This is a genomic window from Algoriphagus sp. 10J20-15 (assembly GCF_055809615.1).
On sequence record NZ_JBVVUG010000035.1, the window covers coordinates 1 to 230686 of the forward strand.

Consider the following 230686-nt stretch of genomic DNA (forward strand, 5'->3'; position numbering starts at 1 on the left):
TATGTTTATGTAACCTTACTCATTCATTACATATCCCTAAGGCATCAGTCAACTGACAGTGGTAACCCTAAGACCACCTTCCAGTTCACAATATCATGCGCATGACCACAGATTAGGCCTGGTGATTATTGGATTGATCCTTCCTGTTGGATGCCTACGCCAAGGATTATGCAAGACCTGCGTGAAGCCCAGTGAGATGCCTGATTTTCCTGGCCCAGAATTTTCACGCGAAAGAACGCTCTTAGGCAACGTGAAAACTGAAGGTGAAATGACTGAAATGACTCCCGGTTCAGAGCTTATAGTGAAAGTTTTGTTGGATGGACCAGATGATCGTCCTATTCGTATTCAGAGGCTTGGGGCGGGAGCAGAACTACACTAGCCAGAGCTTTGAAAAGCATCGGAGAAAGCCATCCTGACAAAATGGAATATGGTAGCTTAACAAGATGCGTCTGTATACTAGAATCTGGAAGACAGGATGTGACTTATCGGGAATACATTCGGTCAACGAATCGGGGAAATATTTAATATCTCGAACCATCATCGCGGATGAGATTTTGAGGCGATCGCCTATGCAGGGGATTCATTTGGTGCAACCTTCAGGAAATGATCCTGATATTTTGAGGGTCGATGGATGAAAGCCAAGATCTCGAAATTATGTGCTTCAGCCTGGCTCACTGTGTTCCCCGCTGTGACTAACTGGTGATTTTCCCGCTCTGAAGGAGATTGCTCCAGCTTTTTCGATACCGATCCCTACAGGCTTTGAGAAGTTTGGAATCACCAATGTATGAGAGGTTGGAGGGATTTGTAAAAGTTCCGTGACAATGCCTCGGCTGGATTCAGATTGCCTGTCTCTGGCTATGAGTATCCGAGAAGGTAGGTGGTACCGGAAGTAATGGTTGGGGAAGAGCAAGTATTACGTGAAAGGTTCCAAGCATTCTACTACAGACACAACGCAGCACTTATTTCAAACCTATGTGGCGCTGGTCTGATGCGATGCAGAATGACTTTGCCGCTCGGGCAGACTGGAGCGTAAAGACCTATGCTGAAGCAAATCACCACTCCAATTGTCCACACTAAAAGCAAGCTGAATCAGAGTGCCAAACCTGGTGACACCATCAAACTAAGTGTAGCCTGGCAGCAAAGATCCAGACGGAGATAAACTTAGCTACCATTGGTATGTTCATACCGAGCCAAGCACTCTTGCAAATGCAGGCGAGCAGGTAAGACTGACAGACGCTGATCAAGCGCAATCTTCTTTTAGTGTGCCGCAAGGAGCTGGAACCATCCATTTAATCTGTGCAGTGACTGATAACGGTAGTCCAGCACTGAGCGCGATATACCCGTGTAATAGTAACTGTGAAACCTTAAAACCTAATGTACCAGCAGCTTAAATGTGAAACATAACAGCCATGAACCTACTTATCCATTTTCCTAAATCCATACTCCTAGCTATTCTAATCAGCAGTTTAGGTTCTGATCTTATTGCTCAGGAAAAGACAGAAAAACCACGTGTCATCGTAACAAGTGATGGGGAAATAGATGATGAATGCTCTCTGGTTCAGCCTGTCTCCTTTATGTTTCCAACGAATGGGGTATCGAGGGATGGTCACTTCAAGTTTTAGATACTACCACTGGCATGGACACGGATCGGCTTGCAGATGACTGGGGTGTACCCTACTTCGGATGCTTACGCCAAAAGTACAACCGAATTTGCTTAAGCATGATAAGGATTATCCTACAGCAGAATTCCTCAAGTCCAGAACCTTTCTAGGCAATGTAGAGACGGAAGGTGAAATGGAAAAAATCAGCAGGCGGGATCTAGAGACATCTGGTAAAAGTACTGTTCGGATGAATCTGACGCAAGTTGCCGATATCTGGATACAGGCTCTGGGGTGGGACAAATACTACTGCTCGAGCATTGAAAACTATAGAGAAAGATCATCCAGAAAAAATGGATGCCGTAGCTAGGATAATCCGACTCTATTTCATCTGGGAACAAGACGAGACGTTTCAGAAATGCGTTGCGCCAGTCTCAGGGCAAATTGACAATCTGACCACGATGATCTCGGAATCTCAGTTCATTGCTCATTTTCTATCATTGAGAAAAAGTATTTGCCAGAAGCTGAGCAAGAAATACCTTGCTGCAGATTGGATGAATGGAAATCTCGTGAAGCACACGGCCCAGCTTTTGTCCATGTATCCTGCCCATGAAGAAGGTGACAAGGGATTTGACAAGGGAGATTTCAGATCTGAAGGAGATGCTCCAAGCTTGTTCAGACCAGGGCCTACAGGCTTTGCGGAAGGACATGGAATCTCCAGACGCTGGAGGTGGGGGTGGTGATTGAAGTCCCGCAGAAATACTTGGCTAAGACCCCGTGTTGGATTCCTCTTATACTTACCCTGAAGGCAGAATGGCATGGAAACTCAGCATGGGGAAGAGGGCGAGCTATAAGGAGGAAATGCCCAACGATCAAGAACTCACAGACTATCTGGAACCACTTGTGGCGCTGGACTGCTGCGATGCAAAAATGATTTTGCAGCACGTGCAAGACTGGACCATCACAAGTCCTATGATGAAGCGAATGATGAGCCCATAGTTAAGCTGGCTCACAGTGAAGACTTGCTTCTAAAAGCAGGATCAAGTGGGAAGAACTGCAGTGCAGCGGGATCGACACACGATCCAGACGGAGATAAACTTAACTACAGCTGGTGGCAGTATCAAGATCCAGGAACTTACAAAGGAGAGGTGTCAATCAATCAAGTCAAATAGAGAGCAAGACACAAAACTGAAAGACTTCCAGTTGCAAAGATGGGGAAAAGCTGGGCAAACAATACATGTGATCCGCTGAAGTCACGGACAATGTAAGCCCTGCTTTAACTAGGTATAGACGAGTGATTATTAAAGTAAAAATGAAGAAAGAAGTAGACCCGAGAGATCCAATTAAAAGCCAATTCGGCTCAGAGATATTTTCCTTTTTAACTAATAACCCAAACCTAAATAACCACTCGAAGAGCAGTTGATTTTTTACGTGACGTCCCACTTTCCTATTTTTCGGTAAATGTTTTTGCCCAAGCACCATGGGATAGCCATGGCAAACTCCAGGTTGCAGGAAACGGTCACTATATAGAACACAAAGACGGCACACCATTTCTTTGGATGGCTGAGACTGGATGGGGCACGTTTTCAGCAATTAACTCGCGAAGAAGTAGATCGATACCTTGATAACCGACAGCAACTCAGCTTCGAACGTCATCCAATCTGTGGCGTTCTGGGGTTCCCTACGCGAGCGTCGGGTTTAAAAAATGGCCCGCACAATGCTGCAAATGCTTATGGTCATCGTCCATTCACCGGTGGAGAAGACAACCCCAACACTGCGAAACCGCTAGTTGTGTCTGGGGGATCTCCTGACGCACCGAAACGATGATTGGGATCATGTAGACTATATCATCGAGGGGATCAAAAAAAGAAATATGTATGTAGCCCTCCTCCCAAACTCGGGGACGTGCCTATATCAATAACAGATCAATCTCAGCGGCGCTCATCAAGAGTTTACAGCGCAGGAGGCTAAAGAATACGGTGTTTTTTTTAGGAAAAAGATAGAAGACAGAACCTCACAGACTGCTGGGCTTCTGGGTGGAGATGCGAAAGGAAAATATTTTGCAGTTTCAGGATACGATACTCAGAAAAAAATGTGGACAGGCGTTCCATTTTCCGGGGCAATGGCAGAAGGGATAGCCAATGGGGTCACTGGCAAAACAGTTCAATGGAATAAAGCTGATCAAGCATGGAAGGTACATTTTTTTCACTTATCACCCTGATGGAGACCCAAGTGACAACTCCTCTCACTTGGTTTCGATGAAGATGCTTGGATCACAGCCAATGGGGTGGAAGAGATGGAACAATACAGGTCAACGAAGTATATCCGACTGATGGCAAGAGAATACAATCTGGACAATCCTAAGAAGCCAAGTCTATTTCCTGGAGGGTTCCTACGAATTTGGAGCTTACGGTCAAGAGTGCGGATATATTACTCCTCTCCGTTTGCGTCGACAAGTATACCATACATTTTTTGCTGGAGGAGCTGGCCACGCTTACTGGAGCAGGCCCTATTTGGGCAATGCGCGGTACTCAAGGGAACTACAATTGTGGTTTTACCTGCGGCAAGCGAGCTTTGAATTTCCTGAGCAGTTCAGTTTGCGCAGCTGGCAAAACTACTTATCCGAAAAGAATTGGTCTGAACGGATTCCTCGACCAAAGCATTCTGAACAAGGAACTGAAAGTGACAACGAAAGCCTAAAAGCAGCGGTCAGACTCTCTTCCGGCAAGAAAATTCTGGTCTATTTCTCTGACAATTCAGAGGCAACTGTTAAAAACATCCTAGATAAAGACGCTGAAGCAAATTGGTTTGATCCGATGGAAGGGCGTGAAAGTACGGCTGAATGGTTCCAAACTGGTGAGTTCTCAGAATGATCACGCCACCAACTGGTTGGGAGGACGCAATCCTCATTCTAACATCAAACTAAGCCTCATTAAAGCATCGAAACCCATCAGATAATTGAAGAAGTATTTTAGATATTGGACGATTTTAGTCGGAATTCTACTCCACGGACAGGTCGATCTATTTGCCCAAAGCAGCACAGAAAAAGAACGAATCATCGTCCTGACAGATATAGAAAATGAACCTGACGATGCGATGTCCTTGGTTCGCTTTCTTACATACCTTCCAATCAAATGGGATGTAGAAGGACTTGTGGCCACCACTTCCATACATCAGCAAAATGAGATTGCGACTTGGAGAATACTTGAAATCTTGGATGCTTACAGCAAAGTGCGAGACAACTCAGAAAAACATGAGCAAGGCTATCCCACCGCTGACTACCTAAGAACAATCGTGAAAGAAGAGCATGCCAAAATATGGGATGGAAGCTGTCTGGGAAAGGAATGGACTCCGATGGGTCTGAACTAATCATCAGTACAGTGGATAAGGAGGATGACCGACACTGTTTGGGTTCTTGTTTGGGGAGGACCGAATTGTCTTGCCCAAGCACTATGGAAAATCAAAGAAACCAGAAGTTCTGAAGACCTCGCAAAATTTGTAGCGAAACTCCGTGCTCTACACGATATCCGACCAAGACAATAGCGGCCCTTGGCTAGAGAGACTTCCCCGAACCTTTTTTATATAGCAAGTCCTGGGATCCACGCACTGGGAGCTTATCATTTCGCAACTTGGTCAGGCGATGAGCGGAGACACATTCCACGGCAGATTTGCTGGGGGAAACTTTGAGATCGTGGACAGAGTCCCCGGCTGGGACGAGCATATCCGCAGCAAAGGTCCCTTGGGAGCCGAATACCCGCACGGAATGCCTCACTGAAGAGGATGTCCCGAGTTTCACGCTATCCGATTCATACCGGCATGGAAGATCCGGAGCGACCGGGTTACGGAAAGTGGGGAGGTCGATACGAATTTCACCGACCTTGAGCAGAAAGTTGGTTTCTGAGCCGGGAACACGTCCACTTTGGACAGATGCCATGGATGAAGTGTACGGTGCAGATGGAAATTGGCGTACGACGAATAAAGCAACAATCTGGCGCTGGAGAGAGGCCTACGCAAAAAATGATTTCGAAGCTAAGAATGGACTGGACAATCAAAGACTACAAGGATGCAAATCATCCACCAGTAATCAAACTGAAAACTCCAGAATTCATTTTAGCCAAAGTTGGAGATAAGGAATCGAACTCAGTGCCGACGAAGAGCACAGCGATCCAGATGGGGACAGTGTCCAAGCTACTCCACTGGTTTCACTATGGTGAGCCTGGAGACCCTGCGCCAGCGAAGTGGTGCAAACTGCTTCCATTGAATGATGGAAATGCAGATTACAGCAAATGCGTTCTTCGCAGGTTAGCCAACCAGGGAAATCATGGAAGAATGACAGCCAGTATTCTGGCAGTGACAGGGCAGGAGTCACCTGCCCTAACGCGCTATAAAAGGATAATTGTCAAAGTGAATCCTTAGATGTGTCACACATCAAAATGCCTAACTATTAAACCTATTGAAATTTAAAAGCAGTGAGAGCTGGACAGCAAAAAACTACGCTATCGATATGTAAAGTCAATTAACCAGATGAACCCAGAAACCTATTTTACATGAAGCCTAACCAATTGATTTTCTGTGTGGCAATAGTTGCACTACTTTTTTATTCTCCCCATAAAACTAGGGCCGAACAACAGGAAAATGAAAGTAAGTCATACAAACCTAGAATAATGATCCGACCAGCACCTGAGGCTAGTTAATCGAGATGACAGGCAATCTGTTTCGTTGGTTGCAGCTGGTCGCTTGAAATGAATTCGACATTGAAAGGATTTTTAATTGTCACTGTGACAGGATGCTGGAAAAAAACGCAGGACAATACAACTATGTTTAGATGTGATTGTGGATGCTTATGAAGAAGCTTATATCCAAACCTTACAGTCCATGCTGCTGGTTTCCCAACACCTGAATACCTTAAATCCATTGCTGTTATGGGACAAGATGGCTATGGTATGAGCGACGTGGGTACAGGAAAGGACAGCCCAGGATCAGAACTCATCATAGCAGCAGCAGACGAGGATGCATCCGCGGGCTCCTTGGGTAATGGGATGGGGCGAGAATGAATACTCATTGCTGAGAGCGATTTGGAAAGTAAGAGAAACCCGTTAGCGCAGCAAGAATTGAAGGAGTCTTTGTCGAAAGCTAAGATTGTTCTGATGTCTTAGGGCGAGGCGATTGCTGGTGCTTGGATTGCCAAAGAAGCTGCCCGGTATGTTTTCTATATCCGAGCAACTAGGAGTCTATGGCTGGCAACCTCCAAAAGAATACGCCGCTGAACACATCCAAGGACATGGGCCGCTTGGACAGGGTATATACGCGGATCTACACAATGGGCAATGGAAGGAGACACGCCTGCGTTCATGCATATCTATGCCGATGGACTCAATGACCCTGAGCAGATTGATCAAGAGTGGCTGGGGAGGTCGTTTCAGTTTCACCAAAAAAGCTGGGATACGAAGTATGCTCAGAGGTTCCTAAAATTCAGGAAGACGGAGAAACACAATATGACCCTTACTTGATGTATGGAAATACAGATGCCCAAAAAGCCGAAGCCATCTCAAAAATGGAACAAAGGATATAACAATGATTTTGCAGGGCACGGATGACTGGAGCATTAGCAGCAAGCATGAAGATGCTAACCACCATCCCACAGCCCATACTCAATGGAGATAAATCTCGAAAGGTGCTGAGGATGTCCGCTTCTTCAGGAGAAAAAAATCACATTGAGTGCTGAAGGCTCGAGTGATCCTGACGGAGATGCTTTGAGCTACAAACTGGTCTTTCTGATGCTGAGCGAAGTACGTATAAAGAGTCAGTGGAAATTCAGATATAGCACTTCTTCCAAAGCTACTGTCCATATTCCTTCGAATGCCTCCGGAAGATCTGATTCATGCAACCTCGGAAGTCTATGACGAATGGTGAGCCTAATCTATACGCCTACAGAAGGACGATTATCGAGGTGGAAGGTTCGCCTACTTCTGAACACCTAGAACCAGATGCAGGTCAGTCCTTATTCTCCATTCCCACATACGGTGTTGGTGACTAAAGTTCGCCATTTCGACAACATGTGTTGGAAAATCGCCGCTGCAGGTGGCAACTTGGCATTTTGAGAATGGTGAGACCGAAGGAAAAACAGGTTTCAGCAGTGCTTCTGATCAGGCAGGAAACGACTGGATATTGGCAACGATGCCGATCGAGGATACAACAAGTCCTCCAATGCAGGCGGTAAACATGAATTTCCGAGAGCTGGCCAAATTTCGGCGAGGGAAACTTCAATCATCGACACAGCGCAAAAGCAACTCCACCTCATGGTGGGTGGATGAAAGTGGAAAGGAATTAGCTTTTTTGAAGACAGCCTTTCTGGTGACTCACCTGATCCGTAGAAGCTCCAATCCTTCCTGATGAAACTGGAGTTACCGTTTCCTTCTCATCGGCTACAATCGAAATCATCAGAGCTGATGACAAGTATGCATTTCTGTTTGAAGGGCCGGTTGGGGGAGAGCAAGAAGCTTCTGTGGAGAAAGACTATTACGTGTTAAAAGATGGTCGTACACCGAGAAATCAAATCAGGAGGTCTAGGCCACTCAGAACCTGAATTTGGAAGTAAATTCCCCTCTCCACTTCTTCTACTTAGCAGACAGCGACCCAAAGGGCCCAGCTACAGTACTCTATGCCGGCGTTCGTGACGTCAGGACCCAGTACGGCAGGTGATGAAGGATGGAGACAGGGAGAAGAATATGAGTGATTTTCAGTTTTGGAAGAGATGGAGACAGAGCGTGCATACACAGGCACAGAAGCTATATGTGTTTTTGGCTTTACTGAAAAAACGGATCACAAGGAAATCAGCAGTTTTATGGAGTCAAAAATTAAATCTCCTTTCAATGAAAGACCATAAATCTATCTTGGAAAATAAGATCAAACATGAATGAATACAAAAATTCTAGCCAGAGCCCATAACCTTCTAATATTAACAACAAAACCCAACAAACCTACTGAAATCAGAACCCAAGACTGTGGGGAGGCATACTTCTTTTGTTATCCTGCTCACAGATTGTTTATCGTGCATTTGCCCGTGCTCAAGCATCTCACAGGCGAGAACATCAACAGAAAGATGAATTAATTCTGGCTGATCGGTTACGAGACTACATTCCTTCTCAAGGTCCTTGGAAGTCGAAATAATAGACAACAAAGATTGGTACCAGGCGGTGATCCCAGCGGATAGTATGTTACGATCAGAGTTGGGCGTTTTTACCGCAGGAACAATTGAAGTTGAAAGGAGTGAACAAGGCCACTGATGAGAGGGAAAGCGCTTTACATTTTCAGAGCCAATCAATGACAATTGGACTACAATCCCGACCATGGAATTGACAGAAGGCGCAGGCTATTTCAGTCCCAGGCGAGATCCTGAAGTGCCATGGGGATCTCCGAAGCTGGCGAAGCTTTCAGTTCTGCAGTTTAGAGGTAGAGGCGCCAGAAAAAGTTTGTGCGTAAAGGATGCAGACAGATTGGTTGTTTGAAAATACTCCAGAATACGAATCATCCATGACTAGTATGGTTAAAAGACTACACAAAATCAGTAATTTCCTCAAGATGATTTGCTCCATGACACACGGTTTGGTGTCATGTAGTAGAAATACCAGAATATGACGTCGGATGAAGTTGGGGCAACAACGCTTCGGGATCAAATGGATCTGAAGGTGTTAGTGAGGACTCTAATGAAAACCAGACCATATTTATAAGCCAAAGAGGATAAAAACTGATTGGGTAAAGAATACTTCATTCAATATTATAAGGGCGTTGGTTAACTAATGCTGTCCTAAAATTACGAGCTCTGCGAAGCATAGGCAAATTTGATGCAGGACGTCTGGCAGTTATCCATTTTAACGGAGCGAACACGCGTCCATTTGTAGAAAAAATGCAAGAAGTGTACTCAAAAACGCCTGACAAATCAGAGTTGAACTTCGCTCTTTGGCTAGTGGACTATGTGAAGGCAAAACACCCTAACAATCCTATCACCTATCATGGAGCTTGGTATCAAAGCTATTTTCCTAATGATGAACTGACAGTAACTTGGGGCTCTGATGTCAATTCTCAAATGGAGTTGAAAGAACTTCACGGACTTTTTAAAGGCAAATCTATATTCATAGAACAACCTAAAAGCCAAGGATGGGAGTCCATTCCCAATGTTAACTTTATTAGCGGAGTGGGATATAGTATACCCAGCTATGATGAAGCCACGATGGGACACTTTGAGGTGGGCCTAGTAGCGGTGATTCAATACAGTGGTGGAAAATCTGATGATTTCACTAAAAAGATGGCAGAGGCTTGGCGGGCAAAAAAGGTCGCAGATATACCAAATCTACCATTCAGACAGTGGCTCTATGAATATATCCCTACTCAATATGCCAATGCTAAAATGATTGATCACAAGTACTGGCAGCAAGGCCATATAGGTGGAGGTCTAGTGGCAAGCTGGGCACTTTTTTGATCAGGAAAATGTAACACTCAAGTACATTGAAGATCACAATTTAACAGAAGGGAAAACCATTTTTATAGAGAAAAGAGGTAAAAATGAATGGGCGAAAAACCCCAAGGTAACCTACTACGACAATGCAGGCTACTTAATCTCAGGATATAACTCGGCTACGATGAGCAGCTGGAATGTCCAAGATTGCAATATAATTCAGTTTGACGGTGAGCCTGGGAAATTCACCGCACAAATGGCCAAAGCTTGGGGAAAGACTAAGTAACCCTATTCAAAACAACAGGTTTTGCATAGGGTAATTTTACCGCAAAAATGATAGATATAGAAGAGATATTATTATCCGCAATGATTCCAGCATCCATTAGTTCTTTGTTCACCTGACGGGAAGACCGAAAACAGGTGAACGAAGTAGCCTAAAATCTAGAGTTTAGCTTATCTTAAGATTATTTAATCTCTTAATGATGAAACAGCATATATATACATAAGACAGACATCAAAATTAAAAATGCACAGTCCAAAAACCTCCTAGTTCAACACAACGATTATTAACATCAACTTATAAAAATTAATAGCGACTGGATGAATAACATAAAATAAAACCGACCAGTCCACCTAGCGATATTTACATTTAAACATAAATAAATTTAAAACAATCAAATCAATCCAAGAACACCATAATAATTAGTTATTAGATAATAGAATAAGTAAAAAAAAGGAAGACATGAATCATTTTATATGTCTATTTAATAATAGTATAGCACTAGAAAAAGTGATTTAATTTTGCACTTATCAGCAGCCAACAGATGCCTCATTGTCCATTTAAATATCAACATGAAACGCTAGAGGAAGTCAATCGATTTCCACATATAGTAGAATTTGGATTGAGAAATAATAATTCTGTCACCTTAGATTCCTTTGAGGTGAGAAAGGCTAACTATTTACAACTCTATTATATAGTAGACGGAAAATTTGATTGGATTATTAATGGCAAAAATGAGACACTATACCCAGGTGATTCTGCACTAATTTTACCAGGTCAAGAAATAGGCGGAGCACATGGGTATTTTGGCATTGGCACACTTTATTGGATCTACCTTAAGGTAGAAAAAATTGATTCGGAGGGGTATTTGGTTCTAGGAAAATGGAGCAGAATAAAAAAAAGTGAATGGCAAATTATTGGTAAAATTCTCGAATCAAATCAAAAACCTGTGATGCGAGCAGGTGAATTTTCCTCTATGTTTCAGGTAATGCAGTCAGAGATTGAAAACAGTGAAATAGGTAGTTTTACACGGGTGAATTACATCTTAGATTCTATCCTAATCCTGCTATGCAGACAGGTCACTAGACAGGCAGTATCTAGACGTGATTTCCCAAAATCCTTCACCAACTTAGAAGAAAGTTTGAGAAAAGATCTTTCTCATAAATGGACCGTTGAGGAGATGGCGGCTTTGATGGGATTAGGCACGACTACCTTTACAGAAAAGGTTAAAAATTACACCGGATTCCCTCCCTTAAACTTATTTAATCAATATTCGAATTTCAGAAGCCATTCGCTTGTTGAAACTGAAGGATATAAACATTACAGATATAGCATTGGAGACGGGCTTTTATTCATCTCAGCATTTTTCTACCACATTTAAGAAGCTTACGGGCCATACACCCAATGAATACCGGAAGAGATATACATCCAACTAACCACATTATCCCACGACTATGGAATGTATTATTACGATAGAAATCGGAACAAACGCAGTTCGGATCCTGGCAATAGATCTGAAAGGCAATGTCATTGCTAAATCTAAGGGCTCTTACCCTACTTTTCACCGGGAGCCAGACTACAGCGAGCAGGACCCTGACCAGATGTTCATCACCATGCTATATGTGTTGAAAAACCTCCTAAGCGAGCAGATTCACCCTAAAAATCATACCGTGATTTCTATCTGTTTCAGCGCCTCCATGCATAGTGTATTGCCTGTAGATAGACATGGAGTTCCGATAGGATATGCAATTACCTGGGCTGACAATAGAGGTAAAAATGAGGCGCTTGAGTTAAAAAATTCCGGCATAGGACAGAAAATATACGAAGCCACAGGAACTCCTATTCATCCTATGTCACCTATGATAAAAATAGCCTGGATGAAGCGATACGACTCCAAGCGATTCGAAAAAACCGACAAATTCATCACCATCAAAAGCTACATAATTCAGCAACTTACTCAAGACTATCTGCTTGATTATAGCTTAGCATCTGCAACTGGCTTATTGAACATCCACACGCGAAAATGGGAAAATAACGCGCTGGATTTTGCTGGGATAAAGGCTGAACAGTTACCAGATTTAGTCCCTGTTTTTCATCCACTCAACAGACTACGAAGTGAATATCAAAAATCACTCGGGTTGTCCAAAGGAGTTAAAATCATCATTGGTTCGAGCGATGGATGCCTCGCAACTTTGGGAGGTGGAATATGGGAAGAAGAGAAAGCAACCATTACGATTGAAGATAGCGGTGCAGTCCGAGTTGTCGGAAAAAAGCCTTTAAATGATCCTCAACAACGAATTTTTAGCTACTTGCTGACTGACAAATACTACGTTTCGGGTGGGCCTACTAATAATGGAGGAATTGCTTTCGAATGGTTCACCAAACATTTTGGAGATTTCAAGGAAGCCTATGATATAGAATATGCCATGAAAGGACTGATCACGGAAGCATCCACAATAAAGCCTGGTTCCGATGGGTTGCTTTTCCTTCCCTATCTTCTAGGTGAGCGAGCTCCGATTTGGAATGCAAACGCTAGAGGCTCCTACTTCGGAATTAACATCAAACATGAGCGGCAGCACTTTATTCGCGCTACTCTCGAAGGTATTTTGTATGAGATTTACAGTATAGGAAAAACACTGGAAGACCATAAAAACTTCAATTCCCTGACTACCAATGGCAGCTTTGCCTCTTATTCCATTTTGTACACAAATGCTAGCAGATCTTTTCAACAAGCCTGTGCAGTGTACAAAAATCCAGACAGCATTGCCGAAGGTGCGTCTTGGTTGCTAGCGCTACAGACCTAGGAATTTTCACCGACTTGGAGGACGCAGCCAAGTCAGTAGTAATGTCCACTACTTTTGAAACCAAACTACCAAAACAATACGGCTTACATGAAATATTTTTCAATTTTTGAGCGCTTAAGTTCCAAATTACATAAGGAGTCGCAGATATCGCAAGACTACAAAGTGAACTTTAGCCGGCATATTATTCCAACGCACTATATAATTTACTTTAAATAAAAAAACTATGTTTTGAATTCATAATTCCAATTAACTGTATTACCTAGTTTTTATCTCCCCAAAGCATCTATAATGTGTTATTCAAATAGCTTCATTCACCTATTGTAGATGAAGCTATTTTTTGTTCAAAATACTAGGAGGTTATTTTTGGAAGTATCGATAAATAGTAATTTTTAACTTGTTATCAATAAGAATAACTCAACCTATTAAACCTAGTTACAGAAGTTATTTTATTAAATACAATAAAATATACTTCTGTAACTATTTGGTCAATGGGAGAAGTTCACTATCACTAACCAAAACCCATAATAATGAAAAAAAATTACCTGATATTCGGTATTGCGATATTTTTGCATACCGGAGGTATAACTCATGCACATGAGATGTATACCTCACTCGAAACACCTACAGGAACTGCCTTAAATAGCATTGAATTATACTCAGAAACTCCCACTTCTATAATAGTCACGGGTATTGTATTTGATGAAACAGGCATGCCTCTTCCTGGAGTTTCAGTTATTGTAAAAGGTTCGTCTTCAGGAACGGTAACTAATGCAGATGGAAAATATTCTGTAGAGGTTGAAGATGAAAACAGTATACTTACTTTCTCATTTATAGGCTATTCTACCACAGAAGTCATCGTCGGAAACAGAGCTGAAATCAATGTAAATCTAGAAGTAGATGAAAAATCGTTGGAAGAGGTTGTAGTCACAGCTCTTGGTATCAAAAAGGAATCCAAGAAATTAGGCTATTCTGCGACCTTTGTTAACACAGATGAATTGGTTAAAAACAGAACTACCAACGTGATGGAATCACTGGAAGGCAAGGTAGCAGGACTAAATATCACTCCTCCTGCAGCAGGTGCAGGGTCTAGTACACAAATCAGACTTCGAGGACAATCTGCCTTTGCAGGAGCTAATAATGCTCCCCTCATCGTAATCAATGGCCTACCTATGGATCAAGGTGCGCGTGGAGTAAATGGAAATGGGCAACAGCGCGACAGAGGTGATAATCTACAGAATATCAACCCGGACGATATTGAGAGCATGACTGTACTCAAAGGAGCTACAGCAGCAGCAATCTATGGAGCTAGAGCTGCGAAATGGCGCCATTATTATTACAACCAAATCAGGGAAGAAGGTCAAGGAATCGGCGTAGATTTCACCACTAGCTATACTTCTTCTACTCCACTAAATTTTCTGGATCGAATTAATCCAAACTGAGTATGGAATTGGTACTGGAGGTGTGAGACCTAAACGCAAGGCGAAGCCCAATCTTCACGGGCAATTTGGATTCGGAGAAAGGTTAGACGGGGCACCAACGATCAATTTTGATGGACAAATGAGCACCTTATTCTGCCAATCCATACCAGTTATATGATTTTTTACAAACTGGATCAAACTGGACAAACACCATTGGGATCTCTGGTGGAACAGTAAAGGGAGTTTCCGTGTTTCATTTTCAAATGTGGATGCGACTGGCATACAGCCAATGAATGAATACGTCAAGCGTATATTTAATGTGGGAATTAATCATAGTTTATCCGATAAACTATCATTTCAATTAAATATAAACTATGCGAATGAACATAACCTTAACCCGCCTCAAATAGGTACGCAGGGAGATGGGGCAATTAACTTTTTTAACCGTATGGGAATTTCCACTCCTTATGAAGCATACAGAGAAAGTGCTGTAAATCCTGAAACTGGCGCGGAGTTTCGCACAAATGGTTTTTTAGGCACTATAAATAATCCTTTTTACCCATTGCAAGGAAAGCAATATTTTGACGAGAAAAGAAGTAGATTGCTCGGTACAGCGACATTAAGGTATCAAATCACCGATTGGCTATATGCTCAAGGCAGGTTGAATTACGATGATGGCAATGCTTTCGGCGGAATGGAACAGATTAAATGGCACCGGTTCCACTACTATTATTCCAAGGTGATGGCACTTATCGTGGGTCATATAATCTTTCACAAACTACTACTTCTGATATCAATGCTGACTTCTTGGTAGGAGGAAATAAGCAATGGGAAAAGTTTTCGGTGGACGTTAGTTTTGGTGGCAATACCTGGCGTACAAAATATCAGAACATGAGTCAGGATGCGAGTAATTTTGTAGTAGCTGATCTATATTCGATTGCAAACGGGACGATAAAAAATCAGAGCTATGGTTTCTCCGAGAGTCGTGTAAACTCACTTTATGGCCTAGCTGAATTTGGTTATAACGGCATCCTTTACCTGAATTTCACAGGTAGAAACGACTGGTTTTCTGTCCTCAACCCCCAAAACAATTCCAAGTTCTACCCATCCATTTCAGGTAGTTTTATTTTCTCCGAACTCATGCCAAGTGCCAATTGGCTTTCCTATGCCAAATTAAGAGGCTCATGGGCAGAAGTAGGAAGTGCTAATGGAGTAGGGACCTATGATAGGTTTGCTAACCTATAGTATAAATCAAAACCAATTTAATGGGCAGACACTAGCTGGAGTAAAACTGAAGTTTTGCTCCGAATTCAAACCTCGGAGCCATTTACTGTTACTGAAAAGGAAATCGGATTGGAAATGAGGCTGTTTAACAATCGCCTATTGTTAGACATAGGAGTGTTTGAAAAGATAACGACCGACCAAATCTTGGATGTGCAACTTTCCAATGCCTCCGGCTATACGGATTCAAAACAAAACACAGCTTCATTAAAAAATAGCGGATTAGAATTCTTGATTGAATATTCTCCTATAGAAACCTCCAATTTCAGATGGACGAGTTCGTGGAATAGCGCATACTTGACTACTGAAGTATTAGACGTGGGCAATGAGAGCGGAACTATGCTAGAGTATCTTTTAACGACACAGGAAATGAGTTTCTAGGGCAATTAAGATACACAGAAGGCCTCCCAATGAACCAACTGTATACCAGAACCTATCTTAGGAATGCAAATGGTGACATTCTAGTAACCAATCAAGGCAGATTAAGATCCGACTGAATAGCACTACACCAGGTGGAGAAGACACGAATGGTTTTTTGCCAATCGGAAGCTCAATACCAAAGCATACAGGAGGGTGGACGAATACGTTTACCTATAAAAAATTGAGTCTAGGAGTACATATTGACTACAAACTCGGCGGTATGGTCATGTCGTCGACACACCTAAACATGCTTAGACAAGGTCATTCTCAGCTTTCCCTACAAGGACGTAGAGAGGGTGAAAATGGATTGATTTTCCCTGGCGTATATGATAATTGGGAGAGCCTAATACCACTGTGGTTACCAATTTACAAAGCTTCTATGCTGATTATAGAAACCAGCAGATTGGAGATCCATTTATTTTTAAATCGGACTTCGTGAAACTTAGAAACGTTTCCATTTCCTATAACCTAACAGAGGCTGTAAGTAATGTGCCATTCATGAAGTTTGTAAAAGGTCTTTCTGTCTCTTGCGGCTGCAAGGAATCTAGCTATCCTTTATAAAGACTTCCCAGGATTAGACCCTGAGGCAGTGCAGTCATCCGGTGACTTTAGAGCAGGTTATGAAAATTCCTCATTGCCTACCACCAGAAATTTCAATTTGAGCTTAAATGTTAAATTCTAATATTATGAAATCGATAAGATACTATATCCTCGCTATTTCTGCCATTATTTCCCTTAGTGGATGCGATAAGGATTTTATAGATATAAATACAAATCCGTACGCAGTAACGGACATTGATCCGGCCTTGCTCTTCGCAGGGGCTCAACGAACTCCCTTGGGAGGTTATGCAGCAGAACACACGATTGTACAACAATTCGTCAATCCATATAATCAAGGAGCAACATTAGGCTTCAACTTTAATGAAGACATTGACGGGTTAAGTAATGGTAAATGGAATTTGTCCTATCCTGAACCTATCAAAAACATGAACCAAGCGATTGCTCTTTTAGGAAAGGACACCGATCGCATCAACCTGCTAAATATGATTAGAATTTGGAAAGCTCAAGCATTTATGGGACTGGTGGATTCTTATGGAGATGTACCCTATTTCGAAGCAGGAAATGCAGTAATAGACGGGGTGTTTTTCCCTGCATACGATGACGATGAAGCCATATACATTGATCTTCAGAAAGAACTGGTCAGAAGCCATTGCAGGATTGAATTCCGGAGCTGACTATGTACCCGAAGATCTTTTCTTTGGCAATAATAGTGAAAGCCCCGCGGGTAGTGCGCCGGCGCAAGTAGAGCAATGGAAAAAGCTAGGAAACTCTCTTCTCTTAAGGCTAGGAATGCGATATAGCAAGATTTGACCCCTCAAAAGCTCAATCGATCGTCTCCCAAGCTTTCAATGCAGGTGTGATGACTTCAAATGAAGACAACGCCTATGTGAAGTGACGATGGAACCTTATATGCACAGGGCGACAATAATAACTTGCGAAATTTTTCCTATTTCAACTATGCTGCTGAGCCTTTCGTGAATCAACTCAAATCAACTAATGATCCTCGTGCTCCATATATCATAGCTACTTTTGAGGACCCCGCCGCAGTAGCCAACGATTTAAATCCTGATACAGATTTAGAAAATCAATTTGGCGTGCCTATAGGAGTCATTAGTACAGTTCTAGCTGATCCGAATGGTGATTACAGAGGATCGAGAGGTGGTGGTCTTAACTATTCACAAATGAATATCTATTCGGTTGCAGCCCCTGATGCTCCTGACTTTTGGGTGACTTATGCGCAAACTTCTTTGCTACTCGCAGAAGCCGCCCACAGAGGATGGGTAACTGCGTTATACCAGACGTATTATGAAAATGGAATTAGAGCAGATTTTAAGAATTATGATCGTTATCCACAAACGGATCCAATAACTGCTGAGCAAATTACGGCATATTTGGAGCATCCTGATGTCGCCTTCAATTCGACTAATGCCTTGGAACTGATAAACACTCAATATTGGGTGGTAAATATCAGAAATGGTACAGAAGCTTTTGCGAATTTTAAGAAGTGGCTTTCCAAGCTTAAGTCCAAATGCCTAGCCAACAATAATTTGAATGGTGGCTTTTGTACGAAGATTTTCCTATCCTGACGAAGAAGGCTTGCACCAATACCAAAAATTATACCGCTGCTGCAACGGCAATCGGAGGGGATAATTTACTATCCAGAGTATTTTGGGATGCCCAGTAAAAATAAGCGCATTAATAAAGTAAATAGATTTAAATCTAGCTGGGGATCTGGCTAGATTTTTTTCTTTTAGCTCTTCTTATCATTTCTGTAAATCTCAGTGACAGGAAGTTCTTTAAAACAAAAGAAACAGAACTTCTTTGAAAGCATTATGGGATGAAAGCTCCAAAATCAATAAAAAGGTGGGGGCGAATTTGTATCAACCAGACCCTTGGGAAATAGATTTAAATCCACAGCCCGCATCAAAAATCTTATAAAACAAAAAAGCCGATCATTACTGATCGGCTAGTGTAGCGGGAACGGCGCTACAAACTTAGTCTGTTTTTCAGTCAGTTATAGAAAAACTGGGACAAAAACTGGGACAGGTTCATTTTGCTTTTACTATTTTAAATTTATTTGAATCGTATCATTTTGAAACCCTTCAAATGTAGCCCTAATCGCCGTATAACCCCATTTTTGTGTTTTTGGTTTTTGAATGATCTTTTTTCTTTTTGATGTGAAAAGCAGAAAACGAACCTGTTTTCTGTATGGTCTAAATCAGAAAATGAACCTTTGAAATTTCTGCATATTTGAATGTTTTAGCGTTTTTCAGAATTGAATTCATTTGAATGGTTTTGACTCTCATTTCCACCTCGTAAAATTCGTACGGTTCGAGGGGTACGAGGTGTACGAGGTGTACGAATAAAAATTGATTTTTAACAAGTTGGATTCGTGCAATTAGTCGATTATTTTAATTACTTCCCCACAGCTAAGCATGGAAGGGCCGAAATATGGGTTGACTACTTTATCCTGGAGACTTAACCAATCTGCGCCTCTATTACTATCTGCCATAGGACAATGTTGAACATATATTTTTGAAGGATAGGGATGGAAATTTCTCTGCCATTCCTACCATTTCATCAGAAATATTGCAGGAAGAATTTCTCACCTCTTCAAGGGATTTTTGCTCAACAAACTTATCAAGATGGGTTTTAAGGTGGTTTTCATATTTCATCCAACTCATATGGGATCACCTTTAAATTTGCTAATGTCTACTTTTGAAATGATTGATTTCATTTTCCTTGCGGAGATCGAAAACAGATTTTGACTCTGGGTCAAAGCATCTTTAACTCAAAATAGCTATCAAAAAGAGTTTCAAACTCATTTTTAGCATCTTGAGACATAAGTTCTGGACTTGCAGTAGCTGAGGTATTTGAAACAGGCATTGCCATACCGCCATGATTATGCCCAGACATTCCTGCACCTCCATCAGGACTCATCATGCTTGGTTTTCCTGCCAATTGCGCAGCGGCATCTATACTGAATGTGCCATTCACTGCTATTTCTTCTCCTGGCAACAACCCCGATTCTATTTGATAATGATCCCCCAGAGCCGGGCCAAGAGTCACTTCTCTAAGTTGGAAGGTTACGGACTGATTTGTAGCTGTCTTAACGTATACTACTGAACGGGTTCCAGTCCACATTACCGCAGTTTTTGGCACCACAATGCTATTATCCTTCTGAGGAACCTTCACTCTCAACTTTTCCTGAAACAAACATCTCCGGCTTGAACTTAAGGTTAGAATTGCTCAGGTCCAGCCTTGCTTTCGCAACTCTAGTCTGAGGATTGACCATGGGGTCTATGTAGCTGACCTTTCCCTGTAAAGTCTTTCCTGGAAGTGACTGCACAGTAAATTCGAATCTCATCACCTTTATTAATCCATTGTAATTCTGACTCATAAACATCAAACAGCACCCAAACTTTGCTGAGATCAGCGATCTGATAGATAGGCTCTCCACGGTTTACATAATCACCCAGATTCACCATTTTCTCAGTCACGTATCCAGAAACATTAGCTAAAATTGGTACCTGTTCAGTTACTTTTCCTGTTGCCAGAATTTGATCAATTTGACCATCTGTTAATTTCCAGTTTTTCAGTTTTGATTTTGCCGCAGCAAAAAGTGCCTAGAATTGTTTAATTTTCTGAGCCTGAAACAATTCCTCTTGAGCTGTAGCCAATTCCGGAGAATAGAGTTGTCCTAAAGTCTGACCTTTTTTAACATACTCTCCTGTAAAGTTGACTGTCAGATTTTCTATTCTCCCAGAAATATGGGCTGCACTGGGTATAGTTTTGGCGTTCATCAGCTTGGATCTTTCCATTGAGCCTTATTGACTTGTCACTTGAAGAATTTCCAACGACCAATGATTGGATACCTGCCAATTGCATAGCAGTAGGAGACATTGTGATAGCCATTGGGTCAGCTTCTGCATTTTCATTTTCCAGAGGGATCAAATCCATTCCACAGATAGGGCAATCACCTGGTTCATTCTGTCTTATCTGAGGATGCATGGAGCATGTGTACGTAATAGGTATTCCTGCAATCGATTCTACATGATCATGTTCATCCACTTCCATGTTCGGAGCTGTATCTGGTTTAGTCAGCCAGCCTACAGCTATTCCTACCACCAATACGGTGACAAGCATTACAAGCTTGTTATTGAGTATATTTTTCATTTTTGCGATCTATTTTTAATCTATCCAAGAGGCCTCTCCATATGTAGATTTTAGGGTTAATTCAGAGTTTTTAAATAAGTTGTAAGCTCCTTCCGTTCAGAATCAGACAATATTGCATCTCTGTGAATCAGTGTATAAGAAGGGATAGGCATTTTTTCTTGCTCAATTTGTTTGATCATACTTTCCAATTTCATCTTTTTCATCCGCCCAGATAGATTACCAAATTCTGAGAAATTTAACTCTGCCATTCCCTCTCGGATATGCTTATTTAATAGCCAGCCTGCTGGCTGAAAATTACTGTACCAAGGGTAGTTGATCTGTTCACTATGACAGTTGTAGCACGATGTTTTAAGCATCTTTCCTATCTGGACTGGGGTATTATTGAGAATCAGAAAGTCATCGGGACCTGCAGGTATGTTTGGATTGTGGTTGGTGGGAATGAATTGAATTCCCACCAATACAATTATGAGTATAAACAAGTAAACCAAGGTTGCCTTTTTCACCCGACGTCAATTACTTTTTTAACAGAACCACAGGTTTGCATCTTTCCAGCAAACAAAGGATTAACAATTTCTTCTGAATCACTCAGCCACATACCCCCCTCATTATTATTGTACATTGGGCAGTATTGCTCATAAAGTTTTCTGTCCGAACCTACAATGGCCAGTAGATCTTCAAAATCCTTACTCATGGCCTGAAAATGTTCAATCTGATGATCCATTTCACTTTTGGCAATGTGTTCGCTGTGTTCTTGAATAACTTCAAGAATTTCATTTACAGTTGTTTTATTATCAGTAGATACCTGATCGAAAGAGATCGTTTTGGCATTTTCAGCAAGTTTGGATGCTGCTTTGGCAGCATCCTCTTTGTTGTTGGCACTTAGAGCTTTCTTAATTTCCAAGTATTCGTTAATAAGTTCTGTTTTAGAAGCAGTTCCGGCCATGGTCATTTCTTGATCCATATTTTCCATAGTTTCAGACATAGCCTTATGGTTATGTTCTTCTGATCCTTCAGCGTGGTCATCTAGTTTTTTCTCTCCACAGGCGATAAGGGAAATTGCCAGTCCGGCAATGAGTGCCAGCGATAAAATTGATTTTTGAGTTTTCATAATTTTGAATTTTAAATTGGTTACTTAATTGATTTAGTTGCTCACAGGGAATTATAAGTAAAGCACGTTTATTTAGGATTTAATTTGTCTTTTTAATAATTGTGCGTTAAGCGCTACGATCACAGTACTGAGGCTCATCAAAGCTGCTCCGATTGCAGGGCTAAGAATAATTCCTACACCTGCTAATACTCCTGCAGCCAGAGGTACTGCCACCGATATTGTAGCCTGCCGCCCACCAGATATTCTGCATCATTTTTCTGTAAGTGGCTGTCCCGAAAAGGATTAAATTGGCAATATCTTTTGGATTACTATTGACCAAAATGATATCGGCAGTTTCAGCAGCAACGTCAGTTCCTGATCCCACAGCGATTCCAACATCTGCCTGAGCCAAAGCTGGGGCATCGTTGACACCATCTCCGGTCATTGCCACGAATTCACCTTTTGCTTGCAAATCTTTGATAATCTTCTGCTTGTCTTCTGGCATTACTTCAGAATAGTAGCCGTCCAGCCCGAGTGTTTCACTTACAGCCTTTGCAACTATTTCATTGTCCCCTGTTGCCATAAGAATTTTTATCCCTTGCTTTTTGAGGGTTTCTATTGCTTCTTTGGATTCGTCTCGGATTTCATCCGCCAAAGCGATGAAGCCGATTAATTTTTCATCAGAAAGAACAAAGACTACTGTTTCGTCTTCTGTTTTGAAAGCTCCCTCAGGTTGTTCGATTCCTTTTTGTTTTAATCCTCCAGGGCTTAAAATGCTGATTTCTTTTTCATTGAGATTAGCTTCTATACCCATTCCAGTGATATTCTGGAAGTTTTCAGCCTTGTCAAGTTTCAGATCTAGTTCTTTGGATTTCCTAACTATTCCAGCTGCGATTGGATGCTCAGAATTATTTTCAAGAGCAGCTGCGATGGCAAGTAATTCTAGATCGTCAGTTTCTGCATTTACACTTTTGAATCGAGTCACTCCAAATTCCCCCTTGGTCAAGGTTCCAGTCTTATCAAATATGATGGTGGTCAGTTTTCTAGAGTTTTCAAAAGCTGTCCTGTTTCGAATCAATAAGCCATGCTTAGCCGAAACTGATGTAGAAATCGCGACTACTAATGGCACCGCCAATCCAAGTGCGTGAGGACAGGAGATAATCATGACCGTTACCATTCGCTCCAGCGCATAGTTGAAATCTTTGCCTAAGCTTAGCCAGATTACCAAGGTGATAATCCCTGCAATCAAAGCGATGTAAAACAACCAGCCTGCTGCCTTGTCAGCCAGATTTTGAGTGTTAGACTTAGTTTTCTGTGCTTCTGTCACCAATCCGATGACCTTAGACAAATAGGAGTCTTCACCGGTGTGCTTCACCTTGATTTTCAGTGCACCGTTGTCGTTGACTGACCCACCTATTACTTCATCGTCTTTTTGCTTTGCTACAGGCTTGGACTCCCCGGTAAGCATGGATTCATTTACATGACCGCTTCCTTCGAGAACCTGTCCATCAGCTGGAATTTTCTCTCCTGGCCTCACCAGAATGGTGTCTCCAGACTTTAGCTCTGCAATTGGTACATCTTCGGATTCTCCATTGTCCTTAATTCTCCTTGCTTCGGAGGGCATCATCTTTGCAAGTTCTTGCAAGGCATTTGATGCGCCCATAACAGATTTCATTTCTATCCAATGCCCCAGCAACATGATGTCGATTAAACTGACGAGCTCCCAAAAGAACATTTTTCCTGATAAGCCAAATACCACTGCGGAGCTATCAGAAGTCAGGCTACCGAAATAGCCAATGCTATCAGGGTCATAATCCCTGGTTTCCTCTTTTCAATTCATCGACCATGCCGATTAAGAAAGGCCAGCCACCGTAAAAAAAGACTATTGATGAAAGTGCAAACTGTAGGTATCTATCACCGTCAAATCTGAATTCATACCCTACAAGGCTCTGAATCATCGGTGCAAGGACTACTATTGGTAAGGTGATCACTAATGAAATCCAAAATCGTTTTTTGAAATCTTCGATCATATCGCATATAGATGCATGCTGTGATCATGGCCTTCCATTCCTTTCATTTCATGCTTTTCCTTATGAGGAGAGGCATGTTGCGTACTGCTGTGATGTGAATGATCCATAGTGTAGCTCTTTTAGTTTTAATTGAATGCTTAAAATCTGACAGTTAAGCCCCCACCAGCACCGAAACGGTTATCATAAAGTCCCATCAATGAGAAATTTCTGGAAAGGATATAGCTAGCTCCGGCAGACCAAGTAGTTTCTCCCTTATAATTTGAGTTTTCTCCGGATTCAGGAAGGGTATCAGTCCACCCAAAATCCATTTGATATTCATAATTTGCGAAGATGGTGGTGCGAGGGAAGACCATAATCTCTCTGCTTATCCGGAATTCTGGTCTCAGCTTACTGTCCATTCTTACATCGAGATTGAATAGGTATGGAGTTAGGAATCGAATACCGATCACGGCCGTTGTGCTGATTTCATCCAGGCTTTCTTCGATTTCATTTTCCATGTTTACCCCGGCAAAGACTCTGAAATAATCATAGAGGTATCGCTCGTAACTTACTTTCTGCCTCAAAATTCTGGTTGTATCCATATTCTAAGTTCAGGTTCAGTTGATTTCTGATATTGGATGACATCAGGTTCAGTCCGAGCATTTGAGAAGAAACTTCTGCCGTCCCCCAATTAAATTAGGTCGTCTGTTTCATGGAGGAGTTTTTTTAAAGGAAAGCCTTTCAATCTTGGATCACGTGGGGTGTCGTAAGAGAACACGCGTGCCATACCACCCATCATGTGATAGAGAACATGACAATGGAAAGACCAATCACCTTCCTCAGTCCCTTCAAATTCTATAGTGATCTTTTGCATTGGAGGTACATTTACGGTATGCTTTAGCGGTGAATATTCTCCTTTATCATTGATCACCCGGAAGAAATGCCCGTGTAGGTGCATGGGATGATGCATCATCGTAAGATTGTTTAAAGTAATTCGAGTTACTTTTCCACTTTCAATTTTGATCTTATCAGCTTCTGAAAGAGGGACTCCATTCATACTCCATATATATCTCCACATATTTCCTGTAAGATTCAGTAGTACTTCATTAACAGGTCGGCCGGTGGGAAAGCTGGTCTTCTCAGGGGACTTGAGGTAGTCATAATTGTACTCAGCAAACATGTCCATGCCCGGTGTTTCATCCATTGATGTCCCCATTTCTATCTTGTCATTCATCTGCATCGAATTATCCATGGGATCATTATGGTTCATGTTGGAATGGTCCATGCTTTTCGTAGAAGGTTTACTAGTAGAATCAGTGCGATTTTTCTTGTCCATCATTTGGGAATGATCCGTGCCCATGTCTGTGGAATTCATTTTTGAATGATCCATTTCACCCATATACATTTCATCACCCATCTGCATTCCCCACTTGTCCATCATTTCTTTGGGATCCTCCTCAGATGGCTTAAATTTCATAGCAGGAGCACCCATTTTCATGTCCATTTTCGCCATTTTCATCATCATATCTATTTTATCGGGTCGGGGAACATCAGGAGCAGAAATAATATCTCCCTTTCCTAAGAAGGTAGAAGTTTGTCCAGAACCATCTTGCACAGTAGCACGGATTTCCAATTTGCCCTGCTGTGGGATCGTAACTATAAAATCATAGGTTTCTGCTATAGCGATAAAAGTTTTATTGTGAGCGATAGGCACCACGTCCAGGCCATCGGCTGAGACAAGTAATGGATCCTTACCTCCGAAAGTCAGCCAGAACTGAGAGGAAGCTGAACCATTGATGAAACGCACACGCACTTTTTCTCCAGGGCTAAAATCTGGATATTCAGTAGTGGTTTCCCCATTATTCAAGAATGCATTGTAATAGATATCTGCGATATCCGCACTTTCCATTCGTCTGTTTCCAAAAATTAAGCTGGGCACCAAATCCGCCTCGACTAATCACCTGATTCAAAGGAGTTGCAGTTCCTTTTTTGATATTGTACCATTCGTTACCGCGCTTGAGATTCCGTAATACGTTTTGGGGTTTTTGATTAGTCCAATCAGAAAGAACAATCACTAATTCTGAATCATAGGATAATGTTTCCTCCTTAGGTTCAATCACAATAGAACCATACACTCCACTTTGTTCCTGAAGCATGGTATGAGAATGATACCAATAGGTGCCAGCTTGTTTCAGTGGGAACTCATATTTCTGAGTTTCACCCGGCTTGATGGGGGGTGTTGTCAAATAGGGTACTCCATCGAAGAAATTTGGCAATAAGATGCCATGCCAATGCACAGAAGTCTCTTCGTCCATTTCATTCTTGACATAGATTACAGCATAGCCTCCTTCTTTAAATCGCAGAGTTGGCCCGGGAATTCCATCATTTACCGTCATTACAGCGACAGGCTTTCCTGCCTTCGAGACCATTGCTTGCTTTAAAGTAAGTGTATAGGTCGAAGTATCCGTCGGTATCTCTTGGGAATAACCAGTCGCAATGGTTACAACCATAAGGGAAAGCAATGTGATTAGATGAGGTAATTGGTTTAGCTTTATCATATCTTATTACTTTTTAGCCTCCAGTCTTTTGATCATATCCTGCATCTGGGCTATTTCACGCTTTTGAGCCTCAATGATATCTTGCGCCAGTTTCTGAGCCTCTGGATCTTGAAGATTCGCTTTTTGGCTAACCATGATTGCTGAAGAGTGATGTGGGATCATTGCTTTCATCCACTGCACATCTGCGATCAAAGTCTGATTTCTTAGCATAGTCAATGTGCCTATGAAGATGATCAGCGCGGAGCCTAGGATGATGTAATTGGCTTTTTTGTTTTCGTACATCCCCCACATAAATAACATCATAGAGATGGCCATGGGAGCCACCATCAAAATGGTCATGTAGGTTCTGGTGGTGCTGAGCATGACATGCTCGAAAAGATCTGCATTCAAAAACATGACTGCATACATAATGACGAATGAAACTGCCATCATTGCTGCGAATTTTACATAGCTTTTGCTTTTCATAATTAGTAGGTTTTAGCGGTTAGATAATTGATTTGTGCCAGGGAAGTCTTGTAAGTCACCATGGCTTTTAATTTCATTTTTTGGAATTCAAGTAATTGTTGTTGTACTCTCAATACCTCTTCGAAGTCTCTTCCAGAATTGCTGTAGCCATTGTAAAGCAACTCTAACGTTTGTTCCGAAGTCACCACTTGCTTGTCATAGAGGCTGATCAAATCTTCCTGGATTTGCATATCGGAAGAATAGCGGTAATAGGAGCCATAGAGCTTGTTGCTCAGCTCTTCCTTTTCCAGTTTGTAAGATTCCTGCATTAGTTCTGCCTCCTTCTGAGCTCCCTTGTATTTTGCTCTGAAAATCGGAAGACTCATCGTGATCATAGGCATCAAGACATTCTTGCCATTGTCCGCCATAACGACATCTGTTCTTTCTCCGACCAGGACATAATCCACTCCAGCTCCCAGCTTTGGCATTCCTTGTTTTTGGGCAACCAGCACAGAGGCTTCACTGGCTTGAATTTTCAGATCAACGCTCTCCAGCAATGGATTTGTGTGAATAGAATCAGGAGAAATCATCCTGTCAGCAGCCGATATTTCCAGCTTTTCTGAGATCTCTACTGGAGAATCATGAGACTTGGCAAGGAGGGAATTGAACCAGGAATTGCTTCCTTTTATTTTCATCTTAAGCACCTCTACGTTCGTCTTGGATGCCTGAATCATGATATCTACTCGTAGTGCATCGGCTAGCGAACCTTGTCCATTTTCTAATTTGGAAGTAGCAAGTGAATAGTAGGTTTCTAAAATTCTCAGATTTTCTTCCTCAATAGCTATTAACTCGTGGGTCTCAAGCAGGGGATAATAGACTGCCGCCAATTGATTGTATAGCTGGTTTTTAGCATCCAAGAATTCCTGATACTTCGCTTCAGCCATTAAGGATGCTACATCTTCTTGTGCACGTAAGGTGCCAAACCAAGGGAACATTTGAGTTAAGGAAAAACGGGCTTGTTGCGGGCCCACACGGGTTTCCACTGGTGATACAAAATATCCAAATGACAGATTAGGATCTTGTAATGACCCAAATTGTGATATTTTTTCCATGGCAGCTTCGAATGCCTTGTATTTGGCTTGAAGCCCCGGATTGTTTTCGGCGGCCACTAGAAAATAGTCTTCTAAGCTTTGCGAAGCAGCTGAGAAACTCATCCCCAGGAGCAAAAGAAAGGAAAGTGTGAAAGTTCTCATTTTCAGCTTTTTTTAAGTTTTCGTTCTTCTCGAATGGAGTAAAGAACTGGTACAATAAAGTAGGTGATAGCCGCTACGATCATTCCTCCAAAGGCTGGAATAGCCATAGGAATCATGATGTCCGATCCCCTTCCAGAAGAGGTTAAAATCGGAAGCAATGCAATGATTGTGGTAGCTGAAGTCATCACGGCGGGCTTGATTCTTCGCTGACCAGCTTCCACAATAGCCATTCGTATTCCTTGTGGAGTATCAGTTTTATTTCGTTCAAAACTTTGATCCAGATATGTGGCCATTAACACTCCATCATCAGTGGCAATACCAAATAGTGCAATGAATCCCACCCAGACTGCTACACTTAGATTGATCTGGTGAACCTGGAACAGGTCTCGCATATTGGTGCCGAAGAGATCAAAATCAGCAAACCATCCTTGTCCATAAAACCAAAGTGTGATAAATGCCCCACTGAAGGCCATGGCTATTCCTGTGAATACCATCAGGGAAGTAGTGACAGATTTGAATTGGAAATACAGAATCAAAAAGATGATGGCCAATACTGCCGGAACGATGATACTCAGCCGTTTCTCAGCACGAACCTGATTTTCATAGCTACCAGAAAACTTGTAGGTAATTCCTGCGGGCACATCCAATTCCCCTGAATCAATTTTGCTTTGGATCAACTGTCGTGCATCTTCAACCACGGTCACCTCAGAATTCCCGTCTCTTTTGTCAAAAAGCACATACCCGACCAAGAAAGTCTCTTCGCTTTTGATGGCTTGAGGGCCACGTTTGTACTCAAAATCCACGAGTTGCCCTAAAGGAATTTGAGCTCCGGTAGGAGTTGGAACAAAGATCTTAGTCAAGCTTTCAGGGTCATCGCGCAATTCTCTTGGATAGCGAACACGCACAGGAAAACGCTCTCTGCCTTCCACTGTAGTGGTTATGTTCATGCCACCAATAGCCGTTTCTATAGTTTGCTGTACATTTTCTATAGTCAGCCCAAATCGCGCGATTTTTTCTCGGTTGATGTTTAGATGCAGGTAAGGTTTTCCGACGATTCTGTCTGCGAAAACTGCTTCCTCTTTGACGGATGGAACTTGCTTCAGGATGTTTTCCAGTTGAATACCAAAGTTCTCTATAGTCTGTAGATCAGGTCCATATACTTTAATACCCATTGGTGCTCGCATACCTGTTTGGAGCATGACCAATCTGGTTTCTATCGGTTGTAATTTAGGAGCGGAAGTGATTCCCGGTATTTTGGTAACTGCGATGATTTCTTTCCATATATCATCTGGAGATTTGATGTGTTCCCGCCAGTTTCGGAAATACATGCCTTCCTCGTCAGGAATTAAGTTTTTGGCAGGCTTATTTTGTGCGATTGCATCTTGGTTGGAAAGGGTATCCCCCGTGGTAAAAATGAATCGGTCTTCCTCGTCAATTTTAAACCGCTGTTTATGGCCCTTTTCATTGAGAAGATATTCTGGTTTATAATTAATGATATTCTCATACATAGAGATCGGTGCAGGATCCAAAGCTGATTCAGCTCTACCAAGTTTGCCAACAGTGAGATCCACTTCAGGAATATTGGTCAACAGCATATCCAGCTGACCTATAATTTTTCTGTTATAAGCTATGCCGGAATGCGGCATGGCGGTTGGCATCAGTAGGAAACTGCCTTCATTCAGGGAAGGCATAAATTCCTTTTGCATACCTGGGAAAGTATGAGCTATACTCGACCAAGGTTTACTGGACTTTATATCCCACCCGATCAGGCTAGCTGCTTTTGGAATTATACCGAAGGTGGTATTGAATCCAAGCCAGATCGTGCCTCCCAATAAAATCAGTAGTGCAGGGATTGTTAAGAATACTGCTTTATTATCCAAACACCAGGTCAAGACCCGCTTGTAATTGTATTCTAATAAAGAGAAAGCTCCCAGTATCAGAATTACCAGAACAGCGACGAAAATCACATTTGAGAACAGGGAATGTGAGGCACCAAGTGGTAACCAGTAAGTGGCCAAAAGCCAAACTACCCCAAGGATTGCCAGGATGATTTCCAATTGGTTATAAATTGGCTGAATGCGCCTCGGGATTTCAACAGTCTTTTTCTCTACATAAAATTTGGCGAAGGAAATAATGCCAAATAGTAACAACATAATTCCTGCCCAAGTGTAGCCGTAAATCAGTGCTCCTACTCCTAGAATTAACAACAATGCATTTCCTAGAAGCTTATTTCGCCGATTTTTGATTTTGAAACCAAAGAACACATGAGCCAACATTGGCAGAATAAGCAAGGATACGATCAATGCTGCTATAAGTGCAAAAGTCTTGGTATAGGCTAAAGGTCCAAATAATTTCCCCTCGGCAGCCTCCATTGTGAAAACCGGAATAAAACTCACAATAGTGGTGGACACAGCGGTAAGGATTGCAGTGGCTACCTCTGATGATCCTTTGTAAATGGTCGTGACCAACTTCTGCTCTGGAGGAGCTTCATCGATGTGCTTGATAATGTTTTCTGAAAGGATTATCCCCAAATCCACCATCGTACCGATGGCGATAGCTATTCCAGATAGAGCTACAATATTTGCATCTACCCCAAAATAGCGCATCGCTATAAAAACCATCAGAATTGCAATTGGTAATAAGCTTGAAATCAGAATAGATGCTCGCAGGTTATAGACCATCACAATCACAACCAGAATAGTAATCAGAATCTCCAAAGAAAGCGCCTCCTCCAAGGTGCCTAGGGTTTCCTGAATCAGTGTAGATCTATCGTAAAATGGAACAATGGTCAACTGGCTAATACGACCATCGGCTAAGGTCTTTTTTGGGAGGCCAGGAGCTATTTCTGTGATTTTCTCTTTCAGATTGTTGATAACCTGAAGAGGATTAGATCCGTATCGCGCGACTACTACACCGCCGACTACCTCAGCTCCGTCTTTATCTAAAAGTCCTCTTCTGTTGGCTGGTCCTAGGCTTACCACGCCAATGTCTTTTATCCGGATCGGAACGTTTTGTTCCACTGCAACCACCGCCTCTTCTAAGTCCTCTACCTTTTTGATATAGCCCAAACCGCGCACTAAATATTCTGCTTGGTTAATTTCTATGGTTTTGGCACCTACGTCCCTATTGGATTGCTTTACAGCTTCCATGACTTTCATTAAGGGAATATTATAGGCTTTAAGCGCGTCGGGATTTACATCTACCTGATATTCCTGTACAAATCCACCGATTGAAGCCACTTCCGAAACGCCTTCCACGGCGTTTAAGCCATACTTAACAAAGAAGTCCTGAACAGTCCTTATCTCGTGAAGATCCCATCCTCCGGTCGGATTGCCTTGCTCATCTCTTCCTTCCAGTGTGTACCAATAAACCTGGCCTAGAGCAGTGGCATCAGGACCCAGGCCTGGCTGAACTGCCTCTGGAAGCAATCCTGCAGGTAATGAACTGAGTTTTTCCAGGATTCTTGATCTAGACCAATAGAATTCTGTGTCTTCATTGAAGATGATGTATATGCTGGAAAAGCCGAAAATAGAAGAGCTACGGATGGACTTTACTCCAGGAATTCCTAATAGATAGGTAGTAAGTGGGTAGGAGATTTGATCCTCAATATCCTGTGGAGATCTACCTGGCCATTGGGTGAAAACAATTTGTTGGTTTTCGCCAATGTCAGGAATGGCATCAACGGGGACAGGATCTGATGGAAGCGAACCTACTTTCCAACCGAAGGGAGCTGTCACAATTCCCCAAGCTATCAAAGCGATAAGCAAAAGAACTGTAACTAATTTGTTTTCAAGAAAATACTTGATAATTGAGTTAAGCATGAAATAATCCTAAGAAAATGGAATACTGGATAAACTTTGCTACAAGCAATTGAGCTCATAGAAAAAGGCGGTCTGCAAGACCTAAGTTTACCTATCCGGATTAAATCAAGAAAGATTGAAAAAGAACAGTATAGTCCTTATCAATCGCAGGGGGAGATATAAATACGTTGGAATATTCAGTTGTAGGAACTGCATCTATTCCAAAAATGAATGTTTGTGTGAAAGCTGCTACAAAAATAACTTGGGCAGCGTCGAGGTGTATTACTTTAAGATTCTGATCACTGTCATTGTGAACGAGTTCGAAACTATTTTGGCAGCATTCATCAGCATTGCTTAAACCTCCTTGATCACTCGAAGGAGATTCCGATTGATGTTTCATTCCGCAATCCAAATTTTTTGCTGAAAGGCCAATTGCATTTAACATCTCAGATCCCATGCATATATGGCTGCTCTTCGCCAAACCGATGTTTGCGAAAAGAAGTAAGAATGCTAAAACTATGGAAAATGATTTCTTCACTATTACAATTATAGGCTTTTCACATGAGAATGAAAATAAATCCAATTGAATTCTAGGACACGTAATAATCCAGATAAGGTTACCGCTTATAAAAAAAGACAAAAAAAATTCCTCCCTTGCTCAGATTGGGTCGTAGCTATACCTCATCACTTGAATCTGGGATTAGCGATTTTGTGCAATAGCCTTGCACTACTTTATTTCATAGATTTGCAGAATATGAAACTGATAAGAAACAGATCTTTTATTGCTTTGCTCCTTTTGGGGATGCTATCGATGAATTTCGATCTATGTTGTCAGATTCAGAAAATCCCGTTTTTGCTTTCACATTTTGGAGAGCATAAAGTTTTGCATGACGACTCCGTATTTGAATTCGTAGTAGAAGATTATATTGATCATGGATCAAACAATACCAGCCATGATGAAGAAAGTCATGAAAATTTACCTTTTCATGGCAATCATACCTGTTCACACGCTCCCATCTATTTCTCTTCAATAAATGATTTTTCTGTAGTCCGGACTTTTAATGAGAAAGTAGAGCCAGAAACTTACTATACCTTTCTTTTTACTTCACCAGTTTTAGGTGAACTCTTTCAACCTCCTCGGAGCTAAATTTCCCGCTTTACACCATATTTACCCTTTTCGTTCAGCTCTTTTCACTAAACTGATTAGGTCTGTTGTGCGCGGTTTTTTCTAAGGGCCCCTGAGCCCATTTCCATTTTATTACATAAAAATTAATTCCTTATGCTGGATAATATAATCCGGTTTTCAGTTAAAAATAAACTGATTATCGGGCTACTTACCATAGGATTGGTCATTGTGGGAGTGTATTCACTCACCAAGCTTCCCATCGATGCAGTTCCTGATATTACCAATAATCAAGTACAGGTAATCACCACCTCTCCCTCACTGGCTGCTGAGGAGGTAGAGCGTTTAATTACCTTCCCCATTGAAATCACGATGGCCACAATTCCTGATATCGAAGAGATTCGAAGCTTTTCCCGTTTCGGGCTTTCTGTAGTTACTATCGTATTTGAGGAAAATGTGGATGTCTATTGGGCAAGACAACAGGTCAATGAACGAATGTCCGAAGTCAAAGAGCAGATTCCTCCGGATATTGGAGCTCCCGGGATGGCTCCTATCACTACAGGTCTTGGTGAGATTTATCAATACGTAGTCGGTGTAGAACCTGGCTATGAGGATAAGTACGATGCAAGAGAGCTCCGGACTATTCAGGATTGGATAGTAAGAAGACAGCTGCTTGGGACACCTGGTGTTGCAGATGTGAGCAGTTTCGGGGGATACCTCAAGCAATACGAAATAGCGATTGAACCTGATAGATTGAAATCTTTGAATGTCTCGATAGCTGATATTTTTAAGGCGCTTGAAGATAACAATGAAAATACCGGAGGTGCATACATTGAGAAAAACCTAACAGCCCTATTCATACGAAGTGAAGGCCTTGTTGGATCTTTTGAAGATATCAATAATATCCCAGTGCGAGTGAACGAAAACGGTATTCCCGTCCTGATAAAAGATGTAGCTAAAGTACAGCTAGGGAATGCTGTCCGCTATGGAGCGACTACCAGAAATGGTGAAGGTGAAGTAGTCAGTGCCATAGTAATGATGCTGAAAGGTGAAAATTCTGCAGAAGTCATTGATAATGTTAAAGCTAAAATTGATGAGATCAGAAAAACCCTTCCTGAGGGGGTTACCATTGAGCCTTTCCTAGACCGTTCCAAGCTGGTTAATAACGCAATAGGTACTGTGAGCAAGAACCTCATCGAAGGGGCACTGATCGTTATTTTTGTCCTTTTGCTGTTACTGGGCAATCTGAGGGCGGGTTTGATTGTGGCTTCAGTAATTCCTTTAGCCTTATTATTTGCTTTCACCCTGATGAATTTGTTTGGGGTTTCAGGAAACTTAATGAGTCTGGGTGCTATAGATTTCGGGCTGATTGTGGATGGGGCTGTTATCATTGTTGAGGCGACGATGCATCATCTTGGGTTAGTCAAAAAGGAAAGAAAACTGACACAGTTAGAGATGGACGATGAGGTATTTCTCTCGGCCAGCAAGATCCGAAATTCTGCCGCTTTTGGGGAGATCATCATCCTCATTGTTTACTTGCCCATCTTGGCATTAGTTGGCACAGAAGGAAAAATGTTCAGGCCTATGGCGCAGACAGTTGCCTTTGCTATATTGGGTGCTTTTATTCTGTCTCTTACCTATGTACCGATGATCTCAGCTCTTTTTCTGAGTAAAAAGCTGAGTAACAAGCCGAATATTTCTGACAAAATCATGAGTTTTTTCCATGGTTTTTATGATCCTTCTATCCGTTGGGCTATGCATCATAGAGGGGTTGTACTAAGTGTAGCACTGGTATTATTGGTGGTATCAGGTTGGGTTTTTTCAAGATTGGGAGGTGAGTTTATTCCTACCCTGGAAGAAGGGGATTTTGCAGTGGAAACCCGTGTGGTTACCGGTTCCTCCCTTCAGAATACCATTAAGGCAACCACCCAGGCTGAAAAGATACTTTTGGATCAGTTTCCTGAAGTAGTAGAGGTAGTCTCCAAAATAGGAGCTGGTGAAATTCCAACAGATCCAATGCCTGTAGAGGCAGCTGATATGATGATTATCCTAAAAGATAAAGGCGAATGGACATCTGCCACGAACCGGGAAGATCTGGCGAATGAAATGTCTGAAGCATTAGCTGTTTTGCCGGGAGTGAACTTTGGGTTTCAACAGCCAATACAAATGCGGTTCAATGAATTGATGTCCGGTGTCCGGCAAGATGTTGCCATAAAAATTTATGGGGAGGAATTAGACCAGCTTTCTCAATATGCCAATCAGATAGGTCAGATAGCCAGAGGAGTGGAAGGAGCAGAAGATATTTACATAGAGGAAGTGACAGGTGTGCCCCAGATTGTCATCGACTATAAACGGGCACAATTGGCAAAATATGGCTTAAGCATCAAAGAAGTAAACCGCTCGATCCAGGCAGCTTTTGCCGGGGCTTCCGCTGGGAAAGTTTACGAAGGCGAAAAGAGATTTGATTTAGTGATCAGACTTGACCAGAACAAAAGAAATGAACTGGAGGATGTCCGGAACCTATTTATAGCCCGGGCAAATGGGGATCAGATCCCGTTATATCAAGTTGCAGAAGTCTCCGTGAAAGAAGGACCTTACCAGATTCAGCGGGACGATACCCAGCGGAGAATTGTGGTGGCATTCAATGTGAGAAATAGGGATGTGGAAAGTATCGTCGACGAAATTGAAAGCAAAATAGCAAATGCTGTTACTTTTGAATCTGGTTATTTTGTGACGTTCGGTGGGCAGTTTGAGAATCTGATTGAAGCGAAAGAGCGGTTGGGGGTTGCGGTTCCACTGGCACTATTGCTGATCTTTGTATTGTTATTTTTCACCTTCGGGTCAATAAAGCAAAGTATTCTGATTTTTACTGCGATACCGCTTTCTGCCATTGGGGGAATTTTTGCTTTGACGTTGCGAGGGATGCCTTTTAGTATTTCAGCAGGAATAGGATTTATCGCACTTTTCGGTGTAGCGGTACTCAATGGTATTGTGCTGATAGCTGAGTTTAACCATCTGAAAAAAGAAGGCATCACGGACGTATTTGAGCGGATCTATTCAGGTACACGCACCAGACTGAGACCCGTGATTATGACTGCTTCTGTAGCATCCTTAGGCTTTTTGCCTATGGCGCTCTCTTCTTCAAGTGGGGCAGAGGTTCAGAAACCATTGGCTACAGTAGTTATCGGAGGACTGATCACTGCCACGATTCTGACTTTGGTGGTTCTGCCTGTTTTGTATTACTATTTTGAAAAAGGATTCAGGAAATCCACCCGAAAGATAGGATTGCTCACTATCACCTTGCTAGCTTTTATAAGTATCCCAACTTTAGCACAGGAAATCCAACAGGTTTCTTCCCTGGATCAGGCAATAGATCTGGCGCTTGAAAATAATCCCAACGTAAAAGCAGAAGCACTAAGGCTGGAGCAGAAGCGGGCTTTAAAGGGCGCTAGCTGGAATATTGGCAAAACTGCTGTGGATATAGAGTATGGTCAGACTAACAGTGCATTTACCAACGATTCCCGCTTTTCAGTTTCACAAACCTTTGAATTTCCGACTACTTATAGCAGACAAAATGGACTGGCTGAGGCCAAAGTAACTTCAGGTGAATTGGCCGTTGAAATGAGTAAAAATGAACTCATCAGAGCTGTAAAGTCAACTTGGTATGCGTTATGGGCAGCAAAGGAAAAGGGAAATCTGCTCCTTAGACAGGATAGTATTTATTCCCGGTTTGCATCAGCTGCCACCTTACGGTTTGAGGCAGGGGAAACCAACCTGCTTGAAAAGGCAACTGCTGAAGCACAGGTGGCTGAAATTGAAGCATTATTGGCACAGAATCAGGCAGATGTTGAGATCAACTTGAGAAGGCTGAAAATGCTTTTAAACTCAGATGCTGCTATCGAACCTAATTTGGGTAAGCTTGAGCAAAAGCTTTCTGAGGTGTCCTTAACTTCATTAAGCGTGGATGGTAATCCAACACTAACCTGGGTTCAGCAACAGATTGCAATTGCAGAAAAGGAAAAGTCAGTGGAAAAATCACGGTTGATGCCTGATATTAAACTGGGGTATTTCAATCAATCCTTTAATGGCCCGGGTGAAACTATGGCCGGTAATCCGGAATTTTTCACCTCTAAAGATCGATTCGATGGTTTTCAGGTTGGGTTGGCAATTCCGATTTTCAGCCTGAAATCGCAGTCCGCAACCATTAAATCCAAATCCATAAGGATAGCTGAAGCTGAACAGGAGGAAGCGGCATTTACCAACGAGCTTGAAAATCACTTGGCCTCTTTACTTCTGGATTACGAAAAATACCAGACAAGTTTGGCTTTTTATGAAGCCAATGCTCTGCCCCAGGCCGAACTCATTCTAAATCAATCTCAAAGAGGCTTCCAAAGCGGTGCAATCGGTTATGTGGAATATACTCAAGGGTTAAACAGAAGTTTATCAGTAAGTTTTGATTATCTGGATTTGCTCGACAAATCCAATCAGACACTTATTCAGATTGAATTCATATCTGGTATCAATTAAAATGAAAAATATGAAATCGAGCATGACTAAAAAGTCACATAGAAGAATGAGTTTAACCTTTCACGATTCCATAATACCATTTCTAAAAATCTTATAAAATGAAAAAATATATCATAAACAGCCTATTTGCCTTAACAATAGCAGGCTTTATAGCTTCCTGTAATTCAAAAGTTGAAAGTGTTGAAATTCAGGGAGAGCACGAAGAAAATGAATCCAGGGTAGAACTGTCTCAAGCGCAATATGAGGTGACAGGGATCGAGCTGGGTAAATTGGAATTCAAGGAAATTGGAAGTGAACTTATGGTGAATGGGGTGATTGATGTCCCACCGCAAAATAACATTTCCATTACCATGCCTTATGGAGGTTTTGTGAAAAACACCACGCTTCTTCCGGGCGATGCTGTCAAAAAAGGGCAACTGCTTGTATCCATTGAAAACCCTGAATTCATTCAGTTTCAGCAGGACTATTTAGAGAGCCTGGCTAACAGCTCCTATTTAAAGTCTGAGTACGAGCGTCAGGAGAAATTGTATGGTGAACAAGTGGCTTCCGGAAAAACCTTTGAAGAATCAAGAAGTAATTTTCTGGCCAATGAAGCCAAGGATAAAGACATCCAGGGCAAAATTAAAAATGATCGGATTTGATCCCGAGAAAGTGGAAACAGGAGAGATTAAATCCGTGGTAAACATCTATTCCCCTGTATCCGGATCGGTATTGGATGTTTTTACCAATATTGGCAAATACGTTAGTCCGCAGGATGTAATCATGGATTTAACCAATTCAGATGATTTGCATGTGGAGCTTTCTGTCTATGAAAATGATATTCCTAAAATTAAGAAGGATCAACGCATCAAATTCAACATTGCCAATACGGATGAAGAATGGAGAGAGGCGCATGTGTTTTTGGTAGGTAAGGGAGTGAGAAAAGATAGATCAGTGACGGTTCATGGTCATTTTGACAGCAAGAATACTGATTTGCTCCCAGGAATGTATGTGACTGCCAAAATAGAAATCGCTACGGAAAAAGCGTTGGTAGCACCAGATGATGCTGTAGTACGTTTTGGTGAGAAGCATTTTATTTTTTCCTACTTGGGGGAGCGGGATGAAAATGGACAGCCAGCTTATGATTATGAGATGATAGAGGTAATGATGGGAAATAAAGAAGATGGGTTCACTCAGGTAACATTATTGGATTCCGCTAGAAACTATGAAGATATCAAGCTGGTGACTGAAGGAGCTTTTACGCTGCTTTCAAAAGCTAAAAACAGCGAAGAAGAAGGTGGGCATCATTGAAAAACAAAGGAAAAATTAGCTAACTGATATATGAAATCATGGAAAAGGAAAAAGTAGAACATTCAGGGATATTTGGGAAAAATAGTGAGTTGATTTTCTCAATTTGTTGTGGAGCTCTCTTGGGAATCGGGTTTGGTCTAAGTTTTATGGAGTCCGTACCTCAATGGGTTAGTCTTGGGTTTTATATAGGAGCCTATTTTTTTGGAGGGTTCTATACTGCCAAGGAAGCAATTGAGACCATTCTTAAAGGTGGGTTTGAAATAGATTTTCTCATGTTGGTCGCAGCCATTGGGGCTGCGATCCTTGGGGAATGGGCCGAGGGTGCTTTGCTGCTATTTTTGTTTAGTCTCGGGCATTCACTGGAGCACTACGCTATGGGAAAAGCACATAAATCGATTGAGTCTTTAGCAACTCTAGCTCCCAAAACTGCCTTGAAAAAGGATGAGAATACTACCAGAGAAATCGGTATTGAAGAATTGGAAATTGGGGATATTATTTTAGTCAAGCCCAACACTCGTATAGCTGCTGATGGAGTAGTAATCAAAGGTAGTAGCGCCGTTGATCAGGCACCCATCACAGGTGAGAGTATTCCGGTGGACAAAGTTGCTATGCAAAATGCAGATTCAAATGAATTATCTCTTAAAGATGTTCCTGAGGAAAGCCGTGCATTTTCAGGGACTATAAATGGAAATGGAACCTTGGAAATAAAGGTGTTGAAATTAGCCACGGACTCCACCGTATCAAGATTGATCACCTTAGTCAACGAAGCAAAGGCACAAAAGTCTCCTACTCAGTTACTCACTGATAAATTTGAGAAATATTTTGTCCCTTCGGTATTGGTTTTGGTGGTGATACTATGCTTTGCTTTTTTAGTCATTGATGAGTCTTTTAGCCAAAGCTTTTATAGAGCGATGGCCGTGTTGGTAGCCGCGAGTCCTTGTGCACTGGCTATTGCTACACCCAGTGCTGTATTAAGCGGTATAGCCCGTGCTGCCAAAAAAGGAGTGTTGATCAAAGGGGGGAGACCCTTGGAAGATTTAGGTGTTTTGACTGCAATCGCTTTTGATAAAACAGGAACACTCACAGAAGGAAAACCCAAAATCACAGAGGTGATTGCTCTGGAAGGAATTTCCGACGAAGAATTACTTGCAGATGCCATTGCGGTGGAAGAGCTGAGCGATCACCCACTTGCCAAAGCGGTAGTTAGAGACGGTAAAGAACGAATGGATGGCAAAGAAATTCCCAAAGCGGATTCACTGGAAGCAGTGCTGGGAAAAGGAATTAAGGCTAATGTGGGTTCGGATAAAATCTATATCGGAAACCTGGATTTGTATGAAGCGCTGGATGATAAAAAACCTTCTGATGAGGTAGTCAAAAAAATTGAAGAATTCGAGTCCAATGGCAATACAACTATCCTCATCAGGAAAAATGAAACCTATATGGGTATCATTGGACTGATGGACACTCCTAGGGAATCGGCCAAAGCTACCTTAAGTGAACTGAAGGAGATTGGGATTGAAAAAATGATCATGCTCAGTGGCGATAACCAGAAAGTCGCAGATGCAATTGCCAATGAGGTTGGACTGACTGGTGCAAGAGGAAGCCTACTGCCTGAAGAAAAAGTAGAAGCTATCAAGCAATTAAAGCAGTCAGAATCCAAAATCGCCATGGTGGGTGACGGGGTAAATGATGCTCCGGCTATGGCTGCAAGTACCGTTGGTATTGCCATGGGAGCAGCAGGGTCTGATGTCGCTTTGGAAACTGCCGATATTGCGTTGATGGCTGATAAACTTGAAGTATTGCCTTTTGCAATTGGGCTAAGTAGAAAAGCCAAGGGGATTATTAAACAAAACCTGTGGATCAGTTTAGGTGTAGTAGGTGTATTGATTCCTGCTACGATCTTTGGATTTGCCTCAATAGGAATTGCTGTACTTATCCATGAAGGATCTACGATAGTCGTTGTAGTAAATGCTTTAAGGCTGTTGGGATACCAGAGAAAATGAATAAGCCACAGTAATGAAAAGGAATCAATATTTATATAGCGAGGATATTTTAACTTAAAAACAATAGTATGCTACAGATACTAGAGCAAACGGAAAACAATATCATAGCAACAAAAGCCTCAGGAAAATTAACTGAAGTTGATTACAATAAGCTATTACCCTTATTAAAGAACGCGCTCGACAAACATTCAAAGATTCGATGGTATTTTGAAATGGTGGATTTTGAAGGATGGGAATTGAAAGCCTTTTGGGAAGATGTGAAATTTGATGCAAAACATGCCAATGACTTTGATAAAGTGGCCATGGTAGGCGAAAAAAAGTGGGAAGAAAAAATGTCTGACCTAATGGGTTTTTTCAGTTCAGGTGAAGTTAAATACTTTGATATTTCAGAAAAAGAAACTGCATTCAAGTGGATTAAAAAATAACAGCTAGGCAGTGGCAAAAAAAGATAACAATATCAGGACAGCCTTTTTCCTGAATCTAGCCTTTACCGTGCTAGAAGTCACAGGTGGTTTGATTTCAGGCAGTATCGCTATTTTAGCAGACTCACTCCATGATTTTGCTGACAGTCTTTCACTGGGTGCAGGCTGGTACTTCGAAAAGAAATCCAGGAAAGAAAGTACGGATAAATATTCCTATGGATATGCCCGGTTTTCGTTATTGGGAGCGATGATAAACGCGGTGACATTATTACTCGGATCAATATATATAGTTTATGCATCTATTGACCGAATAATAAATCCACAGAACCCTGATGCATATTGGATGCTTGGCATTTCATTTTTGGGTATAGCCTTAAATGGAATCGGTGTTTGGAAGTTGAAATCCGGTAAATCGATGAACAAACAGGTTATGATGATTCATCTTTTAGAGGATGCACTTGGATGGGTTGCTGTTCTCGTTGGGAGCATTGTCATGTTGCTTTTTGATGTTCCAATATTGGATCCTATTCTGGCCATTGTTATTAACCTTACTGTTCTTGTATTTGCTATGCATAAACTGGTACAGGCACTAAAAATACTGCTTCAAAAAGTTCCGAAGAACATCAATCTCCCTGAACTTCGTCAAAAAATACTTTGCTTGGACAAAGTTAAAGAGGTTGAGCATTTACATATATGGTCGCTAACGGAGGAAAAAGCTGTGGTCACTGCACATGTTATAGTTTCAGACATTCGATTATTATCGGATTCAAGTGCTATAAAAGAGAAGATTCATGCAATTTTAAGCGATATAGATACCGAACATATCAACATTGATCTGAAGAGTTCTGATTGATAATATATATTTAAATCTTAAAAATCTTGCTGTCAAAAGATAAGCTAGTCAACATGCAAAAAACAATCTTTGAGATAACCAAAATGGACTGCCCTTCGGAGGAGAACCTTATCAGGATGAATTTGGACGGTATTTCCAGTATTGAAAATTTGGAATTTGATATCCCAAACCGGAAACTGACAGTTTTTCATCAAGGGGAAATTGAAGCCATCGAAAAGTCTGTTGTGGACTTAAATTTAGGAGGGAGGAAAATTTCCACCGAGAAGACTGACCAATCGGTCTTTAAAGAACACACTCACCAAAAAAAGTTACTATGGTCTGTCCTTGCAATAAATTTTGCGTTTTTTCTAATCGAAATGACCACAGGAATTATTTCCAAATCTATGGGGCTGGTTGCCGATAGCTTGGATATGCTTGCGGATAGCTTTGTGTATGGGATAAGTTTATTTGCAGTGGGGGGAACAATATATAGGAAAAAGCGGATTGCTAAATGGGCTGGATATTTTCAGATCATACTTGCGATCATCGGATTTGTAGAGGTATTAAGAAGATTTTTTGGAGTCGAGAAGCTTCCGGATTTTTCAACAATGATTATTGTCTCAATTCTTGCCCTCATGGCGAATGGAATTTGTCTTTATCTGTTGCAAAAATCGAAAAGCAAAGAAGAGGCTCATATGAAAGCAAGTATGATTTTTACTTCAAATGATGTGATTATTAATTTAGGTGTAATTGCCGCAGGCCTATTAGTTCATTGGCTAGAATCCAGTACGCCAGATCTGGTTATAGGAACAATTGTTTTTGTCTTGGTTGTTCAAGGGGCATTTAGAATTTTAAAAGTGAGCAAATAGAAAAACATGAAGTGATTTTATTCGAAATAACGGTAGGTAAGGATAATTTCAGACTAAGTAAAAATATTTGATTTTAGGATATTGACGTTGCAGAGTATTGGATTTTTAAAACAAAAGTAAAAATGTATTTAAGCATTTGCTTAAATAAGAAGTTTTCTTATTTTTGTATTCATGGATATCATTTCTTGTATTAGGCAACAAGCGGACGTTGAACAACTAAACCGCTGCAAAAGCCGAGTTTTTGAGCTTCACGAATCCTTCGACTATTTATCAAAGGGACTTGAGCTGGCTGGGAATAAGGTCAGGTTGAAAATTCTTTTCCTGCTTTATGAAGAGAAACAACTATGTGTATGTGATTTGAGTGATATTCTAGGAATGACCATATCGGCAATTTCTCAACATCTCAGGAAACTCAAAAATCAGAAGGTCATCGAAGCTGAAAGACAAGCGCAAACTATTTTCTACTCCTTAGCTGAAGAGTATAAAATCCTGCTTAAACCGATATTCACATTAATTGAGGAAAATAAAGTTTTCGAAAATTGAGGAAAATAAAGTTTTCGAAAATTGAGGAAAATAAAGTTTTCGAAACTGTATGAAGAAAGATAATACACTAATCGGCGCAGGAGTTCTATCATCCTTTACGGCTTCCATATGTTGCATTACTCCTGTTTTTGCTCTTGTCGCGGGAACAAGCGGGATCGCATCCACTTTTTCCTGGCTTGAATCAGCAAGACCTTACTTTATTGCTTTTACAATTTTGACTCTTGGTTTTGCTTGGTATCAGATTTTGAAACCTAAAAGAGAAGCGGATTGCCATTGCGAAACGCCGGCTAAACCGAAGTTGATTGAAACTAAAACATTTTTGGGTATTTTGACTGCATTTGCTATGCTCATGCTTGCCTTTCCAAGTTACTCGCACATCTTCTACCCCAAGACAGGAAGCCAGACGGAACGGGTTGACAATGAAAATCTTCAGACCGTAGAGTTTTCTATCAATGGGATGACATGCACAAGTTGTGAAGAACATGTAAACCATGAAGTGAATAAACTTTCTGGAATAATCAGCTCGACCACATCATATGATAACGGCAATGCTGTTATACAGTTTGACAGCTTAAAAACGAATGTTTCTGAAATTGAAACAGCAATAAATAGCACAGGATACAAAGTAACAGAAAGAAAGGAAAAGTAATTAGCATGAATGCCCTACTTAAATCAATAATCACCTGCCCTGAGTGCGGAAATCAAAAAGAAGAAACCATGCCGACAGACGCCTGTCAATTCTTTTATGAATGTGAGAATTGTAAAGTGATATTAAAACCTAAGAAGGGAGATTGCTGTGTTTATTGCTCCTATGGAACAGTGCCTTGTCCTCCTATTCAAGATAACAAGCCTTGTTGTTCTTAAACATTGAAAAAATATAAATATTGATAGCCCCTATTTATCTTCATAGAGTAATATCTGGCGTTACAAATTTTTCAATTCATTAGGGTTTGCAATTCTAAATCATTTTTAGCCATCAATTGCAAGTAGTCATTTTTCCCTTTATCCAGCTTTTTTGCCTCTGCACCGTGTTGTAAGAGCAGTTTTATGCAATCGACTTGGTGGAATTTATTTACTGTATCGTTTGATTGTAATGAATGGATTGCCCAGCCAAGTGGGGTGCTGTTATAAGTCTTGTCTTGTCCATCAATTTTGGTCCCAGACCTTATTAGCCGGTCGACTAATTTATCCCTACCACAAAATGCTGCCCAGTGCAATGCAGTTTCACCATTGTTCTGATACGTATAATGAATGTCAGCACCTCTTTCAATATAAAATATTCCGAGTTTTTAAGCGTGAAGACTGGCTGCAGCAAGAATGGGAGTTCCACCACCATTAATTTTGTTGCCATCTATTTTTGCTCCATTTTCCAAGAAAATCTTTGCAAATATGATTCCATCATCATCCGAAATTTTTCTCGCAAAAATAGCATCGCAAATCCTATGAAGTGGGTGTTCTTTTTGTCTACAAAAAAATTCGAAAGGAATCGTAATTCCTTCGTTTGCCAGATTAGGATTTTCTGAAAGTAATTTAGCCAGCACCTGAAAATCTTTTCTCTCAATCAATTTTTTGACCTTTTGTGTAAATATTTTCATTTTAATCAGGGTTATGGCTTCAAATTAAAGTCTTAATAAATAGTTTCCAGATTGTTTTCAGCATGAAAATAATCATTTTTCATTGCATCAAACTCCATATTTCCCTTTTTAGGAGCAACTCAAATTTACTACTTTTCTGAAAAAGGAATATGGCTTATTAGAGCTTCTATATCAGACTACCTTTATTTACCGCTATCTTGAAACAGTATATTAGATAGCCTATACTTTTGATATAGCTAGATGAATTTTGGAGAATTAAAAAGGGCAACAATCTGAGAGTATTAATTATATAAATACATCTTTACTCTTTTACTTTTTTTTAAAAACAACTCTGAAAATCAATCAAATTATCTAATTATCTGGTCAGCAATAAAATTTTCGGGAACTGCCCTCATATAGGGAGGAACTTGCTAGTTTAAATTGTCACTATTATTCTTGATTTGATGCCTCCAAAATATTTATAGCCAAAAAAGAGAATGCATGGACAATTTTAGTTCTTGGAGTAAACTTGGTGTATTTTTCACCTTCAAAATTAAGATGGACTTGCTCTGACCAGCTGTGGAACTCGCCATTTTTTGCATCGTATTTAAATTCATGAGCTAATTTGTTTCTCAGTCTATTTAGCTCTGTCAAAGAATAAATTATAGAATCTGAATGTGGTGATTGCCCCAACAGGTGTTTCAATCTTATTACTTTTGAGTAAAAGGACAACTTCTCTGGATCAGGGTCTCCCATTCTCTTTAAGGCTATCTCAATTATCTTTTCAAGAAAAATATGACCATTTAATAGTATTAAGGAATAGTCGGAAAATCTGTCCAAATTGCCCCAGACAGCTAATTCTAATAAAGGATCTACTTTATCTCCCATATTCTAGCATATCATCGAAGAAACTTTAAGAATCGTTCCGCAAAACCGTTGGGAATACGCTTCTGAACAGGAATAAGTTTGTTTATCGTGTTTGAGAATGCAGGGACAAATTTTTTATCCCGGAAATGACTATCAAACATTCCCCAGATCCTTCTTGGTGATTCAGTTAGATAGGCTTCTGAATTTTCCCAATCCGAAACATGAGTTAACAACATCCTTTTAACACATACCTTTTTGTTAATCAAGCCCTTAGTTAATTCTTCAAATCGATCACTAAAAACATCTGCAAATAATGCTGTTTGAAAAACCTTCTCATTAACAACTAACAAAGGGAAAACATGGATCTGTTTACCTACCGGAAATCCTTTGTCAAACAAAGGTGCCTTTTCCAATAAAGTTGAGACAGACTTCGCCAATTGGTCCACCCCAAAACGGCTGAAAAACTCCTCTCTTCCTTTTTGATATAAACTTTCAATATCCCCACCATATTTAGACTTGTCATTGAGGCTCCCGCTCTTAATTTGACCCACAATAATTTTGTTATTATAGCGAAAATAAAAATCCGAAAATTCGCTTCCTCCCTTTGAATCTGGAATAGCTAGTTGATCGAGAGATAAAAAAATTGAATGCTCATATTCTTCAAATATCCTTCTCAAAATCCCACAACAGTATTGTTCAAAGAACCTCCCAAAATACCCGGAAAATTCTTCTATTGCCCTATTTTGCTCGTCAATTTCTTTGTAGTTCCTTTTTAAGAAATCAAACCAAAAGTCATTCAAAAATTGAGAACAGCATTTTTCTATCAAAAGAATAGAATCTGAAAGTAAATATTCATTATTGCTTACTTTAATCAATGGAGATTTTCTAATCCCAATAAACTTAAGGATAACTTTACTTTTTGTCTTTCTACTTAAAGTCTCTAAAAATGGATCTTCTCCATTTGAGGGGTACCAGAAACCAAACTTCTTATCTTCATAAGATTCGTGCATGATTACGCTTTGAATTCTTTGAACAAATTCTTTCGGCATGCATCCATAGGTTTTGTTAAAATATTGAATCAAGTTTTCCGAATACTTTTCGGTCTTTAGGAAAAAATCAAACATGGAAAAACTCCGACAGACCGTAAATACAGGGTTTATTTCCAACAATAACTCATTTATTGGCAATGTTGCTGGGTTCAAATTTTCAAAAGTTGGATTCTCATCCGCTTCTTTTGATTTGGATTTTAATTTAAGTAGCTCTGTATTTACCGCTAATAAATATTTAAAAAGCCTTTCCCACTGACCTACATTTTCAAATTTAAATCCATCGATTGGATTAACTTCATCACTTTGATAAATCTCTTCAATTGCATATAAAAAGGTCCCTCTAAAAAAAATTATTGGAGATGATTTCCCATGAAAGTGATTTACAAAATCCCTAAAGTAAAGCGTATAGAGTACATCAGATTTCAAAAGGTGTTTTAATATCTCCTTTTGCGTATCGAAACTAGTATCAAAGAAAATTCTGTTTTTGGGTTTTATAAGATGGTTGAGATATGCCAATTCATACAAAATTGCATCTTTCGATAACCCTTCTAGTAAAGAAATACGAGATGGAGGATCTTCATTGAAAAAGGAAGAGTATTGTAGAATTTCGGTAGCCATTGGAGCTAATCTTGTCATTCAATATTGAATTATCATTAATCCCTAATCAACCAACTGCCCCACTCTACTGACTACCCTATATTCCAGATCTTTAAACTCTTCGAAATGAGCTTTGCCGCATTTAATTTTCATTTGCTCATCGGGGCTTAACCTATAAATATCAACGACTGGCGTTCCTGTATCCTTGGTTTCGGCGACGAAATAGATCTTTTCCTGATTTTCAAATACTACCGCCCAGTCTGGATTATAATTTCCTATTGGCGTTGGGATTTTAAACCAGTTAGGCAATTTGAAATAAAACTTTACTTGTTCGCTGCTTTCGCAATCCTGGGCAAATTGACTCTCAACACCTGAATCCAGAGGGATATATTCTTGCAGAAATGGTTTTTGAAGAGTCCTTTACCTTGTAGGAAAAGGTATTCAAATATATTTCCAGTTCCTGAGATTCAAAAAGGGACATTTCATATTCCTTGGTACCAATCTTTTGATATTTTATTCCATCTATCATCAGGTAATGTAGAACCCTCTTGATAGTCTGAATGGATAAATCCAAAAACAATTGCGGATTAATCAAGATATCTTCTATCCTTCCAGACTGAACCAGGATTTGCTCAATAGTAGTTCTTGTCAGTTCAGTTTTACTTTGGATATAGCCCAAAACATCTGGAATCTTCCAGGAATAACCACCATATGATTCCAGTTTGTCACCAGCATATTCTGTTTCTACTCCCGCTGTACCCATATTGATCCTAACTTTAGTAGATCGAATAGATGGGGCGTTGATTTTTGGAAGGTCTTTAAGTTGCTTTGCTGCTTTGTCAATCAGATCCTCCGTTTTATAATCCACTTTGTACGTGGTGCGTTTTTTGAGCTTTTCCCAGATATCCAAAAATGCCGGATCCGCCTCAAAGCCCTTCCTGTATTTGATTGCCATGCGGGTTTGTTTGTTCTTGACTCGTCCGGCAAATGACACACCGCATTCATCCTCGATTTCCTGTTGAAGACTATTGGCAAAATCTTCATAGGATTCATTCGCAATTACCGTCAGTCTATTGATATTCCGGTCATAGGTTCTTTTTCCGTCCTGATCTACAGCAAGTCTGAGACCTCTTCCGATTTCCTGGCGCTTCTTGATTTCGGATTTTGTTTCATTTAAGGTACATATCTGAAATACATTGGGATTGTCCCAACCTTCCCTCAAAGCAGAATGTGAGAAAATAAATCGAAGCGGGATTGGTCAGTCCAAGCAATTTTTCCTTGTCCTTCATGATCAGACTGTAGGTATCATCATCCGCTTTGGTTTCACCCGAGGTATCCTTTATCCTTCCCTTATTGTCTTGGGAAAAGTAGCCATTATGCACATCCTTCAGTGGAAATTTATCCAACTCTTTAAATGTAGGCTTAGTCATAAAATCCAAATAGATCTCCTCAAACCATTGTGCAAACTTTCCTTGGGTAGGAATACCGGAAGCATCATACTGCCTATAGTTAGCAACTTTATCAATAAAAAATAGTGAGAGCACTTTGATGCCCTGCTTGTTGAGAAGCTTCTCCTTTTTTAGATGCTCTTCAACAGTTTTACGGATTTGGAACTTCATCACTTCTTCAGTCAAACCACCCTGGCTATCTCCTTTATAAATGATATTCCCATTGGAAATTGTGATACAGTTATTCGCTGCATCTATTTCTTCAATCAGATATCCATCAGCGTAAACCTCTCTCTCATTAGAAAGCTCGTATAAATCATCTCCTACTGCGATAGTTACAGATTTCTTTCTCACTCCGCCTTTTTCATTGCTATTTATAGCAAGCTTTGCAGTGACTTTTGTTTTGGTTGCTTTGACCGCTTCTACGGATATAAATGCATTATTAAAGGCATTTTCTTCCATCACTGAATCAACTTCGATTTGCTTCACTAATCCCAAATCATAGGCTTTCACAGGGTTTAAACTATAGCAAAGATTGTATTGATTTCGATGGGTAGCAGAATATCTGAGAGTACACAAACCTTGCAAATTTTCAATTGCTACAGTTCTTTTCTCTGTCTCCATGTTTTGTGGCTCATCTACAATCACCACTGGATGAGTTGATTGGATAAACTCCAATGGTTTTTGGCCATTCAACTTGTCATTGGGCTTATTGATGATGTTTTCATCCTTTGAAAAGGAATCAATATTGATCACCAGAACTTCAATCGTGTTTGTGGTCGCAAAGCCTCTCAAGGATGAAACCTTAGAGCTGTCATAAACTTGGAAATTGAGCGGAGTATTGTCATAGAGCGTTTGAAAATGCTCGTGGGTAATTTCCAGATTTTTCAAAACTCCTTCTCTGATTGGCACAGAGGGCACCACGATGACGAATTTCTTAAAACCGTATAGTTTGTTCAATTCATAAATAGATCTCAGATAAACGTATGTTTTACCCGTTCCTGTCTCCATTTCCACGGAAAAGTGCATGCCGTCCAACTTCTTAGAGAGAGGCAAGTCATTATCTGATTGTACTTGTTTCAGATTAGCCAGAATTTGCTCTTCGGAAAGAACAAGGTTATTGCTGACCCCATTGATCAAGTTCAGTGTTCCTTCTTCCTTGAGGTTGAACTCTACCAATGAATCCTCTAAAGGTTGGCCTTCAAAAATATCTGTTATGGACTTGACAGCTTTTAGCTGATGGTCTAGGTTTGACTCAAAGCTTAACTTCATTTCTTCATCTTATCAAATTCCACTTCAATTTCTTCAATAGTCGGAAGACTGCTCTTGAGATTATCGGGTAAGTTTTCCACCAATTTAAGCTCACTCACTCCCATGGGCTTATTGATGTCCCTTAGGGCAAATTCCACCTCAATATTACTTTTGTCTTTGCATAGCAATATCCCGATCGTAGGATTATCGGCAACATCCTTAACCAAGCTATCTACTGCCGACAAATAGAAATTTAACTTTCCTGCATACTCAGGGATAAATCGCGTGTTTTTCAGCTCTATTACCACATAGCATTTCAGGCGGGTATGATAAAAAAGCAGGTCCAGGTAATAATCGCTTTCTGCAACTTTTAAGTGATACTGGTTTCCTATAAAGGCAAAACCCTTCCCAAGCTCCAATAGGAATTGGGTGATGTGCTGGATCAATTGTTTCTCAATATCACGCTCTCGATGTTGTGCGTCCAGTGTAAGAAAATCAAAAATATAGGGATCTTTCAGTGTTTGATTTGCAAGATCTGAAAGTGGCGCAGGCAAGGTTTCTTCAAAGTTATTGACTGAATTACCTATCCGACCAAACAAATTGGTTTTGACCTGGGTATCCAATATATCTCTGCTCCAATTGTTGGCGATGCATTGTTCCGCATACCAAAACCGGAGTTCCTTTTCTTTGATTTTCTCGATCAGGAGGATATTGTGACCCCAAGGCAATTTTGCCACAAGCTGTGGCAAAATTGAAGCTTCTGGATATTCCCTGTAAAAGGCCAACATCCTACCTAAATTTCTTTCTGAAAAACCCTTGGTGCCAGCGAAAGGTCCTTTTGCAAGTCTTTGGACAATTGAGGTATCACACCGGCAGACCAACCCTCTTGGCTTTGCTTTTCAGCGATGGATTTACCAATCTCCCAATACAATAGAATCATCTCAGAATTGACTGCTACAGCTGCCTTGACCTGAGATCTTTGGATTTTTTGTTTGATGTCACTAAAAAGTGACTGATAAGCAAGTAACTCCATGGATTAAATCGTCTTGAATTCTATCCCCGCATTTCTCATTTGCAGGACGGTATTGGTTTTCAGCTGATCATTCTCCTTAAAGATCCTATCCAAAGCAATGACCTTGGTGGGCTTTGCATCGATCACTTCTTTGATCGTGTCTTCGGGAACTTTGTCCAAGATCAAAACCAGCTCTTTTCCATTGATCCAGTAGGCATCTGATCTTTTCTCAATTTGGCTATTGAGGTCTTTTCCGCTCTTAAGGAGGAGTTCATAGACCATGCTTTCTTCAGTGGCAGTCTCAGCCACGGGATCAACAAAGAGCTTGATCTGCTCGGCCAAAGCCTGGGCATTGTGACCGGAAAGCTGCTTCCATTGCTTGAAGTTGCTATCATCCAACTTAAGTACCTTGAAACCCAGATCCTGGGTTTGTAGCGATTGGATTTTTTCTTGGAGGCTTGCAATTTCTGTTTTTGCCTCGTCAGTCGGAATCTCTCCTTCCAGCTTTTTAATTTTTTGTCCAAGCGAATTGACTTCCTCATCAATTTCACTTTGGATCTTATTTCCTGCCCTTCTGATTCGCTCTTTAGAAATATCAACAATGGAAAAATAACCTGCCTTAAAAGCCTCACTTTTTTCCTCACAAAGCTCGGGAAGCTGCACGCAGACATATTTTCGGTTGCCTCCATCCTGCCTGTTTAATTCCATAACGGCCTGAGCAGTTGTGCCAGAACCAGCAAAAAAATCCAAAATAAGATCCGATTTACCAGAAGTTTGATTGATAAGGTCACTTATTAATTTGCTTGACTTTGGGAAGTCAAAATATCTTTTGTCAAATAGATCATCTATTTCTTTTGTTCCATCTCTAGTGAATAAATCATTACCAACAATAGAAGAAAAGCCTGGCAAAACTTCACTAATATCAGAGAGGAAAACTTTCCGTCTAGGCCTCCCTTCTTCTGACTCAGGCCATATAATTCTATCTTCAGAAATAAGTTTAGTCATGGTTTTTATATCATATCTCCATCCCATTTTTGGGCGACCGTAGTTAATTGAAGTCTTAGGATTTATCAAATCATAATGAAGATTTGGACGACTGGCTTCATCCTTAAGCCCAACCATATTTGAACTAGCCCAAGAACCTCTTGGGTCATTATCAGGATTTGTATAACTATTAGTCTTGCGAGGTGTACCAATAAAGTGTCTCAAACTATTTGTTTTCGAAAAAACAAGGATATACTCATGATCGATAGAGACACCAGTAACAGTTCTATTGTCCTTATTTTGCCTACTTTTCCAAATAAATTCTGCAACAAAATTTTCCTCCCCAAATACCTCATTCATTAGCAATCGAAGGTTATGGACTTCATTATCATCAATGGAAACACAGATCACTCCATCCTGTCGAAGTAGGTTTTTGGCCAGATAGAGTCTTGGCATCATCATATTAAGCCAGTTACTATGATACTGCCCATTTTCCTTGCTGTTCTTTTTGAACATACCATCCTTCGTCATGTAGCCATCCTCGTCCTTATCGCCTACCCGCTTCTCATATTCAGCTTTAGTTTCTGAAAACTTGTCAGGGTAGATGAAAGAGTCATTACCGGTATTATAGGGAGGGTCGATGTAGATCATTTTGACCTTGCCAAAGTAGCTCTTCTGGAGCACCTTCAGCACTTCCAAGTTCTCACCTTCTATGAATATGTTTTGGGTTTCATCAAAGTTTACGCTTTCATCTTTGGCAGGAACCAGAGTTTTAGTGGAAGGGATTTGCAAAATTTTAAAAGCAGCACTTTTTCCCGCCCAGTTGAGCACATAGCGTTCATTTGAAAAATTGATGTTCTCACCTAAAGTGGCTTTGAGCTTTTCCCAATCGATCTGATTTTCAGTAAAAACCTCAGGAAGCACTTCCCTCAAAGCTTTCAATTTTTCTTCAGTGGGTGAAAGGCTCTTTCCATCCATTTCTTGTGTAGTACGATCTGACATTCGTCTTTTATCTTTTGCTGTTTTTCAATTGGACTGATTTGCAGGATTTTGATCCACCAGGAGATCTTTGGCGCTTACTTGGAGGATTTTGGCTATTTCAAAAAGAATTTCCAAACGGGGCTGTTGACGATTTTGGACGTAGCTATTGACCATATTGTAGCTTTTCCCCAGCTGCTCTGCCAGCCAAGTTTGGGTAATACCCTTTTCCTCAAGCACTTCTTTAATCCTGTTCATCTCTTTAATAAGTCCGAAACTAAAAATAGAGAAAAAAACCAATTATCTCATTTTTTGAGATAGGCCTTTCAATACAAACTTCATATTTAATGAGTACTAAGAATCGGTTCAAGAGAATTGGTGAGCAAAGATCTGATTGACTTATACTCTCTTTAAACTGACAAATTGTGTCATCCTTTCAAAAATATCTGTTAGAGGTAAGTATCTGGGAATCTGAGAAAAGAAGAAATAAGTTAATTTTAGCCGATTTGAAAAATTCACATTTTATTGACCCTCAAACTTCCTCTCAATGACAAGAATTATTTGTGATACCATGATTTGGTATGAATTGAGCAAAAATACAATTCAGGTTCCCGACCCAAATCAATACACTCTAGTATGCACAAAGCTTTCATTAATGGAATTGGCATTTTCGCCAAATAACCTAATAAAACTAGCAGAGGTACAAGCGGCAATACGAGAAATTGTTAAAGTTAAACCACAAATCATTTTGCATTACCCTTGGGATCATGCTACCTCATTAATTGATAAGGATTTTGAATCTGCTTTTAAAATTGAGGAAGATTTGACAATGGGTTTCCTAAGAGTTCTGCTTAATCATCCAAAAGAAGGATTGATCTCGAATAGCTTTAAAGATAAACTTGAAAATATAGCCTCTATTCTAAGAAAGAATTTTGGCGAATGGGCTCATTTCTTGAATGACCTAAATAATCTCGACAATGATGTAAAAAGGGCTCTAAAAAAATATTCAGATGCGAATCGGCATTTACTTGATTTTAAAAAGTGGTTTATACACAAATTGAACGAAAGGGAATTGGGCACATATTCCGTTGACACATTTCCTTGGGAGCAATTTGAATTCTATACCTCAATTGGGGCATCCTATAAGAGAAAAATGATGTTTTCTAGGATGAAGGCGGATGGAAACGATGAAAATGATCTAAGAAATATGATTTACGCCCAGCCTGGAGATAAATATTGGACTCTGGAGAAAAGGTGGAACAACCTTGCTAAAGAAGCAAATATGACGAAATATTTATATCAGCACAATGAATAATATTTTTATATAAAAACATCTTTACTTATTTACATTTTTAAGAACTCTCTGTGAAAATTAATCGTAAACTAGTATTATAGACCATCAAGTAAACCATCTGATTATGTGGCCAATAATAAAATTTTTAGGTACATTATTCATCAGCTTCATTGCAATGATTGGGGCATTGGGAGCAGAAAATCCATTTCCACTTTTTGCAGTTGCCTGGGGAGTGTGGATCCTTTATATCCTGAGCCTACGAGCAAAAAGAAAAAAGGAACTAGACAGAGAAAGGCTAATCAGAGAAATTCTGGATAAACTCTAGAATCCAAAAAGGAATTTCAAAGAAGCGAAAGATCCCAACAGAAAAAAACAAAACGAACCAACGCTAACCAATTTAAAGCCCATTCTGGAAAGAAAGAGCTTTTTTAGGTGCGCATCTTGGATCAGGGAAAGGGCAAATCCAGTTCCAAGAAATAATATCACGATTAGGAGTGGTTCCGAAAAATTGGTTTAAGTGATTTGACCTAAGTAAAGTTAAGTTAGTAAAAACCGAAGCATAAGAAAAAGAGGGGAAATTACTCCTCCCCCTCAGCTTGAATTCCAAGTATGTAATTGGCTGCTTGGTGTGCCTTTTGTGCTGCATAGATCAGCATTTTTGGATCATCTTTTAGAGGCTTGAGCCATCCTTTGAGGTAAGCCAAGGAATTTTTAAAATTGACTTCCTTAATTCCAGCGTAAGCATTTAGAAAGCTTGCTCCCATTTCCGCAACTAATTCTTCTTTAGAATATTCAGCAGATTGGTACCCAACCAAAGCAGGTCTTTCTGAAAATCTGCCTAATCTACTTGCATGACCTGTGCTGTGACAAATTTCATGAAAAAGAACAGAATAAAATTGTCCAACTCCTTTGAAAGATTCCTTTTCAGGCATATTGATATAATCATTGACCGGGCTGTAATATGCTTCATCGCCTTGATAAACGATATTTGGGCAATCACTGTAACCTGAAATAATAGCCTCGCAGCTTTCGATTGGCGAAAAAACTCGCTCCTCCTCGGTGTTTTGTATTATAAAATCGATTCCTTCTATTTGATCGATGTTGAAAACCGTCCAGATGAAAGGAGTAAATTTTCTTCCAAAAACATCCTCGTTTTCACCTTCTTCATTTTTCGTCTTTTCCTTGACAAACTTGGAGATCTTCCAGAATACAACCTTTGTTCCTTTTTCATCCTTTTTTACATTTCCACCCAATTGCTTTGCTTGTTTGAAGGTTAGGAAATAAGGAGTACTAAATTTCTTTGAAGTTGTCACCCAGGCAAGCCACAGTGCATTAAAACCTGTATAAACTCTGTCTGAAGCATAATTTTTAGGTGCATTTCTGGGATTCCAAACTTTTTCCCAAGTGAGGTTTTCATTTTGGATTCCCTCGATGATTTCATTGGTGACAGTTTCCGCTAGTTTATTGAAATTTTCCCAAGCTTTCATTCTCATAAAGTTTAAGTGATAAAAAGGAATTTGTCCTGGCCAAAGCATCCACACTTATATCCAAGGATGTTAGGAAACTTGACCCGACTACTACTGAGCTTTTCCCGATAGTCAGGAGAGCATTGTTTTTCTGGGAGAGCGGGGATATTTGACTGAGAAGTGACATTTTTTTTTCCACTGGTGTTGAGGTTCCGACCGACAAGCGTCTATAGAAAATTGGGTTCTGGGCAAGGCAATAACCTGAATGAAAAAGTCGGAGGCAGTCCGTAGGAAACCGTCTTTTTCACTTCAGGGCGAAGTGAATTTTTGACGATCCCAGGTTCTGGTTTTCACTTTTGCTTGATTGGGCGGACTTAATGCCAGTAAAAACCCGGAACGGATCAGACAACCCGCTTGGAAGAAAAACGCTCCCTGACGTTCGAAAAGAAAAGCGGAAAATGGCTTGCCCCCCCTGAGGAGGCTCTGGATACGGCTTTTCGGAACGGCCTTCCCGATTCCCAGCTTGTCGGGAAATGGGTAAAGGCTAAGTGAAGTAAAGCGGTAGCCGTGGGGAGTGAAAGCTCTCTCCGGAAATGAGAAGGAAGGAGCATTCATTTAAAAAATGGCGCGAATGAATCTCAATAGAGAGAGTGAGCGAAACGGGGAAATGGCTTAGGGATAGTAGCAAAAATCCTTTCTCGCCGAAAGCCTGGGGCTCACAGAGAAAGATTGAGAGCGGATAGCCTGACCGAAAGGAAGCCCCTATAAATCGATAGTATTCTTAAAAATCCCCACCTTTACACTTCAAATTCATAACCATGTCCACTCCTATCCACGTCAGCAAAAAGCTAGAGAAATTGATCCAAAAGGATATCACGCCTTCGGTTGGTGATGAGAATACAGCGATCTTGGGAAAATGGAATGCTACGGTATTTTATGTCAATCGAAGGAAAAACTGGTTGCTATACAACCCCAAAACCCACTATTCTCTGATACTGGAAAACCTCACTGCCAAAGACTCTTCCAAACATTCGTGAGAAAATCAGCCAAGAGCTTCAACTACAGCTAACGGTCGATGGAATCAATGCAACTCAAGAACAAGTCAATTGGCTCTTGGACGAAATTAGATTCCACTCCACAGATGGAGATCGCAGTGCCTTGGGATACATGAACCAGATTATGTTCACTCTTGAATGCCATCTGGACGGAGCATTCTATCGAAGCCTAGCCCAAATTAACGCCTACCTAAACGACAGTATCTTCAGTCTGGACGGTGTCTCCAAATACACCAACATAACCAAACCGAGGAAGGAAATGGAAAAAATTCTAAAAAACTATCTAGCCTCAAGTTTGGAAAAGCCCATTGATCCTGCCTTTTGGATTGATTGGTTATTTCCAGTATCATTCATAGGACGTTCTAACTAAAAATCAGCCCAATTACGAAATAAAAAGAGAGCCCTAAAGCTCTCCCTCATCTGCAAAGGAATAATATCCTTCTGATGTCATGATCAAATGATCCAACACTGGAATATCCAGAATATTTCCAGCTTGCTTGATTCTCTGAGTCAATCTTTTATCCTGTTCTGATGGCAGTAAATTTCCAGAGGGATGATTGTGGGCAAGCACGATTGATTGGGCAGCACTTTTAATAGCAGCTGCATAGACCAGTTTTACATCTACTACTGTTCCGGCTGTTCCTCCAGAGCTAATGGTTACAATTCCCAGCACTCGATTGGCTCTGGATAGCAGCATTACTTTAAAATCCTCAACAAATTCTATCCTATCATCTTCCCAGGCTTGGACAAACACATCATATACTTGTCTTGATGTTCCCACCTTCGGACGAAGTGAGTTTTTAACTTTTGTACTGTAGCTCAACTTTATCTCAGCTACTTCAAACAAATCAATTTTTCTTTCGGAAGTCTCCATAATCTTTTTCGTTTTTGTGGAACAATAAATTATGAAGCATCATCAGGCCGTGGGCGACAAAGACCGAAAGGAAAAGGAATAAAAAGCGCAGCGCAGCAAGCGGCTTTATGCCGGAAGCTTACGGTCGCCCAGAGCCCAAAGGACTAACTTGGCGAGGAATTCAGTGGTAAAAAGAAACATCTAAATGTAACTTTTCAAAATACCTTTCTATATTGAACTAAGGAAGTTCTCTTCCATTGTGATAACAGAATTGAAGCAGCTCAAAAAACAGAAACGAATTTTTGAGGTAATTGGGAGTTGGGGGCGATTTGAGTATCAACAAATTAGATCAATTTGTATACTTCCTAACAAATCAATAATTTTTAGACTCCGATCGGATCATTTTGCAGGCAACAACTTACATTCAATCCCCACTTAATTCGTTTGGACACGTTTATAGGCTTAAAAAAATATAACCTCATGAAACCATTGATACTAAACTTTGCTGAAAATAATGGGAAAGAAGATCTAGATTACTCTATTATAGAGTATTCAAAAAATCAAAATTTATCTGTACTAAAGGGCACGAACATTCCGGCAATTTCTCAAGTAAACCTTGGAACTCAAACTAACACAAGAGTTTCAGGTGAGGGAACAGACTCTGATTTTGATAGACACCATCGTTTAAATTCAATTCTCCATACAAGCACCAAAAGCTTGTCAAATTCAGAAATTACCGACAGCGATTTTGATCTAGGGAAACTTATAAACCTACTTGACACAAACACAAATACTAAAACCATTGAATCCAGCGATTCAGACAGATGATACTTATTTTTACACATAAGGAAGATTATACGGCTGATTTTCTAATTGAAAAGCTAAATAGAAAGAAAATTAGATACTACAGATTAAATTGCGAGGATATTTTTTCAAAAAGCTATTCGATTAATCCAACTTCAGATAACCCTTTAAGTATTGACGGACATTCGAAATTTGACTCGGTATGGTTCAGGAGATTTAAGCTTCCTTTACTAGAAAAAGTTGAATCAAAAGAACGTCTTTTTTTACTCCAGGATTTTGAAACACTATTCAGTAATATTTTTGAAGTTCTATCTCCAAAAGTTTGGATAAGCAAACCAGACAAAATATATCGAGCGGAAAATAAACTCCTTCAATTAACTGAAGCAATAAATCTAGGATTTCATGTTCCTGAAACACTAATCACGAACAATCATCAGGAACTTCAGAATTTTTTCAACGATCAAGATAAAAATGTAATAATAAAGCCAATTAGGCAAGGAAGGGTGGAAATGGTCGATGGATTCAAAAATATTTTTACAAATATTATACACGCTGATACGATTGAAAGTATTCACGACTTTGATCTAACTCCATGTATTTTCCAAAAACATATTCTGAAACAATATGAATTAAGAATTACAGTTGTAAATGATAAGGTTTTTACGGTTAAAATAAACTCCCAGTCTAATCAAAATACTTCTGTTGATTGGAGAAAAGGAAAGTCATTATTAATTCCAATTACTTTACCAGCTGAAATTGAGTTCAAATGTATCGAGCTTGTTAAAAAATTGGGGCTTTCTTTTGGTGCTATTGATATGATTTATGATATCGATGGAAGGTATATATTTTTAGAAATAAACCCGAACGGGCAATGGGCTTGGATTGAACTGGAAACAGGTTTACCCATATCAGATGCCATAATTTCTCTTCTTTTTACTAATGGAGATGATTAAAAACTATTTAAGATATATAGGATTCTGGGAAGAATTCAGTAAAAACCCCTCCAATTAAATATGAGTTCAAAAGGGAGAAAAAGATTTCAATTGCTGAAAGAAAATTGGGTTACCTCAAAGAAATGGAAGCTAATCACATTGAAAGAAGAAATACAATAGAAACAAAAAACTCGCAGCTGATTGGGCAAGCAAGTATTGTCTCTTCTGTTTTCTTCTTGTTCATTTCCTTACTATTAGAGAGTTTTTCTGAAATCCCCTTTTTTTATAGAGTGGTTTTATCTCTAGCATTTCTAATTGTCTTAATTCATTATTTATTCGCAGTTATACATGCCACCAAGACACTAGAAATAAATCGCTACCAGTATCCTAACAGAAGTACTGAGACAATAAAAGGCAGAAAAAAAGAAATTGATTTTATCAATGAAGAGATAAATGATCTAGTTGTTATCGTTGACAGATCAGCTGAACTCGACAATAAAAAAGGAGACAATTTGCTTTATGCAGCTCGTTGCTTTCAGATAGCTAATATTGGATTCGGAATCTTGACGATAGTTATAATTATTATGATATTTTTTATTCCTATTACAAAAAAACAATCCGACTCCGGAACCAAAATAGAAAAACCAGTAGGTACGGTTTGTTGAATAAAAAGCGATAAGTAATGGATTCCACAATAAAACGAATGCAAAATGCCTCTATTGGAGAAGCTAGAACAAAAGCATTCCTAATAGATCGATTTTGGATATTAGAACGATCTGTTGATATTGATGGTGCTGATTTTATTGTTCAATTAAAATTGACTGAAACAGATATTTTAAATACTGATATTCGTTTTGGTAGGGTCCAAGCAAAGTTTGTCCAAGATGGAAACACTCCAATTAGGATAAAGAAAAGCTACTTTTTGGATAATCATGGAAATCCAAGATTGGACTTTTCCTTACTAGTCAACACAGGGAATTCAAACGAACACAAATTATTTCTATTATTTTCCAGTGACATTAAAAGAATTTTTTCAAGGGGTAAAGAAAACTATGTAACCTGCTTAGCAATGAAGGTATTAACTGATGAGTTTGAAGTTTGCAATAAAGAGTTAGCACTTTTGAGAATTGAAAATTCGATAAAATCAGCAGATTTTTATCGGAACAGAGCATATATTTTCACTAATCTAGAATCTGTCAATCCTGATTTTGAAGGCATATTACCCGAATATTCCGAACAAATTGAATATAATGAAGGGAAAATTCCGGAAATATTCAAAGAGCAAAAATTGAAAGCTTTTGAATCAATTATTGAATTGGAAAAAGCCCATGATCTTTTGAAACGGTTTGTAGAAACAATAGATCCAATTGAAGGAGTTTATCTAACTGAAAAATTACACTATACTTTTGGTGGCTCAGTAGGGCTTCCAGAAATTTTCAATAAAGACTTCTATTACCTTTTAAAAAACCATTTGGATATTGTAAGAAAACTAAAAAATGATGGTGCATTAGACAACTACATCGAAGCCCCCACGAAAATTCTTGATTCTGCAAAAAAATTTATAGAGAATGAAAGTCTGGAATTTACTGACCAAGTAAATCATTTAGTAACTGTCAGATATAACCCGAAAAATTTTAAAAATCTTGAAATTCAAAATAAAATAGAAAGGTTAGATCAAAAAAATTTTTGTGAGTTTCGAACCAAAATACCTGGCGAAATATCTATCTCATATAGGATTGGGCTACAATCACTAAAAACGGGAGCACATCAAGTTAATGAGTATTGTATAAATCTATTGTGTAAAAGCATGTACGAATTAATAGATGGGTAGAATAATGAAAACCACCTTGCTTTTGACTATAAAAAAGCCCCTAAGGGCTTTTTAGTCAAGATTCATCCGATTCAGACTCTTTGACAGAAAAATAAACTGTGTGAGTTTTACCGTACTGATCTGGTTCTTTCAGTTTGGCGACATTGAACTTGACGTAAGTTTCGCCTTCGTATTCGAAGCTGTGGTTTTGGAGCTCTGCCATGTTGAGGCTTACTTCGACGATTTCCATGTTTTCGACTTGCTTGCCTTTTCCGATGTACTTTTTTGAGAATGCCATAGTATTTTGGTTTTAGTTAAAATTTATGCAGGTCATTTAGGACGGTCTGGAAAGTGATCAAAAATTAGAATTTAAAAACTGGGAGGTAGTCCGTAGGAAACCCTGTTTTTCGAAAAATTCTGCTAGAAGCTCCAATTTTTTGAAACTGACAGGCGGTTCGACCTTTGTGCATACAATTGGATAAAACCGGAATGGGGCATTAGAATTCATCGACATGAAAGGCAGTTGAATGGAAAATATGACTCGTAGCTAAATCAATCAATATTGATCTCATCTGCCAAAGGAACAGAAGTCTGATCTGAGGGCAATGCCTCATAATCGTATTCTCTATATACTTCTCCATCTGCCAAAACTCGAATACTAGCAGACATCAGATCAAACGTATCATCAGTATTTCTATCCAATGGAACAGCATTAAATACAAATCCCAAGCTGTGGATATCGGAAGTGGATTGAACCTCAAGAGAACTCGCTGAAGGTTCATATGTAACGGTGTAAGAATTCCCTTGTTCAATTATCTGAGTCCACTCTAATGAAGTAGGTTCAACCAACTGTGGAGTGACAAAAGTGGAAGTTCCAGCCAACATGCTATGAACAGTAAAAGTCACTAGATAATCAGAATAGTCCCCTGCCATTTCTACTTCGATAGTGACGTTTTTCTCCACCAATTTGGGTTCTTCATCTTCCGAGGAACAGGCGAACAATAGACTGGCAAAAACAAAAAATAATAGGTAATTCAGATTTCTCATTGTGGAATTGGTTTGGTTTAAAAATTCAGGTTCAAAGATATTGAGTTGATAAATATAGCAAAACCATATTATTTAGCTTCATCCAAAGCCAATTGATTGAGTTGATAAAACGACTCAACCCCCATCTTTTTGGGCTTGAAGGTTCGAACTGTTTGCTTTACTCCTTGTGATATACAATACGTTCGAAGTGAAAATGAAATAATAGATTCCGATGAGATCTTATTGGTGCTTTTGAAGTGAATAAGGTTACTATCCAACTTAAAGGAACATTCTCTTTCCTGGATCAAATTCTGAACCTTACAATCCATGACCCTTCCCAAAATCGAGGAACTGAAAACGGTATTGACCTTTGCTTTTTTTGGAATTTCATCAAGTGTTCTTGCTAACAATGGATGGTCGAAATTTGCTCCCAACACTATAAATCCTGCTTCTTCGAAAGCAATCCTTCCCTTAAACTGATTGACAAAAAAGATTAGCGAAGAATAGGAATCCGAGACAAATACTGATCGAATCGAATCCGAAATATGAAGGCTTGAAATACCAAAGGAAGCTTGCTTGTTTCTGTAAAGACTAAGCACTTCCCTATCCACGAGCTCACCATCTTCATCGAAAAAGTCAAAATGAATCTGACCCTTCTTGTCTTGCCAGGCAAGATTGGAAAAAAGGCGCTGAATATCCTTTTCAACGCCCTTGTAAGTCAAAATATCAAATGTCCCGTTCCTGGTCATTGTCTTGCTCTCCACTTTTCTTTCTTGGATTTCTTCCTTCTTCAGTGTCGATACTGTTTAGCCGCTTGATTTTGTTGATATCAAAATCATCTCGGACTTCTTTTGGGAGATTATCATCAGCGGAAATTTTGGAATATTCCTCCTTGATATTGTTTAAGTCACGGACTGCATCTTTGTCATTAGGATTTCTGGAAATTCTACGTTCTACTTGTTTTTGAACCTGTTTGACAGCTTGCAAATAGCCTTTACTATAAGCCTTTTCTTAGCTGGCTTTCCTTACCCAACATCTTTTGCACACCTGTGATCAGCAAGTAAGATATCCCTCCATCAAGCAATACCGATAGGACTAAACCCCGATTGTTGGACCGAATGCCTTTGGGTGCAGAAGGTGAAAGTTGAAATTTGGTACCGTCTCCTAATGCCACGACTTCTCCTTCCTTGTATTTCTTTTTTTGCTGCGGACTAAGCGCTTCCCCATTGACCTCTTGATGAGCTGTAATATCCCTGGGATTGTAAGACAGAAATTGCTTGGTTCGATGATCGTACTCTATGATTTCTGACTGAATATTCCCATCCTTATCCACGTAGCTTTTCTTCAAGTTTGCCAATTCCTTCTTGACCAATTGATTTCGTTCTGATTCGCTCAAATCTGGATGAGGGTTCGCTTCTCTATAGACAGGATCAATTCGTAAGGAGGGGTTCCCATCTTCTCCTCGAACTATGGAAAGTCTTGCCGGCAGCTTATCTATCTGGATCTCTTTCCCCTTCAAATCTTTCAATTCGACGATATCAGTCATTTTCCCATTTTTCAAGGCATGGACTTCTTTTTCCGGAATTGTAAAATTTCCGTCTTTGACGATTCCGAAAATCTCCAAATCCCTCATTGGTAATGCACTTTGATTTTTCATATTGTTATTGGTTTGATATATAGGTTAATAGCTCTTCTTTACTCAAAATCCTGGAAATCATCTGGATGAAAAGCGTAGGGCTGATGTACTTCTGCCCCTTTTTGATGGTCAAATGAAGATGATCCCCTGTTGACCTTCCTGTACTTCCAGAAATTCCGAGCACAGAACCTGGTAAAAGACTTTCGCCTTTCGATACAGACACATAGGATAGATGACCGTAAACAGCCTCGTACTTTCCGTGCTGTACTTTGACAAAGTTTCCCAAAAGTGGATCTGTTCCTACCGATTCAACTCTACCGTGCAGCATAGAATAGACTTTGGATCTATTGGTTTTAAGATCAATTCCTCGATGAAAGGAGCGATCCTTAGTAATCGGGTCAATCCGATGTCCATACCTCGATGTCACGGAAAAGCTATCCAATGGGAGAGAGGCAAGCAAAACCTTATTCTCTTTTTCAATCGGCTGAATCAGTTGGGAATAATTGCCCAAATTATCCGGGACTGTTTCTAGGGAAACTGCCTGTCGGATCACTTTTACTTTAGGAATTCCCTTTTGGAATTGATGGGTATTGAATTGTGCAAATCCATTCTGAGAGGCAAGAAGAAAAAGAGCCATACCTAGAGTCCAATTCATAGAAGTTTTGATTTAATCTACAGTAGCCATTTCTCGATGCTTTTCGATAATCTCAGTTACTTGCCGGTGTATTTTTTCAAAATGCTTGGTAAGGATCTCTTCCTTTTTCCCTTTGAAATCATAGTATTTCGGAGTAGTTCGATAAGAGCTTTCCTCCTGCTTTATTTCCTTCATGTCAAGATTGACCCGACAATGCACGTTGGAGGTTTTATATTTTCCGTCGAATTCAGTTCCCTCTGTAGCGATTATCCCTGCAATCTCCCCTGTATGCATGGAGGCAATTTTACCCGCAGGAATAAGTGACTCGTACCTTTCGCTATAGGACACCGAAGTTCTTTCTCGATCAATGGAAACGCTCTGCCCTAATTGCTTTCGCTTGCCAAACATCATTTCCAACCAGGAACAAAGTATCCTTGTGTCGGACCGAACCACAAAGGACATTTCCGATCACCGAAGTCATGGTAGAAGCCGTTTCTTTCCCCTGTAACTGGTTTAACTGAGGCAATTCTTGGAGCCCCAGCAAAACAGCTACTTTATTACTTCTGGCAGTTGAAATCAGATTTTCGATTTTATGGATGTAAAAGGTCGGTGCCTCATCCGCAATCAGGGCAGTTGGCAAATTCCCTTTGGTGTTGATCAAACGAGTGAGTCTATTAATTACAACCGAATAGCATGTCCCGGTAATACTTTGTGTTTCGGTACTATTGGCCAGGACCAAAACAGATGGTGAGTTGGGGTCTGAGATTTTGAGGTCAAAATCATCTCCACTGAATACCCAGGCTGTTTCCTTGGTGTTAAGTCTGGATAGGAAAATTTTCAGGGTTCCGACCTGACCTTCCAGTTGCTTGAAAACCTTCTTTTCGTAGGCACTTCGAAAAGGAGAAATCATTGACCTGAGCTCTGGGTACTTGGTTAGGCAGTCGAAAATATCCTCATAGTCTCTATTGAGGAAATCCAGCACATGGGCAAACGTCGAGTACTTTCCTTCCTCATACCTAGACACAAAGAATATACAGGCGGAAAGAAAGTTGATCGCCGATTGTTCAAAGAATTTGTCAGCTCCTCCCGAGGAATCTGATTTTTGAAGGGACTGGAAAATTGCCTCTGCAGTTTCGGATGCATTGGCAACTGTTTTCAGATAACGTCTATTGATTGGATTGATCCGTCTGGAGTATTCAACCTCATCCAGATTGATCACATGGAATTTGAAATCGGGATTTTTCTTTTTGTCCTGTGCCTTCAGATAATGGAAATAAGCTATCTGCGCCAAATCAGGAAACTTAAAATCATACAGACACATCGTAAATCCTTTTCCGATCATCTGTCGGATAAAGGGATTGATCACCCCAAAAGACTTTCCGGAACCAGGTGTTCCGATCACAAAGGTTCCACGAAATGGATTGACTAAATTGATCCAACCGTTACGGACTTTTCCCTTGTAATAGAATTTCATGGGGATATTGACCGAATAGGAATTTTCGATCTTCTTTTTATCCTGCATAAAGGATTCTCCCTCGATATTCCATTCATCCTTGCCCAGTCCGGATTTGATCATTTTGGACACATTGTCCAACGATGTATGAATTAGGACAGCCCCAATGAATGTACTCAAGATGTAACCGACATTTTCAATGGAGGTATAGTCGATTACCAAAAAAGAGTTTTCCAAGGTGTAGATATAGACCGATCCAAAAAAAAGGATCAGCCCAAACGCCAAGGGAATAATGATTTGGCTTTTTGGATTTAGATCCAGGTTCTTTTTGGATTTTGTACCGATGGCAGCAAGGCAAATCGCGATTAGGATGGCGCTTTTCCCAATCAATACATTTTGATAGATTTTCAGATTAAGGAGTTTTTCAAAAAGCGGGAAAAGAAATCTTCCTACCACTTCCAATTCCATCAGTTGCGGAGCATAGACAAACATTAGAATGTCCATGAACACCATCAGATAAACGATGAATTGGAATGTACCATGAAGGCTTTTTAACTCTCTTTTCTCATTCATACCCATCCTTTTTAAAGTGTATCTGCATTCAGAACATCAGAATATTTCACCTGCATCTTGAGTGATCTCCCACTGATTTGGGATTCCGTCAATTCGATAGTAAACACCTTGGAATTGGGGAAAGTCACCTTTTTGAAGACATAGATATTTCGATATTTCTTATCAAAGCTCTCTGTCGAAAACAGTTGGTATTCTGGTTCAATCTCAATGGACTGGACATTGGTTGCTTTGAGAATTCTCTTATCCTCAATCTTAAACCTGAGCTGGTCCAGGTCAAACTTTAGATTTGTTTTGTTTTTGAAGGAGATGTCCAAAAAGATATAATCATCCACCGTATAGATGTTGTTGACTTGGCCTGTGACTCCATACTGACTGATTTGAGTGATTTTATTCTTCTTTTTGTCCTTAAAAGCTTCCGTTGCAAAAAATCGAAGTTCCTGATCACTCATGGGAATCTCCCCTACCTCCAATGGATTCGTATTGATAGGAAGGATTTCAATCTGAGTTTTCAGTTGGCGTTCGTCATGTGAATACCAAAGATCATATTGGGCAATAAACTTCTGGCCTATTATGGTCACCACTCCAAGGGATTTATTATATCCGTTCAAATCAGAAACACTGTCCCGGACTGCCTTCACTCGAAACACATTTTCCAAGGGAATATCCCCGATCATATCGTTTGTGGAAATATCTACATACTGGATCGGTTCCGGAGAAAGGAAATGGAGGGATATTTCCTCGTCAATGTAAACTCTGGGAAGCTGTGTTTTCAACAAGGTTCCAGTTTGCTGAGCATTGACCGAAATAGAAATAGCCCAAAAGAGTAGAAATATAAGTTTTAGTTTCATGGTGGATCAGTTTTGGTTTTGGATCGTTTTTTCGTTTTCCTGCAAATCGTTGGGATCGATCAGATAGACTGAGGTTCCATATTTGATATTGGCCTTGTTCTTTTTGATCGTCTTGGAAACTGCCTGAGAAGTTGAGGTAAACATTTTCTGAAGGGCTGACATATACAGCTGGCTTAAATCATCCGAGTTTTGCTGCATGTTGATGCTCATTCCTCCAGTGGTATTGCTACCGAGTTCTTTGGAAAATTCCCTGAAGGCACTGGCCGGAACATAGAGCCCTTCCATCCCGTCCACATCATAAATCGAAAGCTCAATGGGATAAATCTGGTCGCCAACCATCACCGATGAAATGGTAAGCTTCACCCGTTGGGCTTGATACCCAGAAATAAGTGCATAGAGATAAGTTCCTTTGCTCACGAGGGCGTTACCGATCAGTATATCATCCAAAAGTCGGATTCTCAATCTTGCCCCAAGAGTTCCGTTCTTGATATCCTGGTCAATGATCGCCTCAATAAACCTCCCCTTTTTCTCACGGGTGATGGTATTGAACATTGTTGCCGAACCATTGGTCTTTTGGACTCGGTAAACATCCCTTTCAGTTTCCTGCTTTGGTATTTCTGACTCTTTCTCTTTTTGCTGTTTTTCCTGAAAGGCCGGGTCACTCGCTTTTGAAATGGAATCTATCACGGCCATCTGAGCCCTGAAAAGATCCATTGGGTCTTCGTATTTATTTGCTGGGCTAGTTGTTTTTGCTCCCTCCAATTGGTTGATAGCCTGCAAGAGTTCTTCATCTTCTTCAGAAAAGCTTTTCTGCCCTGGAACTTCCTTGGGAAACTGGTGGAACCGGGTCGCTGGATTTAGATGGGTTTGAATAAAAGCTTGAGTTTTTTAGGGCATTGTCAATGGAATCCAATAGCCTCTTTTCCTCTTCGTTGTATAGGCTCTTGACCTGACTGGATTCCTCGATATCGAGTTCCAATCCTTTGATTGCAGTGTAGCCGTCATTCTTCCTTTTATAAGTTTCCCGCGACGCATCCAGTTTTGTGTCAATCGGTTTGTTTTGGATCTTTTCTGAAACTTTCCCTATCTGAGCCTGAATACCGCTTGTTCCCTGAATGGGTTGGTTTGGGCTGTCCTTGCTGAATGATTTATAGCCGTAAAACAGCAAACACAAAAAGGGAAGCATGATAATCGGCAGAATGTATTTTGGCTGTTTAAAGTCAATGTTCATCTTCTTTCGGTTGATTGTTAAAGTATTGCAATTGTTCAATCGCTTTTTCTAGGTAAATGGAATCTTCCTTTGAAATGGATTCCTGGGATATGATCCGTTCAATCTGAGTCTTCAATTCGTTCATCTGAATTGCTCGAGAAGAGAGTTCTTGCAGGGCTGAAAGTTCACCGCCCAAATCACTGGGAATGGCATTCAGTTCTTTTTTATTGCCTTGGGACTGATCGCCCGAGGCGGGCTTAAGGACAAAAAAGGTCAGAATGAAAGAAGCCACAATAAGAAGGATCATTACGCTAAAAATTACTTTCGCATGCCGGTCCAGAAAGGCCCTGGCCAGCCCATCGAATACTTTTACCTGTGGCGAGAATTCATTTTTGAATTCTTGGAACACGGTCGTGTTTCTTACTTTAGAAGGTATTTTTCGAAACATTGGAGAGGTCTTTATTTTCTATGGTTTTCCAGTTCGTGATCAATACCCCATGGCTGTTGTTTTCGCTTCTGGGTATATCGATCAAATCACCCTCAGTGACAATAGATCTGGTGATCGTTGCGCTTCTTCGGTCGATCTTCTGCTTGCCGTAATAGCGGAACCTATTTTGGTCAATGACAATCGAATCTGTCTGGATAGACAAAACTGAACTTGAAGAAAGGATGGAATTGAAATAGCCTTTCTCTTTCAGGTTGTTATACTGGCCAACTCCGGTTTCATCCACAAAGTACATGGCCTTTTCCATCTGATATTCGATGTGTTTATCATCGGGAGTCAGGTTAAAAAAGAGGCTGTGGAACAAGTCCACTGCTGCTTTGTACTCTGCTGGCCGGTTCATTTGCATATTGGTCTGCTTCGCCAAAATGGGAATGTCGTTATCCAGGAGATAGATGGACTGTCTCGCGTTAGCTACCTGTTGATAGGCATAGGCTGATACAAACCCGCAAATGATGATGGAGGTCAAAAAACTTCCAATAGAAAGTATGGTTGCCAACCTGATTTTTGATTCTATGTTTTTGATGATCATGCTTAGATTACTTTAGCTCTGGAAATGGTTTTTGTAGCGGATGAGCCCATTCTTCCTGCGGTGGTTGCAGCTGATGAAATACCCGAAGTAGATATAATCCAAGTAGATATGGAGGGAACTGTCAGAATTGCAATAGCACTGACAAAAAAGGCGACGATTACAAGCCCGAAGCTCAGCAAGCCATTCCCTGCAAACCAAGCCATCTTTTCAAGCCTATCCACTCCGCCTCCTGTGGAAAGCAAATACTCATACTTATCGATTTCAACTTCCAAAGAATATTGCTGGAGCCTTCCAGTGATATATAGGATCAAAAAAGCGACACCTACATAAAGATTGACCGAGACGAAACGGGCTATCCAGGGAGTAAAAGCATCTCGAAAAGCCGGTAGAATACTGACCACCACCGCAAAAGGACCAAGAATGACCAGCACAGTAGAATAAATGATCTGGATCATGAAAATGATATAGACGCAAATCCTCAGAATCCACATTGCAATCAGTTCAATAATCTGGATAAGTTACCAGCAGTTGAAGACTGGTTTGCATTCTGATCCGCATTTGCATTTGCATAATCGGTGAAAGGATTTGGTCTGAAAAGAACCCTTTTACACCGTCCACGATCACAGTTCCCAAATCCTCATCTGAATCCTCAGCCTGATCCGAAGCCATTTCAGTTACTGCTTGGTATTCTACCAGCTTATCACCCATCTCCACCATATAAGCGGCACGGTCAAGACGAAGAGAATTATTAGTGTCGTTCTGCGTACTGAATAGAACTTCTGTCTTGGCCGCAATTAAATCAGTGGGAAAAGCAATGATCTGACAGAAAATTGGCCACCACATGAGCAGGATCACCAAGGCGAAGGGTCTTCAAAGCGGCATGATTTCCAACCTCTTGTCCCCTGCCATCATTTCGTAGCACTTTAGACTGAAAAAAATCAGCATGAAAATACAGGCCAAGGTCTGCGCATCCCTGATAAAAGGGTCGGAATGAGCAAATCCATAATCTCTCATTTCTTCGAAAAAGGTCATCACACCTCTATCGTAAATACTGTTTCCCTGCAAGTAGCTGATAGTCTCCTTGTACTCGTCATGGTTGACAGACTGGGCAAATCCCGTGATCGAAAAGCCCAGGAACATTAAAATTCCGGTGAAAAGCTTCTTCATTTTCAGGACTTGGGTTTGGTTGGCGATTTTTTTGGCTATGTCCACTTCATCTTGCGAATTAGAAATAGTGATTTCACCATTTTCTTTTCGCTCATGGAGCTTCCGGAAGGCTAGCATATTGGCTGACATATCCAGCTTATATTGCCATTTTTCAAGGATATCCCTCATTTCAAGCATAATCCTGTGATACATCAGGATTCGCTGACCTCGCTCCATATCTAGGGTCTTTGAAAAACCGTACTTCTCTGAAAGAGAAGCCATGTTGTCCAAATACCATTGATAGGCTCCATGGTCAGTGATGTACTCCACCACCTCTGGGGCAATTCCCTGAAAAGCCGAGGAAACTGGATCTTCCAAAGGCTTGAGTTCCTTCTTATAATAGAGTTGATACAGAGGATCCGAGGCCGAAAGAGCACCTGAAATCCGAGCCATTTCTGCATTAGCCAAATTCTTAACGGTATCCGAATGCTGTTTATAGTAGTCGGAAGAGATCTGCATCGCAGCAGCCAACCCAAGCCTCTGGGTCTGCTCTCCTGTGGGTGATAAAGGTCTTCTGTCGTAGGTCAGGATAATTGGGATGCAATGCCCATGTTGAGTACCACAGGTAGTTAATAGGGATCCCTAAAACTTTGATGGGCTTTGGATAAAACTTGTCTTCATCCCATTGCTTGAAAACCATTCTTTCCTGTTGAGCAATAATGGCCTTATCCTTAATTAGAGTTTGTCCATGACTCTTGAGAAAAATGCAAAAAATGATTGAAATTGTAAGTAAGGTTCTCATCGTATAAGAGTTTTCTGCTTGATGATAATTTCATTCATCAGCCCTAAATCCTTATTGACGTAGGATTGATAGGGGTTAAGTGATCGGATTACTCCATTGGCTTTCGCCCAATAGATGCTGTTTTTTGCAGAGAGCAACAGAGCACGGATTACCTGCAATTCCTTCTGAACAGTATCTAAAAGTTCGTCCCGGACATTGTAATTGATCAGAAGATTATCACCTTCTTTTAGAATCAAGCTTGACACCTCGGTAGCAAGATTGAGGCTTCTGGTTTTTGCTTGGGAAGTATATTCTTCTACAAAAAGAAATAGGAGGGGATTATCAGAGACAAGCGCGAATGCCTCAGCTGAAATTGATTTGATATCCAGTACAGTTTCAGCAATCATCTTTACCTGAATTGCATCCTTAAATCCCTCATTGACCTGAGTCAGGGACTTGACTATCATTGTCTGAACCATTGCTAAACTGGATGAATTGACAACGATATCATCCGTATTTTGCTTGATGACATCCAGTGTTTGGTGATACCCTATTTCGCTGACATTCCTCATAGCAGCATTGGCATTGACAATCGCAAAATGGTTTCTGTCAAATACCACTGTCACTGATTGAGAATATGCCTGGGCGACATTGATAAACAGCAAAAAGAAAATGAGCTTTTTCATCTGGAAAGTGTTTTGGCGTTCTGAATGATTTCGTCAACCAGTCCCATTTCTGTTGCCACATATCCCAAATAAGGATTGACCCCTAGTTTTCCCTGCAAATGATGCTTTAGAGATTGGGAAGCGTTGTAAGAAATTCCATTGATCTCTCTCAGCTCCTCAATAATATGCTGAAAAAGAATCCTTCGATCTGAGACTTTCATTTGATTGACTACTCCTATACTGGCCGAAAGACCGAGGAGGTAGTTCATCAATGAATAGGATCTTTGGACAAAGAGCTTTTCCGTCTTGACGGCAAAAAGGAATAGAGCAGGATCTTGCCTGCAGTAATAGAGGATCTGCTGTTGGTTGTCAATGATGGAATTGACCAAGGGCCCAGCCGTTGTACCTATTCCGATTGCATCGATGACGATGGAGAGTTTGGCAAAGCGTTCCTGAACCGTCCTGTATTTTTCTTTGACCGTTTTAACCAGGTTGTTATTGACCTCCTCATTGACTGCATTTTTCCCCTGATTTGCTTTTGCCTCCTTTTGCAAATTGTACTCGGACTTGGATTCCTCTACCAACTGATGAAGTAGGGCTACATTCGTTTGCGCAAGACTTGTCCCGAAATTTGCAAACAGAATTATTAAGCTTAGAATCAAAGTTTTCATGGCTGTAGGGTTTTGGCTTTTCTGGCGATATCCTGGGCGAGTTGGATATCCAAATTGATGTATCCCTGGAAAGGATTCAGGGCCTTGAAAACTCCCTTCATCTGGGCAAAGTACATTGACCGGTACATGCCGTAAGTGTAGGACCTCAGGATTACCAATTCGTTCAAGATTTGGTTGATCAACTTGGATCTTTCTCCGGCATCCATGAGGTTATTTTCTCCACCTTTTAGGACAAAAGAACTGACCTCCAAGGCAAGCGAAGTTGCCCTTTGTTGAAACATGGTAGCGTTTCGCTCGGCAAACAGAAGCAAGGCAGGATTCTCACCCGCCAGCTCCATCACATCATTTAAATCTCCTGAAATAGCGGTTGCCATTCGTGCAATTTCCTTGACATTGGAAAGATTGGTCAAAATGGAACTGACTTCAGAAAGACCTTTGTAGATTTTATCCTGCATCGTATTGACAATAGTCAGGTTTCCAGTGATTGCCAGCTGGCCCCTTTCAATCAAAGTCAACCTTTCATTAGTCGCCTCAAGTTGTGATTCAATTACTAAAGCATGGGCGGCAGTGGCAGCTGAAACAGCCGGGTCCACATAAACAGTCTGACTAAAGGTTGATCTTGAGAAAAGCAGCAATATGAGTAGTTGAAGATGCCTCATCATGCTATGCGGTAATTCGGTGAAAGAAATGTATCAGTGAGCGGACATCCTTCTTTGTTGACTTTCTCGAAAAATCTATGAAGACTCAGATTAGTAGTAGTAAAATCCTCTACAAATGCGTCCAACCCCATTTTATAGCCTCCAAATGCATTGGCATAAATTTCTACTGCTGATTTTTCTGGCTTTTCCGTGGTGTAGGTTAGGTATTGGAAGAGTGACACCTCTACCCCATATACTTCGCCTGTAGCCCCTCTTCTGATGTAAACTTCCTTGAATCTGCCGCGCCCTTCCTGTCTGTCCAGCTGGTTAATGGTAAAAATCTTCCTTCGCTCCTTCTCACTGATGGAAAGCAAAGAAGCAATCTGCGAATAGTTGTCTTTGAACTTGGTTTGGTCCAGGAGACAAATCGTATCCGAATTGTTGATGATACTGTCCTTCACCACTTCATTCCCGATGATATCACCAAGTTCCTGGGTGACTACAATCGCCTCCCCCCAAAACTTCCGCACCGTTTTATACAGATATAGAATATACCCAGCCATCAAAGGAGAAGCGATGGCTTTCCATGCCTCCTCAATGATCAGGGCTTTTCGGTACTTAGTTCGAAATCTCATTTTCTGGATAAATACATCCATGATGATGAGCGTCACAATTGGAAAAAGAACCTTATGCTCCTTGATACTGTCAATTTCAAAAACCACAAATGATTCGGTGAATAAGGATTGGTCAACCTCTTCGTTTAGCAGATTTTCAAACTCTCCACCTTGATAGAACTTTTTGAGCACAAATCGGAATTCATCCAGTTCAAACGTGATTCGCTCACGTTCCATGATTTCCGGGATTGTCTCTAGGGCGAATTCATAAAAGCTATTGAAGCAAAGTCGATCAATCTTGCCCTCATCAGAGAAAAACGAGGAATAATAGGCTGAAATGGTATACGATATCACATCAGCTTCCACCTGTGAAACGCTGCCTTCAGCTGTCTTCCATAGAAGTGAAACAAGCGTCAGGAGATAGTCCTTTTTCTCGATGTTGTACTCCTCTTCGGAGATGGCAAAAGGATTGGTGGTAATTGGCTTTTCTTCAGTATAGGTAATGTATTTGCCATTGTAATATTGACACAATCCTGAATAGGAATGTCCCGTATCCACGATCACCACATCCATTAACCATTTAGGATCAGGCTGCTTGTTCCACATGCAATACTGCTCCACCAGGGCATTCATGAAGAATGATTTGCCCGACCCAGAAGGACCTAGTACAAACTTGTTTCTATTGTTGATCCGGTTAGTCTGCATAGGCAAATCTGACGGATCAATTTTCAAGGGGATTCCCTGCCTATCGGTGAATCGAATTTGAAAACCGCTTTTTTCATCTTGATTCAGGGATTCTTTAAAGAAAAAGCACAGCGCAGCATCTGCGGTGGTCAAAAAATAGTCATACACTTTCAATTCAGCTGTATTACATGGAAGTACAGTCCTGAACAACTCCAATTGGTTGTAAGAATTTTTATTGGCAATAATCCCCTGCTGAAATAAGGATGACTCTACATAGTTGCAAGCGCCCTGAATATGCTCCTTCTGAGCCGAAACTAAGACATTGAAATGACAATTAACTAAAAGCTGATTGTTCCTTGTCACATCCTCCAATAGCCTATTAATGTCCTGGACACACATATCATTGGCAGGATCTGGGATTCCCGAATGCCTCTTTCGCTTGACCTCAAGTTTGTGTTGGGTTGGTCTTTGCTCTACAATCTCAATGACTTGATTATAAACAATGGTCTGGAAGTTTGGGACATCAAATAGAAAACCCATGTTATCAATTGGGAATCCTTTAAGGCTATCCTTATCACTTCTTTCAGAATGGGACGCTATCGTTTCGGGGAGCTCTACCTTATCTGTGTCAACCATTGAAATAGATCGGAATGCCCTATCGCCACTCTCCACTTGTTTTTCCACCGGAACCAAATTGTCCAGTACAATTCTATCTTGGTAAAAATTCATACTGAGAATCCTTTTCACATACCGGTCAATCTCGGTCTTATTCAAAGCATTAGGTTTAATTCCCGATTGCTCAAAAAGGTCTGTTACCTTTCCGATGCATTGAATAAAATCATTCACTGATTTTTCACTATACCTTCCTTTTGACCGCTTGGTGATGACCAAATAGGTATTGTGGGAAACATATTTTCTACCCTGAAAATGTTCATCATATTTCCGCTGCAGATACTCCTTTGAATTATCATCATGATAGCTTTCAGTGGAAAAAACATCCTGCTTTTGGATCAAATGACCTTCTCCTAATATTTTGATGACATTCGTATATAGCTGGTGAAAAAAGTCGTACCTAGAAGGATCGGCAGAATATTGAACTACAGGGTTTTCAAGTTTCAGAATCAATCCGAAATCCCCATTTAGATTAAAAAGTAGATGGAATCCTTTGAATTCAGTTTCAATGCCCGCATAGGGCAACTTAAATTCATTCCTTTTATTCTTCAATATCATTTTTTAGGTTTTAAGGATGTTGCGATTTGGAACACTCCTACATGCCTTGTTTTGCTATGCAGTCCCTTTTTTTGTTGCTGAGAAGTAACCAATAGACCACTTACGATTGCTGAAATTGTGATAACACCACCTGCGATCATGCTGGTCAAACTTCCGATAACTCCACCCAGCACGACTCCGATGATCAATGAGGAAATTCCCCACCCAATAAATTTTCCTTGAAATCCACGATATATAAGGGGTTTTTGAAGCCCCTTATATATTGGAAATTGCTTAGCCATTAGACACCGAAAAATGCCTTGATGACAACACTCACCAGCACTAGGAAAATGCAGGAACCCAGCCATCCCATCAACTCTTTGTTGATATCTTGATCGCCTTGATTCCACTTACTGTATACACGGAAACCTCCTATAATCCCGACCACTGCACCGATCACCAAGCAAAGGCTTGCGACGGGATCCACATAAGTCAATAGAGAGGATTCAGCAGCTGTAATTCCCTGTACTCCTTGGGCATGTGCAGAAATTGAAACAATGGTCATTGCTAAGGCATTTGAGATCTTTTTTGTGGTTCTGTTGAACATGATTTTTATGGTTTTAGTAAGAAAATATTTCATGGACTATTTTGAATTGGCGGTATAGTTTTAGGTAAGTGGAACTCCATAAAGTCCGCTCAGAAAAAAGCCGATAGTTGCGAGAAACAAGCATGCTCCAAACCAGCTGATCACCTGGACATCAATATGATGACGTCCCATCTGCCAATTGTTGTAAACCCGCAGGCCTCCAAGCAATCCTGAGATGGCACCGGAAACAAGAGATAGTCTTGACAATGCGACGTAGAAAGATTCCATATCTGATTCTACTTCTTGAAACTCTTCCACTCCTGGAGGAGTCTGAGCCAACAATTCCATGCTAGTCAAGGAGAGAATTAACAGGGAGCACAGAAGAAAATGTCTTGCCTTCATGAGAACACTACTTTCTTTTTCATTTCGATTGTGTTCTCTTTGGCCAGAGCAAAAAGAGAATCTAAATTGGTCACTCCGCCCGTTGACTTGACTGGATTTGTCTCCTTGAATTCCATTTTCTCCTCTTGTCCCTCTGTGTTAGTTGAAGCGGGTTTTTCAGGTTTTGGAGTTGATTTGTTTACTAAATCTTCCTCCTCAACGACCATTGGCTTTTCGTCAAATTCTGATAGATCTGACTGGAATGCATAAGAAGGCCTTTCCTGAGATTTGGCACGATGCGGTGTCCTTAACACATCAATGACGACGTTGACCGCATAGTACACTACATAGAAAAGGGCTAGGTATAGAAAGAAATCTGTCCAATTCATAGCTTTAGTTGGTTTAGTGATTTTTTGATTTCGTTGACCAGTTCAGGATTGTTTTCTAGAAAATCCCAGCATACATAGTTCACGAGAGAGGTGACCTTGATCCCAAACAGGTAATTCACGTGTTTGAAGACATCCTCTATTTTAGAATCCATCCGGATAAGTCTGCGGTTTTCTCCGTTTACTTTATAGTCCCGAATCCGCTCTAATAGCTCATCCACTTCTGAATTCCTCTCTTCACTACCGAAATTCTCGCTGTAGGTGGACTCTGGCTTTTTTTCTTCGCCAGGAGCAGGGATTTCGCCACGAACTCCTTGTACTAGTTTGTTTATATACTTTCCACTTCCCATGAGGATTCGTCTTATGTAGTCATTGAATATTTTGTTGAAAATTGGGTCGAGAATTGGATCCAATGTTTTTGGAGAGTAGGAAGTCGTTATTCTTTGAAAATCAATCCTATCAGAAACCGGTGAGGTCAATTCCCCAAACTTGCTGAGTGCCTGATTGACACTGTCCAGGGTTTCGTATTTCACGGAAGTTTTCACTCGGTTTGGGATCAAAATAATTTTGCTCTCCGGGTTTATCTTTTTGACCACATAGCAAAATTCAAAAGTGCTTGTCACGCTGTATTCATCGTAACAAAAGGGACATATGATCAACCCTGAATCTTTAAAAACCTGAACCAGATTGTCGTCTGCCATAGTTCCTGCAAGGTCAATTACAGTAAGTAGATTTGGCACTTGGGTTGCTTCCTTGCGGATGTTCCGGAATCCAGAAATCTTAGAAAGTTCTACCTCATATAGCTTCTCATTTTCCAATAGTTCGGAATTAAGGTGCTTGTTATACAGTGACTGCTGAAAATCCATATCGATGACTTTCACCTTCCTATTCTTCTTTTGGACTGAAAAGTTGGAAAAGAGTACCGCCAAAGTACTTTTACCGACGCCTCCTTTCTGATTGGCAAATAGAATGATCATGGTTATTTTTTTATCTGGTGATTTCATTTTCTCCAATGCGTTTTTTCCTCCTTTTCCTTCCATGGGTAGCCTCATCATCTTCATCATTGGCGACATGTAGAATGGGTATCAAGTCGAATTCCTCCTGCTTTGTCCTGAAGAATGCTCCTCGGATAGGTCTAAATATTCTTCCAAAGCTTGCTGTTGTTTTGGCTGAAGAATATCCTTGGTGGAAACAACTCCTTGTGAGATCTTCAGGTAAGTATCTCCTTCTCTTCGCTCAAATCTTAGTGAATGATGTTCTAACCCTTGCTGGATAGTGGAAAAGTCGTTGAATGCTGATCTTAGCTTTACTTTACCTCCAATGAAATCAATGGTCTTGGACTTGCCTGTTTGATATTCTTGCTGCTTCCCTCCCGCTTCAAACAAGCGCTTGATTGGAAACACTTCACTTCCTTTGAACACATTCTTATTGGAGCTGTCTATAAGAGAATAGCCGTAAGGTGTCTTTGCATCCTTTCCATGAAAAATCAATTGAACTCCAAACTTGGCCGAGAGGAAATCCCCTAAATCTGAGCGGTATCCGATATGCTTATTTGATATACTCCCGTATTTCGGTTCAAATAGTGGGGTTGGGTCAGTTTTGTAGATTCTAGAATACTTATCCAGAATTGCTTTTAGCTGATTAGCTCTAGTCTTATCCAGTTCATAGGATTGGAGCTTTTGATTGATCTCAGAAATAGGGATTCGCCCCTGGACTGATCCGTACTTAATCAAAATTAGTTGTTGATCCTTTTCTTTGAGCTTGTATCCAAGATTCTCCAAGAGCAACATTCCCTGAGCCTTAGTACTGAAACTGAATTCCCGAAGCGTATCAGAAGCTTTATTGGCCTCCTGCTTCGGATTCAACCTCATGATCTCATTGATCGCTTCCTGTGCTCTTATTCTTTCAAAAGAATCGTTGATCTTCTTTCCTTCCTTATCAATTCTTGAGGACACTATATGGACATGGTTATTGGCCGTATCCTTATGGAAAACAATCAAAAATGGATTTTTTCCATACCCCATTTTATCTACCCACTCATGTGCAATATCAGTCAGCTCCTCTTTTGTATATTCTCTCTCCTTGCAGCTGATCATCGCATGAAACTGCTTGTCCCTGACTATGGTATTTCGATTGGAATGAGCAATCAGAAAGTTTTTCACCTCATTAGGACCTATTTCTTTGGTGTCCTGGAGATACCCAAAATTGCGCAACCTCATCAGTTCCCCTTTTTCATTTTGGGTTTTGTTGGTGTTGTAGGTCACACCTTTGAAGCTGCTAGTACTTGAAAGAATTTTAGCCCTCATCTGATTACCTTATATATTTGTTTCAAAAGCTTATTCATAAAATCTCGATGCTCGATATGTTTTGACATTAGCATAGTATGATCTTTAAAAACCGAGGGAGAAATTTTGTCCCTATTGGTATTTGCATGTTTAGCCAATTGGTTGATATTATTATTCACCCGAGCCTGTTCAGAGACCAGTTTTTCAATGGAATTCAAAAGCCCACTGAGGTCAATGATTTTGATTTCTTCACTGCTCAGCTTCATCCTGATCAATTGACTCAAAGACATCTTTAGTGACTGACTTTCCTCTTTTAATTGGGTATAGATCTCAGGCTTTAACCTGACAGAAACCCAAGAAAGATTCTCTCTTCTCTTTTCCATGGCTGCGTGTTAGCAGGAGTAAAGAATTGGAATTGTGCGGTGAAAAAAAATACCTAGAAATGCGCAAAAATGACAAATAGGCATATATGCGTATATAGAAATATATATACGCATATATGCCTAGAGAGCGGGTTTACACCCAAAAATTTGAATTATGAATAGGAGTTTAGAGAGTTGATCAGTTCCACCCGATTTTTACTCTCAGATTTTTTGTAAATCGTCTGAAGGTGCTTGTTGACTGTTCTTTCAGAGATACAAAGTACATCAGCGATCTCTTTACTGGTCAGACCTTGCGAGACTTGCTCTGCCACTTCACACTCCCTTTTAGTCAACCCTAATTCAGAACACCTTTGGGAGAAAAAAGTGGTAGAATCTATGTGCTGCTTTAGGTCAATATCATCCAGCTTTTCGAAGACCTTTCTGTTTTCATAAATCATCTTTCGGATGAACAGAAAAGTAATGAATATGAAACCTCCATTGGTACACAATACTTCGACCAACTGGCTAGCATCCACATAGCTGAAAAGTGGTAGCAATACCCATGGAAGAGCTGCCGAATAAGTCAGAATAGCATCTAAAGAATGTTGATACCCTTTGAATTTTTTTCGAATACTCAGGAAAATCCTAATGACCAAATAGATGGCATAGCCCAAAGGAATAGCCAATCCATACCAAAGGATAGTAGGCAGGTCATCTAATAAAGTAAGCCCGACACAAAAGAACAGAAAGAAGGGAGCAAAAAGAAAAAGCCAAATACCGATTCTTGCATCCCATCTTAAATCCTCTAAATCGAAAACCTTGTAGAAATAGAATGGGAAATATGCACCCATTGCAAAACCAGCACCATAGGCCAAATTGATCTGTAGCTTGAGAGAAAGGGCAAGATCCGGATCTGGAAAAAGCCCTCCTGCGATGTTATAAATGATCAACAGGGCTAGGAGTACTAAGTAATATCTTCTATTCTCCTCAGAAGGTTTTTGAAGGTATAAGACCAACTGTGAGACAAAAAAAAGCAACTCGCAAACGACAAAAATAAATGTCACCAAATGCATTTCCGTTCCAAATACTGTCATGGCATATCCTTTCTGTAGAAATAAAATGGGAATCCAAATTCATTGGATGATTCATAGACAGAGAATCCAAAGCTCTCATACCATTTGAAATTACGCGCTGTAGAAGTCTCTAAGCAGACAGGAAGATTTTTCCTCTTTGCAATGTCCAGGACTGAATTCATAAGGCTAGACCCCTCACCTTTTCCCTGACTTTCCGGTTCGACACCAATGAACCAGAGATATAAAAATGGCTCTTTCGGCTGCGCTGCTTCTATGCTTGATTCTCTCTTCAACACTTTTGGAATCTTTGGAATTCCTATGCCATTCAGAGCAAGTTTCAAATCCCAAAGCCATAAACTCAATGGCTTTTGCTTTTGGGTGGAATATTTGATCAGCACACAGGATTTTCCAGAATCCGATATGAAGACTTCTCCATTTCTTAGACAGTTCTCCAAGCTATATTCCATTAATACTTCCCTTCCTTTCGGTGAATTCCCTACCACAAAATCAACAGATTTATTACCCTCAAAAGAATCCACTAACACTTTAATGACTTTTGCCCTATCTGCTTCTAAGAATTTTCTCATGTTTTAGTCTATTAAAATTTAACCGAGTTGCGAGGTGAAATCCCTCCATTTTGAATGATTCTGTTAGGAATCTCTAAAAGGGCAAGTTCGTGTTTGGGAGAAAAATTCGTCAGAATTTGTGTCACAAATACACAACTTGCATGGCACACGCAAAGGATGCCTCACCCCTCATTTTCTACAAAAATCAGGTTACTAATTCAACGGTTCAAAAGCTATCACCGTATCGCAAAACCATAAAAATTTGAAATTGAATTCCAACTCTTAAGATTGATGGGTTGAAGCTTTGCACTTACTTATATGATATATCCAGATATAGGAATATCTGGATATATATCTGGATATACGCATATACCAAATTCCAGAAACACAGTAAAATAGTTTTGAAATACACTTATAAGCATATATTTGTCAAGGATTGCCATTTCGAAAACATTTGGGAAGAAAGAAAACCTATTCATTTCTCCAATTACAAATGGATCCTGACCACGATATATCACAGAAATTGGATAATTTGTAGATGCAGACTTTACTATTCCGTGTGAATATATCTACATATACAAATATATGGTTTTGCGATATTTTTGAAAATTATATAGTTTTAAAAAAAGTGAAAACTGACTACTAGTGACTGAAAATCAGCGATTAAAAATCATTCGGAAATATTTAGGTATGACCCAAGTGGATTTTGGGGCATCCATAGGATTGACACAGGCTGGATATTCAGATATAGAAAGAGGAAAAAACAACGTCTCCGGCAAAATAAAAATCATGCTGAAGAAAGTACACAGGGTGAATTTGACTTGGCTGGAAAGCGGTAAAGGAGAAATGGTAGACACCATCATCCCAAATCAAGAATGGAGTCCAGAAAGGTTTGCAGACGACCAAAAACAGATCGAAAACCTAAAATTAGAAATCGACAGACTCAATGCTGAAAACAAACTTTACCGTGAACTGCTGAATTCCAAACTCAAGATGATTGCGACTTTGGAGGAGAGGTTTGGGAAGGGGTAGATATGCCAAAACTTATAAATAAAAAATCTATTGCCTCATTTAAGAATTGTAGCTTTGAATTGAGCAATTGCCTTAAGCAGGTAAAATTTATATCTTTAATTATAGCATTTTATTTTTCGATTAATTGCATTTGTCCATTCAACTCTTCTAAACGCACGTTTTCAAGAAAGGGCGAGTTCTTTACTTTATCATAAAGATTCAATAGTCGACTGTTCGCTCTTCTGACAACTGTATCGTAGAGCAAGGGCACTATTTTTGTCCCACCTTGGCGGGTTTCTTGCGCTTCCAATGGGTCTATTTCGGATCCAAGCACAAAGCAGGTAATTTTATTCTCTGAAGAAACATAGCCCTTTCGGGTAAGTTCTTTTACATATCCCCAAGCTTGGTTTTTCTGATCTGCTCCGAGAGGAACTCCAGGCTTTTTTAGCTCTACGATAGTAAGACGATCAACCCCTATTTCGCCTCCCTCATCATCATATCTGGGATATGAATATAACCCAACCGTACTATCACTTAGAATAGCAAAATCAGGTCTTTTTCTTGAACCTTTCTTCTTCCCACCATATAAACTCTGAATTACTGAAGTCATTCCCTGGTTCGAAGTGTATTCAATGGTTTCATACTCCGGACCAAAAATCCACAAGCTTTTCTTAAAAAGGGGCTGAAGTTCTTGAACCTCATCTGTATCTTTTAAAAGAACTTTGGTTCTTAATTGTTCCAACAATTTTAACCTAAACTGCAACTCATCCAATACCAATTTAGCCAAATCCACATTCCATTCTTCAAGGATTTCGTTAAGATTATCTAGTTGGTTTGGATCGAGCTCATATAGTGTATTAATCAAACTGAATTGAGACTCTGACTCTTCTAAATTTGCGAGAATAGTTCCAAGTTTAGATAATTCCGATTCATTAATGGATGGACATTCCTCTTGAACCTGTGTAATAAATGCTTTCCATTTGGTCTTCCCAATCAAACCAATACGTTTTAAAGTTTGATTGTTTTGAAGCTTTATGTCATCAAAAGTTTCCTTTCTCTTCTCTTTGGAAATGTCAAGTACAAAATCCTTAACTTTCCTCAGCACAACCTCGTTGACTTCTTGAAAATTCTCACTGCCAGTTTTGAATCCAGACCAGTCTGGGAGTATGTTACTATCAGAATTCAATAGATCAGCCAGCACAATGAAAATGAATCTCTTAGCCTCAATCCGTCTTCCGTCAATAAGATGATCCATTCCAGTTCCCTTCCATGAGCATTCACCTACTAAGCGACCATTTACATGCCAGGCAATACCATGTTGATGTGATGTCTTGTCAGTTGATAAAGTATCAATAGCTATTAGTTTTACCTGTCCAAGGTTATCAACAGGCAGGATGAATTCCTTTATATTTTTTTTTGGTATGTCGAGAAATGTTATCCGCTCCCCATTTATTGCTACAGAAAAATTAGGGTCAGTCAGAAATCTCATGCCAATTTCTCGTTTGATAAGTTCAGCTGAAAGTCCAGGTATTTTTGCACTTTCGGTATAAATAATAGTTCCATGCCCTTTAACACCAGACCTGCCATCGACCTTTTGAAAGAAAATCTCTCCTTCATTACCTCTGAATACCTTTACTGTAATCTCATTATTTGACCTCCATGTTTTGACAAAAAATAAAGAACCAAAACAGAAGCCAGCAAATCTTCCCTTACCGTTTTTCCCGAAAGCTGTACGCTTGGATACAATCGAATTATCTTCAGGAATTTTAGCAAAAACACCTTGATCTCTCTGTCTATTATAAGCCAGTTTCCTGAATCGCTGATCAAATTCAGCTTCGGACATACCATGGCCATTATCTCTAATGAAAAATGTTCGATCTGCCTCGTATGGCCACTTAATTTCAACTTTCGTGGCACCAGCGTCCCATGAATTAGCTATCAGTTCAATAATAGCAATTTTAGGTTCACTTACTATACCAGTTCCTGTAAACGATTCAAGGAATCTTTCATCAAATAATGCGGTTTGCTTTCCTTCCATATATGAGTTGCTCTAATTAGGCATAACAATTAAGTAAAAGTGTAGGAGCGAATTTCAAGGAAATTGTCTCCCTGTCACATTCAAAACTAAATGTTGTACGGATCTGAATTAAAATATCCCCCCTACGATTGCTCATTTACAGTATTTTATCGCATTCTTCCATTTAGTATTTCTTCTAAGTTATTTGCCATCATCTTTTTAAGAATCGCACTTCTAAAACCTTCAGTTAAAGGAGTAATAATCTTATTGTTAATATTGTTATTTAGATAAGATATTCCATCTCTTCCTCTTTCAACTTCTTTGGAATTAAAACTTTGTATGGCTAAATCAGCCAATATATCTGGGGTAATTTCTTTAAGATTACAACCGTAATTCGCAGTTAAATAAATCTGTACATCATTTAAATCAGTATGCTCTTGTATTACTAACTGATTAGGATTAGGCTGATTTCTTATAGTATAAATCCTATTTGTCCCAACATTATTTGTTTCTCTCCTGTAAAGCATATCTTTTACTTCATCTAAAGTTAAACCCTCTTTAAGTATCAATAAGGTTGCTTCCACTTTCTGACCTCCATTTGAGACAGGAATTAAAGTTGGAGCATTTCCTCGTTTACTACTTTTTCTTCCGTATTCAATATTAAATGGAGTAATCACACCGCCCTTTCTTTCAACAATAAAACTTTGTAATTCTTCGCCCGGATCATCAATTAAGGATCCAAAGGCAAGAATGCCAATCTTTTGAGGAGTAGTCGTCATAGGCCTTATTTTTTCATTAAAGTTTGAAGGCTCTCAATTTTCCTCTGTAGTTCATCAAACGTGATAATCTCCACATCTCTACTATTACTTCTAAACAATTCGAATGAGTATATCTGTTTCTCTGTTAAGTCATTAATACTTCCAATTAGGACAACACATTTGGAATTAAAAGTCTCAAAGTTCTCTTTCGATTTACCTCGTGCCACATAAAACTCTTTCTGGAAATTGTCACGTTGGTTTAGTACCTGATTAATACAACCCGAAAGGTCTTTAGTTACACTATACACGTCATCTCCTCGATACGCAGACTTGTCTAGAAGTCTAGTTTTGTGGGTTTTAATTTCCAAAAAAGAAACATTGTCACTTAGACTATTTTTAACAAGGAAATCGCTGAATTTGCCGTTTTTGTTATCCATCGTTTTACCCCCAACATAAGCCTCATCTCTATTCAAAATAATGGGGTGAGCGAAAATTGATGAAAATATCCAGCTATGCAGCTTAAGGAAGCCCTGCCACCTTTTTTCCAATGAATCACCATCAGTTGATAATTTCATTAGTTCACAGTATTCCTTAAGAGTTTCCTGAATGTATTTATTATCAATTATCTCTTTAGTTTTAGCTAGAGATTCTTCTGTCAAGAAGTCGTTTGTCAGAGAAAGGCTTTTAAAAAGCTCAATGATCGCTATTTTATCTCTACTTGAAAATTCGTCTAAAGATTTTCCCCAACTTAACAGAGAGGTTGCAATGGTATTAGGGATATAACTTGCTTCGGGCTTATCAATATCTTTTGGAAACAAATCATGTAAAACATTATTTAAAACAGCCTCTACATCATTGTTATTTTTTTTAAACACACTGTCAAAACTATCATTTAAAGTCTGTAAATTTTTCTGATTTAAATATAGTTTTTGAGCCTTTAAGTCTATTTTAGTTTTACCATCTTTTTCTATAATTACTTCTTTAAATGAATGATCAGAATCTAAGAATTTTGAAAAAGGTTTTAAACGTTTAGTAAATCCATATCCGAAAGTAACTGACTTATTTACACCAATTGGAAGTTTCCCTTTAAACCCAATAAAAGAAAATTTTTCAATGGTTTTGTATTTTTGCCCTCCCTCAAAAGCTCTTGGATAGTGAACTTCTAAATCTTTCTTTTTATATAGAATTTTCGATCTCTGATCTATGCCAAGTTCAGAATCTATATAATTGTACTCAGTGAAAGTTGTGGTGTCTTTAACGATTCTTTCTTCTTTTACATCGGCCATAAAATTCCATTAATCTTCAAAATGAGCACTTATTCACAATTGGTAATTTTCTTTTGACCTCAGCTTTAGAAGAAATCTAACTTTTTCAGGATTTAAGCTCGAATGGGTTGAAAAAGTCGGCTTTTTTTGACTTTCTAAATCTGGATCATTACGTTTTGATGATCATTTCCAACAATAAGACTATCGTAGAGATTCATTTTTTAACTAAATACCAATGTCAAGAAAAGGATAAATTCAAAGAAAAAAAATACCCTGCACTGGGTATTTTTGCATTAAAAACGAGAAAAATTTAATGTATCACTTGTTAACTCCTGTCTGATTTTCTCTTTCAACACAAAACATTAAAAACTCATTCACATCCTCAAATTCCTTATATCGATACCTTTGATCGGTGACTTCTGTCTGGAACCTCCATATTCCTTCAACATCTCTAGAGCTGATTTTGAGAGTTGATATCAGCTTTCCAAATTTATCTCGGCTGCCCTTTAGCATCTTCAAGTCCCAATCAGTGGAAATTGCATTGCTACGGCAATAATGGTATAATTGGGCTGCTTTCATGAAAAAGTTCGTATACTTCTCACCAGTGGCATCATTATCCAAATAAAGATCCACCACCTCACATTCTGCCAAAACATCCAGGATCAGGCTTAATTTCAGATTGGCAGTACTGTTTAAAATAATGGCTTTGAAATCAGTTGCTCCGGAGAGCTTCAGATAGCTCAGAAAGTCAAACCAACCTTCGAAGATTTTGATCCTTTCAGGAGTTCCAAGAACCTGAATAGAAATACCTCCTCCTAGAATATTCCCTTTGAAAATGGAAGATCTTAATACCCATCCACCAGATTCATTGGGAAAACCTACAGCGAAGTACTTCTTCCCTTTATTTTCCCAATGTACTTCCTTAGCGAAATCCGAAATCTCACCAGGGTCTAGTCCTCTGGATCGTATATAATTCAACAAAGCCGGATGAGAAACCTTCTTCACCCTTTCAATCTTAATATTCGGGGCAGCTTTGGGCTGATTCTTTGGAACCACTATTCTCTTTATTGGTAAATCAGAGAGTTGCTCAACTGACTGGGCAAAGGTTTTATTTTCGAAAACCTGAACAGCTTCCAAAACATCCCCTCCTCTTCCTGCAGCATGATCATACCACACATTGGTTCGATGATCCACCGCAATGGAGCCGGTCCTCTGTGAGAGAAAACCAAAGAAATGCTCCTTTCCTTGCATTCCTTCATATTTTAGTGCTCCGGCACTCACTAAGCCCTGGAAGTAATCTATAATTGAATAGTCTCTTTTGATTCTACTTACCTCATGTTTTAAATCAGAATAATTCATGGTTCGATTTGTGTTAAGTGTTTTCACTAGTTGAAAAAGACAGTTGATTTACAGCCACTTGAAATCAGTAGCTTTTTCTCTTTTGCTGATATTTGATAGAAATACATCAAAAAGAAAAAGAAGGGTAGGAGGCATAGGAATTCGTACGGTTCGCACACCTCGTACCCCTCGTACAGTACGATTTGTTCGAATCCATCTATTCCTCTATTTCAGCCTGTTTCAGCCACTTTCGCACTGCACCTTCTGATACACCTAATTTCAGGGCGATTTTCACATTTGAATAGCCACTCTTTTTCAGTTCAAAAGCTTTATTCTTTACCTGGGCCTTGTCAGCTGCATCGAAGTGCCTGAGATGCTCTGACTCTTTTCCATATTCTAAAAATTTAAAGGAGCTGAAATTAGACTCCTTACCGATTTTGCATACCACTACATTCTCAGATGGAAATTGAAATGCTCCGTACCGGACTTTAATCTGTTTCAGATATTTAATCGAAGGATCTTTTTGACTCTCCCCTACTGCGAAGCAGGAATCGATAAGATTGATAAAGCTCTTACTTCCCTGAATGTCATTCCTACTGATGGGAGCAAATAAATTCCTCTTGGGAGTATGGGCAATTAACAAGATCGACCATCCATACATCTTCTTTAGATTATTAAGCCGAATGAGAAATGGAGTAGTATTTTTTGCTTTTTCGTTGTCAGAAATGACACAGGACAGATTATCAATCACCAGGATCTTTGCTCCGGACTCAGTGGTTTGGCTTTCAATCTCACGAAAGAGGAAGGATTCGTAATCCTCTACCGATACATCATAACCATAAGGATTGATTTCAGCTCTTAAAAATTGTTCACTGAATTCGAAATGGTCAAACAAGATGTCTTTATCCTTATCGTGTTGAGCATATCGCATTTCAAATTGCTTGGCTGTCAATTCAAGATCAAAGTAAATCACTTTGGATTCAGGAAGCTCCATTTCCAGGTCTAGCGTCGAAATTCCCTTTGTCACACTATCAATGATTTGAACAGCTAGCAGAGATTTACCCTGATTTGTATCGGCAAAGAGGATACAAAGCTCTTCTTCATACCAAAATGGGCCAAATATCTTTTTGGGGATTGGTTTGCTTTTGGCTTCATCGATCCACTGGTTAGCGGATTTGATGGTTAAAAATTCACCATTTCTGGGTGCATTAGAATTAGATTCTTGATTTAATAAGGTCATACTTTTTGGCATTAATATTCCAGGCAACATTATTTCCCAATGCTGCAATTAATTGTTTAAGAATAAATTGATTGATCAGTTGATCACCAAGGATTGGTGCTGAATGGTGAGAGATGAAAAAGTTGGGAGATCAGTCTTGCCTAAGTTGACTTTGATTGAAAGTTTTACCAATTTAGTACACACTTTTAATTACAGAAGGTTAAAAGACAACTTGGAACTGCCCACTGGCTTTTTCAATAAAAGGAAAGGATGGCCGTCCTTTCCTTTTTAATTTTCAAACTCTCCAGCGTAAAATCTTTCTACCTCTCTCTGGTGGATAAAGCGTCTTTTCCCTCTGAACATAGAGCGGAATTCCTCTCCCCTAGATTCAGAAACGGACTCCATTTTGGAAATGGAGTAATGGGATTTCACACCTGTTGCCTCCATGAATTCCTGAAGTGAGAGCCATTCGTTTTTTATGGACTTATCGGAAGTCCCCGAACTCATATTTGCAATTTTCTCTTCCAGTTTGTTGAACTTCTCTTCAAGCCATTTTTGGCTAACAGCTGAAAACGGAATAAAAGTGTCTTGATTCATCTTGATTTGAGTTTGATTTACTCAAATATAAGCAAAAAATATAAAATCGGACACTAGTGTCCGATTTTTTAACATTTAAATATTTATAGCCTTCAAATGATAGAAATGGTGCATTTCTGCATCAAATTTCTCATCTAGCCATTTTCGTAATTTAGAAGAGACTCTTTCTCCTTCTTCATCTGCCATCCTGACTTGCAGCCTAGTCACCTCAGGCCAATTAAGAGACTTGTACTCCAAATAATAGTCAAAGACCTCCTTAACCTCTGGAATATTCATAATCCTACTAAAAAGCGTCGAATCCAAATAACGTAAAGCCGACAAGAACCGAACGGGACCAGCCACTTCATACAACTCAGCTAAATCCTGATTGATATTCCAAAGGATCTCCTTTACCTCTCTATCCTCAAAAATGGAATCAAAATAGTCAACGACTCTTTCCAAAGTTACCTTTTCATAGGCTTCATTCACTATCATAGATGGCGTAAACTCTACTTCCAAAGAATCCTCAAAGTAATCCCGAAGCATCTCAATATACTTAACTTCCTCCTCAATGATTCTGGATACTTCTCGATTTAAAGCACCAAGATCACCATCATGAACCTTTACAAATTTCATCCCGATTCTAGAAGCAAATTTGGTTTTGACATTCTTGTATCGAACCATGACGTACAGCGGAAATCCAGTGGCAGATTTGCCTATCTTTTCCAGCTCATTGCCATGATAATGTTTGATAGCCAGCTTGCTCTTCTTTTGCATAATCACCTTTGAATGAAAGAAAGAATTCTGTTGTAGGATTCAACCGTCCTTCGTTCAGTATAATACTTTTTTAAAACCGATCCCGGCGAGTGACCAAAAATCATCCTAATATCATTATCATCCATTCCCAATCGATCAGTCCAGGTACCAAAGGTCTTTCTTCCTACTTTATTGGAAAGCACATCTGTAAAGCCAATCATTTCTGCCAGGACTTTTAAATGCTGGTTGAACTTCTGTTCAGATATTGCAACACTCTTTGGGAAAATCATTTCATCATCCTCGACATAATACTTTTTGACGATCTTCTTAGCAGTGTCATTCAAAGGGATCCAGAATTCCTCACCGTTTTTCTTTCGCTCACCCTGAAGCACAAGGTGGTTCGGATTTTCCTTCAGCAAATTACGGTCAAATCCCTTTTCATTACTAATTGCGATCAAATCATTGTAATAGAGAGCGGTATTGCACAGCAAAATGAAAATATCTCTGGTGATTTCAAGCCTTCTTTCTTTTCGGTCGAATTTCAACTCTAACAGCTTCTTATACTGCTCGTCATTCACATAGATGATCTTTTCAGGTCTTTTATTGGAATCTATATCAATTCCTTCAAAAATTCTCTTCCTAAACGGGATTGCATACTGGTCACAGTATTCTCGATAGATAACCTTCAAGCGATCTACATACTTCGCTAACGTGGTATCTGAATTGATTTCTGTCTGATCACTTCTCATGAAATCCACAAACTCCAACACATAGTTTTCGTCAACATCGGCCATGACAGAGGTCTTTTTGTAAGATTCAATAAGTTTTCTCAGAGTTACATATACTTTCTTTGTTCCAGCTACCTTTTTGGAAGTAGCTCCAAAGTTGATCGAATAATCAATGAATTCGGAAACTTTATCACTAGCACCAGGAGCATGAACACCATTCACACCCTTCAACTTTTTCCCTTGATATTTTACCAGATAAATATTCTTCAACTTTTCCGCAGTCAGTACTTCGTTTCGTTTATAAAAATCCTGGATAATCCCTTTGAGTCTATGAATCTCCCGAGCGATTACCCTATTGTGAAACTCAGCATACTGATATTGGCTATTCACCCATTTGGTTGGTTTGCCTGACCAAGCATTTTTAGGAATTTTCTCAAGTTTGAGATTAATGTAATGTCGAACTTTCCAATTTATGCACAAATAAATCCCCTGTCCACCTGAAGAGGGAATCGCTTTAGGATTCAACACAGCAGAAATTTTGATGTCAATCATGCCCCAAAATAGTCACAATAAAGAGCGAAGCAAAAAGATTATAAAAAACTGGGACAAAAACTGGGACAATATCTGGGACAAAAACTGGGACAAAATCATCCGAATTTAACAGAATCAAATAGATTCGAAATAATGCTAAACCCCTGAAAAACAAAAAACTCCGAACAATTTTTACATTGTCCGGAGTTACCAAGTAGCGGGAACAGGACTCGAACCTGTGACCTTCGGGTTATGAGCCCGACGAGCTACCAACTGCTCCATCCCGCGATATATTTTTAAAGCAAAAAGCTTCTTTTTCTTATCTAAATCTGCCCTTTCGGCTAATTGTGATACAAAAGTAGGCCTTTATTTTTGGAAAGCAAACTCTTCACAAGAAAAATATTTCGATAGCCATTCTCTTAGGTATGGATTGAAACACCATTCTTAGCTAGTGTATGCTACCAGCAAACCTCTCAGCTGTTTATCATTCAATCAATTACCTAAGTCATAATCATCGCCATAAAAACACCATTTTAAAGCCAAATTTTATTTTGCCAAACCCCCAAAAAAGTAAGTAGTATCTAAAAATCAAGTACCTTTGTAAAAAATTTCTACAATGGATATACCAAAACATCAAGCAGGCTTCGTCAACATCATAGGAAAACCAAATGTGGGCAAATCTACATTGATGAATATCCTTGTAGGGGAGCGACTATCAATCATCACCTCCAAATCTCAGACGACTCGACACAGAATCATTGGACTGACTAACTCCGATAATTATCAGATCGTGTTTTCTGATACTCCAGGTATGCTGAAACCACAATATGAGCTTCAGAAGAACATGATGAGCTTTGTCAACATCTCCCTGGAAGATGCTGACATCATTCTTTTTGTAACCGATCTTTACGAAACAGATGCTGATATCGAGCATGTGATTGAGAAAATCAACGAATCTGGTGTTCCTGTATTGCTGGTAGTCAACAAAATCGACTTAGCCAAACCCGGTCAGTTGGAAGAGGTTACAGCTTATTGGACTTCAAGAATCAAGTCTGAGCTAGTCATTCCAATTTCTGCCGGAGAAAAATTCAATACGGATAAAATCATGCAAGAGATTCTGGATAGGCTTCCAGAACACCCTGCATTTTATGACAAAGCGGAACTTTCCGATAGATCTGAGCGGTTCTTTGCCTCTGAGATTATCCGCGAGAAAATCTTCGAAAATTATAAAAAGGAAATCCCTTACAGTTCTGAAGTTTCCATCGAAGACTTTAAGGTGAAAAAAAATATTATCAGCGTCCGGGCTATTATTTATGTAGAAAGAGATAGTCAGAAAGGAATCATCATAGGTGATAAAGGCGCTGCGCTGAAAAAAGTGGGAATACAAGCCCGAGAAGAATTAGAAAAGTTCTTCGGCAAGAAAGTCTTCCTTGAAACCTTCGTGAAGGTGGAGCAAGACTGGAGAAAAAATAAATTGAAACTGAAAAAATTTGGGTACGACCCAACCTAATCATGGCAAATATAGTAGCGATAGTAGGACGCCCTAACGTGGGCAAATCCACTCTTTTCAACCGACTAGTAGAAGAACGAAAGGCGATTGAAGATAATATGAGTGGTGTAACACGTGATCGTCATTACGGACATGCGCAATGGGCTGGAAAGTTTTTCTCAGTGATTGACACAGGAGGATATGTGACAGGCTCTGAGGATATGTATGAAGCTGAGATCCGTAAGCAGGTAAAACTTGCTATAGAAGAAGCTGATGTGATTTTATTTATAGTTGACTGTCACACAGGACTAACAGATCTGGATAGCGAGTTTGCAAAAGAACTTCGCTCCAGCAAGAAGCCCATCTATGTCGTAGCAAACAAAGCAGATAATCAAGAAAAAAGCTTTGCCATGCACGAATTCTATGCCTTGGGTGTAAGTGACTTCGAGGTTTATCCAGTTGCTTCTGCAAGTGGTAGTGGTACTGGGGAGCTTTTGGATGCGGTAATCACCCACTTCGAAGACGAAGGAATAGAAGATCCAGATGCTGACACCCCTAAGATTTCAATTCTAGGTAGACCAAATGCTGGAAAATCGTCTTTCTTAAATGCCTTGATCGGCAAAGACCGCTCGATAGTAACGGATGAAGCAGGTACCACAAGAGATTCTATACACACTCGCTATCAGCTTTATGGACAGGATTTCATAATAACAGATACAGCTGGAATCCGAAAGAAATCCAAAGTAACTGAAGATGTAGAATTCTACTCGGTTATGCGTTCATTAAGAACATTGGAAGAATCAGATGTGGTAATTGTCATGGTGGATGCTACCAGAGGGTTGGAAGCACAGGACATGAACCTGATCTCTCTCGCAATTAAGAATAACAAAGGCGTGATGATCATGGTGAATAAATGGGATTTGATCGAAAAAGATCATAAAACCATGGGCAAGATCAAAGATGATATGTTAGAGAAATTAGGTGAAAACAAATGGATCCCGATCATCTTTACTTCAGTAGTTGAAAAACAACGGATTTTTCAGGCAATTGAGTTAGCTGTGAAAGTTTACGAGAATAAAACTCGACGCATCCCAACTTCCAAACTGAACGATGTCATGCTAGCTGAGATCGAAAGATATCCTCCGCCAGCTTGGAAAGGAAAGTATATAAAAATCAAATATTCTACTCAGCTTCCTACCAAAAATCCGGTGTTTGCATTCTTCTGCAACTTACCCCAGTACATCAAATCACCATATACAAGATACCTGGAAAACAGACTTCGCGAAAACTTTGATTTCGAGGGAGTTCCTGTAAAAATAATTTACAAAAACAAATAAAATATATTTAAACGGGCTATTGTTTTATTGATGAAAACTGTAATACATTTGCAGTGTAATTAAGAAAACCACAAAAAATGAAAAAAGTATTTGCAATTTTCGCAATCGCTAGCATGTTCGCTGTAGCTTCATGCGGTAACAAAGAAGTTAAAGAAGAAACTGTTGAGACTATCGAGGTAGTTGAAGAGCCAGTTGTTGAGGAAGAAATCATCATCGAAGCTGATACTACAGTAGTAGTAGAAGAGACTGTTGAAGTTGTTGAGCCTGCTCAATAATTCTTCCCTTCCTAAATGTATTGAGCCCCGCATGTCGGGGCTCTTTTTTTTGTATTTTTCACAATGATTTTAGCAGAATCCCTGAGGCAAATCCTATTAAAAAAAATTCCTTTATCTGCAGTCAATTATGCTGTGGATCTTTGGACAAAAGAACAATTTTCATTTCAAACCACTGCTTCCCGAAAAACGAAATTGGGAGATTTTAGATTTCGCTCCGATAGAACAATCCAAACTATCACCATCAATGCGGATCTTAACCCGTACCAGTTTCTCCTGACTTACATTCATGAAGTTGCCCACCTTCATGCCTATGTACGGTATGGCCAATCTATCACGCCCCATGGTATGGAATGGAAAGCTATTTTTCAGCAATTAATGCTACCTCTACTCTCAACGGCGGTATTCCCTATAGACCTACTCATTCCTTTGCGCAAGCACATGAGTAACCCCAAAGCCAGCTCGTCCCGTGACCTATTTCTCATGAAGGAAATGAGTAAATACGATGAAAAAATCAGCAATTGTGATGTGATTTTCCTTTCAGATTTGAAGCCAGGAAACAGGTTTTTCCTTTCTGGAAGAGAATTTGAAAAAGGCGAAACGCGAAGAACCCGAGTGCTATGCGAGGAGGTAAATTCTGGTAGAAAATATTTGATCGCTCAATTGGCTAAAGTAACGCCAAGCAATTAGTCTCTTTCCTCCCCAATTTGGTTGTCTGGTTGAGAAAAATCTTTTGGTTGAGGCAAATCAGCTAATGAATTAATGCCAAAGTATTCCATAAATTTTCTCGAAGTTCCATATAAAATTGGCTTACCTAGCCCGTCGGATTTGCCTTTTATATCCACTAATTCTTTTTCCAAAAGCTTTTGAACAGAGTAGTCGCTATTTACCCCTCGGATTTGCTCTATATCTCCCTTGGTAACCGGCTGCTTGTAGGCAATGATGGACAAAGTTTCTAGCTGTGCTGTTGACAATCTCTTTTGAGATTGCTGACGAAGAAGAATGCCAATGGAAGTCTGATAGGCAGGCTTAGTCAAAAACTGATATCCACCACCCAAATGCTCCAATTGAAATGAAAAATCTTCTGATTGATATTTCCCTATCAATTCATTAATGGCATCATCAACATGATCAACAGGAATTTCAGCCTCAAACATTTCTGAAAGGCATTTTACTATCTCCTCCTTGGGTAAAGGATCCGGAGCACAAAAAATCAATGCTTCTATATGCCTATGGAGGAAATCCAAAATTTACTTTTTAGCGAGTTTTGCTTCAATGGAATGCATGGTATGAGGCACAGCCATCAATCTTTCCTTTGCAATAAGTTTACCAGTATCTACGCAAATACCGTATGTTCCATTTTTGATACGGATCAATGCGTTTTCAAGATTGTAGATGAATTTCTGTTGTCTTGCCGCCAGTTGGTTCTGACTTTCACGTTCCAGTGTATCCGCACCATCTTCTAGCAATTTCGAGGTGGATGCTGTGAAATCCGTACCACTATCATTTTTCTTACTGAGTGATTCTTTCAAAGAAAGTAATTCTTCCTTCGCGCTATCAAGCTTTTTTAAGATGATCACTTCGAATTCTTTTAATTCTTCCTGAGAATATGCGGTCTTTTCTTCCTTGCTCATAGCCAGCTAAAATTAGGTAATAGTATTGGGACGGATGTTTTTAGAATTAGTTCTCTAAAATACATGTACGTGTTGGATTTACAAGGATTCATTACACAGCTTTTACTTGAAAATTTCAAGCTTAAGCAAAAATCAAGGCTGTTAGCGAGAAGATCCTATCTACATGAAACCATGTACCCATAACTATTTATAAAAGTAAAAGAAAAAGCAATCTCCGAAGGTTCTTTCAAAAATCTGATAATCACAACACTACAAATTCCATCTTTCGACATCTGGCTCAATTCATAGAAATAGTCTTACACAGGAACCCTTGAATGGAAAAACTCACTATCAAATTCCAGATCATAAAAATATTTTTTCCTATAATTTGACCATGAACTCATCAGCTAAAAATAAAAAAGCCATCATGCGACGGCTTTTTCCTCAAGTAGTACCTTCTTGAGACGACTTTGGAGAACCAATAGTCCGACTTCAACTCGATATTTCATTTTAAGGTATTGGGCAACCTCTTTGAGGTCTTTGCCATGTTGCAGATGAAGCGTCTGCAATGCTTCGGTAATGAGATCTTTGACCATGATTTTGGGGTGTTTGCCTCTTAAGATACTATTTTATCCTTTGAATTTTCGCTGTGAATATAAAAATTTAAAGTTTTGTTGCCACAACCATAGTTTTACGAATTGTCCTTATCTGACCGGATAAGTCATATAATTCTACTAAAAGCACATAATATTCGCTGGCCTCACTACCCTTCCTTGACTGTCAGTACCAGACCAAGTAAATAATCCTGAGGTACCTAGCATTTCATTTTGAGCCAATACCTGCATCAACTGACCAGCTGTAGAGTAAACCCTAAAATTCCCTATCCATCCAGCTTGATCAAGTTCATATTTAATAGTCGTAAAGGTATTACCATTACTTCCTTCTGGATCAAAAACTTCAGGCTCAATTTGAATCAATTCTCCTTCGAACTCACCCAAAATCACCTGAGAATTCCTTCGCCCTGGCGTTGCATATTCTTCAATAGCTGAGGCAGAATGCCAATTAGCGGATAAAGAAGCTGGCGAATCTGTAGAAAGTCGCTCCAAGGAAACTCCTTTCGGGTCCCTCAAAAGCGGATGATGCAGATCTTCTGAAATCAGAAAAGAATCAGCAACCTCCCCTGCAGAATCCAATAAAACTACTGTTTGGCCAGCAATCGGATAGCTAGGAAGTGCAGATAGTTGCATAATTTGTCCAAAGGCTGACTTCGGGAAATCCAGCTTCAATTGATCCACATTGGTGGTAATCGCTAGAAAACCTTGGGGTGGAATGATTACTGAAGCTTCGCTGATTTTTTTCGCCTGGTGCTATTTCTCCTGAATCATCGAGATTTGCCAGCATCCATTCCTTGACTTCCATATAATTCTCCGTCACATTAACCAGTTCCACGAATTTTGGTGAGCCTGTTTTGGGATTAAAAAGCAGCTCATTGATAAGCACATCTCCGATCTGCAGCTTGGACTGGCAGTACTAGTAGCAGAGCCTCAGCTTGGATATATTCATTCCCCGAGCAATCTGTAATTCCATTTATACTGAGATAATAAATCTTATTCAAGACGAATTCCTCCGAAACTAGGATCTGAATTTGCCATGGATGATAAATGGAAGACAGAATCAATCCCCAAGCTTGGTTCAAATTTAAAGTTTGATTGATCAAAACCTGCCAAAATCGGATTTGAGAAGGTCAGAAGAAGACTCTTAGAAGAAGTGAATTCAAATAAATTTAGGGCCGGTAAGCTTCCGTCAGGAGATAAATCAAATACTGAATTTTGCCGACCTGGAGTTCCACGGAGTGGATCTATCGAAGCTTTCAGCAAATCACTTTGCTCACAGGCATAGAATGGATTAGCAACTTCCAAACTATACCCACCACCAGCAAATTCGCTACCTCCCCAACTGCCCGTTGCATAAGAAATCATGTCGATTTCACTTCCTCGATCATCTTTCAACCACAATTGATCGCCTGAATTCAAAAGTGTTGGCCAATTCTTAAGTGGAATCACCCTTCCATATTCGTTCAATTCTGAAGCTTGATTTTCCGGAGCAAAAAGAAAAAACTCACTTGGCTGAATCCATGCCTCCAGCAAAACCACAGTAGATCTTGAGTTAGAAAATGACAACCCTTCAAGCCTAATAGGATATTCGCCTGCATGAAAAACTTCCACAAACTCCACATTCGGCAAGTCAAGATCTGCTTTCGGAGCAGGCATAATTTCGTTGATCACAAGCGTTTTGGAAGGAATAAAAGTCGGATCGAAAAACTGAAAAGAAATCACTGTGTCCTTTAAAAAGTTTCCTTCCAGATCTGGAACCTTGGAGACCATCAACTCATACCTTTTCCCATGCTCAAGCTTTTCATCAAAACTTAAATACACCAAAGAATCCAATTTCCTATTCACAAATGATGGTTCTATTTCATTCAGGCTATAATTAAAGGCAAACTCAGAAAACACTGGATCTACCGCTTCATCAAACTGAATTTCAATTTGTTTCTCATCATATCCACGAACCTTTGTAATCTTTGGGGGTATTTTATCCACTACAAATTCCCCAAACTCAAAGTCATCCATCAACCATTTTGCACAAGAGCCAGAACCTGCGCCATACTTTATTTCCAGTTTTAAATAAACTTCTATATCCCCAGAAAAGCGATCAGGCATATCAAGTTCAAAATTCCTGAAATCCTGATCTTCATTTGCGAATTCAGCTTCTACACCCAATAATTCTGCACTTGAATACTCACCCTCTAAACTATTACTCCAACTGAAATAAACCTGAGCAGCTCTATTACCTGTTCCGTTTTTCATAGATCTAGCCCAGAATTGCACTTGAGGATCAGAGAATTCAGATGGAGAAAGTCTGATAATAATTTCCCCATCAAAAGTAGAAATCGGTTGTACAGCCAACGCTCTGCTTCCATTTCTTCCAAAACCATTTGCCTGATAAATTCGGGAAGAAGTCGCCCTGATTTCATTGCCAAACCACCCTAGCAAGAACTCATTTGGATGATTAATAATAATAAATTCTGTTTCGAAACGCTGAATCTGATTAGTCGCAGCAGAGCCAAACACTAGCCCAACGGGGAAAACTGCTGTATAGACCAATTGCCAAATAAAAAATAAGCCAACCATAAACCAGTCAAATAAAAAATGTAGTCTAAATATAAATAGCAAAATGATCTCAAACTATTCTTTTTGTTAGCTTTTATTACTTTTTCACCAAAATATTTAACCCTCATGCCTGAAAATGAATCAGTAGCTCTTACTTTTGTGCTTCAAAAATTTTCAACAACTACTTTTAAAGAGATGAAATTAGCAGTGGTAGGAGCTACCGGCTTGGTAGGCTCAGAAATCCTTGAGGTGCTAGCAGAGCACAACTTCCCTTTTGACGAACTTCTATTAGTCGCCAGCGAGCGATCAGTAGGTAAACAGATCGACTATAAGGGTAAACCTTACACTGTAATCGGGCTTGCAGAAGCCGTTTCATTGAAACCTGAAGTGGCTATATTTTCAGCAGGCGGAAGCACTTCTACAGAGTGGGCTCCAAAATTCGCTGAGGTAGGTACTATTGTCATCGATAATTCTTCAGCTTGGAGAATGGATCCGACCAAAAAACTGATCGTTCCTGAGATCAATGCCAAGGAATTGACCAAAGAAGATAAGATCATCGCAAATCCAAATTGCTCTACCATTCAAATGGTATTAGCTCTGGAACCTTTGCATAGCCGCTACGGCATCAAAAGAATCGTAGTGTCTACTTACCAGTCGGTGACCGGTACGGGCAAAGCAGCGGTAGATCAGATGATGGCAGAGCGTGCAGGAGAAAAGGCAGACATGGTCTATCCTCACAAAATTGACATGAATGTACTTCCTCACATCGATGTGTTCCAAGAAAATGGCTACACGAAGGAAGAAATGAAAATGATCAAGGAAACTAAGAAAATCTTCAGCGACGACACAATCCAAGTAACTGCCACCACAGTGAGAATCCCAACTATGGGTGGACACTCTGAAGCAGTTAACGTGGAATTCAAAGAAGACTTTGACCTGGCGGAAGTCCGTGAATTGCTGGCTGCAGCTCCTGGGGTAATCGTACAGGACGATCCAGCAAACTTCATCTATCCAATGCCGATCACAGCGCATAAAAAAGACGAGGTATTCGTAGGCCGCTTGAGAAGAGATGAGTCTCAGGCTAATACTCTAAATATGTGGATTGTAGCTGACAACCTCCGAAAAGGCGCTGCAACCAACGCCGTGCAAATCGCAGAATACGCGCTCGCAAACGGCCTGATTTAATGGATTTGACCCAATATCATCGGGCCGACTTCCAACAATTTGTGCAGGATCATCTTACGGAAGATCCTGCACTTTTGCTTTTTAGATATCAGGGCAAAACTGATTTCGATTTAAAAGCTGCAGTGCAACAAATCTCTGCACGACAAAAAGCAGCCAAGAAACTTCCTTCTTGGGCATCTAATCCTCAAGTGATTTTTCCTGCTTCCATTTCTTTGGAGCAAAGCTCATCGGAACAAACTGCAGAATTAAAATCCAGAGAAAGGTCAGGTCAACTAATGATTGACCTCACTGGTGGTTTTGGTGTGGATAGTTACTATTTAAGTAAAGCCTTCGAAAAAGCTATTTATTGTGAGCAGCAGGAGGAACTCGCAGAAATAGCCGAGCTAAACCTAGAAGTATTAGCGCCAAAGAAATTTGACGTCATAAAAGGCGACGGTTTAGCATTTTTAGCAAAGACAGATATGCATTTTGATCTGATCTATGCCGATCCAGCACGAAGAGGCAAAGGTAATCAGAAGCTCTACAAGCTCCAGGATTGCGAGCCTGACGTGGTCAGTTCTTGGGAGATGATGAAAAGTAAAGCGGATGCTATCCTACTGAAAGTATCTCCTATGCTTGATATTTCACAAGCAGTCTCTGAGATTCCAGACATTCAAAAGGTTCAGGTAATCTCTGTAAAAAATGAAGTGAAGGAATTGCTTTTACACTGGAATAAAGAAGGCGTAGAATCTACTTTTACAATAGAAGCAATTGATTTAAGTGCTAAAGAAACAAGTTTTACATTTGAGCCAAGCAAAGAAGAAAGGAGCAATTCCGTATTTGGAGACGTTGAGAACTACCTGATTGAGCCATTTTCAGGAATTTTAAAGGCTGGGGCATTTAAAACTTTCGGAGAGCGATTTGGATTGAGCAAACTGGAGCCAAATAGTCATCTGTACACTTCATTTGAAGTTCCTACGGAAATCCCTGCAAGAGTATTCAAAGTAATTCAGGAAGTCCAGACTAAGAAAGCTGAAATCAAAAAGGTGTTTCCATCTGGAAAGGTGAATGTGATAACTCGAAATTACGCCATCGGTTCTGAAGTATTGAAAAAGAAACTTGGTGTAAAAGATGGGGGAGAGGACTTTTTGATTGGAACCAAAACCCAAAGTGGTTTTAAAGTGTTCTGGTGTAGGATGCTTTAATAAAAAAAAGTGAAGGATTACTCCTTCACTTCTTCATAATCGACGTATTCTCCGCCCTTGATATCTTTTTGCCTTTTTTCAGCATATTTTTTCGGAATAACATCCACATGAATCCCGTCCTTAGAAGTCTGAGTACTTTTTCTTTGTTCTCGTTCTGCCTCTTTAGCGACTTCATTCACATGTTGCGCAAATTTCGCTAGTTTACTTCGAAGAAAATATCGGATTAGTTGGCCGAGTAGCCAACCAACTCCGAGTACTATTACAAGAAATTTCCACACAATAGGTTAATATTTTATTCTTTATTCAATTTAATGTTCCCTATTCAGCTTTTAGAATTATGACTTCAGCTCTAATTATCTACTCAAATAGAGATTTCTCTCTGCGTAGATTTTCAAGAAATAATCATCCATCAGGTCGTCGATAAAGTAAATCGCTTCACCGGTTGATTTCATTTCAGGCCCCAATTCTTTATTTACTTTCGGGAATTTATGGAAAGAGAAAACTGGCTCCTTGATAGCATAACCTTTTTTGTAAGGCTTGAATTCAAAGTCAGTCACTTTTTTCTCTCCCAACATCACCTTTACGGCATAGTTTACATAAGGTTCTCTGTAAGCCTTGCAAATAAATGGTACCGTACGGGAAGCTCTTGGATTTGCTTCGATAATATAAACCTTGTCATTTTTGATTGCAAACTGGATGTTGATCAAGCCTACAGTTTTCAGTGCAAGGGCAATTTTCTCAGTATACGTTTCGATCTGACGAATCACCAAATCTCCCAAGTTGTATGGAGGAAGCACAGCGTAGGAATCACCAGAGTGAATTCCAGCAGGCTCGATGTGCTGCATGATACCTATGATGTACACATTTTCACCATCACAAATCGCATCAGCTTCTGCTTCAATAGCTCCTTCTAGGAAGTGATCAAGCAAAATTTCATTGTTAGGAATATGTCTGCGAGACATCCACCACATGCTGCTCAAGTTCTTTTTCGTTGATCACGATCTTCATACCCTGTCCACCTAGCACGTAGCTTGGGCGAACCAAAAGAGGGAAACCAATCGTCTTACAAAGCTCAAGCGCTTCATCTGTATTATGAACAGTTCCAAATTCAGGATAAGGAACGTCTAGATCTTTCAATAAGCTGGAGAATCTTCCTCTATCTTCGGCCAAATCCAACGCTTCAAAGCTAGTACCGATGATTTTGATACCGTATTTCTCCATCTTCTCAGCAAGCTTCAAAGCTGTCTGACCACCCAACTGAACGATCACACCTTCAGGCTGCTCGTGTAGGATGATTTCGTAGATATGCTCCCAGAAAACTGGCTCGAAGTATAGTTTATCTGCAATGTCAAAGTCAGTCGAAACTGTCTCTGGGTTACAGTTGATCATGATGGTCTCGTAGCCACATTCTTTGGCTGCCAAAACTCCGTGTACACAAGAATAATCAAACTCGATTCCTTGACCTACTCGGTTTGGACCAGACCCAAGAACCACTACTTTTTTACGATCGGATTTTACTGACTCATTTTCAGTACCGAATGAAGAATAATAATATGGAGTCTTTGCTTCGAATTCAGCCGAGCAAGTATCAACCAACTTATAAACTCGCTTGATACCCATTTCTGTGTAGCGCTTGTCAAAAACTTCGCTTTCCAAGCAGTCAAGCAAGTGTGCGATTTGACGATCCGCATACCCTTTTCGCTTAGCGAGATCCATCAATTCCATCGGAATAGTATCCAATTTGAATTTTTCAATCTCTCTTTCCAAGTGAATCAATTCTTCGATTTGCTTCAAGAACCACTTATCGATTTTTGTCAAATCATGGATAGTTCTGAACGAGATCCCAAGTTTGAATGCATCGTAGACATGGGAAAAGTCTATTCCAGCTTGGGTTAGCCAAAGAATATAAAATCTCATCCTGATTGCGCAGCTCTTTGCCATCAGCTCCAAGACCATTTCTCTTGATCTCTAGTGACTGACATGCTTTCTGTAGGGCTTCCTGTGTAGTTTCTTCCGATTCCCCATTACCTCACCTACCGACTTCATCGATAGACCTAATCTTCGATCGGCACCTTTGAATTTATCAAAGTTCCAGCGAGGAACTTTTACAATTACGTAATCTATGGAAGGCTCAAAAAATGCTGAAGTTGTTCCGGTAATAGAGTTTTTCAACTCATCCAAATTATATCCTATAGCCAGTTTAGCAGCTACTTTCGCGATTGGGTATCCAGTCGCTTTAGAAGCTAAAGCTGAAGAGCGGGAAACTCGAGGGTTGATCTCGATACCGATAATTTCAGAGTTATCAGGGCTTACAGCGAACTGTACGTTACAGCCACCTGCAAAATTCCCGATGCTATTCATCATCGTGATCGCATAGTTTCTCATGCGCTGAAACGTGGTATCAGGTAAGGTCATCGCAGGCGCCACTGTGATAGAATCACCTGTATGCACACCCATAGGATCAAAGTTCTCAATAGAACAGATCACGATCATGTTACCGATGTTGTCACGCATTACTTCCAGCTCGTATTCTTTCCATCCGAGAATACTCTGCTCGAATCCTCAAATACTTCGTGAACTGGAGATGCCTGCAAACCTGCAGAAAGCGCTTGTTCAAATTCTTCTGCAGTTTCCACAAATGCACCACCTGCTCCACCTAAGGTGTAGGAAGCTCTAATGATCAATGGGAAACCAATTTCTTGTGCGATTTCTTTTCCCTGAAGAAAAGATGTAGCTGTGGAACCTTTACATACGCCCACGCCGATTTTTTCCATCAGCGCTTTGAATTTTTCACGGTTCTCGGCAGTATCAATCGCATCGATATCAACGCCGATCATTTTGACACCATATTTATCCCACACGCCACCTTTGTCGCAATCTATTGCAAGGTTCAACGCGGTCTGTCCACCCATGGTAGGAAGGACGGCATCGATGTCTGGATGATCTTTGAGGATTTGTACGATGGATTTCTTTTCCAAAGGGAGCAAATACACATTATCTGCTGTGACCGGATCGGTCATGATCGTTGCAGGATTGGAATTGATCAGCGTCACAGTGATACCTTCTTCACGGAAGAAGCATCTGGATGCTTGGGAGCCTGCGTAATCAAATTCGCAAGCTTGACCAATAACGATGGGACCTGAACCAATGATGAGAACGTGCTTGATGCTGCTATCTTTAGGCATTAGAGAGGGAGATTGAAGAGAAAGTTTTGCTTAAGTCCAAATTGGGGCAAAATTAAAAAAATATTCTGAAGGGGCACGGTAAAACTCAAAGAAATCACTCTTTATACGAAACATCACTGACCAACCAATCCTTGATGTTATTCTATTCCTTACAAAAAATTGAAGAGAAAAAATTGGTAAACCAATTTTTGACATTTATTATTGTCCTATAATTAATTGGCAATTAGAACATAATTTGCCTCCACAATTTTTCGGAAACTCATCATCCTTTAAACCCAGCTCACAAATGCCTCATAGAATTATCACGCTTGGCGAAATCATGCTCCGCCTTTCTACACCGGGTTACGAGAGATTCATCAATACCAAGATCTTATGACCTCATTTATGGCGGTGCCGAGGCGAATGTAGCCATCTCACTAGGCAAACTGGGGGGAATCTGCAGCTCATGTGACTGTATTCCCCACCAACGAGCTGTCGGCAAGGCTGCTACTAACACGTTGCAATTTGCAGGAGTAGATACCTCCCTCATCCAATTCAATGAAGGTCGGATGGGTATTTATTTTGTGGAAAATGGAGCTATGCAACGTTCTTCCAAAATAATATACGATCGTTTTGATTCCGCCTTTTCCAATTTAAATCCAGATGACTTCACCTGGGAAAAGATATTTGAGGGCGCAGATTGGTTCCATTGGACTGGAATAACTCCTGCCGTATCCCAATCTGCCGCTGATCTTTGCAAAGCTGCCGTAAACGCGGCCTCCAGACTCGGTGTTAAAAATCAGCGCGGACATCAATTACCGAAGAAATCTATGGCAATATGGCAAAGGCCCTATGGATATCATGCCAGAATTGATCAAACCATCGCATCTGATCATCGCGGGTCTGACCGACTTCGAAAACTGCATGGGAATCACAGACACAGACTATTTGCAAGCGTGTGAAAAAGCCAAAACCATGTGCCCATCACTTAAATATGTTTCCACCACACATCGTGATTCCATCAGCGCATCGGCCAATGATCTGAACGGAGTTCTTTGGAATGGTGAAACCATGCTAGAGTCCAAAACCTACGAAATGACACATATCGTGGATAGAATCGGAGGTGGAGATGCATATATGGCTGGATTGATCTATGGACTATTGCATTTCGACGATCAAAATGCACTTGATTTTGCAGTTGCGGCTTCGGTGCTAAAACACTCTATCCCAGGTGATGCCAATTTCGTCTCTGTAGATGAAGTGAGCCAATTGGTGGAAGGAAAAAATGTAGGTAAACTTTTACGATAATTATAAGATGAGATTTTCAAACAGTGAAATGTTAAAAGCTATGAGCGAAACAGGGATGATTCCTGTATTCAATCATGTAGATATAGAAGTAGCAAAAGGCGTTCTTGATGCTTCCTATAAAGCAGGTATTCGGGTTTTTGAATTCACCAATAGGGCAACAAACTCGCTAGAGGTTTTCAGGGAGCTTTATGCATATGCAGGCAAATATCCAGATATGGTCATGGGTATAGGCACCATTTTTACTACCGAAGATGCAAATGCATTTATCGAAGCTGGAGCAGATTTCATCGTTTCTCCTGCTTTAATCCCAGAACTGGCGGTTTTCTGCAATTCTAAGGATGTCTTTTGGGTCCCGGGATGTGCGACCATGTCAGAGATTTTTCAAGCAAAAAAACTTGGAGCAACTTTAGTAAAAGCATTCCCAGGAAATGTGGTGGGATCGGCATTTGTAGCTGCAGCCAAGTCTGTTTACCCTGAGTTGCATATCATGCCAACTGGCGGAGTAGAACCAACACAGGAAAACTTAAAAGAATGGTTTGATGCTGGAGTATACTGCGTGGGAATGGGCTCCCAACTATTCAAAAAAGACTGGATCAAAAATCAGCAATACGATCTCTTGGAGAATAAAATCAAAGAAACTTTACAAGTGATTAAGAGCATTCGGTAAGAATTAAAAGTGGTAAGAAATTTCCGAACTTCTTACCACTTACATTCTTTACTTTTTCGGATGAGTAACTAACTCATAATACTGCTCCAACAGAGGCAAACCAAAATTCCTAGACTTCATCTCGCTTATTTTGCGGAAGCCCATCCTTTCATATAAGATTGCTGCTGCATCTAATCCAGCTGTGGTATACAAATAGGCAGCATCGTAGTTCTTGTCAAGATAGAACTCCATCCATTCTTTCATGAGCTTGCTTCCGATACCAAAACCTCGAAATTCTTTTGCGAGGATAAAATACCGCAACTGAGCTCTATTTGCAGGGCGGTGCATCAGTAATACAAAGCCGACCAGCTTACCTTCACTTTCTACAACCCAGACTTTATCCCTTTTTAGATTGTAGGCGCGATAGAATTCAAGCAAACTCTCCATGACATAAGCTTCGAAACCTAGCCCGAGATCATGCTCTTCTGAATAGACTTTGCCATGTAATGCCGCCACCTGTCCAAGGTCTCCTGGCTTAAGGGTATTCCGTATTAAAAAATCAGGCAACTTTTGCATCCAATTAAAATATGAAATATTGGCGAAATCTCACTCAGTGGAGTTATAAAAAAATAGCCGCCCAAAATTGAACGGCTATAAATGTCTTAATCTTCGGTGTAGTTGAAACTATCAACTTGCTCTTTGATCCAGTCGTAGTACTTTTCCTTTCGGAATTCTATCCATTCGGATTTGTACTTGGAATCATCGATCAAAAACTTGAAAGCGGTATTTGCCTTTGGTTTGGTCAGTGAGCTCACCAAATCATCCGCTAGATTTTTCTCTTTGACTCGACGGTCAATAAAATCCTGCATCATCTGATGCTCCTGAGCTGGCTCCATCTGGGTAAACTCGGCATAATTGTCCGGGTTTTCTTCGATTTCATCCAGTACATCCTCTTCAGCCTCAGTCAGATCATAGTTGTAATAATCCTCATCATCTGGCATCTGATGAATTCTTTTCTTGTCGATCTGATAGAAACAGATCATTCCTTTGAGTAATTGGGTTGAGATAAGGTCTATCTCCTTTTCAGTAAGCGAAAGCATTGATGGTTTACAAAATTTTCAGAAAAATAGTGAAAGTCGAATTGTGATCAAATTATAGTATTAATTAAGCAATTGAAGCGCCAATATAATGGGATTTAATTACTTGAATCAAGAATTTTTGAAAGCATTTCAATATCAATCTCGTGGCCTCCGGCAAAAGACAGCTTTTTCACCTCCTTGCCCAAACTTTTGATCAAACCCTCCTGTTTTTCAATACTTTCCGAAGTAATAAATTCATCCTGATCCCCAAGAACTAGCGGGGCGTCAGTCTAGTCTTGGAAAAATTTCTTACGGGCATCTTCCAAAATCAAATCTTCAGCAAATCCCCCTGCCCACAGCACTAATTGCTCTACTTGACCTGCCCAGCGGCTCGCCCAGCGCGTAGCGGTAGCAGCTCCTTGGGAGAATCCCAGCACATTGATTGTTGGTCTTTCTTTAAACTGCGAAAGCAAATTCTCCATCAAAAGGTCTAGGTAATTATGGTTGTTTTGAATGGCTATTTCCCGCTCATGCTTAGTCATCCAATTGGCTCCAACTCTTCCAGCAAAGCCAGTGAGGTATCCATAATTAGTGGCTTCGGGTGCGATAAACAGTCGATCTGAAGAATCAAAGCCCTGAAATTTTCGAATAAAATACTCTGCTAATTGCCCATAGCCGTGCAGCACCAGCCAGATTTCCTTCTCTTCGAAAGTAGGCTCATGCGTGACCGAGTAATGCGCTTGATACTGAAAATTGATACTTTTCTTCAAAATACTAAGCATTCAAATCGTCAAACTTAAAAGGCAAAAGCGTCTGAATTCCAGGAAGCGAAGTACACTTCCATCAGGATTCTGGATTAGGATGTTGATTGGCCGATTAAATCTCATTTCCATTTCATTGATCGTCTGCCGGCAAAGCCCACAAGGCGAAACTCCAGCCCAAATCTCCTCGCCTTTTCTTCTCGCTACAATGGCGATTTGCTTAACCGCCAGATCAGGGAAATTGGCTCCAGCATACCCAAGCACCAATCGCTCGGCACAAACGCCAACAGGGAAACTCACATTTTCCTGATTGCTGGACTGAAGAATCTCTCCAGACTCAAGTCGCACAGCCGCACCTACATGAAAGTCAGAATAGGGCGCATAAGCCTTTTTTGACACTTTTCTCGCCCGCGTCATCAGCTGTTGCTCTTCGATAGTCAGTTCATCCCAGCCCAGTTCTTCAAACTCAGCTTCTATTTTTATTTTCTTGCTCATCGTTGGGTAAATTGGAGTTTTCCTAACGATTAAGGTAGGGAAATGTTCCTTTTTATATTCTCTCTACAATTTTTTACCCTAAAATATATTCTCCATTTTAGATTCAATAACCCGACATGCAATGCATTCCATTCTGATTTTAGGAGGTGGAAAATCCGCCATTTTTCTGATCGATTTCTTAGCCAAAAGCTGCCAAGCCAAAGACCGCAAGTTGATTTTGGCGGATCTCTACCTAGCTTCTGCTCAGGAAAAGCTTAAAAATCAGCCAAATACTGAGGCCCGTCAGCTAGATATTGAAGATACGCATGCGAGGCAGTCTTTGATCAAAGAGGCAGATCTGGTGATTTCCATGCTTCCCGCATTTATGCATCCTAAAGTGGCAAAAGACTGTCTGGAATTTGGAAAACACTTTTTCTCGGCATCCTATGAGTCGGAGGAAATGCGTGAAATGAAATCAGAAATCGAGGCAAAGGGATTGTTTTTCCTCAACGAATGCGGCCTTGACCCAGGAATTGACCACATGTCAGCCATGCAGATTATTGACTATGTGAAATCAAAAGGCGATGAAATCATCTCTTTCAAATCCTATTGCGGTGGACTTCTCGCGCCGGAGTCAGAAGACAATCCCTGGAAATACAAATTCACATGGAACCCCAGAAACGTGGTGCTGGCAGGTCAGGGCACTTCACGCTACATAGAAAAAGGCGATTTGAAATTTGTTCCCTACCATCAGCTTTTCAACCGGCTGGAAACTATCCAATTTCCGGGATTAGGGGATTTTGATGGCTATCCAAACAGGGATTCACTCAGCTACAGAAAGGTCTATGGATTAGAAAATATAGGAACCATGCTCAGAGGAACATTGCGAAGAGATGGCTACTGCAAAGCCTGGAATGTATTCGTGCAATTGGGAATGTGTGATGATAGTTTTCAGATGAATTTACCGGAAGATACTACGCTGAGACAGTTCCTAAATTCATTTCTGCCTTACGACCCCACGCTTTCGGTGGAAGAAAAGTTAGGCAATCTGATCCCTGATTTTGATTTCCCTACTTGGGAAAAAATTCAGTGGTTGGGCTTTTTCGGAAATGATTTACTACCAAAGTTAAGTGGTTCTCCAGCAGCAATTTTGCAGGCTATTCTCGAAAAGAATTGGAAGCTTTACCCGGAAGACAAGGACATGATTGTGATGCAGCACCTTTTCGAAATCAAAACTGGGGAAGGCATCCAGGAGATCAGATCAAGTCTGGTATGCATTGGGGAAGATGCAACCTACACCGCTATGGCAAAGACAGTAGGCCTACCACTTGCGCTTGCTGTTGATTTATTTTTGGATGGAAAAATCAACCTAACTGGCCTCCACGTCCCTGTACTTCCGGAAATTTATAATCCGATTTTGGCTGAGCTGAAAAGTCATGGAATTCGCTTCCGGGAAGAAGTTCGGGAGGTTAAGCCTTGAAGCCAAGCAGGAATTCTGAAACTAAGCTAGCGTAAGTTTCATGAGGCGTTTCATCTTCATTTTTGATAAAAATGGTTGAAGCATCTACCTCATTCTGACTTCTGCAAAAAGCACAAATTTCCCGTTGTATTCGTTTTCCGGGCTTGTCTTGGAGTGTGAATTTCCTTGCAGGAAACAATCCTTTCCCCTCTGCTTCTTTCATAAAATCCTGCATTTGTCGTGGCGGAAGAATAACCCAGAATCGCCCATCTTCAGCAAGAAGTTCTGCCCCTTTTCCCAATAAGTCATCAAAGGAAAGTTCGTCAGTATGCAAAGCCATATTTCGCTGCGCATTGGATGATTTCAGATGATCAGGAAAATAAGGCGGATTGCTGACGATCAGATCGTATTTCTGCTGAGGTTCGAAGTCCTGAAACCTACCTTCCCAAAGCTGCATGCGATCCGAAAAAGTATTTATCTGAAAATTCTCCAAAGCCTGAGATGCCGCCTGAGAATCTATCTCTACAGCCTGAATTTTTGCCTCTGGAAATCGCTGCGCAAGCATCAAGGCAATCACGCCGGTGCCAGTTCCTACGTCCAATATTTGTACTGGCGATTCGGCTCCTGCCAAAGCTCCAAGCATCACAGCATCGGTGCTGATTTTCATTGCACAGCGATCCTGATTGACCCGAAACTGCTGAAACTGAAACCAGGAATTGGCCATTAAGTACGGGCTTTGCTGAAGAAACTCATATTAAATCGTGGCTTGTCATCCATCACATTTAAATCGTCCTCAGATACCCGCTTCACGCTCTCGATAGTATAGAATGCTTTTTCGTCTATGCTCTGCACTTTGTCCACAAACTCCTTCAAAGAATCACGTTTCATTACAGTAAAAAGTAGATTTACCTTTCCAAAGCGACCTTCGCCACCCACATTAGTAAAGCGGAAATCACGTTCTTTCATGTACTCAATCAAATCCGGAAGTGGTTTCGGCGTAATCACCCGCACAAGCACTCTTCCAAGCGCCAACTTCTCCTCAAAATACATCCCCACGTACGTCCCAGTACCAAAGCCACCCGCATAAGCCAGGTAAGACAGCGGATTATCTATGTTTTGAAAAATCTGACCAATCGCCAAAAGCCAAATCAAGGCCTCAAAAAAACCTAAAAATGGCGCAATATTCTTTTTCCCATTCATCATAAACATGATTCTCAGGGTGTTGATCGACACATCTCCGACTCTTGCACAGAAGATAAGCAAAGGCATAATCAGGTAATCGAACAATTGCTCGGACACGCCTAGAGTTTGAAGGAATTCTTGCATAGCAAACAGGGTCTTGATTTGAGCGCAAAATTACACCCTATTCCATGAAGGACGAAATAATATTTGGAATTAGATTTTGCTATCTCTTCCTGCCGGTACCCCGAAAAAGGTAAAGGCTAAAGCAAAGAATAACAAGAAGAAAATCAGCACATTCCAGTTGTCAAAAAGATCCAGCGACACGCCAAAAAGAAAAGGTCCCAACGCTGCCAAATAATAACCAGAAGACTGCACCATTGCTGAAAGCTTGGCAGTGGTCTGATCCTCAGCGGTACGCAAAGCAATGAGTGTGTAAGCGATACTCAAACTCGATCCCATACAAATCCCTACGATTCCCAGCGAAGCATAAGTCACCCACTCGTTTTCCACAAACAAACCTAAATAACCTAGCACATAGGCTACTCCCACAGCTAATACGACTCCACTTTGCTCCCTGAGTTTGATCAGGAAATTCGGAGCGAAATAAGAGCCAAGTAGAGAAATCACCTGCATCATAGAAGAAACAAAACCCGCTTGTGCTGGAGTCCAACCCCGGGAAATCAACATATCCGGCAGACCAGGTCACCATGGTAAAGTACATTACAGATTGGCAACCCATAAAAATCGTAATCTGCCAAGCCAGCTTAGATCTCCATACATTTTTTGCAGGATCAGTGACTTCGTGAAGACTTGCCTTGGGACGCTGAAGCTGTGGAATCCATAGGATCATTGCGAGTACCATGAATATCGCCCAAAATGCCAAAGATCCCCGCCACCCGAAATTCCAGTCTACCGCAATCGGCACACTCATGCCTACAGCAATTCCCGCAAAAAGCGACATCATCGTGGCCAGCAAAGCTGTCATCAAGCCCAGCTTCTCCGGCAGTCTGACTTTGATCAAAGGAATCAGCAGCACATTGGCAATCACGATCCCTATTCCAGTCAGCGCTGTACCAAAAAGCAGCAATTCTATTCCTCCCAACACACGCAGGATCACTCCGGTAGTAAGAATAGCAACTCCCAAAAACACGGCTCTTCCCATCCCCAGTCGCTTTCCTATCCTAGGAGCAAAAAGAGAAAATGTAGCAAACGTCAACAGAGGAAGTGTGGTGAGAAATCCCGCCAAGCCATTGGACAAGCCTAAGTCCTCCCGGATAAATGGAATCAAAGGTCCAACCGACGCTATCGAGGTGCGCAAATTGATCGAAACCAAAATAATCCCGGTGATAAGGAGTGATTGAGAGGAAAATGGTTTAGTCAAGGCGGATTATAAAAATTAAAGACTACGGACGAATCAGTAGCAACCAATTATGCTCCGTAAAACTAGGGAAATTTGACCTAGTTTTTGCATCAGGTTTTCTTATACAGATTGAAAATGGCAGAAAACCAGTATTGGCATTTCACCTTAAATGCCGAGGAAACATATGCATTGAAATATGATTTAACTGATCGTGCCGTAGGACTCGTGATGGATACGTATTGGGCTAACACCCCGAATTTCGCTTCGCTGTATTCGGGCTATCACTGGTGTAACGTTGGCACAAAAAGCGCACTAGAGTCGATAAAATACTGCTTACACACGTTGACCTATTGCTATTCACATAGCTTCAATCCAACAATCATCACGCGTATTGGGACTTCCAATCCCTTGTCAACGGCAAGGCCTGTAAAAGCCCAGAATGCAATTCTGGGTTTAGGATGATCATCTTAACCAAAGAGTGCCAAAGGCACGATCTGTATTAAAAAATATATCCTCAAAAAACCTGCCTTCGCGCCTCCCGTACAGCTGTCGGGAGCGGGAGATTAATCATCTAGACGAAACCTTCGAGGTCAAAAAAAGACCTCAAAGGTTAACTCATTCGCTGCGTCGTCGCGAGAAATAATCTCTCAAAGCTCTCCTCCCTTCTGCATCAACCCCAACTTCCTATTAATCTCCGAAATTTCAATCCCAACTTGTTGCAACGTCAGCGGCTCCTGCGGAAACTCATCACTCATATAATATTCAAACTTCCATATCTCACGGATTTCCTCTGCAGGAACCCTATAAGGAGTGTAAATTGGATTTAGCGAACGAAGCAAAAAGCTTCTCTCCTCCGCCTGAAAACTTAACATCTTAAAACTGACCCCCTCACTTGCCGTCACCACCACGCAGGGAGTTTCTTTGGCTAGCCTCCACTCGGACAAATACGAACCAATCACATAAGCCCCATCTGCTATCGGCAACATGCTATCCCCTTCGGTTTGGAACATGCGGTATTTTTTATCCTTTGACAGATTTGGCAAATTGAAAACCGGCAGTGTGCTCAAATACTCCGGATCTCCAAAACCGCCCAAATACCCTGCTTTGGCTTTGATCGGAACAAGTTCTATGTTGTCTTCATTACTTGAGCTCACAGTGGTGGCGAGAATCCGAACTTTCGAACCACTCAGAAACACATCATTTCCAGCTTCCAGATCACGGATCTTCAGTTCACTTAGTTTGGACAAATCCACCCGCAATAGCGTATCCACACTCATCCTGAAATAATCCGCACATAGCAGCAAATCCTCGATTGCCGGTGACTTGCTATGTCCATTTTCATGCGCATTCAGTTTGGCGCGAGTCATGCCAAGATTTTCAGCCAGCATATCCTGACTCAATTTGCGTCGCTTTCTGAGAAATTTCAGATTGCCTGCCCAGAAAAAGCTTTGACTTCCCATTTTTATTCGATACAATTAATGACAATAAAATGATACTAATACTATCAAATATAGCAAGTAATCTGAGAAATGGAAAGGCATATCGTGCATTTGGATCTGGACACGTTTTTTGTGTCTGTGGAGCGGTTGAAAAACGAAGCGCTAAAGGGAAAACCCGTCATCATCGGAGGCAGTTCCGATCGTGGTGTGGTAGCTTCTTGTAGTTATGAGGCCAGGAAGTTTGGGGTGCATTCTGCCATGCCAATGAAATTGGCGCGGAGACTTTGCCCTTCGGCATTTTATATCAAAGGCGATCATGACAGCTACAGCCAGCAGTCGCGCTTGGTCACGGAAGTGATTCAGGAGCAGGTTCCGCTGATGGAGAAGGCTTCCATCGATGAATTTTACATCGATATGACAGGAATGGATCGCTTTTTTGGCTGCGAAAAATTCACCAAAGAACTGCGCGAAAAGATCGTCAAGGAGTCTGGCTTACCGATTTCCTGCGCTTTGGCAGTGAACAAACTCGTATCCAAAGTTGCCACCCATGATGCCAAACCCAACGGACAGACGACTATTCCTTTTGGCAAAGAGAAACCTTATCTCGCACCACTTCCAATTCGAAGAATGCCGGGGATAGGTGAAAAAACCTCCACCTTATTGGAGCGAATGGGCGTAGAAAACATCCGCTTACTCAGCGAAATCCCACCCCGAATGATGCAAAATCTCCTGGGAAAATGGGGAATCGACCTTTCCCGAAAAGCCAATGGAATTGACGAATCACCGGTCATTCCATACACCGAGCAAAAGAGCATTGGCACGGAAAACACATTTGAGTCGGACACCATCGACATGGCTTTTCTCAATAGCCAGCTCGTGCGAATGACGGAGAAAGTCGGCTTTGAGCTTCGCCAAAAACGCAAGCTCTGCGGTTGCATCACGGTGAAGCTTCGCTATGCAAATTTCGACACGGTCAGCCGTCAATGCATTATATCGTACACCAGTTCGGATGAAGTACTGCTGGAAAGAGCCAAGGAACTCTTTGCCAAGCTCTATGACCGGAGAATGCTCGTGCGGCTGGTCGGTGTAAAAGTCAGTCATCTCGTACAGGGAAATCAGCAGATCGACCTTTTCCAAGACACCGAAGAAGGTGTAAACCTGTACCAAGCCATCGACTGGATCAAAAACCGCTACGGCGAAAAAAGCCTCACTCGAGCCATCACCCTAACCCGCGCCTAAAATGTTTATTACTTGTAAAACCTGGTTCAGCTACCGCTACGGCACCTTCAGCACCGAGAAGCTCGTGGATGCTGCAGCCGAGCGCGGCCTTTCCTCTCTTGGCCTCACCAATATCAACAGCACGGCAGACAGCTGGGATTTCGTGGATTTCTGTAGGGTAAAAAACATCAAACCCATCGTCGGAACGGAAATCCGAAACGCCGATGTTTTCTGCTATACCTTATTGGCGAAAAATGATGCGGGACTTCTTGAGATCAATCGATTTTTGTCTCAGCATTTACAGCAGGAATTAGCTTTTCCTGAGCGACCTGACTGTTTTTCAGAAGTGCTGATTATTTATCCTTTTGGAAGCTTTGCTGCGCAAAACCTAAAAGAACATGAATTCATCGGCGTATTGGCGAGCGAGCTGAACCGTGTCAAAAAGCAGGAAGTGGAAGCCTTTCCCAAGAAATACATCATCCGACATCCGGTGACTTTCAAGGACAAGACTGCTTTCAATATCCATCGTCTGCTTCGAGCCATCGGCAAAAATACGCTGATCAGTAAACTGGGAGAAAAGGACTTTGCCTCCCCGGATGAAATGTTCGTGTCGGAAGCAGCGCTGATGAGTGCTTTTCGGAATTTTCCCGGCATGATCAGCAACACCCTACAGTTGATTGATCAGTGCGAAATCAAAACAGAGCTGAGCACTGACAAAAACAAAAAGCACTACAGTGCCAGCGGAGAAGACGACCGTATTTTATTGGAAAAGCTCGCCATGGAAGGCTTTCACTATCGCTATGGCAATAATCCCGTAGCCAAAGCCCGTGTAATCAAAGAGCTGAAAATCATCAATGACCTGAATTTCAATGCGTATTTCCTGATCGTCTGGGACGTGATCCGCTATGCGCAAAATCGTGGCTTTTACTACGTAGGACGAGGAAGTGGCGCAAATTCCATTATCGCTTATTGCCTGAAAATCACCGATGTGGACCCGATCAAGCTCGACTTGTATTTCGAGCGATTTCTCAATCCACACCGGACTTCCCCGCCGGATTTTGACATAGATTTCTCCTGGAAAGACCGGGATGAAGTGATCGATTACATTTTCAAGCGCTACGGTAAAGATCATGTTTCCCTCCTGGGAATGTACAGCACCTTTCAGCGCAGAGCCGTGATCCGTGAGTTGGGGAAAGTTTTTGGCCTGCCAAAAGAAGAAATCGACCAACTCGTCCGAGGCAAGGATCAGCCGATGAATGAGGATAAAATCCAGCGTACGATTTTGAAATACGGACAGCTGCTGGAAAATTTCCCGAATCATCTTTCCATTCACCCGGGCGGAATGCTGATTTCCGAGAAGCCTATCTATCAATACACGGTCAACGAACTGCCACCAAAGGGCTTTTGCACGGCACAGATCGATATGTTTTTGGCAGAGAAAATCGGCCTGTTCAAACTTGACATCCTCAGTCAGCGCGGATTGGGACATATCAAGGAAGCCATCCGACTGGTGAAGCAAAACCGGGGAATCGACATCGATATCCATCGGGTAGAAGAGTTTATGAGTGACCCCAAAGTCGCCGAGCAAATCCGGAAAGCCGACACCATCGGCTGCTTTTACATCGAGAGTCCGGCCATGCGCCAGCTCCTCACCAAACTCAAATGTGACGATTACCTCACACTGGTAGCGGCCAGTTCCATCATACGACCAGGCGTGTCGCAGTCGGGGATGATGAAGCAATACATCGAGCGATTTCACGATCCCGAAAAGATCATCTACCTGCATCCTAAAATGAAGGAACTGCTGGAAGAAACCTTCGGCGTGATGGTGTATCAGGAAGATGTGATCAAGGTTGCACATCACTTCGCAGGACTGGATATGGGCGAGGCGGATATTCTGCGTCGGGCCATGTCGGGCAAGTACAGATCGCACAATCGCTTCAATGAGATCAAGGAAAAGTACTTTGCAAACTGCACCAAACTTGGGCATGATGACACCGTCGCAGCGGAAGTTTGGAGGCAAATGGAATCTTTCGGCGGCTATTCCTTTTCCAAGGCGCACTCAGCATCTTTTGCAGTGGAAAGCTACCAGAGTCTTTACCTGAAGACCTATTTCCCCATGGAATTTATGGTGGCGGTGATCAATAACTTTGGAGGATTTTACAGCACTGAATTCTATTTCCATGAACTCAAACGCACCGGAGCAAAGGTCAACCCACCCTGTGTCAATCGTAGTGAGTACCTAACCAACATCATTCGGGAGGAGGTCTTCGTAGGCTTGATCCATGTACAGCAATTGGAAAAGAAGCTCTGCGATTTGATCTTGGAAGAAAGGCAGGCCAATGGAGATTACCTGGGTTTGGAGGATTTTATCGAGCGCACGCATGCCGGTCCGGAGCAACTGAATATTCTGATCAGTGTGGGGGCATTTGAGTTTACAGGTTTGGGAAAGAAAAAACTGCTTTGGAAAGCCAATTTCGCCCAAAAGCATCTCACGTCTATTCCTGATTCTCCGGCACTTTTCAAGGAACCTCCCATGGATTTTACCCTACCGGATTTTCCTGATTACCCGCTGGAAGACGCGCTAGACGAGATCAATGTGCTGGGTTTTGCGCTTACGGACATGTTCCGTCTTTGTGCTCACGATGGCAAAGGAACTGTTCTGGCAGAGCAGCTTCCACAGTTATTAGGGAAAAATGTGGAAGTTCTCGGTCGACTCGTAGTCACGAAAGACGTACGAACGATACACCGGGAGCACATGGCTTTTGGGACTTTTCTGGATCCCAAGGGAGACTGGCTGGACACGGTGCATTTTCCTCCTTCGTTGAAGCGCTTTCCTTTTCAGGGCCAAGGATTTTACAAAATGCGAGGCAAGGTCGTAGAGGAATTCGGCACCTTCGCCGTGGATGTACATGGCATGTGGAAAGTGGGGCTGAAGGGGAAGAAGGAGGTACCGCCGACAAGCAAAGATTTTGCTATATCAACATAAGTCAGAAGCTATTTATGGAGTTAATTACTTCACCTGCTCCTTGATCCAATTCGTGACCACCTCAAGCGCCTTTGGTGAGAAGGTCTGCTCTATCTCAGCATACTCGCTAGGTGAGCCAGTCTCAGCTTCCTGGAATAAGTGATTCAGCCCGGCCAGTTCCACCGTAGTCACGTTCGTATTTCCTCCTTTTGCTAAGGCAGCTTTGATTGCTTCCAAGTTCTCCTTCGGTGGGACTTGGAGGTCTTTTTCTCCATTGATCGCCAACACCGGACAGCTTACCTTTTCCAAAGCTGGAGCTGGATCATACTTGATAAAATATTGCATCCAAGGACTGGTGAGTTGGGTCACTTGAGCTGCAACAAACTCCGCCTCGGTCATACCTCCGGGCACATTTTCTACCGGGATATTGCGAAACACCTGAGTCATGTAGGCTTTGATACCATTTTCAAGTTCCTCATCGCTTTGATCTTTGACCATGATTTCAAAAGCTTTCCTGCTGATCATCTCATTTTCTTCAAGCTGATTGGGGCTCATCCCGGCAGCTTCCCCGATCAGTGTTTGTTGCGCAAGAAGTAGTTTATCTCCACGAATTCCAGTCCCCGCAAGCAACACGATAAAGTCAATGTCATCAGAATCTCCCGCCACCATAGGCGCGATGATCCCGCCCTCACTATGCCCGACAAGACCTATTTTACTTTTGTCTATCTCCGGTCTTGACTGCAAATACTGCACAGCCGAAGCTACATCAGTAGCAAAGTCAACAGAAGTAGCAGCACTGAAGTCACCTGTGGAAGCTGCCGTGCCTCGATCATCAAAGCGCAAAACAGCAATCCCATTTCTAGTCAGATAGTCTGACAAAACCAAAAAAGGCTTATGCCCCATTAATTCTTCATCACGATTTTGCGGACCAGACCCTGAGATCAGCACCACCGCTGGGTATATCCCGTCTTGCTCGGGCATCGTAAGTGTACCAGCCAGTAATATTTCCGCCTGTTTATTATCAAAAATCACATTTTCAGAGCGGTAAGGAAATGGTTTTTGAGGCTCCTGTGGTCTTTTTGCTATTACTTTTTCTATTTCCTCTCTGGACAGATTCATAGGAAAAGCCTGACCCGCCTGAGTAAAAACCCCGACGATAACATTGTCATCACCCAGCGTTCCCTCGTACTTTATATTGGCGTTGGTAATCGAGATTTTCAGTTTACCATCCTCGAAACTGGTCGAGGTCACTGGAATCCCAAATGCACCTTGATCAGGACTGTCCATGGTTGCGCTATAGCCGCTTTCTGATTTTTCAATATTAAAAACCAACCGAAGCTGGACAGTCTGAACTTTCAGTGCTCCATTCCACTGGCCGGTGATATCTTGAGCAAAGCTGCTCAGGGAAGCCAAGAACATCAATATAATTAAGGAAGCAGTTTTCATTATTTTTTTCATTATCGTCAGCTAATTGAATTCACTAAAGTAATGCATCCTGAATTTAAAACTGGAAATCAAAAGAGCTATAAAACCAATCGTCATCAGGTTAGCCCATACTTCCTTTATCCTTTTTAAAAACAAAATTGAATCCCAGCTCATTGATAAAAAGCTTCGTCAATTCGTAGGCTGTACCTCCTATTAAAAACACAAATGCTTCTCTGTAATATGGCCCTTGATAAATAATCCAAACAAATAATAAACTTGAATGCAGCATCCAAAAATTCTTATGACGCTCGGAAAGTTTTTCAACCAAACCTAAAATCAAAATTGCAACAACCGAGTAGGCACTGATAGTTATTAAATCCTGCGTCATTTCATTGTTGCGATATTCATACACGCAGAGGATCAGCAAATACACTACCGTAATATGCTTCCAAAACGGCCTATCTATCTTCCTCCCTAATAGATTCCCTAAAATCAGGATGGCACCATGCAAACGAATATAGAGTTTATCAAAAACATTTTCAGAAAGACTAAATAGGATAAAAACTGCAAAAGCAGCATATAGCAATAGACTGTATTTTAATTTTGGTTCCCGGAAGTCATCTACATAAAAATCCGCTACAGCAATCAAGAAAAAATGGGAAATCTGCCATCCAATGATCCCTCGAGGGATAGCAATTGTAGAAATATTACCAAAGATGAGAATAAGGATTAAAAGAATTTGGAAAACGATATTTACAACCCTTTGAGATTGCTCTATTTTGAGTGTTGCTACCATAGGATAGAAGAAAAAATTGGACTATTTCAGATAAAAGCAGTAATGAAATTCCTTATGACTATAGTTTTTAATCCAAAGAAACCTACTTCAATATCATTAATCCGTCTCATTAAACCAAAAATATCTGTAGGGACCAAAGAATCCTGAATGAGGTAAGTATCATTTTTTAGAATAGACCTAACCTTGTGTTTGACACTTTAACTTCATCAAAAGGGAAATTTGCTATTGACCATTAGATAACACCGGAACTTTTGTCTACCCGTTCTATTTTCCTATTTTTCCAGAATACAATTTCAATAAACCCACACAACCCAAAATAATTGCTTACTCTTTTCAGTTTTCTAGCATTCACAGGCTTCGTAGCTATCTACTCCACGTGGATGCTGCGCAAGCAAAATCTTGCCACCCAAGACGGGTATTTTCTAGGTGGTCGAAGTTTGACCGGCGTAGTCATCGCCGGTTCCATGTTGCTGACCAATATTTCCACCGAGCACCTGGTAGGAATGAATGGATCAGCCTATAAAAACGGAGCGATCATTATCGCTTGGGAAGTCACTTCAGCCATCGCTTTGGTGATCGGTGCACTGTACTTTATCCCAAAATACCTGCGGATGGGATTGACTACCATTCCTGAGTTTTTGGAAAAAAGGTATGATAAGATGACGCAGGCGCTGATTTCGCTTTTACTTATCACATCATTTGTAGTCACCTTACTTCCAATTGTACTCTATACAGGAGCGATAAATATTGAATCAATTTTTGGGATTTCGGAAACACTCGGGATCACACAAAAAGAAGGAATTTGGCTTACAGTAGTCGTGGTGGGAGTAATCGGAGCAGTTTATGCGATTTTTGGAGGATTGAAAATGGTCGCTTACACAGACACCATCAATGGCTTCGGCTTGCTGATCGCTGGTTTGCTTGTTCCTATCTTTGCACTTTGGGATATTGGAGATGGAAATGTAATAGATGGCTTGGTGAAGGTCTTTAACAATGCTCCCGAGAAGTTTAATGTGATCAGCAAAGAACCTTCGATCGGTCCGGGATCCAGAGATTCCATTCTTCCTTTCGAAGTGCTTTTCACCGGACTGATCATCAATCAATTGTATTTCTGGACCATGCATCAATCCATTGTGCAGCGAGCACTAGGAGCGGTGAGTCTGAAAGAAGCGCAAAAGGGATTATTATTTACAGGAATTTTGAAAATCCTGATCCCACTTGTAATTGTCCTTCCTGGGATTATAGGCTTCTATTATTTCGGTGATACGCTTTTTGATTCCCAGGATAGCGTCTATCCAGAGCTGGTCAAGCGTGTGCTTCCGCCGTGGATGACAGGATTCTTTGTAGCGGTGATCATGGGGGCGATTTTGAGCACGTTCAATAGTGCTTTGAATAGCGCAGCGACTATTTTCAGCCTAGATATTTTTAAAGTTTATATCAAGAAATCAGCTAAGGAAGGTCAACTCGTCCGAATAGGAAAGTGGGTTTCAGCAATTTTAGCGATTGTTTCTATTCTAGTTGCACCTTTTGTGGCCAATGCACCGGCAGGACTTTATCAGCTTTTGCAACAGCTAAATGGCATCTTCTTTATCCCGATGGCTACCGTGATTATAGCAGGATTCTTTTTCCCAAAAGTATCTGCTGCTGGCGCCAAAGCAGGATTGGTTTTCGGCTTAGCATTCTACATTTTGATGGATTTGATACTTAAAGTCAACATCCATTTCGTTCATATTTGGGGAATAGAGTTTATACTCAATCTAATTGTGATGCATTTGGTATCTGCTCAATTTCCAGTAAAAAATCCATTTGTAATGGTAGATTCAGGCAAACTCAGCATTGTTCCTTGGAAACATGCCACAATGCTGGGCTGGATTTTGATTGCAATCACAGTAATTATTTATGTAATTTTAGGTACAATTGCTTAAGGCTATGGAAACTACAGAAAAGGAATTCAGAAATTATAACAAGGCAGACATCAAAGCTGCCGTGAAAGAGCATTACAGAAAAATGCGCATGTATCAAACTTACGATTATGTGCAGCGGATGAAGTCAAAATACCTAACGTTTGACAAGCCGATGAATCTTTGGGATGCGATGGAAAAGCTCAATGCACTCATTGACGTCAGCGATCCAGACCTTGATTTGCCTAATGTGCAGCATTTAATTCAATCTGCAGAAGCCTTACGTGCTGACAATCGTCCTGACTGGATGCAGTTGGTCGGTTTGATTCACGATCTCGGCAAAGTGATGTATCTGTTCGGGTCTGATAAGGACGGAACGAGCCAGGACGAGCAATGGGGGCTGGTAGGAGACGTGTTTGTGGTTGGAGCAAAACTACCGGATACCTGCGTTTACCCTGAATTCAATGAGCTAAATCCTGACATGAAAGATCCTCGCTACAATACTGAATTGGGAGTTTATGAAAAAGGCTGTGGCTTGGATAATCTCCAATTAGCTTGGGGACATGATGAGTACTTCTACCAAGTTTTGAAAAATCATCCTGAGAACACGATCCCTGAAGCTGGTATGGTGATGGTTCGCTATCACTCTTTTTACCCTTGGCACAATGGCGGAAGTTACTCCCAATTTGAAGCTCCGCAAGATGCAAAGTACAAGGAATGGATTTTGGATTTCAATCAGTATGACTTATACACCAAGTCACCAAAAATCTATGATCTGGAAGATGTGAAGGAGTACTACCTTCCGATTGCTGAAAAGTACTTAGGAAAAGGGCCGATCTTCTGGTAAGACAAAATCACAAACAGTAAAAAGGCAGGAGCTATGAGTTAGCTCCTGCCTTTTTTGTTAACAGACCTGTTTTTCGTAAATAATTATAGATGAAATTGCCCTAAAAACTCAGTACTGCTTCCAATATTAATTTCATTTAAGCCACCTCCATTTTTCTCTGAAACACCAAATTTAAGATTGAATACGCAGTTGTCTTTGAATACAACTTCAGCAGTACCACTTTGAATTGGGTTACTGATCGTCACACATTTGTCACCGATCTTAGCGTAAAGTTTATTATCAGAATACACTTCAAATTCACCAACTGTGCCATCAGGAAAAGGGCTGTTGGCAGCAGCGTATTGCATGGTCAATGTATATTTTCCCACAATAGAAGGCGCCACTGTTCCTGCAGTCTCTCCACTTGCAATAGTTCCAGTACACACTGTACTACAATCCCCTACTTCCGGATCATCGTCGTCTTTTGAGCAGGAAGTAGCTAGGATGGAAAGTGAGAGAAAAAGGAATAATAATAGTCTGGAGTTTTTCATTTGCTTTTGGTTGATTTTGAATAATCAAAAATCAATCAATACGGACTAGTAAAGAATACGGCAAACGCACTATTAATAAATACATTTTAGCTTGGTTTGCATTCTATCAATTTTCAGAATCCTTCTTTACTGCCTCGACTTGAAGCTTTATTAAATCTAACTGTTCCTGTGTTTTTTCTTTGATTTGGGAGAGCTCTCCTACTTGATTACTTAGTCCTTGGGAGCGTTTTATTTCGTTTTGAACCAAGCCTTCCATTTCCTGAAGTCTTTTATTCTGAATCTTATCCTGCCTCCTATATTCACGGAAAAGCAAGTAATGGAGCAGTACAATACTGCCCAAAACCAAAAGCACTAATAGGCTTAGTAAATGATTTTCAAAAATGGATAAGACCATTAAAAGATGAAAAGATGAAGCTTTTCAAAACTAGCTAATCCAACAGCTCAAGGTAATACGGCAAATGGACTATATAGCCAGCTTCATCCCATCAAATCCTTTCAGGATCGAACCTTACTGTTTCGGAATTAAAAGAGTAACGGATGTGCCTTTGCCGGTTTTTGATTGTATCTCGAGTTTTCCTCCAAGCTCTTCGGCACGCTTTCGCATATTGTACAACCCATTTCCAGCCTTGACCTGTGACTCTTCAAACCCTCTCCCATCATCCTTTACCACCAGTTGGAAACCCTTACCAATCTGTGCTACAGCCACAGTAATTTGGCTTGGATAAGCATATTTGAGAGCATTTTGTATCGCCTCCTGTACTATTCTGTAAATCTGAATTCCTTCCGATGAAACCATGCTAAAATTGGGATCCAGACTTTTTTCTATATCAAAATCAAAGGTGATTCCGCGTGTAGAAACTCCAGCTCTCTCTAGGTAATCTGAAATTCTAGCGGAAAGCTGACCCAAGGTAATTTGTCCTGAGTTCATCGCCCAGATCGTGTCCCGCAGCTCGGTAATAGTTTGCTTGGTGAAATCTGCAATGGAGTCATATCTATGAGAAAGCGTATCCTTGATCGGGTCAAAGTACTTGAGATTTTCGATTGCAGAAATGATAAAAGTAAGTTGCGCACCTATATTGTCATGAAGATCTCTCGAAATCAACATCCGCTGTTCCTGAAGTTTATTCTGCGTTTCTATTTGTGCCAAAGCAATTTTCAACTCCCCTTCCTGAGCTAGCTGACGATTCTTAAGTTTTTGCTGGCTGTAAAGCAAGTATCCTACTACACCTAAGACTACTGCTAAAACCAAAGATCCGTAAAGCTGAAAATTCTTATTTCGAAGTTCGAGTCGCTGTCGGGAAATAGCAGCATCTTTTTGCTCAGACTGGTAGCGAGCTTCCAGATCAGACGTGAGCTGCTGTATTTCCTGCTCGGTAAGCTTCTTGTTCAGATCAGAATAGGCTTGAGTGTAATACGCCGAGCTGTCAGGCATACCCAGCGCTGCATACACCGGGGACATCAAAAGATACATGGTAGCTATATCATCTTCCGCATTTTGGGCTTTGAAGTGGGACAAAGCACGTAGGTAAAACTCCCGGGATTGAGGGTAATCTTTGAGGTCATGGTAAGACTGCGCAAGATTTGATTCCAATAAAGCATAGTCGTAATCTGCCCCTACCTGAGCTGCGAGTTCCAATCCCTTTTCTGCAAAGGAAATGGCAAGCTTGCTATATTTTTGGGCATTGTAGAGGGTTGCAAGATTATTATAAGTAGTCGCGGTGTAGTAGTCATCACCCTCTTCTATGAAAATCTGCAATGCTTCTAAATAAGTTTTTTCTGAGTTCTGATAGTCCTTTAGGTTTTTATAAATACTGGCAATGTTGGTAAGTGTAGAAGCATATAAGTAGTCTACATTCTGAGCCTTCCTATATTCTGCGACCTTCTGCAGTATCTCCAAAGCCTTGGGATAATTCCTCATTTCCAGATAAATCACACCAATGTTATTTCGCACAAAGTCAGCATTACGCTCATTCCCAGTCCGTTCAAAAAAACTTAGAGCTTTAAGGTAATTCACCATGGCAGAGTCTGATTGGAAATCCCGCTGATACACTGATCCGAGATTTGTAATCGTGCCGTAAATTTTTGTAGAATCACCCGTTTGATAGCGTAATTTCAAGGCCTCTTGATAATTCTTCTTTGCTTCTATCAACTCACCTTTTTCCATATTTGCATAAGCCAAATCGCTGTAAGCCTGGCTAAGCACGGCGGCATCATCGAGTGACTTTGCTACTTTAATGTTTTCCTCTCCAAATAGAATTGCCGTATCCTGAGAAACTGGCACATAATACCAAGTCAGTTCTGAGAGTATTAAAGAACGATCATTGGCGGTTTTAGCTTTAGAAAGTTCCGTTTTGAGGCTGTCTAACAACTCTGAAGTTGTCTGTGCAGAGAGAAACTGCGTATATAGAAGAATAGAAAAAACTCCAAGGAACCGGTAAAATGAATTCATAAACAATTGGTTTGGTGGGAAATAAGTCAAAAAAAATTTCTCTAGCAAGGTTCTATTATAAGTGGAGTTTAATTTAAATGAAGATAGAATACTAAGATTATTTCTCTCTAAGCTTATTTATCTGATTGAGAAAGAGTTAAAAATAAAATTTAGTATGGAATCCTTCAATTTGCTGATTCCAAACTATTTCTGAATCTTAGGGTTCTTAATAAGAGACGATAAACCCAAATAGCTAAACATGTTAGATTTTAATCAAAATGAAAATCAGCGGATGATCGCAGAGATGATTCGTGATTTTGGAGCCAAAGAAATCACCCCTTTTCGCAAGGATTGGGATGATAGGTCGCATTTCCCCATAGATCTTTTTAAAAAATTAGGCGAACTCGGACTCATGGGAGTTTTGATTCCTACTGAATATGGAGGCTCTGGTTTTGGATACTTAGAATATGTCACCGCTATCGTGGAGCTTTCCAAGCTTGACCCATCTATAGGCCTCTCAATGGCAGCTCATAATTCGCTTTGTTCTGGGCATATTATGATGTTTGGAAATGAAGAGCAAAAGAAAAAATACTTGCCCAAACTTGCCACATGCGAATGGCTAGGCGCTTGGGGCTTGACAGAGCCCAATACCGGTTCTGATGCCGGTAATATGAGAACTGTCGCCAAGAAAGAAGGTGATTCTTGGATTATCAACGGTGCTAAAAACTTCATTACACATGGTGTCTCTGGCGACGTAGCTGTAGTGATCGCACGAACTGGTGAAATCGGTGATTCCCATGGAATGACTGCCTTTATCGTAGAGCGAGGCACTCCAGGATTCAAAGGCGGAAGAAAAGAAGATAAGCTGGGTATGCGCGCTTCGGAAACTGCTGAGATGCTTTTCGATGATTGCATTGTTCACGAAAGTCAGGTATTAGGCGAAGTTGGAGATGGCTTTATTCAATCCATGAAGATTCTGGATGGTGGGAGAATTTCCATTGCCGCATTAGGCCAAGGTATTGCCGAAGGAGCATTGGAAGCATCTATTCAATATTCAAAAGAAAGACATCAATTCAATAAGCCTATCAGCTCCTTTCAAGGCATTTCCTTTAAGCTTGCTGATATGGCAACTCAGGTTGAGGCTTCCAGCCTGTTAATCTTTAAAGCCGCTGATCTCAAAAACCGAGGAGAAAAAGTGACTTTGGCTGGAGCTCAAGCAAAATATTTTTCTTCTGAAGTGGCTGTGTCCGTTTCCAATGATGCGGTCCAAATCTTTGGTGGATATGGTTTTACCAAAGACTATCCAGTGGAGAAATTCTACCGTGACTCCAAGCTTTGTACGATTGGCGAAGGAACTTCTGAAATACAAAAGATGGTAATTGCCCGGGAGATATTGAAATAATCTTTATTTAATCAAAATGAGAAAAGCCTGAAATCTTACCAGATTTCAGGCTTTTCTCATTAGAAACGGATATTCGGTGATCGTAATCACCAAATAGACGTATTTCTGGTGATTACGATCACTGAAATTACATTTTTGGCGATAAAATGGGATTTAGTATTCGAAGATAATTTCCAGAATTAATCAAGATCCCGCCACCAAATATAGTCCTGCAGCCAAAGCCGCACCTACAATTGGTCCTAAAACAGGGACCCAGGAATAACCCCAATCAGAACTTCCTTTGTCTTTTATCGGCAAAATGGAGTGCATGAGTCTTGGACCAAAATCACGGGCAGGGTTGATGGCATAACCAGTAGTTCCTCCTAAAGCCAAGCCAATTACCCAAACCAAAAATGCAACGGGAATTGCTCCCAGAGAACCCATGCCTATCGGAGTTTTATTGCTGTCTCCTATTTCGACTCCATCGTTATAGAGGATCACTAAAATCAGGACAAAAGTCCCAACTACCTCCGAAAAGAAATTTAAAGGCAGGTTTCTTATCGCAGGAGAAGTGCCAAATGGCGCAGCCTTCAATCCTGCATCATCCGAAGCATCGTAATGATCCTTATAGAACAGCCAAGCTATTCCAACTCCAATCATTGCCCCCAAAACCTGAGCAATAATATATCCCGGCGCCATCGCCCATTCAAATTGCCCTGTCAAAGCGAGGCCGATAGTTACCGCTGGATTCAAGTGCGCGCCACTGTATGGCCCTGCTACCACTACCCCAACATAAACTGCCAAAGCCCAAGCCGTACTAATCTCCATGATTCCTCCACCATGACCTTTGGTTTTTGGTAAAAGCATGTTCGCAACAACTCCTGAACCCAATAATAGTAACAGACCTGTTCCTATTAATTCTGCTAGATATACATTCATTATTCAACCCAGTTTTTTGAGCGCTCCACCGCTTTGTGCCAAAAATGTATCAATTTATCTCGATCTGTTTTTTCCATACTTGGAGTAAAGCTTTTATCAGCATTCCATAGCTCTTGGATTTCATCTCGATCCTCCCAAAACCCAATTGCTAAGCCCGCCAAAAATGCTGCTCCAATAGCTGTGGTCTCGATAATCTCTGGTCGTTTGATTTCGCAATCCAGCAAGTTTGCCTGAAACTGCATCAGAAAATTATTGGCTGTAGCCCCACCGTCTACACGAAGTTCTTTGGTTGGCTTGCCGGCATCCTTTTCCATAGCTTTTAGCACATCATAAACTTGGTAAGCAATTGCTTCCAAAGCCGCCCTAGCCATATGCGCTTTCTCTGTACCTCTGGTGATTCCAAAAAAAGCTCCTCTGGCATTTTGATCCCAATGCGGTGCCCCCAAACCTGAAAGTGCAGGAACGAAGTAAACCCCATCATTTCCATCTATACTTTCTGCCAAACGCTCACTTTCTCTCGCATGACCCAAAAGTCCTATTCCATCTCTAAGCCATTGAATAGCTGCTCCGCCAATAAATACTGAACCTTCCAAGGCATAATTGATCTCGTCTCCGATTTTCCATGCAACAGTAGTAAGCAATTGATTCTTTGATCTGACCGCTTCAGAGCCGGTATTCATGACCAAAAAGCATCCCGTACCATAGGTGGTTTTTGCCATGCCCGGCTCGGTGCAAAGTTGCCCGAAAAGGGCAGCCTGCTGATCCCCGGCAATTCCAGCGATGGGGATTTTTACGCTTAAGACATCTCCAGCAGTTTCGCAATAGACTTCGCTGCAGGATTTTACGTCTGGTAAAAGCGATGCAGGAATCTCAAACAAATCCATCAACTCTTGATCCCATTCCTGCGAATGAATATTGAAAAGCATGGTACGGCTGGCATTTGTGATATCTGTGATATGCGTCTTGCCGGAAGTGAGGTTCCAAATCAGCCAGGAATCTACCGTTCCAAAAGCAAGTTCACCTGCTTCAGCTTTTTGTCTTGCTCCATCTACATTATCTAGAATCCATTTGATTTTGGTGGCAGAAAAATACGCGTCAATGATCAAACCTGTCTTGGAAACTACCATTTCAGAATGTCCCTTATCCTTCAGCTCGTTACAGTAATTGGCAGTTCGGCGATCTTGCCAGACAATGGCGTTATAAATCGCTTTGCCTGTTTTTCTATCCCAAACTATAGTCGTTTCCCGCTGATTGGTGATACCAATGGCAGCCACCTGATTTGCTTTGATTTTTTTATTGACCAGGGATTCTATCATCACAGATGACTGGGAAGTCCAGATTTCATCAGGATCATGTTCTACCCAGCCTGCTTTTGGGAAATGTTGCTTAAAATCCTTTTGGGCGACTGAGATAATCTTGCCTTTTTTATCAAAAAGAATGGCTCTAGAACTTGTAGTACCTTGGTCTAGAGCCATTATATAGGTATTATTTTGGCTCATTTTGGGTTATTTGTGGGTTATTTTTTAATCAAATATTTCGAAGCTGTCCTATTAAAGTCAGCCAATTCAGATTCTATCCATGCTTCGTCTTTCTCCAATTCAGCAGCCATCAACCTAGCTACTGTAGGAGCCGAATCTATGGAAGCCTGTGCATCTAAGAATAGCATTCGTATTCTCCTGGCCAATACATCCTCCACCTTCACCGCCATCTCTTCACGCACAGCCCAGATCACTTCTGCCTCTATATTGGGGAAATCAGGATGCAGCTTTGCTTCCCAAGTTTTGTTTTCCTTTATAAGGTCTTGGATAGGCTTGGCATCAAACCCATAAATTCCCCAGTGACCTTCAGGAACACGGTTGGTTGCCCCATGGATTTTCATATCCAGAGACTTACTGTCTCTCAGTTTTTCACCAGTGACTTTTGTGAAATACTCCACTGTATCTTCACCCATTTTCCGGAATGTAGTCCACTTCCCTCCGGTCAAAGTAACCAATCCGCTTTCTGATAAAATCACTTTATGAGAGCGTGAAATCTCTTTGGTTTTCGTACTTCCTTCTTTTGGTCTAGCAAGTGGTCTAAGACCTGCGAAAACCGACTTTACATCTGCTCTTGTAGGTTTTTTAGCCAAATATCCTGCAGCTGTTTCCAGCACAAAATCTATTTCTTTCTGAAGTGCCTCAGGTTCTAATTTTGGCTTTTCACGAAGCGTGTCGGTAGTTCCTACCACGAGCTTTCCATGCCATGGAACAGCAAAAAGTACTCTTCCATCTTTCGTTTCAGGGATCATCAGGGCGTCTTTTCCACCTAGAAAATCAAGATCTAAAACCAAATGAATTCCTTGACTAGGCTGAATCATTCTTGCAGCCTCAGGATTATCCATCTGTAAAATTTTATCCGCAAAAACTCCGGTGGCGTTCACTACCATTTTTGCATTGACTAAATATTTTTCCTTGGTCAGTTTATCCGAAACATTCAATCCGGTAATCTTTCCAGCTTCATTTTTCACCAAACTGTTCACACTGACATAATTCAACACGCAGGTGCCAGCTTCATCTGCCGACTGGGCAATATTCAGCGCGAGTCTTGCGTCATCAAACTGCCCGTCGTGATAGATTACTCCACCATAAAGACCATCTGGTTTCAATCCCGGAAGACGTCTGAGAGTTTCTTCAACAGAAATAAATTCTGACTTGCCAAGACTCAATCTGCCAGACATCCAATCGTAAACCTTCAGGCCGACACTATACATCATGCGGTCCTTCCAGGTATAAATCGGGATAATAAAAGGTTGGTCATGGGCTAAGTGAGGGGCATTTTGCAATAGCTTACCACGCTCTTTGAGTGCTTCGAACACTAACCCCACATCGCCCTGAGCAAGATACCTCACTCCTCCATGTACGAGTTTGGTACTTCGACTTGAGGTGCCTTTGGCAAAATCAGCTTTTTCAAAAAGAACCACCGATAGCCCTCTTGAGATGGCATCCAAAGCCACTCCTAATCCCGAAGAGCCTCCGCCTATGACGGCAATGTCCCAAATTTTAGTTGTGTCTTGTAGCTGGCTGAGGTTTTCTGGGCGATTCATAGAATTTAAAATATAGATTTTAAGGTAGGGAAAAAATCGGAAAAGAGAGGATTGAATGAATTTTACAAGCTACTGACTTACCAAAATCAATAATCTTTATAAGTCTTCCTTACCACAACGGAATTGCCATCTTTTTCTAAAGTTACCTCATAGATAAAATTGTACTCTGAATCCTCTAAATCCTGGAATTTCTCACCGTCTCCTACAAAATAGTTGGCAACCTGTCCGACTGTATTACTATGGCCAACTACCAAGATGTTTCCTTCTAGGCTTCTAAGTTGTTCGACTAGTGCATCATGATTCTTTGGATCGTAAATTTCTATTTCAATTCCTGCCTCACTTGCAGTGGGGGCCGCTGTCAATCGGGTTCGATTATAGTCGGTACTGAATATATGAGTGATCTTTTGATCCGCTAGAATCTGTGCAAGCTTTCTTGCTCGTACATCTCCAGCAAGCAATAGTTCAGGATCATTCCCGGTTAACTGCTTTTCAGCATGGCGGACGATATAGATGGTTTTTGGCTGTTGCTTACTGGAGCAAGCGGCGGCTAAGGATACAATTAAAAACAGGAGTATGTATTTCATAGCGAAAAGTTAAAGAATTCTTTAAATGAATTTTAGTCATGTATGAAAAATGAAAAGTCAGAAGAAAAAAATAGCGAGAATAGAAAAAGAAGAACTAAAGGCTACTAAACTCAGCGCTTCTCTGCGTAAAACTCCGCGTTCACTGCGGTAAATAAAAAACCTCCGAGATTAATGAAATCCCGAAGGTTATGTAGTTATCCGCTAAAGGAATTATCTAAATGCTGGTCTTTCGTCTTGATGGTTTCGAATTCCAAGAATTGCTCCCAGAACTCCTCCTCTGGCACAGCAGCTCTTAGGTAAAGCTTCTCCTTTTTGATTGGATGAACAAATACCAGATTGAATGCATGTAGGTTGATACTCGCATCTGGATTAGGCTTCGCAAAGCCATATTTAATATCCCCTCGAATCGGGCAACCCATAGAAGCAAGCTGCACGCGAATCTGATGTGGGCGACCGGAAACAGGGCGCACTTCGATCAACCAGTGGTCATTCATAAAACCAAGTGTCTTGTAATTCAACTCAGCTTTTTGGGAACCTGGGACTTCTCGATCATGAGCTGTCACCACATTTTTCTGCTCGTCTTTAACGAGGTAATGTGTCAGCTTACCGCTTTCCTCTCTCGGTCTTCTTTTCACCAAAGCCCAATAAACTTTATGAATTTCTCGCTTGCGGAAAATCTCCATCATGCGCTCCAGGCCTTTGGAAGTTCGGGCAAAAGCCACCAATCCACTTACCGGACGATCCAGTCTGTGAATAGGATGAAGAAAAACTGCGCCTGGTTTATCGTATTTCTTAGCAATGTATTCTTTGAGGTAATCCGTCAAGGTCTTATCCCCAGTTTTATCTCCCTGCACGAGTATGCCGGCAGCTTTATTTACTATCAAAAGGTGGTTGTCTTCATAGACAACCGTGAATGGCTTCTTTTTCATCTGTTTAATAATTGTTTTTCAATTGTCAGATGGAATCTCGCAGGGCATTTAAGCATTTCTCTTTGTCACTTTAAGAATATTGCTCGATTTCATAATCAGGTACAAAGGTAAGAATTTCGCAGGAGTTGAATAATTGATTTTTCAAAGCTCCTCAAAGGATATCCAAAACCCTTCAAGGGTTCGCCATTGCAAGTTCCTAAATCAAATGCGACTGTTCAATTTTCTAAAGATTAACCCGTTAAGGGTTTAGCTAGATGTACTTTCTTATCTTTCAATTTTTCGTAGCTCCACCCAGTTTTTCACTAATTCCAAACCATATTGAGTCAGGTGCGCTTCAGGGTGATATTGAATCCCAAGAATCGGTAAACTTTTATGCGCCATGCCCATTATTTCTCCTGATTCAGTTTCCAATAGCACTTCGAGTTCCTCTGGCAAATTGGCTAATTGTAAGGAATGGTAACGGGTTACTTTAAAAGATTCAGGTATGCTTGTCGTGAATGGATGAGCTTTCGTCTTTCTGACTTGATGGACTTTCCCATGAGTGGGAACAGTATTCTTTTTCAGGTTTGCTCCAAAAAATTCCCCGATTGCCTGATGCCCCAGGCAAACACCCAGCACAGGAACTTTATCGTAATATTCAGCAAAGATTTTAGTTAGATTTCCAGCATTCTGTGGAATCCCTGGGCCAGGAGATAAAATTAATCCGTCAAAGTTCAGCTTTTTGATTTCCTCAAGTGTGACATCATTGCGAAGTACAAGTAATTGCTCCCCGGTCTGCCTCAGCAAATCAGCCAACATGTGGCTAAAGGAATCAAAATTATCAATCAGTAGTAGCATCTTTGATTTCCTCCACTACCTCATCCAGCTTCTTCAAACTTTCTTCTATACTTGGGAAAAACGGCTCAACTGCAGCAACAATTCCTGGCGCGATGGGCTCTATAAAATACAGCATTTCGGAATCCTTCGTCCATTTCTTAGGCATCTCCAATTTGAAAAGACTGGCTTGCCAGAAGAATAAACTGATAAAAAACGCTGCTTTCACCACTCCAAAAACAGCCCCAACTATAGCGTCTAAGGGTCCAAGAAGGACCATATCCATCACTTGCTTCAATATCCAGCCAGCAACTTTTATAAATAAGAGTGTAAGAACAAAAACGATTATAAATCCAAAAATTGGAAAACCAAGATTGAACTCAGTGACATTTTCTGCCAACCAGTCATTCATGGGATCCATAAAATAAAGACCCAGAATAATCGCGATCACAAAGCCAAAAAGGCCTAAGACCCCAAGAAGAAAACCTCTTCGGTATCCTTCATAGGCTCCTAGACCAAGAATGACTACTATGATGATATCTATGATGCTCAACTTAGCTGTTCAGTATAGCTTTCACTTTCTCAGAAATAACTTTGCCATCAGCTTTTCCAGCCAATTGCTTGCTCGCAACTCCCATCACTTTACCCATATCTTTTGGACTTGTAGCTCCGGTTTGGGCGATAATCTCCTGAATAGCAGCAGTGATTTCTTCGTCCGTAAGTGCTTTTGGCAGAAATTCCTGCAGAACTTCCAGCTCAGCCATTTCCACCTCATACAAATCAGCTCTGTTTTGTTGCTGGTAGATATCTGCCGAATCCTTACGCTGTTTTGCAGCTTTGGTCAATAACTTCAACTCGTCCTCTTCAGTGATTTCAGCTTTTGCTCCACTTTTAGTTTCCTCCAAAAGAATCAGCGACTTGATAGATCTCAGAGCTCCCAATCGGGTTTTGTCTTTTGCGATCATTGCTGATTTAATTTCACTTTCTATTTTCTGCTTTAAACTCATTAGTCCTAAGTTTGTGTTACACTTCTAATACTACTGACAAAAATACCTTTTTCGACTCGGATATGACCAAGCTAAGCGTAAATATTAACAAGATCGCCACTCTTCGCAACGCCCGCGGAGCTGACAATCCCAATGTAGTGAAAGTAGCACTGGATGCAGAGCGCTTTGGCGCACAAGGGATTACCGTCCATCCACGGCCGGATGAGCGCCACATTCGCTATCAGGATGTACTCGATCTGGCGAAAGTAGTAACAACAGAATTCAACATTGAAGGGTACCCAGACAAGCGTTTTATGGAGCTGGTTCGCCTGGTAAAACCTGCTCAAGCAACGCTTGTACCTGACCCACCAACGGCGATTACCTCAAATAACGGTTGGGATACGATTTCAAATCAGGGAATGTTGAAGGATATCGTCGCCGAACTTCACGAGTCTGGCGTTCGTGTTTCGATTTTCATTAATCCTGAAGTCAAATATTTTGAACCAGCTAAACTCACAGGCACGGATCGTGTAGAGCTATACACCGAGCCTTATGCTTCCAACTATCACAAAGATCGGGATGCAGCTGTCAAACCTTATGTGGAAGTAGCTGAAATCGCTCAAGCACTTGGGCTTGGACTGAATGCCGGGCACGATCTTGATTTGCATAATCTGGCATTTCTGAAACAAAGCATTCCTTATCTCGATGAAGTTTCCATCGGCCACGCGCTAGTTTGTGATGCGCTTTATTATGGCTTGGAAAATACAATTCAGATGTATAGAAGGAAGTTGGAGTAAATATTGTCCGGTGTTTGTTGCCCGATGCCAGATGTTATGTCACATATAAAAGAGGCTTGAGTAGAAAAATAGAGGTTGGAGGTTCAAAAGATCTCCTAATTCAAAAATCGTAATTCTAAAATGCAGTTAAATTTCAAAAAACTAGGTGCTGGAAAGCCGCTAATCATACTTCACGGACTATTCGGTTCGGCAGACAACTGGTTTAGCATTTCTAAGGAGCTAAAAGACAGCTTTACCCTTTACCTGATAGATCAACGCAATCACGGAGATTCTCCTCAGTCAGATGATTGGAATTACGATGTGATGGTGGAAGACCTGAAAGAACTGATGGAAAAGGAAGGTCTGGAAAAAGCCTTTTTGATGGGACATTCCATGGGAGGAAAAACAGTGATGAATTTTGCCCTCAAATACCCTGAGAAAGTGGAGAAATTGATTGTTGCAGATATAGCCCCTCGATATTACGCCGTGCATCATCAGAGCATTTTGGAGGGATTAAATTCACTTGATCTTAGTGAAATTCAATCTAGAAAAGAAGCGGATGAGGAATTGGCTAAATACATTCCTGAGATTGGAGTAAGGCAATTTCTACTAAAAAGCTTAGGCAGAGATTCGGATGGATTTATGTGGAAAATCAATCTTCCGGTAATCACTGAGAATATCAACGAAGTAGGAAAGGCTTTGCCAGAAGGTAAAACCTACTCTGGACCAACTCTTTTTCTCGCTGGATCCAATTCTAGTTATGTGCAACAATCCGACTTGGATGATATTGATGCTTTTTTTCCAAACAATGAGGTGGAATTTATCGCAGATGCGGGACATTGGCTACATGCCGAACAGCCTGATGCTGTAGTAGAGGAAATCAGAAGGTTTTTGAAATAGGCTTGATTTTAGAGCAGTTTTAAGAATAAGAAAAGTTTCTAACCCTACACAACTCGATTTCATCAAAATTTCCGTTCTTTTTTAAACAACAAATCTAAAATGCCCAAAGGAAAACTCTTCCTCATACCCAATGTTCTCGCGGACAATACCCAAGATGCAGTTATCACTCCACAGGTGAGAGAAGTGATCGCAAACACCAAAGTATATCTGGTGGAAAACATGCGGACAGCACGCCGCTACATTTCCAGTTTGAAACTAGGGGTAAACTTGGATCATGTCCACATGGAAATTTTGGACAAGGGAACCTCTCCAGAGTTTATCAATCGACTCATGCAACCACTCATTAATGGTGCTGATATAGGAATTATTTCTGAAGCTGGATGTCCTGTAATCGCAGATCCGGGTGCTTTGGCTGTGGAACATGCGCATAAAAAAGGGATTCAAGTCGTTCCTCTTTCTGGCCCTAGCTCCATGTTTATGGCCCTGATGGGATCCGGTTTTTCCGGTCAGTCCTTCGCTTTTCACGGCTATTTGCCCATTGATAAAAAAGAAAAAGCAGCTGCTATTAAGAAGCTAGAAGCTGAATCACTTCGGGAAAGAAGAGCGCAAATCTTCATGGAAACGCCTTTCCGCAACAATCAATTGCTGGAAGATTTACTGAAGACCCTGGCTCCTCAAACCAAGCTTTGCATCGCAAAAAATATCACAGGATCGGACGAAATGATCTTGACCAAAACCGTTGAAGAGTGGAGGCAAATTCCGCTTGACCTACATAAAATCCCCACAGTTTTCGTGCTCCAAAGCTTCTGATCAATGTTTACAATCGACGCCCACCTCGACCTGAGTATGAATGCACTGGAATGGAATCGTGACCTCACGCTGCCAGTTTCAGAGATCAATGCAAGGGAAAAGGGCCTAAAGGATAAGCCAGATCGTGGAAATGCGGTGGTTTCTCTTCCAGCACTTCGAGAAGGAAATATCGGGTTGGTCGTCGCTACACAAATTGCACGCTATGTCGCACCGGGAAATCCGTTACCTGGATGGCATTCCGCAGAGCAAGCTTGGGCTCAGACCCAAGGTCAATTAGCTTGGTATCAGGCGATGGTGGAAAAAGGTGAGATGGTGCAGATCAGAAATCTCGTTGATTTAGATGTACATTTAGCCCTCTGGGAAAATGATGAAGACAGCTCCAGCAAACCTGTGGGATTCATTCTTTCCCTTGAAGGAGCTGACTCTATTGTGAATCTGGATTATTTGGAAAAAGCATTTGAATATGGGCTTCGCGCTCTGGGACCAGCACATTACGGCCCTGGTAGATATGCTCACGGCACAGATGCCTCCGCCCCTCTCAATTCAAAAGGAAAAGAATTGTTGCGCAAAATGGATGAACTGGGAATTATCCTGGATGCAACTCATTTGTGCGATTTGGCTTTTTGGCGAAGCACTGGAAATCTACAAAGGTCCTGTGTGGGCAAGCCATAATAACTGCCGAGCCTTGGTCGATCACAATCGCCAGTTTTCTGATGAAATGATTAAGGCATTGATAGATCGTGGCGCTGTGATCGGAGCGGTCATGGATGCATGGATGCTGAGCCCGGGATGGGAAAGAGGAAAATCCACTCCACAAGAAAGAAATGTGACCTTAAATACTGTTCTAGATCACATGGATCATATTTGTCAGATCGCAGGTAATGCTAATCATATTGGAATTGGCTCAGATTTGGATGGCGCTTTTGGGACTGAGCAATGCCCCGCAGATATTACCACCATAAAAGACCTTAATCAACTCACTGATTCACTGTCAATTAGAGGATATTCCAATCAGGATATCAAAAAAATAATGAACGGAAACTGGTTAAATTTCCTCAGAAAAAACTGGGGATAAGTGTGGATAAATTGGACAATTCCTTGATGTTTTAATTGCTTTAATACTTCATTTTGAATTATTTAGCGCAAGCTAAACGCAAACCACCAATTTATGAAGTATAAAAATTTACTCACACTCAGCCTACTTTTCCTTTTTTCTGCTTCCCTTTCCTTTTCTCAAAAACTTCAAATCACAGCCAATCATTCAGATGCAAAATTCATTTTGCTCAATGACTATGATGATTCTGATAAGCAAGAGTTAGGAACTGGAGCTATTGAATACAAACTTGAAAAAGATAGTAGAAACAGAATCAAAATCACCAAGCCAGGCTATGAGCCTGTGATTAAGGAATACAACCGAGACTTGAAATGGGATAAAGACCAATACGTGTCTTTGGATGCCCGAAGAGTTGAAATCACCGCTGAACCATATGATGCCGAAATCCTCGTGGATGGTAGAGTAATCGGTAGTAAGGCTATTTATCTTATCATACAAAAAGATCGTTTCCATACTGTTGAGATAAGAAAAGCTGGTTTTGCTCCAATCTCAAAAAGTTATTACAACTCACCGGATCGTGAGACCCCTCCCCTCCAAGGATTATTTTGAACTGAAAGACAGACAAGTTCGCTTGGAAGTGATACCTGCAGATGGGGTGGTCACAGCCAATGGGGTCAGCGTAGGCCGAGGAAATCAAGACATAAAAATCCCTTTAAACGACTGTGTGACTGTCACTGTTAATAAGGACGGCTTTGTAGAGTACACTAAAGTTTTTTGTAACAAGCCTGACACAGACCCGGAACCTCCAGTTAGAGAAAAAGCACAATTAGAAGATGGATTGGTTAAAATCACCACGAACCCTAATGATGCAATCATTGAGATTGGAGGAAAAACAGTGGGCACCGGCAGTTACGATTTGAAGGTTCCTAAAAATGGAAATGTAGAAATCCGGGTAAAAAAGGATGGCTACGTCCGCTATGTGAAGAACTATTACAATCAGGCAAACATGCAGGAGCCACCAGTTACTGACTTTATAGAAATGAATGTAGATGAAGCCTATACTTCTTCAGTTTCATCAGATTTGGCCAATGTAAGAATCACAGTTCCAGTCAACACAGTTCATACTTCTGAAGAAGCTTGGAGAATTCTGAGCTCTATCATTACGAGATATTTTGACATCCCTGGAAACAGTTGATTTCAACACGGGGTATTTGACTACTTCTTGGCAGGTACAGAACTTTCAGTCCAGTTGTTCTCCGTACCAGAGTAATCGTTAGTAGCGGCGGAATTCCGATCAATTAGCCTATGCAATCAAATTGATCAGTCAGGAAGCATACCTAGATGGTCAAAATCAAGTGACTGTGAAAGACGATGAGAAATTCGAGGACTGGGCGAGAATTCTTAAGAAATATGAAGGACTGATCGAAGAAGTTCAAGCGAGACTTCAGCAATAAGTCTCTTTTCCATTGGCTTAAAAGCTCCATCTGATATTCGGGTGGAGCTTTTTTTTGTCCATTATGCATGATAGAAACCCCCAATCAAATATTATGCATTTCTTCAAAATATAATCTTCCTTTTACCCCAAATCAGGAAAGTATCTTTCCCGATTTTCCTTATCTTAAAAATCTAAGCACATCCTAATTTATAGAGGACCCTTTTTTTAGAGAAATACTTGTAACCCAACCCAAAATGAAACCTATAGTACAAATCTCTTTAGATCTGACGGACATTGATGAAGCGCTGGAAACGGCCGCTTTGGCTATGCGAGCTGGGGTAGATTGGCTTGAAGCCGGCACTCCCTTGATCCTTGCCGAAGGACTACATGGAGTGAGAAAATTGCGGGAAGCCTTCCCCGGTGTTCCAATCGTCGCTGACCTAAAAACCATGGACGGAGGCTACCTGGAAGCAGAGATGATGGCAAAAGCGGGAGCAACCCATGTAGTGGTGATGGCAAGAGCACATAAGGAAACCATCAAATGTGTGGTGCAAGCAGGAAAAGATTATGGAGTGAAAGTGATGGGTGATAACTTGGGTTGCCCTGATATGGTGGAAGGAGCAAGATTTTTAGAGGATTTGGGATGTGACTTTGTGATCCATCATATTGGATACGATGAGCGAAGAGGAATTGCAGCAGCGGGCCACAGAATGCCAAGTCCATTGGATCAATTACGTGAAGTGGTGAAAGCTGTAAAAGTGCCAGTGCAGGCAGTGGGCGGACTTTCGCTTGAACAAGCCATTCAATGTCCACAATATGGAGCGCCACTTGTAGTCCTAGGTGCACCACTGACAATAGATGCTGACGCATTCAAAACTGCTGATGGTGATCTTGAAGCCTCAGGAAAATCTGCGCAGCTATACATTCTCAAAAGATCAGTAACTTTTAAACCTACCATTTCATGTCAATACTAGGTAAATCAGCCGCCGTAGTTAATTTTTCAGAAAAAAAAGGCTCAGTAGAAATCAGAGAAATTCCTGTCCCGGAAATTGGAGATGAGGACATTTTATTGGAAGTAGAAAATGTGGGTGTTTGCGGAAGCGATCTGCATCAGTGGACTTCAGATCATAGCTGGCCCGTTAATTATCCGGTTGTTTTAGGTCATGAATTTGGAGGAAAAATAGCAGCGGTTGGAGATCGGGTGACTGGCTGGAAGATCGGGGATCGGGTAGTCAGTGAAACGGCAGCGGTCATCGACCCACAGAATCCAATGAGCAAAACTGGCTTATATAATCTTGATCCAACCAGAAAAGGATTTGGCTACGGAGTAAATGGAGCCATGACACGATTCGTGCGAGTTCCCGCCCGTTGCCTCCACCGTGTTCCAGAAGATCTTTCTTTTGAGGAAGCATGCCTCACCGAACCATGCTCGGTGGCCTACAACGCTGTCGCGGTCAACTCACATATCAAACCAGGAGATCGAGTACTCGTTATCGGCCCCGGAACTATCGGGATTCTTTGCGCTGCTGTGGCAAAAATTTGCGGTGGAGATGTGGCCATTTTAGGTTTGGAAAAGGACCGAGGTAGACTGGAAATAGCAAAAAGCTATGGGGTCACTCCCATCATCAGCGATGCAACCGAATGGGCTAGGAAAACCGATGGTCTTGGAGCTGATCTGATTATTGATGCAGCAGGAATCAGCGCCACTTTGAAAATCGCCATGGATCTTGTTCGCCCAAATGGGCAAATCACCAAAGTAGGCTGGGGGCCAAGCCCTTTCAATTTTTCTTTAGATCCATTAGTACAGAAAAATGTGCGCCTGCAAGGAAGCTTCAGCCATAATTGGCCGATTTGGGAAAAAGTTATTGGCTTACTTTCCAGTGGAACATTAGATGTAAAACCAATCATAGGAGGAGTTTGGCCGATAACAGAATGGCATGAAGCCTTTGAGAAAATGCATAGTGGAGAAGTAGTAAAAAGTGTATTAAAACCTGTTTAAGATGAGATTAAAAGACAAAGTGATCATCGTCACTGGGAGCACGATGGGAATTGGCAAAGCCATTGCCAAAAAGGTAGTATCAGAAGGGGCAAAAGTGATCATTCATGGCTTGGAAGAGGATCTGGCCATTCAGGCAGTATCTGAACTCGGAGCTGAAAACGCAAAACTGCATATAGAAGATCTGTCTAATGAAGGAGCTACGCAAAGACTGGTTGACTTGGCGATTAGCACTTGGGGAAGAATTGACAGCATAGTTAATAATGCTGCAATCGTGGCAGCATCAGATATTCACACTACTGATAAAGCATTTTTGAATAAACTAATGGAGGTAAATACTTATGCCCCATTATTCCTTATCAAATCAGCCCTTCCTCATTTGATTGAAAGTCATGGAGCAGTTTTGAATATTGGGTCGATCAATGCCTGGAGTGGTGAGCACAATCTATTGGCATACAGCATTACTAAGGGCGCAATAATGACCATGACCAGGAATTTGGGAGATTCTCTCTTCAGGGAAAATGGTGTGCGGGTCAATCAAATTAATCCAGGCTGGGTGCTTACCGAAAAGGAAATTGAGCGAAAAAAGGAACATGGACTTTCGGATACTTGGTACAAGGAATTATCTAAAATGTACGCTCCTGCAGGAAGAATCATTTGGCCGGAAGAAATCGCAGCGGCATGTATTTATTGGCTTTCGGATGAAAGCGGACCGATCAGCGGTCAAGTTGTTGATTTGGAGCAATTCCCGATGATTGGAAGAAACATTCCAAAGGACGCGACGACCATTCCACACAAATAATGGAGGTAGTTATCAGAAGAGATTGCTGTTGCCTTAAAACCTTTGCTTATCAGGCTGGAAGACCGAAGACGGATGACCGAAGCCCCTAAACTCAGCCTCAAGAGTTTAACAGCAACTTCTTTGCTTTAGGTTTTTAATAAATACCAATAAAAACAAACTTCAAAAACAGTACACAATGCCCAAAATAGCAGCCTTTCCCAAAGCTTTCATGCAAGCACTTTGCAAGGATGGAAGCATGAAAGTGTCGGAATGGATAGAACTTTCCGCAGCACTAGAAATTGATGGATTGGAGTGGTATGCAGGTTTTCTGGAAATGGAAAAAGAAAGACAACTGGCGCGTATTTCGAAGAATGGTGGAAGACAAGGGAATGGTGATTCCCATGATGTGCTGTTCCCCGGATTTCACTCATCCTGACAAAGCTTTTCGGGACAAAGAAATTCAAAAACAGAAGCGTTGGATAGAGATGACGGATGAACTCGGAGGGAAATACTGCCGCGTACTATCTGGGCAATATAGGCCTGAGCTCACGGAAGATGAGGGAATAAAATATGCTTCTGGAGTCAATTCGAGCCTGTTTACCTTATGCCAAGTCCCTTGGAATCACGCTGATATTGGACGAATCACTATAAAGATGACTTTTGGGATTATCCAGAGTTTGCGCAGAAAAGAGCCCTTTTCACCAAGTTGGTCAATAGCATCAAGCATACGAACTTCGGGGTGAACTACGATCCAAGCAATGCTTTCTTAGCAGGTGAAGATCCCCTCGATTTACTGTATGAGGTTTCGGAGCGAGTAGTCACTATGCATGCCAGTGATCGATTTTTGAAGTATGGCACCATTGAAGATTTGAACAATGAAGAAAGTGGCGTGACTGGCTATGCAGCGAGACTGAGTCATGGGGAAGTTGGCAAAGGCTTAAATGATTACGATGCCATTTTCACCGAGTTGAAACGGGTAGGTTTTGACAATTGGATCAGCATAGAAGATGGGGTCGATGGCATGGATCAACTACAGCGATCTGTGGCATTTTTGAAAAAGAAAATTGCTCAGTATTGGCACAATTGATTTAAGATTTATGATATCGGATTTACGATTTACGGCCCTCTTTTTAACCTTTGAGGTGTCACTTCGAAGGAGGAAGGACTGAGAAATCTCCTCGAAGATTTATAAAACATTTAATCGAAACAACCTTGAATACCTACAACTACACCTCCATCCCCTCTCAATGCTTCCTAGGCGAAAGGACCTTATTGGCATGCAGGAAGACAAAGTTTTTTCTGGGTGGATATTGAAAACGGAAAGCTATTCGAACATCATCTCAAGACTGGGGAGAACGAAAACGCGAAGTTTCCCGCATTATTTGGCAGTGGTTTTAGAGTCAGAAGACGGAAGTTTGATCTTTAGGTTTAGATCGAAAGATTGCAAAGTTTGATTTGGAAACGGAAGAACGTCACCTGGCTATGCGAAGTGGAATCAGATTATACCTTGCATCGCTTCAATGATGGAAAAGTGGATCCTAAAGGAAGAATTTGGATAGGAACTTTGAGCACCAAATTCACAGTGGGAGCAGGCTCGCTTTATTGTATCAATCGGGATTTAGAACCAAAAAGAAACTGTCAAATCTGACTATTTCCAACGGAATGGCTTGGACAGAAGACGATCAAACTTTTTACTTTATCGATACACCTACTCGGGAAATCAAAGCCTTTCAATTTGATCTTGAAACTGGCGAAATAGAATTTGAAAAGATTGCTGTCGATATTCCAGAGGAATTGGGATTTCCTGATGGCATGTGCATCGACCGGGAAGGAATGCTTTGGGTGGCACATTATGGAGGATCGGGGGTTTATCGCTGGAATCCAAAAAACGGTGAATTGCTGGATAAAATCGAGCTACCAGTTCCCCAGATCACTTCCTGTTGCTTTGGTGGAGAAAACCTTGATACCCTATTGATCACAACTGCCCAGGAGAGTATGAGCTCAGAGCAATTGAAGAAATATCCACTTAGTGGTGATTCCTTTTTGGTGAAGACTAACGCCAAGGGCTTTTTAGCAAACAAGGCAAGTATTTTAAGAAATGGAAAAATCACCTCTTAAGATTGATTATTAAAACCCAGAATACCATGCATGCAAAACTCAGATTGATTCTCTTACTTATTTTTATTCTGGCTCTTTTTCCAGCTTTGGCACAAAAGGAAGTCCGCGAAATTGTTAATGATATTAAGAGATAATTCCAGCTAATACGACCTAAATTTTATTTTTAGTTTAAAACAGGATTTTTTATTTAATACATTAGTTTAAATAACTTACATTTTCGAATTGATATTTGGAAATAGTAGTAAGATGGCGAAATACGGTTTTCTGTTAATGTAATTGGATAAAACGACAGGCTTTTAAGTGAGAATTTTAAAAAAAGGTTCTGCTTAGATCGCTTGTGCTACTAAAATAAAAATCTAACAGAAATAATGACCAAAAAACTATTCTCTCTGGGGATATTGTTATTCTCCTATTATCAAAGCTCTTTCAGCCAAAGCTACCTAGAAGCCAGTTATGGCCTGCCTAATATCCAATGGAATAATACAGGGGATTTTGATGTGCTTAGGACAGAATATAGAACTGGATGGGATATTAGCCTTAAAGCCTTCAAAAAAACTCCCCAAAACATAGTCTATGGTGTAGAGGTAGGAGTGAAACGGTTTGGCAATAGATTTCAATTTGATAGGATGAGTTACGGCCTTGAACCAATTTATTATTTTAATGTCGCGCCTACTATTGGTTATAATTTAGGTTTCCCTAACACTAGAATATCCTTCGTGCCGGAATTAGGATTAAGCTTAGGTTACATTCCATTAAATGATATAGTATACAATCAGGATAAGACTTTTCAGGTTTTTACAAAAAAAATTAAAGATGCGGATGGAAATATAGTTACAGTTCCTTTATATGAATTGACTTTCAGTGGAATGCAAACATTTAAAAATAGTTTTTTCATGCAGATTCATCCTAAAATTGGCTTTCAATATATGCTAAATGAAATTTCAACCCTTACTTTAAATTTTAAAGCTTATATCTCTATAAATAACAATTTAATCCAAAGAGATTTTTCGGATATTGAATTTGAAGGAGAGCACTATCAAGCAGTTCATTCATCGCCCCTGACTTCAACTGTCATTTCTTTTGGATATGTAATGAGAATTGGTAGATAAAATCTTTTTTTGAATATAATTTCAACATAGTTTTTTTCTTTTGATAGTTTGCTATCACAACAGTTCAGTAAAATCTCAGTGATGCGCAACTCAAGGAATTTCCAATGTCTAGGGATGTGTTTTTGGTAAAGATGAGAAGCAGGGGGTATTTACCTTATCAATGTAGACTGTAACTCACACATTTATAGTTTTTTAGCACATGAAACAACATACCGGATATCCATCCAGAATAATAATCAGCCTTCTTTTTTTGGTCACAATTTTCCCCCTTGCAGGTAAATCACAACACCTTCCTACAAAATTAAAGACTAGCCTGAATGCCTATTCATTTAATCGGCCATTGATGAAAGGGGAAATGAACCTAGATGAATTGTTGGAATATTGTGCCGCCAATCAATTTGACGCTGTTGATATTACAGCCTACTATTTCCCTGGTTATCCCGAGGTTCCTTCAGATGAGTATTTGTATCATATCAAACAGAAAGCTTTTCTTCTCGGACTTGAAATAAGCGGAACAGGAGTTCGCAACGATTTTACCGATCCAGATGCAGCCAAGCGAAGAGAAAGTGTGGAGTTGGTTAAAAATTGGATTTTGGCAGCAGAAAAAATTGGCGCTCCGGTTATTCGAGTTTTCTCTGGAACTGCTGATGTAAGTAATCTGCAACGCGAAGAAGTGATAAAATATATGGTTGCCGACCTCAAAGAATGCGCGGAATTTGGCAAAGCTCACGGGGTGGTAGTCGCAATACAAAACCACCATGATTTTCTTAAAACAGCCGATGAGACTATTGACATCATCAACCGTGTAAATTCAGATTGGTTTGGATTGATTCTGGATATTGGCAGTTTTCGTGCTGATGCATATCAGGAAATAGAAAAAGCAATTCCATACGCGGTGAGTTGGCAATTGAAAGAAAATTTATATCTGAATGGCGTGGAGCAAAAAACTGATGTCACCAAAATCATGGCCTTAATTAAGAAATCCGGTTACCGTGGATATATCCCAATTGAGACATTGGGCGAAGGCGATCCTAAAGTGAAAGTTTCTGTTTTTCTTCAGGAAATACGAGAGGCAATGAAGTAAGAAAAAGAGTTTGAAAACTTTTTTTCACTCCTAATCCTAATTTTTTGAGCTGGTATATAAAAAAAAATAAAAAATTTTAACCTCAGTTTTCTTTTGATTTCAACCGATTGAAATAGTAAATAAACACACAATTTCTCTTCTAAATAAGAGCAAACAGCGCCCTCACTGTACCTTACTATCATTTGTCTGAAGAGTTTAATGTGTATTTTAAACCTGATTTAAAGGATTCGAAGTACCTATTCCTTTAATCTCAGCCCAAAACGACTAACCCAAAAGAAACCAATGAGAAAACCTCAGCTCTCTCTTTCCCAGATTATCAATATGAACGTTGGCTTTTTTGGGATACAATATAGCTTTGGGTTGCAGCAGAGTGCAGTAAATCCAATTTATGATATGCTTGGTGCTGCTCCTGACGAAATCCCGATTTTGAATTTGGCAGGACCAATGACAGGGCTACTCATCCAGCCGATAATTGGAGCGTTAAGTGATAGTACTTGGAGTCCTAAATTTGGAAGAAGGAAACCCTTCTTTTTCATTGGTGCATTGATATGTAGTATTTGTCTGTTCTTTTATCCGTTTAGTAGTTCGCTATGGATGGCAGCAGGACTATTGTGGGTTTTAGATGCTGCAAATAATACTGCGATGGAGCCGTATCGCGCTTTGATTGCAGATGTGCTTCCTGAGTCCCAATACAGCAAAGGCTTTCTTACACAAAGCTTCTTCACTGGCTTAGGAATTACCTTGGCAAACGTTTCCCTTTTTGTCTTTCAAAAATATATTCCAGGTATTGTGGGCTCTTTACCGGTCTGGGTTTATGCTTCTTTCTTTTTAGGTACGGTCTGTTCTATTGGCTCGGTCCTGTGGAGTATGTCCAAAACACCGGAATACCCACCATCAGAAGAGGAGTTAAAGATCTTGGAGGAAAAGAATAAGGGCATGCCTCATCCCGTCATTCAATTTTTCTTATCGATACTAACGACCTTGATCGGGTATTTAGCGCTATTTATTCTGCTTATTCCATCCATTTTTGATAGGACCATTATTAGAAAAACTATCAAATGGGCCGAAAATCATCCTACGGTAAAGGTTGTGTTTGCGCAAAACTTAGAGATAATTGAGTCTATAATTCAAATGCCTACTGTGATGTGGAAACTTGCTTTGGTGTATCTATTTCAGTGGTATGCCTTGTTTTGCTATTGGCAAAATGCAGCCAAAAGCATAGCCCAGTCTGTATGGAATACTAGCCCATTGGAGAATAAACAACTGTATGAGCAGGCAGTAGGATGGACAGGACTTGTAAATGGCTGGTATAATATTGTCACTTTTCTTTCAGCCTTTTTCCTAGCCAGAATGGCCACCAGATTTGGTCCTAAAAAAGTACATTTCATCTGTTTGATAATGGCAGGAGTTGGCCTTTTGGCATTTCCATTAATTGAAAATAAATACTTGCTATTTGCACCTATGACAGGCTTTGGAATTGCGTGGGCAAGCATGATGGGAGTCCCTTATTTACTGGTAGTCAACGAAATACCAAAGGAACGATATGGAGTGTATATGGGAATCATTAACATGATGATAGTAATCCCTATGATTTTCCAAACCCTGAGCTTTGGCTATATCTCCAAGACTTTCCTAGACAATAATCCTGGATCAGCAATCACATTCGCTGGCATTTTATTGCTTATGGGAGCCATTGCAGTATTGAGAATAAAAGAAACCACCAACATCGACAGTTCTGTAATGGGAGCTGGCGGACATTAAATTTTATCAAGATGTTTACATTGAATCAGTCTGCTCAATCTTTTGCAGTTGATATTTTATCAAAAAATGGATTTTCCCAGAAAGATGACCCCTCATTTTATCTGCGGCTCACTCAATCTATCGACACTATAGCTTTCCTTTTTGGAGAAATATATGGTCACTCTTATCAGGCAAACCAATTTTTCGAAGAGCTAGTACTCACCATAGCGAAAGCAAATCAGGAAAGGGGAAATGACCTAAAGCAAAGAGACAAGTCCAAAGAAGAATCTGGAAAATGGTTTCTCAGCAATGATCTGGTAGGAATGAGTCTATACGTAGATAGGTTTTCGGGTAATCTAAAAAGCATGCAAACCAAACTGGACTATTTTGAAGAACTGGGGGTTAATTTTCTTCATTTAATGCCTTTGTTTGAAAGTCCGGCAGGTGAAAGTGATGGAGGATATGCCGTATCAAATTTCAGGAAAATAGACGAGCGATATGGGACGTTGGCTGAATTAATTGACCTAAGAAAGTCCATGCAAAAGAAGGATATGTATTTAATGCTGGACATCGTATTAAATCATACTTCCCATCGTCATGAATGGGCAGAGAAGGCAAAGCAGGGAGATAAGGAATTTCAGGACTATTTCTACATGTATGATGATCGCTGGATTCCAAATCAGTTTGATGCATCCATGCCAGAAATTTTCCCAGAGAGCTCACCAGGTAATTTCACTTTTGTACCTGAGTGTAATAAATGGGTAATGACTGTTTTTCATGATTACCAGTGGGATTTGAATTACATGAATCCTGCAGTTTTCAGGGCGATGCTAGACAATATTCTGTTCTATGGAAATCTTGGAGTGGATGTACTCAGAATTGACGCTCCTGCATTTATTTGGAAGCAGACAGGTACAAGCTCTCAAAACCTCCCACAGGCACACACTTTATTACGGTTAATCAAACAATGTGTAGAAGTGGCCACTCAGGAATGGCTATTTTGGGTGAAGCCATCGTAGCTCCTAAGGAGATTATTAAATATTTCGGATCCGGTGAGTTTTTGGCAAAAGAATGTGATTTTGCCTACAACGCCACGCATATGGCGCTACAATGGGATATGCTTGCCTCTGGAGAAACCAAGGTAATGCTTGCCGCCCAACATGAAATCCTCAAAAAACCCTATGGCACAAGCTGGATCACCTACACCCGTTGCCATGATGATATAGGTCTGGGATACGATGATTATATGATAGCTCAAACAGGAAAAAATCCATATGAGCATCGAAAGTTTCTCAAGGATTACTTCACCGGAAATCAAGCACACAGCCCTGCAAAAGGTGCTTTGTTCTCTTCCAACCCAAAAACCGGAGATGCGCGGATTAGTGGGTCATTAGCTTCTCTTTGTGGTTTGGAAAAGGCTTTGGAAGATCAAAATGAATTTAGCATTACTCTTTCAATTCAAAAAATAGTGTTGATGCAGGCGCATTCATTCTTTATCGGCGGATTACCAATTATTTTCTATGGCGATGAACTTGGGTACACAAATGATTATTCCTACCTGAATGATTCTGGTAAGAATTATGATAATCGTTGGATGCATAGGCCAGTAATGGATTGGGATAAAAACCAAAAGAGACAAAACTCCGGAAGTATTGAGAGTCAGATCTTTGAAAGCACTAAGAAATTAATTTCGATTAGAAAAAAATTGAATGTAGTGGCTGATCATAATAATCTGACATGGCTACCACCTCACAACATTCATGTGGCTGGATACTTGCGCAAATTTGGAAACCAAAAGCTTTACGGCGTTTTTAATTTCAGTGCAGAAACAGCATTCTTGACGTGGTATGCTTTTAAAGAACACACGCCAATTCCGGAAAAGCTACTTGATCATTGGACAGGACAGGAATTTAAGGTTGGGTTAGATCACGAATATTTGATTATGGAGCCATATACATTCCATTTATTTGAGCCGATTAATTAATCGATTCCTGATCTTTGTGACTTTTAACCGAGGTAGATTCTCTAATAATGAGCTCAGTTTTCACTATGTGCGTTTGATCCGTACATAGTGCTTTTCCCCCTTAGAATATTGATTAGAATTTCAGTGGATTTCACTCCCATCTCATATGCATGCTGGTCAACGGAACTTAAACCTGGGGACACCATTCCTGCGAGTTGCCAATTACTGAACCCCATAACCCCAACTTGTTCTGGAATTTGAAAATTCTTCTCTTTCAAATACTTTATTGCACCAATAGCAACCAGATCTGTTATGCAAAAAATCGCATCGGGAGGATTGTGTGATTCCATAAGTTTTTTAGTGAATTCATACCCCTCCTGCTCACTTATGTCTGTGCACTCTAATAAAAAATCTCCATGGATTTCAAATCCATTTGTCCTTAAAGCTTCCATATATCCTCTTTTCCTTTCTACTGAATTTTTGACATCAGCCCATCCCCCTATGTGCGCAATTTTCTTATATCCTTTTTTTAGGAGATGCTCAACTGCATTAAAGGCACCCTGGAAATCATCAACAATTACTTTGGGAGTTTCCAGATAATCGGAGACTTTATCAAATTGAACAACTGGTTTTCCCTCTTCCAAAAATTCTTGTATATGCTTACCCTCAATTGTTTCATTGGAGATAGATATGAGTAATCCATCTATTCCTGAAGATAGTAGAGTTCTACAAGCAACAATTTCATTAGCTACTTTTTCATCTGTTTGACTTACAAACACACTATACCCATGTTTCTTGGCTGTTTGAATAGCTCCACTGATTACTGAAGAAAAAAAGTAGTGAATGAGCTCAGGTACCACTATCCCTAAGGTCATGGTTTTGTTTTTCCGGAAATTGACAGCCATGGTATTTGGCACATAATTATGCTTTTCGGCATATTCCTTGACCAGTTTAATTGTTTCGTCTGCTATTCCAGGATAGGCATTTAATGCTCTTGAAGCAGTAGAAATAGATATTCCAAGTTCTTTGGCAATATCTTTCAAGCCAATTCTTCTCTTTTCTGACATGTAGTTTCAGCGTTTCTCAATACGTCATTTAATCTTCGGTAATTGATTCCAAAAAACAGCCTGAGTGAAAAAGTAGCCCCGCTAGGAATCGAACCTAGATCTAGCGTTTAGGAAACGCTTGTTCTATCCATTGAACTACGGGGCCATATCAAATCATCCTTTTATTTAAAGAAATAAATTCACTTAGCGTTTAGCAAATGCTTGGTATATCACCAACCAGCTGAAATAATTTGGACGCTCATTGATCTATCAGGTCTTGTTAATTCATGAACTTATTGCTCATCAAAACCATTGATTAACCAGCCTTTGGACATTCTCCTGCAAGATAAAAGAAAAGCCCGCTTTCAGGCAAATATTCTTTAGCCAACTTATGGCTTTACAAGTATTTACACTATCTTTGCACTCCAAAATTAGGATGGACGGGTTCCATCCACTCACTAAATACATTATAATTTATGTCAGTAAAAATCAGATTAGCACGAAGAGGTAGAAGAAAAATGGCTATCTACGACGTGGTTGTAGCTGATGCAAGAGCTCCACGTGATGGACGCTTCATCGAAAAAATCGGATCTTACAATCCAAACACGAATCCTGCTTCTATTAACATCAACAATGAGCGCGCTCTTAAATGGTTGTTGAATGGAGCTCAGCCAACAGACACTGTGAAAGCTATGCTTTCTTACAGAGGTGTAATGCTGAAAAAACACCTTCAGATTGGTGTATTGAAAGGTGCAATCACCCAAGAACAAGCAGACGCGAAATTCGAAGCATGGTTGACCGATAAAGAGACTAAAATTGCTGGAAAAACTGAGGGTATCACTGCTGCGAAAGCTGATGCTAAGAAGAAAGCATTCGATGCTGAAGCTGCTAAGAACCAAGCAAGACTTGATGCTATCAAAGCAAGAGAAGACGAGCAAAAAGCTCTTCTAGCTGCTGCTGAAGCTGCTAACAATCCTGCCCCGGTAGAAGAAGTTGCAACTGAAGAGGCTCCTGCTGCTGAGGCTGAAGCTCCTGCAGAAGAAAAAGCTCCTGAGTCTGGCGAAGACGAAGCAAAAGCATAATATAAATCCCCATGAATAAGGACCAAAGCTTTCAGTTAGGCTACGTGTCTAAAGTTCATGGACTTCGTGGAGAAGTAATGATAGTGTTGGATGTCGATTATCCTGAGGATTATGAGACATTAGAGCATTTATTCTTAGAGCAAAAATCCCGGCTGGTGCCGTTTTTCCTGGAGCACTTTGTACTCCAACCTGGAAATAAAGCATTGGCGAAATTTGAGGATTTGAACTCGTTGGATCAGGTAGAAAATTTGGTTGGATTGGGAGTTTATCTTCCTTTGACAGCTTTACCTGAACTGAAAGACGACCAATACTTCTTTCATGAGTTGATCGGATTCGAAGTCTTTGACGAGACAGAAGGCCTGATCGGACCTATTCAGATCGTTTATGATCTGGAGACACAGAATCTCCTCGGAGTAACACACAAGGAAAAAGAAGTACTGATACCTATTCAGGACGGAATTATCCTAAAGGTGGACAAGGCAGCTAAAAAAGTTTACTGCCGATTACCCGAAGGTTTACTTGAAATTTATCTGGAAGACTAACCCATGCACATTGATATCATCACTGTAGTACCGGGATTATTGGAAGGGCCTTTTGCTCACTCCATTCTGAAAAGAGCGGAGGACAAAGGACTAGCCAGTATTCGCGTGATCAACCTACGGGATTATTCAACAAGCAAGCAAAAGCAAGTCGATGACTACGCTTTTGGAGGGGGAGCAGGGATGGTAATGTCAATCGAGCCCATCGCTCGTTGCATAGAAGCACTTCAGAAGGAACGCACGTACGATGAGATCATCTACATGACACCTGACGGAGCTCGTTTCGATCAGCCCATGGCAAATGCCCTTTCGCTCAACCAAAACCTGCTGATCCTTTGTGGTCATTATAAGGGAGTAGATGAGCGAGTGAGAGAGCGATTCATCACCAAGGAAATTAGCATTGGTGATTACGTACTTTCCGGAGGAGAATTAGCAGCAGCTGTAGTAGCTGACGCATTGATTCGCCTGATACCGGGAGTGCTGAATGATGAAACCTCAGCTTTGACAGACTCCTTCCAGGATGGTCTACTGGCACCGCCGGTGTACACTCGCCCCGCCGAATACGACGGGATGAAAGTACCTGAGGTATTGCTATCAGGACATGAAGCCAAGATAAATGAATGGAGATTTGAAGCATCGGTTCGCCGAACCCAAGAGAGAAGACCTGACTTGCTCAGTGACAACCAACCTGGGAAAAGCGATGCAGAATCGTATAAGAAATAATTAATAAGCCACGCGTTGGCAAACAGCGAAAGCATAAAAATATAAAGCTATGAGCGATCTAATGAAAATAGTAGAAGCGGAATACAGCGAGGTTAGAGCTAAATTCCCTTCATTCAAAGCTGGCGATACCATCAACGTACACGTACGTATCAAAGAAGGTAGCAAGGAGCGTATCCAGCAGTTCCAAGGAACTGTGATCCAGCGTAGAAACCCGAACTCTAACGGTGAGACATTCACTGTAAGAAAAATATCCAATGGTATCGGTGTAGAAAGAATCTTCCCTATCATCTCTCCTGCAATCGAACAAATCGATCTATTGAGACAAGGTAAAGTAAGAAGAGCTCGTCTATTCTACCTACGAGGACGTCAGGGTAAAGCTGCACGTATCAAGGAAAAAATCAGAGTGAGAAAGTAAGATTTCTCCCGTTTTGAAATCGAAAAGGAACTCAGCAATGAGTTCCTTTTTTTATTTAGGATAAAAGCAAGTTTTACCAACTCCCTAAAGTCTATACCATAAATAAAAACCTGACCCTATAGATAATTTTAAAGGGATTTAACGTTAAATAATTGGTTAGCAGCAATTTGAAATGCATTTTTAATAAACTTTTCCACCATGACAACTACCTTTCTCTCGACCCAAGTTATAAACTAGCAAGAGTTTTCATTCGTTTAGGGATGATATTTTCGGCAGTGATGGTGGCTCTATTTATCTACATGATTTATCTCGCATCACTGGGAATTATGACAGATTGGGATCTATCTATTCAGACTGAGTTATATGATTATTACCCTCCTGCTAACTCTGAGTTTTGGCACATGGTATTCTTTTCTGTTCCTGCAATCGGTTTTTTAATTAGCTTCTTTCTTTTGGACTATTTGGGTAAAAAAATAAAGCAAGAAAGCCAAACATAACAGGTAACAGTTTAAGCTAAAGGCTTTCAAAAGCTATTATTCGAAAGTCATACGTTAACAAGTACCTTGGTATCAAGACAGAAATGGCTCTGCCTCAGTTTTATATAAAAGTATGATCAAAAAAAAGGAGGGCTGCTGAAGCCCTCCTTTATATTTTAGTCCATTCCTTTGAAATCCACATCAAATATCAATATCGAGTTAGGTGGTATCCTGTCGTTATTTTCCGAATCACGATACCCATAAGGAGATGGAATGATAAGTTTTGCTTTAGTCCCTGACCTTAATCGCCTAAAAGCAATGTCCCATCCTTGAATTACATTACCAGCACCTAGCTGAAAGCTGAAAATATCGTAATCACGACCCTCAACGAAAATATCATTATCTATTGCAACATTTTCAATGTTTGTATCAAAAACAGACCCATCACTCATTAAAGACCCTACGTAATTAGTGTATACTACATTTCCACTATTTGGGCGAGACGCGACACCTTCTTCTTGAACGATAATAACTATACCACTTGGATCATGAATACGATAAAGGCTATCTATATCAGCCGTCTCTAGATATTCCACAATTAATAAGCTATCTCTCTCAAGGTTCCCTGCCGTATCATAGACGGGGCCCGTATCGAAAGGATTCTGAGCATCGCAGCTTACAAATGCAATTGATATCAGCAGAAAGAAGAAAATACTAACTCGTTGTAAAATCATATTAATTAGTTTCTCGGCCCAGGATTCACTTTTACTAGCTCTAGCTCGAATATTAAAGGTGTATTTGCTCCTATATTACCTTGACCATTTCTTCCATATGCATATCTTGAAGGGATAAATACAGTTGCTTTTTCACCTGTTTCCATTTGAGAAATTCCAAACTGAAACCCTGCAATAACTCCTCCTAAAATAAACTGAACTGGCTCGTAATTTTTGTTTTGATTATATATCCCATTAGCCTTGGCTACAGATTCAACAGTTGTTTCAAAGACCTGATCAGTTAGAAATTTCCCTGTGTAATTGACAGTAACCGTATCTGTTGAATAAAACTCACTAATCGTATCAGGCTGAGCTTCAAGTTGCCAAATTATTCTTATACCTGAAGCCTCATCGTGAAATTCCTTCACATTGACTATCGTAGTGGTATCGACGTATGCAAGTATGGCAGCTTTATCGTTTGCAAGGATTGTGGCATCAGTAGCCTCCTCATCAATGCAAGATACAAATGCTAAACTTCCAGCAATCAAGCTTAAAATGGAAAATAATCTAAATTTCATTGTAGTTGGTTTTGTTTAAACGGGCTGACTATAGCTTCAATACGTATGTTACTTTACATCCGCTACATCTACGTCGAAAATAAGGATTGAATTTGCAGGAATTCTGTCTCCCATAGCGTTTTCACCATATCCAAGTGGAGAAGGGATAAGGAATTTACCCTTTGAACCTTTTTTCAATAAAAGTAGCCCTTCATCCCAACCTGGAATTACCTGACCCATGCCGACAGCTACGGGAAGAGGCTCATAAGGTCTTCCTTCATTGAAGATTCCATTTTCTTTAGCAATTGCCTCGATAGAAGTGTCAAACAAACTACCGTCAATCAAATATCCAGCATAATGCACAGACATAGAGGTACCCGGAGTCACCGGATCGCCAGTTCCTTCTTCTTCGATGATATAATACAGACCACTCTCAGTTTTCTGTGCTTCAAGACCTTTTTCTTTTAGGTAATCTTGAATGATTTTATCTTCTTCAATGATTCTTTCAGCCGCTCTTTCAGTTCTTTTTACTTCTTCCGCAGCCATTACTTTCTCATAGTATGCCTGAATTCCCTCTTGATTCATGATTTCAAACGCCCCTAGTCTTACTTTAACCAAATCGTCTTCTTTCATGAACGGAGGATAATTACCACCAAAAATTGTTTTCGCAGTTGATTCAAAAGCGATACTATCGCCCTTTTTAAGATTTAGGAATATCTCATCCATTCCATTTGTAACCTCCATAGAATCATTTGCTTGCACATACCCTGGAAAAGGTTGTTCTAGCGTAGATATAATCACGGAATCAGTTGCAGTCAGAACTTCAAGATTATATAGTAAATACTCTCCATTTGGAGCTTTTTCATTCCCTTCTTTAACGTAGGTGTATTCGATACCATCTTTTTCAGTGACTTTGGTCTTATTGCATGAAGTCAAGCTGATTGCTCCTATCATAAGAGCTAGAATTGCCAAAAGGCTTTTTGAATTTTTCATTTGATTATACTTGTTTTTCAAAGGTCATATGGAATCTCGCTTATATTATAATCATCCCATTGTTTGACTTCTGGGTTTCGCTCGATTTCATAAAGGATGGATGAGTGATTTTTACTATTTATTTGGGAGGGCTGTAAGCTATTTATCCGACTGTAGCTGGAACAACTCGGAATAACTCTTCCTGATGTTCTTCTACTAACGACTCAAATCGCTCAACTGTATCTTTTAGGCTTAACATTGACTTGCCTCCAGAGGCATTTTTATGTCCACCCCCATCGAAATATTCTGCTGCAAATTTATTAACAGCTACCTCACTGGACGACCTAAAGGAAATTTTGATACCATCTTCGCGTTCCGAAAATAGGGCAGCCAGCTTTATCCCGTCCAAAGATAATGCATAATTGACTAAACCTTCGGTATCGCCAGTACGGCTTTGATATTTTTTAAGATCTTTTTTGCTGATCGCAAAATAGGCCATATGAAGTTCCTCGTGAACTACTAGACGGCGGCTGATCGCAAAGCCGATAAATTTCAACCTGTTAACAGAATTGGAATCGTAAATCCAATTGGCAATCTGAGAACTATCCGCTCCCAAATCCAACAATTCTGCAACAACTAAATGAACATTCTTGGTGGTATTAGGATGTCTAAATCCACCTGTATCAGTCATAATACCAGCGTATAGGCATTCTGCTATGTCCTTTATCAGGAGATTTTCATCGCCGAGCTGTACCACCATTTCATACACCAATTCACAGGTAGCTGCGGCTTCCGTACTCCATATACGATAGTCAGCAAAGTCTTCAGGATCTTGATGATGGTCAATGTTGACGGTATATGCATCCGAGTTCCGGATCATTTCGCCTAATTCATTTACCCTATTTAAGACAGAGAAATCCAAACAGAAGATTATATCAGCTTCATTTAACTTTTTGGTAGCAAGTTCAGTGTGTAGGGGATTACTAAAATCCAACACAGAATCATTGCCTTTCATCCAATTAAGAAACGAAGGATAATCCGATGGAGTCACTACAGTCACTTCATGTCCTTTCTTGAGCAGGTAATTAGCCAATCCCAAGGAAGATCCCAATGCGTCGGCATCAGGCTTGACGTGAGTTGTAATGAATATTTTTTTGGGTGAAGATATCTCTCTCTTAAACGAGGCTAAAGCTTCCATTTTATACATTTAGCTGCTTTTTGGCTCTTGTAGCTCGCAAAGGTCAGGAATTTTTTGACAATTCCCAATTATAGTAGCCTGCTGATAATGAAGCAGGTAAGCGATAAATACAAAAGTTATTATGGAGATTGTAACGAAAAAGTCTATTTTTGCGCCCGATTTAAACCAATGAAATACCAATAACATGGCAACTAACAGAACATTCACCATGATCAAGCCTGACGCTTTCTCTGCAGGCAACTCAGGAGCAATCCTAAAAATGATCGAAGAAGCAGGCTTCAAAATCGTAGCCATGAAAGCTACCCAATTGACTCCAGCTATCGCAGGTAAATTCTACGAAGTTCACTCAGAAAGACCATTCTACGCTGATCTATGCGCATATATGTCTTCTGGACCTATCATCGCTGCAATCTTGGAAAAAGACAATGCAGTGGAAGATTTTAGAAAATTGATCGGTGCTACCAATCCTGCTGATGCAGCAGAAGGTACTATCCGCAAGATCTTTGCTAAGTCGATCGAAGCAAATGCAGTGCACGGTTCTGACTCAGACGAAAACGCAGCTATCGAAGGAGCATTCTACTTCTCTCAAATCGAAAGAGTAGGTTAATTCTTACCGAAAATAAAATTGAAAGCACCTCATCTTGGGGTGCTTTTTTTGATTAAAGTCAATCTTTTTTAACCGCAGTGAGCGCAGAGGTTTCGCAGAGGAAACGATGCAGTAATTTAATATGATTATCCAATCAGGTTCTATCAGATTATCGGAATAATTAATTAATACGCATAGGGCTGAAAGCCTCAAATATTATAGCCCAGCCTGGAGGGCTGGGAATTTTTAATTAATATAAATCAAAAAGCTCTGAAAGAGCGAGATAAAAGAAATAATTGGAACGCCCTTTATTCAATACTGCCTGAATTTACATCACACCCCACTTTTCTAAAGAAACCACTTACGTATTTATCGCCTCTTTGTAAGAGAAAAAAATACGTATCGGGATAATTCTGAACAAATAAAACATGATCTAAACTTAAATAGAGGCAGATATATGCTTTTCAAGGCCTTATTTAAATACTTATTATAAGTAAGTATTTATTTTATATTTTCTTTTGAATTACGTATTTATACTTATATTTGAGCTCTAAATTACGTAGCCATGAAGAAAGTTATTGTCATAGGAAATGGAATGGTAGGGTATGAGTTTGCGAAAAACTAGCTACTCACCCACTTCGCGATGAGTTTGAGATTACCGTGTTCGGCGAGGAATCCAGACCGGCATACGATCGTGTCCATCTGAGTGAATACTTCTCTCTAGACTCTGCGGATAAGCTGCTTTTGGCTACTCGCGAATGGTATGCTGAAAACGGTATCACACTTCGAACAGGTGAAATGATCACTGATATCAAAAATGAATCTAAGCGTGTGTTTACCCATAAGCATGATTATTTCGAATATGACTACCTGGTTTTAGCACAACCGGTTCTTCCTGCTTCGTTCCAAACATCAAAGGAGTAGACAAGCCAGGCGTATTTATCTACAGAACCATCGAAGATCTTGACGCGATCAAGGATTACGCGCAGAAAATGAAGAATGATGGTAAGTTCAAGGCTTCCGTCCTTGGCGGCGGTTTGCTAGGTCTCGAAGCTGCAAATGCAGCAAAAGAACTAGGCATGCAGACAGACGTAGTCGAATTTGCTCCCCGCTTGATGCCTCGTCAACTGGACAAAGCTGCCAGTGATATGCTTCAGAGAAAGATTGAGAGCCTTGGGATGAAAATTCATCTTGGCAAAAACTCCCAGGAAATCATTGGGGAGGAAGGTATCGAAAAAATCAATTTTACGGACGAAACCTCACTTCAAACAGACATGCTGATTATTTCCGCTGGAATTCGCCCGCGAGATGAATTGGCGGTGAAATGTGGCTTGAAAACTGGCGAGCGGGGCGGAGTAGATGTAAACAATAAAATGGAAACCTCAGATCCGGCTATCTATGCTATCGGAGAAGTGGCACTTTATAATAATGGCATCTACGGATTAGTTGCTCCAGGCTATGAAATGGCTGGAGTGGCGGTGGAGCAAATCACCGGAGGAGATAAACTCATGAGTCCTTCCATAGATATGTCCACCCAGCTGAAACTGGTAGGTACAGAAGTGGCTTCTTTTGGTGATCCTTTTATCGAAAATGATGAAGTCACTGCGATTGTCTATGAAAACAAGCAACGAGGAGTTTACAAAAGAATCAATATAGCCAAAGATGGTTCGAAGCTCCTTGGAGGCATCATGGTTGGAGATTCCTCCGATTACAACACCCTGTTTCAGCTTTACATCAATGCCATGAAGCTTCCTGAGAATCCGGAAGATTTGATCTTGGGTTCCAGAGATGGAGAGAGCAAAAGTGCTTTGGGTTCAGTACTCGATCTACCGGATACAGCACAAATCTGCTCGTGTGAAGCAGTAAGTAAAGGAACCATCTGTGATTCCATCACGAGCGGCTCCTGCTGTTCATTCTCAGATGTGGTAAAGAGCACCAAAGCCTCGAGCTCTTGCGGCGGCTGCAAACCAATGGTGACCGACTTGGTGAAAGAGACTTTAAAGTCCATGGGGCAGGAAGTGAAGGAAACCATTTGTGAGCACTTCGAATACAGCCGTCAGGAAATGTACGATTTAGTGAAGCTTCAAAGCATTATGGATTTTGACGAAGCACTGGATCGACATGGCAAAGGCCATGGTTGTGAGACCTGCAAACCTGTTTTGGCTTCCATTTTCGCCAGTATCTACATGGAAACAGCCAATCGCCAGGCACCTATTCAGGATTCGAACGACAGATTTTTGGCAAATATTCAGAGAAACGGCACATACTCAGTAGTGCCTCGAGTACCGGGCGGAGAGATTACTCCAGAGAAACTGATGGTTTTGGGGCAAGTCGCAAAGAAATACGATCTCTACACCAAAATCAACAGGAGGTCAGCGTATTGATCTTTTTGGTGCCCAGCTTCACGAGTTGCCGATGATTTGGAAAAAACTCATCGATGCTGGCTTCGAAAGCGGTCACGCCTACGGCAAATCACTTAGGACAGTCAAAAGCTGTGTTGGCTCGACTTGGTGCAGATACGGTTTGCATGACAGCGTAAGCTTTGCGATCCGAATCGAAGAGCGCTACAAAGGTCTTCGTTCCCCGCATAAGCTTAAAGGTGGCGTATCCGGATGTATCCGTGAATGCGCCGAGGCAAGAGGAAAGGACTTTGGCGTAATCGCAGTGGAAGGCGGATGGAACCTCTTCGTCTGTGGAAACGGCGGAGCTACACCGAAGCACGCAATCCTTTTGGCAGAAAAACTGGATGACGAAACATGCATCAAATACTTAGATAGATTCCTAGTCTATTACATCAGAACTGCTGCTCCCCTTCAGCGGACAGCTCCTTGGCTGGAAAAACTGGAAGGTGGAATTGACTATTTGAAAAAAGTAGTGGTAGAAGATAGCCTCGGAATCGGCGAGGAACTGGAAGCAGAAATGGAGGAACTGGTGCAGCGATATGCCTGCGAATGGAAAGAAGCCATCGAAGATCCACAAATGATGAAGCGATTTAAGCCTTTTGTCAACTCTGATGAGACCGACGACAGTTTGGTATTCGTTCCGATGAGAGATCAAAAAATGCCTAGACCTTGGTAATCCTATACGAATAAGATCATGGAAGAATTATTAAAAAATTATCAATCCGTAGCAGAGGAACATGCTATTCATTGGATCAAAGTAGGTCAGACAGATGACTTCCCAGCAAATGCCGGTGCCTGTGTGAAATACAAATCCAAACAGGTTGCCGTTTACCATTTTACGAGAACCAACTCTTGGTATGCCTGCCAAAACCTTTGCCCCCACAAGATGGAAATGGTCTTAAGCCGAGGCATGACGGGCGATTCACAAGGAATCCCCAAAGTGGCCTGTCCGCTTCACAAGAAGACCTTTTCGCTGGAAAATGGGAGCAATCTCAACGGAGAAGAATATAGTATTGCAACTTATCCGGTCAGGATTCAGGAGGGAAATGTATATATTGGATTCGCAGATTAATCCAATTGACACATGAACAAATTCCAGAAAGCAATCACATTGATCGATCAGGTCAATGCGGAAGACCCAATCAAAGAAGTAGTAGCGGGAAAAGAGATTGCAAAAGAGCTGTTATACTCCATCCGTATGACCGAAAAATTGGATCAGTTTGATCCTGAATCATCAGAAGCTATGCAGCTAGCCGTCAGGGCACAGCACATCGGAAGATGGAAGATTCCAAGATCAGACTATCCAATGGATAGAGTAGGATATCTCAAGTGGAGGGAAGAGCTGAAAAAGATGCATGCTGACATGGCTGCGAAGATCCTTCAGGAAGCTGGTTATGATGAAGAAACCATAGAACGAGTAAAGTTCCTCATCAGAAAGAAGCAACTGAAAACAGATCCTGACACCCAGACTATGGAAGATGTCATCTGCCTAGTCTTTCTGGAATATTATTTTGAAGAATTTGCTGCAAAACATGAAAACGAAAAGGTCATCGACATACTTCAGAAAACCTGGGCAAAAATGTCTGAAAAAGGGCACCGGGCAGCATTACAATTACCTCTTCCACCCTCAAGTTTAGAATTAGTCAAAGAAGCCATTACCTAATCAAATGACTGGTACACCGCGATCCCTGGATCAAGATACTTTTAATCGTCTACGGAGACTTTACATCATTGCCTTGGGAGCTATAGCCATCTCCCTGATCGCGAGCCAGATTCTCATCAGAAAACATCTGAATGATCAGGAAAATGACAGCCGACTGGTCAATGTGGCTGGTCGGCAGCGTATGCTCAGCCAAAAGCTGAACAAGGAAGTGCTTTTGCTTTCTACAGCCACGTCTCCTGAAGCTATTGGGCCACTCGCCGATTCGATCCAACACACCATGACTCGCTGGGAAATCGCCCATCAAATCCTGCAACTCGGGGATGAATCCCAGGATTTCAGCGTGGAAAATAGTCCTGAGGTCACGAAAATGTTTGAGGAGATTAATCCTTATTTCAAACAAGTCACTGAGGCTACACAAAATTTCATTTTTCTCAAATCTGCTGATGCACCAGACTCAATAGCCATGGAAGAGCAGCTGAAAAGCATAGAGAGTAATGCAACAAGCTTTTTGGTGAAAATGGATGAGATCGTGAATCAATACGACCACGAAGCAAAGGAGAAAGTCTCCAACCTTCAGCAAGTAGAATTGCTCATCACACTTTTCACCTTACTGGTCTTAGTTGGTGAGTTTTTAATCATTTTTTGGCCTTCGGCAAAAGCCATGAAAGCCAGTATTCACGAGCTGATGGATGCCGAGGAAAAAGCTATTCAAATGGCCAAAAACGCGGATATTCTCAGTCAATCCAAGGAAAAATCTGTACGGGAATTACAGGCTTTGAGCAAAGCTATGGATCAGATTCTGCTTTTCGCAAGGATTACTCCTGAAGGTTACATCACCCATATAGGTGAGCGCTTCAGCAGATTGTACAAAGCACAAAAATTCAACATCAATGCGAAGATTTCAGACTTGCTTTCCCCTCTCGAAAATGAGCAGCTCACGATAGATCGCATCATCGCCGAAAACAAAAAAGCAGGTTGGGAAGGAGAGTTAAAAACCACTTCACAAACTGGCGAAGATATCTGGCTTGACGTCTCCATGATTCCTTTCAATTCTGCTGAGGACAAATCCGAACTGATTTTGATTTGCCTGGATATCACCAAACGAAAGGAGTTTATGCATCAGGTAGAGCAACTCACAAAGGAGAGTTTCGAGGAAAAAATGCATCAACAAAAGGTGATTTCCCGACAAATCATCGAGAATCAGGAAAATGAGCAAAATCGTATTGCAAAAGATATTCACGATGGTATCGGTCAGATGCTCACTGGACTGAAATACTTACTGGAAAGTGTGGACCCCACCGATCCTGAGAAAGCCGAGGCGAAAATCATTAAGCTCAAAGAGCTGACTTCGAATATCATCAAAGGGGTAAGAACTGCTACTTTCAATCTTACCCCTCCTGAATTAAAGGATTACGGAATTGTCCCTGCCCTGACGGAATTGACTCAGGAGCTCTCAAAGCTCACCGGAAAAGAGATTGTACTTTTCAACAAATCTGAATTCTCCCAGCGGTTAGATTCCTTGATAGAAATTAATTTGTATCGAATTACGCAAGAGGCAATTAACAACGCTATTAAATATGCAGAGTCCTCTCACATCATCGTGACCGTTTCGCATAGTCAAAATATCCTGAGCATCATCGTGGATGATAATGGAAAAGGCTTCGACAAGTCAAAGCTGAAATCCAAACCTGACGAAGAAGGCGGAATGGGACTGACTTTTATGCGGGAGCGGGTGAAATACATCAACGGAAGATTATTCATCAATTCTTCTCCAAACGAAGGAACCAAAGTGACGCTCAACCTTCCTTTGACTTAGATTTTCTAGATTATTATACGTAAATTCTGTTACTTTACTACGTATTTACTTAAGCGCATATGAACCCAATAAAGATAGTTTTAGCGGATGACCACGAATTGGTACGGGATGGAATCAAGTCACTCCTTGAAAGTGAACAAGAATTCCAAGTTATTGACGAGGCTTCCGACGGTGTCGAAGCGCTGAAAGTGATCGCGGGGCAACATCCTGATTTACTTATTGTGGACATTCGCATGCCAAAAATGAATGGACTCGAAGTAGTAAAGGAAATGACCAAATCCTTTCCGAATATCAAAAAGCTTGTCCTATCTATGCACGATTCGGAAGAGTATGTAGTAGAGGCTATTCAGGCTGGAGCAGATGGGTACTTGCTGAAAGGATCCTCCAAAAGTGAGTTCTTAAAGGCTTTACACACGATTTCCAATGGCGGGAAATTTTTTGCTGGAGATGTGTCGGCATATATTATCAACAATTTCGTCAATGGAAAACCCAAAGCATCTTCCAAGTCCGATGAGCTTCCGGAAGAATTGGCTAATCTGACAAACAGAGAAAAGCAGATCTTAGAACTCATTCTGGAAGGAAAAGGAAATAATGAAATCGCCGATGCGCTGGAGATCAGCAAGAGAACTGCTGAAGTTCACCGCTTTAACCTGATGAAGAAAATGAACGTGAAGAATCTGGTAGAGCTCACTACCAAATCCAGAGAATTGAATTTGATCTAGCAGTACTTATTAAGTCGGGATGGAAACTATAGAGATTAGTGATCAGTCGCAGTCTCAGAACTATAAAGCCTTTGTTTGGTGGGATAAGAAAAATAAATTAATACTGCGCTCTCTGCGAAAAACTCCGTGTCCTTCGCGGTTAAAAAAGGAATCCAGAAAAAAATATTCAATTTTATACTTAGTCAGCAATCCACTCAGAGCAATTCTAAGTGGATTTTTTATTTTTATTCTAAATTAATTACGTATTATTTTTATTAATTACGTATTTATACTTACTTTTAACATAGTTAAATATAAGTATTATGGAACATCTACTTACACACAAAGCGACACGTTTAAATCTTCTTGATTTCAAAACCGTGCCTATCCGTACATTCTGGATTACATCAATCGCGTTTTTCATCTGCTTTTTCGCATGGTTCGGTATAGTGCCTTTCATGCCTGACGTGGTCAAGGATCTTGGCCTTACTCCTGCCCAAAAATGGAACGCGACAGTATTAGCAGTAGCGGGAACAGTTTTCGCCAGACTTCTCATCGGGAAACTTTGTGACAAATACGGTCCAAGACTTTGCTACACTTGGCTTTTGATTTTGGGATCCATTCCTGTTGTTTTGAGCGGACTGGTAACGACACCGATGCAGTTTATGATTTGTAGACTTTTGACTGGATTCATCGGCGCATCATTCGTAATAACACAAGTCCACACATCTCTAATGTTTGCTTCCAATGTGGTGGGAACCGCCAATGCAACTTCTGCAGGCTGGGGAAATCTTGGAGGCGGAGCAAATAGACTTGGAATGCCAATTATCGCAGCTATAGTGATAGGCGCCGGAGTCGCTCAGGAAGATGCTTGGAGATATGCCATGGTGATTGCAGGAATTGTTTGCTTTTCCATGGGCTTAGTTTACTATTTCTTCACAAAAGACACTCCTGAAGGTAATTTCAAAGAATTGGAAGCACGAGGAATGAAAGTTCCTACCACCAAAAAGGACAAAGTAGGATTTGGCGAAGCCATTAAAGACTACCGTGTATGGTTGCTATTCGTTGTATACGCAGCATGTTTTGGTATAGAACTAACCGTATATGGAACCATGGACGATTACCTGCAGAACACCTTCCAACTGGAGCGAATCACTGCGGGTAATATCGTACTTTCCTTCGCGCTGATGAACATTTTTGCACGTACGCTTGGAGGATACTTTGGCGACAAATTTGGAAAATTGAGAGGATTGAAAGGAAGAGTTTGGTTTTTGGCAGCAATTTTAATTGTAGAGGGATTAATGCTTAGTTTGTTCTCTCTGGCCACAGGACTTTTCATAGGATTTGCTTTGTTAATTGCATTTAGCCTAGCTGTACAAATGGCGGAGGGGGCCACATTCTCAGTTGTCCCATTTGTGAATAGGAAAGCAATCGGTTCTATCTCTGGAATCGTAGGAGCAGGCGGGAATTTTGGAGCTTTTGTAGCGGCACTTTTCCTGAGCTCTAAATCTGCAGTCGCTGAGAAAACTGCTCTAATTGCAAGCGAGGCATTAGGAGCTGAGGCAGCCGCAGCCGCTCAATCTGCCGCAGCAGCAAGTGCTGTATCAGCAGGATACTTGGTAATAGGAGGATTGATCGTGGTATCAGGAATGGTTGCTTTAGCCATTCGATTCAGCACAGAGGATGAAAAAGTAGCAGAGGTAGAATTAAGCAAATTGCAACCTGAATTAGTGAGAATTGATAATTAACTTGTAGCATCACTCCCAAAATAGCTCTTCTGCAGTTGACCATTTGTCTTGCGGATGAGCTATTTTGTTGATAAAGGCCAGACCGATGACCGATGACCGAAGCAACTTCAATGTTAATGTTTGCCTCCCTCACTGGTGTTTAAGTTCTTTACTAGCAGGCTACCATAGACGCTTATAATTATAATAAATCATATGTATATCGCATTTCAATTATCAACGAGATTAAATCATACTAAAATAAGCTAACCGCCAGATTTAAGGCCACTTCGATCTTCCGTCCTTTAAGCTAAGAAAATGAAATACCTGACATCATTACAGATATCCATATTTTCCAAATTCAAATTCTAACACCTGAGTAGTGATCCCAGATAAAAAAATCAAAACCACTTGTTCTTACTGCGGCGTTGGCTGCGGAATAGTTGCTGAGGTGGACTCTCAAAACAAAGTTCAGGTCGAAGGTGATCAGAATCATCCTGTGAACCAGGGCATGCTTTGCTCCAAGGGCCGTAATCTGCACTACGTGGTAAACGATACTTCGGATAGAATTCTCTATCCTGAGATGCGTTGGAGTAGATCTCATCCTCGGGAGCGGGTGAGCTGGGACCAAGGACTCGACAGAGCTGCTGGTGTATTCAAATCTTTGATTCAGAAATACGGACCGAACAGTGTAGGCTTTTACATTTCAGGACAATGCCTTACTGAAGAGTATTACATCGCAAATAAGCTTACAAAAGGCTTTCTGGGCACAAATAACATCGATACCAACAGTCGCTTGTGCATGAGCTCGGCGGTAGTTGCTTACAAGAAAACATTTGGAGAAGACTCAGTTCCTATTTCGTATGAAGACATAGAGTTGGCAGATGCATTTTTGATCACTGGCGCAAATCCTGCCTGGTGTCATCCCATCCTCTTTCGCAGATTGGAAAAGCATAAGGAGAAAAATCCGAATGTGAAGATTATCGTGGTAGATCCACGCAAGACTGATTCTGCTACTTTCGCAGATATTCACCTACAGATCATTCCCGGTACGGACATTATTTTATACAATGCCATCGGCCGTAGAATCATCGACATCGGACTGGCAGATAAAGAATTCATAGAAAAACATACAGAAAACTACCTGAAGTACCGCAAGCAAGTGATGTCAACTTCCTTGAAAGAAGCTTCAAAACTCTGCGGAATTTCTGTTGACGACATTAAAAAAGTAGCTGAGATCATCGGAGAATCAAAGGGATTTATCAGCATGTGGGCAATGGGCCTGAACCAAAGCGCCATCGGTACAGATAAGAACTTTTCCCTGCTCAATCTTTCGCTGGTAACTGGCAGAATTGGGAAGCCTGGAAATGGGCCCTTTTCTCTCACAGGTCAGCCAAATGCCATGGGAGGGCGTGAAGTGGGTGGAATGGCGAGTTTACTGGCTGTTCACAAGGACTTGAATAATCCTGTACACCGACAGGAAGTCGCGAATTTTTGGGGCGTAAATGAGATTTCTCCAGAACCTGGATTATCTGCCACTGAGATGTTTGATGCTTTGGAAAGTGGGGAAATGAAAGCCGTATGGATCATCTGTACCAATCCTATGGTGAGTTTGCCAAACTCTAAGAAGATCGAAAAGGCGATGAAAAAAGCAAAGTTCGTAGTCGTACAGGATATTTCACACAAAGCAGACACGGTTGAATACGCAGATTTGGTTCTGCCTGCAGCAGGATGGCTGGAGAAAGAAGGCACGATGACGAATTCCGAGCGAAGGATTTCTTACCTGAACAAAGGAATCAATCCTCCGGGAGAAGCTAGACCTGACATAGAGATACTTTGCGATTTTGCCCGTAGAATGGGTTTCCGAGGCTTTAATTACAACAATACGGAGGAGATCTACGAGGAATATTGTGCCATGACCAAAGGTACGAACATCGATATTTCCTTTCTGAATTACGATAGACTGAAAAGTGAAGGCTCCTTCCAATGGCCTGTTCCAGAATACAGACACACAGGAACCGCGCGACTATTTTCAGACAATAAATTCTATACACCGACTCAAAAAGCGATCTTCAATATCCCTGCTCAGATCGCCAATACTTCAGAAAAAACCAGCAAGGAATTTCCATTGATTCTTACGACTGGACGTGTTCGTGATCAGTGGCACACCATGACCAAGACGGGAAAAGTATCCCGACTTCGCACACATTACCCAAGTCCAGTACTGGAAATCAATCCAATCGATGCCTATTTGGACAAGGTGAAAGACGGAGATGTGGTAGAGGTGAAAAGCAAGAATGGCGTAGTGAGAGTAAAGGCAAAGCTTTCCAAAAGCATTCGAGAAGGCGTGGTCTTCTTACCGATGCACTGGGGGAAGCAATTGCAATCGGATCTAAACCGTGCGAATAACCTGACCAAAACTGTAGTCGATCCTCAATCCAAGGAACCGGATTTTAAATTTACGACGGTATCAGTATCCAAATACAAAAAAGAAAAAGAGAAAATAGTGGTTGTGGGTGCTGGAGCCGCCGCTTTCCGCTTTATCCAAAATTACCGAGAGCATAATGATTCCGATCAGATTCATGTATTTTCTAAGGAGCCCCATCCCTTTTACAACCGGGTGCTTTTGCCGGAATATGTGACAGAAGAATTGACTTGGGAGCAACTTCAGAAGATAAAGGAATATGAGCTTCAGAAGCTTAAAATCTCTCTTCATACTGGCCTTTCCATAGAAAAGATCGATCCAGAAAAGCAGGTGGTGGTTGACGATAATGGGCAAGAATATCCTTTCGACAAGTTGATCCTAGCTACAGGAAGTAGAGCTTTTATACCGAAAGATGCTCAGCTAGACCTGCCTGGTAGATTCACTATGCGAAGTAAAATTGATGCGGATCGATTCAAAGATTACTTAGACTCGACCAAGTTGCCTCCTGAAAATCAGCATGTGGTCATCATAGGCGGTGGCTTGTTGGGACTAGAACTTGCTGCGGCCTTACAGCACAACCGTGTGAAAGTGACCATCGTGCAGCGCGCTTCCAGACTCATGGAACGACAACTGGATGAGGTTTCCAGCAAGCTGCTTTCATTGGATGTGCAGGAGCGTGGAATTCACGTGTATTTCGACAACGAAGTGAGCACAGTTTTCGATGATGAAGAACACAAGTCGCTTTCCATCACGCTGAAAAGCGGAAAAATCATTTACGCCAATGCAGTAGTTTACGCCATTGGCACTCAGCCGAATATCAAAATTGCCCGGGATAACGGGATTTTATGTGGTCGTGGCATCAAGGTCAATCAGCACTTACAGACCAATTATCCTAACATTTTTGCCATAGGCGAGATCGCAGAATTCCAAAATCAACTCTTCGGAATCACTTCTGCTGCTGAGGAGCAAGCTATGGTTTTGGCAAATTATATCGCTGGTGATGTGAGTAGCATTTACAGCGGATCTGTGCTGATGAACATTCTAAAATTTAAGGATCTGGAACTGTGCAGTATTGGGGATATCATCATACCTGAAAATGATGATAGCTACGAGGAAATCATTTTCACCGATATCAGTCGTCGCTATTACAAGAAGTGTATCGTCAAAGATGACTTGCTAATTGGCGCTGTGCTGATGGGGGATAAAAATGAATTTGCTGAGTTCAAATCCCTTATCGAAAACAAAATTGAGCTTTCTGAAAAAAGGAAATCACTGCTCATGGGATCATCGGAGACCAGACCTGTGATCGGCAAATTAGTATGTAGCTGTAGCCGTGTTGGCGAAGGAAATATCCAGGAAGCTATAGCAGGTGGATGCATAGACTTCACTACACTTTGTCAGCAAACAGGAGCTGGTTTGGGTTGCGGAAGTTGTAAAACAGAAGTTAGAGAGATTCTCCATCAATCAAAAGTACTGGCGTGAAATCAACCATCACCCTAAGTAAATCCTTTGAAAGTAACTTGTAAGCAGATGACACAAAATTATTCTAGAGTAGTCGTAAGAGGCGGAGTACTTTCACCCGCAGAATTAAAGCAGATTTTGGAACTGGCAGAAAGTGCCGGTTTGGACACTATTTCATTGGGCTCTCGTCAAGATATTCTCTTTATCAAAGATGATGATACGCTGGAAATTGATTCTCAGGATAAATTTCAATTGGTGTCTCCGGAGGAATTGGGGGTGGAAAATATTGTTTCTTCTTACGTTTCATCAGACATTTTTCCTAACACCCCTTGGCTGACTGGGGATCGCTATCTGTATATTTTGGAACAATTCAGAGTACAGCCAAACCTAAAAATCAACATTACAGACCCCAAACAGCGCCTTGTACCACTTTTCACGGGGCATTTGAATTTCATAGCTTCTGCACACGAGGATTACTGGTATCTGTACGTCCGTCTGCCAGAATGGGAAGAGACAATGATGTATCCAGCGCTTATTTACAGTTGGGATATTGCAAAAGTAGCTGCGGCAATTGAAGAGATTTTGAAGGAGGAACCAGCCGATGTGGGGTTTCTATTTGAGTTGGTGAATGACGCTGTGGATTCCAATAACCGTACAGTGGACACTCCACTTGAAGTTCCCTTTTACCCGTTTCCCTACTACGAAGGCATCAATCGTGTGGGAGACGATCGCTATTGGCTGGGATTGTATTGGAGAAATAATAAGTACTACATAGACTTTTTGAAGGTGCTCTGTGACCTCTGTGCGGACAGCCGAATCGGAAAAATCTCCATCACGCCCTGGAAATCCATTATCATTAAGGGAATTCCTGAAAACACAAAAATCGAATGGGAAAGACTGCTGGGCCGTTACGGAATCAATGTGCGTCACTCCATGCTGGAACTGAATTGGCATCTCCCAGTCAATAATAAATCTGCGCTGAAACTCAAAGAATATCTTGTTGACAACTTTGACAAGCGCGACATCAGTACTTACGGACTTACTTTTGGAATCACTGATTACACCAGAAAGGCATATTATTTCACGTCCATCATCATAGAGAAAACTCAGCTCCGGCAGGATTGGAAGGCATCAAAATCCGAAATACGTACAATCTTCTTTATGCAAAAAACTTTGACCCAAACTCACAGCAATACATCGTCTACGTACAAGAAGTGGATAAGGTAGAATTGCCGGGACTTTTGATCGAGCTAAGTAAGATGTACTTCGAGCAGTTGGGAAAAAAGCCAGAGGGTTCCAAAAAATTGGCTACTCCAAAGGAGACTATAAAAACTGAAGCTTATCAATGCTCGGATTGCCTCACAGTTTATGATCCAGCATACGGAGATTTGGTTCAGAATATAGCTCCATTGACTGCATTTGAGGATTTACCTGAAACCTACCTTTGCTCTCTTTGCGAAGCTCCTAAATCTAAGTTTGTGAAAAAGACTTTTGAAAAGCAGGTTGAATAGTGGGCAGGGATCAGTTTTCAGTCGTATAATGAATACTGATTCGAGAAGAAATAAAAGAAAATAAAATACTTAGTATTTATACGTATTTTATTTAGAATTTAATAAGTATTTATACTTATATTTGGTTCGAGATTTAACCACTAACACTCGAACCATGAAAAAGATTTTTACGCTAATACTTGCCTTCTTCGCATACCATCAAATTGTATTTGCTCAGGAATTCACATTAGACGCGGACATACGTCCTCGGTTTGAATATAGACACGGCTTTGGCAGCCTATTCCCAGATAATGGAAAACCTGCAGCATTTGTAACGCAGCGGTCAAGGCTGAATTTGGGCTTTAATGACGATAAGTTAAGCCTCTACTTCAGTTTGCAGGATGTCAGTACTTGGGGAGACACGCAACAATTAAGTGCTTCAGATGGTAATGACTCTTTTGGCCTTTTTCAGGCTTGGCTTAGCTATTCTTTTACTACAAACTGGGCACTCAAATTAGGCCGTCAAGTCATATCGTATGATGATCAGCGGATTCTTGGTGAAGTGGATTGGGCGATGCAGGGAAGATTTCACGATGCGGCAATGATTCAGTATTCTAGAAGATTCAGGTTCAGAAGCTGGATTTAGCTTTTGCCTACGAATCCCGGAGAATCAAAAAACTATAGGTAGTGACTACACCATTACTGGGTTTTTCTCCTACAAAACCATGCAAATGGCTCACCTAACTAAGTCGTGGGACAAGGGATCGATTAGCTTTCTCTTTATGAATAATGGTTTTCAGAAGTACAGCAGCGATCCTATTTCGCAGACAGACGGACTTTATTACCGCCAGACTACAGGCACTTACTTTACCTTCCCGCTTTCTGCTCTCACTATTACGGGTTCAGCTCATTTGCAGACCGGAATGGCAAATGCCTCCACAGATCTGAGTGCCTACCAGTACATGGTTGAAGCAAAATATAAAGCTGGAAAAGTGACTTTAATTGGGGGCTTTGAGTCATTGAGTGGAACAGATCAAGCTGGCGAAGAAAAGAATAAATCCTTTTTCCCATTATATGGTACCAACCATAAATTCAATGGTTACATGGATTATTTCTACGTGGGAAATCATGCCAATAACGTAGGACTAAACGATTTCTATGGCAAAGTAGCCTTACCAACCGGCGAGAAATCCACTTTGGGTCTGAATGCCCACGTGTTTTTTGCCAACGGTGAAATGGCAGACGATTTATCACAAAACCTGGGAACAGAGCTTGACTTAGTCTATGGCAACAGCCTTGGAAAATATGTGAAAATGAATGTGGGTTACTCTCAGCTATTTGCCACGGAAAGTATGAGTGCTGTGAAAGGCGGAACTAGTTCAGAAAACACCAATAACTGGGGTTGGGTACAGCTGATTGTGAATCCTAGATTGCTGACTTATAAAATGAAGCAAGATTAATTCGCTTGCTTAAATCTCTCTTTCGCCCCATCTAAAAACTCAACAAATTCCTGAATATCGGTTTCATACCCCTTAGGCTGAGCGAGGAGATTTTCACTATGATCTAGGATGACATAGTAAGGCTGCGCATTGTTTTGAAAGCGGGTAATCTGGAAATCTGCGTTTTGCTTGCCCAAAGTTTTTTTGACTTTTCCGTCATATTCTGAAGTGTACCAATCACTTTCAGGAAGCTCCAATCGTTCATCGATATAAAGTGCCACCATGACGAAATCCTCTTTCAGCCTCTTCAAAACCTGCGGATCTACCCAGACGTTTTCCTCCATTTTTCGGCAGTTCACACATCCATGCCCAGTGAAGTCAATGAGAAGTGGCTTATTTGCCTTTTTTGCAGCTCTCATTGCTTGCTCATAGTCAAAATACCCCTGAATGCCGAGAGGTATTTCCAGTGGGATATCTGCATATTTTACTGGTTCACCCAGGATATTCTCTCCATCCTCAACCATACTTTGCCCACCGGTCAATTTAAACTGCTGGGTGGACATAGGAGGAAGGTAACCGCTTAGGTATTTCAGCGGCGCTCCAAAAAGACCTGGAATCATGTAGAGCACAAACATAAAGGTGAACAAAGCCAAAAGTAGTCTTGGCACCCCTATGGCATCCATTGGTGAATCGTGTGGAAGGCGAATTTTACCCAAAAGATAAAGTCCCAATCCAGAGAAAATCACAATCCAAATAATCAGGAAAATATCCCGGTCAAGAATCCCCCAGTGATATACCAGATCTGCAATAGAAAGGAATTTGAAAGCTAAAGCCAGTTCTAAAAATCCCAAAACCACTTTCACAGAATTCAGCCAACCACCGGACTTCGGCAAGCGATTCATCCATTCAGGGAAAATAGCAAACAGCGTAAATGGAATTGCAAAGGCTAGGGAGAATGCAAACATCCCCAGAATCGGTTTAATCAATTCTCCACCAGCCGAAGAGATCAAAATAGATCCAACGATAGGGCCTGTGCAGGAAAATGACACCAACACCAAAGTGAAAGCCATAAAGAAAATCCCTGTCAAACCACCTTTTTCAGCCTTTTCATCTACTTTATTTACAAAGCCAGAAGGCAAGGTAATCTCAAACATCCCCAGAAAAGCCAAGGCGAAAAAGATGAAAATCCCGAAGAAAAAAAGATTCGGAAGCCAATGTGTTGCGAGCCAATTGGCAAATTCCGGACCTTGAATTGCAGCTACGGCAGTTCCAGCAATTGTATAAATAGCAATAATCGACAAGCCATAAATGATGGCATTTCGTATTCCTGTTGCTTTGCTTCCAGCACGGCCAGTAAAGAAACTTACAGTCATCGGTATCATTGGAAATACACAGGGAGTAAGCAAAGCGGCCAAGCCAGCCAAGAAAGCTAAAACCATAAATCCCCAAAGAGATTCACTCTCCTGAACTGCAACAATTTCAATGGGTTCAGAAGAAGTAGCAACTGGCTCATCCACCTGATTTTCCTGGATACCAAAAGGAGCATCCTCTGTCTCAGAATCAGAAGAAGAAACTGAATCTATTGCTAGAACAGTACTTTCTGAAGGAGTTGAGGTAATAGCAGGCTCACTAGCCTCGAATTCAGTCTCTATATCAAGATCATAATTAACACACTTACCTGAGACATCAGAACACATTTGATATGCCAGCGTTCCGGTAATCTTTCCTGAGGTAGTTTTAGGGATAAATAATTGCTCAAACCTCCCTTTACCTATAAAATACTTTACATCACCTTCCCAGATATCTTCATATTTTGTCTTGGAATCAATGGCTTTAAAACCACCTGTCAAAGTATATTCTTCAGAATTATCCAACTCCAAAGTTGCCAAAATCGGACCTAGATCCGGATCAAAATCATTGGCATAGATATACCAACCAATTGGAATTTGTGCTTCGAATACCAACTTAGCCTCTTCACCTTGAACCAGACTTTTTGGCTCGATTGAAATCGTCCATTTTGGCGGAGCAATAATCTGTGCTTGAGCGTAGAAACTGAAGAAAAGCAGTACAAGCAGGAGTAGTTTTCCTGATTTTCCTTTGGTTTTAGTCATGAAAGAATGATTGATTAGCAATTTACTTTTTTTGAGTAACCTCATTTATTTTACTACCAGAACAAACTCGTCTTCTAATATGGCTAACTCTAGCGAATTCGAGACTTCGGTCATCCGTCTTCGGTCTTCCAGCCTGATGGACAAGGAAATTGAGATAAGAGAATTATTGAACTACAAGATAAAGCATTAAGCCAATTATTAGTGGTCGCTTAGTTTTCTAAATTGACGGAAGAATGCCGCGATGGTTTCTATACCAATAAAGTAATTTTTTACACCGTAGTGCTCATTAGGTGAATGCAATGCATCTGTATCAAGGCCAAAACCAAACAGAATTGGATCAGAACCTAATTCCTTTTGGAACAACGCAACGATAGGAATAGATCCACCTTCGCGAGTCGGAATAGGTCTTTTCCCAAAAGTCTCTTCCATTGCAGCTTCTGCTGCTTTGTAACCAACAGATGAATCGGAAACTACCGCAGGTGAACCGCCATGATGAGCTTTCACTTTTACTTTTACTGATTTAGGAGCGATGGATTTGAAGTGATTTTCAAATAACTCAGCAATTTCTCTCCAGTCCTGATCAGGTACGAGACGCATAGATATTTTCGCATGTGCTTTTGACGGCAAAACGGTTTTGGCTCCTTCTCCAATATATCCACCCCAGATACCGTTGACATCTAGCGTAGGACGAATACCAACACGCTCAATAGTCGTATAGCCTTCTTCCCCATGCACATCATCAATGTCTAATTTCTCTTTATACTCATTTAGATCAAATGGAGCCTCGTTCAAGCGTGCTCTTTGCGCAGCCGTCAGCTCTTGCACCTTATCGTAGAACCCAGGAATGGTAATATGCTTATTCTCATCCTGCATGGAAGCAATCATATCACAAAGTACATTAATCGGGTTGGCAACAGCTCCTCCGTATGTACCTGAGTGAAGGTCTCGGTTGGATCCAGTTACTTCCACTTCCATGTAAGCCATGCCGCGAAGACCAACCGTGATGGAAGGATCTTGCATGGAAATCATATGCGTATCAGAAATCAGGATTACATCTGCTTTCAGCTTTTCTTTATTTTCGATGACGAATTTATCCAAGTTGTCAGACCCAACTTCCTCTTCTCCTTCGATCATAAATTTTACATTGCAAGGCAAATCCCCTGAAGCCATCATCGCTTCAAAAGCTTTCACATACATGTAAAATTGACCTTTGTCATCCGCAGATCCACGAGCGAAAATTGCTCCTTCGGGATGAATCTTCGTCTTTTTAATCACTGGCTCAAAAGGAGGTGAATCCCAAAGCTCATACGGATCAGCTGGCTGCACATCGTAATGTCCATATACCAAAACCGTTTGCAAAGCAGGGTCAATGATTTTCTCTCCGTAAACAATTGGATAACCTTTCGTCTGGCAGATTTCCACTACATCAGCTCCTGCTTTTTCCAAGCTTTCCTTCACAAAATTAGCCGCAGCAAAAACATCATCTTTAAATTTAGGATCAGCACTTACCGATGGAATGCGGAGCAAATCCAACAATTCATTAAGAAATCGATCTTTGTTGTCTCGGATAAAATCATTAACTGCCATATATCTGGGGATTATTTAGTAAAGCTTCAAAATTATCCTTTTCAGCCTGAAATGCCTATTTTAAAGATGTAATTGTCAGGCAGGAAGGTAGCAAGAACCAGCGAAGCTGATTAGTGGCGAAAAAGTTTAGCCAAATAGAATCATAGAAAACATACCTTAAAGATTTTTATCGTAAAAAAATTACATCGAAATGAAAGCAGTTATTTGCGAAGAGTTTGGCCTACCTGAAAACTTAAAAATTGGAGAATTACCTGATCCTAGACCGAAGGAAAATCAAGTTTTGATCCAAGTAGAAGTATGTGGTGTGAGCTATCCTGATTTGCTGATCATCCAAAACAAGTATCAATTTAAGCCAGAGCTTCCTTTTTCTCCTGGTGGAGAAGTAGTGGGTAAAATCATCGAATTAGGCGATAATGTTAGCAATCTGAAGATTGGAGATCGCGTATTGGCACTTTGTCGCTGGGGTGGATTTGCGGAGAAAATAGCTGTGGATACTGATCGAATTTTTGTACTTCCTGATGGAATTTCCTCAGAAATAGCTGCTGGATCTCTTTATTCCTTAAGCACAGCTTATCATGGGTTGAAAGATCGGGCAAATCTTCAGGATGGAGAAACCTTACTTGTGCTAGGAGCTTCCGGAGCAATCGGAATTGCTGCAGTTGAATTGGGAAAAGCCATGGGAGCAAAAGTCATTGCCTGTGCATCTTCGGATGAAAAACTTGAATACTGCAGATGTAAAGGTGCTGATGAAACGATCAATTACGAAACGGAAGATCTGAAATCCAGAATTAAGGAATTAACAAATGGAAAGGGAGTTGATGTGATTTTAGACCCTGTTGGAGGGAAGTACACTGATCCCGCTTTGCGAGGAATCGCATGGAAAGGCCGGTACCTGATTGTAGGATTTGCCAATGGAGATATTCCTAAAATCCCCATGAATCTACCTTTACTCAAAGGATGTTCTATTGTTGGTGTATTCTGGGGGAATTTCTCAAAAGTAGAAGCTTCACAGAATAGGCAAAATATGGAAACCCTTTTTCACTGGATTTTGGAAGGAAAAATCACTGGACACGAGGTAGATATATATGGATTAGAAAATGCAAAAAGTGGGATATTGGCTCTTCAAGACCGTACCAATTTTAAAAAAGGGATCATAAAAATAACTCAACCACAATCCATCAGATAAACATATCTACAGTCTAGGCGAGTAGCTAGACTGTAGATTTTAAGAGCGAAATCTAAGAGATAGCCTTCACGTTTACTTCTATATTCCCTTTAGTTGCTTTGGAGTAAGGACAAACTTCATGCGCTGCCTCAACTAGTTTTTGGGCTGCTTCCAAAGAATCAGCATGCGGTATTTTTACAAAAATATCCACAGCCAAACCGAAATCACCCGGACCATAATTTCCCAGATGAACTTTGGCGGTAATCTCTGAATCCCGCAGGCTAGTTTTACCTGCCACAGCACCTAATGCACCACCGAAACAAGCGGCATAGCCTGCAGCAAAAAATTGTTCTGGATTTGTTTTTCCTCCTTCACCTCCTATTTCTTTAGGCATAGCCACATCAAAATCCAAAAGCCCATCATCCGTTTTCACATGGCCTTTTCTACCTCCAGTATTTATAGCTACCGCGGTATAATCAATATTCAACTTCTTCATTTAGTTAGATCTTTTTAGTTTTTCAATACTATCTAACAAGTGAGAAATAGAATGGTTTAGCTCAGACAATTTTAAATCTGAAGATTCTGTCATTTGTTCATTTAAAGGCTCAATTATTTCATGGGCTTTAACTTGAAGTGATTTTCCAGGATAAGTCAATTCCACATGAACTGTTCGTTCATCCGCCTCCCCTCTCTGCCTCCTCACATAATTCATTGCCTCCAGTTTTTTCAATAGTGGCGTCAACGTCCCCGAATCAAGGTATAAGCGCTTCCCTATTTCATTGACCTTCAATCCATCTTCTTCCCACAAAACTGATAGCACAAGAAATTGTGGATAGGTCAAATTCAGTTCACTCAAACCGCTTTGAATGAACTGAATTAATAATCTGGAACTTGAATATAGAGAAAGCGAAAGCTGATGGATTGGAAGCATGGGGCGAAAATTAGGATTTTATACAATCTAACTGTATAATCTTAAAAATCAACTACCTGAACTATACAACAACCTCAATTAATACGCTTTAACCAAGTGAATAGCCATGCTGGTAAGTATAATGAAGCTTGGAATTGGCTTCCCAGTCATCTACAAATACTTGTGCTGTTGGATCCCATTTAAGTGGTCGTCCTAATTGATGCGCAATATTTCCGATAGTGCAAGCTGTACACGAGCTATGACCGATTTCAACAGGCACTACAGGATCTTTTCGCTTAACTACACAATCAATAAAATCTATGTGATGATCCCCGAATCCAAACTCCTCTTTCTCGAATTTGCGCTCGCAGGCTAAAACATTCGTGTCGTAAGTACCCCTAGAAACCTTAATCCAGCCCTTTTCTCCAATAAACTTCACTCCTTGCCTTCCTTCATCAAAAGGCTCAATAACCATAGGGACTCCATTTGAATAAATGTATTTCAGAGGAGCATAACCAGTACTAGGGATTACTTCAACTGGACCATTTCTATCCATTCCAAGTCCCCACTGTGCGATATCTATCATATGTGCTCCCCAGTCAGTCATCAGCCCGCCACCTGTTTCTTGGTACCATCGCCATGCTCCCCATACTTTTTCATTTTGCTCTGGGTTCAGGCTAATTGGAGGATTTAATTCTTCATTGTAGTGAATAGCTGGAATAGGCCCAACCCAGGAATTCCAATCTAAACCTGCAAGAACGGGTTGAAGTGGCAAATCGTAAGGCTTGGGATGAGGCGGAGTACCTACATTAACCAGAACTTGTTTGATATTTCCAAGCATTCCTTTTTGGACCATTCTGGCTGCGTGTTGAAAATTAGCCCCAGATCGCTGCATGCTTCCTACAGCAAGTACGATCCCATTGGAGCGCACAGCTTTAACTAACTCTTGCCCCTCATGAATGGTGAAGGTTAGCGGCTTTTCCAGATAAATGTCTTTTCCGGCATGACAGGCATCTATTGCCATCATTGCATGCCAATGATCTGGCGAAGCGATCACTACCGCATCGACATCAGGATTTGCTAGCAATTCTTTGTAATCCCCATAAACTTTCATTGCTGGAGCCTCTCTTTTCTCCTCCTTATAAAGCTTTGCTACACGTTCTTTAAATCTTTCCAATTTTATCTCATAGACGTCCGCACCTGCCACTACGTCCACAATTGGGTTCTTCATCATGTTGCTAAGCAATCCCATCGCCTGCCTCCCTACTCCTATGAATCCTAGGCGAATTTTAGAGGTATCGGCTGCGACCGTATTTTTTCCAAAACTTAGATTTGGAATAGCTGAAAAGCCAACGGTACTTAATAAGGAGGCACTTAGGAATTTCCTTCGGGAAAAATTTGATTTGCTCATTATTTAGAGAGATTAAGGTTATTAGGGGATCTTTTGAATATTGGCTAATAAAGTACTGATTTTCTGATCGACTGAAAAATATTCAATTCGCTATTTGATTAAAGGTTCTTGGTATTAGAAAAGGAGGAAGAAACTCTTTTCGGAAATTTCTACTTTTGACATAGAGAAGCATAAGCCTATGACTATACAACAACTAGAATACCTAATAGCAGTCGACAAGCACAGACACTTTGGCCATGCTGCGGAGAGCTGTTTTGTAACTCAACCTACCTTGAGCGCACAGCTCAGTAAGTTAGAACGGGATTTAGGGGTTATTCTTTTTGACCGAAGTAAAATGCCTGTAATTCCTACTGAAATGGGAGTTCAAATAATCAAGCAAGCCAAGAAGGTGGTGTCTGAAAGCAAAGGAATTTTTGAATTGGTAGCTGACTTGAAAGGAGATGTTTCAGGGGTGATAAAGTTGGGGATTATCCCTACGCTGGCACCTTACTTATTGCATCTTTTTATCAGAAAGTTTTTGGAGAAATATCCACATGTGAAGCTAGAGGTGCAGGAAATGGTCACTGAAGACGTGGTGAAAAAGTTAAAGAATGACGAGTTAGATCTTGGAATTATTGTGACACCTTTGGAGGAAGCTGGAATTGTCGAGAAACCAATGTTTTATGAAAAGTTTTTCGCCTATTTGTCAAAGGATCATCCCCTATTAAAGGAGTCGGCGTTTCATCCTGAAAAAGTGCAGAAAGAAGATTTCTGGGGTTCTCCAGCAAGGGCATTGTTTTCGGGATCAAGTGATTAATCTTTGTGATCAAAGCCTAAGCGGACCAAAGAATTTTCACTACGAAAGTGGATCACTTGAAGGGCTTAAAAATATGGTAAACAGATACAAAGGCGTTACTCTTCTTCCAGAATTAGCGACCTTGGAACTTTCCGATGAGGAGAAAACCAGATTAAGGCCTTTTGACGGCGTTTCTCCTACACGCGAAGTAAGTATAATTTTAAATCGAAGTTTCCTAAAGCAAAAGCTCGTAGAACTTTTATACAAGGAAATCACAGATTCCATTCCTCAGAACATGACCTCAAAAGCTCATGGAAAAATAGTGCGATTTAAGTAAGGTTTATTGCTTGGTCAGTATGTAATGATCCGCAAGATCTCCGGTGATCATATTTCCTTGCATGTCAAGTTGCCAAATGCGATTTTCACCCACTTTATATTTGCTAGGTCCATTGCTTACATGCTCCAGCGTAATAATAGATCCAGTTTCATCCCACGTAAAAGTCCCCATATCATCCTCTTCCAGAGCGTCATTTCTTCCGAAATAATGGGTTGACAATTTATAAGTACGATCGATGTTGAGGGTTAGAATAGTTTCAATTCCCTCACAACTAGCGCAGGGCACTGTGCCTTTATAGGTACCGTTCCAGTCAAGCGAGGTAGCTGAATTGTCACCAACATATAAAGCCTTTTCTGTAGAATTGATTTCATTTTCCTCTTCAGAAACTGATTCAGAGTTAGAGCAGGAAGTTGCAAATGAAAGTGACGCAAAAAGGGCCAATAGAAGCAAATTTTTGTTCATATGTAGTTAATCTTTTTGAGGCAAAAGGGCTCAAGAATCAGACCGAAAGAACTACTTGACAAAATTCTTATGGTCTATTAAAAGAAATCTTAACCGTCAATAAGCTAACTTATTTAGGCTCAAAGTATAGCGGAATTAGTCTATAAGTCAGCCTATATTTTCCACATCTGGAGTAGGGATCAATTGAATATCCCAAAATGCCAAAGAACACCGGCTGGGTCATGAAGAAAAAACTCACTTCCCCAATCGTTATGTTTAATCGTGCTCAGTTTGGTTCACAGGAAATTTATCCGGTAAACCAAGGACTTTGATAGCCTCCCAATAAGACTCGAGATCACTTTCTAATTCTAGAAAAATCATCGAGTTTTCGCACCAGGTTTTCAAGTAAGCATCTTGTAAATAGAAAGCAAGCTTATCGGTAACGGTAACTAATGACATCTTGGGATCGAGTGACTTCACCTCAAATCCCAATACTTGATAAAATCGAATACTCTCGTTATAGTCTTTTGAACCAATAAAAGTCCTGATAGACTTTGCTGGATGTATCATACACCGAATTGGGTTAAATGGTGATCGAGATGCTTATAGAAAAGACTATTCCATTCCTCAGCTGTGAGCGGACCAAAAGATAGCGATTCCTTGCCCTCAAAATGGGGGATACCAAGATCTCTAGTCTGCTCCAAATACCCAATTAAACGTGCTTTTTCAGTTTCAAAGTCTTTGCGCTCCGCAATAATAAAAGCAGGTGCAGTTCTGGCATTTCTCGGGTAAGGTTTATCGTTTACTACGCCATTCTTTACGAAGGATTTCAACAAGAAGCGCATAAACCAATTAGGCTTGGGATGCTTATCGGTATATGCCATTTCATAAGCAACACAGCAGTGAGCCATCATTTGATCTACCCGCATTATTCCCCAACGCGGAGTGGTCTCGGGAGTAAGCTTGTTTATCCTGTCGATTAATTCTTGAACTATCTGAGGATGAAAAATATTTTTCATGTTTTGGCATCAAAAAGGTTTAAGAATCAAGTTAAGAAAATGAATTCAAAAATGAATTCCCGGAGGGTTCCAAATTCATTATCAAACCCAAATACGACCAAAAGGATTTTAAACATTTTATAATCAGCATTTTAATTTATTTTTGGTTTATATTATAAACTTATTTACATTTATCGCTCAAACATTAAATTTAAAAATCATGGAAAAAGAATTATCAAGTACTGAGTCCTTAGCGATCATCACTGATATGATCGCTAGAGTCAAAAAAGAAGCGGCAGGAGATGGAAGTTTTCACCTTTTGCTCTGGGGATGGGTAATATCTATTTGCAATCTTGGGTTTTATGCACTTGAAAAAGCAAATTACGAACACCCTTATTACATCTGGATTCTTGTAATTCCAGCTTCCTTATTCAGTTTTTACTGGAGCTACAATAAGCGGAGCAAGGCAAAATTCAAAACACATCTAGATCAGATCCTGAACCAAGTCTGGATAGGAGTATTCGTTGCCATGCTAATAGTTCTGAGTTTTATGCCAGTGCTAGGATTTAATCATAATCCTGTGATTCTACTATTAGCCGCAGTTGGAATGTTTGCTACCGGTAGCATCATCAAAGTTTCGATGGTTAAGTTTGGCGGATTAGTTTTGGCGATTGCTGCTATTATTGCATTCCTTGTATCAGTTTCTGATCAGTACTTAGTCGCTGGGATTGCGATGGTTTTGGGATATCTTGTGCCTGGTTATTACTTAAAATACACTTATCGTGAGCGAGTTTAAGCCATTAGACCCTCTTTTACATTCGCAGTTGCGCCTAGCCGTTATGTCCATCCTAATCAGCGTGGAGTCAGCAGAATTCACCTTTCTCAAAGAGAAAACTGAATCAACTGCAGGAAATCTAAGTGTACAGTTGGATAAACTTGACAAAGCCGAGTATATCAGAATAACAAAGTCATTTAAAGGAAAACGACCGCTAACTACCTGCTCTGTAACACAAAAAGGTGTTAGAGCTTTTGAGAGTTATGTTGAAAATCTTAAAAATTACATCACTTAAAAAAATTTGAATATTTAGTTTATAGTATAAACCATTTTATAGAAATTATGAAAAAATCAACAATTCTAATACTCGCTCTATCGGTTATCACAAACCTATCAATTGCGCAAAGCAGTGAAACCGATAAATCTTTCCAAGCAGAAGTGAAAAAACTATCTTTTCTAGTCGGGGAATGGGAAGGATCCGGTTGGATGATGGGCCAGGATAGGGTTAAGCAAACATTTGAACAAACTGAAAATATTCAGTTCAAACTAGATTCCACTGCTATTCTAATTGAAGGATTAGGTAAATCAGATGGAAAAATTGTTCACAATGCGCTAGCCATCATCACATCTTCCGGAGCAGAAAATCAGTTTGATTTTCAATCATTCCTTCCATCTGGACAAAAAGGGACTTTCAAATCTGAAATAAAAGAGGATGTATATTATTGGTATCCTGCAGAATCGGTCAGGTACATTATCAAAATAAATGAGAAAGGTCAATGGTTTGAAATCGGCGAATTCAACCAAGGAGATACCTGGTACACCTTCTTGGAGATGACATTGGACCGGAAGTAGCAGGGGAGCTAAAAACCTATTCCATTTCATTTTTAACTTTAGGGAGTACCTTTAGAATCTCTTAGAAATAGCCAAGAATGAAAAGAATTTTAACGCTTGCAGCCGTTGCCTTGTTTGCATCTCACAGTTTTGCTCAAACCAACTCCAAAAAAGTGTTATTCGTAATCCTAGATGGAATCCCTGCAGATGTGATCGATTCAGTTGCTACTCCAAATATGGACAAGATTAGTGCAATTGGAGGATTTACTAAAGCTAGTATGGGAGGCGAAGTGGGCGGATATTCTGAGACGCCTACTATTTCTGCAGTGGGATATAACTCCTTATTAACTGGGGTTTGGGCGAATAAGCATAATGTATGGGGAAACAGTATCAAGGCGCCGAATTATAACTACTGGACAATTTTCAGAATACTAAAAGAAGCTGACCCAACTAAGAAAACGGCCATTTTCTCTACTTGGCTAGACAATAGAACTAAACTGGTGGGAGCCAATTTACCGCAAACTGGAAACTTTGTTTTTGACTATTATTTTGACGGATTGGAGCTGGACAGCTTGAATTTCCCTCATGACGATGATAAATTTTACATCCATAGAATAGACGAAGCAGTTTCCAAAGAAGCTGCCCGCTACATTTCTGAGGAAGCTCCAGATTTATCCTGGATGTATTTGGAATATTCCGATGATATGGGACATGGCTTTGGCAATAGTCCTGAAATGATGGACGGAGTCAAAAAAGCAGATATCCAAATCGGACGTGTTTGGGAAGCAATTCAATTCAGAGAAGATACTTTTGGAGAAGATTGGCTAATAGTCATCACTACAGATCATGGAAGAACTGATGATGGTTTTGATCACGGAGGTCATAGCGCAAGAGAACGTGCCACATGGATAGTCACCAATTCAAAAAACACCAATTCACATTTTGAGGAAACACCAGAGATGGTGGACATTCTGCCTTCTATAGCAAATCATTTAGAACTCAGCATTCCTAAGAAGATCGCAATGGAATTAGATGGAACTCCATTCATTGGAGCAGTGGATGCAAGTGGACTGAAAGCTGAATCGAAAAATGGAGAAATCTCAATGAGCTGGAAATCTCTTTCCAAAGGCAAAAAAGGCAGAGTTTGGGTATCAACAACAAATAATTTCAAGACTGGTGGCTTAGATAATTATTGGCTAGTCGGTGAGGTCAATTTAGCCGATGAGAAGAAGTCATTTTCCCTTAATGGAACACAGTCTGACATATTCAAAGTGGTACTAGAAACCCCATCTGGCTATCTGAATTATTGGATAGTGAAATAAGGAGTTCATTCATTTCTGACCATTAAAAAAGGGGGTAAACTTAATTGTTTAACCCCTTTTTAGCTATTTACCATAGCATAAACCTTAATCCAAAATCACTTTTTCCCGCTTTGGATATTTCACTTCGTACTGGAGTTTGAGCTCTTGCTGAGCCCCCGGCTGCAAAGTTATCGTCCAAGTGACTAATCCAGTATCTGGATCTAATTTCCCACCAGAAAGTCTTAATGCCTCGACGGTAATATCAGAATTGACAGACACAGGAATCTGATCTTCCACATTGATCGTCACGGGCTGAGACTTATTGTTTTTCACAGTGATTTTGTACTCGCGACTCTCAGTGATATTAGACCCAATTGCCCGTTTTTTGGAAAATTCATCATTTTTCTCCCGTTGGATCACAATGCTTCTATCCCGCCCCATTGAAATTTCCAAGGTATCCTGCAATGAAGACCCATTCAATATTGATCTGCCTACATAGCCATCTTCAAAGTATAGATTGCTTTCTCCTTCCAGCAAACTGTATTGACTCCAATCGGCAATCTCAGCAATCAGGAATGCATCATTATCGAGCTTAGGAACAACCGAATAACTGTAGGCAGCATCTACCTCATAATTTTTCAGATCAACCAAGGTTTTCTCTCCATTTGATTTGATTGAATAAGGCTCTGCAACTTCGATTTCTACTGTCGTTTGGTTTTCTACCACAGTAGTCTTTAAAGGACTTGCCGCATAAGCATCCATCGAGTTTGTGCCACGAATCCGGACAGTTGCAACACTTCCTGTGATTGATTTTTTCTGCTGAGTGCCATATCCTGTCACTACAACTTCATCCAACATGTTACTAGCCTCTAGAAGAGAGATATTCACCCTAGATGAATTAATCGCTATATCCTTTGGCTGATAACCTATAAAGGACACACTTAACTGACTAGCTCCTGAAGGTAAGGTTAGGGAGTAATTACCATCTATATCGGTTACTGTTCCTATGGTTGTGCCCCGCACCATCACTGAGGCTCCAGGAATCGCCTCACCATCAGCTGCACTTGTGATTCGGCCAGAAACAGACCCGAAAATTTGTGTTCTAGGATTGAAGGTAGTCAGTCTTGCAAAATTCAACTCCCACTTTTCTAAATCTGGAATTTGACCACCTTGATTTGGATTACCGTTGGAAAACCTAAGTTTCACGTCCTTCCAATCCACACCGGTGTTTTGATATACCTCCGCTTTGTAGGTCAGCGCAAGAGGTGAACTCACATTCTTCACGCGAACATCATACTTTGGATACCAGCCTGCATTGGCTACGAGGTAGTTGATTTCCAAGGTGGCACTTCCTGCTCTTTCAGCTTTTACTCGTATTCTAATTTCGGAAGTTGACTCATTGGCAGATTCTTGCATAGCGGCAATCTGATTGCTGAGCTTATTCATCTCCTCATTTTCCTTTTGAAGATTCGCTTGTATTTTCAGTTCCTCAGCTTTGATTTTCATCAGCTCAGCATCGTAAAAATCCATCGCCTGTTTCAATTCCGTCAAAGTCGATCCATTCTGAGTTCCGCCTATATTCTTATTTGCATTTAGCAAACTGGCTTTTTCCTTGAGCACTTCCAGGCGCCCTTTTTCTAATACTTTGGTTTCTTTGGATTGCCAAAATAGAATCCTGTAGCATTTTCACTTTCTCCCCAGTTTTTTGCTCAGAGAGGTAATCCAAGCGCTTATTTACAGCTTGAATGGTAAAATCACCCATACCTTTGACCTGAATACTCTTTTCATCCACATAAGGAGAAAGTCCCTTAATTAAAATAAATGATTCGCCTGCAGAAAGCTGCCCAGAGGCTGTTTCAAAAATCTGCGCACCTGAGAGAAATACCGTGACTTCTTGGATTTCGGATTTAAAGGTTGATTCTTTGATTTCCTGAGCGTAACTGAAAAAAGAAATTAGGCAGATTGTGAGTAAAAAAGGAAGTCTTTTCATGCATCGTGAAGTTGAACTATTAAATAAGTAAAAATTTAACGGTAAATAAAATTCAGGGTTCAACTATCAAAAGTTAAGATTTCAAAACTGTGGTCCGTTCCAGCAAACACAACTCATATGAGATGATAAAAAATCGTATAAAAAGCCCGACTAATTTATTAATCGGGCTTTATGCTTTTTAAGCTGTTTGTCCAGCATGTTTTCCTTCTCGGAATTCCTCTACCATTTTTTTATTAAATGCAGGCAGATCTTTCGGGCTTCGTGATGTGACTAAGCCGCTATCCACGACTACTTCTTCATCTACCCAATGTGCCCCGGAATTTTCAAGGTCCTTTCTTATTGACGCAAAGGATGTCAAGGTACGGCCGTTGGTCACTTCAGCTTCTATAAGCATTTGAGGGCCATGGCAAATAGCCGCCACCGGTTTATGATCTTCGAAAAAGCTTTTGACAAAATTCACAGAAGTCATATCTCTCCTTAATAGGTCAGGATTGATCACGCCTCCAGGAATCAGTAAGGAATCAAAGTCAGTCGAACTTACTTGATCTACTCTTGCATCTACTTTTATGGCATCACTCCAATTTCCATTCTTCCAGCCTTTGATTTCATCATTTTCCGGTGAGATAATTAATACTTCAGCACCTTCTTTTTCAAGGGCACGTTTTGGCTCTACTAATTCTGATTCTTCAAATCCATTCGTAGCTAATATTGCTACTCTTACATCTTTTAATAAACTCATAGTTTTAGTGGTTAAGTTGGCAATTACTCTCTTTGCCAGAAAGCAGCTTCGGTTTGGAAGCACTTTTAATAAAGCGAAGAATATTCCAAAAAAGGGAAACCCGTCTAACGGTTAGATAGACGGGTTTAAGTAGCAAAAGGAATTAGAGAAGTTCCACGAAATGAGAAATCAACTCACATATCGGGTAAATTAGGTAAATCTTTTTCCAAGATTATTTGAAATCCAAATAGCTTTTACTTAACCATTTTTCCTCCAAACTCATTTTGCACCAGCCATCTGATTCTTTGGATATGAATACTTCTTCTGACTTCATCAGGTTATCTACGATTGGATATGCTGTCCCAGGACCACTCCTTACTCGAAGCACATTTGCATTGATAGTAGCTCTTTGAACCTCAGTTGTGTATCTTCCATAAACCCAGTGTGATTGACTATTTGATATTTTAAGCCACCCATTGGATTCATCGTAGATTCTCAAAATTGCTCCTAATTGAGCAGCCTGTCTATCTGGAGCTTTTGCAGAAGACCCATTTGGTGCGGTACGTACATTAAGTAGATTAGCTGTCACTGCTACATATTTTTCAATAGTAGGAGGAGCAATGGTCAGATGGGATCCTTGAATAGCCTGTTCTACAAACGGAAGAAAGAAAGACTTACAATCCTCAACTTTATTTCCACCAAAGAAATTTGAACCTGGACAAGACTTATTGCCGCCGGTTCCATTATTCCTCTTCCCAGTACTGAGTTCAAACCAATGGTGATAAATGATACTAAACGTATTCACTGGCAGTCTAAATTTATCACAAAGAACTGCAGTCATCTGAATTATGGTATCTCTGTGCTCGTTTGTCATTGCATCACCATCTTTATCAAAATTACCTAGATGTTCGATACAAATGGAGTCTCTATTGGCACCAAAAATACATGCTGGAGTAGCTTCTAAAGACCTTCCGGTAACTATGGTACCATCTGGAAAGGTCGTAAAATGCTGCCCTATATCACTCCAGCCATTATTTCGAACATGATGATTTTTCATGGCTGATTGTCTGTCGAAATGATTTCTACCGTTGAAATGGGTGTAGTTAGGGCTCCATGTGTGATGCTGTTGAATAGTGATAATGGTGCGAGCTATGCGCTGGGCATGTATCCAAGGAATAAATTCAGCAATACTCATTTTCAAAAATCCATTTTTGCTTTCCATAATTTGTATAGGTTAAAAGTTTACTATCAGATTATCAATTTAATGAGATTTGCCTAAGCATTGAAAATGAAGCGCTTAGAATTTTACTTCCCCTTTATTCGGGTCGAATGGAAAAATCTTCTAAAATTCACTTTTAGATTCTAATTTGGCTTATATAAAAATTACCAAGTCAAACTGAATTTAAAATAAACTCCCTATGAAAGCACTACTGATTTTCTCTCAGCATTTATCGGGCTTTCAAATAAGCTATATGCTCAAAATGACTACAAAGCTTCAATTCTAGAATTTCAGCGTGAACTGAATGAAGAATTTAAAAATCCTGATGAATCGCCATTATCTGAGAAGCAACAACTTGCCTTTACAGGACATAATTATTATCCAATTGATGAAAAATTTCATGTAATAGCCAAATTTGAAAAGCTTCCTCCTCATAGTTTATTTCAAATGAAAACTACTGCAAACTCGATAAAAGACTATGACATCTACGGGATTGCGACGTTTACCTTAGATGGTAAAGAATATCAATTGAATATCTACCAAAGCCACCAACTACGAACTCAGGAAAAATACAAAGACTATCTCTTTTTACCTTTTACTGATCTGACAAACGGAATTGAAACGTATGGAGGTGGAAGATATATGGGCTTGAGCATTCCTAATGGAGACACCATTGAATTGGATTTCAACAAAGCCTACAATCCTTATTGCGCCTATGTGGCTGGATATGCCTGCCCTATTCCTCCTAAGGAAAATGACATTTCTGTGGCAATCAATGCTGGTGTGATGAAACCAGCGAAATAGAGCATTAATGAATTTACATGAAAAAAGCCCCACCAAAATCAATTGGTGGGGCTTTTCGTGAATTCGATATTTCTTAATTTCCTTTCTCGCCGATAGAGATCATCGCACATCTAAAACCAATATGATTGGTAGCTGAATCTTGATGCATAAACCTTCTGGTACCTGGAGCTAACCAATAAGCTACATCTCTCCAAGAACCTCCTTTATAAACTCTAAGCTCATCTGTAAGCATGGAAGTCATATAAGTATCTTCCTCATCCCCTAAGCCGTTACTTCTAACTGGGTTAAGGTCATCAAAATCTTGGTAAGAAAGTGGTCGGTAAATATCTTGAACCCATTCGTTCATATTTCCTGCCATGTGGTATAGTCCGAAATCATTTGGAGCCATATCATAAACATTAGTAGGAATGATATCTCCATCATTTCTCTGACCACCTGAGATTCCACCGTAATCACCTCTACCTCTTTTGAAGTTGGCAAGGAAATCACCCTGCTTACCTTTTCTTTTTACATTATATGGGTTACGAACACCTCTCCCATCCCAAGGATAGATTCTACCGTATTCTTGATTTTCGTCAAGGTATTGGGTACCAATCATTGCTTTAGCAGCATACTCCCACTCAGCCTCAGTAGGCAATCTATAGTCAGCCAGAGCAACGCCTCTTTCTATCAGTTGATTTTTAGTGAAAGTTGAATCTATTTCTCTTTCTTTTCTGATAATTTCCTGAACATATTCTGTTCTCCATTTTGAGTAAGCATTAGCCTGAGTCCAAGAAACACCAGCTACAGGATAGAAATTGAAACCTGGAAATCTGAAATAATAAGACTGGTACATGTCGTTGAATGACATTTCCCCTCCTGCCCATACATTATCCTTTGGCTCAAGTTTTAGAAGTGAATCTGCACTCACTTTTTTCTTCATATCGAAAAGAAACTCTCTAAAATCATTATTAGTGACTTCAGTTTCATCAAGGTAGAAGTTTGAAAGTGTTACAGTTCTTTCCTGATTATCACGGAACGCCATCACATCTTCTTCCTGAGAGCCTAAAACAGCTCTACCACCTTGGATGAATTTCAAGTTTCGGACCTGGGATTTGCTCGGCATTTTTAGCTACAAAAAATTGGGTAGAATCATTTTCATCAAAACTGAACTCTGCTCCGGTCGTAGCACTTTTTTTACCAGGCTTATTCGCAGTTCTTCTGCCGTACCCAGGAGTTTTGTTACAAGAGGTTAAAATAGAGCTTCCGACTATTGCCAAAGCTGCTACCCACATTCCCCAAGATTTGTTACTCAGACGCATATTTGTAATTGTTTTAGGTCTTTTTCAGTGTGCTAATATAATTGCAATGTAAAGCACTTCCAATGATTTGAGTTGAAGTCCTTTTATTCCATTTGGCAAAAAACCACCAAAATCCCAGAAAATCAACAAAATCGGTAGGCAAATCTGCAATTTTTATGCCATTAAAATATTTCAAAATTAGGCTTCATTCATTTCTTTTAGCTTGATCTGCGCTTTGGAAATCGTAGAAACATTCGATAATGTAAGAATCAAACGATTCTTGTACTCCTTTATTTTGCAAAGTTTACTATTCATCTGCGCAAATCGCATAACTTTTTGGAAAATATCGGAGGAATAGTAATCATCTCGGCTGGAAGGAAGCAAATGGCATTTCATAAGATTACCTTTCAATACAAGTTTTTCAATTCCAAGCTTTTCTGCTTTCCATCGCAAGCGTACCGTTTCCATCAAATCGGTCACCGATTCTGGTAAAGGACCAAATCTATCCAGCAGCATGGCAGAAAATTTATTCAACTCCTCCTCGTTCTTGATAGCATCCAGTTTTGAATACAGGCCTAATCTCTCACTGATATTTCCCACGTATTCTTCCGGAATCAACAATTCAAGATCTGTCTCAATCGTGCAATCCTGAATTAGCACCTTCACTTTTTCAGCTAAATCAGTCTCAAATAATGCTGCAAATTCATTTTCCTTTAATTCCTGAACAGCTTCGTCGAGAATTTTATGATACATCTCAAAGCCCAAATCAGTGATAAATCCACTTTGCTCAGCTCCAAGTAAATTACCTGCTCCTCGAATATCCAAATCCTTCATAGCCACCTTAAATCCATCTCCAAGATCCGAGAATTCTTCCAGCGTTTGCATACGTTTCCTTGCTTCTGTGGTCAAGCCAGACATAGGCTGAGTTAGCAAATAACAAAACGCCTTCTTATTACTACGCCCAACTCGTCCGCGCATCTGGTGTAAATCACTCATTCCAAACATATGGGCGCGGTTGATAATAATGGTATTGGCATTCGGGATATCAAGACCTGATTCGATGATGTTAGTAGACACCAGCACATCGTATTCGTGGTGAATAAAATCCACCATGACCTTTTCCAGTTTTTTCCCATCCATCTGACCATGAGCACCAACTACTCTGGAATCAGGCACTAATTTCATGATCAGATTGGCAATGGAATCAATTTCACCCACTCGATTATGAACAAAGAAAACTTGCCCACCACGTCTCAGTTCATACGAAACAGCATCCCGTATCACTTCTTCCTGAAAGGTTTGAACTTCGGTGGTGACGGGTTGACGATTTGGAGGAGGTGTTGCGATCACAGACAAATCTCTGGCTCCCATGAGGGAAAAATGTAAAGTCCTAGGAATTGGTGTGGCAGTTAAAGTCAATACATCCACATTCAGGCGTAGATTTTTCAACTGATCTTTCACTTTCACTCCAAACTTCTGCTCTTCATCAATCACCAACAATCCCAAATCCTTGAACTCAATATCCTTATTGACAATCCTATGAGTACCTACAAGGATGTCTATCTCTCCGGTTTTTACTTGAGCGATGATTTCCTTGATTTCTTTTGCAGTGCGAAAGCGGTTGATATACTCCACTTTCACAGGGAAATTCTCCAATCGCTCACTAAAAGTTTGATAATGCTGCATGGCAAGAATGGTCGTTGGGACCAAAATGGCAACTTGCTTTCTATCATTTACAGCTTTGAAAGCTGCTCTTATAGCTACTTCAGTTTTTCCAAATCCCACATCTCCACAAACCAAGCGATCCATAGGATAAGATTTTTCCATATCCGATTTTACATCTTGTGTAGCGGAAGCCTGATCAGGTGTATCCTCATAGATAAAAGAAGATTCCAACTCAATTTGCAAAACAGAATCTTGACTAAAAGCAAATCCTGCCGCTGACCTTCTTTTGGCATAAAGCGCAATCAGGTCCTTTGCAATGTCTTTGACCTGCTTTTTGGCTCTGGATTTTTTGTTTTCCCAATCCGGAGATCCAAGCTTAGACATAGAAGGTACTGTACCCTCTTGCCCGGAAAACTTTGAGATTTTGTGCAAAGAGTGAATATTCACATAAAGCAAATCATCATCTCTGAAGATCAAGCGAACCGCTTCCTGCATTTTGCCTGCTACATCCACTTTCTCCAAACCAGCAAATCGACCTACACCATAATCAACATGAACAATGTAGTCTCCAGGATGTAGTGCTTTCAGCTCTTTGATAGTAAGGGCTTTGGATTTACTGGCTTTATCTCGGGTTTTATAGCGATGAAAACGCTCAAAAAGCTGATGATCTGTGAAGCAAGCAATTTTTGATTGTTTATCATCAAATCCCTCGCGCAAGCCAAGAAGCATACTTTGGACTTGTAAAGTCGGATCTAACTCTTTGAAAATACCCAGCAACCTATCGATTTGCTTAGCATTTTCAGCGGTCAAAACATTGACAAAACCCTTCTTTTCATTTTCTGAAAGCTGTGTAACCAGCAAGTCAAAATTCTTATTGAAAGAAGCCTGCGGCTGAGACTCCCAAGAGGATTGCTTAGCATTTTTCAGATAAAACTGCTTGCCAAATTCTACTCTTGAAAAATTGGTGGAAAGCGTAGCAAAGTCAGATCCTTTATCAAACAAATCCCCAGGACCGAGGACGGTTTTTGTATTATTTGTTTTTTTGACGATTTGATCAAAAGCCAGAGAAGCTTTGTGAAAACATTCGTCCATTACATCAAGTGTCAGTTGATAATCTTTAATCCAGATAATCGTATCCTCAGGCAAAAATCCCAAAAAGGACTGCCTTACTTCCTGAAGAAGTTTCGTTTGAACATTTGGAATCAAAGCAATTTGATCTACGCTGGCAATGGAGAGTTGGGATTCCGGGTCAAAAGTTCGTATGCTTTCTATCTCTTTTCCAAAAAGCTCCAAGCGGTATGGATTTTCATTTGAGAATGAAAAAACATCCAAAATCCCACCCCGGATAGCAAATTGCCCAGGTTCATAGACAAACTCAGTCCGCTCAAAATCATAGCTCGCAAGAATTTCTGATACGAATTCCATATCGACTTGCTCCCCAACTTTAGCAGAAAAGGTGTTCTCCAAGAGTGATCTCTTGTTAATCACCCGCTCGTAGATTGCTTCCGGGTAAGTGATAATGATGCGTGATTTTCCCTTTTCCTCCAACACCAGATTCAGAATCTCCGAGCGCATCAGCACATTGGCATTGTCGATTTCCTCGTATTGATATGCGCGCTTGAAACTGGAAGGAAAGATCATATGCTCTTCCGTATTCAGCAAATTCTGAAGATCCGAATTGAGGTATGCAGCTTCCTCTTTATCCTGAGCCACGATCAAATGAAAACCACCCTTGGCCTGATAAAGCGCTGAAAACAACACCATATCCAAACTTCCAGATAGCCCTTTTATCTGATAGGTAAGCTTTTCGCCACTTGATATCTCATGGGCGATAGTTTGAAAAATAGGGTCTGATTGGTAAATGGAAAGAAAGTCCTGACGATCCAAAAGCGTGTGGTTTTAATACTTAGGTTGGTGGGGTAAAGTTAGTGCTTTATGATTTCCAACGATTGATATTAAGCAGCTTTTCCCTGCTAATTAACATCTGAAGTCAATAAGAGTTCAGAATAAATGCTTTGGTACAAAAAAGGCACCCAATCATTTGTTAGGGTCCCTATTTCTCCGACTTGTATCTTTAGGGAAAAACCGCATGGGGTCATCAATAAGAATACATTCAGGACCGGGATAATCTACTCTAACTCTGGTTTTATAAAGGGTAAAATTAGTGGAATGCAAGAATTTCTTTTCAGAACAAAAATCCTCCGGTAGAATAATATAAAGCTCTGAGCCTTCAGAATTAAAAGTACTCCAATCTTCGACACCAATTTCAGACGAAAACTGAACACCGGAATTTAACATTTCAGCAAGAGACATTTCCAAAAGTTCAGGAGGATTCAAGTCAGTATCCCCATTAAAGAGGTGAACCGATGCCAAAGTATCCTGTTCATCATAAGAATAATAGGAGGAAGAAAGCCATACTTTATTGGTAGTTATAGAGAAGTACTGCTCATCAATTTGTCTACGCTTTCCCCATTGTTGACAATCGTCGATGATAACAAAAACCTTCTCTTTTTCTGCCTTGGAAAACAATGAGGAAATTAGAAGTAAAATCAATGTACTTATCGCTGCAAAACTAGACATTAAATAAATTTATTTGTAATCACTCTATTCCACCAGTACTTATGCCAACTTCATAAACTTCAAATTCATGATCTGGATCCAATGAACCTTTTACTAGATAATCATCTTCAAAAACAATATAGTTAGTCTCAAGACTATTTAGGTGAAACCAATCAGTATATTCCATCTCTTGATCGAACCAGACGACCTTGCTATCTTAACAAATACGGGTAATCACCTTTTTTTGGAAGTCAATATCATGAGAAAGTCTGATAAGTAGATTAGGATCATAAAACCCCTCTCGTAAATATTGGAAACTTTTCTTTTCAGGTGTAGATCTATCTATAAATTCAGTATCAGCTTGATATCGGTTAAAAACTATATAAATTTCGGCTGATCGCTGACCCGACATTTCATTGCTTTCATCAGCCCTTCTATACCCACTGGAAGAAAAGAATAACACAAACAATACTAAGGGAAATCGAATCATAGATTAAAAGAGATTTTACATATATCACTCATTAAGCTCTAGCCCAATCTTTACTTCATATAGCATAAATGATTGATTTGACACAAAACGCTTACCGGAGCAATAGTCACTTGAGAGAATAATAAATATCTTTTTTTTATTTATTGCCAGTTTTGCCCATGATAATAAATCATTGATGTCTGAAGTAAATATCGGATTACTCTGCAGTATTTTGGGATAGCTCAAAGTCATGGTGGCAGGCTTATCTTCAGGATATATATAGTTATGACCAAGAGTAACCAAGCCTCTTTCATCTTTATAATGCAGCGCAATAAAGAATCTTTTTGGATTTTCACCTCTCTCTACAGCTTCGGCAAGCTGGCAATCATTTACAATCAACACTACATAATCAGAAGTAGGCGATTGAGGAAGAAACCAGAACTGTATAAATAAAATTAATTTCCACATGTGTTCTCATTAGATTATTCATCATGAATTAAAGACACACGCACTTCGTATAAAGTAAATCTTTGATCTAACACAAAGCGCTTTCCTGAGCAGTAATCTCTTGGAATAAGAACAAATATCTTTTTCTTATCTCTTCTATATGCAAAATCCGCCCAAGCATCAAAACTTTTTAAATCAGATGTATAGCTGGGGTCGCTTTCTAATATTTCAAAAAACTTCATGCTCATGGTGGAGAGTCTGTCTTCAGGATATACATAGGTGTTACTGAGGGAAACTATTTTCCTATTATCATTATAAGTTAAAGCAATAAGAACCTGCTCGGGAATGTTCCCTGTCTCCATATGCCTAGCAAGTCGACAATCATCTACGATTAAAACAACATAGTCAGCAGTAGTGGATTGGGATAGAAACCAGAACTTAATAAATAAGATTAACTTCCACATAATTTCTTCAGATTTTTACCTGCATCACTATCTCTAATATATTTCTCATAAGGCGAAACAATTGGAAAATTTGTCTTGATTGCTACCATCTGAGCAAAAGCAAAAGTGCTGTTAAACCCGCCCCAAAACATATTCTTATAAAACTCCACTGTGACCCCATTTGGATAAGTACCATCCCTTTTCACACTATTGTTCAATGATTGGTAATCTTCCGGGAACTGATATTTGTGAATATTCATTAGCGCTTCGCCCATTTTACCCATCAGATTCTCTGCCATATATTTATGCTGCAGATCATGTGAAGGTATTTTGGTACCGTAATAAATATTGACATACTTATTGAAATTTTCAGCAAAATTACCATCCAAAGGCGTTTCTCCATTAGCTTCTAGTGCTGCATATATTTCGGCATGGACGAGTTCATGTAAAGCAGTTGTGGCAATCTGCAAATCCGATCTATCGTCAAGATTGTTTCTGTTGATGGTAATTTCAAATATTCCGTTTCTCTTTTGTGTTTGACCATTTGTGGTCTTGGACAAGGTCCCCAGCTTCAACACAGAATTCCTTGTCAAGTCTCCCGTTTTCACCAAAGACGCAATACCCTTCACAAAATCCGACATTTGAAGTTTTCCTATTATACAATTGACTCGTGGGTGTTTTGCAACTGTTAAATCAATCTCAATTATAAGTTTTGGGGCTGGAATCACAGGCGGAATATATGGCTTAGGGCCAGAAGGATTACCACCACCACCAACAACCCCACCGCCAACAGTCCCTCCCCCAATATCTACCCACTCGCACTCCTGTGAATAGGTAGTGTCAAGATACTTTACGGAGCTGTCTCCCCCCACAGTCGTGACCTGATACCAGTCTGTAGTGGTCTCAGTACATTCATAAACCATCTTTGCACCAGATGATAGTTCTGATTCTAATTGGCTTTCCTGCGATAGCGTCCTAGATGAGACCTTTGTCCCCTGATCAATCCGAAACCCTATCAGATGATGCTCATCGTATGAAAAAAGATCAATCCAACCGCTCCATTTCTCATCGATGCCCAAGTAATACAGATCATTAAAATCCCTTGTCGAAGAAGCATCATCTGGAAAGTAGCGTACAATCAAGGGATCAAAACGCTCATCTACGGGATCTTTCACAAACATGATATTTTGAATCGCTCCACTTTCCAGGGTATTCTCATCTTGAGATGAAGAAGGAATATAGAATTCGGCATTATCCAGATTGATCTCAAAAACTTCCCGTCCATCCGGAAAATAATAATGATGAAACTTGTCCCAGTCAGGTTCCTTTTCGAAAAAGGGAAGGATCAGTTCTTGGGATTCTGTCCGGAAGTTAGCTCCGCGCCTGGGTAATCTTAAGTTAGTCTTGTTTTCATCAAACCAATCTTGTACTAAAGCAAGCTCAGTCTTTTCTCCAATCTCAACTACTGGAGTATCCGGTTCTTCATTGACGCAGGAGGTAAACACTAGGTTCAAAGTGAACAAAAATGCTAATAAACGGAATCTATTCAGATTTTTGTAGAGAGGGGGGGTAGAATTGCTTTTCATAAAATCCAATTTAGTTGACTTGTTGAAAGAGTCTTTTAAAATCTTAATTATATTATTAGAATGCAATAGGTGAAAGAAATATTCACTTATTTTAAAATTTGCTGATCATCAAGTTCTTGTTTTATTAAACAACCTCTTCTCCACAATTCCCTATCTTTGCCCCCGATCACAAAATCAAAACATGCCCTAACCTTTACTGGCGAGGGTATCGACCTAAACATCCATGAGTAGAGAAGTTCGCGTAAGATTCGCTCCATCACCGACGGGGCCTTTACATATTGGCGGTGTACGTACCGCGCTTTACAATTACCTTTTTGCCCGAAAAATGGGCGGTAAGTTTCTCCTAAGAATAGAAGACACAGATCAAACTCGCTTTGTCCCTGGAGCGGAAGATTACATTAAAGAATCACTGGAATGGCTGGGAATTTCTCCGGACGAAAGCCCATGGAATCCCGGCGACTGCGCTCCTTATCGCCAGTCTGAGCGCAAGCCAAGCTACATGCAATATGCGCTTGATCTAGTAGAAGCTGGACACGCTTATTATGCTTTTGATACTTCCGAGGAACTTGAAGCCATGCGTGAGAGATTGACCGCTGCGCGCGTAGTTCAACCACAATACAACAGCATCACAAGAACTCAGATGAAAAACTCGCTCACACTTCCTGAAGAAGAAGTGAAGGCAAGATTGGCATCAGGAGAACCCTATGTGATCCGTGTAAAGATCCCACGCAAGGAAGAAGTTCGACTCAATGACATGATCCGTGGCTGGGTGATGGTGCAGTCTGCTACGCTAGATGACAAAGTATTGATGAAATCTGACGGGATGCCAACGTACCATTTGGCAAATATCGTCGATGATCATTTGATGAATATCACCCATGTAATCCGTGGAGAAGAATGGCTTCCATCGGCTCCTTTACACGTATTGCTCTATAAATTCTTTGGCTGGGAAGATACGATGCCTGAGTTTGCTCACTTACCTCTTTTGCTAAAGCCAGACGGAAATGGAAAGCTTTCTAAGCGTGATGGTGATAAGCTAGGATTTCCTGTCTTCCCACTGAATTGGGAAAACAAGGTAGATGGCGATACGGCAGCTGGCTTCCGTGAGCAAGGTTATTTGTCAGATGCCTTTTTGAATTTCTTGGCATTCCTTGGCTGGAATCCAGGCGATGAGCGGGAAATTTTTTCTTTGGAAGAATTGATCGAAGCTTTCTCAGTAGAGCGAATCGGTAAGTCAGGGACTAAGTTTGATATCGCGAAAGCAAAGTGGTTCAATGAGCAATATTTGAGAGCAAAATCAAATGCAGAATTAGCACCCTATGTGATTGCAGATGCAGCTAAAGAAGGAGTAACTATTATTCAGGACACAGCCGAAGCTTTGGTAGCATTAATGAAGGAGCGCGTGACTTTCCCCGCAGAAATTTGGCAAGGAAGTAGATTCGTGGTAGAAGCTCCTACGGAATTTGATCAGGATATTGCAGGCAAAAGATGGAATGCTGATGCGGTGACAATCCTAACTGCGTATGCAGAGACACTAGAAGGGTACACTGGTGATTTCGATGCAGAAAAAGCTAAAGCTTTGCTTGGAGAAACTGCCGAAGCAAAAGAACTAAAATTAGGAAAATCAATGCAAGCGGTTCGCTTGGCTGTGACTGGTGTAGGTGCAGGGCCTGATTTGATGGAGATTTTTGCTATTTTAGGGACTGAAGAAGTGGCCAAGCGAATCAGATTTGCGTTAGCTACTCTAGAAGTAATCGGCTAAATACATAAGCTATGACAAAGAAGAAAAAGAAAAACGAAGACCCTAAGGTTCATGAAGACTTGAACGGCTTTAAGATGAACATAAATTCCTTTGGAGAAATCTCCTCTTCCTTTTCTATTGACAAAATCAACGAGTTTCTCAATAAAAATGTAGAGGACAAAAAACTCAAGGACAGAGACGATTTGAAATCTGATGAAAAAGAAAAGAAATCCTAAGGTCAAATTTCTTAACCAAATGCACAAAGAGCTCCCATATGGAGCTCTTTTGTTTAGCTCTATCTCCTCCCAGCACGTGAATCCGAGAAAACGTTAAATAAAACCTGACAAAATCGATAATTAGTTACTTTTGGACATGAACAGAGTTTTGCTGACGGGCATTTTCATTTTATCCTCTTTAGCTGCACTTGCGCAAACAAGTGTCGGAATCCGTGGAGGCTATACTACCTCCACCTATTCCTATCGGCCCACACCCAGCACCCGAGGGATTTCAGTTGATGGAATCGGAACCCCTACATTTGCCTTGGTTTTTGAACATTTCAATGCAAAAAATGCCGGAATCGAAGTCAATCTTCAGTTTTTGAGCTTAGGTTTCATGCAGGTTTCTGATGAAGATATAGAACCGGAATTAGTCAATGAAACTCAGTTTGATTACCTAAAAATCCCCATGCTTTCCAGCTTTTTTCTTGGAAAATCAGGGAGATTTCAGATCAAACTTGGCCCACATTTAGGCTATCTACTTCAGGCAAAAGATATCAGCCGGGAATTTTCTAACGCCTCTCCTGCAGAAATCCCGACCTATGGAGGTTCCGAAGATAAACCTCGGAAAATCATGTACGGGTTAACAGCTGGAGCAGGAATCTCTAAACTTTTCGGCAAAAACACTATAACTGGCGAAGTTCGATTTTCCTATGATTTCACCAATCCAGAAGGACAAGAACGTATTTTCGACATGAACTCCACTAATCTGGAATTTACTTTGGCGTATTTGTTTAGAGTTAGAGATTCCAAAATTGAAAAATTGAAAAATTGAAAAATTCGTCGCTACAATTTTTCAATTTTAAAATCATCAAATTTTTCAATCCACTCTGTCATATATTAGATTCATTCCCCGACTAATGGATGTAAATGAATCGCAGCCAGCTTGATCATATCTTAAAAGCCCACCATAGGGATGCATACCTCTGGGCTAGGCAATGTTGCTCTTTTGAGGATGAGATGGCAAAGGATGTGCTTCAGCAGGCATATTTGAAGATTTTGGAGGGACAGGCAAAGCTTAAGGATGCATCAAAAGCTAAAACTTGGCTTTTTTCAATCATCAGATATACGGCGATTGACGAATTTCGAAAAGCTGGAAAAGTAGTTTCACTTTCCGATTCCTACGATCCAGTAGAGCTTACTGAGGAAGTGGACGCCACTGATTATGAAGGAATAATCAAGCACTTACCAGAGATGCAGCGAGAAGTGATTTTGATGGTTTTTTATCATCAGATGACCATCGCTCAAAGTGCCGAAATCCTTCAGATCGGCCTAGGGACCGCGAGAACGCATTACGATCGCGGGAAAAAGAAACTCAAGGAATTAATTACGAAAGTTCAAATCCAAGAAGAATATGGAAAATGACGAACAATTAGAACGTTTTTTTGATCAGATGAAAAAGCAGGATGAGAGAATTGAAATCCCAGCTTTCCCAGAAGTCAAAACACGGAAATTCGGGTTTTGGATTCCTGCAGGAATTGCTGCGTCTATGATCTTCGCATTTCTATTCATCCAAGAGCCTGCTCCTATCGAAAGTACAACTCCTGAAGTAGTAATTATTACGCTAGTTGAGGATGAAAATCAAAATCAACATTTCACCATTGAAGAAAGTACATTCCTGGATACCTGGGAATCACCTACTGCTTCATTATTGACTGAATATTAATCACACTAAAATGAAAAATATACTCTTCCTATGTCTTATGCTGTCAGCAAATTTTGCAACTGCACAAGACCTATTTCAGAAAAATCTATACTCTGCTGATAGAGTAATGGAAATGCGAAAGGCACTAGAACTTACCGATTCGCAGGCTTTGAATATCAAAAAAATCCATAGCGAGAATGCCAGGCAAATTCAGTGCTATGAAGTGGGATCTAGATGATGCCACAGAAAAACTAAAAGCGCTTTTGGATGAATCCAAAGTCGATGCGGTTGCGGTTCAAAAGCAAATGGACAAGGTTTTAGCGCTTGAAAACTCGCTGAAAAAGCAACAGCTTAGCACAATGGTCTCTATCAAAAATGAACTTAGTCCAGAGCAGCAGGGAATATTGCAGTCTCCAAGGATAGAAACCGTGAATGGGGTAAGTGTCATAGGTTATGGTAAAAACTCAGTTAGCTCATCAACATCTGGTCAGGGTTATGCCACTAACTACAGAGTAGGTAAGCCACTTTTTGGAGTTGCAGGTATTGGCTCCAACTCTTCAAGCCCGAAAGTAGCTGTAACGTTGAGCGGGACCAACAGCTCAGAAAACGCACCACTCTATATTATCAAATCTAAAAATTCAGACCTTACTATTCCACACGGGGCTTTGAAGGATATTAATCCGAATGACATTGAAAGTATTAGCGTCTTGAAAGACAAGTCTGCCATTGACCTCTATGGTAAAAAAGGTGAAAATGGAGTAATTATTATCACCTTAAAAGAGTATCCTAAAAAGTAATTCGATTCTTGGTTTTATAAATGGAAAAGGAGTCCGAATTCGGACTCCTTTTTTATGTTGATCTAATTTTGGCGGGATTCATCTTAGTTGGAAAAAAATCTGTGACAAATACCCGACTAGACAATTCATCAATATAGAACATGATCTTAAGTTCAAACCGGCTAGTAGCTCGATAGAGAAGAAATCGAAGAAGCTTTGGGATCATTTATCAACATCTGCTATTTTGAACAGCGATGAGGGTGATGTTGAAGCGAGTCTACTTTTTCAAAAATTTCATTGTCTATTTCGAAAACTCGCTTAGGACTAAAATTTGAATTCAAGTAAGGATAAATTTCATCTTGAAATCTCAAGATTGAAGACCTAGTAAGGACTACTTCATACCTCTCTCCTTGAACCATTTTTCATTCATTTTTCTAAATTCTTCAACAGAGTGGACTCTTCCCTCTTCAATATCCTCCAGAGATTCCTTCAATCTAAGCTTCATTTCATCTTGGATGATTATATCCTCTATCCTTTCGAGTGTGGCGGTTTTTTCAATCTTCATTTCACGTTGGATAAGATTTAGCTTGAGTTTCTGCGTTCACAGGTGTACCATTTAAAATTAAGAACTATTGAAATTACGTTTTTTTCTGCAAATTATTTTAATCCAAAAACCTCCAGCTCGCTTTGTGATCTTTTTTCAGCTGATTTCCAGTCACTTTGGCCCGCAATATCTCCACAGGCATCGCATTTTGGCTTAGCACCAAATCATGGTATTCCTTCTCGGTCATTTTACCAGAATTGACTACTTCATCTCTTAACGAATAGAATTCTAATGCACCTATCATGTAGGCTATTTGATAAAGAGGACCATATCCTCCTTCAAATGATCTCCTTACCTCAGCTTCGGCATTGGCAGTTTCATGACCAACTTTATTAACCAAAAGGTCAATACACTCTTGTGGAGTCATTTTCTCCAAATGATAATTCAGAGAGAAAATGATCCGTGCGCAGCGGTGCATTCTCCAGAAAAGCATCCCTACTTTATCCTTTGCATCTCTCGGAAAATCCTTGTCCCATAAAACAAACTCCCAATACAAAGCCCAGCCTTCGGTCCAAAACGGGGTTCCAAACATACGTCGATGAGTCATATTTCGCTGGTTCATAAACTGCTGTAAATGATGACCCGGAATCAGCTCGTGCTGAACGGTCGCTCTAGAAAAATGCGGGTTATTCCCTCGCATACTCATCATCTTGTCCTCATGACTCATTTCTGAGGTAGGATATGCAATCTGTATAGATTCGCCACCGAGAAAAAATGGGCTTACGCGTTGGCGCTCAGCAGAGATCATAACTGTCCTCCAAGTTTCCTTTGCCAAAGGCGGTACAGTAACCAAATCATTTTTTTCCACATAGTCTGTAGCTTCCTCAGCCAATCGGATAACTTCTGCAGGCCATTCTCCGGCTGGGAAATATGCTTCTTTCACCATTTCCAGTGCTGCTTTCCAGTCATCACCAAAGCCGAGTTCATTAGATGCTTTCAGCATTTCTTTCTCACACCAAGCAAATTGCTTCTCCGCTTCCGCTATCAATTCTTCTGGACTATAAGCAATCATCTCAAATGCCAACTGTTTCTCCAAAGCATCTCTGCCTATAGGCCTTCCGATAATTCCACTTCCATCATCCTTCACCGAATTGGTATAGTGCTCGCGCAAAGCTTTAGCATAAGCTTTCATGCTAGCATCGAGCTTTTTCCAAGGCTCGGGCATGCACCAGGTGAACATCGGGTCATAGTCGAAGTAATAATTGTATGCTTCTCCGGTAGCTTTGTACATCGCTTCTACTACGGTGGCTGCAAGATCTGCTTTCTGCCAGCTATTGTATTTCGGTGTCGAGGAAAGATTTTTAAGTTGAGCGTCTACTTGCTTTGCTATTTCATTCCAAGAAGCAGCGAGTTTTTGAGGTTCTGGCTTCTTGGCTCTTCTTCTTCCTTGATAGAATTCTTCAAGGGGTTTTGAAAATGCCAAAACTCCAGCTATTTCATCAAAAGAGGCTTTTTCAATGGCCAGCTCAGCCAGCTCCTTTTCTAAATAATTCCGGAAAAGCACATAATCTATTTTACCATCTTCTGACAGAGAATTGTAATTCACTTTACCCAAATTGCTTAAATACTCCTGGTTGAATTTCTGAATTCTGGAAAAATATTCCTCAGAAAAAGGGTTGGAATAAAGTCTCCTCAATGCTCCATAATCAGCTTGATAGGTCTGAATGGTTTCAGCAAGTTCGGTCGAAAATCCCACAAAGGAGAATAAACATAAAATCAGAAGTAAATAGATTTTTTTCATCTGCATGTAAGTTGCTTTTCAAAGTTCATATAGAATCTCGCATAGGTTACTTTCATCCCATTTGTGCGGCTAGGGGCAGGCTCGATTTCTTATATCAATGATAATGTGAAGCCTTAAATTAAATCTTTTGCGTCTAAATCCTCCAAATGACTTCTCTATAAACCTTTAGAATAGCAAATCTTTGATTAGCGGTAAAATTGATTTTTAGCATTAAGCGACAAATAATTTGTACTCAAATACTTATATTGAAGCAAATCAGGAGTTTAGGCACTTCATGAATTGACCCAAACAGCAATTACTTGAAGGTCGTCGACAAGTGATTTATGTAATTATTTTTAACCATTGCTTTTTCTTTTTAAGGCAATTTTTTAGCCCTAGAAAAAGCAAGCCCACCAAACCCCATTTACTATGGAATTAAAAATCACTAATCTTTCAAAGACCTATCCTAATGGAGTAAAGGCTTTGAATGACATTTCTTTGACTATCCCTCAAGGGATGTTTGGACTGCTTGGGCCAAATGGAGCAGGAAAATCTACCCTAATGCGAACTATTGCGACACTTCAGGATCCAGATTCAGGAAGTATCATGTTAGACAATATTAATGTTTTGGAGGATAAACAGGCCGTACGTGAACGATTAGGTTATTTACCTCAGGATTTCGGTCTCTACCCAAGGATCAGTGCGGAAGTGATGCTAGATCATATCGCTCAAATGAAGGGAATTGGAAACAGGTCAGAACGTAAAGTATTAGTGGAAAGCCTACTTCAAAAAGTAAATCTATACACGCATCGTAAAAAAGGATTAGGTACTTATTCTGGTGGTATGCGCCAGCGATTTGGAATCGCTCAAGCTTTGGTAGGAAGTCCTTCCCTAATTATAGTCGATGAACCTACAGCCGGGCTGGATCCTTCTGAGAGAAATCGCTTTTATAATCTCCTTTCAGAAATTGGAGAAAACACAGTTGTGATACTTTCCACACATATTGTTGAAGATGTGAATACCCTGTGCTCAAACATGGCGATTATTTGTCAAGGCGAGGTTCTAATGCAAGGAAAACCAGCTGAGGGAATTGCTTCAGTGAACGGTAAAATTTACAAGAAATCCATTGAGAAATCTGACTTAGGAAATTACCGGGAAAAGTATTCTGTAATTTCCACCAAACTTCTAGAAGGAAAATTAAGCTTAAGAATAGAGAGTAACGAAACCCCTGGAAATGGATTTGAAGCAGTTCCAGCTGATTTGGAAGATGTGTATTTCAGCCATATTTCTAAAAAGGTGGATCCGATCACCATTTAATCTATAGCCATGTTTTTAGATATTTTCATTTTTGAACTGAAATATAGATTCAGTCGTCCGGCGACATACATCTATTTTATGATGTTGCTAATCGTCCCGCTCCTTTTGGTCGGATTCGGCAACACACCTGCTTCGGAGAAGGTTTATCACAATGCCCCTATTGTGATTGCAAACCTTCAACTCTTACTTTCGATATTTGGGATTTTGATTGCCTCCGCAGTTATGGGGGTGCCCATTTATCGTGACCTTGAGCATAAGACTGGCACTTTCCTCTTTAGTTACCCAATCTCTAAATTTGCCTATTTCATGGGAAGATTTTGGGGCTCTTTTGCCACTTTGGTTTTCATCTCTTTTGGTAGCCTCGTCGGGTTTTATTTAGGAACGCTTTTAGGCCCATTATTCGGCACAGATGAGCTACGCTATGGCCCAAACTTACTTATAAATTACCTCCATCCATGGATTACACTTTCTCTTCCCAACTTATGGTTGGCAGGTTCTTTATTCTTTGCATTAATTGTATTTACCAGAAATATCAAATCCATTTATTCCGGAGGAATAGTAGTCTTCATCATTTATCTGCTCGCAAATTTTCTTTCTCAGGATATTGAGAACAAAGATTTAGTGGAAATTATGGATCCTTTTGGGATAAACACATTCAATTTCCAAACTCGTTACCTCACTCCATTTGAGCAGAACAACTTTATCCTACCCGTGGTTGGAAACCTGTTGATCAACAGATTGCTTTGGATCGGGGTCGGTATTCTCTTTTTCGTAGCTGCATATTCGAGATTTAGTTTTACCTATTTCTTTCAAAATCAACAGAAAAAAACGAAATCAGAAAAGCAGGAAGAGAAAACTCCAATCCTACAAAATGTGCTTGCAAAAGTAAATTTCGCAGGAAACTATCAGTGGAACAGTTTCAAAACCCTATCCAAAATAGAGTTTCAAAACATCTTCAAGGATATTTATTTCAAGTCAATTCTACTAGGTGGTTTGGTGTTTTTGATTCTGGATTTCTGGATTGGAAACACACTGTACAGTGTACCTAATTTTCCATCTACTTCCTTTTTGATGGAGTATAAAACCTTTGATTACAACCTCTTTGTATTCATTATCATTGTGTTTTTCACCGGAGAAAGTTTGCATCGCGACAAGTCATCAGGATATTCAGTGATCAATGACACTTTCCCTGTCAAAGACGGAACCGTAATCGCTTCCAAATTTGCAGGAATGGCATTTATCTGCTTAATGCTGGCAACCATTCCAATTATTGTGGGATTACTAGTTCAAACACTTAAGGGATATTTCAATTACGATTTGGGAGTTTATCTCGTCGATAGTTACTTGATTTCCCTTCCTGATTACCTACAAATGGTGATGCTGGTATTTGCGGTACACTTGGTGGTCAATAATAAATTTGCAGGTCACGCGGCAGCTATTGGTATTTGGATGGTGATGATCGTGTTGCGCGACTTCGCAGGATATGATTTCAACCCATTCTTCTTTTCGTATAAGCCTGGCTATCGCTGGAGCGATATGAATGGACTAGGGCATTTTGGGGAACCACTATTTTGGTTTAACCTCTATTGGACAGCAATAGGCTTATTCCTAATTCTTTTCTTCAGCATTTTCTACAGCAGAGGAACAGAGAATTCCTGGAAAAACACCTGGAGAACTGCCAAAAGTCGCCTGACTCAGAAAACTTCCATAGCAGCATACATTTTCCTACTGATAGGAATCGCCTCTGGCGCCTATATTTTCAATGCTGTAGTTTATGAAAATAGCTACCGAACCAGCGATGAGGGTGAGTTACGACAGGTGGCCTATGAAAAGCAGTTGAAGCAATATGAGTTTATGGCTCAACCTAAAATAACCAAAGTCAACCTCAAAGCAGACCTTTTTCCAATGGAGCGGGATGCCTATTTTGAAGCTGCTGTTCAAATGGTAAATAAAACCAATGAACCAATTGACTCAGTACATTTTAATAGCACCAGCTTGACGGATTTTGAAATTCTTTACCAAGGAACAAGTCTGCCATACCGTTTCCCTTTGGTCTATGAACCTGCCAAATTTCAGATTTTCGGTAAAAAGCCGGACCGAGAATGGTATAAAATCACTGCTTTACCAGAGACCATGATGCCAGGAGACACGCTGGACCTTGTGATCAAAAGTAAAGTGACTAATGATGGATTCCCTAATTCTGGCTTTGGGCGTGAATTGGTTTATAACGGAAGCTTTATCGCTGGCGGAATGCCTGAAATTGGTTATTCAGCTGATGGCGAACTTAACAGTGATGAAAAAAGAAGAGAATATGATCTTCCTGAAAAACTGGAAGATCTACCTCCTCATGACGATCCTTATGGCAAAAACACACTCTTATTCTCTGATGAAGCCGATTTGATACAATTCGAGGCCACAGTCAGCACCATACCGAGTCAAATTGCAATCGCACCCGGTTATTTGCAAAAGGAATGGATCGAAGGTGATCGTCGCTATTTCCATTACATTCAGGATACCCCTATTCAGTCATTTTTCTCAGTTCTTTCTGCCGAATATGAAGTCCTTCGTGATAAGGCAACTTTGACCTCAGGAAAGGAAGTGAATATAGAAATTTACTATCAGAAGGGTCATGATTACAACCTTGATCGCTTTGTAAACTCCTACAAGGACGGGTTAAAGTATTTCTCTGATACTTATGGAGACTTCCAATTCCGCCAAATGCGAATTTTGGAATTTCCTCGCTATGCAGGTTTTGCTCAATCATTCCCAAATACAGTCCCTTTTGCAGAAAGCTTTGGTTGGGTAGCAGATTTCTCTGATCCAAATAGTTTTGACTACGTCTACTACGTGACAGCGCACGAACTCGCACATCAGTGGTGGGGGCATCAGATTACTCCAAATTATACTCGAGGAGCCAATTTAATTTCGGAAGCTTTAGCAGAATTCTCAGCATTGATTCTTTCAGAACGTAAGTATGGCAAAGAAAACATGAAGCGATTCCTGAAAGACGAATTGGATGACTATCTCAGCGGTAGGGCAAATGAGGGTAAAAAAGAAAATGTCTTCATCAATTGTAATCGGGCCTACCAATGGTATAATAAAGGGAGTCTGATCCTCTATGGTCTTCGGGACCTTATAGGAGAAGAAGCAATTGACTCAGCTCTGTACAATTTCAACAAGGAATTTGGATTGCGTCAAGCACCACCTTTCCCTGGAAGTTCCGACTTATACAGACACCTCGCAGCCAAGACGCCTGATAGTCTAATGTACTATTTGGACGACACATGGAACAAAATCACGCTTTATGACAACAAAGCAGAAGAAGTGACTGCGACAAAAATAGCTGATGGAGAATATGATGTAACCCTGAAATTGAAGTCCCAAAAACTTTATGCGGATTCAGGAGGGCAAGAATCAGATGCTCAATACGAAGGTGATTACATCGATGTGGGAATCTTCGCAGCTGATGATACCGATGAAAATGGAAAAGATCGGGTTAATCCACTTTTTGTTCAGAAATACAAGCTCAAAACAGGTAAAACCACCCTTACTATAAGAGTAAAAGGTGAACCTGTAAAAGCAGGAATTGATCCATATAATAAATTGATAGATCGAATACCTGACGACAACACCATAAGTGTAGAAGTAGAGTAATGCAAAAAGGGTCGTTTCAAGTTGAAACGACCCTTTTTGTTATTTCCTTTTTCTAAGCAAGGCTACAAGTATTAAAACGAATATAGCTCCACCTACTACCCAAGCCCAAGGCTGTTGGTACCATTCTTCCTTACCGATATTCACATCGATATCTAATCCACCATCCTGAGCAAAGGCAGCTACAGAAAAGAACATGGTCATTAGAAATAAAAACACACTCTGCGAGTACTTTTTAAGTTGATTTTTCATGGTCAGTTTATTTTTATTTGAATCTAATATTATAAGTCGCCGCTACTCCAATAGTCTGAATATCAACTGAAGGAGCTGAAGTGAAGACTTGATTATAAAAAGCAAAAATATTCCAATCGTAATTATGGTAACCTACCTGCGGACGGATGTAAAACCCACCGTCACTTGCAATATCACCTGTCAAAAAGGTATACCCCACATCCGTTCCTACAAAGAATCCTGTAGGTTGAGGATAATATCTTAGCATCAATCCTAATGGAATGGCTCCGAAATCCTGAGCTCCTGCAACATCTGATTTTTTAAAATACTGCGTGTACCCCGATACGATACCTAATCCAAAATTATCTGTTCTCATAAACTGTCCGGCTACATCAAGCCCGAAAGCGAAAGACGAATAATCTCCAAGGTCTCCGACTGGAACACCTAGATTAAGCCCAAGTTTTAGCAGGAATTATCTTCATTGATATCTTCGATTTCTCTGGTAGTCTGTGCATAGGAAGCAAAAACTGCCATCATGAGCGTGAGTGATAATAATAACTTTTTCATTGTTGATGTTGGTTTGTTTTCTCTTCAGTATTGCCAAAGCAAATGCCACTAAAAAAATACAGCACCCCAATAACGCTCTAAAAGCCTCTTATTAACCTGTTAACAGGATTTAACAAACCATTTTCGAGGTTAGATAAGCAATTAAAAAATCAAATTAATCACCCTATTTTGGGGAATATTCTTCTCAATAGAGCCTTTTAGACAGCTCTTTTATTCCAATTTTCTCCAATCTTTAGGAGTCATTTCAGTGAGACCTTTGAATGTTTTATTGAAATGGGATAATGTCTGGAAACCCACTTGATAAGAGACTTGGGAGATACTTAAATCTGTTTCTAAGAGTAATTTCTTGGCTTCGGTAATTCTGAGCTGCTGCACATATTGAGTAAAAGTCTTTCTCGTCCTAAGTTTGAAAAATCTACAAAATGCCTCCTTACTCATATATGCCTGCTCAGCGACTTCCTCCAAAGTTATCTGTCTTTTGCTGTTCTCCAGGATATAACGCATCACTTGATCCATTCTACGCCCATCTCGCTCAGTCATTGTTTTCATAATGGGGATTTGATTCAAAGCCTCTATATCCGGAGACGTAAAATCTAGCAATGATAAAATATGGATACAATGTCCTAGCCTAGTCAATCCTGAAAACTCACCGAATCGAGCAAGTAATGCTGCTATTTCGTTTTTAGTATCTCCAATAATCTTAAAACATCCGGCTATTTTTTCATTGAGATGGATGAGGTCTCGAAAGTCTTCGACCTCAGAGAATGCCTTATTCATAGCTTTGAAATCAAAGAAAAGAGTGTTTCCGCCTATCTTAAGACTGCTTTCCTCCTGATAGTAATCCGAATCGCTCCTGAAAACATGTGGGATACTTTCGGCAAGCAAATACACATCCCCAGGCTCAAACCTTCCAACATAATCTCCAACCAGTAATTGGCCACGCCCTTCTACAATTAGTGTTAATTGAGCCTGTGGATGTTGGTGGAGACTGTCGTAGAAGTGCTTTCCACGGTCTTCCTGATATTGTATAAATGAATTTTCAGATTTAGGAATCTGAAAGGAAATAACTTTACTCATTTGTCATAATAGGCTTGAATTAGTAAATAAACTGAGAATTAATCAATATTTGATCAAAATAGAGTCATTATTTACTAATAGACCACTTTCATGCTTTTAACTCATGCTCTAATTTTGAAAGAAAAAAGCTATGAACTGGAAAGGTGTATTCCCCGCTGTAACGACTAAATTCCATGCTGACGGAAGTTTGGATATGGATCTATTTTTCAAAAACATTGATTTCCAACTGGAATCCGGAGTTCACGGAATTATTCTAGGCGGAACCCTCGGTGAAAGTTCTGTACTAACTCAGGAGGAAAAGATTACCCTAACCCGAGAAACAGTTAATTACCTTGATAGCAAAGTACCGGTGATTTTGAATATAGCAGAAGGAGCAACTCAAGAGGCACTTTTCTGGGCGGCAAAAGCTAAAGAGTTGGGAGCTGCTGGTTTGATGATACTTCCTCCAATGAGATATGCTGCTGACGCTCGGGAAGTAGTTACGTATTTTAAAACTGTAGCGAATTCTACGGATCTTCCAATAATGATTTATAACAATCCTGTGGATTATAAAACACTGGTAACCATAGACATGTTTGCTGAGCTTGCAGAATGTAAAAATATTGAGGCAATCAAAGAATCAACTCGTGACATTTCTAATGTGACTCGTATGCGCAATCGTTTTGGCGATCGTTTCAAATTGCTTTGTGGAGTGGATACGCTTGCGATGGAAGAATTGGTAATGGGAGCAGACGGTTGGGTTGCTGGTTTAGTTTGCGCTTTTCCGAAGGAAACAGTGACAATTTTTAACCTAATCAACGATGGTAAAAACGAAGAGGCGAGAGAAATCTATCGTTGGTTCCTCCCTCTGTTGGAACTTGATATCCATCCAAAACTAGTACAATACATAAAGCTTGCGGAGCAGCATTGCGGCATTGGATCTGAACACGTACGTGCACCAAGATTGACCTTGATCGGAGAAGAAAGAGCAAGAGTTGAGAAAATCATTACCGATGGTTTGGCTAAACGACCTAAATTGTAGATTATAGTGTTAGGCATTTGGGAAGGTTAACGCATGGGTCAATCAATTGATATTGTGAGCTTTCATTTCCCAATTCAGTCTAATTCATTTTAATCTTTTAACAATCAAACCTTACAAACCTATGAACCTCGATCTTATTTTCTCGGCTGCTCAAGAAGCCTTTTTATCGTATAAAAATCTCTCAGGAAGTAAAAAAGCGGATTTTCTAGAAAAAATTGCTGAAATACTTGAAGAGAATCGAAGCGCGATTGTAATGATGGCGGTAAAAGAATCTAATCTTCCAGAGGGAAGAATTAATGGAGAATTAGGCCGGACAACCGGTCAGATTAAGCTTTTCGCTAACCAGCTGAGAGAAGGATCTTGGGTGGAAGCGACCATTGATCCAGCAGATCCAACAAGAACTCCTTTGCCAAAAGCGGATATCCGTAGAATGCTGATCCCTATCGGACCGGTAGTAGTGTTTGGCGCGAGTAATTTCCCTTTGGCATTTTCAACTGCTGGAGGCGACACTATTTCAGCTTTGGCGGCAGGATGTCCAGTGATTTACAAAGGCCATCCAGCACATCCAGATACTTCAAAATTTGTAGGCGATTGCATTTCTCAGGCAGTCAAAAAATCTGGTTTGCCTGAAGGGATCTTCACACATGTAGAAGGTGGAGTGAAAATGGGACAAGATCTCGTTAAGCATCCAGTGGCAAAAGCAGTAGCATTTACAGGTTCATACGGTGCTGGTAAATCTCTCTTTAATATAGCAAACGACCGTGACGAGCCTATTCCAGTATATGCTGAAATGGGCTCTGTCAATCCGGTTTTCACTTTCCCTCAGCGCTTAGCCAATGAACTCGTTCCTCTGGCTCAAAGCTATGTGAGCTCCCTGACTTTGGGTGCGGGACAGTTTTGTACTAACCCCGGGCTGATCTTTGTACCAAAAGAATTAGCAGGTCGATTTGAGAATGCAGTAGCTGAAGCTTTGCAAGGAGCTGCTGGCTCACCAATGCTGCATGAAGGGATCGCGAGCTCATATTATTCTGCGATAGATACTCTTAAAACACGTTCAGAACTGAATTGGGTGAAAGTGCCAGATGCTCAGCATTTGATAAACGTAAGTCCAGCTTTGGCTGAGATCAAAGCTGCTGATTGGATTGCGGATGATCTATTCCAGCAGGAAGTATTCGGTTCATTTGCTTTGATGGTAGTCTATGAAAATGAAGCGCAACTAATAGAAGTAGCCAAAAAACTTCATGGACAACTTACGATTACGATTTGGGCTGATTCATCTGAGCTAAAAGCAAACCCGGAGCTGATCAATCTATTGGAGGAGAAATGTGGTCGATTGCTATTTACTGGGGTTCCTACAGGAGTAGAAGTTGGATATGCAATGCAACACGGCGGACCTTTCCCTTCTACTACGAGTGCTAATAGTACTTCAGTTGGGGCTCATGCAATTAAGCGCTTCGCCAGACCAATTGCTTTTCAGGATATGCCAGCCGATTTGCTTCCAGACGCATTGAAAGACGGGAATCCTTTGGGAATCACAAGACAAATAAACGGGAAGTTCACGGTTGAGAAAATCTAAGGGATTACGAATTACGAAGTTTGATTTACGGGTCTTCCGGAACTTCATCTTCTATTCAAAAAATTCCCCTTCGGGATTTTAAGTACTGTCGGGAGATCTTTGATCTCTAATTTTCCAATCCGCCACGGCGGACAAGTTATTTCAATATTCAAATTTTGAATTAATAAATGTCAACACGACACACTTTCTCCTGCATCGATGCCCATACTTGTGGCAATCCGGTGCGGGTAGTTTCGGGCGGAGTTCCCTTTTTGAAAGGCGACAATATGCTGGAAAAAAGACAGTATTTTCTAGACAATTTAGACTGGATCAGAACTGGTTTGATGTTCGAACCACGAGGTCACGATATGATGTCTGGGTCGATGCTTTTCCCTCCACACAATCCTGAGAATGACGTAGCAGTGCTATTTATTGAGACCAGCGGTTGCCTACCCATGTGTGGACATGGTACGATCGGCACGGTGACGATTGCTATTGAGGAAGGATTGATTTACCCTAAAACTCCAGGGAAGCTTGAGACTGGAGACTCCCGCCGGATTAGTTCTCGTGGAGTACAAGCAAGACGGCAGAAAAGTCAAGTCCGTCAAGCTGACGAATGTCAAAAGCTTCCTCGCAAATGAGGGCTTGGAGATAGAATCTGACGAATTGGGAAAATTGACTGTGGATGTTTCTTATGGTGGCAACTTTTATTGCATCGTGGATCCACAGGAGAATTTTAGCTGGACTGGAGCATTTCAAAGCAGAACAATTGATCTCCATGGCTCGCTCTCTTCGAAAGAAGATGAATGAGAAATACGAGTTTGTCCATCCTGAGCATCCCGCGATCAAAGGACTTTCCCATGTGCTTTGGACTGGAAAAACCCTCGATCCTACGAGTACAGCTCGCAATGCGGTCTTTTACGGTGACAAGGCAATCGACCGCTCGCCTTGCGGCACGGGAACTTCAGCTCGTCTAGCTCAATGGTATGCAAAAGGATTATTGAAACCGGGAGAAGATTTCATTCACGAGAGCTTCATTGGTTCCAAATTCATCGGAAGAATAGAAGAAGAAACAGAAATAGCTGGTAAACCAGCCATTATTCCAAGTATAGAAGGCTGGGCAAAAGTTTACGGATATAACACCATCATTCTTGATGACGATGATCCCTATGTACATGGATTCCAAGTGATTTAAATTGTACAAAGTACAATGTCCCAAGTACAATGTCTTTGTGACTTGACTTGGTACTTTGTACATGGTACCTTGGTACAAAAATATGAAACCAACAATCATCATCGGCGGCGGAGTAATCGGCCTTTTTACAGCCTATTTTCTTCAAAAAGAAGGAATTGAAGTTCAAGTAATTGATCAAGGCGACATGCAGGTGAATTGCTCCACTGGCAATGCTGGCATGATCGTACCTAGCCATATAATTCCTTTGGCCGCTCCAGGCATGATTAGCAAGGGTATTTCCTGGATGTTTTCTTCCAAAAGCCCATTCTATATTCATCCTCGACTTGATGCTAAACTGCTGAAATGGTGCTACCAGTTTTATAAAGCTTCTAGTCCTGCGCATGTGGAGCGATCTGTTCCTGTATTGAAAAATCTAAGTTTACTCAGTAAGGCGCTTTACCAGGAGTTTCGTGATGAGCATCCAGACTCTCAGATTGCTTTGCAAGAGAAAGGATTGATGATGATCTATCAGACTGAGGCAGTTGAGAAGGAAGAAATTGAATTTGCACACCTGGCAAATGCAAATGGCTTACAGGCTGATATTTTAACTCCAGATGACATTCGCACCTTCGAACCAAACCTAGAAGTAAAAGCACGTGGAGCTGTTCGATTTCCTGGCGATGCACATTTAGACCCAGGGAAATTGTATGGGTTCCTGAAAAGTTACTTGCTACAAAAAGGAGTCAATTTTCTCCCAAATACACAAGTCACTGGTTTTGAAAAAAGTGGAAACTCAGTGAATGCTGTACTTACAGATCAAGGAAAAATTGAAGTAGAGAAAGTAATTCTTTGTGGAGGATCATGGTCGGGAGAATTGGCTGATCTTTTAGGTTTTACTCTTCCTATGATGGGAGGAAAGGGGTATTCTTTTCTACAAGAAAACAAGCCTGAGATCATGCAATCATCGATTCTCACTGAGATGAAAGTAGCCGTAAGTCCATATGGGCAGCAAATTCGTTTTGGCGGAACGATGGAAATTGCCGGTACTAACCAAAAAATAAACCTTAATCGCGTGAAAGGAATCTTCGAATCCATCAATCGCTATTACCCTGGGTTTGAAGCCAAATTCCCTGAAGAAAACAAAATTTGGAAAGGTTTAAGACCCTGCTCGCCTGATGGACTTCCCTATATAGGTTTTGCTCCTGGCTACTCCAATGTCATGGTGAACTCAGGGCACTCGATGATGGGTGTAAGTTTAGCTCCAGCTTCCGGAAAAATCATCAGTGAATTGCACCAGCAAAAAGACACCACTTTGGAATTGAAAGGGTTTGAAGTGGGGAGGTACATGTGAGCCCTTTGAGTTTTAAGAATCTCGATGGACTTTTATAGTTACTGTTTTTTTCAAGCCATTTCATTAAATTGCTCCTATGGATTCTGAGGAGAAAGATCTTGTAAAAGAGCCGTTTACAGAATACGGCATATATTCCTATGCAGACTATCTGACTTGGGAGATTGATGAAATGGTCGAACTCATCAAGGGTAAAGTGTTTCGTTCTGCCTGCAGCTGCGCCAAGAATGAAGCATCAGAAAATTGTGCTTCGATTAGGCTCAGAGCTTTTAAACTTCCTGGAGAAGAAATCATGCGAAGTATTTATCGCTCCTTTTGATGTGCGCCTACCCATTAAGTCCATAAAGAATGAAGACATATTCACAGTAGTCCAGCCAGATGTCTGTGTGGTTTGTGACCGTTCCAAATTGGATGAAGCAGGATGTGTCGGGGCGCCGGATCTGATAGTAGAAGTGCTTTCCCCAGGAAATAATAAGAAGGAGTTAAGAAACAAATATGAAGTGTATGAAGAGTCCGGTGTCAAGGAATACTGGATTATTCATCCATCTGAAGAGACCATGATAATTTATAGTTTAATAGATGGAAGATATCAGCCTTCGCGACTCTTTTCTCATGGTGATATAATAAGCTCAGCCTGCATCCCCGGTTTTGAGCTAGACCTAGAAGCGTTTTTTGAGAAAATTGATTAGAAGCACATAAAAAAATCCTGCTTCAGGAGAAGCAGGATAACTTTTAACCCTTAGGAAAATACTTATCAAGTCGTATAAACTGAATTGAACATCACATAATCCGTGGTTAAATCAGATCCCCAACCTATACCTTCTTCATCACCTGTATTAAGTTCGAGTTTAACTCGTATGTGAGATTCACGAAGAAGCTTTTTCATGTAAGACTTCTCAAAATTTACAGGATTCCCTTTATCCAAGACCTGAACCAGATGGTTTTGATCGCCAATGAACAGATTCACCTTCTTATAGTTAAATGAAACGCCTGCATTACCTGCTGCTGCTATAATTCTACCCCAATTCGGGTCACGTCCAAACATAGCAGTTTTCACCAAAGTGGAATCCGATATGGCTCGAATTATAGTTCTGGCAATCCCCTCAGTTCTAGCATTAGTCACTCTATATTCGATAAACTTGGAAGCTCCTTCACCATCGGACACGATGAGCTTTGCTAGGTGAGTTAAGATTTCCAATAATTTCTCCAAGAAAATCTCATACCCTGGATCGTCTTTACTATTCACCTTTCTATTACCGGCTAGTCCATTTGCCATCACAGCTACCATATCATTTGTAGAAGTATCTCCATCTACGGTGATCATATTGAAAGACCTATCCACACAATAGGAAACAGCCTCTTGCAATAGTTTTTCATCAATATTAAAATCCGTTACCACAAAAGCCAGCATGGTTGCCATATTTGGATGAATCATTCCTGACCCCTTGGCGACACCACCCATATTGATCTTTACTCCTTCATATTCAAACTCAATAAATCCTTCCTTTGCGAAAGTATCTGTCGTCAAAATGGCATTAGCCACAAAGGACCCAGCCTTAATTTCTCCACTTAGTTTTGGAATATTGACTTTCAGACCTTCCACTACATCTTCGGTAGGAAATTCCACTCCGATAATACCTGTAGAGGCTACAATCACATCTTCTTCAGGAATCCCCAGAGCCTCAGCAGTCGTGCGAACCATTGCCTCTGCGCCTTCGCGTCCTTGGTCTCCTGTACAGGCATTGGCATTACCTGCATTACAGATGATTACCTGAGCTCGGTTGTTTTCAAGGTTTTTCTCTGTTATTTTGATAGGCTCTGCACGCACTTTATTCTGGGTCAATGTACCAGCAGCAGCTGCTGGAACCTCTGAATAAATAATAGCCAAATCCCTTTTCATGGATTTTACCCCAGTATGCGCACCCCAGCATTTAATGCCGCGTACGTTTGTTATATTTTTGATCATCTATTTATAAATTAAGATTATTTACATCCTCTTTATTGCCCGCAAACTAACTAATCATAAAAGCAGCTTAACGCTAGCATCTGGGCGACTTCGGTCACCTATATCGGTCTTCCGTCTCCTTAGGGTTTTAATGGCACTTGGTTCAACCCTTCTGCCTCTGACAAACCAAACATTAAATTCATATTGTGAACCGCCTGACTAGCTGCGCCTTTTAGCAAGTTATCAATTACCGAGATCACAATCACACGCTCAGTCCTAGCATCCCAAACTGGAAACACATCGCAAAAATGACTTCCGCGCACATCTTTGATCCCTGGAGCTTGATTCCTCAATCTTACAAATGGCTTGTCTTGGTAAAAATCACGGTAGATCTCCGTCAATTTTGCCTGATTCATTTCGCCTTTGATTTTGGCATAAGCTGTCACCAAAATACCTCTATCCACAGGTAATAAATGCGGAGTAAACTGAACCGCAGTTTGGCTACCTGCCAATCCACCCAATTGCTCTTCAATCTCTATTGTATGCCTGTGACCAGCGATGCCGTAAGCCTTGAAATTCTCATTGACATTAGAAAAATGTGTCGTAGCACTCGCCTTAATCCCGGCTCCCGTTAGACCCGACTTTGCATCGATGATCAGAGATTTTTCTTCGACCAGCTGCTTCGCAAAAAGCGGAGCCATGCTTAAAATAGATGCTGTTGGATAGCAACCTGGGTTAGCAACGAGATTTGCAGACTTGATTTTATCAGCAAAAAGCTCTGGCAAACCATATACTGCTGTAGCAAATCCTTCCGGGTAGCTATGCTTTTTGTTATACCATTCTTCGTAAACTTCCTTGGTAGAAAGTCTAAAATCACCAGAAAGGTCAATAATCTTCGCTCCTGAATCCTTCCATTTTGCCACAAAATCCATGGAAACCCCATGAGGCAAAGCCAGGTAAATCACATCCAAATTTTTATTACTCACTTCCTCTGCACTTACCAAAGGAATATCTAATCTATCCACAAACTGCGGGTGCAAATCAGAAAATGGCTTGCCCACGTGTGATTCAGAAGTGATCATTTCTATAGAAACTCCTTCGTGATTCAGGAGTAATCTCGCCAACTCAGAACCTGTAAATCCAGATGCTCCAACTATGGCTACTTTTAATTTTTGCGTGCTCATATTAGGCGGATACAGGGGTTTCGGTTAAAATTTCGTCAAGTTTCTCTAAGAAAATATTCAGCTCCTCTCTGCTGATATTCAATGCCGGTACGAGTCTCAAAATATTTCCTGCGGTAGCATTGGCGACAATTCCTTCTTCGAGTAATCTCAAAACATATGGCTTAGCTTCGGATTTCATTTTTACTCCAAGCATGAGACCTAATCCTCTTACAGACTCCAGCTCCTCATGCTTCGCGATCAATTCAGCCAGCTTCCCTTGCAACCATTCGCTTGTTTCACTCGCTCTTTTGCAAAGCTGCTCCTCATTGATCACCTCAATAGTCGCTATCGCTGAAGCTGCAACCAATGGATTTCCTCCGAAAGTCGTTCCGTGATCGCCAAACTCAATAGCACTTGCCACCTTCTCATTACATAGAACTGCTCCAATTGGAGCTCCTCCACCTAGGCCTTTGGCCAAAGTCATGATATCTGGTTGTACTCCAAAATGGTCTTTGGCAAACCATTTTCCTGTTCGGCCAATGCCACATTGAATCTCATCAAAAATCAAGAGTATTCCCTTCTCGTCACAAAGCTTTCTCAACCCTTGCAGATACGCTTTTTCCGCAGGAACAACTCCTCCCTCACCTTGGATAGGCTCAACAATCACTGCCGCAGTTTCGTTATCAATCGCAGCTTCCACAGCTGCAAGATCATTAAAAGGAACTTGAGCAAATCCAGTTGGAATAGGCCCAAATCCTTGTTGATATTTCTCCTGACCTGTAGCGATAGTAGCTAAAGTTCTACCGTGAAATGAATTATGCATGGAAATCACTTTTCCACCTTTTCCATGTTTGTGGGCATATCTGCGGGCAATTTTGATCGCGCCTTCCACAGATTCCGCTCCCGAGTTGGTCAGGAAAACCCGATCCAATCCTGAGATTTTCACCAGCAATTCGCTCAGCGCAACTTGCTGAGGACTCACAAAAAAGTTAGAAATATGCATCAATTGAGCTGCTTGCTCCTGAATCGCTTTCACGACTTTAGGATGGCAATGTCCAACGTTATTCACGGCTATACCAGCCAATAAATCAATGTACTCTTTCCCATCTGCATCCCAAAGCCGACTTCCTTTGCCTTTGATAAAAGCTAATGGAAAGCGATTAAAGGTGGGTAAGTAATTCTCTCTGTCTTTGGTGTATAAATCTTGATTTGTCATAGTGTTTTATAGGGTCAAAGTGGTTCCAATTTGCTTATTTTCAATCACATACTGTGCAATCTGCTCAGGCTTGGTGCCATTTAGAATGATTGCTTTTTTCACTCCTTCCTGCAAAGCCAGCATACAAGATTGAATTTTAGGGATCATTCCGCCTTGAATCGTCGATCCCATGTGTTCATTTACAGCGCTTTCATTGAGTTCGCGGATGATCGATGCAGGATCAGGATAATTGAGGAAAAGTCCATCCACGTCAGTGAGGACAATAAGCTGATCAGCGTCTACCGCTGCCGCAAGTTTCCCGGCAAAGGTATCTGCGTTAATATTATAAGAATTTCCATCTAGGCCATCAGCCACACAAGCAACTACGGGCACATAGCCTGCTTCGCAAAGCAAATTGATAAGTTTATCATCTATACGTGTGATCTCACCTACCAAACCCAAATCTGCTATACTTCCATCAGCAGTTTTGTGCTGATATTTTTTCGCCAGCACCATCCCTCCGTCTTTACCGGAAAGACCGACAGCTTTTAAGTTATTTTCATTAAGTGTGGAGATTAAGTCTGCATTGACTTCTCCGATCAGAGCTTTTTGGATTTCTGCGAAAGCAATGGCTTCCGTCACTCTGAGGCCATCCACGAATTGTGATTTGATGGCTGCTTTTTCCAGTGCTTTATTAATAAATGGTCCACCGCCGTGTACCATGATGACTTCAAATCCCGCTTCCTGAAGTTTAAAAATCTGTGCTGCAATTTCTTGCTGCAACTGGGGATTGATCATCGCATTCCCACCATATTTGATGAGAATTCTTTGCTTAGACATTTCTACTATTTTTATATTAAATTGATTTTTTCCGAAGCTGGCTCTCCCGTGTGGAGGGACAGAAATGGAAACAAATCAGAATTGAATTACAGCTTTTTAATGTTGATAACTTGATAAATACAGGTTTAACTTAGTTAACCTGACATTTTTAAAACAACCTTCGTACCGAAAGAGGATATTTCGCAGATTGGCGGAATGTTGTTAGAATAATGAAACTTAAAACTCTTAAAAGTCAAACGACAAATAATTCTTTGGTACGAAAGGGTGACAAGCTGGCAGGTTTGCAGTAAAAACCTATCTTTCAAACCCTAACATCTCTTCAATATTTTTAGGAGTAACTAGGCCTAGGGTTGACTCAGGGTATGCAGCTGTAAATGTAGAGGGAAATCTGGCTTTGGATTTTTCGCTCCACTTACATTCTATGGCTTTCATACCTTCTTCTGACTCTTCTATAAAATCAATTTCCTGCTGTGCCGTAGTTCTCCAGAAATAATAGTTAGCATCCGAGTTGTTATATGCCTGATACTTCATCCGTTCTACGATATAGTAATTTTCCCATAGCGGCCCCACATCTGTCCTGTTTATAAAAGGATTGAAGTTCCCTAAAATCGCATTTCTGATCCCGCAATCATAGAAGTAAATTTTCTTCCCCTTCTTTAATTCAGTTCTTATATTTCTATTGTACGCGGGAACCCTAAAGATGACATAGGCCTTTTCCAGCAGATCTATATATTTTTCTACGGTGGTCTTATCAGCTTCGACTAATTGCCCTAACTCATGGTAATTAACTTCACTGCCAAGCTGAAGCGCCAGAGCTTTAAGCAATTTCTCAAGTAAATTTGGCTTTTTGATTTGTTCCAGCATCAACAAATCTTTGTAGAGATAGCTTCCCGCCAGAAGTTTTAATAACTCCTTTTCTTCACCAGCATGCGTCACAATTTCTGGATAATAGCCATAAATCATACGATGCTCGATCAGGCGTTTTTCAGCCAATAAGCCATGATGATTTACCATTTCTCCAAAACTTAGAGGGAATAGAAAGAATTCAAATTTTCTGCCGGTCAAAGGCTCATTCGACAAATTCACCAAGTCAAATGCCGATGAACCTGTAGCAATAACTTGCACATCTTTGAGCTGATCTACGACTATTTTCAGTGTTATACCTATGCCGGGAATTCGCTGCGCTTCATCAATAAACAGGATCTTATGATCCCCCAACAAATTTTTTAACCGAGAAGCAGTAGTGTCTGTTAGTTCAGACCTCACATCCGCCTCATCTCCATTTAGATACAGCCAAGTATGGCCGGTTCCCTCCAATAACTTTTCACAAAGCGTGCTTTTCCCAACCTGCCTAGGCCCCAAAATCAGGATCGCTTTGTTTCGGAACAAACGCTCTTTAATGGAAGGGAGAATGTTTCTATTTATCGCAGTTTGTGACATAGTTAAGAATATGAATCACAAATTTAATATAACTTTTGTGATTGCAATCACAAAATATAGCTATTATTTGTGATTGTAATCACAAAAATCACGGATGTAGTTTAGTTTGAAATAATTTAAAACCAGTACAAACCGCTCTTAATTTAACTCCAATACCTTCACCATCTTATCAAAACCCTTTTTGATCTCTGTAAGTTGAAGAGCTCTTGATGCTTCCAGCTCTTCCTTAGTGGCATTTGTCGCCACTTTGAATTGCTCATAAATCTCCGAAAATTCTACGGAGCGCTGATTCCCCTTCAAACCCCAGGTTGCCAAATATGCACCTAGCTTTTCTACTTTTAAGCCTACATGCGGTACAGCATAGCTCAACGCCGTAATCGCCCCATGCAAACTCGTACCTACATAACACTTTGAGTTTGCGATCAGGTACATAATGTCCCAGATATTATCCGCATCAAAATAGGTGTATGGGCTTTTCAAAAGTGCTCCTATCTCCTGCAACGCCTCATGATCGTCATGATCCAAAGCTTTTCCTATAGGACATAGGCAGATTTCAGTATTCCCTTTTTGATAAATCTCATCCAAACCATCCGCGATAGTCTGTTCATGCCCTCTGGTAGTTTTCTTATTTATTTGAGCAAAAACATACTTTCCAGAGTGCTCTGCCACATACCCAGCGACGTTCTGAGTCACATTCTTATGGAGAAAATTCAAAGGATAAAACTCAGACATCAAAATCGCAGAATCTGGAAAAAGATTAGCACTCAGACCGTTTCTCTTCAAGTTATCCACCGTTAATTGATCTCGCACAGCGAAATAATCTGCATTCTGCAATTTCTCTTTTAAGAAATCATACTTTTCAAAGGTAGCGGCACTTAAACCAGATCCGCCCAAAGAATTCAAGGTCACCGACTGCACTCCAGCAAAATCAGATTTATCAAAAACAAAAGGAAGCGTAGTCTTTCCCTTCAGAATTTTTTTGGTCCAGGCATTTAAATCCAACAATTTATTGACTCGCACATGTCTTTTATTGATGCGCTGAAATAAAGGATTAAGCGCTGCAAACAGGGAATTCCACGTCACGCCCAATGCCTCGCCACCTGCGATAATCACGTGAACCGGATTGGAAGGATCACTACATTTCTTATAAAATTCCTGTAGCCCTTTAGTAGGCAATCCTCCCACATTGGAAAGATCACTCTCTACCAAACCAAAATATTCAAATTCGAAATCCTTGCCATATGAGCTCAATTGCCGCTCGATCACCAAAGGGAAAAGCAAATCCCCATAGTTGTAGCGGTCGAAGGCACCTATAATTAAGACTTTTGTCATGTTTTTCATTTTAGTCAATTGTCCATAGACTATAGTCCACAGCCGATAAAACTGAACCTCGAGCGCTTAGGCGCATTGAATTTTTCATCTGCCAAAGGTCTCTTGAAGAAGTTCGACGAACTACTTGCAAAAAAGATACTTGATTTTAAATCCAGAGAAATTAAGCTGAGGAACTATTTTTGGTAAGATGGACGTAAATTCAGTACAAAATCATTAAAAGACTATTTTGAGCTCCAAACCAGTTGCAGTCCATCGTATTTTTTCAGGTTCAGTCTGGGGGATTTTAGCCAAAATTCTCGATGCCGCTGCCAAGTTCGTGACCATCCCTCTGTTGGTGGGCTATTATGGCAAAGCCGACTACGGATTGATTGCCTTGGCTTTCTCGCTCAATGCTTATCTAAGATTAATGGATTTGGGGATGAATGTGGGATCAGTCCGTTTTTTCTCCATGTGGGAAGCGAAATCCGACTGGGAAAATATTGGGAAAGCATCACGCTCCAGCATAATTTTCTATGGAACCATTGGCCTCATTAACGCCTTGATTTTCATGTTTATGGCCAATTACGGCCAGTTTTTCTTCAACCTCAAACCTGATCAGATTCCGACTTACAGGATCATGATGTACATACTTTCAGCAAGTACAGTATTAAACTGGCTTTCGAATGTGATCATTCAGCTGCTCAGTGCGAAGGATGAGCTGGGATATGTGAATCGGGTGACAGTAGTCAGTAGTGTTTTTAATTTCCTTGTGGCTATCGCAGCCATACAGTTCAAATGGTCGCTGCCGGTGTATTTTCTGTTCTATACCATTTCTACCCTTGTCCCGATTCCGCTTAATATTTTAAAACTGAGAGTTTTCCCAATTCCCTTAGGGCAATTGCTTACTCCGAAATGGGATGGAAAAATTTTCAGGGAGATTATTGGCTACAGTTCCGCGATCTTTTTGATGGGTTTATTCCAACTCACTGCAAATGAACTTCGACCTATTTTGCTAGCCAAATTTGCTTCGGGCATCGATGTGTTGACAGATTATCGTGTAATTCAGACGATTGCGATGCTCATCATTTCCTTTGGAACAATTTTCTTGCAGGTGCTTCTACCTTCGGCTTCCAAAGTCTACCAAGAGGGAAATCATCCTAAAATGGAGAAAATGGTCTTTACAGCCACTCGCTTTATTTCAATTTTTCTAAGTTTTATTGTTTTTCTCCTTGTGCTGAATTCTGAAGCTATTCTTCTCCTCTATATGGGGAAAGATTACCTCCATTTGGCGGTATGGCTGAACATTTGGTTACTCACTGTGCTGCTCAATATGCACAATACTCCGGTGGCGAGTCTGGTCCTATCCTCAGGTAAAACCCGCTTCCTTATTTACTCTTCCGCAACTGCCTGCATACTTTCTTTGCCGATTACCATTATCCTCGCACCCACACTGAATGTCGGCGCTGCAGTAATCGGTTACTTGGCTTACATGCTAATACAGATCGGTTTCTTCTATATTTATTATATTCCTAAAGTGCTAAAGCTAGATAGTAAGAAAATATTTCTCAGTGCTTTTTCCCCTTCGGTCCTAGGAGCTGTGATCGCATTTGCAGTTGCCTTTGGATTGGAGAAATGGATAGAGATGCCGACAGGAATTCTGGGAATGATCATCAGATCAGCCATTTTCACTACGGTTTTTGCCGCATTCCATTTTCTGTTTATCATCAAATCAGCGGATATTGAATTTCTCCGCACCAAACTTTTGAAAAGAAAAGTATCCAATGAGCAAGAATAAATTTTCGATTTGTATTCCTGCTTACAAGAGCAAATACCTGCAAGAATGCATTGACAGCATACTTGCGCAGACAGTTGAGGACTTCGAACTGATCATTTTAAATGATTGCTCACCGGAGCCAATAGACGAAATTTCGCTGAAAAATCAGGATCCTAGAATCCGCTATTTCAAGAACGAAAAGAATGTTGGTGCTTATGATTTGGTGGACAATTGGAATAAATGCCTAGCCCTTGCCACTGGGGAATATATCGTCATAATGGGTGATGATGACCGTTTAGCGGCAGATTATTTGGCCGAGTTTGAAAAGTTGATTTCACAGTATCCAAACTTAAACGTGTACCATTGTCGAAGCAAGATCATTGATGACGATGGAAATGACGTAGTGCTGACACCAGCCCTTCCGGCTTTCGAATATGTCTATGACTCGATATGGCATCGCTTGCGCCAGTTGCGCTCAAATTACATTTCAGATTATCTATATAATTCTTCCACGCTAAAATCCCAAGGCGGTTTTTACAAACTTCCACTCGCCTGGGGTTCGGATGATATCACCGCCTTCGTCGCATCTGCAGAAAAAGGAATTGCTCACTCGAACAAACCTGTTTTTGAATACAGAAGCAACCGACTTTCCATCACTTCCACAGGAAATGACCTGCACAAGATGATGGCGGACGTGGATTATTCAGAGTGGCTTAGCGAATTCATGAAAGATAATCCTCCACATCCCTCAGAAAAAGTGATTTATCAGCATTTACTGAAGGAAAAGGACAAATACATGCATGACAAGAAATTGTACACAATGATGCTTTCCATGCGTAGTAATCCATTCGAAAAAGCCAAAACCTGGATGAATGCACGGGACAAATTCGGCTTGTCGATCAAGGACATAGGAGTAGCGCTGGCGAAAAGCATGAATTCAAATCGCTCTTAATGGATATGGATT

The 230686-nt window shown here is 40.7% G+C and carries 233 protein-coding genes, 2 tRNA genes and 16 pseudogenes (1 of these 251 cut by a window edge); 121 read left to right on the forward strand and 130 right to left on the reverse strand.

Annotation, left to right across the window (positions count from 1 at the left end; translation table 11 throughout):
• The first annotated feature begins 58 nt into the window (after positions 1–58).
• The 27 genes and pseudogenes from AC0L6R_RS13705 (at position 59) to AC0L6R_RS13835 (ending at position 18403) form a co-directional block, all read left to right on the forward strand.
• On the forward strand, positions 59–379 hold the full coding sequence (locus AC0L6R_RS13705) for a hypothetical protein (protein WP_473271727.1): 321 nt from the start codon (positions 59–61) through the stop codon (positions 377–379).
• An 814-nt stretch (positions 380–1193) separates the two neighbouring features.
• Positions 1194–1391: pseudogene (locus AC0L6R_RS13710) on the forward strand (hypothetical protein); the annotation flags it as partial.
• Positions 1392–1409: 18 nt separating this feature from the next.
• A complete protein-coding gene (locus AC0L6R_RS13715; RefSeq protein WP_473271730.1) occupies positions 1410–1622 on the forward strand; it encodes a hypothetical protein in 213 nt (70 codons plus the stop codon).
• A gap of 61 nt (positions 1623–1683) precedes the next feature.
• Positions 1684–1968, forward strand: a complete 285-nt coding sequence (locus tag AC0L6R_RS13720; RefSeq protein ID WP_473271732.1) for a hypothetical protein — start codon at positions 1684–1686, stop codon at positions 1966–1968.
• Positions 1919–2341: a hypothetical protein gene (locus AC0L6R_RS13725; protein WP_473271734.1), complete on the forward strand. Its 423-nt coding sequence runs from the start codon at positions 1919–1921 to the stop codon at positions 2339–2341. The genes AC0L6R_RS13720 and AC0L6R_RS13725 overlap by 50 nt, the downstream gene beginning before the upstream one ends.
• A 37-nt stretch (positions 2342–2378) precedes the next feature.
• Positions 2379–2597, forward strand: coding sequence for a hypothetical protein (locus tag AC0L6R_RS13730; RefSeq protein WP_473271736.1), 219 nt, complete (start codon positions 2379–2381; stop codon positions 2595–2597).
• 23 nt (positions 2598–2620) lie between these two features.
• The gene (locus AC0L6R_RS13735) at positions 2621–2770 is read left to right on the forward strand and encodes a hypothetical protein (RefSeq protein WP_473271738.1); all 150 of its coding nucleotides are present in this window, start codon (positions 2621–2623) and stop codon (positions 2768–2770) included.
• A 354-nt stretch (positions 2771–3124) separates the two neighbouring features.
• Positions 3125–3223, forward strand: coding sequence for a hypothetical protein (locus tag AC0L6R_RS13740; protein WP_473271986.1), 99 nt, complete (start codon positions 3125–3127; stop codon positions 3221–3223).
• An 819-nt stretch (positions 3224–4042) separates the two neighbouring features.
• Positions 4043–4471, forward strand: a complete 429-nt coding sequence (locus AC0L6R_RS13745) for a hypothetical protein (protein ID WP_473271741.1) — start codon at positions 4043–4045, stop codon at positions 4469–4471.
• An 85-nt stretch (positions 4472–4556) separates the two neighbouring features.
• Positions 4557–5141 (forward strand): annotated as a pseudogene (locus AC0L6R_RS13750) (DUF1593 domain-containing protein).
• A gap of 97 nt (positions 5142–5238) precedes the next feature.
• A complete protein-coding gene (locus AC0L6R_RS13755) occupies positions 5239–5373 on the forward strand; it encodes a hypothetical protein (RefSeq protein WP_473271743.1) in 135 nt (44 codons plus the stop codon).
• Positions 5374–5534: 161 nt separating this feature from the next.
• On the forward strand, positions 5535–6014 hold the full coding sequence (locus tag AC0L6R_RS13760; protein ID WP_473271745.1) for a hypothetical protein: 480 nt from the start codon (positions 5535–5537) through the stop codon (positions 6012–6014).
• A gap of 449 nt (positions 6015–6463) precedes the next feature.
• A pseudogene (locus tag AC0L6R_RS13765) lies at positions 6464–6652 on the forward strand (nucleoside hydrolase-like domain-containing protein); the annotation flags it as partial.
• A gap of 148 nt (positions 6653–6800) precedes the next feature.
• Positions 6801–7067: a hypothetical protein gene (locus tag AC0L6R_RS13770; RefSeq protein ID WP_473271747.1), complete on the forward strand. Its 267-nt coding sequence runs from the start codon at positions 6801–6803 to the stop codon at positions 7065–7067.
• 245 nt (positions 7068–7312) lie between these two features.
• Entirely contained in the window at positions 7313–7501 is a 189-nt protein-coding gene (locus AC0L6R_RS13775) for a hypothetical protein (protein ID WP_473271748.1), read from the forward strand.
• On the forward strand, positions 7498–7635 hold the full coding sequence (locus AC0L6R_RS13780; protein ID WP_473271750.1) for a hypothetical protein: 138 nt from the start codon (positions 7498–7500) through the stop codon (positions 7633–7635). The genes AC0L6R_RS13775 and AC0L6R_RS13780 overlap by 4 nt, the downstream gene beginning before the upstream one ends.
• A 44-nt stretch (positions 7636–7679) precedes the next feature.
• Positions 7680–7991: a hypothetical protein gene (locus AC0L6R_RS13785; protein WP_473271751.1), complete on the forward strand. Its 312-nt coding sequence runs from the start codon at positions 7680–7682 to the stop codon at positions 7989–7991.
• Positions 7992–8947: 956 nt separating this feature from the next.
• Positions 8948–9106, forward strand: coding sequence for a hypothetical protein (locus AC0L6R_RS13790; RefSeq protein ID WP_473271753.1), 159 nt, complete (start codon positions 8948–8950; stop codon positions 9104–9106).
• 398 nt (positions 9107–9504) lie between these two features.
• Positions 9505–10077, forward strand: a complete 573-nt coding sequence (locus AC0L6R_RS13795) for a hypothetical protein (protein ID WP_473271754.1) — start codon at positions 9505–9507, stop codon at positions 10075–10077.
• A gap of 1554 nt (positions 10078–11631) precedes the next feature.
• Positions 11632–11769, forward strand: a complete 138-nt coding sequence (locus tag AC0L6R_RS13800; RefSeq protein ID WP_473271755.1) for a helix-turn-helix domain-containing protein — start codon at positions 11632–11634, stop codon at positions 11767–11769.
• Positions 11770–11787: 18 nt separating this feature from the next.
• The gene (locus AC0L6R_RS13805; RefSeq protein ID WP_473271756.1) at positions 11788–13137 is read left to right on the forward strand and encodes a gluconokinase; all 1350 of its coding nucleotides are present in this window, start codon (positions 11788–11790) and stop codon (positions 13135–13137) included.
• Between the two features lie 527 nt (positions 13138–13664).
• Complete coding sequence (locus tag AC0L6R_RS13810) at positions 13665–14576, forward strand: carboxypeptidase-like regulatory domain-containing protein (protein ID WP_473271757.1); 912 nt, start codon at positions 13665–13667, stop codon at positions 14574–14576.
• Between the two features lie 244 nt (positions 14577–14820).
• Positions 14821–15369, forward strand: a complete 549-nt coding sequence (locus tag AC0L6R_RS13815) for a hypothetical protein (RefSeq protein ID WP_473271758.1) — start codon at positions 14821–14823, stop codon at positions 15367–15369.
• Positions 15370–15446: 77 nt separating this feature from the next.
• Positions 15447–15800 (forward strand): hypothetical protein, encoded by a 354-nt coding sequence (locus tag AC0L6R_RS13820; protein ID WP_473271759.1) that lies wholly within the window; start codon positions 15447–15449, stop codon positions 15798–15800.
• A gap of 54 nt (positions 15801–15854) precedes the next feature.
• Complete coding sequence (locus tag AC0L6R_RS13825) at positions 15855–16217, forward strand: TonB-dependent receptor domain-containing protein (RefSeq protein WP_473271760.1); 363 nt, start codon at positions 15855–15857, stop codon at positions 16215–16217.
• 725 nt (positions 16218–16942) lie between these two features.
• Positions 16943–17491, forward strand: coding sequence for a SusD/RagB family nutrient-binding outer membrane lipoprotein (locus tag AC0L6R_RS13830; RefSeq protein ID WP_473271761.1), 549 nt, complete (start codon positions 16943–16945; stop codon positions 17489–17491).
• A gap of 258 nt (positions 17492–17749) precedes the next feature.
• Positions 17750–18403, forward strand: a complete 654-nt coding sequence (locus AC0L6R_RS13835) for a SusD/RagB family nutrient-binding outer membrane lipoprotein (RefSeq protein ID WP_473271762.1) — start codon at positions 17750–17752, stop codon at positions 18401–18403.
• A 1189-nt stretch (positions 18404–19592) separates the two neighbouring features.
• On the opposite strand, the gene AC0L6R_RS13840 is transcribed toward AC0L6R_RS13835, so the two are convergent.
• From AC0L6R_RS13840 to AC0L6R_RS13895, 12 genes and pseudogenes are all read right to left on the reverse strand, one after another.
• A complete protein-coding gene (locus tag AC0L6R_RS13840) occupies positions 19593–20033 on the reverse strand; it encodes a permuted SH3 domain-containing protein (protein WP_473271763.1) in 441 nt (146 codons plus the stop codon).
• Positions 19990–20184 (reverse strand): hypothetical protein, encoded by a 195-nt coding sequence (locus AC0L6R_RS13845; protein WP_473271987.1) that lies wholly within the window; start codon positions 20182–20184, stop codon positions 19990–19992. The genes AC0L6R_RS13840 and AC0L6R_RS13845 overlap by 44 nt, the downstream gene beginning before the upstream one ends.
• Positions 20093–20317 (reverse strand): hypothetical protein, encoded by a 225-nt coding sequence (locus AC0L6R_RS13850; protein WP_473271999.1) that lies wholly within the window; start codon positions 20315–20317, stop codon positions 20093–20095. Before AC0L6R_RS13850 ends, AC0L6R_RS13845 begins: the two co-directional genes overlap by 92 nt.
• Before the next feature lie 217 nt (positions 20318–20534).
• Positions 20535–20993, reverse strand: a complete 459-nt coding sequence (locus AC0L6R_RS13855) for a heavy metal-binding domain-containing protein (protein ID WP_473271764.1) — start codon at positions 20991–20993, stop codon at positions 20535–20537.
• Between the two features lie 56 nt (positions 20994–21049).
• Positions 21050–21472, reverse strand: coding sequence for a heme-binding domain-containing protein (locus AC0L6R_RS13860; protein WP_473271765.1), 423 nt, complete (start codon positions 21470–21472; stop codon positions 21050–21052).
• A gap of 20 nt (positions 21473–21492) precedes the next feature.
• Positions 21493–22101 (reverse strand): DUF3347 domain-containing protein, encoded by a 609-nt coding sequence (locus AC0L6R_RS13865; RefSeq protein WP_473271766.1) that lies wholly within the window; start codon positions 22099–22101, stop codon positions 21493–21495.
• A gap of 72 nt (positions 22102–22173) precedes the next feature.
• Positions 22174–24217, reverse strand: a pseudogene (locus tag AC0L6R_RS13870) (copper-translocating P-type ATPase).
• 30 nt (positions 24218–24247) lie between these two features.
• A pseudogene (locus AC0L6R_RS13875) lies at positions 24248–26599 on the reverse strand (multicopper oxidase domain-containing protein).
• Between the two features lie 54 nt (positions 26600–26653).
• On the reverse strand, positions 26654–27112 hold the full coding sequence (locus AC0L6R_RS13880) for a DUF305 domain-containing protein (RefSeq protein WP_473271767.1): 459 nt from the start codon (positions 27110–27112) through the stop codon (positions 26654–26656).
• Positions 27113–27114: 2 nt separating this feature from the next.
• A complete protein-coding gene (locus tag AC0L6R_RS13885) occupies positions 27115–28344 on the reverse strand; it encodes a TolC family protein (RefSeq protein ID WP_473271768.1) in 1230 nt (409 codons plus the stop codon).
• Positions 28345–28346: 2 nt separating this feature from the next.
• Positions 28347–32165, reverse strand: coding sequence for an efflux RND transporter permease subunit (locus AC0L6R_RS13890; RefSeq protein WP_473271769.1), 3819 nt, complete (start codon positions 32163–32165; stop codon positions 28347–28349).
• Positions 32166–32265: 100 nt separating this feature from the next.
• Positions 32266–32682, reverse strand: a complete 417-nt coding sequence (locus AC0L6R_RS13895; protein ID WP_439490650.1) for an HYC_CC_PP family protein — start codon at positions 32680–32682, stop codon at positions 32266–32268.
• A gap of 216 nt (positions 32683–32898) precedes the next feature.
• Here AC0L6R_RS13895 and AC0L6R_RS13900 point away from each other — a divergent pair, with 216 nt between their 5' ends.
• The 11 genes from AC0L6R_RS13900 (at position 32899) to AC0L6R_RS13950 (ending at position 44617) form a co-directional block, all read left to right on the forward strand.
• Positions 32899–33291, forward strand: coding sequence for a hypothetical protein (locus tag AC0L6R_RS13900; RefSeq protein WP_139235858.1), 393 nt, complete (start codon positions 32899–32901; stop codon positions 33289–33291).
• Positions 33292–33423: 132 nt separating this feature from the next.
• Positions 33424–37794, forward strand: a complete 4371-nt coding sequence (locus AC0L6R_RS13905; RefSeq protein ID WP_473271770.1) for a CusA/CzcA family heavy metal efflux RND transporter — start codon at positions 33424–33426, stop codon at positions 37792–37794.
• 98 nt (positions 37795–37892) lie between these two features.
• Positions 37893–38435, forward strand: a complete 543-nt coding sequence (locus AC0L6R_RS13910; protein ID WP_473271771.1) for a hypothetical protein — start codon at positions 37893–37895, stop codon at positions 38433–38435.
• Positions 38422–39084 (forward strand): efflux RND transporter periplasmic adaptor subunit, encoded by a 663-nt coding sequence (locus AC0L6R_RS13915; protein ID WP_473271772.1) that lies wholly within the window; start codon positions 38422–38424, stop codon positions 39082–39084. Before AC0L6R_RS13910 ends, AC0L6R_RS13915 begins: the two co-directional genes overlap by 14 nt.
• A gap of 38 nt (positions 39085–39122) precedes the next feature.
• Positions 39123–41087, forward strand: a complete 1965-nt coding sequence (locus tag AC0L6R_RS13920; protein ID WP_473271773.1) for a heavy metal translocating P-type ATPase — start codon at positions 39123–39125, stop codon at positions 41085–41087.
• Between the two features lie 68 nt (positions 41088–41155).
• Positions 41156–41512: a SpoIIAA family protein gene (locus tag AC0L6R_RS13925; RefSeq protein WP_473271774.1), complete on the forward strand. Its 357-nt coding sequence runs from the start codon at positions 41156–41158 to the stop codon at positions 41510–41512.
• Positions 41513–41522: 10 nt separating this feature from the next.
• On the forward strand, positions 41523–42362 hold the full coding sequence (locus AC0L6R_RS13930) for a cation diffusion facilitator family transporter (protein ID WP_473271775.1): 840 nt from the start codon (positions 41523–41525) through the stop codon (positions 42360–42362).
• A 53-nt stretch (positions 42363–42415) separates the two neighbouring features.
• Positions 42416–43210, forward strand: a complete 795-nt coding sequence (locus AC0L6R_RS13935) for a cation efflux transmembrane domain-containing protein (RefSeq protein WP_091692275.1) — start codon at positions 42416–42418, stop codon at positions 43208–43210.
• Positions 43211–43381: 171 nt separating this feature from the next.
• Complete coding sequence (locus tag AC0L6R_RS13940; protein ID WP_473271776.1) at positions 43382–43753, forward strand: ArsR/SmtB family transcription factor; 372 nt, start codon at positions 43382–43384, stop codon at positions 43751–43753.
• 49 nt (positions 43754–43802) lie between these two features.
• Complete coding sequence (merTP, locus tag AC0L6R_RS13945; RefSeq protein ID WP_473271777.1) at positions 43803–44402, forward strand: mercuric transport protein MerTP; 600 nt, start codon at positions 43803–43805, stop codon at positions 44400–44402.
• A gap of 5 nt (positions 44403–44407) precedes the next feature.
• The gene (locus tag AC0L6R_RS13950) at positions 44408–44617 is read left to right on the forward strand and encodes a GDCCVxC domain-containing (seleno)protein (protein WP_091692277.1); all 210 of its coding nucleotides are present in this window, start codon (positions 44408–44410) and stop codon (positions 44615–44617) included.
• Positions 44618–44688: 71 nt separating this feature from the next.
• On the opposite strand, the gene AC0L6R_RS13955 is transcribed toward AC0L6R_RS13950, so the two are convergent.
• The 11 genes from AC0L6R_RS13955 to AC0L6R_RS14005 form a co-directional block, all read right to left on the reverse strand.
• A complete protein-coding gene (locus AC0L6R_RS13955; protein ID WP_473271988.1) occupies positions 44689–45033 on the reverse strand; it encodes an ankyrin repeat domain-containing protein in 345 nt (114 codons plus the stop codon).
• A gap of 9 nt (positions 45034–45042) precedes the next feature.
• Positions 45043–45348, reverse strand: a complete 306-nt coding sequence (locus AC0L6R_RS13960; protein ID WP_091692280.1) for a hypothetical protein — start codon at positions 45346–45348, stop codon at positions 45043–45045.
• Between the two features lie 429 nt (positions 45349–45777).
• On the reverse strand, positions 45778–46215 hold the full coding sequence (locus AC0L6R_RS13965; RefSeq protein WP_283412445.1) for a hypothetical protein: 438 nt from the start codon (positions 46213–46215) through the stop codon (positions 45778–45780).
• 11 nt (positions 46216–46226) lie between these two features.
• Complete coding sequence (locus tag AC0L6R_RS13970; protein WP_473271778.1) at positions 46227–47879, reverse strand: hypothetical protein; 1653 nt, start codon at positions 47877–47879, stop codon at positions 46227–46229.
• Between the two features lie 24 nt (positions 47880–47903).
• Positions 47904–48239: a restriction endonuclease gene (locus AC0L6R_RS13975; RefSeq protein ID WP_473271989.1), complete on the reverse strand. Its 336-nt coding sequence runs from the start codon at positions 48237–48239 to the stop codon at positions 47904–47906.
• Positions 48205–49062 carry a hypothetical protein gene (locus AC0L6R_RS13980; protein WP_473271779.1) on the reverse strand — a complete coding sequence of 286 codons (858 nt, stop codon included), beginning with the start codon at positions 49060–49062 and terminating at the stop codon, positions 48205–48207. Before AC0L6R_RS13980 ends, AC0L6R_RS13975 begins: the two co-directional genes overlap by 35 nt.
• Positions 49010–50560, reverse strand: a complete 1551-nt coding sequence (locus AC0L6R_RS13985) for a DEAD/DEAH box helicase family protein (RefSeq protein WP_473271780.1) — start codon at positions 50558–50560, stop codon at positions 49010–49012. The genes AC0L6R_RS13980 and AC0L6R_RS13985 overlap by 53 nt, the downstream gene beginning before the upstream one ends.
• Positions 50557–51327, reverse strand: a complete 771-nt coding sequence (locus AC0L6R_RS13990; protein WP_473271781.1) for a PDDEXK nuclease domain-containing protein — start codon at positions 51325–51327, stop codon at positions 50557–50559. Before AC0L6R_RS13990 ends, AC0L6R_RS13985 begins: the two co-directional genes overlap by 4 nt.
• Before the next feature lie 5 nt (positions 51328–51332).
• Positions 51333–51572, reverse strand: coding sequence for a DUF1016 N-terminal domain-containing protein (locus AC0L6R_RS13995; RefSeq protein ID WP_473271782.1), 240 nt, complete (start codon positions 51570–51572; stop codon positions 51333–51335).
• Positions 51573–51575: 3 nt separating this feature from the next.
• Complete coding sequence (locus AC0L6R_RS14000) at positions 51576–53537, reverse strand: site-specific DNA-methyltransferase (RefSeq protein WP_473271783.1); 1962 nt, start codon at positions 53535–53537, stop codon at positions 51576–51578.
• Positions 53538–53561: 24 nt separating this feature from the next.
• Positions 53562–53771, reverse strand: a complete 210-nt coding sequence (locus AC0L6R_RS14005) for a helix-turn-helix transcriptional regulator (RefSeq protein ID WP_091692286.1) — start codon at positions 53769–53771, stop codon at positions 53562–53564.
• A gap of 289 nt (positions 53772–54060) precedes the next feature.
• Here AC0L6R_RS14005 and AC0L6R_RS14010 point away from each other — a divergent pair, with 289 nt between their 5' ends.
• The gene (locus tag AC0L6R_RS14010; protein ID WP_473271784.1) at positions 54061–54828 is read left to right on the forward strand and encodes a hypothetical protein; all 768 of its coding nucleotides are present in this window, start codon (positions 54061–54063) and stop codon (positions 54826–54828) included.
• Positions 54829–54931: 103 nt separating this feature from the next.
• On the forward strand, positions 54932–55132 hold the full coding sequence (locus tag AC0L6R_RS14015) for a hypothetical protein (protein ID WP_139235860.1): 201 nt from the start codon (positions 54932–54934) through the stop codon (positions 55130–55132).
• 253 nt (positions 55133–55385) lie between these two features.
• On the opposite strand, the gene AC0L6R_RS14020 is transcribed toward AC0L6R_RS14015, so the two are convergent.
• The gene (locus tag AC0L6R_RS14020) at positions 55386–56294 is read right to left on the reverse strand and encodes an ArdC family protein (protein ID WP_283412440.1); all 909 of its coding nucleotides are present in this window, start codon (positions 56292–56294) and stop codon (positions 55386–55388) included.
• A gap of 797 nt (positions 56295–57091) precedes the next feature.
• Here AC0L6R_RS14020 and AC0L6R_RS14025 point away from each other — a divergent pair.
• Both AC0L6R_RS14025 and AC0L6R_RS14030 read left to right on the forward strand, forming a co-directional pair.
• Positions 57092–57310: a DUF6933 domain-containing protein gene (locus AC0L6R_RS14025; protein WP_473271785.1), complete on the forward strand. Its 219-nt coding sequence runs from the start codon at positions 57092–57094 to the stop codon at positions 57308–57310.
• A 4-nt stretch (positions 57311–57314) separates the two neighbouring features.
• Complete coding sequence (locus AC0L6R_RS14030; protein WP_473271990.1) at positions 57315–57698, forward strand: DUF6933 domain-containing protein; 384 nt, start codon at positions 57315–57317, stop codon at positions 57696–57698.
• Positions 57699–57731: 33 nt separating this feature from the next.
• Here the strand turns inward: AC0L6R_RS14030 and AC0L6R_RS14035 are convergent, their stop codons facing one another.
• A complete protein-coding gene (locus AC0L6R_RS14035) occupies positions 57732–58202 on the reverse strand; it encodes a JAB domain-containing protein (protein WP_473271786.1) in 471 nt (156 codons plus the stop codon).
• Positions 58203–58661: 459 nt separating this feature from the next.
• On the opposite strand from AC0L6R_RS14035, the gene AC0L6R_RS14040 reads away from it, so the two are divergent.
• The 4 genes from AC0L6R_RS14040 to AC0L6R_RS14055 all read left to right on the forward strand — a co-directional run bounded on the left by AC0L6R_RS14040 (position 58662) and on the right by AC0L6R_RS14055 (position 61748).
• Positions 58662–59009 (forward strand): hypothetical protein, encoded by a 348-nt coding sequence (locus AC0L6R_RS14040; protein WP_283412437.1) that lies wholly within the window; start codon positions 58662–58664, stop codon positions 59007–59009.
• Entirely contained in the window at positions 59006–59938 is a 933-nt protein-coding gene (locus tag AC0L6R_RS14045) for an ATP-grasp domain-containing protein (RefSeq protein ID WP_283412436.1), read from the forward strand. Before AC0L6R_RS14040 ends, AC0L6R_RS14045 begins: the two co-directional genes overlap by 4 nt.
• Positions 59939–60060: 122 nt before the next feature.
• Positions 60061–60582 carry a hypothetical protein gene (locus tag AC0L6R_RS14050; protein WP_473271787.1) on the forward strand — a complete coding sequence of 174 codons (522 nt, stop codon included), beginning with the start codon at positions 60061–60063 and terminating at the stop codon, positions 60580–60582.
• A 17-nt stretch (positions 60583–60599) separates the two neighbouring features.
• Positions 60600–61748, forward strand: a complete 1149-nt coding sequence (locus tag AC0L6R_RS14055) for a hypothetical protein (RefSeq protein ID WP_473271788.1) — start codon at positions 60600–60602, stop codon at positions 61746–61748.
• A gap of 55 nt (positions 61749–61803) precedes the next feature.
• On the opposite strand, the gene AC0L6R_RS14060 is transcribed toward AC0L6R_RS14055, so the two are convergent.
• From AC0L6R_RS14060 to AC0L6R_RS14200, 29 genes are all read right to left on the reverse strand, one after another.
• Positions 61804–62025 (reverse strand): hypothetical protein, encoded by a 222-nt coding sequence (locus tag AC0L6R_RS14060; protein ID WP_283412433.1) that lies wholly within the window; start codon positions 62023–62025, stop codon positions 61804–61806.
• A 254-nt stretch (positions 62026–62279) separates the two neighbouring features.
• Positions 62280–62774 (reverse strand): hypothetical protein, encoded by a 495-nt coding sequence (locus tag AC0L6R_RS14065; protein WP_473271789.1) that lies wholly within the window; start codon positions 62772–62774, stop codon positions 62280–62282.
• Between the two features lie 68 nt (positions 62775–62842).
• Positions 62843–63502: a hypothetical protein gene (locus AC0L6R_RS14070; protein WP_473271790.1), complete on the reverse strand. Its 660-nt coding sequence runs from the start codon at positions 63500–63502 to the stop codon at positions 62843–62845.
• Positions 63480–63740, reverse strand: coding sequence for a hypothetical protein (locus AC0L6R_RS14075; protein ID WP_473271791.1), 261 nt, complete (start codon positions 63738–63740; stop codon positions 63480–63482). Before AC0L6R_RS14075 ends, AC0L6R_RS14070 begins: the two co-directional genes overlap by 23 nt.
• 10 nt (positions 63741–63750) lie before the next feature.
• Entirely contained in the window at positions 63751–64410 is a 660-nt protein-coding gene (locus AC0L6R_RS14080; protein WP_473271792.1) for a DUF4099 domain-containing protein, read from the reverse strand.
• A gap of 4 nt (positions 64411–64414) precedes the next feature.
• Entirely contained in the window at positions 64415–65044 is a 630-nt protein-coding gene (locus tag AC0L6R_RS14085; protein WP_473271793.1) for a M23 family metallopeptidase, read from the reverse strand.
• Positions 65045–65056: 12 nt separating this feature from the next.
• Complete coding sequence (locus AC0L6R_RS14090; RefSeq protein WP_473271794.1) at positions 65057–65371, reverse strand: alpha-crystallin domain-containing protein; 315 nt, start codon at positions 65369–65371, stop codon at positions 65057–65059.
• 16 nt (positions 65372–65387) lie between these two features.
• The gene (locus tag AC0L6R_RS14095) at positions 65388–67049 is read right to left on the reverse strand and encodes a type IV secretory system conjugative DNA transfer family protein (RefSeq protein WP_473271795.1); all 1662 of its coding nucleotides are present in this window, start codon (positions 67047–67049) and stop codon (positions 65388–65390) included.
• A gap of 11 nt (positions 67050–67060) precedes the next feature.
• Complete coding sequence (gene traN, locus AC0L6R_RS14100; RefSeq protein WP_473271796.1) at positions 67061–67897, reverse strand: conjugative transposon protein TraN; 837 nt, start codon at positions 67895–67897, stop codon at positions 67061–67063.
• Positions 67898–67903: 6 nt separating this feature from the next.
• On the reverse strand, positions 67904–68677 hold the full coding sequence (locus tag AC0L6R_RS14105) for a conjugative transposon protein TraM (protein WP_473271797.1): 774 nt from the start codon (positions 68675–68677) through the stop codon (positions 67904–67906).
• Positions 68678–68693: 16 nt separating this feature from the next.
• Positions 68694–69128, reverse strand: a complete 435-nt coding sequence (locus AC0L6R_RS14110; RefSeq protein WP_473271798.1) for a hypothetical protein — start codon at positions 69126–69128, stop codon at positions 68694–68696.
• Positions 69118–69516, reverse strand: a complete 399-nt coding sequence (locus tag AC0L6R_RS14115; RefSeq protein ID WP_473271799.1) for a hypothetical protein — start codon at positions 69514–69516, stop codon at positions 69118–69120. Before AC0L6R_RS14115 ends, AC0L6R_RS14110 begins: the two co-directional genes overlap by 11 nt.
• A gap of 16 nt (positions 69517–69532) precedes the next feature.
• Positions 69533–70141 carry a conjugative transposon protein TraK gene (traK, locus tag AC0L6R_RS14120; protein ID WP_473271800.1) on the reverse strand — a complete coding sequence of 203 codons (609 nt, stop codon included), beginning with the start codon at positions 70139–70141 and terminating at the stop codon, positions 69533–69535.
• A 2-nt stretch (positions 70142–70143) separates the two neighbouring features.
• The gene (locus AC0L6R_RS14125) at positions 70144–70596 is read right to left on the reverse strand and encodes a TraJ family protein (protein WP_473271801.1); all 453 of its coding nucleotides are present in this window, start codon (positions 70594–70596) and stop codon (positions 70144–70146) included.
• Positions 70597–70642: 46 nt separating this feature from the next.
• Complete coding sequence (locus AC0L6R_RS14130; RefSeq protein WP_473271802.1) at positions 70643–70996, reverse strand: hypothetical protein; 354 nt, start codon at positions 70994–70996, stop codon at positions 70643–70645.
• A 15-nt stretch (positions 70997–71011) separates the two neighbouring features.
• Positions 71012–71755 carry a hypothetical protein gene (locus AC0L6R_RS14135; protein WP_473271803.1) on the reverse strand — a complete coding sequence of 248 codons (744 nt, stop codon included), beginning with the start codon at positions 71753–71755 and terminating at the stop codon, positions 71012–71014.
• Between the two features lie 25 nt (positions 71756–71780).
• Positions 71781–72089 (reverse strand): hypothetical protein, encoded by a 309-nt coding sequence (locus AC0L6R_RS14140; RefSeq protein WP_473271804.1) that lies wholly within the window; start codon positions 72087–72089, stop codon positions 71781–71783.
• Positions 72086–72754: a hypothetical protein gene (locus tag AC0L6R_RS14145; protein WP_473271805.1), complete on the reverse strand. Its 669-nt coding sequence runs from the start codon at positions 72752–72754 to the stop codon at positions 72086–72088. The genes AC0L6R_RS14140 and AC0L6R_RS14145 overlap by 4 nt, the downstream gene beginning before the upstream one ends.
• Positions 72751–73404 (reverse strand): hypothetical protein, encoded by a 654-nt coding sequence (locus AC0L6R_RS14150; RefSeq protein WP_473271806.1) that lies wholly within the window; start codon positions 73402–73404, stop codon positions 72751–72753. The genes AC0L6R_RS14145 and AC0L6R_RS14150 overlap by 4 nt, the downstream gene beginning before the upstream one ends.
• The gene (locus AC0L6R_RS14155) at positions 73401–74039 is read right to left on the reverse strand and encodes a hypothetical protein (RefSeq protein ID WP_473271807.1); all 639 of its coding nucleotides are present in this window, start codon (positions 74037–74039) and stop codon (positions 73401–73403) included. Before AC0L6R_RS14155 ends, AC0L6R_RS14150 begins: the two co-directional genes overlap by 4 nt.
• A 23-nt stretch (positions 74040–74062) precedes the next feature.
• Entirely contained in the window at positions 74063–76570 is a 2508-nt protein-coding gene (locus AC0L6R_RS14160) for a TraG family conjugative transposon ATPase (RefSeq protein WP_473271808.1), read from the reverse strand.
• Positions 76571–76850: 280 nt separating this feature from the next.
• Complete coding sequence (locus AC0L6R_RS14165) at positions 76851–77156, reverse strand: DUF4134 domain-containing protein (protein WP_473271809.1); 306 nt, start codon at positions 77154–77156, stop codon at positions 76851–76853.
• A gap of 60 nt (positions 77157–77216) precedes the next feature.
• Positions 77217–77537, reverse strand: a complete 321-nt coding sequence (locus AC0L6R_RS14170; protein ID WP_473271810.1) for a DUF4134 family protein — start codon at positions 77535–77537, stop codon at positions 77217–77219.
• Complete coding sequence (locus AC0L6R_RS14175) at positions 77534–77905, reverse strand: hypothetical protein (RefSeq protein ID WP_473271811.1); 372 nt, start codon at positions 77903–77905, stop codon at positions 77534–77536. Before AC0L6R_RS14175 ends, AC0L6R_RS14170 begins: the two co-directional genes overlap by 4 nt.
• A complete protein-coding gene (locus tag AC0L6R_RS14180) occupies positions 77902–78942 on the reverse strand; it encodes a ParA family protein (protein ID WP_473271812.1) in 1041 nt (346 codons plus the stop codon). Before AC0L6R_RS14180 ends, AC0L6R_RS14175 begins: the two co-directional genes overlap by 4 nt.
• A 45-nt stretch (positions 78943–78987) precedes the next feature.
• Positions 78988–80208: a relaxase/mobilization nuclease domain-containing protein gene (locus AC0L6R_RS14185; protein WP_473271813.1), complete on the reverse strand. Its 1221-nt coding sequence runs from the start codon at positions 80206–80208 to the stop codon at positions 78988–78990.
• Complete coding sequence (locus AC0L6R_RS14190; protein WP_473271814.1) at positions 80205–80570, reverse strand: plasmid mobilization protein; 366 nt, start codon at positions 80568–80570, stop codon at positions 80205–80207. The genes AC0L6R_RS14185 and AC0L6R_RS14190 overlap by 4 nt, the downstream gene beginning before the upstream one ends.
• 152 nt (positions 80571–80722) lie before the next feature.
• Positions 80723–81643 carry a helix-turn-helix domain-containing protein gene (locus AC0L6R_RS14195; RefSeq protein WP_473271815.1) on the reverse strand — a complete coding sequence of 307 codons (921 nt, stop codon included), beginning with the start codon at positions 81641–81643 and terminating at the stop codon, positions 80723–80725.
• Positions 81640–82209 carry a GNAT family N-acetyltransferase gene (locus tag AC0L6R_RS14200; RefSeq protein ID WP_473271816.1) on the reverse strand — a complete coding sequence of 190 codons (570 nt, stop codon included), beginning with the start codon at positions 82207–82209 and terminating at the stop codon, positions 81640–81642. The genes AC0L6R_RS14195 and AC0L6R_RS14200 overlap by 4 nt, the downstream gene beginning before the upstream one ends.
• A gap of 624 nt (positions 82210–82833) precedes the next feature.
• Here AC0L6R_RS14200 and AC0L6R_RS14205 point away from each other — a divergent pair.
• Positions 82834–83220, forward strand: a complete 387-nt coding sequence (locus tag AC0L6R_RS14205; protein WP_473271817.1) for a helix-turn-helix domain-containing protein — start codon at positions 82834–82836, stop codon at positions 83218–83220.
• 109 nt (positions 83221–83329) lie between these two features.
• Here the strand turns inward: AC0L6R_RS14205 and AC0L6R_RS14210 are convergent, their stop codons facing one another.
• From AC0L6R_RS14210 to AC0L6R_RS14250, 9 genes are all read right to left on the reverse strand, one after another.
• On the reverse strand, positions 83330–85237 hold the full coding sequence (locus AC0L6R_RS14210; protein ID WP_473271818.1) for an ATP-binding protein: 1908 nt from the start codon (positions 85235–85237) through the stop codon (positions 83330–83332).
• A 146-nt stretch (positions 85238–85383) separates the two neighbouring features.
• On the reverse strand, positions 85384–85995 hold the full coding sequence (locus AC0L6R_RS14215) for a hypothetical protein (RefSeq protein ID WP_473271819.1): 612 nt from the start codon (positions 85993–85995) through the stop codon (positions 85384–85386).
• A 5-nt stretch (positions 85996–86000) separates the two neighbouring features.
• Entirely contained in the window at positions 86001–87260 is a 1260-nt protein-coding gene (locus tag AC0L6R_RS14220) for a Shedu immune nuclease family protein (protein ID WP_473271820.1), read from the reverse strand.
• Between the two features lie 297 nt (positions 87261–87557).
• Positions 87558–88625, reverse strand: coding sequence for a toprim domain-containing protein (locus AC0L6R_RS14225; protein WP_473271821.1), 1068 nt, complete (start codon positions 88623–88625; stop codon positions 87558–87560).
• Positions 88626–88794: 169 nt separating this feature from the next.
• Positions 88795–89817: an AAA family ATPase gene (locus AC0L6R_RS14230; RefSeq protein ID WP_473271822.1), complete on the reverse strand. Its 1023-nt coding sequence runs from the start codon at positions 89815–89817 to the stop codon at positions 88795–88797.
• A gap of 267 nt (positions 89818–90084) precedes the next feature.
• Positions 90085–90393, reverse strand: coding sequence for a hypothetical protein (locus tag AC0L6R_RS14235; RefSeq protein ID WP_184495498.1), 309 nt, complete (start codon positions 90391–90393; stop codon positions 90085–90087).
• 75 nt (positions 90394–90468) lie between these two features.
• A complete protein-coding gene (locus tag AC0L6R_RS14240; RefSeq protein ID WP_473271823.1) occupies positions 90469–91149 on the reverse strand; it encodes a hypothetical protein in 681 nt (226 codons plus the stop codon).
• A gap of 2 nt (positions 91150–91151) precedes the next feature.
• Complete coding sequence (locus tag AC0L6R_RS14245; RefSeq protein ID WP_473271824.1) at positions 91152–92408, reverse strand: tyrosine-type recombinase/integrase; 1257 nt, start codon at positions 92406–92408, stop codon at positions 91152–91154.
• 194 nt (positions 92409–92602) lie between these two features.
• Positions 92603–92675, reverse strand: a tRNA-Met gene (locus tag AC0L6R_RS14250).
• Positions 92676–93003: 328 nt separating this feature from the next.
• On the opposite strand from AC0L6R_RS14250, the gene era reads away from it, so the two are divergent.
• From era to AC0L6R_RS14270, 4 genes are all read left to right on the forward strand, one after another.
• Positions 93004–93897: a GTPase Era gene (gene era / locus AC0L6R_RS14255; protein ID WP_283412395.1), complete on the forward strand. Its 894-nt coding sequence runs from the start codon at positions 93004–93006 to the stop codon at positions 93895–93897.
• A 2-nt stretch (positions 93898–93899) separates the two neighbouring features.
• A complete protein-coding gene (gene der, locus AC0L6R_RS14260; RefSeq protein WP_283412394.1) occupies positions 93900–95213 on the forward strand; it encodes a ribosome biogenesis GTPase Der in 1314 nt (437 codons plus the stop codon).
• 77 nt (positions 95214–95290) lie between these two features.
• Entirely contained in the window at positions 95291–95488 is a 198-nt protein-coding gene (locus AC0L6R_RS14265; RefSeq protein ID WP_091692326.1) for a hypothetical protein, read from the forward strand.
• 132 nt (positions 95489–95620) lie between these two features.
• The gene (locus AC0L6R_RS14270; RefSeq protein ID WP_473271825.1) at positions 95621–96175 is read left to right on the forward strand and encodes a SprT-like domain-containing protein; all 555 of its coding nucleotides are present in this window, start codon (positions 95621–95623) and stop codon (positions 96173–96175) included.
• On the opposite strand, the gene scpB is transcribed toward AC0L6R_RS14270, so the two are convergent.
• The 6 genes from scpB to AC0L6R_RS14300 all read right to left on the reverse strand — a co-directional run bounded on the left by scpB (position 96172) and on the right by AC0L6R_RS14300 (position 100289).
• On the reverse strand, positions 96172–96732 hold the full coding sequence (scpB, locus tag AC0L6R_RS14275) for an SMC-Scp complex subunit ScpB (RefSeq protein WP_283412392.1): 561 nt from the start codon (positions 96730–96732) through the stop codon (positions 96172–96174). The two genes, AC0L6R_RS14270 and scpB, sit on opposite strands and share 4 nt — an antisense overlap.
• A 3-nt stretch (positions 96733–96735) precedes the next feature.
• A complete protein-coding gene (locus AC0L6R_RS14280) occupies positions 96736–97119 on the reverse strand; it encodes a TraR/DksA family transcriptional regulator (protein ID WP_283412391.1) in 384 nt (127 codons plus the stop codon).
• A gap of 404 nt (positions 97120–97523) precedes the next feature.
• Complete coding sequence (locus tag AC0L6R_RS14285) at positions 97524–97694, reverse strand: hypothetical protein (RefSeq protein WP_283412390.1); 171 nt, start codon at positions 97692–97694, stop codon at positions 97524–97526.
• A gap of 138 nt (positions 97695–97832) precedes the next feature.
• The gene (locus AC0L6R_RS14290) at positions 97833–98345 is read right to left on the reverse strand and encodes a hypothetical protein (RefSeq protein WP_473271826.1); all 513 of its coding nucleotides are present in this window, start codon (positions 98343–98345) and stop codon (positions 97833–97835) included.
• Positions 98323–98547: a hypothetical protein gene (locus AC0L6R_RS14295; protein WP_473271827.1), complete on the reverse strand. Its 225-nt coding sequence runs from the start codon at positions 98545–98547 to the stop codon at positions 98323–98325. The genes AC0L6R_RS14290 and AC0L6R_RS14295 overlap by 23 nt, the downstream gene beginning before the upstream one ends.
• A 158-nt stretch (positions 98548–98705) precedes the next feature.
• On the reverse strand, positions 98706–100289 hold the full coding sequence (locus AC0L6R_RS14300) for a lamin tail domain-containing protein (RefSeq protein ID WP_473271828.1): 1584 nt from the start codon (positions 100287–100289) through the stop codon (positions 98706–98708).
• Positions 100290–100463: 174 nt separating this feature from the next.
• Between AC0L6R_RS14300 and AC0L6R_RS14305 the strand changes: the two genes are divergently transcribed.
• Both AC0L6R_RS14305 and AC0L6R_RS14310 read left to right on the forward strand, forming a co-directional pair.
• The gene (locus tag AC0L6R_RS14305; protein WP_473271991.1) at positions 100464–101453 is read left to right on the forward strand and encodes an aspartate-semialdehyde dehydrogenase; all 990 of its coding nucleotides are present in this window, start codon (positions 100464–100466) and stop codon (positions 101451–101453) included.
• Positions 101453–102637 (forward strand): class I SAM-dependent methyltransferase, encoded by a 1185-nt coding sequence (locus tag AC0L6R_RS14310; RefSeq protein WP_473271829.1) that lies wholly within the window; start codon positions 101453–101455, stop codon positions 102635–102637. The genes AC0L6R_RS14305 and AC0L6R_RS14310 overlap by 1 nt, the downstream gene beginning before the upstream one ends.
• Positions 102638–102654: 17 nt before the next feature.
• Here the strand turns inward: AC0L6R_RS14310 and AC0L6R_RS14315 are convergent, their stop codons facing one another.
• Complete coding sequence (locus AC0L6R_RS14315; RefSeq protein WP_283412386.1) at positions 102655–102915, reverse strand: DUF4834 family protein; 261 nt, start codon at positions 102913–102915, stop codon at positions 102655–102657.
• Between the two features lie 75 nt (positions 102916–102990).
• A pseudogene (gene carB / locus AC0L6R_RS14320) lies at positions 102991–105822 on the reverse strand (carbamoyl-phosphate synthase large subunit).
• Positions 105823–106130: 308 nt separating this feature from the next.
• Here carB and AC0L6R_RS14325 point away from each other — a divergent pair.
• From AC0L6R_RS14325 to AC0L6R_RS14335, 3 genes and pseudogenes are all read left to right on the forward strand, one after another.
• A pseudogene (locus tag AC0L6R_RS14325) lies at positions 106131–106532 on the forward strand (PfkB family carbohydrate kinase); the annotation flags it as partial.
• A 58-nt stretch (positions 106533–106590) separates the two neighbouring features.
• Entirely contained in the window at positions 106591–107109 is a 519-nt protein-coding gene (locus AC0L6R_RS14330) for a PfkB family carbohydrate kinase (protein ID WP_473271830.1), read from the forward strand.
• A 7-nt stretch (positions 107110–107116) separates the two neighbouring features.
• Positions 107117–107776, forward strand: a complete 660-nt coding sequence (locus AC0L6R_RS14335) for a bifunctional 4-hydroxy-2-oxoglutarate aldolase/2-dehydro-3-deoxy-phosphogluconate aldolase (protein WP_283412383.1) — start codon at positions 107117–107119, stop codon at positions 107774–107776.
• 48 nt (positions 107777–107824) lie between these two features.
• Here AC0L6R_RS14335 and AC0L6R_RS14340 read toward each other — a convergent pair whose 3' ends face one another.
• From AC0L6R_RS14340 to AC0L6R_RS14355, 4 genes are all read right to left on the reverse strand, one after another.
• Positions 107825–108331 carry a GNAT family N-acetyltransferase gene (locus tag AC0L6R_RS14340; RefSeq protein ID WP_473271831.1) on the reverse strand — a complete coding sequence of 169 codons (507 nt, stop codon included), beginning with the start codon at positions 108329–108331 and terminating at the stop codon, positions 107825–107827.
• An 86-nt stretch (positions 108332–108417) separates the two neighbouring features.
• Positions 108418–108855 carry a UPF0158 family protein gene (locus tag AC0L6R_RS14345; protein ID WP_283412381.1) on the reverse strand — a complete coding sequence of 146 codons (438 nt, stop codon included), beginning with the start codon at positions 108853–108855 and terminating at the stop codon, positions 108418–108420.
• A 269-nt stretch (positions 108856–109124) separates the two neighbouring features.
• Complete coding sequence (locus AC0L6R_RS14350; RefSeq protein ID WP_473271832.1) at positions 109125–109616, reverse strand: alpha/beta hydrolase; 492 nt, start codon at positions 109614–109616, stop codon at positions 109125–109127.
• On the reverse strand, positions 109617–110090 hold the full coding sequence (locus tag AC0L6R_RS14355) for a cytidine deaminase (protein WP_473271833.1): 474 nt from the start codon (positions 110088–110090) through the stop codon (positions 109617–109619).
• A 121-nt stretch (positions 110091–110211) separates the two neighbouring features.
• Here AC0L6R_RS14355 and AC0L6R_RS14360 point away from each other — a divergent pair, with 121 nt between their 5' ends.
• A complete protein-coding gene (locus AC0L6R_RS14360) occupies positions 110212–111549 on the forward strand; it encodes a saccharopine dehydrogenase family protein (protein WP_473271834.1) in 1338 nt (445 codons plus the stop codon).
• Here the strand turns inward: AC0L6R_RS14360 and AC0L6R_RS14365 are convergent.
• From AC0L6R_RS14365 to AC0L6R_RS14380, 4 genes and pseudogenes are all read right to left on the reverse strand, one after another.
• A complete protein-coding gene (locus tag AC0L6R_RS14365) occupies positions 111539–112252 on the reverse strand; it encodes a tRNA1(Val) (adenine(37)-N6)-methyltransferase (protein ID WP_473271835.1) in 714 nt (237 codons plus the stop codon). The two genes, AC0L6R_RS14360 and AC0L6R_RS14365, sit on opposite strands and share 11 nt — an antisense overlap.
• The gene (locus tag AC0L6R_RS14370) at positions 112252–112854 is read right to left on the reverse strand and encodes a DUF2179 domain-containing protein (RefSeq protein WP_473271836.1); all 603 of its coding nucleotides are present in this window, start codon (positions 112852–112854) and stop codon (positions 112252–112254) included. The genes AC0L6R_RS14365 and AC0L6R_RS14370 overlap by 1 nt, the downstream gene beginning before the upstream one ends.
• Before the next feature lie 69 nt (positions 112855–112923).
• Positions 112924–113397, reverse strand: a complete 474-nt coding sequence (locus AC0L6R_RS14375) for an MFS transporter (protein WP_473271837.1) — start codon at positions 113395–113397, stop codon at positions 112924–112926.
• A gap of 13 nt (positions 113398–113410) precedes the next feature.
• Positions 113411–114091: pseudogene (locus AC0L6R_RS14380) on the reverse strand (MFS transporter); the annotation flags it as partial.
• A 114-nt stretch (positions 114092–114205) separates the two neighbouring features.
• Here AC0L6R_RS14380 and AC0L6R_RS14385 point away from each other — a divergent pair.
• Positions 114206–114532: a hypothetical protein gene (locus AC0L6R_RS14385; RefSeq protein ID WP_473271838.1), complete on the forward strand. Its 327-nt coding sequence runs from the start codon at positions 114206–114208 to the stop codon at positions 114530–114532.
• Between the two features lie 185 nt (positions 114533–114717).
• On the opposite strand, the gene AC0L6R_RS14390 is transcribed toward AC0L6R_RS14385, so the two are convergent.
• Positions 114718–115530, reverse strand: a complete 813-nt coding sequence (locus AC0L6R_RS14390; protein ID WP_283412374.1) for an XRE family transcriptional regulator — start codon at positions 115528–115530, stop codon at positions 114718–114720.
• Positions 115531–115599: 69 nt separating this feature from the next.
• Between AC0L6R_RS14390 and dinB the strand changes: the two genes are divergently transcribed.
• Both dinB and AC0L6R_RS14400 read left to right on the forward strand, forming a co-directional pair.
• Entirely contained in the window at positions 115600–116748 is a 1149-nt protein-coding gene (dinB, locus tag AC0L6R_RS14395) for a DNA polymerase IV (RefSeq protein ID WP_283412373.1), read from the forward strand.
• 1 nt (position 116749) lies between these two features.
• Positions 116750–119716 carry a DNA polymerase III subunit alpha gene (locus AC0L6R_RS14400; RefSeq protein ID WP_473271839.1) on the forward strand — a complete coding sequence of 989 codons (2967 nt, stop codon included), beginning with the start codon at positions 116750–116752 and terminating at the stop codon, positions 119714–119716.
• Between the two features lie 24 nt (positions 119717–119740).
• Here AC0L6R_RS14400 and AC0L6R_RS14405 read toward each other — a convergent pair whose 3' ends face one another.
• Complete coding sequence (locus tag AC0L6R_RS14405) at positions 119741–121153, reverse strand: alpha/beta hydrolase family protein (RefSeq protein WP_473271840.1); 1413 nt, start codon at positions 121151–121153, stop codon at positions 119741–119743.
• Positions 121154–121241: 88 nt separating this feature from the next.
• Positions 121242–121916 carry a hypothetical protein gene (locus AC0L6R_RS14410; RefSeq protein ID WP_283412370.1) on the reverse strand — a complete coding sequence of 225 codons (675 nt, stop codon included), beginning with the start codon at positions 121914–121916 and terminating at the stop codon, positions 121242–121244.
• A gap of 320 nt (positions 121917–122236) precedes the next feature.
• On the opposite strand from AC0L6R_RS14410, the gene AC0L6R_RS14415 reads away from it, so the two are divergent.
• Positions 122237–123841, forward strand: a complete 1605-nt coding sequence (locus tag AC0L6R_RS14415) for a solute:sodium symporter family transporter (protein ID WP_283412369.1) — start codon at positions 122237–122239, stop codon at positions 123839–123841.
• Positions 123842–123845: 4 nt separating this feature from the next.
• Positions 123846–124664 carry an inositol oxygenase family protein gene (locus AC0L6R_RS14420; protein WP_473271841.1) on the forward strand — a complete coding sequence of 273 codons (819 nt, stop codon included), beginning with the start codon at positions 123846–123848 and terminating at the stop codon, positions 124662–124664.
• 83 nt (positions 124665–124747) lie between these two features.
• On the opposite strand, the gene AC0L6R_RS14425 is transcribed toward AC0L6R_RS14420, so the two are convergent.
• From AC0L6R_RS14425 to AC0L6R_RS14435, 3 genes are all read right to left on the reverse strand, one after another.
• On the reverse strand, positions 124748–125194 hold the full coding sequence (locus tag AC0L6R_RS14425; RefSeq protein ID WP_473271842.1) for a hypothetical protein: 447 nt from the start codon (positions 125192–125194) through the stop codon (positions 124748–124750).
• Between the two features lie 106 nt (positions 125195–125300).
• Positions 125301–125588, reverse strand: coding sequence for a hypothetical protein (locus AC0L6R_RS14430; RefSeq protein ID WP_283412366.1), 288 nt, complete (start codon positions 125586–125588; stop codon positions 125301–125303).
• Between the two features lie 114 nt (positions 125589–125702).
• Positions 125703–127643, reverse strand: a complete 1941-nt coding sequence (locus AC0L6R_RS14435; RefSeq protein WP_473271843.1) for a tetratricopeptide repeat-containing sensor histidine kinase — start codon at positions 127641–127643, stop codon at positions 125703–125705.
• A 238-nt stretch (positions 127644–127881) separates the two neighbouring features.
• On the opposite strand from AC0L6R_RS14435, the gene AC0L6R_RS14440 reads away from it, so the two are divergent.
• Positions 127882–129024: an acyl-CoA dehydrogenase family protein gene (locus AC0L6R_RS14440; RefSeq protein WP_473271844.1), complete on the forward strand. Its 1143-nt coding sequence runs from the start codon at positions 127882–127884 to the stop codon at positions 129022–129024.
• A gap of 183 nt (positions 129025–129207) precedes the next feature.
• Here AC0L6R_RS14440 and AC0L6R_RS14445 read toward each other — a convergent pair whose 3' ends face one another.
• From AC0L6R_RS14445 to AC0L6R_RS14480, 8 genes are all read right to left on the reverse strand, one after another.
• The gene (locus AC0L6R_RS14445; RefSeq protein WP_283412363.1) at positions 129208–129942 is read right to left on the reverse strand and encodes an MIP/aquaporin family protein; all 735 of its coding nucleotides are present in this window, start codon (positions 129940–129942) and stop codon (positions 129208–129210) included.
• Positions 129942–131441 (reverse strand): glycerol kinase GlpK, encoded by a 1500-nt coding sequence (gene glpK, locus AC0L6R_RS14450; protein ID WP_473271845.1) that lies wholly within the window; start codon positions 131439–131441, stop codon positions 129942–129944. The genes AC0L6R_RS14445 and glpK overlap by 1 nt, the downstream gene beginning before the upstream one ends.
• Before the next feature lie 17 nt (positions 131442–131458).
• The gene (locus AC0L6R_RS14455; RefSeq protein WP_473271846.1) at positions 131459–133024 is read right to left on the reverse strand and encodes a glycerol-3-phosphate dehydrogenase/oxidase; all 1566 of its coding nucleotides are present in this window, start codon (positions 133022–133024) and stop codon (positions 131459–131461) included.
• Positions 133025–133110: 86 nt separating this feature from the next.
• A complete protein-coding gene (locus tag AC0L6R_RS14460; protein ID WP_473271847.1) occupies positions 133111–133608 on the reverse strand; it encodes a SixA phosphatase family protein in 498 nt (165 codons plus the stop codon).
• Positions 133609–133802: 194 nt separating this feature from the next.
• Positions 133803–134537, reverse strand: a complete 735-nt coding sequence (locus AC0L6R_RS14465; protein WP_473271848.1) for an RluA family pseudouridine synthase — start codon at positions 134535–134537, stop codon at positions 133803–133805.
• 264 nt (positions 134538–134801) lie between these two features.
• The gene (locus AC0L6R_RS14470) at positions 134802–135374 is read right to left on the reverse strand and encodes an anthranilate synthase component II (RefSeq protein WP_473271849.1); all 573 of its coding nucleotides are present in this window, start codon (positions 135372–135374) and stop codon (positions 134802–134804) included.
• On the reverse strand, positions 135358–135903 hold the full coding sequence (locus AC0L6R_RS14475) for a CvpA family protein (RefSeq protein WP_473271850.1): 546 nt from the start codon (positions 135901–135903) through the stop codon (positions 135358–135360). The genes AC0L6R_RS14470 and AC0L6R_RS14475 overlap by 17 nt, the downstream gene beginning before the upstream one ends.
• A 1-nt stretch (position 135904) precedes the next feature.
• A complete protein-coding gene (locus AC0L6R_RS14480; RefSeq protein WP_283412356.1) occupies positions 135905–136357 on the reverse strand; it encodes a GatB/YqeY domain-containing protein in 453 nt (150 codons plus the stop codon).
• A gap of 62 nt (positions 136358–136419) precedes the next feature.
• On the opposite strand from AC0L6R_RS14480, the gene AC0L6R_RS14485 reads away from it, so the two are divergent.
• From AC0L6R_RS14485 to AC0L6R_RS14565, 17 genes and pseudogenes are all read left to right on the forward strand, one after another.
• Complete coding sequence (locus AC0L6R_RS14485; RefSeq protein ID WP_473271992.1) at positions 136420–137133, forward strand: pyridoxine 5'-phosphate synthase; 714 nt, start codon at positions 136420–136422, stop codon at positions 137131–137133.
• 120 nt (positions 137134–137253) lie between these two features.
• A complete protein-coding gene (locus AC0L6R_RS14490) occupies positions 137254–138012 on the forward strand; it encodes an alpha/beta fold hydrolase (RefSeq protein WP_473271851.1) in 759 nt (252 codons plus the stop codon).
• A 99-nt stretch (positions 138013–138111) separates the two neighbouring features.
• A complete protein-coding gene (locus AC0L6R_RS14495) occupies positions 138112–138822 on the forward strand; it encodes an SAM-dependent methyltransferase (RefSeq protein WP_473271852.1) in 711 nt (236 codons plus the stop codon).
• Positions 138823–138825: 3 nt separating this feature from the next.
• A pseudogene (locus AC0L6R_RS14500) lies at positions 138826–139897 on the forward strand (dipeptidase).
• Positions 139898–139990: 93 nt separating this feature from the next.
• Positions 139991–140485, forward strand: a complete 495-nt coding sequence (locus AC0L6R_RS14505; RefSeq protein ID WP_473271853.1) for a hypothetical protein — start codon at positions 139991–139993, stop codon at positions 140483–140485.
• On the forward strand, positions 140454–141071 hold the full coding sequence (locus AC0L6R_RS14510; RefSeq protein WP_473271854.1) for a PEGA domain-containing protein: 618 nt from the start codon (positions 140454–140456) through the stop codon (positions 141069–141071). Before AC0L6R_RS14505 ends, AC0L6R_RS14510 begins: the two co-directional genes overlap by 32 nt.
• A gap of 121 nt (positions 141072–141192) precedes the next feature.
• Positions 141193–141330, forward strand: a complete 138-nt coding sequence (locus tag AC0L6R_RS14515; protein WP_473271855.1) for a hypothetical protein — start codon at positions 141193–141195, stop codon at positions 141328–141330.
• Between the two features lie 235 nt (positions 141331–141565).
• Positions 141566–142285 (forward strand): orotidine 5'-phosphate decarboxylase / HUMPS family protein, encoded by a 720-nt coding sequence (locus AC0L6R_RS14520; protein WP_473271856.1) that lies wholly within the window; start codon positions 141566–141568, stop codon positions 142283–142285.
• On the forward strand, positions 142273–143310 hold the full coding sequence (locus AC0L6R_RS14525) for a zinc-binding dehydrogenase (RefSeq protein ID WP_473271857.1): 1038 nt from the start codon (positions 142273–142275) through the stop codon (positions 143308–143310). The genes AC0L6R_RS14520 and AC0L6R_RS14525 overlap by 13 nt, the downstream gene beginning before the upstream one ends.
• Before the next feature lies 1 nt (position 143311).
• Positions 143312–144109, forward strand: a complete 798-nt coding sequence (locus AC0L6R_RS14530) for an SDR family NAD(P)-dependent oxidoreductase (RefSeq protein WP_473271858.1) — start codon at positions 143312–143314, stop codon at positions 144107–144109.
• A gap of 175 nt (positions 144110–144284) precedes the next feature.
• Positions 144285–145175, forward strand: a pseudogene (locus AC0L6R_RS14535) (sugar phosphate isomerase/epimerase family protein).
• A 216-nt stretch (positions 145176–145391) separates the two neighbouring features.
• A pseudogene (locus AC0L6R_RS14540) lies at positions 145392–146206 on the forward strand (SMP-30/gluconolactonase/LRE family protein).
• A gap of 368 nt (positions 146207–146574) precedes the next feature.
• The gene (locus AC0L6R_RS14545; RefSeq protein WP_473271859.1) at positions 146575–147315 is read left to right on the forward strand and encodes a hypothetical protein; all 741 of its coding nucleotides are present in this window, start codon (positions 146575–146577) and stop codon (positions 147313–147315) included.
• Between the two features lie 199 nt (positions 147316–147514).
• Entirely contained in the window at positions 147515–148399 is an 885-nt protein-coding gene (locus AC0L6R_RS14550; RefSeq protein ID WP_473271860.1) for a sugar phosphate isomerase/epimerase family protein, read from the forward strand.
• Positions 148400–148681: 282 nt separating this feature from the next.
• Positions 148682–150160 (forward strand): MFS transporter, encoded by a 1479-nt coding sequence (locus AC0L6R_RS14555; RefSeq protein WP_473271861.1) that lies wholly within the window; start codon positions 148682–148684, stop codon positions 150158–150160.
• 11 nt (positions 150161–150171) lie between these two features.
• A complete protein-coding gene (locus AC0L6R_RS14560) occupies positions 150172–151158 on the forward strand; it encodes an alpha-amylase family glycosyl hydrolase (protein ID WP_473271862.1) in 987 nt (328 codons plus the stop codon).
• On the forward strand, positions 151107–152123 hold the full coding sequence (locus AC0L6R_RS14565; RefSeq protein WP_473271863.1) for a hypothetical protein: 1017 nt from the start codon (positions 151107–151109) through the stop codon (positions 152121–152123). The genes AC0L6R_RS14560 and AC0L6R_RS14565 overlap by 52 nt, the downstream gene beginning before the upstream one ends.
• Before the next feature lie 53 nt (positions 152124–152176).
• Here AC0L6R_RS14565 and AC0L6R_RS14570 read toward each other — a convergent pair whose 3' ends face one another.
• Together AC0L6R_RS14570 and AC0L6R_RS14575 are read right to left on the reverse strand one after the other, a co-directional pair.
• Positions 152177–153169, reverse strand: a complete 993-nt coding sequence (locus AC0L6R_RS14570) for a LacI family DNA-binding transcriptional regulator (RefSeq protein WP_473271864.1) — start codon at positions 153167–153169, stop codon at positions 152177–152179.
• Positions 153170–153242: 73 nt separating this feature from the next.
• Positions 153243–153314, reverse strand: a tRNA-Arg gene (locus AC0L6R_RS14575).
• 310 nt (positions 153315–153624) lie between these two features.
• Between AC0L6R_RS14575 and AC0L6R_RS14580 the strand changes: the two genes are divergently transcribed.
• From AC0L6R_RS14580 to AC0L6R_RS14600, 5 genes are all read left to right on the forward strand, one after another.
• A complete protein-coding gene (locus tag AC0L6R_RS14580; RefSeq protein ID WP_339870060.1) occupies positions 153625–154230 on the forward strand; it encodes a 30S ribosomal protein S16 in 606 nt (201 codons plus the stop codon).
• A gap of 11 nt (positions 154231–154241) precedes the next feature.
• Positions 154242–154772: a ribosome maturation factor RimM gene (gene rimM, locus AC0L6R_RS14585; protein WP_283412340.1), complete on the forward strand. Its 531-nt coding sequence runs from the start codon at positions 154242–154244 to the stop codon at positions 154770–154772.
• A 3-nt stretch (positions 154773–154775) separates the two neighbouring features.
• Positions 154776–155492 carry a tRNA (guanosine(37)-N1)-methyltransferase TrmD gene (gene trmD / locus AC0L6R_RS14590; RefSeq protein WP_473271865.1) on the forward strand — a complete coding sequence of 239 codons (717 nt, stop codon included), beginning with the start codon at positions 154776–154778 and terminating at the stop codon, positions 155490–155492.
• Positions 155493–155541: 49 nt separating this feature from the next.
• Positions 155542–155907, forward strand: coding sequence for a 50S ribosomal protein L19 (gene rplS, locus AC0L6R_RS14595; RefSeq protein WP_091692379.1), 366 nt, complete (start codon positions 155542–155544; stop codon positions 155905–155907).
• Positions 155908–156074: 167 nt separating this feature from the next.
• The gene (locus AC0L6R_RS14600) at positions 156075–156404 is read left to right on the forward strand and encodes a hypothetical protein (RefSeq protein ID WP_473271866.1); all 330 of its coding nucleotides are present in this window, start codon (positions 156075–156077) and stop codon (positions 156402–156404) included.
• Between the two features lie 155 nt (positions 156405–156559).
• On the opposite strand, the gene AC0L6R_RS14605 is transcribed toward AC0L6R_RS14600, so the two are convergent.
• The 4 genes from AC0L6R_RS14605 to AC0L6R_RS14620 form a co-directional block, all read right to left on the reverse strand.
• On the reverse strand, positions 156560–157117 hold the full coding sequence (locus AC0L6R_RS14605; protein WP_473271867.1) for an FKBP-type peptidyl-prolyl cis-trans isomerase: 558 nt from the start codon (positions 157115–157117) through the stop codon (positions 156560–156562).
• 5 nt (positions 157118–157122) lie between these two features.
• The gene (locus AC0L6R_RS14610; protein WP_473271868.1) at positions 157123–157674 is read right to left on the reverse strand and encodes an FKBP-type peptidyl-prolyl cis-trans isomerase; all 552 of its coding nucleotides are present in this window, start codon (positions 157672–157674) and stop codon (positions 157123–157125) included.
• A gap of 48 nt (positions 157675–157722) precedes the next feature.
• Positions 157723–158646, reverse strand: a complete 924-nt coding sequence (locus AC0L6R_RS14615; RefSeq protein WP_283412335.1) for an FKBP-type peptidyl-prolyl cis-trans isomerase — start codon at positions 158644–158646, stop codon at positions 157723–157725.
• Positions 158647–158788: 142 nt separating this feature from the next.
• Positions 158789–159823, reverse strand: coding sequence for a DHH family phosphoesterase (locus AC0L6R_RS14620; RefSeq protein ID WP_473271869.1), 1035 nt, complete (start codon positions 159821–159823; stop codon positions 158789–158791).
• Between the two features lie 184 nt (positions 159824–160007).
• Here AC0L6R_RS14620 and AC0L6R_RS14625 point away from each other — a divergent pair, with 184 nt between their 5' ends.
• The 12 genes and pseudogenes from AC0L6R_RS14625 (at position 160008) to AC0L6R_RS14680 (ending at position 175551) form a co-directional block, all read left to right on the forward strand.
• Positions 160008–160430, forward strand: a complete 423-nt coding sequence (locus AC0L6R_RS14625; RefSeq protein ID WP_283412333.1) for a nucleoside-diphosphate kinase — start codon at positions 160008–160010, stop codon at positions 160428–160430.
• 544 nt (positions 160431–160974) lie between these two features.
• Positions 160975–163487: pseudogene (gene nirB, locus AC0L6R_RS14630) on the forward strand (nitrite reductase large subunit NirB).
• 18 nt (positions 163488–163505) lie between these two features.
• Positions 163506–163883 carry a nitrite reductase small subunit NirD gene (gene nirD / locus AC0L6R_RS14635; protein ID WP_473271870.1) on the forward strand — a complete coding sequence of 126 codons (378 nt, stop codon included), beginning with the start codon at positions 163506–163508 and terminating at the stop codon, positions 163881–163883.
• A gap of 12 nt (positions 163884–163895) precedes the next feature.
• Positions 163896–164474 carry a DUF4202 domain-containing protein gene (locus AC0L6R_RS14640; protein ID WP_473271871.1) on the forward strand — a complete coding sequence of 193 codons (579 nt, stop codon included), beginning with the start codon at positions 163896–163898 and terminating at the stop codon, positions 164472–164474.
• Positions 164475–164478: 4 nt separating this feature from the next.
• Positions 164479–166290, forward strand: coding sequence for a sensor histidine kinase (locus AC0L6R_RS14645; protein ID WP_473271872.1), 1812 nt, complete (start codon positions 164479–164481; stop codon positions 166288–166290).
• A 59-nt stretch (positions 166291–166349) separates the two neighbouring features.
• Positions 166350–167012 carry a response regulator gene (locus AC0L6R_RS14650; protein ID WP_473271873.1) on the forward strand — a complete coding sequence of 221 codons (663 nt, stop codon included), beginning with the start codon at positions 166350–166352 and terminating at the stop codon, positions 167010–167012.
• Positions 167013–167314: 302 nt separating this feature from the next.
• On the forward strand, positions 167315–168739 hold the full coding sequence (locus AC0L6R_RS14655; RefSeq protein ID WP_473271874.1) for an MFS transporter: 1425 nt from the start codon (positions 167315–167317) through the stop codon (positions 168737–168739).
• A 361-nt stretch (positions 168740–169100) separates the two neighbouring features.
• Positions 169101–172622 carry a molybdopterin-dependent oxidoreductase gene (locus AC0L6R_RS14660; protein WP_473271993.1) on the forward strand — a complete coding sequence of 1174 codons (3522 nt, stop codon included), beginning with the start codon at positions 169101–169103 and terminating at the stop codon, positions 172620–172622.
• Between the two features lie 48 nt (positions 172623–172670).
• A complete protein-coding gene (locus AC0L6R_RS14665) occupies positions 172671–173828 on the forward strand; it encodes a rubredoxin (RefSeq protein ID WP_473271875.1) in 1158 nt (385 codons plus the stop codon).
• A complete protein-coding gene (locus AC0L6R_RS14670; RefSeq protein ID WP_473271876.1) occupies positions 173816–174112 on the forward strand; it encodes a rubredoxin in 297 nt (98 codons plus the stop codon). The genes AC0L6R_RS14665 and AC0L6R_RS14670 overlap by 13 nt, the downstream gene beginning before the upstream one ends.
• 154 nt (positions 174113–174266) lie before the next feature.
• Positions 174267–174737: an alginate export family protein gene (locus AC0L6R_RS14675; RefSeq protein ID WP_473271877.1), complete on the forward strand. Its 471-nt coding sequence runs from the start codon at positions 174267–174269 to the stop codon at positions 174735–174737.
• A gap of 85 nt (positions 174738–174822) precedes the next feature.
• Positions 174823–175551, forward strand: a complete 729-nt coding sequence (locus AC0L6R_RS14680) for a hypothetical protein (protein ID WP_473271878.1) — start codon at positions 174823–174825, stop codon at positions 175549–175551.
• On the opposite strand, the gene AC0L6R_RS14685 is transcribed toward AC0L6R_RS14680, so the two are convergent.
• Entirely contained in the window at positions 175548–177641 is a 2094-nt protein-coding gene (locus AC0L6R_RS14685; protein WP_473271879.1) for a protein-disulfide reductase DsbD family protein, read from the reverse strand. The genes AC0L6R_RS14680 and AC0L6R_RS14685 overlap by 4 nt on opposite strands.
• A 198-nt stretch (positions 177642–177839) precedes the next feature.
• Positions 177840–179228, reverse strand: coding sequence for a dipeptidase (locus AC0L6R_RS14690; protein WP_473271880.1), 1389 nt, complete (start codon positions 179226–179228; stop codon positions 177840–177842).
• A 190-nt stretch (positions 179229–179418) separates the two neighbouring features.
• On the opposite strand from AC0L6R_RS14690, the gene AC0L6R_RS14695 reads away from it, so the two are divergent.
• Entirely contained in the window at positions 179419–180414 is a 996-nt protein-coding gene (locus AC0L6R_RS14695; RefSeq protein ID WP_473271881.1) for an NADPH:quinone oxidoreductase family protein, read from the forward strand.
• A 52-nt stretch (positions 180415–180466) separates the two neighbouring features.
• Here the strand turns inward: AC0L6R_RS14695 and AC0L6R_RS14700 are convergent, their stop codons facing one another.
• The 3 genes from AC0L6R_RS14700 to AC0L6R_RS14710 all read right to left on the reverse strand — a co-directional run bounded on the left by AC0L6R_RS14700 (position 180467) and on the right by AC0L6R_RS14710 (position 182714).
• Positions 180467–180889 carry an organic hydroperoxide resistance protein gene (locus tag AC0L6R_RS14700; protein WP_473271882.1) on the reverse strand — a complete coding sequence of 141 codons (423 nt, stop codon included), beginning with the start codon at positions 180887–180889 and terminating at the stop codon, positions 180467–180469.
• Positions 180890–181324, reverse strand: coding sequence for a MarR family winged helix-turn-helix transcriptional regulator (locus AC0L6R_RS14705; RefSeq protein ID WP_473271883.1), 435 nt, complete (start codon positions 181322–181324; stop codon positions 180890–180892).
• 88 nt (positions 181325–181412) lie between these two features.
• Complete coding sequence (locus AC0L6R_RS14710) at positions 181413–182714, reverse strand: Gfo/Idh/MocA family protein (protein ID WP_473271884.1); 1302 nt, start codon at positions 182712–182714, stop codon at positions 181413–181415.
• 178 nt (positions 182715–182892) lie between these two features.
• Here AC0L6R_RS14710 and AC0L6R_RS14715 point away from each other — a divergent pair.
• A pseudogene (locus tag AC0L6R_RS14715) lies at positions 182893–183826 on the forward strand (hydrogen peroxide-inducible genes activator).
• Positions 183827–183829: 3 nt separating this feature from the next.
• Here the strand turns inward: AC0L6R_RS14715 and AC0L6R_RS14720 are convergent.
• The 3 genes from AC0L6R_RS14720 to AC0L6R_RS14730 form a co-directional block, all read right to left on the reverse strand.
• The gene (locus AC0L6R_RS14720; protein WP_473271885.1) at positions 183830–184288 is read right to left on the reverse strand and encodes a copper resistance protein NlpE; all 459 of its coding nucleotides are present in this window, start codon (positions 184286–184288) and stop codon (positions 183830–183832) included.
• Positions 184289–184543: 255 nt separating this feature from the next.
• On the reverse strand, positions 184544–184837 hold the full coding sequence (locus AC0L6R_RS14725; protein ID WP_473271886.1) for a VOC family protein: 294 nt from the start codon (positions 184835–184837) through the stop codon (positions 184544–184546).
• Entirely contained in the window at positions 184834–185286 is a 453-nt protein-coding gene (locus AC0L6R_RS14730) for a DUF1569 domain-containing protein (RefSeq protein WP_473271887.1), read from the reverse strand. Before AC0L6R_RS14730 ends, AC0L6R_RS14725 begins: the two co-directional genes overlap by 4 nt.
• A gap of 199 nt (positions 185287–185485) precedes the next feature.
• Between AC0L6R_RS14730 and AC0L6R_RS14735 the strand changes: the two genes are divergently transcribed.
• The 4 genes from AC0L6R_RS14735 to AC0L6R_RS14750 all read left to right on the forward strand — a co-directional run bounded on the left by AC0L6R_RS14735 (position 185486) and on the right by AC0L6R_RS14750 (position 188193).
• Positions 185486–186061: a hypothetical protein gene (locus tag AC0L6R_RS14735; RefSeq protein WP_283412313.1), complete on the forward strand. Its 576-nt coding sequence runs from the start codon at positions 185486–185488 to the stop codon at positions 186059–186061.
• Entirely contained in the window at positions 186048–186335 is a 288-nt protein-coding gene (locus AC0L6R_RS14740) for a winged helix-turn-helix domain-containing protein (protein WP_283412312.1), read from the forward strand. Before AC0L6R_RS14735 ends, AC0L6R_RS14740 begins: the two co-directional genes overlap by 14 nt.
• Positions 186336–186382: 47 nt before the next feature.
• On the forward strand, positions 186383–186892 hold the full coding sequence (locus AC0L6R_RS14745) for a hypothetical protein (RefSeq protein ID WP_473271888.1): 510 nt from the start codon (positions 186383–186385) through the stop codon (positions 186890–186892).
• A gap of 77 nt (positions 186893–186969) precedes the next feature.
• On the forward strand, positions 186970–188193 hold the full coding sequence (locus AC0L6R_RS14750) for an alkaline phosphatase family protein (RefSeq protein WP_473271889.1): 1224 nt from the start codon (positions 186970–186972) through the stop codon (positions 188191–188193).
• An 84-nt stretch (positions 188194–188277) separates the two neighbouring features.
• Here the strand turns inward: AC0L6R_RS14750 and AC0L6R_RS14755 are convergent, their stop codons facing one another.
• The 4 genes from AC0L6R_RS14755 to AC0L6R_RS14770 all read right to left on the reverse strand — a co-directional run bounded on the left by AC0L6R_RS14755 (position 188278) and on the right by AC0L6R_RS14770 (position 192102).
• Complete coding sequence (locus AC0L6R_RS14755) at positions 188278–189792, reverse strand: DUF4139 domain-containing protein (protein ID WP_473271890.1); 1515 nt, start codon at positions 189790–189792, stop codon at positions 188278–188280.
• Positions 189755–190162, reverse strand: a complete 408-nt coding sequence (locus AC0L6R_RS14760) for a DUF4140 domain-containing protein (protein WP_473271891.1) — start codon at positions 190160–190162, stop codon at positions 189755–189757. The genes AC0L6R_RS14755 and AC0L6R_RS14760 overlap by 38 nt, the downstream gene beginning before the upstream one ends.
• 178 nt (positions 190163–190340) lie before the next feature.
• Positions 190341–190901 (reverse strand): type 1 glutamine amidotransferase domain-containing protein, encoded by a 561-nt coding sequence (locus tag AC0L6R_RS14765; protein WP_283412308.1) that lies wholly within the window; start codon positions 190899–190901, stop codon positions 190341–190343.
• 211 nt (positions 190902–191112) lie between these two features.
• Positions 191113–192102 (reverse strand): N-acetylmuramoyl-L-alanine amidase, encoded by a 990-nt coding sequence (locus AC0L6R_RS14770; protein ID WP_473271892.1) that lies wholly within the window; start codon positions 192100–192102, stop codon positions 191113–191115.
• A gap of 297 nt (positions 192103–192399) precedes the next feature.
• On the opposite strand from AC0L6R_RS14770, the gene AC0L6R_RS14775 reads away from it, so the two are divergent.
• Positions 192400–192903 carry a DUF1684 domain-containing protein gene (locus AC0L6R_RS14775; RefSeq protein ID WP_473271994.1) on the forward strand — a complete coding sequence of 168 codons (504 nt, stop codon included), beginning with the start codon at positions 192400–192402 and terminating at the stop codon, positions 192901–192903.
• A gap of 73 nt (positions 192904–192976) precedes the next feature.
• Here the strand turns inward: AC0L6R_RS14775 and gldJ are convergent.
• From gldJ to AC0L6R_RS14815, 8 genes and pseudogenes are all read right to left on the reverse strand, one after another.
• Positions 192977–194204, reverse strand: a pseudogene (gene gldJ, locus AC0L6R_RS14780) (gliding motility lipoprotein GldJ).
• Between the two features lie 177 nt (positions 194205–194381).
• Positions 194382–197735: a transcription-repair coupling factor gene (gene mfd / locus AC0L6R_RS14785; protein ID WP_473271893.1), complete on the reverse strand. Its 3354-nt coding sequence runs from the start codon at positions 197733–197735 to the stop codon at positions 194382–194384.
• Between the two features lie 150 nt (positions 197736–197885).
• A complete protein-coding gene (locus AC0L6R_RS14790) occupies positions 197886–198428 on the reverse strand; it encodes a hypothetical protein (protein ID WP_473271894.1) in 543 nt (180 codons plus the stop codon).
• Between the two features lie 19 nt (positions 198429–198447).
• Positions 198448–198594 carry a hypothetical protein gene (locus tag AC0L6R_RS14795; protein ID WP_473271895.1) on the reverse strand — a complete coding sequence of 49 codons (147 nt, stop codon included), beginning with the start codon at positions 198592–198594 and terminating at the stop codon, positions 198448–198450.
• A gap of 30 nt (positions 198595–198624) precedes the next feature.
• Positions 198625–198897 (reverse strand): hypothetical protein, encoded by a 273-nt coding sequence (locus AC0L6R_RS14800; protein ID WP_473271896.1) that lies wholly within the window; start codon positions 198895–198897, stop codon positions 198625–198627.
• 24 nt (positions 198898–198921) lie between these two features.
• Entirely contained in the window at positions 198922–199344 is a 423-nt protein-coding gene (locus AC0L6R_RS14805) for a hypothetical protein (RefSeq protein ID WP_473271897.1), read from the reverse strand.
• A gap of 14 nt (positions 199345–199358) precedes the next feature.
• Positions 199359–199787, reverse strand: coding sequence for a hypothetical protein (locus AC0L6R_RS14810; RefSeq protein WP_473271898.1), 429 nt, complete (start codon positions 199785–199787; stop codon positions 199359–199361).
• Entirely contained in the window at positions 199775–201271 is a 1497-nt protein-coding gene (locus tag AC0L6R_RS14815) for a hypothetical protein (protein ID WP_473271899.1), read from the reverse strand. The genes AC0L6R_RS14810 and AC0L6R_RS14815 overlap by 13 nt, the downstream gene beginning before the upstream one ends.
• 304 nt (positions 201272–201575) lie before the next feature.
• On the opposite strand from AC0L6R_RS14815, the gene gltX reads away from it, so the two are divergent.
• The 7 genes from gltX to AC0L6R_RS14850 all read left to right on the forward strand — a co-directional run bounded on the left by gltX (position 201576) and on the right by AC0L6R_RS14850 (position 205810).
• A complete protein-coding gene (gene gltX, locus AC0L6R_RS14820) occupies positions 201576–203114 on the forward strand; it encodes a glutamate--tRNA ligase (RefSeq protein ID WP_283412302.1) in 1539 nt (512 codons plus the stop codon).
• A gap of 11 nt (positions 203115–203125) precedes the next feature.
• Positions 203126–203329: a hypothetical protein gene (locus AC0L6R_RS14825; RefSeq protein WP_283412301.1), complete on the forward strand. Its 204-nt coding sequence runs from the start codon at positions 203126–203128 to the stop codon at positions 203327–203329.
• Positions 203330–203465: 136 nt separating this feature from the next.
• Positions 203466–204143 carry a porin family protein gene (locus AC0L6R_RS14830; RefSeq protein ID WP_473271900.1) on the forward strand — a complete coding sequence of 226 codons (678 nt, stop codon included), beginning with the start codon at positions 203466–203468 and terminating at the stop codon, positions 204141–204143.
• Between the two features lie 95 nt (positions 204144–204238).
• Positions 204239–204733, forward strand: a complete 495-nt coding sequence (locus AC0L6R_RS14835) for an RNA polymerase sigma factor (protein WP_473271901.1) — start codon at positions 204239–204241, stop codon at positions 204731–204733.
• A complete protein-coding gene (locus tag AC0L6R_RS14840) occupies positions 204723–205034 on the forward strand; it encodes a hypothetical protein (protein WP_283412298.1) in 312 nt (103 codons plus the stop codon). The genes AC0L6R_RS14835 and AC0L6R_RS14840 overlap by 11 nt, the downstream gene beginning before the upstream one ends.
• 10 nt (positions 205035–205044) lie before the next feature.
• Complete coding sequence (locus AC0L6R_RS14845; RefSeq protein ID WP_473271902.1) at positions 205045–205251, forward strand: hypothetical protein; 207 nt, start codon at positions 205045–205047, stop codon at positions 205249–205251.
• A complete protein-coding gene (locus AC0L6R_RS14850) occupies positions 205232–205810 on the forward strand; it encodes a Spy/CpxP family protein refolding chaperone (RefSeq protein ID WP_473271903.1) in 579 nt (192 codons plus the stop codon). Before AC0L6R_RS14845 ends, AC0L6R_RS14850 begins: the two co-directional genes overlap by 20 nt.
• A gap of 370 nt (positions 205811–206180) precedes the next feature.
• Here the strand turns inward: AC0L6R_RS14850 and AC0L6R_RS14855 are convergent, their stop codons facing one another.
• Both AC0L6R_RS14855 and AC0L6R_RS14860 read right to left on the reverse strand, forming a co-directional pair.
• Positions 206181–206354 (reverse strand): hypothetical protein, encoded by a 174-nt coding sequence (locus tag AC0L6R_RS14855; RefSeq protein WP_473271904.1) that lies wholly within the window; start codon positions 206352–206354, stop codon positions 206181–206183.
• A 97-nt stretch (positions 206355–206451) separates the two neighbouring features.
• Positions 206452–208134: a DUF885 family protein gene (locus tag AC0L6R_RS14860; RefSeq protein ID WP_473271905.1), complete on the reverse strand. Its 1683-nt coding sequence runs from the start codon at positions 208132–208134 to the stop codon at positions 206452–206454.
• Between the two features lie 408 nt (positions 208135–208542).
• Here AC0L6R_RS14860 and AC0L6R_RS14865 point away from each other — a divergent pair, with 408 nt between their 5' ends.
• Positions 208543–209430, forward strand: a complete 888-nt coding sequence (locus AC0L6R_RS14865) for an ABC transporter ATP-binding protein (protein ID WP_473271906.1) — start codon at positions 208543–208545, stop codon at positions 209428–209430.
• 9 nt (positions 209431–209439) lie between these two features.
• Positions 209440–213084, forward strand: coding sequence for an ABC transporter permease/M1 family aminopeptidase (locus AC0L6R_RS14870; RefSeq protein ID WP_473271907.1), 3645 nt, complete (start codon positions 209440–209442; stop codon positions 213082–213084).
• Positions 213085–213123: 39 nt separating this feature from the next.
• Here the strand turns inward: AC0L6R_RS14870 and AC0L6R_RS14875 are convergent, their stop codons facing one another.
• The 3 genes from AC0L6R_RS14875 to AC0L6R_RS14885 form a co-directional block, all read right to left on the reverse strand.
• Positions 213124–213333, reverse strand: coding sequence for a hypothetical protein (locus tag AC0L6R_RS14875; protein WP_283412293.1), 210 nt, complete (start codon positions 213331–213333; stop codon positions 213124–213126).
• A gap of 13 nt (positions 213334–213346) precedes the next feature.
• Positions 213347–213688: a hypothetical protein gene (locus AC0L6R_RS14880; protein ID WP_473271908.1), complete on the reverse strand. Its 342-nt coding sequence runs from the start codon at positions 213686–213688 to the stop codon at positions 213347–213349.
• A 401-nt stretch (positions 213689–214089) separates the two neighbouring features.
• Positions 214090–214956 (reverse strand): AraC family transcriptional regulator, encoded by an 867-nt coding sequence (locus AC0L6R_RS14885; RefSeq protein WP_473271909.1) that lies wholly within the window; start codon positions 214954–214956, stop codon positions 214090–214092.
• 130 nt (positions 214957–215086) lie between these two features.
• On the opposite strand from AC0L6R_RS14885, the gene AC0L6R_RS14890 reads away from it, so the two are divergent.
• The 5 genes and pseudogenes from AC0L6R_RS14890 to AC0L6R_RS14910 all read left to right on the forward strand — a co-directional run bounded on the left by AC0L6R_RS14890 (position 215087) and on the right by AC0L6R_RS14910 (position 220743).
• Positions 215087–215977 carry a dihydrodipicolinate synthase family protein gene (locus AC0L6R_RS14890; RefSeq protein ID WP_473271910.1) on the forward strand — a complete coding sequence of 297 codons (891 nt, stop codon included), beginning with the start codon at positions 215087–215089 and terminating at the stop codon, positions 215975–215977.
• Positions 215978–216098: 121 nt separating this feature from the next.
• Positions 216099–217553: an aldehyde dehydrogenase (NADP(+)) gene (locus AC0L6R_RS14895; protein WP_473271911.1), complete on the forward strand. Its 1455-nt coding sequence runs from the start codon at positions 216099–216101 to the stop codon at positions 217551–217553.
• A gap of 167 nt (positions 217554–217720) precedes the next feature.
• Positions 217721–218727 (forward strand): annotated as a pseudogene (locus AC0L6R_RS14900) (4-hydroxyproline epimerase).
• 82 nt (positions 218728–218809) lie between these two features.
• Positions 218810–220057 carry an NAD(P)/FAD-dependent oxidoreductase gene (locus tag AC0L6R_RS14905; protein WP_473271912.1) on the forward strand — a complete coding sequence of 416 codons (1248 nt, stop codon included), beginning with the start codon at positions 218810–218812 and terminating at the stop codon, positions 220055–220057.
• A gap of 76 nt (positions 220058–220133) precedes the next feature.
• A pseudogene (locus AC0L6R_RS14910) lies at positions 220134–220743 on the forward strand (Uma2 family endonuclease).
• 65 nt (positions 220744–220808) lie between these two features.
• On the opposite strand, the gene argJ reads toward AC0L6R_RS14910, so the two are convergent.
• The 6 genes from argJ to AC0L6R_RS14940 all read right to left on the reverse strand — a co-directional run bounded on the left by argJ (position 220809) and on the right by AC0L6R_RS14940 (position 227969).
• Positions 220809–222020, reverse strand: coding sequence for a bifunctional glutamate N-acetyltransferase/amino-acid acetyltransferase ArgJ (gene argJ, locus AC0L6R_RS14915; RefSeq protein WP_473271913.1), 1212 nt, complete (start codon positions 222018–222020; stop codon positions 220809–220811).
• A 119-nt stretch (positions 222021–222139) separates the two neighbouring features.
• The gene (argC, locus tag AC0L6R_RS14920; RefSeq protein ID WP_473271914.1) at positions 222140–223183 is read right to left on the reverse strand and encodes an N-acetyl-gamma-glutamyl-phosphate reductase; all 1044 of its coding nucleotides are present in this window, start codon (positions 223181–223183) and stop codon (positions 222140–222142) included.
• 1 nt (position 223184) lies between these two features.
• Positions 223185–224378 (reverse strand): aspartate aminotransferase family protein, encoded by a 1194-nt coding sequence (locus AC0L6R_RS14925; protein ID WP_283412283.1) that lies wholly within the window; start codon positions 224376–224378, stop codon positions 223185–223187.
• A gap of 6 nt (positions 224379–224384) precedes the next feature.
• On the reverse strand, positions 224385–225197 hold the full coding sequence (gene argB, locus AC0L6R_RS14930) for an acetylglutamate kinase (RefSeq protein ID WP_473271915.1): 813 nt from the start codon (positions 225195–225197) through the stop codon (positions 224385–224387).
• A 294-nt stretch (positions 225198–225491) separates the two neighbouring features.
• Positions 225492–226637 (reverse strand): ATP-binding protein, encoded by a 1146-nt coding sequence (locus tag AC0L6R_RS14935; RefSeq protein WP_473271916.1) that lies wholly within the window; start codon positions 226635–226637, stop codon positions 225492–225494.
• 138 nt (positions 226638–226775) lie between these two features.
• Positions 226776–227969, reverse strand: a complete 1194-nt coding sequence (locus tag AC0L6R_RS14940) for a polysaccharide pyruvyl transferase family protein (RefSeq protein ID WP_473271917.1) — start codon at positions 227967–227969, stop codon at positions 226776–226778.
• A 226-nt stretch (positions 227970–228195) separates the two neighbouring features.
• On the opposite strand from AC0L6R_RS14940, the gene AC0L6R_RS14945 reads away from it, so the two are divergent.
• The 3 genes in view from AC0L6R_RS14945 to AC0L6R_RS14955 are tightly spaced (at most 5 nt apart) and all read left to right on the forward strand, a layout consistent with a single transcriptional unit that may run on beyond the window.
• A complete protein-coding gene (locus tag AC0L6R_RS14945; protein ID WP_473271918.1) occupies positions 228196–229743 on the forward strand; it encodes a lipopolysaccharide biosynthesis protein in 1548 nt (515 codons plus the stop codon).
• Entirely contained in the window at positions 229730–230674 is a 945-nt protein-coding gene (locus tag AC0L6R_RS14950; RefSeq protein ID WP_473271919.1) for a glycosyltransferase family 2 protein, read from the forward strand. The genes AC0L6R_RS14945 and AC0L6R_RS14950 overlap by 14 nt, the downstream gene beginning before the upstream one ends.
• 5 nt (positions 230675–230679) lie before the next feature.
• A protein-coding gene (locus AC0L6R_RS14955; protein WP_473271920.1) for a glycosyltransferase crosses the window boundary here: on the forward strand, positions 230680–230686 show its 5' end (the start). It continues 1064 nt past the right edge of the window; 7 of the gene's 1071 nt are visible here — the first part of the coding sequence; its start codon is at positions 230680–230682; its stop codon lies beyond the right edge, outside the window.

Coding starts and splice junctions, on each gene's coding strand:
- AC0L6R_RS14245 (WP_473271824.1), bottom strand. CDS start 92,408: ATGATTGACATCAAAATTTCTGCTGTGTTGAATCCTAAAGCGATTCCC.
- AC0L6R_RS14925 (WP_283412283.1), bottom strand. CDS start 224,378: ATGACAAATCAAGATTTATACACCAAAGACAGAGAGAATTACTTACCC.
- AC0L6R_RS14855 (WP_473271904.1), bottom strand. CDS start 206,354: ATGAAGATTGAAAAAACCGCCACACTCGAAAGGATAGAGGATATAATC.
- AC0L6R_RS14495 (WP_473271852.1), top strand. CDS start 138,112: ATGCCCAAAGGAAAACTCTTCCTCATACCCAATGTTCTCGCGGACAAT.
- AC0L6R_RS14365 (WP_473271835.1), bottom strand. CDS start 112,252: ATGGCCAATTCCTGGTTTCAGTTTCAGCAGTTTCGGGTCAATCAGGAT.
- traN (WP_473271796.1), bottom strand. CDS start 67,897: ATGAAACTAAAACTTATATTTCTACTCTTTTGGGCTATTTCTATTTCG.
- AC0L6R_RS14695 (WP_473271881.1), top strand. CDS start 179,419: ATGAAAGCAGTTATTTGCGAAGAGTTTGGCCTACCTGAAAACTTAAAA.
- AC0L6R_RS13795 (WP_473271754.1), top strand. CDS start 9,505: ATGCAAGAAGTGTACTCAAAAACGCCTGACAAATCAGAGTTGAACTTC.
- AC0L6R_RS14150 (WP_473271806.1), bottom strand. CDS start 73,404: ATGAAAACTTTGATTCTAAGCTTAATAATTCTGTTTGCAAATTTCGGG.
- AC0L6R_RS14615 (WP_283412335.1), bottom strand. CDS start 158,646: ATGAAAAATTCAAAAAGCCTTTTGGCAATTCTAGCTCTTATGATAGGA.
- AC0L6R_RS14095 (WP_473271795.1), bottom strand. CDS start 67,049: ATGAATGAGAAAAGAGAGTTAAAAAGCCTTCATGGTACATTCCAATTC.
- AC0L6R_RS14525 (WP_473271857.1), top strand. CDS start 142,273: ATGTCAATACTAGGTAAATCAGCCGCCGTAGTTAATTTTTCAGAAAAA.
- AC0L6R_RS14370 (WP_473271836.1), bottom strand. CDS start 112,854: ATGCAAGAATTCCTTCAAACTCTAGGCGTGTCCGAGCAATTGTTCGAT.
- AC0L6R_RS14625 (WP_283412333.1), top strand. CDS start 160,008: ATGGCAACTAACAGAACATTCACCATGATCAAGCCTGACGCTTTCTCT.
- AC0L6R_RS14645 (WP_473271872.1), top strand. CDS start 164,479: ATGACTGGTACACCGCGATCCCTGGATCAAGATACTTTTAATCGTCTA.
- AC0L6R_RS14280 (WP_283412391.1), bottom strand. CDS start 97,119: ATGAGCAAGGAAGAAAAGACCGCATATTCTCAGGAAGAATTAAAAGAA.
- AC0L6R_RS13770 (WP_473271747.1), top strand. CDS start 6,801: ATGTTTTCTATATCCGAGCAACTAGGAGTCTATGGCTGGCAACCTCCA.
- AC0L6R_RS14760 (WP_473271891.1), bottom strand. CDS start 190,162: ATGAAAAGACTTCCTTTTTTACTCACAATCTGCCTAATTTCTTTTTTC.
- AC0L6R_RS14040 (WP_283412437.1), top strand. CDS start 58,662: ATGAAACCATTGATACTAAACTTTGCTGAAAATAATGGGAAAGAAGAT.
- AC0L6R_RS14735 (WP_283412313.1), top strand. CDS start 185,486: ATGGAAAAAGAATTATCAAGTACTGAGTCCTTAGCGATCATCACTGAT.
- AC0L6R_RS13940 (WP_473271776.1), top strand. CDS start 43,382: ATGGATATCATTTCTTGTATTAGGCAACAAGCGGACGTTGAACAACTA.
- AC0L6R_RS14060 (WP_283412433.1), bottom strand. CDS start 62,025: ATGGCATTCTCAAAAAAGTACATCGGAAAAGGCAAGCAAGTCGAAAAC.
- AC0L6R_RS14485 (WP_473271992.1), top strand. CDS start 136,420: ATGACCAAGCTAAGCGTAAATATTAACAAGATCGCCACTCTTCGCAAC.
- AC0L6R_RS13720 (WP_473271732.1), top strand. CDS start 1,684: ATGCTTACGCCAAAAGTACAACCGAATTTGCTTAAGCATGATAAGGAT.
- AC0L6R_RS14750 (WP_473271889.1), top strand. CDS start 186,970: ATGAAAAGAATTTTAACGCTTGCAGCCGTTGCCTTGTTTGCATCTCAC.
- AC0L6R_RS14790 (WP_473271894.1), bottom strand. CDS start 198,428: ATGTCTAGTTTTGCAGCGATAAGTACATTGATTTTACTTCTAATTTCC.
- AC0L6R_RS14240 (WP_473271823.1), bottom strand. CDS start 91,149: ATGCAAAAGAAGAGCAAGCTGGCTATCAAACATTATCATGGCAATGAG.
- AC0L6R_RS14210 (WP_473271818.1), bottom strand. CDS start 85,237: ATGGAAGGAAAGCAAACCGCATTATTTGATGAAAGATTCCTTGAATCG.
- AC0L6R_RS13885 (WP_473271768.1), bottom strand. CDS start 28,344: ATGAGAACTTTCACACTTTCCTTTCTTTTGCTCCTGGGGATGAGTTTC.
- AC0L6R_RS14160 (WP_473271808.1), bottom strand. CDS start 76,570: ATGATATTGAAGAATAAAAGGAATGAATTTAAGTTGCCCTATGCGGGC.
- AC0L6R_RS14830 (WP_473271900.1), top strand. CDS start 203,466: ATGAACAGAGTTTTGCTGACGGGCATTTTCATTTTATCCTCTTTAGCT.
- AC0L6R_RS14490 (WP_473271851.1), top strand. CDS start 137,254: ATGCAGTTAAATTTCAAAAAACTAGGTGCTGGAAAGCCGCTAATCATA.
- AC0L6R_RS14080 (WP_473271792.1), bottom strand. CDS start 64,410: ATGAAAAATCAAAGTGCATTACCAATGAGGGATTTGGAGATTTTCGGA.
- AC0L6R_RS14110 (WP_473271798.1), bottom strand. CDS start 69,128: ATGAACATTGACTTTAAACAGCCAAAATACATTCTGCCGATTATCATG.
- AC0L6R_RS13890 (WP_473271769.1), bottom strand. CDS start 32,165: ATGCTTAACTCAATTATCAAGTATTTTCTTGAAAACAAATTAGTTACA.
- AC0L6R_RS14520 (WP_473271856.1), top strand. CDS start 141,566: ATGAAACCTATAGTACAAATCTCTTTAGATCTGACGGACATTGATGAA.
- AC0L6R_RS14710 (WP_473271884.1), bottom strand. CDS start 182,714: ATGAGCAAATCAAATTTTTCCCGAAGGAAATTCCTAAGTGCCTCCTTA.
- AC0L6R_RS14350 (WP_473271832.1), bottom strand. CDS start 109,616: ATGCTTAGTATTTTGAAGAAAAGTATCAATTTTCAGTATCAAGCGCAT.
- AC0L6R_RS14345 (WP_283412381.1), bottom strand. CDS start 108,855: ATGCTTTCGCTTACTGAAAAGGAGATAGACCTTATCTCAACCCAATTA.
- AC0L6R_RS14215 (WP_473271819.1), bottom strand. CDS start 85,995: ATGACGACTACTCCTCAAAAGATTGGCATTCTTGCCTTTGGATCCTTA.
- AC0L6R_RS14045 (WP_283412436.1), top strand. CDS start 59,006: ATGATACTTATTTTTACACATAAGGAAGATTATACGGCTGATTTTCTA.
- argB (WP_473271915.1), bottom strand. CDS start 225,197: ATGTCTAAGCAAAGAATTCTCATCAAATATGGTGGGAATGCGATGATC.
- AC0L6R_RS14300 (WP_473271828.1), bottom strand. CDS start 100,289: ATGGTTGGCTTATTTTTTATTTGGCAATTGGTCTATACAGCAGTTTTC.
- trmD (WP_473271865.1), top strand. CDS start 154,776: ATGCACATTGATATCATCACTGTAGTACCGGGATTATTGGAAGGGCCT.
- AC0L6R_RS14870 (WP_473271907.1), top strand. CDS start 209,440: ATGTTTTTAGATATTTTCATTTTTGAACTGAAATATAGATTCAGTCGT.
- AC0L6R_RS14480 (WP_283412356.1), bottom strand. CDS start 136,357: ATGAGTTTAAAGCAGAAAATAGAAAGTGAAATTAAATCAGCAATGATC.
- AC0L6R_RS14880 (WP_473271908.1), bottom strand. CDS start 213,688: ATGAGAACAGATAATTTTGGATTAGGTATCGTATCGGGGTACACGCAG.
- AC0L6R_RS14360 (WP_473271834.1), top strand. CDS start 110,212: ATGCATTCCATTCTGATTTTAGGAGGTGGAAAATCCGCCATTTTTCTG.
- AC0L6R_RS13810 (WP_473271757.1), top strand. CDS start 13,665: ATGAAAAAAAATTACCTGATATTCGGTATTGCGATATTTTTGCATACC.
- AC0L6R_RS14950 (WP_473271919.1), top strand. CDS start 229,730: ATGAGCAAGAATAAATTTTCGATTTGTATTCCTGCTTACAAGAGCAAA.
- AC0L6R_RS14665 (WP_473271875.1), top strand. CDS start 172,671: ATGACACAAAATTATTCTAGAGTAGTCGTAAGAGGCGGAGTACTTTCA.
- rimM (WP_283412340.1), top strand. CDS start 154,242: ATGAATAAGGACCAAAGCTTTCAGTTAGGCTACGTGTCTAAAGTTCAT.
- AC0L6R_RS14010 (WP_473271784.1), top strand. CDS start 54,061: ATGACAAGAATTATTTGTGATACCATGATTTGGTATGAATTGAGCAAA.
- AC0L6R_RS14460 (WP_473271847.1), bottom strand. CDS start 133,608: ATGAAATACATACTCCTGTTTTTAATTGTATCCTTAGCCGCCGCTTGC.
- AC0L6R_RS14065 (WP_473271789.1), bottom strand. CDS start 62,774: ATGAGAAATCTGAATTACCTATTATTTTTTGTTTTTGCCAGTCTATTG.
- AC0L6R_RS14560 (WP_473271862.1), top strand. CDS start 150,172: ATGTTTACATTGAATCAGTCTGCTCAATCTTTTGCAGTTGATATTTTA.
- AC0L6R_RS14335 (WP_283412383.1), top strand. CDS start 107,117: ATGAGATTTTCAAACAGTGAAATGTTAAAAGCTATGAGCGAAACAGGG.
- AC0L6R_RS14770 (WP_473271892.1), bottom strand. CDS start 192,102: ATGGAAAGCAAAAATGGATTTTTGAAAATGAGTATTGCTGAATTTATT.
- AC0L6R_RS14725 (WP_473271886.1), bottom strand. CDS start 184,837: ATGATACATCCAGCAAAGTCTATCAGGACTTTTATTGGTTCAAAAGAC.
- AC0L6R_RS14655 (WP_473271874.1), top strand. CDS start 167,315: ATGGAACATCTACTTACACACAAAGCGACACGTTTAAATCTTCTTGAT.
- AC0L6R_RS14385 (WP_473271838.1), top strand. CDS start 114,206: ATGGCAGAAAACCAGTATTGGCATTTCACCTTAAATGCCGAGGAAACA.
- AC0L6R_RS14825 (WP_283412301.1), top strand. CDS start 203,126: ATGACAAAGAAGAAAAAGAAAAACGAAGACCCTAAGGTTCATGAAGAC.
- dinB (WP_283412373.1), top strand. CDS start 115,600: ATGGAAAGGCATATCGTGCATTTGGATCTGGACACGTTTTTTGTGTCT.
- AC0L6R_RS14690 (WP_473271880.1), bottom strand. CDS start 179,228: ATGGCAGTTAATGATTTTATCCGAGACAACAAAGATCGATTTCTTAAT.
- AC0L6R_RS14290 (WP_473271826.1), bottom strand. CDS start 98,345: ATGCAACTATCTGCACTTCCTAGCTATCCGATTGCTGGCCAAACAGTA.
- AC0L6R_RS14220 (WP_473271820.1), bottom strand. CDS start 87,260: ATGGCCGATGTAAAAGAAGAAAGAATCGTTAAAGACACCACAACTTTC.
- nirD (WP_473271870.1), top strand. CDS start 163,506: ATGGAAGAATTATTAAAAAATTATCAATCCGTAGCAGAGGAACATGCT.
- AC0L6R_RS13790 (WP_473271753.1), top strand. CDS start 8,948: ATGGAATTGACAGAAGGCGCAGGCTATTTCAGTCCCAGGCGAGATCCT.
- AC0L6R_RS13920 (WP_473271773.1), top strand. CDS start 39,123: ATGGAAAAGGAAAAAGTAGAACATTCAGGGATATTTGGGAAAAATAGT.
- AC0L6R_RS13935 (WP_091692275.1), top strand. CDS start 42,416: ATGCAAAAAACAATCTTTGAGATAACCAAAATGGACTGCCCTTCGGAG.
- AC0L6R_RS14340 (WP_473271831.1), bottom strand. CDS start 108,331: ATGCAAAAGTTGCCTGATTTTTTAATACGGAATACCCTTAAGCCAGGA.
- AC0L6R_RS14505 (WP_473271853.1), top strand. CDS start 139,991: ATGAAGTATAAAAATTTACTCACACTCAGCCTACTTTTCCTTTTTTCT.
- gltX (WP_283412302.1), top strand. CDS start 201,576: ATGAGTAGAGAAGTTCGCGTAAGATTCGCTCCATCACCGACGGGGCCT.
- AC0L6R_RS14865 (WP_473271906.1), top strand. CDS start 208,543: ATGGAATTAAAAATCACTAATCTTTCAAAGACCTATCCTAATGGAGTA.
- AC0L6R_RS13760 (WP_473271745.1), top strand. CDS start 5,535: ATGAAGTGTACGGTGCAGATGGAAATTGGCGTACGACGAATAAAGCAA.
- AC0L6R_RS13855 (WP_473271764.1), bottom strand. CDS start 20,993: ATGAAAAATATACTCAATAACAAGCTTGTAATGCTTGTCACCGTATTG.
- argC (WP_473271914.1), bottom strand. CDS start 223,183: ATGAGCACGCAAAAATTAAAAGTAGCCATAGTTGGAGCATCTGGATTT.
- AC0L6R_RS14355 (WP_473271833.1), bottom strand. CDS start 110,090: ATGAGCAAGAAAATAAAAATAGAAGCTGAGTTTGAAGAACTGGGCTGG.
- AC0L6R_RS14005 (WP_091692286.1), bottom strand. CDS start 53,771: ATGAACAGGATTAAAGAAGTGCTTGAGGAAAAGGGTATTACCCAAACT.
- AC0L6R_RS14745 (WP_473271888.1), top strand. CDS start 186,383: ATGAAAAAATCAACAATTCTAATACTCGCTCTATCGGTTATCACAAAC.
- AC0L6R_RS14795 (WP_473271895.1), bottom strand. CDS start 198,594: ATGGAATATACTGATTGGTTTCACCTAAATAGTCTTGAGACTAACTAT.
- der (WP_283412394.1), top strand. CDS start 93,900: ATGGCAAATATAGTAGCGATAGTAGGACGCCCTAACGTGGGCAAATCC.
- AC0L6R_RS14845 (WP_473271902.1), top strand. CDS start 205,045: ATGAAAAATATACTCTTCCTATGTCTTATGCTGTCAGCAAATTTTGCA.
- AC0L6R_RS14940 (WP_473271917.1), bottom strand. CDS start 227,969: ATGACAAAAGTCTTAATTATAGGTGCCTTCGACCGCTACAACTATGGG.
- AC0L6R_RS13965 (WP_283412445.1), bottom strand. CDS start 46,215: ATGGGAGATAAAGTAGATCCTTTATTAGAATTAGCTGTCTGGGGCAAT.
- traK (WP_473271800.1), bottom strand. CDS start 70,141: ATGATCATCAAAAACATAGAATCAAAAATCAGGTTGGCAACCATACTT.
- AC0L6R_RS14835 (WP_473271901.1), top strand. CDS start 204,239: ATGAATCGCAGCCAGCTTGATCATATCTTAAAAGCCCACCATAGGGAT.
- AC0L6R_RS14860 (WP_473271905.1), bottom strand. CDS start 208,134: ATGAAAAAAATCTATTTACTTCTGATTTTATGTTTATTCTCCTTTGTG.
- AC0L6R_RS14545 (WP_473271859.1), top strand. CDS start 146,575: ATGACCAAAAAACTATTCTCTCTGGGGATATTGTTATTCTCCTATTAT.
- AC0L6R_RS14650 (WP_473271873.1), top strand. CDS start 166,350: ATGAACCCAATAAAGATAGTTTTAGCGGATGACCACGAATTGGTACGG.
- AC0L6R_RS14465 (WP_473271848.1), bottom strand. CDS start 134,537: ATGAAAAAGAAGCCATTCACGGTTGTCTATGAAGACAACCACCTTTTG.
- AC0L6R_RS14470 (WP_473271849.1), bottom strand. CDS start 135,374: ATGCTACTACTGATTGATAATTTTGATTCCTTTAGCCACATGTTGGCT.
- AC0L6R_RS14375 (WP_473271837.1), bottom strand. CDS start 113,397: ATGTTGATTTCCCGGGGTTGGACTCCAGCACAAGCGGGTTTTGTTTCT.
- AC0L6R_RS14190 (WP_473271814.1), bottom strand. CDS start 80,570: ATGGAAAAGAGAAGAGAGAATCTTTCTTGGGTTTCTGTCAGGTTAAAG.
- AC0L6R_RS14390 (WP_283412374.1), bottom strand. CDS start 115,530: ATGGGAAGTCAAAGCTTTTTCTGGGCAGGCAATCTGAAATTTCTCAGA.
- AC0L6R_RS14140 (WP_473271804.1), bottom strand. CDS start 72,089: ATGAGAACCTTACTTACAATTTCAATCATTTTTTGCATTTTTCTCAAG.
- AC0L6R_RS14035 (WP_473271786.1), bottom strand. CDS start 58,202: ATGGAGACTTCCGAAAGAAAAATTGATTTGTTTGAAGTAGCTGAGATA.
- AC0L6R_RS14765 (WP_283412308.1), bottom strand. CDS start 190,901: ATGAGTTTATTAAAAGATGTAAGAGTAGCAATATTAGCTACGAATGGA.
- AC0L6R_RS13925 (WP_473271774.1), top strand. CDS start 41,156: ATGCTACAGATACTAGAGCAAACGGAAAACAATATCATAGCAACAAAA.
- AC0L6R_RS14015 (WP_139235860.1), top strand. CDS start 54,932: ATGTGGCCAATAATAAAATTTTTAGGTACATTATTCATCAGCTTCATT.
- AC0L6R_RS14640 (WP_473271871.1), top strand. CDS start 163,896: ATGAACAAATTCCAGAAAGCAATCACATTGATCGATCAGGTCAATGCG.
- AC0L6R_RS13845 (WP_473271987.1), bottom strand. CDS start 20,184: ATGAGATTCGAATTTACTGTGCAGTCACTTCCAGGAAAGACTTTACAG.
- AC0L6R_RS14565 (WP_473271863.1), top strand. CDS start 151,107: ATGTGTAGAAGTGGCCACTCAGGAATGGCTATTTTGGGTGAAGCCATC.
- AC0L6R_RS13990 (WP_473271781.1), bottom strand. CDS start 51,327: ATGTTGGCCTTTTACAGGGAATATCCAGAAGCTTCAATTTTGCCACAG.
- AC0L6R_RS14605 (WP_473271867.1), bottom strand. CDS start 157,117: ATGATTTTACAACGAGTTAGTATTTTCTTCTTTCTGCTGATATCAATT.
- AC0L6R_RS14405 (WP_473271840.1), bottom strand. CDS start 121,153: ATGAAAAAAATAATGAAAACTGCTTCCTTAATTATATTGATGTTCTTG.
- AC0L6R_RS14195 (WP_473271815.1), bottom strand. CDS start 81,643: ATGACAGTATTTGGAACGGAAATGCATTTGGTGACATTTATTTTTGTC.
- AC0L6R_RS14400 (WP_473271839.1), top strand. CDS start 116,750: ATGTTTATTACTTGTAAAACCTGGTTCAGCTACCGCTACGGCACCTTC.
- AC0L6R_RS13970 (WP_473271778.1), bottom strand. CDS start 47,879: ATGACAAGATTAGCTCCAATGGCTACCGAAATTCTACAATACTCTTCC.
- rplS (WP_091692379.1), top strand. CDS start 155,542: ATGAGCGATCTAATGAAAATAGTAGAAGCGGAATACAGCGAGGTTAGA.
- AC0L6R_RS14875 (WP_283412293.1), bottom strand. CDS start 213,333: ATGAAAAATCAACTTAAAAAGTACTCGCAGAGTGTGTTTTTATTTCTA.
- AC0L6R_RS14895 (WP_473271911.1), top strand. CDS start 216,099: ATGAACCTCGATCTTATTTTCTCGGCTGCTCAAGAAGCCTTTTTATCG.
- AC0L6R_RS14145 (WP_473271805.1), bottom strand. CDS start 72,754: ATGAAAAAGCTCATTTTCTTTTTGCTGTTTATCAATGTCGCCCAGGCA.
- AC0L6R_RS14530 (WP_473271858.1), top strand. CDS start 143,312: ATGAGATTAAAAGACAAAGTGATCATCGTCACTGGGAGCACGATGGGA.
- AC0L6R_RS14610 (WP_473271868.1), bottom strand. CDS start 157,674: ATGAAATTTAGATTATTTTCCATTTTAAGCTTGATTGCTGGAAGTTTA.
- AC0L6R_RS14165 (WP_473271809.1), bottom strand. CDS start 77,156: ATGTTCAACAGAACCACAAAAAAGATCTCAAATGCCTTAGCAATGACC.
- AC0L6R_RS14025 (WP_473271785.1), top strand. CDS start 57,092: ATGTCCACTCCTATCCACGTCAGCAAAAAGCTAGAGAAATTGATCCAA.
- merTP (WP_473271777.1), top strand. CDS start 43,803: ATGAAGAAAGATAATACACTAATCGGCGCAGGAGTTCTATCATCCTTT.
- AC0L6R_RS14455 (WP_473271846.1), bottom strand. CDS start 133,024: ATGAATCGCCCAGAAAACCTCAGCCAGCTACAAGACACAACTAAAATT.
- AC0L6R_RS13960 (WP_091692280.1), bottom strand. CDS start 45,348: ATGAAAATATTTACACAAAAGGTCAAAAAATTGATTGAGAGAAAAGAT.
- argJ (WP_473271913.1), bottom strand. CDS start 222,020: ATGATCAAAAATATAACAAACGTACGCGGCATTAAATGCTGGGGTGCG.
- AC0L6R_RS14720 (WP_473271885.1), bottom strand. CDS start 184,288: ATGAACAAAAATTTGCTTCTATTGGCCCTTTTTGCGTCACTTTCATTT.
- AC0L6R_RS14620 (WP_473271869.1), bottom strand. CDS start 159,823: ATGGAAGCTTTAGCCTCGTTTAAGAGAGAGATATCTTCACCCAAAAAA.
- AC0L6R_RS14125 (WP_473271801.1), bottom strand. CDS start 70,596: ATGATCCAGATCATTTATTCTACTGTGCTGGTCATTCTTGGTCCTTTT.
- AC0L6R_RS14420 (WP_473271841.1), top strand. CDS start 123,846: ATGGAAACTACAGAAAAGGAATTCAGAAATTATAACAAGGCAGACATC.
- AC0L6R_RS13910 (WP_473271771.1), top strand. CDS start 37,893: ATGAAAAAATATATCATAAACAGCCTATTTGCCTTAACAATAGCAGGC.
- AC0L6R_RS13805 (WP_473271756.1), top strand. CDS start 11,788: ATGGAATGTATTATTACGATAGAAATCGGAACAAACGCAGTTCGGATC.
- AC0L6R_RS14730 (WP_473271887.1), bottom strand. CDS start 185,286: ATGAAAAATATTTTTCATCCTCAGATAGTTCAAGAATTAATCGACAGG.
- AC0L6R_RS14890 (WP_473271910.1), top strand. CDS start 215,087: ATGAACTGGAAAGGTGTATTCCCCGCTGTAACGACTAAATTCCATGCT.
- AC0L6R_RS14305 (WP_473271991.1), top strand. CDS start 100,464: ATGAAATTAGCAGTGGTAGGAGCTACCGGCTTGGTAGGCTCAGAAATC.
- AC0L6R_RS13905 (WP_473271770.1), top strand. CDS start 33,424: ATGCTGGATAATATAATCCGGTTTTCAGTTAAAAATAAACTGATTATC.
- AC0L6R_RS14580 (WP_339870060.1), top strand. CDS start 153,625: ATGTCAGTAAAAATCAGATTAGCACGAAGAGGTAGAAGAAAAATGGCT.
- AC0L6R_RS13985 (WP_473271780.1), bottom strand. CDS start 50,560: ATGAAGTTAAGCTTTGAGTCAAACCTAGACCATCAGCTAAAAGCTGTC.
- AC0L6R_RS14840 (WP_283412298.1), top strand. CDS start 204,723: ATGGAAAATGACGAACAATTAGAACGTTTTTTTGATCAGATGAAAAAG.
- AC0L6R_RS14200 (WP_473271816.1), bottom strand. CDS start 82,209: ATGAGAAAATTCTTAGAAGCAGATAGGGCAAAAGTCATTAAAGTGTTA.
- AC0L6R_RS14175 (WP_473271811.1), bottom strand. CDS start 77,905: ATGAATTGGACAGATTTCTTTCTATACCTAGCCCTTTTCTATGTAGTG.
- AC0L6R_RS14235 (WP_184495498.1), bottom strand. CDS start 90,393: ATGAATCAAGACACTTTTATTCCGTTTTCAGCTGTTAGCCAAAAATGG.
- AC0L6R_RS14550 (WP_473271860.1), top strand. CDS start 147,515: ATGAAACAACATACCGGATATCCATCCAGAATAATAATCAGCCTTCTT.
- AC0L6R_RS14850 (WP_473271903.1), top strand. CDS start 205,232: ATGAAGTGGGATCTAGATGATGCCACAGAAAAACTAAAAGCGCTTTTG.
- AC0L6R_RS13915 (WP_473271772.1), top strand. CDS start 38,422: ATGATCGGATTTGATCCCGAGAAAGTGGAAACAGGAGAGATTAAATCC.
- AC0L6R_RS14020 (WP_283412440.1), bottom strand. CDS start 56,294: ATGAAAGCTTGGGAAAATTTCAATAAACTAGCGGAAACTGTCACCAAT.
- AC0L6R_RS14170 (WP_473271810.1), bottom strand. CDS start 77,537: ATGAAGGCAAGACATTTTCTTCTGTGCTCCCTGTTAATTCTCTCCTTG.
- AC0L6R_RS14410 (WP_283412370.1), bottom strand. CDS start 121,916: ATGGTAGCAACACTCAAAATAGAGCAATCTCAAAGGGTTGTAAATATC.
- AC0L6R_RS14685 (WP_473271879.1), bottom strand. CDS start 177,641: ATGACTAAAACCAAAGGAAAATCAGGAAAACTACTCCTGCTTGTACTG.
- glpK (WP_473271845.1), bottom strand. CDS start 131,441: ATGAGCCAAAATAATACCTATATAATGGCTCTAGACCAAGGTACTACA.
- AC0L6R_RS14805 (WP_473271897.1), bottom strand. CDS start 199,344: ATGTGGAAATTAATTTTATTTATACAGTTCTGGTTTCTTCCTCAATCG.
- AC0L6R_RS14705 (WP_473271883.1), bottom strand. CDS start 181,324: ATGCTTCCAATCCATCAGCTTTCGCTTTCTCTATATTCAAGTTCCAGA.
- AC0L6R_RS14445 (WP_283412363.1), bottom strand. CDS start 129,942: ATGAATGTATATCTAGCAGAATTAATAGGAACAGGTCTGTTACTATTA.
- AC0L6R_RS14430 (WP_283412366.1), bottom strand. CDS start 125,588: ATGGTCTTATCCATTTTTGAAAATCATTTACTAAGCCTATTAGTGCTT.
- AC0L6R_RS14675 (WP_473271877.1), top strand. CDS start 174,267: ATGAAAAAGATTTTTACGCTAATACTTGCCTTCTTCGCATACCATCAA.
- AC0L6R_RS14230 (WP_473271822.1), bottom strand. CDS start 89,817: ATGACCTTATTAAATCAAGAATCTAATTCTAATGCACCCAGAAATGGT.
- era (WP_283412395.1), top strand. CDS start 93,004: ATGGATATACCAAAACATCAAGCAGGCTTCGTCAACATCATAGGAAAA.
- AC0L6R_RS14070 (WP_473271790.1), bottom strand. CDS start 63,502: ATGACCAGGAACGGGACATTTGATATTTTGACTTACAAGGGCGTTGAA.
- AC0L6R_RS14050 (WP_473271787.1), top strand. CDS start 60,061: ATGGAAGCTAATCACATTGAAAGAAGAAATACAATAGAAACAAAAAAC.
- AC0L6R_RS14435 (WP_473271843.1), bottom strand. CDS start 127,643: ATGAATTCATTTTACCGGTTCCTTGGAGTTTTTTCTATTCTTCTATAT.
- AC0L6R_RS13715 (WP_473271730.1), top strand. CDS start 1,410: ATGAACCTACTTATCCATTTTCCTAAATCCATACTCCTAGCTATTCTA.
- AC0L6R_RS13820 (WP_473271759.1), top strand. CDS start 15,447: ATGAGTCAGGATGCGAGTAATTTTGTAGTAGCTGATCTATATTCGATT.
- AC0L6R_RS14935 (WP_473271916.1), bottom strand. CDS start 226,637: ATGTCACAAACTGCGATAAATAGAAACATTCTCCCTTCCATTAAAGAG.
- AC0L6R_RS13755 (WP_473271743.1), top strand. CDS start 5,239: ATGAGCGGAGACACATTCCACGGCAGATTTGCTGGGGGAAACTTTGAG.
- AC0L6R_RS13900 (WP_139235858.1), top strand. CDS start 32,899: ATGAAACTGATAAGAAACAGATCTTTTATTGCTTTGCTCCTTTTGGGG.
- AC0L6R_RS13950 (WP_091692277.1), top strand. CDS start 44,408: ATGAATGCCCTACTTAAATCAATAATCACCTGCCCTGAGTGCGGAAAT.
- AC0L6R_RS13830 (WP_473271761.1), top strand. CDS start 16,943: ATGAAATCGATAAGATACTATATCCTCGCTATTTCTGCCATTATTTCC.
- AC0L6R_RS14425 (WP_473271842.1), bottom strand. CDS start 125,194: ATGAAAAACTCCAGACTATTATTATTCCTTTTTCTCTCACTTTCCATC.
- AC0L6R_RS14185 (WP_473271813.1), bottom strand. CDS start 80,208: ATGAGGGCTAAAATTCTTTCAAGTACTAGCAGCTTCAAAGGTGTGACC.
- AC0L6R_RS14800 (WP_473271896.1), bottom strand. CDS start 198,897: ATGATTCGATTTCCCTTAGTATTGTTTGTGTTATTCTTTTCTTCCAGT.
- AC0L6R_RS14885 (WP_473271909.1), bottom strand. CDS start 214,956: ATGAGTAAAGTTATTTCCTTTCAGATTCCTAAATCTGAAAATTCATTT.
- AC0L6R_RS14680 (WP_473271878.1), top strand. CDS start 174,823: ATGGCTCACCTAACTAAGTCGTGGGACAAGGGATCGATTAGCTTTCTC.
- AC0L6R_RS14440 (WP_473271844.1), top strand. CDS start 127,882: ATGTTAGATTTTAATCAAAATGAAAATCAGCGGATGATCGCAGAGATG.
- AC0L6R_RS14265 (WP_091692326.1), top strand. CDS start 95,291: ATGAAAAAAGTATTTGCAATTTTCGCAATCGCTAGCATGTTCGCTGTA.
- AC0L6R_RS14555 (WP_473271861.1), top strand. CDS start 148,682: ATGAGAAAACCTCAGCTCTCTCTTTCCCAGATTATCAATATGAACGTT.
- AC0L6R_RS14905 (WP_473271912.1), top strand. CDS start 218,810: ATGAAACCAACAATCATCATCGGCGGCGGAGTAATCGGCCTTTTTACA.
- AC0L6R_RS14085 (WP_473271793.1), bottom strand. CDS start 65,044: ATGAATTGGACTCTAGGTATGGCTCTTTTTCTTCTTGCCTCTCAGAAT.
- AC0L6R_RS13780 (WP_473271750.1), top strand. CDS start 7,498: ATGACGAATGGTGAGCCTAATCTATACGCCTACAGAAGGACGATTATC.
- AC0L6R_RS14000 (WP_473271783.1), bottom strand. CDS start 53,537: ATGTCAGATCGTACTACACAAGAAATGGATGGAAAGAGCCTTTCACCC.
- AC0L6R_RS14810 (WP_473271898.1), bottom strand. CDS start 199,787: ATGTGGAAGTTAATCTTATTTATTAAGTTCTGGTTTCTATCCCAATCC.
- AC0L6R_RS14055 (WP_473271788.1), top strand. CDS start 60,600: ATGGATTCCACAATAAAACGAATGCAAAATGCCTCTATTGGAGAAGCT.
- AC0L6R_RS13880 (WP_473271767.1), bottom strand. CDS start 27,112: ATGAAAAGCAAAAGCTATGTAAAATTCGCAGCAATGATGGCAGTTTCA.
- AC0L6R_RS14180 (WP_473271812.1), bottom strand. CDS start 78,942: ATGGAAGGAAAAGGAGGAAAAAACGCATTGGAGAAAATGAAATCACCA.
- AC0L6R_RS14285 (WP_283412390.1), bottom strand. CDS start 97,694: ATGGTCAAAGATCTCATTACCGAAGCATTGCAGACGCTTCATCTGCAA.
- AC0L6R_RS14570 (WP_473271864.1), bottom strand. CDS start 153,169: ATGTCAGAAAAGAGAAGAATTGGCTTGAAAGATATTGCCAAAGAACTT.
- AC0L6R_RS13995 (WP_473271782.1), bottom strand. CDS start 51,572: ATGGAGTTACTTGCTTATCAGTCACTTTTTAGTGACATCAAACAAAAA.
- AC0L6R_RS13865 (WP_473271766.1), bottom strand. CDS start 22,101: ATGAAAACTCAAAAATCAATTTTATCGCTGGCACTCATTGCCGGACTG.
- AC0L6R_RS14310 (WP_473271829.1), top strand. CDS start 101,453: ATGGATTTGACCCAATATCATCGGGCCGACTTCCAACAATTTGTGCAG.
- AC0L6R_RS14700 (WP_473271882.1), bottom strand. CDS start 180,889: ATGAAGAAGTTGAATATTGATTATACCGCGGTAGCTATAAATACTGGA.